Consider the following 230,686-nt stretch of genomic DNA (forward strand, 5'->3'; position numbering starts at 1 on the left):
GCTGGGACAAATCCCATTGTGAAGCAGTCTGGAGACCGTAAACCCTCCCACTATCAAATTTCAAGACAAGGAAGAAAACCCTTCAGGAATATCGTGTATCAAATTGGTAAGTCATTGGCTGTTAATAATCCGGAAATGCACAAAAGATATGTGGAGTTAATTGAACGTGGGAAATATTCAGGTCAGGCCTATATCGCCTTAGGAAATCGAATGATTCGACTTGCGTTCTCCATGATTAAACATAGAACTTTATACCGTACGAATAAAGAAAATTATGTATTAATCGATGAAATAACCAAGAAATTGCATAAACCAAATGCAAAGATGTTTTTTGAACGATTTGTTATGTAACATCCAGTTAAAAGATCAAATTCAAACCTGTTTAAATCCATGCATGTAGGGTTTTTGAAACTGATATTTAAGCTAAAATGGAGCCTCTCTAGGACGTTAGATTACATTGGAGAACCGTGCCTGAGGCTTATAAGACCTCGTGTGCCAGCGTTATGGATCTTGTCCTATAAGTACGAATAATACATGAAAGATTCCGAGTTTATATAACTAGGCTGTAACCTCTGTAGGATGGAAAAGCAAGGTCCTTTCACGTTCTAGAGAAGCTCTATAATAAATTCTGTGGTAGTTGAACCCTTCCAAAAAAAAGGATATGGAAGGGCTATGCTTAAGGTCGGTCTCTTTTACCTAAAAAATGGTGTTTGACTTATTTGCCATTATACGCTGGAACGGAAATCAACAACTACGTTTAACAAAGCCTTAATAATTAAAAGGCACAATCCAAAATAAGGATTGTGCCTTTTAACGTTTCAATGTAAATTAAAAACAGACCCAATACTGAGCCTGTTATGTATCATACGATTATTATGCTTTTTGTACGTTAGCAGCTTGCGGTCCACGCTGACCTTGTTCTACGTCGAACGTTACACTTTGACCTTCGTCTAAAGATTTGAACCCTTCGCCTTGGATAGCTGAGAAGTGTACGAATACATCATCTGCACCCTCACGCTCGATAAATCCAAAACCTTTTTCTGCATTAAACCATTTAACTTTACCGTGTTCCATTTTTGTTGCCTCCTATTGCGTTTCATACACATATTATGACTATCCTTGCTCAAGTTTTAGACGAAAAGCATTTTGACACTCATCCATTCCATTACAATGAACAAAAATAATTCTATCCCATCATAGCAGTACGTTTAAGCGAAAGCAAATAAACGATGGGAAAATTTGGATTTATTTATAAAAAACCTTATCTATATTGTATTTTGCATGCAATTTATTGATGATATAGGTTTCATAAATCTCTCGCTCCATTGGATCCTCTACTTCGCAAATCTCAATTCGATATACCTCATCTCTATGAAGCTTAATCGGAGAGACATTGTCTTCGAAATGCTTTTTAATCCGCTGTCTTAGTTTTCTTGCTTTTCCAACGAAAAGAAGCTCATCATTAATATTATAAAATAAGAAAATACCTCCCTTATCCCGTGGAATAAGATGGAAATCAATAAAACCATAAATAGGTTTAATGACTGGCTCATTTTCTTTAAGAATTTGTTTTCGTTCAGTAATCGTAATATCAGGCTGTGGAATTTCAATTTTTATCACAGTTTTTCACGTCCTCTTTCTATCATAAAGATTAATCATAACATACATTGGTACAAAAAGATAATTATTATACAGTATAAGAAATATAGGACGAATTATACATTTCATAATTATAACATGAATAATTTATGTTCATAATTGATATAGATTAGTAACGTGAAGTTTCTACTACAAGGATAGTTAGTTAATTCTAGCTCCATTTATATAGAAAGGGTGATAGGAAAATGAGTAATGACGAAAAAGTTACTATTAAAATTAACGATAATGGTTCTATAAGAGTAACTGGTGATGTTGAATTAATTGACAGTACAGGAGCTGCATTTAAGGTTGGATCCACTTTTTCACTTTGCCGCTGCGGACAATCCAATAAAAAACCGTTCTGTGATGGCACACATAAGCAAATTCAATTTGACAGCGCTCCAAGGGCCTCTCAATAAACAGAAAACTAACCTATTCAATTATAGGGCTTGAATAGGTTAGTTTTCTCATTTATTTCTTTCCGCTCTCTCTGCCGTGATGGTCTTTTTTATTTTCTATCTCTCCTCCAAATTTATTGTTCTACACCTACAAAAAAGGAGAAAATATTCTGTTTAGGTAGAAAAAATTTCTATTTCAGACCATTTTATTCAACTTTTATCCAAAAAGTTTCCGACAAATTCGACAATAATCGCCTGAACTTCCAGAAATGTTAATTCCATATAATCCCATGCATACTATTCCTTTTTATTTATAAAACCTTTTAAATCAACCATTTTTGAGATTGATAAATACTTAACAATATATATAAATGTTTAAATATTGTAAAAAGCTGTCGTTAGTTTGAATTTTATAAAAATTTAAACTCTATATATCACATGTTATACTTACTTTTGAGAGCGTATTCATTTGCTAAATAATCTATTTAAGGAGTGAAAACTATGACAATAGAAAACTTAATATATCAATTTACTCAAGAAAAAAGCTACAGCCCGTCACATGCCAATGACCTATTAGATTATCTTCAAAAATGTTATATTGAAGAAAAAATTTCTCTGACAGAATATAAAAACCTTTTCCGTGAGCTGGACAAAATGGAAGCAGAAAAGCCGCAATCCTATTTTATTAAAACAAGTCCATATGAACAAATTAATCTTCCAGGATAAAGGTAGAACGTTCGCTCGTGCCCTATTCCTAAAAGGATCCTTTTTTACACAAATAAGCCATGGCATATAACAAATAATTTGATATTTAGTTAAACACTCCAAATAGACTGAAAATAGTCAATAACCATGAGCTTGGGACTTCTCCCAAGCTCATTTTGGTTACATTAAAACAGACACCGAATTATTCAGATGCCTGTTTTCGCCAATATTCATAAATAACTTCCTTAAAAAATTCTTGTAATTCCGCCGGCTTTTGCTTCTGCAGCCATTCCACTTGATCAATTGGCAATTTCAGCTTTAGATTAATTCTTTCATTCGGCATTTCAACTTTACGGATTTCTTCTATTGTAATGCCCTCTTCGATATTTGGAAATTCGGAATCATTTTCATGGATTCTATCAAAACCATCATATTCCTCTGGGTCATTTATTTCACAGTATAAGCTAAGCTGCGGCAGCCTGCCTGACAGTGCTTTTACATGCATAATCGAGCTGATGATTCTGCCATCTTCTAATTCTATTTCAATAATCAAGTTCATTTCATTCTTATACTTCCTTACCACTACTTCACTAACAATCATTTCTAACTCTAAAGTATAGCCAGAACTTGATTCAAAAATATAGATGGCACTATTAAACATATGAATACTTTCCCCATCAATTTTGACTAGTTTAACAGTAGCCATATAATCCTCCTTCCAATGCACGATTTGTTTCTCTTGCATTTAAGGAAGCAAGAGAACCGTCCCCTTGCTTCCTAGGTTTCCTTTAGAATACGATTGTTTTGTTTTCGTGCACGATGACGCGGTCTTCTAGATGCCATTTTACGGCTCTTGCAAGGACGCTTCGTTCAATGGAGCGTCCGCTCTTTTTCAAATCTTCTATTTGGTCTCGGTGGTCTACACGCAGTACATCCTGTTCAATGATTGGTCCTTCATCAAGGTCATTTGTAACATAATGCGATGTGGCTCCAATGATTTTCACTCCACGCTGGTATGCTCGGTCATACGGTCTTGCACCAATAAATGCAGGTAAGAACGAATGATGAATGTTAATGATCTTGAATGGATTTGCTTCAACAAAAGAAGGTGTGAGAATTTGCATATATCTCGCCAAGATAATTAAATCAATATCGTATTCCTTTAACAGCTTAAGCTGCTTTTCTTCTACTTCGGCGCGATTTTCTTTGCTTGCTGGTATATAGTAGAAAGGTATATCTAATGCTTCTACAATCGCTCTTGAATCCTCATGATTGCTGACAACCAGTGCAATATCCGTTAGTAAATCTCCATTCTGCCATTCCCATAGCAATTCACGCAGACAATGTAGTTCCTTTGAAACAAAGATAGCTGTCTTTTTCAAATCATGGACAAAGGTTAATTTCCAATCCATTGAAAATTTATCTGCTATTGTCTGAAATTGATTATTCAACTGATCCTTTTTCAATAATATTTCAGGACATTCAAATTCAACACGCATGAAGAAGTTTCCTCCTTCAGGATTTGTTGTGTATTGACTTGATTCAATAATATTTGCTCCGTTATCGAATAAAAACTTTGATACAGTGGCAACAATCCCTGGCTGGTCAGGGCAGTTGATCAATAATCTTCCCCTATTTTTGCGCTTTTCCCTAAATACATTTAGTTGCTCTTGAATGACTGATTCCATATAAATCCCCTTTTTTGTATGTATTATTAATTATAATAATCTAGCGTAATACTTTTTTAAAGAAATATCCTTTTGAACATTCAAAAAAAATCTTCATGTAGAAAAAAATATTTTATAGTAATTTTCTATTAAAAAGCATTTAAATTATTTCTATTTTCTATTAGAATGAATTTTATGAAAATACGTTAAAAAGAACAGTTCGAGGAGAAAGAAAGAATGAGTTTAGAAAGAGACATGGTAAAATCTAGTAATAGTTTACCGATCAATGTAATGTTGAGTATGTATGTAACAAAAATGAAAGGAGAGAAAGGGAGAGGCAGCAGCATCAAATTAGTAGAAAATGTTATTTCTGCAACAGGTGGATTAATTGCGATGAGTATCATATCACTTATTGCTGTTTCTCTGGGATATCCAATGGTTCTCGGCCCCATTGGTGCTACTTGTTTACTTGTTTTCGCTATCCATGAAGGGCCATTTTCACAGCCTCTTCCGGTTATTGGGGGACATTTCATTTCTACCTTTGCAGCGTTATCCATATGGAGCCTGTTTGGTAAAAGTCCTGTTATAATCGGCGTAACATTAGCCATAGCTGTCTTTCTAATGTTTATTTTGAAATTAGTACACCCTCCTGCTGCAGCCAGTGCAGTTGTAGCCATTAATACGCAGCCTGGCTGGGATTATCTGTTTATCATCATTTTCTGCTCGATTCTGGTTATTGCCATTTCTATTTTATACAATAATTTGTTCAAGACTAGACAATACCCGAAGCATTGGCTTTAACTTTAAACAGCCTTAAAAGGATGCCCTATTCATATGGCATCCTTTTAAGGTCTTTTTAATACCGTCTGTTTCGATTCCGTAAAAAAGTCGGTGTATCTAATGAGTCTTCTTTAAATTGTGGATACCCAAGAATGGGCTGCAAAACCTCTTCACGTTTTTGCGGTTCATTCACTGAATAACGCGGCTCCTCAGTCCTTGGATTTTGTCTTCTGCTCAAGGAAGGGCGGGAAGGCCTATTCAAGGAAGGTGCATCCTGATCCTCAAAACCGGTCGCAACGACCGTTACAATAATCTTGTTTTTTAGATTTTCATTTATAATAGAACCAAATATCATATTTAATTCTTCATCAGAAGAAGACGCAACAATATCTGCTGCCTCTTGTACCTCATAAAGACTTAAATCATTACCTCCCGTAATATTTAACAGCACCCCTTGCGCCCCTTCAATGGACTGCTCTAGTAATGGACTTGAAATGGCTTGCTTTACGGCTTCGACAGCCCTTCCTTCACCTTCCGCAATACCGATTCCCATTAAAGCTGTACCTTTATTGGACATAATGGTTTTCACGTCTGCAAAATCGAGGTTAATTAGCCCTGGAACTGCAATTAAATCCGATATTCCTTGAACACCCTGTCGCAGAACATTATCCGCTTCACGGAAGGCAGCAAGCATCGGTGTTTTTTTATCAACCACACCTAATAAGCGGTCGTTTGGAATAATGATCAACGTGTCAACTGCTTGTCTCATCGCTTCGATACCCTTCGCAGCATTCGTTGAACGTCTACGGCCTTCGAATGTAAACGGTCTTGTAATAATACCAATGGTCAGCGCTCCCTGCTCCCTGGCAATTGCTGCAATGGCCGGCGCCGCTCCAGTTCCTGTCCCGCCGCCCATTCCAGCTGTAACGAAGACCATGTCTGCACCTTCCAGCGCCTCTTCAATCTGTAGCCTGCTTTCTTCTACTGCCTGTTTTCCTATTTCCGGATTGGCTCCTGCACCAAGCCCTCTTGTTAAAGCCGTACCGATTTGCATCGTAATTCCTGCTCGAGAAAGTTTAAGTGCCTGTGCATCAGTATTAACAGCAATAAACTCAACGCCCTCTATTCCATCCTCTATCATTCGATTTACGGCATTGCCGCCTCCACCGCCAACACCGATTACTTTAATTCTTGCGTTCTGATCCAAATTCGCATCAAATTCCAACAACATTAACATCCCTCCTAAGTTCTGTCCCATTCATTTCCAACCAAAAGCTTTATCATAGGATACTAATTTCATATTGTTCGAAGGTTTGATTATTCACTGTATTCATATAGCAGATTTAAAGAACGAATCCCATTGTACCTTTACCCTGCCTAAATTCAGTATGTATAGATTCGCGAAGAATTATTTTGATACCTGCAAGCCAAAAGTCCTAATCTACAGCACTTACATACACAAATCCACCAATTTTTATTATTTTGACAAATTATATTGTCGTGTTGTTAAGAAATATGTAATATCCCTACCGAAAACCCCCGTAATTTCTTGAAAAGTTTTTTCCTCATGAGATTTGTTGCAAATTTTTACATTTACATTAAATATTTTTTTATTCCAATCATTCGACAAAAACCGAAGAAGGATTCATTTATAATGTATGAGTGTTGAGAAAAATAGAGAATGATAGAATACAAATGAATGAATAATATAAGAAAGCCTTGGTAGCAGATATTGATATCCATTCACTAAAGAAGAAAGAGGATCTACTATGGAAACTTTATTCTATGTAAGTATATATGCAATGGTTGCTATTAGTTCCCTATGGCTGATAAATCTTGTCTTTGACCAATTTATCAATTAAACAATCAACCCATTTTTAATAAAATACGGCAATGAATTTATAGAAAGGAGAACCGGAATGTTTGATGAATCCATCTTAGAGGAAAAAGAAAGAATGTTAGCTGAGTTTTTAGAATCGAATTCGACTGAAGATGTATTGATGGAAGTGAAGGAATATGTCCCCTCCCTTAACCCAGAGTCAAAGATCATCCGTACACTGAATGAAATGAAGCTGCCGCAGCCTGTTGTCAATACATTAATATATTTTGTACTGGCTACAAGTAAACAAACGATAGCAACAAATAAATTAATGACTCTCGCAGATTTATGCAGGAAAAATAATATTAAAAACGCACAATCAGCCATTACATTCTTTAAGCAGTATTACTATGTTTTTCAAACGCAAATCAGCCGGCAATATTGAGGAATGTAGCTTACAATATTGCCGGCTTAGCTAGCAGCAGCATTTTTCCAATTAAAAAACCAGTCCCCAAGTGGAAACTGGTTTAGGAATTGCTTTAGTAGCCGCCTTTGTCGTAAACAGGTATAAGAAAGTTTTAAACCACCACTCCTCAAAGTGGGTGTTTGCAGAAACACTCCTGCATATCCTCCTTGTCGTATAGACAGAGGCTTGGCATTCCTGTTTCAATGTTAAACTCCCTATTACAGCTTAAAGGTTAAAACTTTATTATGGTTACGAGCAATGCAGCTTGTGGTTTTATATTAAATCATCTCCATATCGAATTCAATGGTATTATTATCCTACTTAACTAATGGTTCTATAGTCCTTTATTTTACGCATCCTTTACCACTTTGGACTTGCCCGCCTTATAGCCTCTGCCCATTACTTCGTGTACATGATGAACCGTCACATAGGCATCCTCATCAATTTCTTTAATCGTTTTTTGCAGTTGAACAAGCTCCTGTTTATTGATAACGATATAAAGAACTTCCTTATCCTTCCCAGTATACCCCCCTTTTCCATCAAGAACAGTCAGTCCTCTAGACATGCTGTTTGTGATGCTGTGAAGGATTTTTTTGGGTTGATTTGAAATAATGATAACAGCAACCCGCTCATCTAACCCATCCACGATAAAATCGATCGCTTTTGCACCAACCCAAACAACAACAAGCGTATACATGGCTTTCTCAATTCCGATGATAAAAATCGAACCGGCTACCACAACGACATCCATCACCAATATACCTTTTCCAATGCTCCAACCTAAAACCTGATTAGCAATTCTTGCTAGCACAGTCGTTCCTCCGGAAGTTCCTCCGGCACGAAAAATAATCCCTATTCCCATACCGACCAATAATCCGGCAAAAATAGAGGCTAGCAACGTGTCCATTGTCAATACATTTCCTGCTTCTTTTGTGAAATGCAAAAAGAATGAAGAGGCCGCAATTGAAAACAACGTATAAAAAATCGTTCTCCTATCGAAAAATTTATATCCGAGCAAAAAAAGAATCGTATTTAATAGAAAGTTTAGGATCCCCGTTGACCAGCCGAACACATAGTGCGCAATCAAAGTAAGACCGATTACGCCCCCTTCTGACAGCATATTGGGGATTGTAAAATAATTAATTCCAATTGAAAAAATAAAGGAACCAACTACTATTAGTACTACATCATAGATTGTTTTCTTCATCTCACACTCTTCCTTAACTCAATTATCGTTCCTTGATAATTCTATTCTATCATTCTTTATTTGTGTAGAACAAAAATAAAAAGCTCTCCTTTATATCATTCATAAAGAAGAGCCACTTGGGATATATTCCAGAAAAAATCCCTAAAGAAATCAAACCATGGACATTTCTTTAGGGATTCCAATGTTCATTATTTCACTGCAAACTCAAGCAAGGACTGTGCCCCTTTATCACTAATTTGTTTTGGCGGCCATACACACAGATCAAATGGATAATCTGATCCAGCCACAACTCGGTCTTCCCCAACCAGGCTCACAAGTAAATCAAGACTGTTTTCATTCCAAAGAACCGTATCATACCAAAAACGTTTTAAATATTCACTTGGAGGCGCTTGCAGGTTGGAAGATACAAGATCCCATTTTTCATAGCCTTTATCTAAGCGCCCGATTTGGTACGGCAGCAGTCCGCCACCATGAGCAAACAGAATTTTAACATTCGGGTATTTGTCAACGATACCGCTTAACAGCAGGTCTGTCGCACAAACAGTTGTCTCCCACGGAACACCGATTAGATTCGGCATCATTCTTCTCTTTAAGCGAGGATCATCACTTAATAAAGGATGAATGAATAGAATGGCCTTTAGCTTGTCCGCTTCTTCAAAAAACGGCTGGAAAAAGGAATCAGAAAGCATCTGCTGGCCCAATCCAGGTCCAATTATTGCCCCCTTCAGACCAAGGTTCATTGCTTCTCTTAATATTTCAGCTGCTTTCAAAGGGCTTGTTAATGGAATGGTTCCAAGTGCTGACACCCTTCCATTTGATTCCTTTACCATAGTAGCTAGTGCTTGGTTATACACCCTAGACATTTCCGTGCTTATTTCTAGTGGGAAATCATACAAAAACAACTGAGGAATTGGAGAAACCAATGAGTGCGTGACTCCTGCCTTTTCTTGGTCAGCCCTAAAGACATCCTTATCAATAAAGGACTGTTTTAATTCAAAGCCCCATTTTTGATTAATTGTAAGGAAATCCTCTTTATTAGCTTCTTTCTTTACCCACTGGGCATTGACGCTCTTTTTATTATCTTTAATCCAGCCTAAAACCTCTGATGGAATAAAATGAGTATGAAAATCATGCATGAACGTTCACTCCTTATTTTTATGTAATGTTTCCACTTATTTTAATATTAAGAAAATATAACTTAAAAATTTTTCTTTTCCTACTATCTTCTAAGTAAAACAAATAGATCTAATGAATATGAAATATTATTCTTATAAAATAATATACATGATAATATTCATTTTGAAAAGATATTATATTCAAAAAATTTAAAAATGAATACCCTTACTTATTCCATAATTAAAATAGTGATCCCAGAGCACCTTATTTCTGCCTATCAATGAAATAAATAACAGACTCCTTAATCGGAATCTGTTTTTTTATTAGAATCTTAATGTAAATCCTCAAACTCTTTCGCCATTCGTTCAAATGCTTCTTTAATCATTGGTCTTGGAGATGGGATACAAATTCTTTGATATTCTAATCCCTCTTCCCCAAACATCACACCGTCCTCTAGCAGTACATTTGCTCTGTCATATATACGTTCGTGAACCTCCTTTGGAGATATTCCGTAACCACTGAAGTCCATCCACATGACATAGGTCCCTTCAGGAATCCTTACCTTTACCTTTGGCATCCTTTCCTTTAGGAACTGTTCGACCCAGGCAATTGTACCGTCAAGATAATCCTTTAGTTGTTCTAACCACTCTTCTCCATCCCTATAAACAGAAATAAGTGCCGAAACCGTAAATGGTGATGCTGATTTCATACCAATCGCATCGCTAAATTTCTTTCTTAAATCCGGATTAGAAATAATTACATTCGTACAATGAAGTCCTGCCAAATTAAACGTTTTGTTAATGGCCGTAAATGTAATAATATTGTCAGGCTTATCTGCAATCTTGACGATCGGAGTAAACGTTTGATTACGTCTGATAATGTCACCGTGAATTTCATCTGCCACAATGATTACATTATATTTTGAACAGATATCAGATAATTTTTTTAATTCTTCATTATTGAAAATTCTTCCTGTCGGGTTATGCGGATTACATAAGATAAACATCTTTGTTTTTTCATCTTTTGCCTTTGCCTCAAAATCTTCGAAATCAATCGTGTAATAGCCATCTTCATCACAAATTAACTTATTATTTAAAAGTGTCCGGTCATTTTCAACGATTGCTCTTGTAAAAGGAGGATACACAGGTCTTTGAACAATAATTCCGTCACCAGGATTTGTTAAGGCTTTAACAGCAATATTGGTTGCATATACCGTACCTGGACAATAGACAATGTCTTCTTTTTCAATCTCCCAGTCATGTCTCTTTTTAAACCAATGCTGAATGGCCTCATAATACTCAGGAGGAAAAATCGTATAACCAAAGATTCGATGGTCAACAGTCTTATGTAAGGCTTCTAATAACGGTTCTGGTACGGGTAAATCCATATCTGCAGTAAATAACGGCAACGTTTCTTCGTCATAACGATCCGTCAAACCCATCGTTTTAATTAAGTCTCCGCCATCCCACTTAACAGAGTAGGTACCTCTGCGATTGACTATTTCATCAAAATTATATTTCATCATCCTTCACCCTTTCATTATTTCTTCATAAAGTATTGTTCCTAGCCATTAAATTGTAACAGAGTGAATAATAGAACAAAAATTTTTCTGTTTCAGTTGGAAAATCTTCTAGGATAGTTGTCAAAAAATGTTTTATATTTTAGTTAATTGGAAATTTTCGAAAAATATTGGCAAATATTGGCGAATGGTGTTATAATACAAACTATAATATTTCAACTGTTACATAACATTATTTCGAGATAATAAGGAGGGTTTTTGATGGAAAATACGTTAAAAGAACAAATTGAAATGATTGATACTACTGCAAATCTCCAAAACTATGAGAATGCAGTTCAGGAAATGGATTGGAAGAATGTTGAACAGAATTTTACATGGTCAAAAACCTGCAAAGTCAATATGGTATACGAAGCAATCGACCGTCATGTGGATGAAGGCAAAGGAGATAAAAAAGCTTTTATCTATTGTGACTCACACCGCGAAGAAGAGTATACATTTTCTGACTTGAAAGCGCTATCTTGTCAATTTGCTAATGGTTTACGTGCAAAGGGCATTGAAAAAGGTGATAGAGTTTTTATCTTTATGCCTCGAAGCCCTGAGCTATATATTGCTATGCTTGGCATCATCCGCATTGGTGCTATTGCTGGACCGATGTTCGAGGCGTTCATGGAGGAAGCTGTTAAAGATCGATTATTAGACAGTGGTGCTAAAGCAGTTGTCACAACACCTGAGCTTCTAGAACGAATCCCTGTAAATGAACTACCAGATTTACAATATGTGATTCTAGTTGGCGCCGACGAAGCAGCTGAAGAGCATCAAATTTTATTTACAGACTTAATGCAAGGCTCAAATGAGTATACAATCGAATGGGTGGATCGTGAGGATGGAATGCTATTAATCTATACTTCCGGCTCTACAGGCAAACCAAAGGGTGTGCTTCAAGTCCATGATGCCATGATTCATCAGTACCTTTCAGGAAAATGGGTATATGATTTAAGAGAAGATGATATCTATTGGTGTACAGCAGATCCAGGCTGGGTAACAGGAACATCAGCGGGAATGTGGTCTCCATGGCTGAACGGCGTGACAAATGTACTCCGAGGCGGACGCTTTGATGCCAATGAATGGTTTGAAACATTAGAAAAGTATAAAGTAACGGTATGGTTCAGCGCTCCAACAGCCTTACGTTTACTTATGGGGAATACGGATGAGCTTCCGAAGAAATATGATCTATCTAACCTTCGCCATATGTTATCAGCAGGAGAACCATTAAACCCTGAGGTTATTCGTTGGGGACTAGAAACACTTAACCTTCGTATTCATGATAACTGGTGGATGACAGAAACGGGTTCTGCTATTTGTGCAAATTTCCGCAGTAATCCAATCCGTCCAGGTTCAATGGGTAAACCATTACCGGGAATTGAAGTAAGTATTATTGATGATCAGGGAAATGAGCTGCCGCCTAACCATATGGGTAATTTGGCCATTAAACCACAGTGGCCTGCAATGGTTCGCACCATTTGGAATAACCCAGAGCGTTACGAACAATATTTCCTTAATGGATGGTTTGTAACAGGCGACTCAGCATACAAGGATCCTGATGGCTATTTTTGGTTTGAAGGCCGCGTCGATGATGTTATTAACACATCAGGAGAGCGCGTAGGTCCATTCGAGGTTGAAAGCAAGCTGGTTGAACACCCTGCAGTTGCAGAGGCCGGTGTTATCGGTGTTCCAGATCCTGTTCGCGGCGAAGTGATTAAAGCCTTCATCACATTGCGTTCCGGCTATACAGAGAGCGAGGAATTGCTGCTGGAAATCCGTAATTTTGTCAAAACAAAGCTTGCCGCTCACGCAGCCCCTCGTTTATTCGAGGTTCGGGAAACCATGCCGAAGACCCGTTCAGGAAAAATCATGCGCCGCGTCCTAAAAGCATGGGAGCTTGGTCTTCCAACAGGTGATTTATCTACAATGGAAGATTAACCAATAATTTAAAGAAATCAACTAATTCATTTATATATGATTTGGGAGCTCTCCATTAGGACAGCTCCTTTTCTTTTCTAACAATTATTTAATATCCTTTAAGAATGTCTACTTTATTTGCAAGAGGCTGATTCTCTTCAAGCTTCATAAGTGTATCAACAAAGCAATCGACTCCTTCACTAGGAGTTGTTACGGCTGATATATGCGGGGTTATCCATACTTTTGGATGCTGCCATAATTGGTTCTCCTCTGGCAGTGGTTCGTTATGAAACACATCAAGAACAGCAAATCGTACTTGCTTATTATGTAAAGCCTGCAGTAAGGCCTCTTCATCCATCGATGCTCCTCTCCCAACATTTAGAAAGCCCACATTGGAAACACCATTAAAAAATGCAGAATCAAAAAGACCTGTTGTGTTTTCTGTCAACGGCAGAGTGTTAATAATATAATCCATCTCATACAATCGTGCTTCATAGCTTTCCATTGACTTAACTTCTGTGAAAAACTCTTTTTCTTTACCGCTTAATGACACGCCATAAACGTCAGCACCCAAAAAAGTAAGAATCCTTGCTACAGTTTGACCGATTTCACCAGTACCAAAAATCATCACCTTTTGCTCGCACAATAAACCCGGCGTCATGGGCTCCCAATGTTTTTCAAGCTTATGTTGATGAAACAGATCATGAAACTGTATATCTTTTAATATGTAGCTCAAGCAAAATTCAGCAATTCTTTGTCCAAAGGAGCATATGGTTCTCGTTAATAATACATGCTCAGGCCATTCTTTCTTAAATAAAAAGCTATCGACACCAGCTCCAAGAGAATGTACCCATTTTACATGCCGATAATCAAACTGTGTCTTAATATTAAACGCAACAAAGGCATCCGCCCATTCTAAATCATGCTCTGCAACCTGATCTTCAGGTAGGTACCGAAAATTCTTCTGTATCTTTTTCTCCGACAGTAACCATTGAATATCCTTATGCATTGGGCTGACCACTAGTACATTCGATATCTTCATCTATCCACACTCCATCTGGCTTCTTTTCCGATTACTACTTGACCAATCCTAACTTCTGCAATCCATGATAAATACCGGAATCCATTACGGAGGTTGTTTTATGCTTGGCATATTGAAACAATTCTGGATTCGCATTCTCCATCGCAAAGCTTTCGCCAACAGCCTGGAGCATTTCTTTGTCATTCATGCCGTCTCCGAAAGCAATCGCTTGTTCCTTCGGTATTTGTAAATGCTGCAGCAGCCTTTTCACCGCTTCCCCTTTATTTACATTCGTTCGAATCATATCATAGGCATGCTTATTACCCTCTACATTTACCTGTGACAATCGGATGGTCTCATCAAATTCATAGAGTGATGTCTGCGAAGAATCTTCTATATTCAGCACTGTGAGTCCTAATATATGTTCAATTACCTCTTCAGTAAATAGATGATTTTCTTTCATTTGAAATGCTTCTAGAAAGCCCTTCACCTTTGGATGATCCAGTGAGGTAAGATAATTCTTTTCATTTGTAAAAAGGATTAGTTCATGTTTATTTTCTTTAGCGATTTCTAAGAATCTTTCTACATGCTCTCTACTCAGGGGTTCATCAACAACGGTCTTACCTTGATAGACAGCTAACGCACCATTTTGTCCAATAAACGACTGGATATGTAACTCCTTTGCAAGCTCCATAATTTCATGAAGCGGCCTCCCTGTAGCAATAAAAACTTCAATTCCTTGCTCCAATAATTGAGAAATAGCCTCCTTCGTCGATTCCGAATAAGTATGATCAGGCTTTAAAATCGTTCCATCAATATCTAAAAAAAGCACCTTATAATCCATCAAACACCCTCCAATTGTATTTCAAAAGAAGCAACGGGACGGTTCTGCTGCTTCCTAATTACTAGTTTTACCTTTGTCCCTTAACATAATAGCCGAATATAAAGGAAAGAACCACCTTACTATTTAAGAAAAATTTAATATTTTGTTTAGCTCCCCTTTAGAACTGTCTACTACACTTGGAATGTATGAAAAATATAATTGGAGGAAATTACGATGAATAAAAAGATTTTCGCTGTTATCGGAATAAGCGGCACTTTTTTGTTAGGTAGTGTCTATTCCATCTCGGCAAATACATCTGGTTATGATCTTTACAAATCAGCACTAAAGCAAACACACCATGCAAATAGTGCAACGTTGAGCATGAACATGAATGTAGAGGATAACAAGGAATCTATCTTTTCAGCAGACACTACTTTTAAATCAGATACCGTTCATGGTGTTAGTACCATCTCATCACATATGGCAAATGAAACAGAGAAAAGCCATATGAACATGTACAAGCAGGATGGAAATTGGTATGTGATGAAGGAAGGCGTAGATAAAGTTTATAAGATGGATACAACAAACAATCCTCATCACAAAAACACTGCTGAGCTTCAAGATGATGTCGAAAACCTCATAGATGTGATGACAAAGAATCTGCAGCAGCAAATTACGGTGACAGAACAGAAAGACGGTAATCATTTAGTTGAACTTGATTTGACTGGAAAAGAAATTCCCCTTACAGCTAATGCCTTCAGCACATTAATGATTAAACACGCCGTCATGATTCAAGATAATAATGAAACGAAGGATTCAAATTTTCATATTCAACCAACTATTCCTGAGTTAGATCATGACATTACATTTAAGCAAATCAAATTAACGGCTGAAGTAACCGACAAAAATTATATAGAGAAGCAAACGATGAGAGCTGTCGTAACCGGCAAAGATAAACAGGGTAAAGCGCATGAGCTTGCTTTAAATATAACAATGAACGTTTCAGATTATAATCAAACAACTGTAGCACCAGTTGACATTCCGGCTGATAAAGTAATCGAGTTTGATCATAGTACTATTCGTAAATAAAATAACTGCCGACGGTCAATGAGGGATCCCTTCCCTCATTGATTAACAGTAAAAAGTAACTTTTTTGAGGTGACACGATTGGAACAAGCAGTGGTTATAGCAAATTTGTCGAAGCAATTTAAAAATGGCAGAGGTATTCGCAATATCAGTTTCTCTATTAATCAAGGTGAAATCATAGGTATCCTTGGTCCAAATGGAGCTGGAAAGACGACCTTATTAAAATGCATGACAGGACTTAGGAATCCCGATAGCGGACGTGTTACCCTATTTGGCAACGACCTTCAAAAGAACTTTAAACAAGCCATAACTCCTGTTAGTGCCCTAATAGGCCCTACGGCAGCATATGAAAACATGACCCCAGATCAAAATCTTAAGATGATTTCCCGCTTATATAATGGAATAAAAAAGGCAGACATCGATAAAGTGTTGCAGCAAACTGGTTTAATCGCATTTAAAAATGAGAAAATTCACTCGTTTTCAATGGGCATGAAGCAGCGATTTGGGATTGCCACTACTCTTATTTCAAAGCCGAGATTAATTATTTTAGATGAGCCGACAAACGGGCTTGATATCGATGGACTGCTTCTGTTAAGAAAAACGATTCAAGAGGTCTCGCAAAATGAAGGTGTAACCTTTGTGATTTCTAGTCACCATATATCTGAGCTAGAAAAAATATGTCATCGCTTTTGTTTTCTTATTAACGGGGAAGCATCTTTCTATGATGCAAATACTCAATCCCTAGAAGAAGCATACGTCGAAAAAATGGGGAGGTCTTAATATGAATACAACCTTGGCTAATTGGAAAAATGAACTTGAAAAATTGCTTGCCAAGAAAGTAACGAAGTTGTTTCTAACCATGGCTATCGTATTTCCATCCTTATTCAAGCTCATTGTGAGTAGACTTTTTATTACGAATTGGATGGACCTTCCGGCCGAAAATATTAATTTCACCTTATTAGATCTGTTTATTACTGTCTTTCTTCCCTTATTTATCTTTATTGAAGCTACTGATTTGTTTACCGGTGAGGAGGAACGGGGTACATTATTACCGGTTCGTCCCATCAGCAGAATAGAGCTGTTTCTATCCAAAACAATGGCAATCGGATTCCTTACTCTTATTCAACTTTTATCCGTATGGGTATCTGTTATCATAAGCAGTGGCCTGATTGATAAAAGCCTCGAGATTACCAAGATATTTGCCAGTCTGGGTGTATTTCTCCTATCATGGGTTCCCTTAATGGTTATTACTGTTATGGCTGTCATGATTGCACTTATTATCCGTTCAAGCATTCTTGCCATATCGAGCATGATTGTCCTATATCTCTTTATGATATTTATCCCATATATCACGCCTAATCTGTTATATGTACTGCCAGTCTCCTATCTTGATTGGTATATGCAGTGGCTTGGAAATATGTCGATTCGTTCAATATTTCAATCTGTCACATATTTGTGTTCCGCTTTCACATTGTTTTTTACACTAGGCTATTATATGTTTAGTAAAAAAGAAGCATAATTAAAGGGTGTTTAATCTTATGTCCATCAAATTCCGGCTTATCCTTTCGAATCTTGCGATGATTTTGATTCCGATCATCCTATTTTTCTTTGGCTCCATCCTATTGGTGATTGTTTTTCTCGGAGATTTTCGTGAAATAGCTCAATTTTTACCCGAAAGTCACCAATATCACAAAACCGTTCAAGAGGATACTCGTTTATTTTTGGAGTTAAAAGAACTATCAGCTAAGAATCCGGATGTGTTGATGAACGAAGATTATTTAGAATCATTGACAGAAAGATTTAATAAAATTGAAACTGGGCTTATTATTCGTAAAGAAAGTGAGATTTTTTATGCAACAAATGACCTGCTAACGATTCAAGCTACCAATCTTCCTAAATTTGGAACTGAAATAAGCTTCCGAAATCTTGAACATGTCGGAAATCAGACCTTTTCAATTAAACAGCATGATTTTTTTCTTCAAAACGGTGAAAAAATTTCTCTTTTTTTAATGAAGGATGCAAGCCCTTGGAATCAATTTGTGAAAACCTTCTTCCCAATTCTATTTAGTTTGCTGCTACTAATCTTAGTTGGCACAAATGGTCTGCTAACTTATTTTGTTTCCAAAAGTATTATTAAACCGATTAACCATTTGAAGACAGCAGCTAATTATATTAAAAATGGAGATCTCGAACATTCCATCTCTGTCCAACGAAATGACGAGATCGGACAGCTTACACTAGCATTTGAAGAAATGAGAAGTCAATTATCACAATCACATCAGCTTCAAAAGCAATATGAAGAAAACCGAAAAGAATTAATTGCAAGTATTTCACATGATTTAAAAACACCGATTACCTCTATTAAAGGGTATATCGAAGGACTTCGCGACGGGGTTGCAGATACACCAGAAAAAAGATCACATTATATGCAGACAATTTATACAAAGGCCGTTGATATGGACCACTTAATTGATGAGCTCTTTTTATTTTCAAAGCTGGATTTAGGAAAATTACCTTTTCATTTAGAAATGGTTGATATAAAAGACTATTTAATCGATTACCTTGAGGAATTAAGCTTCGATTTGCAGAAACAAAACGTAAGGATTGATTTTCAATACAATCCTGTAATTCATTACCCTGTCCTTATGGATCGGGAAAAATTTAAACGTGTTTTAGCGAATATCATTAATAATAGCTTAAAGTATATGAATAAGGATGAAAAAAAGCTCAATTTGTCTCTCATCTCTACAAAGAATAAAATTACCCTTACCATTGAAGACAATGGATCAGGAATACCGGAAGAATCAATTCCGTTTATTTTTGATCAATTTTATCGTGCCGAAAAATCAAGGAACAAATTAACCGGAGGAAGCGGACTGGGTCTTTCCATTGCTAGAATGATTGTTGAAGAGCATAAAGGCTTGATTCAAGCAGAAAGTGTGCTATTAGTTGGAACAAGAATCAGCATTACCCTGCCACACTGTTTCTGTTCGAAGGAGGTTACATCATGAAAAAAATATTGATAATTGAAGATGAGAAAAGCATTGCTGAATTAGAGCGCGATTATTTGGAAATTAACGGTTTTCAAACAGATATTGAGTTAACAGGAGATGCAGGCCTACGTAAGGCACTTAATGAAGATTTTGATTTAATCCTACTTGATGTAATGCTCCCCCATATGGACGGATTTGAAATTTGTAAAAGAGTGAGAAGCAGCAAAGAAATCCCCATTATTATGGTAACTGCAAAAAAGGAGGAAATTGATAAGATTAGAGGTTTGGGATTAGGAGCTGATGATTATTTGGTTAAACCCTTCAGCCCAAATGAAATGGTAGCTAGAGTAAAGGCTCATTTGTCCCGCTATGAAAGGTTATCGTCAAAACAACATGAATCCCAAGAACTTTATATCCGCGGTCTTTTTATTGACCGTACATCAAGGCGGGTATTTGTGAATAATCAAGAGGTCACGTTTACAACAAAAGAATTTGATGTACTTACGTTTTTAGCCATGAACCCCAACCAGGTCTTCAGCAAAGAACAATTATTTGAACGAATTTGGGGTCTCAATAGTACTGGTGACATTTCAACTGTAACAGTCCATATTCGAAAAATAAGAGAAAAAATAGAGCACGACCCATCCAATCCGGAATACATTGACACCCTATGGGGTGCGGGCTACCGTTTTCGTTAATCCACTATTTCTGAAAGGACATCCACTTTTTCGATGTAGATGTCCTTTTACATACATTCATCTCCCATCCTTCCACCTTTACTAAAGCCTTCCTAACATTACCAGCCATTATCCACTTACTATTTTGATATAATCATATGTATGAATCATTTATTGGGAGGGATGTTTCTTTGAAGATTCGTAATCTCCTATTTACTCTGCTTACCATCATTGTCTTTAGCGGAGGTTTTTTTGCAGGAGTCTTGTATTCGAACAATAAAGGCCAACAACAGGCTGATACGATAAAAAGCGAACAGCAAACAGTTAAAAAGGATAAACCGAGGTCAAACTCAGAACCAAAGCAGGAACAAAAAAACGAGCCGGCACAGTCAAAGGTGTTAATGGGCTATGTGCAGGATTTCCGTGATCCAAACATCGTAAATTATGCAGACTTAACACATATCATTTTTTCATTTGCTCATCCTACAAAGGACGGAAGTCTATTATTTAACGGCGACACTGCTTTAAATAATTTGCGGACCATTGTATCAAAAGCGCATGAACAGGATACAAAGGTAATTCTTGCTGTTGGCGGATGGTATCACATCCAGGGCGGTGAATCCTATGCCTATTTTAAGGAAGCTATTTCAAATCCAGATTCCCGGACTAAACTGGTAACAGAGCTTACAGGTATGGCAGAGCGCGAAAAACTGGATGGCATCGATATTGATTTTGAACACCCTCGTTCAACAGAGGACGCGCAAAATTTAACTGTTTTCACTCAAGAATTAAGTGAACAGCTTCATCTTAGGGGTAAAGAATTATCTATTGCAGTCAATGCAAAAGTTCATAGCGTTGCTGGAACCGAAATTCACAATGTTATCTATGAACCAGACATGTTTAATTATGTGGACCATGTCAATATCATGGCTTATGATGGTCAGTGGGACGGCGGTTACAATGCAGCTAACTTAGCACCCTATCATTATATAGAAAATATAGTTAGCTATTGGACAGGTCTTTTTGACAGTCATCAGATTGCAAAAGAAAAACTTGTATTAGGCGTGCCCTTTTATGCACAGCCGGAGGATCCAAACGTTAAACAAATATCCTATGCAGCCATAATCAACCAGAACCCAGAAAATGCAGGTCAGGATACCGTTGTGATGAATGGAACCACTTACCATTACAATGGAATTGCTACTGTACAAAAGAAAACGAAACTCGCTCTGGATAATGGCTTTGGTGGCATGATGCTATGGGAGGCTGGTCATGATACAAACGGTGACTATAGTTTAACTGCTGCTATTTCCGACTCCTTAAATGAGGAGCACCAATACGCACTACGTTCTAATAAAGGTAATTAAAGAGAGAGGGCAGTGGCCTCTCTCTTTTTTATACCTATTAAATATTTTCATACATAACAATTACTATATTTAAAAAATAAAATATATAAAAAATCAAGAATAATCATGATGGATAACACTCATAATAAGTTCAGCTACTTTTTAATAGGTTTTCACTTCTAACTTTTCGATTGATTGCTTACTTAGCCTGCACCAGTGAAAACAATAAAAAGCAGCTAAAATGTATATGGTTAGTTAAGTCTTATCAATCAGAATTTGTATACATAAGAAGGAGGAGCATATCATATGACAAACAAAAATAATAACCGAAATCAGCCACATACCGGAAGCAGTGATACGGAATTCGGCGCAGAAGCTGGATTAAGTAAAAAGGCCAGAAAGAAAGCAGCTAGAGAAAATAAGAAAAACAAATAAAAAAGAAGAGTAACCATATCAATTGATATGGTTACTCTTCTTTTTTAGCAAGTACAATCTCATCTACTAACCTTTCTGCAGCTCTTCTATATAAATTACTGATATTTACCAAAGAAGAGACTAATAACACCTTCTCCAAATAATCAGCATTATGATCATCGAGTTTCTTCACCTCTTCAGCAGCTTCAACAGCTCTAAGTTTAATATCTTCTTTGAAACGGGAAGCATTGTTTTGAAATAATTCAAGATAGCTGCGATAAAAATACTCTAAATCCAGATCTTTTGCCTCAACCTTTTGATTGATTCCATCCAATGTCGCTTTAATATCGTTAATTGAAAGGGCTCCTTTTAACTGATAGATCAGACTGATTAGGATAAGATGCTCTTTAGAGTATTTCTTATTTTTAATTGGAATAAGCAACTTGCCTTTTGCGTAATTGTTAATCATGGTTTTTGTTAAAACTTTATCATCAGCATCTCTTTTGCTACTGTTAAACGTACTTTCAAATAATTGAATAACCTGATCCATGTACAAGTCAATATTGGGCATATCCTCTAATGTAATGTTATTTTCCAATCCAAGCTGCTCTATCAAATGATTAATATGTTCCATACAAACCTCAATTTCCTTTTCTTTTCTGTAAGATTTAATCCTATCTTACTTTAAATTCAAATCGAAGTAAACATTGACTACCTGATGTAATATGTATATTATTATAAGTAGTTATAAAAACCACTTGTTGTTATAGGAGGATTCAAATGAGAAATTATATTCGCGAACCGATAAATGGACTGACTCATTTAGCTGGGGCCTTTCTTGCTTTTATCGCACTACTTGCAATGGTCATCAAAGCATCACAAACAAATGGATCGCCAATTACAATTACAGCAGTAATTGTATTCGGAATCAGTATGATTCTTCTTTATTCAGCATCTGCCACCTACCACATGGTTATGGCCAAAGACAAGGTTATAGCCTTTTTAAGAAAATTAGATCACTCCATGATTTTCATTTTAATCGCTGGAACCTATGCTCCCTTTTGTTTAATCAGCCTAAAAGGATTGCTTGGCTGGGTGCTATTTTCCATTATTAGCGTTGTTGCGATATGTGGAGTCATATTTAAAATGGTTTGGTTTCATTGTCCAAGATGGTTGTCCACTGTGCTCTATATTGCCATGGGCTGGATGGTCATAGTCGTTATTTCGCCATTATCTCAAAGTATGAATCCAGTAGGACTTTATCTACTAGTTATGGGCGGGATACTATATACTATTGGCGGGATTATTTATGCGGTCAAACCGAAAATCCTCCAATTGAAACATGTAGGTTTCCATGAAATCTTCCATATGTTTATCTTATTTGGAAGCTGCGCACATTTCTTATCTGTATTTTTGTATGTCATTTGACAGTAATAAGAGCTATTTACAAATAAAAAAGCGTTTCTACTAAGATAGAAGCGCTTTTTCATTCATATGTATGACAATTCTATTTTGCCTTTTTGTAATTCTTATGATTCACTACTGTTTTAATAGGTTCATCTGTTTTTGAATTTGTTCCAATTTCTACAATAACGGAGTTTTCCCTGGATACGATGACTGTCCCCTTTTTCCCTTTCATAGGACCTTTTTTAATTTCAATTGTATCTCCTTCTATTGCTTTGTTAAGGACAGCCTCCTCACTCTGATCCTTAGTTACTTCTTTTTCATCTGCCATATTAACGACTCCTTTTTTTCCATTTTGAATTGCTAAGTTGGACTAACTTTACTTCTAACATTTTTTATTAGAATTCGAAAGATTATAGTCAAGTCCATTTTACATCATCTTCGTTTCAATATGTCTAATTTAGTATTGCCCTTTTTCGACAATAAAAAGCTTTTTTCAAGGGTTATTTTAAATAACCATGTCCAATTTGTATTTATCAAAGAGAATTTTTTTGAAAATTAATCAAAAAACAAGATATTTTTTATAGAAAAAGGCGATAAAAATAGATTTTTTTTGTAATCTTTTGACTTCTTTTGTAGAAAGTATTTAAAATTCATGTCAGGCTGTTATAATAGCGAGTGTTAACAGGTAAAAGCAAAAAAAGTAAAAGGGAGAATTGATCTTAAAATGGAAGAAGTTATGATGTGGGTAATCACCGCCTTTCAAAATGAAGAAACAAAGATTTATGAGTTCAAAACAGAAGCAGAAGCAAAAGAAGCATTGAAAAGTATTAAAGGCTACACCATTCTTACTGAGGTGATTTCCTTCTACAACCGCTCAGTTAAACTAGTTGCAGTTTAAGATCTTCTCAAAGAGTCACAGATTATATTAACTTTTTACTAACATTATTATTCTATTAATTATCCCAAAGGAGAGACCACTCAAATGTCAACGTTACGTGAAAAAGCATTAAAGTTACACAAAGAAAATAAAGGAAAGCTAGGTGTTCACTCAAAGGTTACAGTACGTAATGCGCATGATTTAAGCCTTGCTTATTCCCCAGGTGTAGCTGAACCATGCTTGGACATATTTGAAGACGACAGCAAAGCATATGAATACACAATGAAAGGAAATCTAGTTGCTGTTGTGACGAACGGAACAGCTGTACTAGGTCTTGGAAATATAGGTCCAAAGGCTGCCATGCCTGTAATGGAAGGAAAAGCATTATTATTCAAATCCTTTGCAGATGTTGATGCATTTCCAATTTGCCTTGATACAACGGATCCTGACAAGATTGTTGAAACTGTAAAATTAATGGAACCGACATTTGGCGGCGTAAACTTAGAAGATATTGCAGCGCCTCAATGCTTTGAAATTGAGGAAAGACTTAAAAAAGCATGCAATATTCCGGTTTTCCATGATGATCAACATGGTACAGCGATTGTCACTGCTGCGGGATTACTAAACGCTTTAAAACTTGTTGACAAGAAGCTAGAGGACATTCGTGTAGTAGCAAACGGTGCTGGTTCTGCTGGTGTTGCAATTGTTAAACTGTTACTGAACATGGGTGTAAAAGATGTTATTTTATGTGATACAAAAGGAATTATCTATGAAGGCCGTCCAGTCGGAATGAATCCTTTCAAAGAAGAACTAGCTAGTATCACAAATAAAGAGCAAAAACAAGGTACACTTGCAGATGCTCTTGTTGGGGCAGATGTATTTGTAGGCGTGTCAGCTCCAGGTGTTGTGACAAAAGAAATGGTACAAACGATGAATGAGAAATCAATCATTTTTGCAATGGCAAATCCAATTCCGGAAATCATGCCGGAAGATGCAAAGGAAGCGGGTGCCTTTGTTGTTGGAACTGGCCGTTCAGATTTCTCAAACCAAGTTAATAATGTTCTAGCTTTCCCAGGTATTTTCCGCGGTGCATTAGAAGTACACGCTAAGGAAATCAACGAGGAAATGAAAGTAGCTGCGGTTAATGCCATTGCGGGATTAATCACAGATGCAGAATTACATGCTGATTATGTAATTCCTGATCCATTCGATCCAAGAGTAGCTGCACATGTAGCTGAAGCAGTTGCAAATGCTGCAATGGAAACAGGAGTTGCCCAACGTCAAATAAATGCTGAGGAAATTAAGCAACAGCTCTTATCCTTATCTAAAGAAGCAGAAGCAAGCTTAATCTAATTCTTTCAATGCATGAAAAGGTCCACCAGATTTTATCTGGTGGACCTTTTCTGTTATCTTTGTCTAATTAGTTTTCTACCGGAGTAGACTTTAAATTTTCTTTAACTACTAAACTAGTCACATATCCAATTAAAGCACCCACGATTGCTGGAACAATCCAGCCTAAACCTTGACTGTACAATGGTAATACATTGGCAAATAAATCATTAATTGGAGCAAAGCTGATACCAGCTGCATTTAACCCATCAAATAATGCTACGATAAAGGTTAATCCCATACTCCATTGATATACTTCTTTTCTTCCTTTAAAGAAGTTGTGTAAGAATGTAAGAGCCATTAAACAAACAGCTAAAGGATAAATCGCTACTAATACAGGCACGGAGATGGCAATTAATTGACTTAAGCCAAAGTTAGCAAATACTGTACTAAAAACTGAGAAGATAACGGCAAATTTTGCGTAAGAAATGTTTGGAAACAACTTATTAAAATATGTTGCACAAGATGTGATTAAACCGATACTTGTTGTTAAACATGCACCAAATACAATTAAGCTTAGTAAAATCCCGCCGTATGATCCAAAGTAATGGTTAGCTGCACCTGCTAGAACAGCGCCGCCATTTTCTAATGACCCAAGTTTTTCTACACTAGAAGCACCGATAAACGTAAGTGAAGTGTAAATAATAGCAAGCAATCCTGCTGCAATAAGACCTGTCTTTGCAACGGCACTCATAATTTCTTTTCTAGTTGTTGCTCCTCGTTCCTTAACGGCATTAATAACAATAATACCAAAAACAAATGCTGCAAGTGCATCCATTGTTAAGTAACCTTCTTGGAAGCCTTTATAAAATGCATCTGTTACATAATTTTCAGTAGGTGCTTGGAAAACGCCCATTGGCTTGATAAAAGCTGTAATAATAAGAATAGCAATAAATATTAATAATAGCGGTGTTAACACTTTGCCGACGATATCAACAATTTTTTGAGATTTTAATGAAAAATAAAGTGTAATCCCGAAAAAGATGATTGAAAAGATTAATAGTCCAATTGTAGTATATTCCTCTGCGATAAACGGCTTAACTCCCATTTCAAATGATACAGTTCCAGTTCTTGGAATCGCAAATAATGGTCCAATTGATAAATAAAGCACGACAGTAAAAGCAATGCCGAAAAATGGACTTACACGACTAGCTAATGATTGTAAATCACTTTTACCTGAATAACCTAACGCAATTACACCAAGTAATGGCAAGCCAACACCAGTAACAATAAAACCAAAGTTAGCTGACCATAAATTTGTTCCTGCTGATTGACCCAGCATCGCAGGGAAAATTAAGTTTCCTGCTCCAAAGAATAAAGCGAAAAGCATAAAGCCAACTGCAATTAAATAAGAAAATGACATTTTTTGTTTCATTTTTTCCCCTCCTAGAAGTGCTATCCCGATGCTAAAATGCATGTAATAGTAGCAGGATACTATTTTTATATATTTCCTACTGATTTAGCAAAAGTTAAAACAATGATACTAATATAAAAACTTACTTTAATTTAAATTTTCTGATAGCTTAGTTTAGAATAAGCTATTCCTTGCTGCCTCCTTTTTAGAAGTATGTAATATATCGGTACACTTAAGATACCACATGCAAAATACTTATGCAATATATTACTCTAAAATAATGTCGATTAATGCGATATATTGCATTTATATATTTTAATATATATAATAATAGTATTAAAGACTATGAAAAGAGTATTTTTAAAAAAACATATTTATATGAACAAAAGGTGGGTTATATCATGCCAATACCAACTAATTTCTCTACCCCAACACGTGTATCTGCGAAAGAGCGTGCATTTTCGCAGATTCAAGAATGGATTATTGACGGGACATTAAAGCCACAAGAGAAGCTACATGATGCTGATCTTGCACAAGCATTAGGGGTAAGCAGGACACCTATTAGAGAAGCTCTCCAATTATTAAATGTCCAAGGGTTCGTGGAAATGTTTCCTGGCGTTGGTACACAAGTAACCTCTGTTAAGAAAGAGGATATTGCAAAGATATTACCTCCATTAGGTGCGCTTCAGGCTCTAGCAGCAGAAATTGCAACTCCAATTATTAATGAACAGACAATTAAAACACTGCGTGAATTGAATTCAAGCTTTGCTCAGGCCATTCACCGTAACGATTTTTATTCAGCACTCAAATTTGATGACCAATATCATAATTTGATTATTGAAACTGCTCAAAACTCTTATATCTCGAATGCAGTGTCTACTCTTCAAGCACATGTCATGAGACTTTTTCATCATCAATCTGTGATACTAACTACACAATCAATTGAAGAGCACGAAGCAATAATCGAAGCCTTTGAAAAGAAGGACCCCGAAACAGCCTCTAAAATGGCACGAATCAACTGGACCCGTGCCATTGATGAGTTTTTTACAGAGAATAATCAGCCTAATTAATGAAGAAAGCCTGTAGACATTCTACAGGCTTTCTTCATTAATGCCTTGGGGCAAATAATATAACCGACGCTCCTATAATACATATACCTGCACCTAACCAATCATATAAATCAGGTGTTTTCTTATCAATCCCCCAGCCCCAAAGCACTGAAATAATAATAAATATTCCTCCATATGCAGCATATACTCTGCCAAAGGATGGAAAAGATTGAAAGGCAGCTATCACACCGTATAGTGCCAGCACTAAACCCCCAACGATACCCCAATAAATGGGTCTGCCCTCTCTAATACATAACCAAATTAAATAACCCCCGCCGATTTCAGCAAGACCTGCAAGAATAAATAAAATAAGTGCATTAATCAAATTCATCACTTCCTACCAGTGACTATTTCTCTCGACTTTTAGTGCCTTTGCTTTTATATGGTTTTGCACTCTTTGCTTTATTAGCACCAGCCTGCCAACGAGTCCAGCCCTTTTTCCCTGTTCCTCTACCGGTTCCGCCTTTTCCCTTTGCGCTACTCATAGTATCAGCCCTTTTCCTTGTATAATACGAGATTCATTATGTTCTTCTAACTAATATTATTGTAATAAAAAACAATTATATCGATAATTCGTCTGTAGTTAAACAATTTTTTCTCTTAGCATAAGAAAAAACGCCGCAAATGGGCGTCTATTCATGTTATTGATTGCTCTTGTTTGTCATATTAGTAATACTTTCATCATTTGAACCAACAGCATTTGATCCATAGCCTTGCACATTTTCTGCATGTTCCTTGTGGTATTGGGAACCCGCACCTTGTTGATTAGTTTGAGATTTCATATTTGACGGTTCTTTTGACAAATCATTCACCTCCATAACATCTATTATGGTTCGTCTTATTCATAAAAATATACATAGGGAAAATGCAGTTAGCTATTGTAAGCCTTTTTTAATCCTTTTTATATAGAACAGCGATAAAATCCCAATAACAGCGAAATAAATTTCAAGCACCCATAAACTTGTGAAATGGCCTGTTTGGACAAACACAAATGGAAAATCAATAACTGCATGGATTAGAATTGCGTATATTAAATAGGATAGTTTCTTTTTAACGACTGCCAGTAATACCGTTAAACTTAAAGCAATCTGTAATAATACGGCAAAAAATCTTTCAGATGCACCCAATAAATAAAAACCTGCATGTTGACTTACTATTGTTTCTTTGATCATGGAAATTTGGTCACTTGGAAGCTGAGCTGCCATAACGGTTTCAAACGTACCTGAATTAATCATGAAAGCGAAAATGATATTGGGTACTGTCATCATTAGAGCTAAAAGTACCGCTTCAATTCCTCCCCATCCAATACCAAAGGATAACCCGCCTTTATAATCTAAGTACTTCTTAAGAAGCCATGTAAACAGGACAAACCTTCCAACCTCTTCAAATATTCCTGCAGCCATTCCTCCATATATACCAAAAAATACTGGATGATCTGCATAATTTGGAAATTGAGTAACGACCACTAGATGCAATACTTTTTCTAATATCTGTGTAAACACGATAAAGCCAATACTGCCAATAATCATCGGCTTTATAGAGATACCCGTTTTCCTTTTATTAAACAGTATAAATCCTACAAATAATAAAATTGAATAAAGTACAAATCCAACCATTGATGCGATAGTAAGATTGCTAATCATATTCATTCCTCCCCTATATGATTCAGTTTTAAGGCTTATTGTTATCATTATCGATAATGATAACAATAAGCCTTAAAAAAATATATACTTATTTCTATTCGTATATATTGAAAATATCTAAGATTGTTTGATATTCTGTCAAACTAATTTTTATTACCATTCTCAATAATGATAATAAATTAATTCGATATAAATGTCAATAGACTTTTCATTATTTAGAATTCTCAAAAGAAATTGGGACATAATCTTTAACTAGATCAAGTCCCAATTTTGTCCCCTGTTTCATATGAAGCGCTTTAAGGTTTTAAGACAACTTTAATACAGTCCTCTGTTTTCGTATCAAACACCTCATAACCATGCTTCGCTTGATCTAAGGGAATTACATGCGTAATAATGTCTCCCATATTGACCTTTTCCTCATTAGCCAATTGATATAAATACGGCATATACGGGATAACCGGCGCTTGGCCTGTTTTTACAGTAATATTTCTCTGAAAAATATCTCCTAAAGGAAAGGCGTTATACCGGCCGCCGTATACACCGGTAACTTGAATCGTTCCGCCTTTTCGTACTGCCTGGCTGGCCATGACCAGGGCACCCATTGAACCTCCATGCAGTTTTAATCCGGATGCTAAAAACTCAAGCGGTGTGAACTTTCCATCCATACCCACTGCATCAATCACAACATCTGCTCCGCCTTTAGTGATTTCTTTTATATACTCTCCTGTATTATCATGCTGTTCAAAATTTATGATTTCTACATTATTTGTTCGTTTCGCATGTTGAAGGCGATAATCAATATAATCCACTGCAATGACTCTTTTCGCTCCCTTTAACCAAGCAAACTTTTGTGCCATTAGACCAATAGGTCCGCATCCTAAAATAACCACCGTATCACCCTCTTTAACCCCGGCATTGTCAACACTCCAATAGGAGGTTCCCGCAACGTCCGCAAGAAGCACTAATTTCTCATCTTCAACTTTACAATCATCCGGTATTTTAAAGGGAGTAAAATTCCCAAAGGGTACTCGTAAATATTCAGCTTGTCCTCCAGCTAGTCCCCCTGTTAGTTCAGAATAGCCAAAGAATCCTCCCATTTCACCATGGGGATTGGCATTATCACACTGACTTGTCAGGTCATGACTACAGTACCAGCAGTGCCCGCAAGCAGGTTGAAATGGAATGATAACCCGATCTCCTTTTTTGACTTTTGTTACTTCTGGTCCCACTTCCTCTACAATACCCATCGGTTCATGACCAATGACAAAGTCCGTGGGAGTACTAGGGATCATTCCATGTATCAAATGCAGGTCGGACCCGCATATGGCAGATGTTGTAATCTTGACGATAATATCGTCCCGATTTTCTATGGTAGGATCTTTCACTTCTCTTACTTCAACATTTTTAATTCCCTGGTATGTAACAGCCTTCATGGAACTAGATCCCTCCCTTATTTATTTGGTGTCGCGAACATTCCCTGGCGATCCGTATCAATTGGAAATAAGTTCAATTGTGCTATTTGTACTGCTGTTTCAGCAGACTTAAGGTCAACCTTAAATTGCTCATCAAAGTTATGAGGATTCAGCCAGCCATTTTTGATCATAAGCTGAGAAATTTCACCATGTAAATCAATTGCCGCTTCCATTTGTTTGGACAGAAGATTTCTGAGCTCAGGGCTAGCAGTTTCAGTGAGGGCAAACCCATAGTTGCGGATACCATTTTTGACTGATAAAAGAAAGTCCATCGCAAATGCAGAATCAGCTAAATTCGGCATTCCTTCTGCATTTCTCGGATCTAAATAATCTTGCATTCTTCCACCTCCACATTAATGTAGAATTTCATTTTGCTTATAGTAACTAACCAGCTCATTGATATCTTTTACTGATTGCTGTACATCCTTTTCCATTAACGCTTTCAATTCATTGTTAAAGCACATCCCCTGCATTAATTTTGATTTAAGCAGACAAACCGTCTTGAAATTAAGTATTTCATGTGCCTCAAGCGTTTCATGCAGTGCAAGCGTATCCTTATCCATAAACAACACCTCCCATTTTGGATTAGATAAATGTATTTTCCCCTAAACTTCCTTCCTTATTATTAGTTTAGAGAAATCGACTCTGCTATCGGAGGAACAAATGAATAATGTAGCGGCGACATAGAAAATATAAGAATGCGAAATATTAAAATGGAGTGAGAAAATGACAAAATATCTAGGTTTACATGAAACATTGGATGTCCACGAAATACTGACTTTTAAAAATCTATGTCTAACCAAAGCAGTTACAATGAGTAAGCTTGCACAGGATGAAAAACTTAAAGCGATTCTTGAAAGTGATGTTACAACAGGAACACAGCATATCCAGCAGCTGCAACAGTTTTTAACCAACCGGGAGGCACAATAATGAACCAGCTTATACAAAATATAATGGGAATGGGCGGATTGACGGATCAGGTTATTGCAACTGATTTCTTGATGTCAGCAAAATCAGGAGTAAGAAATTATTCCGTCGCTATCACTGAAGCTGCTACGCCAGAGCTTCGTGACGCGTTAAGAGAGCAATTACGTGCTGCTATTGAAACACATGGAAAAATCTCCGACTATATGATTGCGAAGGGCTATTATCATCCACATAATTTAAGTGAACAGCTGCAGGGAGATTTAACCGTCTCTAATACGGCGCTGAATCTTGCAGAAAAAATAAAGCAGGAGTGAACATTTTGTTCACTCCTTTTCGTTATCATCTTTATCATTCTCATTAAAGTAAGGATTATCTGTTGTTGCAAATTGAACGAATTGAAGACTCATTTCTTTTTCCAACCCATAAAGATCCTTTTCCTCTTTGTTATCCTTTATATAAGATTGTTTTTGCTCCATTTTTTCTCCTTTCCATTCTCCCGTCGTCATTTTTTAGTGTCCCACTTTATTCAATCTTTATGAAAGGCTCTATATCTTCGTAATAGCGCACATTTTGTTTTTGCTTTACAATCGAAGTAAATCAGGATTTTCATGGCCAGTTTTTAGATCCTGACAACTATGTGTATGGTGTGGTGAAAAATGTGTTTAAGCTATTATTGATTGAGGATGATACAACACTATTTCAAGAAATAAAGGATCGTTTAACTGGATGGTCCTATGATGTATATGGGATTTCTGACTTCAGTCAAGTCATGCAGGAATTTACAATGATTAAACCCGATTTAGTCATTATTGATATTCAATTACCCAAATTTGATGGGTTTCATTGGTGCCGAATGATTCGTGCTCATTCAAACGTGCCGATTCTATTTTTATCCTCTCGTGATCATCCGACCGATATGGTAATGTCCATGCAGCTCGGGGCAGACGACTTTATTCAAAAGCCATTTCATTTTGATGTACTGATCGCCAAGATACAGGCCATCCTCCGCCGTGTCTATAATTACAATACCGAACCCATTGCGCTTAAAACATGGTGTGGGGCAACTGTTGATTATGAAAAAAATACCGTTGCAAATGAGAACGGTGCAGTTGAATTAACCAAAAATGAAATTTACATCTTGAAGTTGCTCGTTGAACAAAAAAATAAAATTGTCAGCCGGGAAGAATTAATTAAGAGCTTATGGGATGATGAGCGTTTTGTCAGTGATAATACCTTAACCGTCAATATCAATCGCTTAAGAAAAAAATTGGACAGCATTCAGTTAGGACAATTTATCGAAACAAAGGTCGGACAAGGATACATCGCAAAGGACTCTGATACATATGATTCCTAACTATATCCTGGAAAGACTGAGCTGGATTTTACTATTTATTTCTCTGCAGGCTTTCATACTATTCGTTAGTTATCTGGATTCAACCATCCCAGTGAAACCGATTCTTTATATTGTCTTTTTATCGCTGATTATTTTTATCATCTTTCTCTTTATCCGTTATCAAAAGGAAACTAAATTTTATAAAAGCGTTAAGGAATGGGATAATTATTTAGATTTAAACGGTTTATCTTCCGCAGAAACCCCCTTTGAAGCTATTGTGGAACAAAAGCTGACTGAGCAGATTGACATGCTGAAAAAGGATATGGCAAAAAACAGAGTGACAATGGAGCAGGAGAAGGATGAACTATTAGCATGGATACATGAGGTGAAAACCCCGCTGACAGCCATGAATTTAATGATTGATCGGATTCCTGATGAAGGTGTAAAATCCCAATTAACCTATGAATGGCTGCGAATACATTTACTCCTTGACCAGCAGCTCCATCAAAAGCGTATTCCTTTCATGGAGAACGATCTCTATATCGAAATGACAGATCTTCAAGCATTAATTTTCACGGAGATTAAAACATTACGATCTTGGTGTATTCAAAAAGGAATTGGCTTTGATGTTGAGTTAGAAATATCAGAAGTCTTAACGGATGCAAAATGGCTCTCTTTTATCATTCGCCAGCTGTTAACAAATGCTGTAAAATACAGTGAAGCGTCCGATATTAACGTAAAAAGCTATCTACAAAATGGCCAATTAAAGCTAGAGGTCCAGGATTTTGGCCGTGGAATCGATGCAAAGGATCTTCCGCGCATATTTGACAAAGGCTTTACATCCACAACGGAACATCAAGACAATGGAGCAACCGGCATGGGTCTTTATCTAGTAAAAAAAGCAGCTCTGAATTTGTCTATACATATAGAAGCTGTCTCCACACCTAATGTAGGAACAACCTTTACCTTAACCTTTCCGAAAAAGAATGAGTTTGTACAAATAATAGGCATGTGACAAAAATGTCACATGCTTTTATCGTTTGTTCGTTAAATGAAAGGAAAAAGATTGCTGCAATTTTTATAATGATAGTATCGAAGTATAGGAGTGTGGATGGGAATGAACATTTTAGAAGCAAATAAAATTTATAAAAGCTACGGCAATAAGTTTAATAAACAAGAGGTCTTAGTGGGGATTGACCTTCGTGTTGAACAAGGAGAATTTGTCAGTATTATGGGTGCATCCGGCTCGGGGAAAACGACCTTGCTTAATGTCCTTTCTTCCATTGATAAGGTCAGCGATGGGACAATTTATATCGACGGAAAAGAAATGACCGCGATGAAAGAAAAACAATTAGCCGAGTTTCGTAAGCATTATCTCGGTTTTATTTTTCAAGACTACAACCTGTTAGATACGCTTACCGTCAAAGAAAATATTCTTCTGCCCTTGTCGATTACGAAAACCCCGAAAAAAGCAGCGGAAGAAACATTTAAAGCAGTGGCAACAGATCTTGGCATATATGACATAAAGGACAAATATCCGAATGAAATTTCAGGAGGTCAAAAGCAGCGTACCTCAGCAGCCAGGGCCTTTATACATGAGCCTAGTATTATCTTTGCCGACGAACCGACCGGCGCACTTGACTCGAAGTCCGCTTCCGATTTGTTAAACAAGCTGAGCGATTTAAATCAAAAAAGGAAAGCAACTATCTTAATGGTTACACACGACCCTGTTGCAGCCAGCTATTGCAGCCGCGTTATTTTTATTAAGGATGGCAAAATCTACACGCAGTTAAATAAAGGAGAACAATCGAGGCAAATCTTCTTTCAAGATATCATGAAAACACAGGCTGTATTAGGAGGCGTGCCCCATGAACATTAATCAGCTTATCCTAAGCAGCCTGAAAAAAAATCTAAAAAATTACTATCTGTATGTTTTTGCGCTTATCTTTACAGTCGCCCTCTATTTTGCCTTTGTTACGCTTCAGTATGACCCGGCAATGGATGAAACAAAAGGTACAATTAAAGGTGCTGCTGCCATACGCACAGCTTCCATCCTGCTTGTCGCCATTATTTCAATATTTCTATTGTACGCTAACAATATTTTCATCAAGCGACGCAGTAAAGAAATCGGACTGTTTCAGCTAGTCGGAATGACAAAAGGAAAAATCCTGCAAATCCTGACCATCGAAAACCTGATTCTTTATTTTAGCTCCATGATCGTCGGTATCTTTATTGGATTCTCGGTTTCAAAGCTGATTATGATGATTCTTTTTAAAGTCACAAAGGTAGATGGCATTGCTGCATTAAGTTTTTCATTGGAGGCCTTCATTCAGACACTGATTGTCTTTAGTGTGATTTATCTGTTCATTATCTTAATGAATTGGTTTTTTATAAAAAAACAAAGCATTCTATCCCTTTTTCGGGTCAAATCCTCCACAGAAGAGAAGGTAAAGAAAGTATCTATTTTCGAAATGATATACGGAATTGCCGGGATTCTCCTTATTATTTTGGGCTATTATATATCCTCAAAGTTATTTGGCGGAGATTTCGTCAGCTTAAATGAGCTGTTTATGGCGATGGTATTTATTCTTGCAGCAGTCATTATTGGAACCTATCTTTTCTACAAGGGATCCGTGCGTTTTATCTTTTACCTTATACGTAAAAAGAAAGATGGCTACTTAAACATTAATGAGGTTCTTTCCCTTTCATCCATTATGTTTCGAATGAAATCAAATGCGTTACTGTTAACGATAATAACGACTGTTTCAGCATTAGCAATTGGGTTACTTTCACTAAGCTATATATCGTACTATTCTGCTGAAGTAAACGCTGAATATGTAGTGGGAGGCGACTTTGCCTTTATCAATACGGTAGACTCTGAACTGTTTAAAGCGAAATTAACGGAGAATAAGATTGATTTTATCGAGCGGGACATTGAAGTTCTTCAGGCTGAAGCAAATTTAGAAAATATAATCGTCAGTAACCTTGATGAAAGTATCTTAACCAATGATCTGACCCGTATGCCTGTTCCTGTCATCAGTGAGAAATCCATTGATATGGACATATCAAAGGGAGAAGTACTATTTACCGGTTATAACGATATGCTAAATAGGTTTTTAACTTTCAAGGATTCAGGAAACCTTGAACTAATCGGAAAACAGCATACAGTTCCACTTGCATTTCAAGGAATACAAAAGGACAAATATCTATCCTACTATTTCACAGCCGGCGGTATCCCGAATGCAATAGTGGACGATACCGTTTTCCAATCCTTAAAAAAGGACATCGATCCGACGATCCAAGGAGAATACTCTTTGCATATCGGGATTGATCTTATTGAGGATGATAAAATAGACGAAGCAGCAAGGCTATTTAGGAGTTCCTTTCATGAAGACACAATGAATTTATCCCGTATCGAAAGAAGTGATGAGCAGAAGCATCTCTATGGGCTTACAATGTTCATCGTCGGCTTTTTAGGTTTGACCTTTCTAATCACATCAGGCTGCATCCTTTATTTTAAACAAATGGATGAGAGCGAGGATGAAAAGTCAAACTACACGATTTTAAGAAAACTTGGGTTCACCGAGGGAGACTTGGTGAAGGGAATCCAGGCGAAGCAAATCTTTAATTTCGGTATTCCATTATTGATTGGCTTACTGCACGGATACTTTGCCGTCCAATCAGGCTGGTTCTTATTTGGAACAGAGGTTTGGACTCCGATGATTATCGTTATGGTTCTTTATACTGCCTTATACTCTATCTTCGGAATCCTTTCCGTTTTGTATTACAAAAAGGTTATTAAAGAAGCCCTATAATGAATAGAAAAAACTCCAGTCACATCAATACTGGAGTTTTTGCTTTTCTGCATCATTTACCTCTTCATGTAAGTTTCTAAGTCCATTCAGGGTAACTAATTGCAATCTGCTGAAAATAACTTTTTATCTTATCTAAGACTAATTCCCCTATTGGTTTAATATGAATAATAATAGTATCAAAACCATTATTTTTGAGAGGATGATCATTGTGAGTAAATGGTTTGGGACAGATCCAACCTTCTATCCTTCCCCTCGATCTGCAATGGAGGCCCCCATTGAAAAACTTGCTTACGTTGCCTTATTAAATCCTGATGGAATTGGCGTTATTGATTTGGACCCTGTGTCCGAGACTTATGGAAAGCTTATTTATAAGCTTGATATGCCGCATGGTGCTGAGGATGAACTCCATCATTTTGGTTGGAATGCCTGCAGTTCAGCCCTATGTCCTACTGCTTTTCATCCTCAATTAGAACGTAGATATTTAATTGTTCCCGGAATACGTTCCTCCCGAATTTATATTATTGATACGAAACCAGATCCAAAAAGACCGAAAATTGTCCGAACAATTGAACCAGAAGAAATTAAAAAACGCACCGGATACAGTCGGCTCCATACCGTCCATTGCGGTCCTGAAGGAATATTTATCAGTGCATTAGGAGAAGCGGATGGGAACGGCGGTCCAGGTGGAATACTGCTGCTTGATCATTTTAATTTCAATGTGTTAGGTGCCTGGGAAATGGACCGAGGACCACAGGTATTTGCCTATGATTTTTGGTGGCATATTGCGCATGATGTGACGATCACGAGTGGATGGGCCACACCTGATTTATTTGAACATGGCCTTAATTTAGATGCCCTGCTTCAGAGGAAATATGGTCATAGTATCTTTTTCTTTGATAGTAAGTCTAGAAGCTTTGTTCAGGAAGTGGATTTAGGTGATCAACATCAAATGGTGCTGGAGCTTCGTCCTGCTCATAATCCCCGGAAAACCTATGGCTTTTCAAGCGTTGTTATTGACGTAACGAATTTAGCAAGCTCTATCTGGGTTTGGTATCAGGATAACGGCAAATGGAATGCAAAGAAAATTATTGAGATTCCAGCTGTCCCTACAGATCCTGCTCTTCTTCCACCAGCTCTTAAAGATATCGGAGCAGTTCCTCCGCTTGTAACTGACATGGTCCTGTCTCTTGATGACCGTTTTCTCTATGTATCCTGCTGGGGAACAGGAGAGTTGATTCAATATGATGTTAGTGACCCATTCAATGCAAAGTTGATTGATAAAGTGAAAATCGGCGGTATTGCTAATCCCGTTCCACATCCTTCCGGAAAAAATATGACAGGCGGGGTACAGATGGTGGAATTGAGCAGGGATGGAAAAAGAGCCTATTTTTCCAACTCATTATATAAAGCATGGGATGATCAATTCTATCCGTCTGGAATCAAAGGCGCAATGGTAAAAGTAAATATCAATCCTAATGGTGGTATGGAGATTGATAAAGACTTTTTTGTTGAATTCGGCAAGGTAAGAGCACATCAAATTCGACTGGATGGAGGAGATTGCTCTACTGACACTTTTTGTTATCCTTGATAAGGAGATGCTAGCATGGCTGACATCCTTCTTTCACATGACAGTCAATTAATTGCGGCTACTCTTTTAGGGGCTTTTCACGGTCTTAACCCGGCAATGGGTTGGTTATTTGCCGTATTTTTAGCTGTACAACGAAATAATGTGCGTGTGTTGTTTTTTGCTATTTTCCCTATTGCGTTGGGACAGATGCTTGGTGATGGGGTTGTTATTATACTTCAAACCGCAGCAAGATTTCATTTTCCACTGCATACTGTTCATCTTTTTATCTCAACCTTTATTATCTTGTATGGACTTTATCGCTTATTTCGCTATTATCGACATTTCAAATGGTCAGGCGGATTAAAGGTTGGTTATGGCCAATTGATTTTGTGGTCATTTCTTGCCTCCTCCACTCATGGTTCCGGGCTATTGTTTGCACCTTTTATCCTTTCTGCCGAGAGACTGACAGATCTTATCCCTATTTGGGTGGTTCATGAGCTCGGAATGCTAACCTCTATGAGCCTTCTTGCCTTATTAGGCTACTATGCTGGCATGGCTAAATTCAGAAAATACATCATCAATTTTGAATTAATTTGGGCCGTTTTACTACTAACAGTTGGATTGATTTTATTAATCATGAGTGGTGATATGAGTGGCGGGTCTGTCCACCATCACTGATCATAACTACATTAGTACCTTTTGCACTCCTAGGAGTGCTTTTTTTATTAATACACGATCCAAACATGCAATGATTTTTGTCCGCTAATTTGCTTTTTTTGGACTTTGGAGAAAAAAAGAAACATACATATTTAGTAAGTCAAACTGTTAAAAACTTTAATATAAGACTAAGTTAAATTTGGTAGTTGATTTCCGTTCCAGGCACTTCGCTACAATCAACATGTAGCTAAAATCAACATTGTGCTTTAACTATTTTAATGGAAAGGAGGCCATTCATGACATCTAAGTTCATCTCTGAGAAAAAAGTCGGAGGTTTACTAGCGATATTATTTGGATGTATATCATTAAATGAAGGAATACAGCTTTATCCGCTAAATAAAAACCTTTTAACCGGTGACCATGCCTTTCCAGGTTTTCTCGGTATTCTCCTTATCCTATTTGGCTTATCCGTATTTTTCGATAGAAAAATAGAAGAAGTCCAACCAACCCTCCCCTCCGGAAGAACTAGGTTACGAATAATACTATCCATTCTCATCTTGTTTATTTACTGTTTATTCATCATGGTCGTTGGCTATGTCATGAGTACGTTGATTGTCTCCATTACGTTATTAAAAATGATTGGAAACTATCGATGGCTTTTCTCAATTTTGCTGGGGGCGGCAATAACTGCTTTTTTATATTACTTGTTTATCGTCATATTAAAAATACCGTTTCCAATTGGTTATTTTACGTTTTAAGGAGGAGAGCTATCAATGGATTCAATCATGTTCCTGTTAAATGGATTTAGTGAAGTCTTAACTCCTTCTAATCTTCTGATTGTGTTAGTTGGATCGCTGCTTGGCACTTTAGTCGGAGTTCTCCCAGGACTTGGTCCTACATCTGCTATAGCCATACTATTACCAGTCACAACGATTCTTGACCCTGCGCAGGGATTAATGATGATGGCTGGTATTTATTATGGTTCTATGTATGGTGGCTCTACGACTGCGATTTTAATGAATATCCCCGGAGAATCTTCTTCTGTCCCTACAACACTAGACGGCTACCCTCTTGCAAAAAAAGGAAAAGCCGGGACCGCTTTAGGTATAGCAGCTATTGGTTCTTTTGCAGCGGGAATCATCGGGTTAATTGGATTAGTCTTATTTGCTCCTTTTTTAGCTGATCAGGCGCTAAAGTTTGGACCTCCTGAATATTTCACCTTACTTTTGATTGCGTTATTGATTCTATTTAATCTGACAGGATTTTCCTTTCGTAAATCGGTCATTATGGGCTTGTTTGGCTTTCTTTTCTCATTAGTCGGTATCGGGATAACAACAGGTACACCTAGATTTGATTTTGGACTTACCTTTCTGACTGGTGGATTTGAAATGATCAGTATCATCATTGGTCTTTTTGCTATCGCTGAAGTTTTAAAGGGACTTGAAGAAAATCACAGTCTAAAAAAGCATGTAAAAATTAAGAGTGTATATCCAAGCAAACAAGACTTAAAACAGAGTATACCCTCCATTTTCAGAGGAAGTGTACTAGGCTTTTTTCTAGGCATCCTTCCAGGTGTTTCAGCAACAATTACGTCCTTCCTTGCTTATGATTTAGAAAAAAAGGTTTCAAAATATCCTGAAACATTTGGGGATGGTGCTATTGAGGGCGTTGCGGGGCCAGAGTCAGCGAACAATGCAACAAGTTCAGGCGGCTTTATCCCATTGTTATCATTGGGTATACCTGCATCACCACCGCTCGCAGTGCTACTAGCAGCACTCATGATATATGGATTAACACCAGGTCCTGTTTTATTTGAGCAAAATAATCAAATCGTTTGGACGATTATTGCCAGTATGTTTATCGGAAATACGATCCTGCTGCTATTGAATCTTCCTTTAGTTGGATTGTGGGCAAAACTCACCGAAATACCTTTTGGAATTTTAGCACCTTTTATTCTCCTAATAAGTGTTCTTGGTGCGTATTCTGTTCGAAATAGTATGTTTGATGTTATAGTAGCCATTATATTTGGCGGGCTAGGATATGTATTTCAAAAATATCGCTGGCCAATCATTCCGTTTATTTTATGCCTTGTGTTAGGACCAAAAATCGAGAGATATTTTATTGAGTCTTTAGAAATGTCATCAGGTAGTTTATTCATCTTTGTGGAGCGGCCAATCTCACTGACAATATTAGTGTTTGCTGTCATTGCATTAATCATTTCTATTGTTCTTATGAAAAGAACTAAGAAACGGATCCTTCAGGAAACCGGGGAACAAATGGAATTTTAATAAACTTACTAGGAGGAATTCTATTTGAAACGAAAATTATCGCTATTGTTCACTTGTTTACTAATGGCAGGTCTAATTATTTCTGGGTGTTCTTCAGGGGCTACACCGAAGAAAGAGGAAAAAAAGGGACTTGATTATCCTGTAAGACAAATTGAACTAGTTGTTCCTTTTTCAGCCGGTGGCGGTGTAGATTTAGCTGCCAGAACTGTGGCAGATTATTTAAGCAAAGAGTGGGGGCAGCCTATTATTGTTACGAACAAAACCGGGGGCGGCGGGATTATTGGTGCTCAGTATGCTTTGAAGGAAGCTAAACCAGATGGTTATACAGTCCTTGTAAATAATAACTCATCTACATCCCTTCATGAAGCAGGAACATCCAATCCTACATTAACAATAGACGATAACCTATTCGTTTCTCGTATTGCAACTGGGTCAATGGCTTATGCTGTAAAGGCAGATGCCCCGTGGAATAGCTTTGAAGAATTCTCAGATTGGGTGAAGGCAAATCCTGAACAAATAACTTGGGCAAGTGTCGGTCCTGCCGGGATTTCAGCTTTTGCAGCAGCACAATGGCTTGAGTCAATTGGTGTAGACTATAATTCTACTAAAATGGTATCCTCTGAAGGTGCATCAGACTCTGCCGCAAAGGTTGCCGGCGGCCATGTTGTATTAGGAATTCATACAGTTGGAGAGTTTGCTCCGCTTGTTGATTCAGGAAAGATCAAATTACTTGCTGTTCAATCACCGGAAAGAAGTCCTCTTTATCCTGAAGTTCCAACAACAGAAGAGCAGGGCTTTAAAGAATTAACAGTTAGATGGTGGACCGGGCTGTCCTTTGCACCAGGAACTCCTGATAAAATAATAAAAAAATGGGATAACGCAATTGAAAAACTGCAAAAAGATGAGGAGTTTATCAAGCAACTAGAAAAAGTAAAGCTAGAACCTGGCTATTTAAATTCTAAAGATTTTACTAAAGAAGTACAAAATGAAACAGATATTTTTAAAAAGCTGGCTAAGGAAACAGGAATCCTAAAGTAATAACAAATGCACGATCCTTTATACCAAAGAATATAAAGGATCGTGCATTTTGGTGATTTATTTTATTTTTAATCCGCTATATTTCCAGTCCTTTTTTGTTTTACAAAAATGGAAGATTTCTTTTTCGAAAGCTTATTAACTGTAAATAGGATTGCTATGGCCCAGCCGAAGAAAATAAGTGTATATAAATATGGATAAATGGACGTATTATCGATCCAGGTTGTAAATAGAGTTCTAGAGTTAACAAAAATAATAAATCCACCAACTAGAACACCCATTAATTGCGGATGAACCTTTTGTACAAGCCAAGCTGCAATTGGAGCTGCAATCACACCCCCGATTATTAAAGCTGTCACCCAAAGCCAATTGACTTGTGCCCAGCCCAGTGAGATAAAGAACCCTAATGAAGCTGATACAGCAATTGCAAATTCACTGGTGTCTACTGTTCCGACTACCCTTCTTGCACTCATGTCATTTTTACTTAAAAGAACAGGTGTCGCAATTGGACCCCATCCGCCTCCGCCTGTTGCGTCCATGAAGCCTGCAATAAAGCCTAGCGGAATAGCTTGCTTTTTCGTTAGAGTTGATTGACCATTACCTGATGACGGACGATAGTTAAATAGAAAGCGAAACAAAACATACAGCCCTAATACCAATAAAAAAATTGATACATATGGCTTTGCCAATTCCCCTGGAATATTACTTAAAAAAGTAGCTCCTAAAAAGGCACCGATGGATCCAGGGATAATCAATTTGTAAACAACTGATTTATCAACATTCCCAAATTTGATATGTGAAACACCTGACGCAGCTGTTGTCACTACTTCTGATAGATGGACCGAAGCTGAAGCAACTGCCGGTGCAATACTAAATGCTAACAATAAACTGGACGATGTTACACCATAGGCCATGCCTAGTGCACCGTCGATCAACTGAGCTAAAAAGCCAATAAAGGCAAAAACAATTAACTTTTTCATGGTTATCCTCCCACTTCTCTCCTGATACCCTTTTTCATCGAGGACCTTCGGTTGACCGATCGGTATAAATATTGGGTATTTTCTGATATCTTATATATTCTACATTTTAATCTAAATTATTCCTAGTTGTCAACTTTGTTTTATTAGATTAATAAAAATAGGCATTTGCTCTATACTTTAGACTAAACGCAGACAGCTTAATTATTAGTTCAAATTATGTATTCATCAGACAATGTGTGATTTACACAGCTTTTCCTAAAGTATTATTTTTTCGCAAAAAATATATAAAAAAAAGAGACAGGGATCACCTGTCTCTTTCACTATATAAAAATATTAATCATGGAAATTAGTGCCATCAGTTGTTGCTTTAATAATACCCGCACGGATGACATAGTCACCAAAGTGCTCGCCTTCCAAACGCTCTTTAGCATAACGAGGAAGAATTTCACGAAGTTCACGTAAGATCTCCTCTTCACCAATGTTTTCACGATACATTTTGCTTAAGCGGCTGCCATCATGTGCTGCACCAAGGTACATATTATATTTACCTACTGCTTTACCAATAAAGGCAATTTCACCAAGAGCAGGACGGGCACATCCATTTGGACATCCAGTCATACGAATATTAATTTCCTTGTCTTGAAGTCCGCTTTCGTCAATTATTTCCTCGATTTTATCAAGTAAACTTGGTAAATAGCGTTCTGCTTCAGCCATTGCCAAGCCGCATGTTGGAAGGGCTACACAAGCAATAGAGCTACGGCGTAATGCTGAATAATGCTTACCATCGGTTAAACCGTATTTTTCTACAAGTTCGGTAATCTTCTTCTTCTTCTGGCTTGATACATTCGCAATAATCACGTTTTGATTTGCAGTTAGATGGAAATCACCTGTATGAACCTTCGCAATTTCACGTAAACCAGTTTTTAATTTATAATCATCATAATCTGCCACACGTCCACCTTGGATAAATAGGGTTAGATTCCATTTACCAGCTACACCTTTAACCCAGCCGTAACGGTCGCCATTATGATCAAATTGGAATGGTCTTGCTTCCTCTAAGCTCCAGCCAAGGCGTTCTTCTAATTCAGCCTTCACATTTTCAAGTCCTAGACGGTCAACAGTATATTTAAAACGAGCATTTTTACGAACTGAACGGTTTCCATAATCACGTTGAATCGTAATCACTTTTTCCGCTAAATCTTGAATCTTGTCAGGTGTACAGAAACCAATCACTTTAGCAAGCTGAGGGTATGTTGCTTTATCGCCGTGTGACATTCCCATACCGCCGCCGATTGCTACGTTAAAGCCAACGAGCTTATCATCTTCAATAATCGCAATTAAACCTAAATCCTGAGAAAAGACATCAATATCATTTGTTGGCGGAACTGCGATACCAATCTTAAATTTACGCGGCAGATACGTTGGTCCGTACATTGGTTCAACCTCTGCATCTGGTGTCCCAGCTACTTTCTCTTCATCAAGCCATACTTCATAATATGCTCTAGTCCGAGGTAGTAAATAATCGCTTAATTGCTTTGACCACTCATATACTTCTGCATGATGCTCAGATTGATATGGATTTGCTGCACACATTACGTTACGGTTAACGTCACCACATGCTGCAATGGTATCCATAAGCGCTGCATTAATTCCCTGAATCGTACTCTTCATATTCCACTTTAAAATTCCGTGTAATTGGAAAGTCATTCTTGTCGTCAGCTTTAATGTACCGTTTCCATATTTATCTGCAAGATCGTCCATAACAAGCCATTGGTCCGGTGTTGCAACGCCTCCTGGCAAGCGGACACGAAGCATGAACTGATAGGCTGGCTCAAGCTTTTGTTTTTGACGCTCATTACGAAGATCACGGTCATCCTGCAAATAGCTGCCGTGGTGCTTCATCAAACGGTTATCATCGTCAGGAATTCCGGCGCTCAGGCGTTCGAGCATTACTTCCTTCAGTGTACCGCGTAAATAATCACTTTTAATCTTTATCTCCTCAACATCACTTGGTGGTCCTTCTGGCGCTGTTAAAATTGTTTTCACCATGTTGAAAACACTCCTTTCAATCCAAAATCAATATACGTCTCGCTGGTAGCGTTTTTGCTGCTGCATGTTGGCAAGATACTCTTCTGCTTTTTCACGGCTCATAGCGCCTTCTTTTTCAATAATCTCGATTAGCGTCTGATGAACATCATGTGCCATGTTTTTCTCGTCGCCGCAAATATAGAATGCAGCTCCTTCTTCAAGCCACTGGAATAATTCTTTACTGTTTTCAAGCATGCGGTGTTGTACATAAACCTTTTCTTCCGTGTCACGTGAAAACGCAACATCCATTTTAGTCAGCACACCATCTTTAAGCCATTTTTGCCATTCTGTCTGATAAAGGAAATCTGTTACAAAATGCTGATCTCCAAAGAACATCCATGACTTTCCTTCTGCACCGATTTCTTCACGCTCCTGCATAAATGAGCGGAAAGGAGCTACACCTGTACCAGGTCCGACCATAATAATAGGTGTTTCCGGGTTTTGAGGAAGCTTAAAGTTATCATTCTTTTGAATATAAATCGGAAGCGTATCGCCAGGCTCCAGACGCTCTGCACATAGGATGGAACAAACACCTTTACGCTCACGGCCATGCGCTTCGTAACGGACAGCACCGATGGTTAAGTGAACTTCTTCTGGGTTTGCAGCATAGCTACTTGCGATAGAATATAAACGTGCAGGTAATTTTCGTAAAATAGATACAAACTCTTGCGCAGATACATTCCATGGACCAAAATCACGTACTAAATCAAGCAGATCACGGCCGTTTAGATATTCTTTTACGTCACCTGATGAAAGAAGCTCGCGTAATTTCTCATTGTTTGTTATCTCTAATGCTTTTTCAAGAAGAGGCTTTGTTAAAACAGTTAATTCAAAATAAGAAGTTAATGCTTCCTTAAGAGAACGAATTTCCCCTTGCTTATTAACCGTTACGTTTTCTTCCGGATTCAACTTTAGTTCTTCTATAAGTAAGTTAACAAGCTCTTGATCATTTTCAGGATAAATACCTAATGTATCACCTGGTTCAAATGTCAGCCCTGATCCTTCTAAGGATAACTCAAGATGACGTGTTTCTTTATTAGAGCCGCGTCCGTTCAAGTTAAGGTTTTCAAGTACTTCTGCTCTAAACGGATTTGTTCTAGAATACTCTGATTTAACAGCTTGATTTACTTGAGCAGAGAATGCAGGTGCAGCATTTCCCCCTTGTGCTTCATTTAAGCTATTAAGAACACCATCGAGCCACTCTGCTGCAGGCTCATCATAGTCAACGTCGCAGTCAAAACGCGGATAAAGTCTTACCCCTCCAAGCTCTTCCAAACGCTGATCAAATTCCTTACCTGTTTGACAGAAAAACTCATACGAGCTATCTCCAAGTGCCAATACAGAATAGTTTAGACCTTCAAGCTTTGGAGCACGCTTTCCATTCAGGAACTCATGGAAAGATATCGCATTATCTGGCGGATCTCCTTCTCCATGTGTACTCACAATAATCAGCAGGTTGTCAACCTTTTTCAAATTATTTGGTTTGAAATCACTCATCGACGAAAGAGTTACTTTAAAATCCTGCCCCTCAAGCGTCTTTCTTGCTTTATCAGCTAATCCCTTTGCATTACCTGATTGAGAGCCGAAAAGAATCGTTACTTCTTTCGTAACTGTTCTCCCACCATTCACTGCATTAAACTGTGAAACTGGAGCTTCCAATGTTTCTAATGCAGCAGCAGCCTGTGACCCTGATTGCGCTTGTGCCTGGGTTGCAGCTAGAAAACCGCTCAGCCATACCTTTTGAGATTCCGTCAAGCTTGGCAGCAAACGGTTAAGGAGCTCTGCCTGCTCCTGATTAAACGGACTGTTCAATACCTGAAGTTGCAACGTTATCCACCTCACATAATAATTAAACTAATCGTACATCTTTTTTATTATAACGACTTATGTCAATATAACGACTAATTCTAAAAATTAATATTTTTTTCTTACATCCATCTTATATCTATTATTCCTATAAATCAAGTAGGTTTTTAATGAAATAAAAAGGAGTTATAAATTTTCCTAAACCTATAAAAATAAATAATTTATAAATGAGTTTCTATATGAAACTTTACCAAAAGATTGAGAATTAGTAAAATAAATATTAATTATTATAACTATTAGTATTACTAATAATAAAAAGGTGGAATCCTTTTGAATTATGATGAATTAAAAACGTTTGTTACGCTTGTTGAAGTGAAAAATTTTACAAAAACAGCCGAGACTCTTCGAATGTCACAGCCTAGTGTTAGTTTACATATTAAAAATTTAGAAAAGGAGTTTCGAACAAAATTATTTATTCGTTCCCCTAAAATTCTAAAAATCACCCCAACAGGCGAACTTCTATATGATCGTGCAAAGCGAATGATTACCATTTATGAACAGACAAAACAGGATATTCTCGAACATCAAAACTCGATTAAGGGAGAATTAAAGATAGGTGCCAGTTTTACAATCGGCGAGTACATTCTGCCGTCTTTATTGTACGATTTGCAGAGGAAATATCCAGAGCTTGATCTCCAGGTTACAATTGGAAATACGGAGGAAATTGTTCAATATGTCCGTTTGTTCCAAGTAGATATCGGTCTAATTGAAGGTCATACAAATGAAAAGGAGCTTTCCGTCCATCCGTTTATGAAAGATGAGTTAACGATTGTCTCTTCCAATCATCATGAACTTACCCGTAAAAAGGATGTAACAATGGCTGATCTACAAAATCAAGAATGGGTTGTTAGAGAAGTGGGATCAGGTACACGTGAATATTTTAACCATGTCATTCGTTCTAATGGATTGAAGGTGAAGTCACTTCTTTCAATCAGCAGCAGTCAGGGGATTAAAGAAATGCTGATACACGGAATGGGGCTTTCCCTTTTATCCCGAAGTGTTATTGAAAGAGATGTACAGCATCGAATTCTTTCCATTATACCAATACAAAATCATTCATTTTCCCGAACCTTATCATATGTCTCCTCCCCCATCATGGAGGAACGAACGAATGTGAAGGCGTTTATAGCCGCATTAAATGAAAGATGGCCTGACCAAGGAAAAGCCACTTCAATATAAGGAGGGTACAAGTATATTTCAATTAAAGCATGCAAAAAATACGTTGAATACTTTTAAGGAGAGAATGATATGAATATTCAACGGGCAATGGAAATTATCAATTCAATTGAAATGGTTAATGTGAGCTTTAGAGGAATACCGGTATATATTAAAGAAATACATTCCAATAACCAAACAGCCACCGTTTTCCCTCTCGATGAAATGGATCATCCACAAATAGTGGATGTACATGGTTTATCTGATGAAGGTCCATCGATGAAATATATTCAATAGCAATTAAGGCTGACGGTAGGTCAGCCTTTTTTACTCATTACATGTTCATATTATCTTGATTTTCCATTGTTCCACTTGATTTCAACTCTGCTTCTTTTTGCATTTTTTTCTGGTAGCGTATTTCAGCTTCTTGATCGATTGGATCCCAGCTTGACACTTCTGCATTTAATGCAGGATCATCAAGATAGGGCTTTGCGCTTTTCTCATCTTTAAAGAAAGCATACCCATACTTCATTGGTGTTTGAACTTCAGCCTTTACCACTACTGCGCTGTCCGCTTCAATCCACTCAGTTGTGTTAAAATCACGGACCCATTCCTTTACATACTCTTCATTAAATTTTCTCTGTGCGTTTAATAAGCAGCCGGAATCATCAAAATACACATGTGTACCGTCCCTTTTTATTGCTTGCGCCGTAAACACGCCCATTTCTTCATCTTTTGTGTAGATTTTCATGTTACAGAAATAGCAAAGATCCTCTGTTGTTGGTTCCTCAGGATTATTGGCGTGTTCATGCTTAGTTTCTGCTGTAGTCGCTGTCTCCGTTGCTGTTTTTTCCGTAGCTGCAGTATCCTTCCCCTTTTCTTCCGTTTTTGATTGTTGATTATTTGTATTACAGCCTGCAAAGACAAAGATGAGTAGTAATGATAAAAACATGATTAATACTTTTTTCATTTCCCCTGCCCCCTAATTATTTTCACATTAATAATGCTACCAGGGAATTGTGTGAAAAGTACGAAATTTGGTAGAAATATCAGTGAGATTTGGTGTTTTTTGTAAAAATACGAATCTATACTTATACTGAATGTTTAAAGTACCTACCGCATAAAAACAGAATAAAAAACAAATACTTCCATCATTACAACTTTTATCGTGAGATCTATGTACATAGAAAAATACTCAAGGAGACGAATGTTATGCATTGGTATGAAAAACTAAATCAATATTTCCCTGTTGTGGAAATGAAATCAAAGGAACATATGGAAACCTTGCTGAAGGAACGATCGGAAATCTATCATAAGGATGAAGGGCCAAACCATATTTTGATGTATGCTGAGCTGGACAACTTTATTTTTATTGATTATCTGCTTGTTTCAAGTAAAGCCCGTGGACAAAGACTTGGTCATCAACTGTTAGAAAAGCTAAAGCAAAAGGGAAAACCAATCATCCTTGAGGTTGAACCGATTAATTATGAAGATAGCGACACTGAAAAAAGGCTGCATTTTTATAAACGTGAAGGCTTCGAGCATGCTCAATCCATTGGCTATACACGGAGATCTTTGGCTACCAAGGAAATGAATACAATGGAAATCCTTTATTGGGCACCAAATAACGAATCGGAGGAAATGATTTATGAGGCAATGAAAAAAACCTATGATCTAATACATACCTATAAGGATCAGCAATTTTATGGTGAATCCTATCAGCCTGTTGAAGAGGTCCTTACCTTTACCAACGAGCCTGAAAATGATAATCTACTTGATCAATTGTAGGAAAAGATCTCTTATATGATAAAAAACTAGCGAACAATCTGCTGTTCGCTAGTGTTGAACATTATTTCCATTGATTAAGTACATTAATAGAAAGTTTTGCAAAGTATTGGGCTGCAACCAAAAGGGCCTCTTCCTTTAATGTAAATGAAGGGTGATGCCATTCTTTTGGACCATCAACACCCATCCAGACAAAAAAGCCTGGGAGCATGGTTTGATAATAAGCAAAATCTTCCCCAGCCTGACTTTGAGCTGCCGTCACGACCTCATAGCCAAGGTCACGAGCAGTTTCTGCAGCGACTTTTGTAAAAAGAGGAGAGTTGTCTACAACAGGTATGTATGGGTACCAGCGAAAATCAACCTTTGCTCCATATGCACTTGCAATTCCTTCTACAGTTCTCTTCATTAAATCTGGAATGATTTCACGTGCTTCATTTTGAAACGTTCGAACAGTCCCTTCCATCTCAGCTTTTTCAGGAATGACATTCCACGTATTTCCTGAGTGTACCTGTGTTATACTGATGACTGCATTATGAAATGAACTAAGGTTGCGGCTGACGATTCCTTGCAGTGCTGAAATCATCTGACCTGTAACAACAATCGGGTCAATTGCATTGTTCGGAATACCAGCATGACCGCCAACCCCGCAAATCTCAATTTCAAATCGATCCACACTTGCCATTAAAGCTCCCTCACGTACTCCAATTGTCCCTACTGGTAAATCAGGCTTATTATGCATACCAAAAATAGCTTCTACTCCGTCCAATACACCTGCTTTTTCTACTAGTACGGCACCTTGTGAAGTCTCCTCAGCAGGCTGAAAAAGGATCCGAACATTCCCTTTTAACTCATTACGACGTTCCTGCAGAAGAATGGCTGCACCCATTATGCCAGCGGTATGGAAGTCATGACCGCACGCATGCATAACGCCCTCATTTCTTGAAGAAAACGGTAATGCTGTTTCTTCTTTTATTGGCAGGGCATCAATATCGGCTCTTAAAGCAATCGTAGGTCCGGGCCGGCTGCCTTTAATCTCAGCCACTACTCCAACCGGTAGATCATATTCCAAAACAGTAATACCTGCTTCCTCAAGCCACCTGCGAATTTGTTTTGTTGTTTCGTATTCCTTCATTGATAACTCCGGATGCTCATGCAAATCTCTACGATATGAGACAAGCTTCTTTTGTAATTCTGCTTGTTGCTCTACAGTTTGCTTCATCTTACTTCCTCCCTTACTTGTGTATTGAAAATCCACACGCTTTGACGATACCATCATTAGATGTTTAACATGGAAGCCCTACTAATAATTTTCCACATGTTCTAGTTCCTCTGCAATGGTTCTGTCTATTTTTTGCGTTCCTTTTCGATTGATCATATAAATGCTAAGTAAGATTAGGACTAAGCCTAAGAAAAACGAGATCGTGAACGGCTCACCAGGGAATTTATAGAAAAAGGAGTGTAGTGCCTTTATGAGACAGTACCCTCCTTCCTTCTCAACTACTATTCTGCCATGACTAGCAGTCTTTCCTCTACCTCTTGCTCTGTCAAGCCATGTTCTGCAATATATCGATTGCGTGGATGCGTGCGGCATTCTGAAGAGCAGCTGCGCATATATTTATGCTCATTTTCCTCAGAGCAGAGGATTTTTTTGTTACATTCTGGATTTGCACAGTTTACATACCGCTCACAAGGTTCCCCTGTAAAGTAATCACGTCCGACGACAACATGTTCTTTTTGATTAACTGGTACTCCAATTCTATCATCAAACACATAAAGCTGTCCGTCCCACAGCTCGCCTTGAACCTCAGGATCCTTACCGTATGTGACAATTCCACCGCCCAGTTGGGAAACCTCCTTGAAGCCTTCTTTCAATAGCCAGCCGGAGAATTTTTCACAGCGAATTCCCCCTGTACAATACGTAACTATTTTTTTATCCTCTAACAACTCTTTATTTTCACGAACCCATTCGGGCAGATCACGGAAATTTTGAACGTCAGGTCTGATAGCGCCTCTAAAATGCCCCAAATCATATTCATAATCATTCCTTGCATCAAGGATCACGGTGTCTTCATCATTTATACTTTCGAAAAATTCCTTAGGGCTCAAATGTTTACCTGTCAGTTCATTTGGATTTACATCATCCTCTAAACGAAGGGTAACCAGTTCCTCCCGAAGACGAACCTTCATTTTAGGAAAAGCATGTTCGTCTGCTTGATCAATTTTAAAAATCATTTCGGCAAAACGAGGGTCCTGCCTCATTGTCTCCATGTAGCGGTCCGTTTGCTCAACTGTTCCGGAAACTGTTCCATTAATCCCTTCTAAAGCAATGATAATTCTCCCTTTTAATCCAAGCTCTTGGCAAAGGTTTTTATGCTCCTGTGTAAACTCCTCGGGGTTTTCTATTGGTACATACATATAATACAACAATACTCTATAAGGCTTTTGTTCCATTTTATTTCTTCCACCTATCCATTTATATTTGCAAGATATAACTATATACATAGGTTTTATATTAGATATTCTTACCGAACTTTAGTATATCAGAAAAATAATGCAAAAGGGTGGAGAGTGCTTGAGATACAAAAAGGTCTGACCCTGATAAGATTTCAACAGTGGTCAGACCTAAGCATTATGCTTTCTTACTTTTCTTTTGTTACAAGTTTTAAAGGAGCTGCTATATTTTTCTCTACCTCTTTACCTTGTAATACATCTCTTGCAGCATCTACAGCAAGCTTGCCGATTAACTCTGGTTGTTGGGCTACCGTCGCTTCCATGTTACCTGATTTAATAGCATTTAGCGCGTCGTCATTCCCGTCAAATCCAATGACCATAATGTCTTTGCCAGAACTATTAATTGCCTCAATGGCCCCCAATGCCATTTCATCATTATGAGCAAATACAGCTTTGATATCGGGATTTGCCTGTAAAAGATTCTCCATAACGGTTAAGCCTTTCGTACGATCGAAATCAGCAGCTTGTTTTGCTGTTACATTTAATTTTTGATCTGCTACGTTATGGAATCCTTGACCTCTTTCTCTTGTGGCCGAAGCTCCTGGAACTCCCTCTAATTCTGCAACTTGTGTATTTTCACCAAGCTTTTCAACAATATAATTAGCTGCCATTTCTCCACCTTTAATATTATCTGAAGCTACTAATGCTTCCACCTTCCCTTTATCCGCGGAACGGTCTAGCGTTACAACTGGTATGCCAATATTATTAGCAGATTGAACGGCTGTTGAAATCGCAGCGGAGTCGGTTGGATTAATGAGCAGAGCATCAACACCCTGTTGAATTAAATCCTCCACATCATTGACTTGTTTTGCTGAATCATTTTGAGCATCTACGATAATAACTTCCATCCCCAGAGCCTCTACCTCTTTAACCACACCATCTCTTAAGGAAACAAAAAATGGATTATTTAATGTAGAAACAGATAAGCCTATTTTTATATCCTTAATACTTTCTTTTTTATCCGGTTTTGCCCACCCAGGAGGTTCCATTGAACAAGCACTTAGAAGCAAAAGCGTTAGTGATAGACATAAAGCTAATAATTTTTTCATCATAATCTCTCCTTATGCTACTTCTTACGATCAAGTAATACAGCAATTAATATAACGATACCCTTAACGACCATTTGATAGAATGATGATACTCCAAGTAGATTCAAACCATTGTTTAGGGTTCCGATAATTAAAGCACCAATCAGCGTTCCAAAGATTCTACCTTTACCGCCTGATAAGCTTGTACCGCCTAATACTACTGCTGCAATCGCATCAAGCTCATAGGAAGTACCCGCAGTAGGTTGCGCTGAATTTAATCGAGAGGTTAAAATCGCTCCCGCTAAAGCGGCAAGCATACCTGAAAGACTATAAATCATAATTTTTACATTTGGTACCTTAATTCCTGAGATAAGTGCTGCTTTTTCGTTACCACCAATCGCATATGTTTTTCGTCCAAATGGAGTCTTATGAAGAATAATGAATAATACAACGAATGTGATGATCATTGTAATAGCTGGTACAGGTATTCCTAAAAAGTATCCACGGCCAAATAATTGAAACAGATAATTATCACCAAGACCAGTAATCGGGTTCCCGCCAGTATAAACAAGTGTCAGACCTCTAAAAATTGTCATTGTTGCAAGTGTAGCAATAAATGGAGCCATTTTCCCCTTTGTAATGAACAGGCCGTTTACCATACCCATCAATCCACCAAGAATACAACCTATGATGATAGCAAACATTGGGTCTAAACCAGATACAATCATTCCTGCTGTTAAAGCACTAGATAAAGCAAGAATTGCTCCAACAGACAAATCAATTCCACCTGTTAAAATAACAAATGTCATACCAAAAGCAATAAGCGCATTAATCGCAACCTGTCGCAATAAATTTAATATATTTAAAGGTTCTAGAAAGCTAGGATTTAATATAGAAACAATTACAATTAATATGATCAAGCCTAGCAATGGTCCTAACTTTTGGGTAATTGCACTCATCATATTTGATTTACCAGGTTTTTTACTAACATTAATGGAATTCATCTTACAGACCTCCTGTTGCCAATGTCATAATTTTTTCTTGGGTCGCATCTTTTTTCATTAACTCACCACTTATTTTTCCTTCATGAACCACGAGGATTCGATCACTCATTCCAAGGATCTCAGGTAGTTCTGAGGATACCATAATAATGGCTACACCCCGATCGGTTAATTCATTCATCAGCTGATAAATTTCTCTCTTCGCTCCAACATCTACACCTCTGGTTGGTTCATCTAAAATAAGTAATTTCGGCCCGATTCCAACCCACTTGGCAATAACTACTTTTTGCTGATTTCCTCCCGAAAGCTTACCAACTGCAATATCTGGAGACTCTGTTTTTACAGTCAGGCGTTTGATCAGCAAATTGACAAAGTCAGCTTCACTTTTTTCATTAATAATTCCTTTTGGGGCGAAACTAGAAAGGGTTGGCAATACCATATTGTCTCTTATAGAGAAATCGAGTATTAACCCCTCATCTTTTCGATCCTCCGTTATGAATCCGATTCCTGACTTAACAGCCTGCTCCGGTGATTTAATCGATACCTTCTCACCGTTTAACCAAATTTCACCCTCATCCATCGCATCAAGACCAAATATTGCTCTCATGATTTCAGTTCTACCGGCTCCCATCAATCCTGAAACCCCGACTATTTCGCCCTCTCGAACTGAAAAACTCACACCCTTAAATTGTCCGTTTTTAGTTAAACCCTTTACTTGAAGAACGGTTTCACCTAGGTTTGGATTTCGTTGAGGATATCGATCAGTTAATTCCCGACCCACCATTTTCCTAACGACCTCATCAAAATTCGTTTCCGGAATCTTCTTAGTGTCAACGGTTTTTCCATCACGCATAACGGTTATTCGGTCACAGATTGCAAAAATCTCTTCCATTCGATGAGAAATATAGACAATGGATACGCCTGCCTTTTTTAATGAGGAGATGACATCAAACAGCTTACTGATTTCTCTTTCGGTTAATGCAGCTGTCGGTTCATCCATGATTATTACTTTTGCTTCAGTCATTAAGGCCTTTGCAATCTCAATCATCTGCTGTTCCCCTACAGAGCAGCTTCCCGCTTCTTTATCTAACGGAATCGATACCGCTAATCGATCAAATTGTTTTTTTGCCAGCGCTTTCATTTCATTTGTTTTTAACAGCCCGAATGAGTTTTTCAGTTCTTTACCAATAAATAAATTCTCAAGAACCGTCATATCAGGCCAAATATTCAATTCCTGGTGTATAAAGGTTATTCCGTATTGCTCCGCTTCCTTGGGATTCTTAAAATAGGTTTCCTTCCCGTCAATTGTGATCGTTCCTTTATCACGAGAATGCAGTCCCGTAAGTACGTTCATCATCGTTGATTTTCCTGCACCGTTTTCCCCCATAAGTGCGTGTACTTCTCCATCCATTAAATCAAAATCCACACCTGTTAATACTTGATTGGTTCCAAATGCTTTATAGATGTTTTCCATCGTAATTCGCATGTTTATCACCTCATCTATTAGAAGAATACTCCTGATTGTAAAATACAGTTTGCGTATGGTGTAATTTCACCTGTACGAATGACTGCTTTTGCTTGTTTTGTTAATTGCTTAAACTCCTCATGGGAAACTTGCTCGATTGTTTTATCTGCAAATTTTTCTCTTAAATATTTCGCATGCTCAGGATTTCCTTCTTCTATCTCAGAGGCAATCATTACTTTTTCAATTACCATATCCTCTTCAACAGCATTTACTACATCCTTGAATGAGGGCATGCCTGTTTTGACGGCTAAATCAATTTTATTCACACCTTCTGGAATAGGCAGACCAGCATCTGCAATCACAATAAAGTCTGTATGACCCAAATCAGCTAATACTTTTGAAATATGACTGTTCAAAATCCCATAACGTTTCATTTTATAAACACCCTTCTACTTCTTCTCTTGTTGGCATGCCGCCCTGTGCACCAAATTTTGTAACAGACAATGATGCTGCGCGATTCGCAAAGCGGATACTGTCTTTCATACTTTTTCCTTCAGCAATTGCAACAGCAAATGCCGCATTAAAGGTATCTCCTGCACCTGTTGTATCAACCGCCTCAACAGCATAAGAAGGGACAAGCACCTCAATCTCACCATCATAATAACGGACTCCGTTTTTACCTTCAGTGACCAACAATTTATTCGGATACTCCTTTAAAGCCTCATGAATATCTTTGTTATTAAAAAGAACGGAAGCCTCCCATTCATTTGGTGTTATAAAAGCAGCCCTTTCAATTACCGTCTTACTAATTGGTCTGGCTGGTGCTGGATTTAGCAATAACGGCACATCGTTTGCAAAGCAAATTTCTGCTACATATTCTACTGTTTCTTCTGGAATTTCTTGCTGGATCAAGACAATATCTGATTTACAAATTACTTCCAGCGCTTTTTTTACATAATCGGGAGTGACATAATTATTTGCACCCTTCACCACGATAATGCTGTTATCCCCTTCTGCAAGGGTAATATGTGCAGTACCCGTTTCTGTGTGTGTAACCGGTTCCACATAATCTGTAAAAACACGGTTTGCATTAAAATTCTTTATGATCTCTTCACCAAATCCATCTCCACCTACGCATCCAACCATATGGACATTAGCCCCAAGCCTGGCGGCAGCAACAGCCTGGTTTGCACCTTTGCCGCCGGGAACAGTCTTAAAACTCTCTCCTAAAATTGTTTCCCCTTTATTTGGTCTTTTTGAAGCGGTTACAACTAAATCCATAGAAGAACTTCCAATAATCGTTATATTAGCCATTTTTCTCAACCTTTCTTGTCGTTTGCCTTTCAACAAATGTAACAGGCATTTGAATATTCTTTTGCACTAATGGTTCATTGTTAATTGTTTTCATTAGTAGCTTCGCAGCTTCTCTTCCCATATCATAGGCAGGCTGTCTAATGGTAGATAGCGACGGAAAAAGCAGCTTACTTAGCGGGATATCGTCGTACCCAATAATTTGTAAGTCAGCAGGTATTGATTTCCCTATTCGCAGCGCCTCATGTAATATGGCTGCTGCACTGAGGTCGTTGCTGGCAATGATTCCATCTGTTTCAGGAAATTTCTCAAATAATGTTTTAGCCATTTTCTCGGCATCCTGAAAACTAAATGATGACGGAATTACATGAAAGTCCACATTAGCATCACAAAGCTCGTCTACTGCACCTTTGAATCGATCCTGTGCGGTCCTTAACTCAATAGGTCCTCTTAGTAAAACTATGCGTTTGCTTCCCCTTCTGATCATTTCATGTGCTGCTTTTTTTCCTCCCTCTAATCCATCCGAAAACACGGAAGGATGACTGTTAGTTGTTCGATCAAGAAAAACTACGGGAATAGATAAGTTCTCATAAAGCTTAGTCTCAGCTTGATTCGTTGCAGAAATAATTCCTATGACATTATTTTGTTTAAATGTTTGAATGTATTCTATTTCTTTTTCAGGTTTTTCATCAGCATTTCCAATAATTAAATGGATACCTTGTGCCTGCATTTCATCCTCAACTCCGCGAGCTAATTCGGGAAAGAAGGGATTACGGATATCAGGCAGTAATAATCCTATTAATCGTGACTTTTTTTTAAAAAGGGATCTTGCCACTTCATTTGGTTTGTAATCTAATTCTTTTATGGCATCATTTACTAGCTTTCGGGTATCTTCATGTGTATAGCCTTTATTATTCAAAACTCTTGAAACGGTCGCCACTGAAACTCCAGCTTTTTGTGCGACATCGCGGATTGTTACCATCGATTCACCTCTTTTGTGTAACCGGTTACACATATAGTAGCATAATATTTTTGGTTATGCAACATAGATTATGTTTCAAATAATAGTTAATTAACTCAGATAAATGGCATTTGTGCCTTACATTTTCATTAGTTTGGCCCAATAATCATATAATAATAAAATGATCTACAAGCATAAAAGTTTTTTATCCCTTTACTTATTGTTACTATTACATACGATAACACCATGAAAGGAAGTATTCCCGTGACTAATGTAAATATTCCGGTTTCCGTCTTGAACCTTGTTCCTATTCGCAAAGGTCAAAATGCAAAACAAGCCATTGATTCAATGGTTGAACTTGCCCGTGCCACTGAAAAAATGGGGTATCGCAGATATTGGATTGCGGAGCATCATAACGCTCCAACACTCGTTAGTTCTGCAACCGCCCTTTTAATAAAACATACATTAGAACAAACAGAAAACATTCCCGTTGGGTCTGGAGGAATCATGCTGCCAAATCATGCTCCACTAGTTGTAGCAGAGCAATTTGGTACGATGGCAACGATTTATCCTAATCGAGTCGAACTAGGACTTGGCCGGGCTCCCGGTACGGATCAACTGACATCCAATGCATTAAGAAGGTCTAGAGGACATGAATCTGTTTATACCTTCCCTGATGACGTTCAATCACTGCTAACCTATTTCGGACCTGAAGAAGTGCAAAGCTATGTAAAAGCACATCCTGGTGTTGGCACTCGCGTTCCGATATACATCTTAGGCTCTTCTACCGATTCTGCCTATTTGGCTGCCAAATTGGGGTTACCCTATGTGTTTGCTTCTCATTTTGCTCCACAGCAGATGGGTGCCGCCATTTCTATTTATCGGGAAAAATTCCAGCCTTCAGAATATCTCGATAAACCGTATATGATGGTATGTTTAAATGTGGTTGCCGCTGAAACGGATGAAGAAGCAAAATTATTAGCGTCATCATTAGACCTGTTTTTCTTGAATGTTGTACGAAGCTCTACCATGCCTTTGAGCCCTCCGATTGAAAATATGGATGACTATTGGAATCCAATGGAGAAAGAAATGGTAAAATCAATGACAAGTGCTGTTTTGATGGGTAGTAAAGAGAGTATTCGTGAGCAATTAATAGACTTTCAAGAACAGTTTGCTGTCGATGAACTTATGGCGATTTCATATATTTATGATGAGGAGAAACAAAAACGTTCCTATGAAATTCTAAAAGAAGTTGTGGATGGGAGATAGTATTTCGGGCGTTATTTTGGCTTGATACGAAATTGATAACCCATTTGGGAGTGTAAACTAAACTGTGTAAGTAAGAGAGCGTACGGCTCTTACTTCGCAGTTTAGTTTTTTTATTGGTAAACTATAAATATATGAATTGAATTGGGAGAGTTGTTTATAATGGTAAAATCTAAGCGTGATCCAAATACAGTGGAATTAGCTAATAGAATTATTGAACAATATCAACCAGAATCCGTACAAGACATGCAGAATGCACTTAAAGATATTTTTGGTCCAATGTTTGAGGCAATGTTAAAAGGTGAAATGAATCATCACCTAGGCTACGACTCAAATGATAAGGGCGAAAAAGAAACGACAAATAGACGCAATGGTTATGGGAGAAAATTACTGAAAACCAGTGCTGGAGAGGTGGAAATTGAAGTACCTCGTGATCGAGATGGATCTTTTGAACCCAAAATTATTCCAAAACGTAAGAAAGATGTTTCGGAGATTGAGGATAAAGTGATTGCAATGTATGCAAGAGGAATGTCACAACGAGATATTTCATCTACAATTGAGGACATTTATGGCTTTTCTGTATCCCATGAAATGGTTTCTGATATCACAGATACAGTGCTGCCTGAACTTGAAGAGTGGCAAAGTCGCCCATTAAATAACTGTTATCCATTTGTTTTTGTAGACTGTATGTACACAACTGTTCGAAATCAATATGAAACCAAGAAGTATGCGGTCTACACCATTTTAGGTTATACAATGGAAGGTAATAAGGACATTCTTGGTTTATGGCTTAATGAAACAGAAAGCAAGCATAAATGGATGCAAATATTTGATGAAATTAAGGCAAGAGGTGTCGAGGATATTTTCTTTATTTCCATGGATGGGGTATCTGGTTTAGAAGAAGGAGCTCGTTCTATTTTCCCTAATGTAATTGTCCAACGATGCATTGTGCATTTAATCCGGAATTCTATTAAGTACGTTCCAAGCAAGGACTATAAAGCCTTTACTGCGTCTTTAAGGAAGGTATATGGAGCCCAAAGTTTAAAGGCCTGTCAAAGTGCTCTAGAAGCTTTTAAACAACAGTGGTCTACTTATCCTGGTGCAATAGATGTCTGGGTACGTAACTTTGAGCACGTTGAGCAATTATATGACTATGGAAGTGCTGTTCGAAAAATAATGTACACGACTAACGCAGTGGAAAGCATCCATTCCAGTTTTAGAAAAGTTACGAAAAAAGGAGCATTCCCCAATGAAAATGCTCTCTTTAAAGTTCTTTATCTTCGTGTAAAAGAATTAGAGAAAAAATGGGAAGGCGGGCATATCCAAAACTGGTCACTAGCCATGAACCAGCTATTAATTGATGACCGGTTAAAGGAAAGAGTTCTCAAATACATCTGAGTGTGTGATCGCAACTTACACACTTAATTTGACAACCCCACCCATTTCCTAATCTGGATGATGTAATGGTCACTAACGAGAATTGTTAGTGACCTTTTTCTTCGGCTCGGTTTCCTTTCGGGCTCCAAGACAGCTTCTTAGTTCCCTTTTTCTCCGGATCAGCTGCTTTTCGGGCTCCAAGACGGCTTCTTGGTTCCCTTTTTCTTCGACTCAGCTGCTTTTCGGGCTCCAAGACGGCTTCTTGGTTACCTTTTTCTCCAGCTCAGCTTCTTTTCAGGCTCCAAGACAGCTTCTTGGTTACCTTTTTCTCCGGCTCGGCTTCCTTTCGGGCTCCAAGACAGCTTCTTGGTTACCTTTTTCTCATTCTCAGTTTCTTTTCGGGCTCCAAGACGGCTTCTTGGTTCCCTTTTTCTTCGACTCAGCTGCTTTTCGGGCTCCAAGACGGCTTCTTGGTTACCTTTTTCTCCGGCTCAGCTTCCTTTCGGGCTCCAAGACGGCTTCTTGATTACCTTTTTCTCCGGCTCGGCTTCCTTTCGGGCTCCAAGACAGCATCTTGATTACCTTTTTCTCATTCTCACTACAATGTAATGCATTCGAGGAACAAAATTTTGGGGAAAGGAAGCAAAAGAACCGTCCCCCCGCTTCCTGCTACCCGAATACGACGCCCATTTGTTTTCTGGCTTCTTCTATGATTTCAGCTGTAGCTATGGAATTTGCATAGGAGTTGATTGTAGATTCGTATTTACCTGCTTGGATCAGATTAATAAATTCTTCAACCTCGTAGTACATGGAATGTTTTTGTTGTAATGAAACATCCTCTACCACACCTTTGCGATAATGTATTTCAACTTTTTCAATTGGATTTATTTTATCTATGAGAATAGTTCCATCTTCTCCTTGAATTTCAGATGGCATAGAGGAATCCGTTATTTTTGAAAACATTACGACTGCTTCCATTTCTGGATACGATAGAACGATACTGCCTTCTCCATCCACACCAGACTCGAGAATATAGCCATTAGCTTTTATCGCTGTTGGTTTTCCAAACAATACCACTAATGGATAGATACAATAAATCCCAATATCCATAATCGATCCATTTGAAAAAGTAGGATTAAAGGCATTAAGTACCGTACCTGCTTTATAGGCATCATAGCGAGAACTATATTGGCAGTAATTGGCCACAAAGCGTCGAACAACTCCAATTTTATGTATGTTCTCTTGTATAACCTTAAAGTTTGGCAATAAGGTGGTTTTCAAAGCCTCCATCAGAAGTACATTATTTTCTTTTGCTGTTTCGATCATTGCCTTTACTTCCGCTGAATCCGACGCAAGTGGTTTTTCGCATAAAACATGTTTCTTATGCTTCATCAGCAGCATGGCCTGCTCAGCATGTAAGGAGTTCGGACTGGCAATATACACGGCATCAATCACATCACTTTTAGCCATTTCCTCTAAATCTGTAAACGTTGTTTCTACTCCATATTTTTGTGCAAACGCCGCCGCCTTCTCCTCTGTACGGGAATAAACAGCAGTTAAAGCAAAATCTTCTGCATGTAATGCTCCTTCAATAAAAGAATCAGTTATCCAATTTGTTCCAATTATTCCGAATTTAATCATCAGTAATCCTCCATTATCTTTGCTTCATCATTAGAAGTATTTTTCGATTATATCAAAAAAACGAACAGCACCATATGCACTGTTCGTTTTTCCTACTATCTTTTTGCTACATTTACACGGCCTGAAAAGAAGGTAGCACCGCCGCCCATATCTGACACGCGGTCTGGTGTTAATGAATTCACCAATTGTTTTGTCCCATCAAGATTCTGCCATAGTCCTTGAGTTGCTACCACACCTGGAAGCACACTTTCTCCAACACTAACCTTCAGCTCACACTCACCACGCTGATTCCAAACCTTCACCACATCTCCATTTTGGATACTTCGTTCCCTGGCATCCACTGCATTCATATGAAGAAGAGGTTCTTTTTCAAGCGAACGATGTTTGTCATTATTCGAAAAAGTTGAATTTAAAAAGTTATGGTTCGGTGCTGGAATAAATGAGAACGGTAAATCTCCATCGTCCTTAAGCGGTATATAGGTAGGAAGCGGAGGATATCCGTCCTTCTCCATTCTCTTAGAATAAAGTTCAATTTTCCCACTCGGCGTTTTAAGTCTGCCTGGAAACAATGGTTTCATATTTGCTTTCACATATTGCTTTTCTACTAATTTTTCATAGGTTATTCCTTCTAAATAAGGATTTCTTGGATAATCTAGTGACTTTGCAATCATCTCTGCTTCTGTCTCCTGAAAAGCAGGTTCTTCAAAGCCCATACCTTTTGCAAGGAGCTTAAAAACCTCTACATTTGACTTCGACTCTCCGTGGGGCTCGATGACCGGCTGTTGAATCTGCATATAATGATGCCAATAGGATGCATAGAAATCAGTATTTTCATAGGACGAAGTTGCAGGAAGGATGATATCCGCGTACTTAGCAGTTTCCGTCATAAATAGATCATGTACCACCACGAATAAATCCTCACGAAGCAGACCCTTTCTGACTTTATTACCGTCAGGTGCCACAACAGCAGGGTTACTGCTGTAGATATAAAGTGATTTAATTGGCGGATCTAATGTGAACAGCGCTTCACCAATTTGATTCATATTTACCCGTCTTGTCTTTTTATTTTGTAATAGCTCGGGACGCTGCAGGTAATGGGCATTGTACTCTAAATATCCGGAATTCCCTTTAATTGCCCCGCCGCCTTTAACCACCCATTGTCCTGTCAGGGCAGGAAGACATGAAATCGTACGGATACACATTCCGCCATTATCATGGTGCTGCGGACCATTTCCAATCCGAATATATGAAGGTGAGGTCTTTCCATACATACGAGCTAATGTATAAATGTCCTCAACAGGTACTCCAGTAATGTTTGAGACTGTTTCAGGATCATATTGGATCACATGCTCACGGAGTTCATCATACCCTACTGTATATTGCTGTAAGAATGCATTGTCAACCATATTTTCTTTAAATAAGATATGCATCATGCCTAAAGCAAGAGCACTGTCTGTTCCCGGCATAATGGGTATGAACCAATCGGCAAACTTAGCTGTCTGATTTTTATGAACATCAATAACTACAATTTTTGCACCGTTTTTCTTGCGAGCCTGCTGGGCCAATGAAATTTGATGCATATTTGTACTAACTGCATTGACTCCCCAGAAGATAATTAACTTAGAATGAATCGTGTCCTCCGGATCAATACCAAAGCTGCCGCCCATTGTATATTGATATCCAACACCGCCTGCAACGGAACAGATGGTTCTGTCAAGGCGTGTTGCACCCAAACGATTGAAGAAACGACGATCCATTCCTTCTGCAGTCAGATTACCCATATTCCCATAGAAGCTATATGGGAGAATGCTTTCAGGTCCATCAGAATTTATCAGCTTTTTCCACTGAGAAGTAATCGTTTGAATAGCCTCCTCCCAGCTAATCCGTTCAAAAACTCCGTCTCCCTTTTCTCCTACCCGCTTCATTGGATAAGCTAAACGATTTTTATCATGGACACGAGCTGTCATATTTCTTACCTTATTACAAATATTCCCTTTCGTTACGGGGTGATTGGGATCACCCTCAACCTTCACAATTTTACCGTCCTTTTTATGAATAAGTAATCCGCATTGATCAGGACAATCCAACGAACAAACGGATGGAAAAATGCCGTCAGACTGATTTATATAAGATGTCATGAATCTTCACCACTTTTTAATAATTAATATCTATCATTATACATTTATTCTACTATACGAACTAGTTAATGAGTTTCTCTATTTATTCAGGTAAATATTAACAACTATAATTTTTACTATTAAAGTGAATCTTTTTTGGTTTTCACACGTAAATACTATACCATATAAGGGTGATGTAAACGTGATCTCTGTATCATCGTTTTACTTAGCTTTTATAATTTTTAACAAACATATGGAGGGACTATAGTAAATGAAGAAATTGTTATCAGCAGTACTTACGGCGGCTCTTCTTTTTTCGCCAATTGGGAACGCAGTTTTCCATGATCATACCATCACAGCAGAGGCGAAAGGGTACAAATCAGGAAAGAAAAGCTTTAACAGCAACAACAATAGTACAACAAACAATAATTCCCTTTTCCAAAAGAAAAAGAGTGATAATACTACAACCAATAAATCCGCTGCAACTCCAGCTAAAAAGAGCGGCGGTTTAATGAAAGGCCTTATGCTTGGCGGTCTTGCAGGGTTATTATTCGGTGGGCTATTCGCCAACATGGGAATGTTAGGCTCTATTCTTGGTCTATTTATTAATATTTTAGCAATCGTTGTCATCATTGCTGTCATACGAAAAATTTTCACCTTTTTCAAGAATAACAAGAAAAAAGAGGATCCTAATCCATGGAGAGGCTAATCATATCTGAACAAGATATTGTGAATGCCTTATGTGTCTATATTGCTCGTAAAAAACAGATAAAGCCTGAAGAGGTTGAAATCGAATTGATGTATGACGATGATTATGGTTTTTCGGCAGAGGCATATGCAAATGAAAGAAAACAGGTTCTTGTTACAATCAACATTATAGAGGCATTAAGAATGTGGCTTGATGAATTTTTAAACAGAGACCCATATTCGGGAATTGAGCTTGTATTGGACGATGAAGAAGGAATTATCGCTGTAATAGGTTAATAACAAGCAAAAAAGGGTGTCCTTGGACATCCTTTTTGCTTGTTATTTTAATTCATAAATTAAAAATCGTTCAGAAGGATTTTGCTCATATTTAACTCCAAGTCTGACCTCCTGCTTCAACTCAAACGAAGTATCCTTTTCTAAAAAGTAAATATAATCCTCAGATGGGTAGTAAAGAATCAGATTGACTTTACGCTGTGCATGTTCAACCGAACATAAAATATTATTAATCACCTTGCGAAATATTTGGATTGAAAAGGGATTAAAAAAATAAAATCGATTATCTTTTGAACCAATCTTATATTCCTCAGCTAAGCAATTATAAAAATGAATCCTCTCTCTACTGTTTTTTTTCTTTCTCACATAGCCTTCAAGGTTTACTAGTGCTTCCTCGTAAAAAATATTGTTCATTTCAATGCCTATTACGGTTGCTTGAAATAAATGTTCAATAAAAAAATTTAACCGCCCTTTTCCACAGCCAAAATCAACAATTTGATCGCTGCTTGTTACTTCATATTGGTTAAATAACGTTTCCAGTGCACTATAGGGCGTTGGCTCATATGGATGGTAATGAAAAGACTTATAAAACCGCTTCTGTTCTTCACAAGTACGAATATTTAGCAGCTTGTCATAGAATTGTTCATTCATTAATTTTCTCCCGCTTTGTTGATTTTCTTATTTAAGTATAGTCGTATAGCGAGAAATAATCATTAAAGGAATAGAATGGTTATAAAAAAATTAGGTAACCGCTTAAGCGATTACCTAATGTATAATTTATTTAATTTTACCAGAAGTTGTGCCATTTGGACCCATTTCTTCTAAGAAGTAAGTTAATAATGCGTTATAAGATGCAGTTGAAGCTGAAGCACCAGAAACAGCATCAGCAGTTCCTTGCTTAGCAATAGCACTCTCTGTTAACTTTGCGTAAGCATCTGCTGGGGCAATTTCCATATGGGATCCATATTCTTTGTCTTCAGATTTCTTAGAGCCGTCCTCTTTTATTTCATCATAAGTGATAGCAGTAATTTTGCCGCCTTCAACTTTTACTTCCATTGTTGGTTTATATCCATGGGCATCAAAGCTTTCATATTCTACTTTATAGGTGCCGTCTTTAAGGTCTGCTGCAACTACTTTCTTTGAACCTTTATCAGCCTTTTTTTCTTCTTGTTTTTTACCAGTAAGATCTACTTCTACACGTTTTTCGTAGGCATCCTTAATGGCAGCAATAATATTTCCATGGGCATCAGATAAACTGAACGTTGCTCCAGTTGTTACATCAGCCAATTCCGCCTTTTCTGCATCTGTTAGCTTGCCATACTTTTCAATGTCCTCAGGCTTGTCTGACTTTTCAGTAAGTGGTCTTCCATTTACATCAGAAGTGTATTTTGCATTCCATTCCTCGATTTCAGCAATGGTTTTGCCTTTAAAGAAGTCTTGATAGAAATCCATTTGCTTATGCCAATCCATCATCATGTTCATGCCATATGAATCACCGCGGTCACGTTTTGTCTGCCATCCGTCAATTTCCGCTTTTGCCGATTCTACTGTATTTTCAGAAACGCCTGAAACCTGGCCTGTAGCATGATCGGTTATATTATACCCTTCCTTAGACGGCCAGCCGGAGAAGTGCGGCATGGTTTCACCATCATAGTTCGGTGTACTTACTTCTAATGCATCTACATAAAGGTTAAGGATTCTTCCGTCTGCATCAAAAAGGGCATCTGCAGTGATATAGTTGAAACTGTATACTGGTACATCCTGTGCATCCTTACCAGGACCTTCACGGAAGTTTTGTGCTGTACCTAATCCCTGATAAACAACAGTAGGTACTTTTGCAGCTGCTTCCTTGGTTTCAGATGCTGTTGCTTGTTTCTCTACGGGAGCTTTCGTTTCGTCTGTACCACATGCAGCTAATAAGCTTGCACTTAATGTTAAAGCAGTAATTATGGAGAGTTTTCTTTTAGTTGACATTCTAAATCCTCCCAAAATTGTATTATGTAATATTCTGTAAAGTACCTTACGAAGCTATCATACTCTCAGATGGAAACATTTACAATTTACCTTCCAGAGATTTCAAATATTGTTCATCAATTCACATTCATTTTTTTGTCAAATCTATTTAATTTTCAATTGAGAAACCTTGATAAATATAGTTTTCTGGTCCAAACGTACATCTTACTCTATCATTAATTGATGATTATTAATTCTAAATATATAAAATCATTGTGATATTTCTTCTCTTTTTCTATAAATCCGTCATAATTTTAAAAAAAACGGTCATCGTGAATCACCAGGATGACCGTTTTACTATTAATTTAATGAGATTGAAATGTACTTCGTTTCAAGAAACTCTTCGATTCCGTGATGACCCCCCTCACGCCCAAGCCCGCTTTGTTTATAACCGCCAAATGGGGCTTGTGCCACAGATGGCACACCATCATTTAACCCGACAATCCCATATTCTAGTTTTTCGGAGACTTGAATGGCCTTCGTAAGACTTTCAGTAAATACATATGCAGCTAATCCGTAAGGTGTATTATTTGCCCTTTGGATGACTTCTTCCGTACTTGTAAAAGTCGCAATGGGTGCGAGTGGACCAAATGTTTCCTCAGTCATACAAAGCATGTTATCAAAGGCATTTACTAAAACAGTCGGTTCAAAGAAAAATCCCCCGTTTAACGAAAGCTTCTTTCCACCTGATACAATTCTACCGCCTTTTTGAATTCCATCTGCAATATGGCTTTCCATTTTTTTAATGGCCCGTTCATCTATAAGCGGACCAATTTGCGTCCCGCCTTCGAGGCCATTTCCAACCTTCAGCGCATTTACTGCCTCTACATACTTCTCTGAGAACACCTCTGCAATCGATTCATGAACAAAAATCCTGTTTGCACACACACAGGTTTGCCCTGCATTTCTATATTTAGAGGCAATGGCTTCCGTAACAGCTTTATCTATGTTTGCATCTTCAAATACAATTAACGGGGCATGTCCGCCTAATTCCAATGATACTTTTTTTACCGTATCGGCAGCCCCGCGCATTAATGTTTTACCTACTTCAGTTGATCCGGTAAACGTTATTTTTCTCACTCGGTCGTCTTGCAGCCATGCTTCACCGATTGCCTTAGCATCACCTGTAATAACGTTAAACACGCCTTTAGGAATGCCAGCTTGTTCAGCTAATTGTGCTAATTTAAGTGCAGTAAGCGGTGTCAATTCGGCAGGTTTCACTACCGCAGTACAGCCTGCAGCCAATGCCGGGGCCACTTTTCTTGTTATCATGGCAGCCGGAAAGTTCCAAGGTGTTATCGCTGCCACCACACCTACAGGCTGTTTCAGCACAAGGAGACGTTTGTTTTCATGAGAAGCTGGGATTGTTTCTCCATAGATTCTTTTTCCTTCCTCTGCATACCATGAGATAAAGCTGTTTGCATAGGATACTTCACCAATTGCTTCCTGGAGCGGCTTACCTTGCTCACGTGTCATGATTTCCCCTATTGCTTCTTTTTCTTGATCAATTAATCTGTACCATTGCTGCAGGAGTTCTCCACGTTCAGCAGCTGTTTTTTTAGACCAAGAGGATAAGGCCTCATATGCTGCAGATACCGCCCTCTTTGCTTCATTAGCACCACAATTCGGTACTGCTCCAATCACCTCTCCATTTGCTGGATTAACTACCGTTAAGACAGATGAATCTTCCGCTTCAATCCATTCTCCATTCACATATACAGGATGAATTTTCATTACTGTTTCTCCCTTCATATAAGAAAATTCTTTTTCAAATAGACATCCTTTCGTCTAAGTTATACATTTTTTTGTGTTATTCTCTTATATTTTATAAAATTATCAAACATATATCCAACACTTACTAATAATTTAATAAAAAAAGTAAAACACCACCCTATTTTCTAATAGAGTGGTGTTTTACTGTAAACTAATTTAAAAATGAAGTATCCACTAATCCAGCTAACTCAGGTTCTTCTTTTAAAAATTCTAATTCAAAAGAAGATTGCGCGAACTGCTTTAAAACTTCCTCATCGATTTCAGTCGTGTAATTGATACGGTCCATAGATTTTGCAACAAGTGCCGGATTAAGCTCCTGTTTTGTTAAATCTTTAATTGCCTTAATAGCAATTGTTTGGGCCTCTTCTTTATTATTGTTGATAAAGTCTACCGCTTCCTGCTGTGCTTTTACAAGAGCTTCAGCAATTTCTTTGTTTTCCTTAACAAGCTTGCCATTAGCTACTAGTACAGTATTTGGCAATGTCTTACCATAAGCAATTTCATCTGTGCTGACGATTTCCTTCGCACCTGCTTCAATTAACGTTGATGCCCAAGGCTCAGGAACAGCAGCTAAATCAACCTGTCCTGATTCAAACATTCCTTGATATTGTGCAGGGTTTCCTGTTACATGCTTTAAAGATCCGCCGATACGTGCTGACGCTAATTTATCCATTCCTAAATCCATTAAAAATGTTTCAAACTGAACATCATGTGTACATCCAATTCCAGGTGTAATAAATGTTTTGCCTTCAATATCTTCTAAACTATTAATACCGCTCTTCGCACTTGCTACGACAACTGTTCCGCCTGATGATGCACCAGCAAGAACCTTTACATCCGCTCCATTAGAAAAGTTGTTCATAACCGGAGCCGGTCCAACTAAACCTGCATCGATATCACCTGATTTTAATGCAGTCATGAATGTACCGCCATCTGGAAATGTTTTATATTCAATTTCTACATTTTCACCAAGCGCCTTCTCATAGAAGCTTTTTTCTCGTGCTACCATTGCAGGAACATGATCAATATTTGGAAAATAGCCAATGACTACTTTCTCTTTTCCAGTTTCACCTTTTGAGCTTTCATTAGAGCCGCCGCATGCAGCTAGAGCTCCAGCAGCTATTACTAAAAATAATGCTAAGATCCATTTCTTCATAATCATTTCATTCCCTCTCTTATTCTATGCAGCCTGTTCAAGACCCCATTTAATCATGACGCGTTTTTCAATCCGTTGAAAAATAAGTATATCTACTGTTACACCAATGACGCCAATGACGACCATGATGGCCATCACCATATCCATACGCCCAAAGTCTGAAGCATATTTCAGCGTGTAACCAAGTCCCGGACCTGTGCTTAACAGTTCCCCAGCCATTAAGGCACGCCATGCAAATGCCCAGGCAAGACGAAGACCTGTTACTGCGTATGGTACGGATGCCGGAATAACGACGCGAATAAATAAGTCAATTCCGCCAGAACCCATTGTTTGAGCTGCTTTAATATAGAGCGGCGCAACATTTTTGATACCCGTTCTCATATTAATTGTCATAACGATAGCAGCACCTAATACTACAATAAAAATGACCGATTTTTCATTCAAACCAAACCACATAATTGCTAGCGGCAGCCAGACAATACTTGGAATACTTTGAAGTGATAATATTAATGCACCAAGTGTTTCATCTGCCGTTTTTGACTTGGCCAAAAGAATTCCAAGCAACACCCCGATGACAAGGGCAATAAACAGCCCGATTAAGAGTCGGGTAAAGCTAGCCCCTAAATCCTGGATTAATGATCCATCTGCCAAACTTTCCTGTAGGCTCAGTACTACATCTGTCGGTGCTGGCATCATTACTTTAGGAACATCAAATACTTTGACTATGAGTTCCCAAATACCAAATAATGCGGCAAAAAATACAATTCGTTTAATAGCTAGACGCATATTTCATTTCCTCTTCCGCTACTTTATCTATTTCTGTTTTCAGCAGCTCCATAATCGTTTGTTCATACTGAGCCATTTCCTGGAGATGCTTTTCACGAGGCCTTTCAATATCAACTTTGATATCCTTTAAGACCGTACCTGGGTGTGTTCCCATGACAATAATCCGATCTGATAGTTTCACAGCTTCTTGAATACTGTGCGTGACAAACAAAATCGTCTTTTTCGTTTCTAACCAAATACTCTCAAGTTCATCATGTAATCTCATTCTTGTTTGCTCATCTAAAGCACCAAATGGTTCATCCATTAAAAGAACTCGAGGATTCATAGCCAATGCTCTTGCGATGGCAACCCTTTGCTGCATTCCACCAGATAATTCATGCGGATTGTGCTTAGCGTACGGGCTTAATTGAACAAGCTTTAAATATTTTTGGGCAATTTCACGTGCCTCTTTCTTTTTCATTTCCTTTTTCAATGGGAACATCACATTCTCTTCAACTGATAGCCAAGGGAAAAGTGCTGCCTGCTGAAAAACCATGCCTCTATCTTTACCAGGCTTTGTTATTCTTTGGTCATCTAAAAGGACGCTTCCATCACTTGGATTCGTCAGGCCGGCCACAATGGAAAGTAAGGTTGATTTCCCGCATCCTGATGGGCCTAAGAGAGAAACAAACTCTCCTTCTTGAATATGCAAATTAATATCCTTTAACACCTGTTCGGTTTTTCCGCGGTTCGTAAAGCTCTTTTGAACGTTGTGTATATGAAGAAACATTTTTCTCACCCACCCTTTTTTTATATCTTCTATATAAATCTCATTATTTTAATCGGATTAATTATGTTAATTATATAATGGTGGTGGCGAAAGTCAATAGTTTTTTATCACAAAGACAGTGGAATGAAACTTATTTATAAAAGTCTAAATTATTATTTTTTAATAATAAAAATGGCGTGAGGTTGTTTTCTTTATGTCCGTATTATAAAATGACTTTAAACTTAGTAGACTAATATGAATTAATGCTATTCTTTATTACAGGAAAGGAAGAGGCTTAATGAAGATTTACAAATCCATCATTGATCTAATAGGAAACACACCTATTGTTCAATTAAATAAAGTACCTGATTCAAACGGCGCTAATGTATATATGAAGTTGGAATCATTTAATCCCGGAGGCAGTGTCAAGGATCGCGCAGCCTTGAATATGATTGAAAAGGCTGAAGCCGAAGGAAAGCTAATTCCGGGCAAAAGTACAATTATTGAACCGACATCTGGTAATACTGGAATCGGAATTACTATGGTAAGTGCAGTGAAAGGATACCGCTGTATTATTACCATGCCTGACAACGCTACCCCTGAACGTGTAAAAATCATGAAAGCGTATGGTGCGGAAGTCATTTTAACACCGGCAAATTTACGGATGCAGGGTGCCATTGAAGAAGCAAACCGATTAGCAGAGGATATTCCTGACAGCTTTATACCAATGCAATTTGAGAACGAGGCCAATGCTGATGCACATCGTGAAACAACTGCTGTAGAAATTTTGGAGGCCTTCGACGGAAAATTGGATGCTCTAGTTCTAACAGCTGGAACTGGCGGTACTGTAACAGGTACCGGAGAAGAGTTAAAAAAACGTATCCCTGACCTAAAAATATATGTAGTGGAACCATCAGGTTCACCGGTACTTTCAGGAGGAAAGCCTGGCCCCCATAAAATTCCTGGTACCGGCCCAGGGTTTATCCCTTCCATATTAAATCGTGACATTTACGACGAAGTCCTTTTGATTGAAGACGAGGATGCCCAAGTAATGGCACGCCGTCTTGCGGCTGAAGAAGGCATCTTTGTAGGAGCATCAGGAGCAGCTTCTGCTCATTTCGCTGTCCAAGTAGCGAAGAAACTGCCCCCTTCAGCAAGGGTCCTCTGCTTAGCTCCTGATACAGGAGAAAGATACTTATCTTCTGATTTATTTCCAAGCTAAAAGCGACGAAAAGCCTGCCCCTGTGCTGCTTTCACAAGCACCCTGGGACAGGCTTCTTTTATTGATTAAGAAATAGTCTTAATCTAGATCACGATTCACGGATTGGATGGTAACAATCACTTCTGACCTTGGTACTCGAAGTAACAGAATACCACCAATGATGAATAAAATAACAAGACTAAAGACACCACTGTTTGTACTTCCCGTTAATTGAGCAGCCAAACCGACTAACACAGGTCCTATAATGGCAGCAAACTTGCCAAAGATACTGTAAAAACCAAAGAATTCATTTGATGATTCCTTTGGGACAAGCTTAGCAAAATAAGAACGGCTCATAGCCTGAATTCCACCCTGTGATGTGGCAACAAGCATGGCTAGCATCCAGAAATCAAGTGCTGAGTCTAAAAAATAGGCATAAAAGCAGATAAAAATATACACAATGATTCCCACCATAATCATTGTCTTTTCACTGAATTTCCCTCCTAGCTTTCCGAACAAGACGGTAAAAGGCGCCGCGACAATTTGGGTGACAAACAAAATAATTAATAATGTTGTGGACGTAATACCAAGGTCTGACCCAAATGCTGTAGACATATTTATGACCGTATGAACACCATCAATATAAAAGAAATAAGAGAGTAAAAATAAGAATAATGGGCGGTATAATTTAATATTTTTCAGTGTTGAAAACAGCTTTTTAAAGCTTGTTAAAACTGGATTTGGCACACGTTCCGAATAATATTTTTGCTCCACATTTTTTAACATCGGGATGGTAAAAATCCCCCACCATAAAGCAGTTATGACAATCGCAATTTGACTGGCTACGGTAACTGATAACGGAATCATTCCTTGTTGGGATAAGAGTATAATTCCGATGGAAACAATAAAAGGGATGGTACTGCCGACATATCCAAGCGCAAAGCCATTTGCAGAAATACGGTCCATTCTTTCCTCTGTTGTCACATCTACAAGAAAAGCATCATAGAAGACATTTGCACCAGAGAATCCTAACGATGTGACGACAAAACAAGCCAATAACAGCATCCACTGATCACTTGGAACAATAGCTAGAAGCAGTGTAAATAGTATCCCTAAGGCTGAAAAGATAATAAAGAAGCGTTTTTTGTAGCCTTTGAAATCTGCAATGGTACCTAAAATTGGCGCTAAAATAGAGATTACTAATGTGGCAAACGAATTCGCATACCCCCAATAAGCTGTTGATGTCGCAGCCTCGATTCCCGCTTGTGTTGCCGACGCTTTGAAATAAAGTGGAAATATGGCTGTGACGACAACGAGCGTGTATGCCGAGTTTGCCCAATCATAAAAAGCCCAACCACGTTCAGGTGCTGTCATTTTACCCATAACCGATTCCTCCCAGGCTCACTTTATGAAACATGTACTACCTTGTCCTACTAATACAACCTTTGAAATCCTATTTTTAGTTTACTATGTATCCACCAAATATTATTAATAGTTTGTAAAATATTTTTAAAATTTTCCAGTTATCATTTATACATAAAAGCAGCCCCGAACATTAGTAAATGCGCGGGGCCGCTTCTCTTTTATCCTTATACCATCACTTTACAAATATCGTTAGTAAACTCAACTGGATCCTGGATTGGTAAGCCTTCAATTAATAAGGCCTGATTGTAGAGGAGGCTTGTATATAAAGCCAGCTTCTCTTGATCCTTTTCAAATGCTGCTTTTAAGGAATCGAATACTTCGTGATTCGCATTAATTTCTAACACTTTATCCGCTTTAATCCCTTGGCTGTCAGGCATTGCATTTAGAACCTTTTCCATTTCAATTGAAATTTCACCCTCAGTAGCTAGGCAGACTGGATGTGACTTTAATCTCTTAGAAATCCGAACATCTTTCACTTTGCCTGCTAAGATGTCCTTCATTTTTTCAAATAAATCCTTATTCTCGTTCGTTGCCTCATCTGAATTTGCTTGATCCTCTTCAAATCCCAAATCACCGCTTGAAACAGATTTGAATTCTTTCTCCTTAAAGGTCATCAGCATTCTGATAGCAAACTCATCAATTTCATCTGTAAAATACAGAATTTCAAAGCCTTTATCTGCAACCATTTCGGTTTGTGGCAGCTTTTCAATCCGTTCATTTGATTCACCTGATGCATAATAAATATATTTTTGATCTTCAGGCATTCTCGATACATATTCATCTAGAGTTACCAGCTTTTTCTCTTTTGAAGAGTAGAACATCAATAAATCCTGCAATACTTCTTTATGAGTTCCAAAATCACTGTATACTCCGTATTTCAGTTGTCTGCCGAAGGAATGGAAGAACTTCTCGTATTTCTCTCGATTATTTTTCAATAAACTTAAGAGCTCGCCTTTAATCTTCTTGTTGATATTTTTCTCAATTCTTTTTAACTGACGGTCATGCTGCAGCATTTCCCTTGAAATATTTAATGACAAATCTTCCGAATCGACCATCCCTTTGACAAAGCTAAAATAGTCTGGAAGCAAATCAGCACATTTATTCATAATCAGTACGCCATTGGAATAAAGCTCAAGCCCTTTTTCATATTCCTTCGAATAGTAATCAAATGGAATATTTTCAGGGATGAAAAGAATCGCGTTATATCGTACCGCACCATCAACACTTGTATGGATTGTCTTCAACGGTTTGTCAAAGCCGTACCGTTTTTCATGATAAAATTTTTCATAATCCTCATCGGTTAAATCATTTTTACTTTTTTTCCAAATTGGAACCATACTATTAATAATTTGCTCTTCTTTATAATCTACATATTCATTTTCGTTATCTTCCTTTGGCTTTCGAACCGTTACATCCATTTTGATCGGATAGCGAATAAAATCAGAGTATTTCTTAATAATCTCTTTTAAACGATATTCTTCTAAGAATTCCTCAAATTGGTCTTCCTCAGTATTCTCTTTTATTTTCAAAGTGATTTCCGTACCAACCGAATCCTTTTCCCACGGCACGATTGTATAGCCGTCAGCTCCCTCAGATTCCCACTTGTATGCCTCTGCACTTTCTAACGCCTTACTAATAACTGTTACAACGTCGGCAACCATAAATGCTGCATAGAACCCAACACCAAATTGACCGATAATGTCATACCCATCTTTCAACTCATTTTCGCTTTTAAACGCTAAAGAGCCGCTTTTTGCTATAACGCCAAGGTTATTTTCAAGCTCTTCCTTCGTCATACCGATACCTGTATCAATAATCTTCAGGGTTTTGTTTTCTTTATCTGCTTCTACTTTTATGTAGTAGTTATCCTGATCAAAACGTAAAGAGTCATCTGTCAATGCCTTGTAGTAGATCTTGTCAATTGCATCACTCGCATTTGAAATTAACTCTCTTAAAAAAACCTCCCGGTGAGTATAAATGGAATTAATCATCAAGTCTAGCAGCCTTTTTGATTCCGCTTGGAATTGTTTCTTCTCCATAATAAAACCTCTCCTTTCATTGCTAATACTACGTAACCACTAGTTACGCAGCAGGCTTTTTATAATTAGAATGAACATATCAATTAGCACTCTAACAAATAGAGTGCTAATTGCGATATAAATTAAATAACATATTCATTTTCACGTGTCAATATTTATGAAACAGTAAGATGCATGAGACGCTTTTTTAATGAAGGCAACCTATTCTGTATATCTCCTAAATACCAGCGAAGCATTATGACCACCGAATCCTAAAGAGTTGGACAATACTATTTGAACATTCTTCTCCTTTGCTTGATTCGGGACATAATCTAAATCAAGCTCTTCATCCTTTGTTTCATAATGAATAGTAGGAGGCAAAACTCCGTCTCTTATTGTTAACAGTGAAAAAATCGCTTCGACAGCACCTGCTGCCCCAAGCATATGTCCTGTCATCGATTTTGTAGAGCTGACTGACAGCTGGTAGGCATGCTCTTTAAAAACGGATTTGATGGCTTTTGTTTCATACAAGTCATTCAACGGAGTCGACGTTCCATGAGCATTTATGTAATCAACTTGCTCTGGTAGAATTTCTGCATCACTTAATGCTAATTTCATTGCCCGTGCAGCACCTTCTCCGTCCGGTGCTGGCGATGTGATATGATAAGCATCCCCTGTGGCACCATAGCCGATTAGCTCGCCGTAAATTTTTGCTCCGCGTGCTAATGCATGCTCTAATTCCTCTAAGATAACAATGCCCGCACCCTCAGCAATCACAAAGCCATCTCGATTTTTATCAAATGGACGGCATGCTGTATCCGGATCAGGATTCGTTGAAAGAGCAGTCATATTCGAAAAACCGGCTAACGTCATTTCCGTAATAGAAGCCTCCGTGCCACCGGCAATTACAATATCCACACTTCCTTTTTGTATTTCTCGAAATGCGTCACCAATCGAATTTGACCCTGAGGCACAGGCTGTGACAGAGCAATTATTAATACCTTTCGCTCCTAATTCAATCGATACTCTCCCTGCTGCCATATCTGGTATGAACATTGGAATCGTAAACGGATTTACCCTTCTTTGTCCTTTATCTAAAAACTTGCGGTATTGTTCCTCAAATTCACCTAGACCGCCAATACCTGACCCAATCCAGACACCCACCCGTTCCGGGTCCGCATTTTCACCAATTTGAAGACCTGCATCCGCAGCAGCCATTTTACTTGCCGCTACAGCAAATTGACTAAAGCGCCCCATTCTTCTTACTTCTTTTCGATCCATAAAATCTTCAGGCACAAAATCTGTAACTTCTCCAGCCAGTTTTACATCTATTTTTTCTACATCAATTCGGACCGCAGGGGCAATACCTGACCTGCCCTTTTTAATATTTTCCCATGATGCTTCAGCATTCTTTCCTACTGGAGTAACAGCTCCAATACCTGTAATTACAACTCGTTTTTTCATTTATCTTTCTCCCCATTGTTAATATTCTTATTTTAACCTTCTATTCTCTTGAGTTCAAAAGGATGAACTATAGAATGAATATTTCGAATAATTTATTTTAAAATTCTAGCATTTTTTCCACTAGTAATATATATATTTTATTTAATGATTCAACTTTATTGTTACCTTTTAATACAAAATAATTTTCAGTATAATATAACTATTCACACTCATTTTGTTTATATTCCCATTTGAATCTCTGAATTTTAAGAATCAAACTAACTATCTTTACTTACTATACTGGAGGTACTATGGATTACAAATTATTTCCACTAGGGGATCAAGGTATTGTTATTGAACTCGGAAAAGATATCTCTTATATTACACAGCATAAAGTTCAGTTTATTTCTTCGCACCTTCAAGATTATCCTGTTGAATGGATCATCGAATTCATTCCTTCGTATACAACTGTCACCATTTATTATCATGCCATGAAAATTGAACAGCTCACGAAAGGTAGAGTCCTCCCCTATCATTATGCCTGTGAACAGCTAAACAATCTACTATCCAGTATTGTACTAGATCAAAGATTTGAATCAAGAATCATAGAAATCCCTGTTTGCTATGGTGGAGAATATGGACCAGACCTAGATTATGTAGCGAAATTAAATCATATTTCACCTGAAGATGTTATCAGAATCCATACCTCTGGTGATTATATGGTCTATATGATTGGATTTGCGCCTGGATTTCCATACTTGGGCGGAATGTCTGAAAGAATTGCTGCACCCAGAAGAAAAACACCAAGATTACAAATACCTGAACGCTCTGTCGGAATCGCTGGTAACCAAACCGGCATATACCCACTTGAAACACCTGGAGGATGGCAAATTATTGGACGTACACCCATTTTCTTATTTCGTCCTGAGCAAGACCCTCCTACACTACTAAAAGCCGGTGATAGAATTAAATTTATCAGCATTTCCACCATGGAGTTCAAAGAAAGAGAGGCAAGAGAAAAGCATGATAACAATCACTAAACCTGGCCTTCTTTCTACGATTCAGGATCTTGGACGGTTTGGCTATCAAAAATACGGTGTCATTACTAGCGGGGCGATGGATTCTCTTTCCCATCGACTGGCAAATCTCTTAGTTGGAAATGACGAAAATAAACCAACAATCGAGATGACTTTAATTGGATCAAGCATTCAGTTTCATCAGGATACGTTGATTGCTATCACTGGAGGTGATTTGTCGCCTACCATACAAGACCAGCCTGTCCGCATGTGGCGTCCCGTTCTTGTAAGAAAAGGAGCACAACTTAAATTTGGCCGAGCTCATAGCGGATGCCGAGCTTATTTGGCAGTGGCAGGAGGATTCTCCATCCCAACCATTATGAACAGTACCTCCACATATATACGAGCAAATGTAGGAGGCTTTCATGGACGTGCCTTAAAAGCAGGAGATCAATTATCGTTTGCAGAAAAAACAGCCCAATCCTCTAAAATGATAAAGGACTTGCATAATAGGGAGCGTGATTGTCCATTTGTTGAGATGAATTGGTCTGTTTCTTCAGACCTTATCCCTCAATTGGTGAAGAAGCCTGTTATCCGTGTTCTAAATGGACGGCATACCCATCTTTTTACTAAAGAAAGTCAAGAATGGTTGTGGACGAAGCCCTTCCAATTAACACAGCAGTCTGACCGGATGGGTTACCGGCTATTGGGACCACAGCTTCATTTAGAGAAACCGTTGGAAATATTATCTGAAGCTGTGACATTTGGTACGATTCAAGTACCTGCAGATGGGAACCCGATTATCCTTATGGCTGATCGGCAAACGACCGGCGGATATCCAAAGATAGGAGAAATTGCTTCTGTCGATTTGTCCTTCCTAGCCCAGGCTAGACCGTTGGATACGATATTCTTCACGAATATTTCTCTTGAAGAGGCACAGCTTCTTTTGATAGAAAGAGAAAAAAAAATAAAACAGCTAAAACACGGGATTTATTATTTGGCAGGAGGCAGGCAGCATGTACACGGTTGACTTAAATTGTGATATGGGAGAAAGTTTTGGCATCTATGAAATTGGGTCTGATGAAGAAATTCTTGATTACATTACATCAGCTAACATTGCTTGTGGCTTCCATGCAGGTGATCCAGCAACCATGCGAAGGACGGTCCAGCTGGCACTTAGTAAAGGTGTCGGAATTGGAGTACACCCCGGCTTTCAGGATCTTGTTGGATTCGGCCGAAGAGAAATGAAGATATCACCACTGGAAGCCTATGACATAATGATTTATCAAATTGGTTCACTCTATGGATTTGCGAAAGCGGAAGGTGCAAAACTGCAGCATGTTAAACCACATGGTGCCTTGTACAATATGGCTGCTAAGGATCCAGCACTAGCAGAAGCCATTGCAGAAGCAATCTATAAAATTGATCCAGAATTGATTCTCTACGGTTTGGCTGGAAGCAAATTAATCGATGCAGGGAGAAAAATTGGTCTCCGTACTGCTAACGAAGTATTTGCGGACCGGACATACCAAGAGGACGGCTCTTTGACCCCCAGAACCAATCCTAATGCACTCATAACAGATTCCACTGTATCTGTGAAACAAGTCATTACACTTGTTAAGGAAGGAAGGGTTCGTTCCCTCCAGGGTACCGATGTATTCATCCAGGCAGATACCGTTTGTATTCACGGGGACGGGAGGGAAGCTTTAGAATTTGCAAAGACACTGTCTGAAGCATTGAAAGAGTCTGGAATTAAACAGAGTATAATCAACCATAACAAAGAATAGGAATCAATATCTAAATAGTTCAATGGAATACATATGATAGTACAAATCTTCTTTTCAAGCCGTTTCCCCTTAAAGGAAGCGGCTTTTTGGTAGGTAAATCTTTAATTATATATGTAATTAATCCTATTAAATTGGATATTTGTGTCATATTTCTAACAATATATTTAATTCCATCACTTCATACAAAAGAATTGGTACAATATACCCAAATAGGACGGAGGTTATTACGATGAGAACAACAAGATTAATTCTGTTTCTTGTTTTTATACTCATATTAAATGGCTGTAATTCATCAGAATCCACTGAAAAAGTAGAAAGTGAGACAAAAAATGAATTACCTGCAATAACAATCATCGCCGACTCAGAGCAATCACTTGCGTTGTTTAAAATGGAAGAAAAAAACATTGAGGAAAAGTTTGGCGTTCGTCTAGAGTATCATTATCCCGATAGGATGAATGATAACCTTGAGGATTTTTTATTTGCCAGCAAAAAAACCTATGATATTTATATGCTATTCCCTGCCAAAATACCAGAATATGTTGAACGAGATATGCTGCTGCCACTTGATACATATATTAATAGTTCCAAAGATATCGATGATATATTACCTGTTTATCGTAACCTTTATATGAAATTCGACGGTCACGACTACGGAATGGTTTATGATGGAGATACACATCTTTTGTTTTATCGAAAAGATGTCTTTGAAATGTATAATGATGAATACAAAGCTGAATATGGTAACAATTTAGAGCCGCCTAAAACATGGGATGAATACGATCGAATTTCAAAATTCCTTACAAAAGATCAGGATAATGATGGAAAAATCGATTTATACGGCACCGCCATCTTTGGCGGAGACGCTAAAAGGTATATTTGGTTTGCTGAACGTTATAACTCTATGGGCGGAAAGTATTTTGACGAGGAAATGAATCCTCTCATTCAAAATGAACTAGGGGTTAAAGCACTACAGGATTTAATCGACCTGAACGACAGTGGAGCCACTCCCCCTAATTCCATGTATGATTGGATTGATTTAAATAACGCTTTTCTCCATGGAAACCTTGCCATGGTTGTTCAATGGAGTGACACTTCTCGTTTTTCTTATGATCATAAAAATTGGGATTCTCAAGTTGAAAATAAAGTTGGTTGGACTCAGGTACCGGCAGATAATCCAGAATCTCCTCGCGGCGGCGTCTGGATTGGACGTGTGTTAGGTATTTCCAACCAATCATCCCACCCTGATAAGGCTTGGGAAATCATCTCTTATATCACATCAAAGGAAGTTAGTAAAAAAGCACTTACTTCAAAAGGAACGATTAATGATCCATTTCGTTACAGTCATTTTAATGCTGTTGAGAAAGGAGCATTTCCAACAAAAGAAATAAATGAAGAATTTTTAAACACTGTGAAATCTAGTCTAACAAACCCAAATGCAGACTTAATGATACCAGGTGGCTGGGAATATATGCAGGCACTCGATGAAAATATCCAAAAGGCATTAATTCATAATAGTTCTGCCGAGGAAGCTTTACAGCAAACGGCTGCTGAATGGAATGAGATTACACAACGATATGGCCGTAGTGTACAGGCAAACCATTACAGGCAATGGCTCGACCTCCTGGAGGAGGTAGGTACGTATGAAATGGAATAGGGGGTTAGTTTTCCAATTTTGGCTGGCCATGAATAGTCTCGTACTAATAAGTGTACTTACCATTAGTGGTCTTTATGCTTGGAGAGAAACAACGCATCTTGAGGAAAGCTTAAAAAACGAAGGAATGACTGCTGCCAAAACACTTAACTCAGCAATTGGATTATCGATGCTTGAAGAGGATTACTCGAACCTCAGCCCTCTTACTTACTCTTTACAATCAGAACCGAATATAGCCTATGTCATTATTAGAGATAAGGAAGGAACCACTGTTAATCAAAAGGGTGAAACAACAGTGGAGGACCTAATAATCGAAAGAATTCCCATTGAATATTTCCAAGTGAATGTAGGTGAAGTCGAAATAGGTTTAAAGACTACAACTCTTGCACAACAAAAAAAAATGGTGCTTTCTGATACGATTATTACAGCAATTATCTATTCGCTTCTTTCTTTAATCTTTTCTTATATTATAAGCACAAGATTGACTGCTCCTATTAAACGATTGATTTCTGCAACAAAGCAGCTGTCAAAAGGGCACCGAAATGTGGATGTATTTGAAGACATAGGTGTAATTGAGATTCAACAATTAGCCGTTGAATTCAATAAAATGGCTAGAACCATTCATAGTCATGAAGAAATACTAGTAAATGAAATTGATAAAGCAACGAAAGATTTGTCTGAAAAAATTGCAATGCTAGAGGTATTTAGAAATATTTCAAATTCAGTGTTAGAGGATGATGTTCAAAGTTCGGAAGTAATTAAATCCACTTTGGAAAACATCCAGAGTTATTTGGGAGTAAACCATGTGTCATTATCATTTATCAATCAACAAAGGAAACTGGAAGTATTTCAGCTCGAACAGGATCACACTACATCATCCTTTGAACTTCACCTGGAGGATACCTCCTTTATTGATGCGATAGATCTTAAGAAAATCATCATACGTAACCACCTTGCAACACATAGTGGTTCCTATTTTGAACAGATGCTAATAAAAGAAGGAATGAAGTCACTATTAATTTTACCTATTATTGCCAAAAATAAAGCAATTGGCACTTTGAATATTAGCTGTAAAGAAGAAAACTTCTTTTTAGAAGAATTGATTGAACAGCTGACAGCTTTTACGAATCATATCGCTCTTGCCTTTGATAGGGTTGCAGCTTATGAATCGTTACATAAATCTGCCTACCATGATTATTTGACAGGTTTACCAAATTTCCGATTATTTAAGATGTGTTTACAGGATGCATTAGAACAAGCAAAATTAAATAATACATTTGTAGCAGTTTTGTTTTTAGATTTGGATCGGTTCAAAGCTGTTAATGATACGTTTGGTCATGCAACAGGCGACCTTTTATTAAAGTATATATCCAAACAAATTGTATCTTGTTTAGATGAAGGAGATACAGCTTCCAGAATAGGCGGTGATGAATTTACTGTTTTATTACCTTGTCTGGCAGAGACTACACAAGCCGTCGCCATCGCAACAAAAATAATGAAGGCTTTAGAAAATCCAGTAATCATAAAGGGCTATAAAATCCCTATATCAACTAGTATTGGAATTTCCTTTTATCCCAAGGATGGGACAGATGCTGATACTTTGATAAAGCTAGCAGACCGTGCCATGTACAAGGTGAAACAACAGGGAAAAAATAATTACGCTTTTTATACAAAACAAGAGGATAAATATACTGTCAATCAAATTCTACTAGAGAATAATATTCGTAAAGCCATTAATAAAAATGAATTAGCCGTCTATTATCAACCGAAAATTAACATTCAGGATGGCACTGTTTCCGGTGTCGAGGCTCTAGTCCGCTGGCTGCACCCGGAAAAAGGAGTGATCCCGCCTGAAAGCTTTATTCCTCAAGCGGAGGAAACTGGGCTCATTATTCCAATCGGTGAATTTGTTCTACGTCAAGCCTGTCTGCAATGTGTTAAATGGCAAAAAATAGGACTGCCTCCTATACCAGTTTCGGTAAATTTATCTCCTCATCAATTTTTGCAGTCAACTCTTGTCAGTAATATTGAAAGGATTATTAAAGAAACAGGCATTCAACCGGAACTGTTAGAGCTTGAGATTACAGAAGGTATGTCAATGGATATCTCACGATCGATTGTTATCCTACAGGCATTAAAGGATATAGGGGTTCGCATCGTTGTGGATGATTTCGGAACCGGCTATAGTTCACTAAGTTATTTACATCAGCTGCCTATTGACACTGTAAAAATCGATAAAGCCTTTATTAATGATATGACCAATGATCATCATAATGAAGCAATTGTCTCTACCATCATTAATATGGCTCATAACTTAAATTTAACTGTTATAGCTGAGGGTGCAGAGACTGAAGAGCAGGTAATCTATTTAAAAAAATCCCTCTGTGACGATATCCAAGGCTTCTATTTCAGCAAACCTGTTCCAGCTGTAAAATTTGAAAAGCTCTACTCACAGCTTGTGATGGACGCACAAAAAACGAGACTTTTATATGCATAATACACTCCAAATGAAAGAACCTGCTAAAAGATAATTTTAGGTAGGTTCTCTTTTTTTAACGATAAAAAAAAATCGTCAAGGTTTCTTTTTGATCCATCGTCGCTAACAGAATTTGATGCAATTCAGCATTGTAGTTTGATTTCAGCTTACGTTTTATCCACTCTTCATCCTTACCAAGCTGATTCAATTCGTGAAAAATCAACTTACCCTCTTTAATTACAGTTCTAGGAAAAGAAAACGGTTTTGCCGGAATATTCATGTCTGCTTTTGTTACGGTTTGTTGTTGAGTCTTCAAGAAGATAGAGATTGTTCCATCTGGTTCCCATAATGCGAGAGAAACATCCTTGACATCTGATACTTTTTGTTTTCTAATTTCTGATAAAAGTACATCGAGTGAAATTCTTGCTTTCGATAAATTTTTATATATAATTTGACTATCTTTTATTAATGGAAAGGCTTGACCGTGTAAAAGAGTTCTAAAGCCTTGAAATTTTAAAATAAGAAAAATCGTACATAAATATAAAATGATTAACACAGTCATCGTTATCATTGAACCCTTTAATCCTAAATGTTCGTCGGATAATGGATGGGCCATGATGTTTCCGATAGTTAAGGCAATGACAAAATCAATTAGCCTTAGTTGTGAGATAGATCGTTGGCCCATTATCCTCGCAGAAATCAACATAAAGAAGAAAGTTACTACTGCTCTTAACACCCATTGTATGGTAGTAAGAGATTCCTGACTATGAAAAAATTCCATTTTATCCCCCTTCCCTATAAAAGTTGCAGGTTTATTCTTACCAAATAAAGGTTATTTTATGTTGAAAGCAAAAAAGCAGACATTTCCTATGTCTGCCTTTTTCCTTTGTTTATTTATTTTAGTACATTCACTAATGTGCCAATTTGTTCAACTGAAACTTGAACCTCGTCACCTGGTTTTAACCATTCTTGCTGCTCTTCTGGATAGCCTAGAACGACTCCTTCAGGTGTTCCTGAAAAAATGATATCTCCAGGTTTCAACGTCATATATTCGGATATATAGCTAATAAGTGTTGCACAATCAAATATCATATCACGAGTATTTGCCTTTTGTTTCACATCACCATTAACTCTACATTCAATATCCAGGTTAGACGGGTCTAATTCATCCGCTGTCACCAAATAAGGGCCGACTGGTCCAAAGTTATCAAGGGATTTTCCAAGCAGCCATTGCCCGCTTCTGAATTGCAAATCTCGAGCTGAAAGGTCATTTCCAACCGTATAGCCAAATACATAGGAAAGCGCTTCCTCCTTCGATACATTCGCTGCTTCTTTGCCAATGACAATCACTAGCTCCACTTCATAATCAAATTTTTCAGCACCTTTCGGCAACTCAATTGTTTGATTATGAGCAGCCAATGAGTTGTTAAACTTGCTGAATAGAACTGGAGACGTTGGAATATCCATGTTTGATTCGTTGGCATGATCCACATAATTTAAACCTACACAAATAATCTTTTCCGGATTCGTTACACATGGTGCGTAAACAAGGTCCTCCTCTAAAAGATAAGCTGTTTCCTTCTCTAATAATGAACTTAATTGCATGATAGCTGTGTCTCCACCAGCAATTACATCCTCTATTTTCGTTGGCATATCAAGGGCATAAGTCTTAGCAGCCTGTTCTACATCTATAATTCCTTGATCTGTTTTGATGCCTAAGCGTATGGAATCGCCATTTTTATAATTGATAAATCTCAATGTAAGTCCCCTTTTCATTATGTTTTTACTCTAGATTAATTAAAAATCAGAATATTACTTAATTCTACTGACATTGTGATATTCCCTTCATATATTTACTGAATTTCGAGCTTCTTTTTAATAATTTTACAGAATTTTTGGGCTTGATTAGTAATGGATATTTCAGTTCATTTGTTGTATTCCAATAAGATTAGTAGTATTTTAGTAATAAGAACGTTTATTATGGTAAATAGTTAAACAAATGGGGAGTGATTTATTACATGAATGTTTTTGATGCAATTCAAAAAAGAAGAGAAATTACTCAGTTTCTACAAAAGCAGATAGCGGCAGAGACATTGGAGCAAATAGTAACGGCAGGTTATCTAGCCCCTGCAGGCAATAATCTTCCATCAAGAGAACTCATTTTAGTAACAGAGCCTAACTCGTTACAACACTTATCACAAGCTACACCTTTTGTACCATGGTTATCACAAGCAGCAGCAGCCATAGTTATTACCGGACGGCCGGATATCAGCAAGTATTGGCTCCAGGATTCCTCGATTGCGAGTGGATTTATTTGGTTGTCAGCGGTTGAATTAGGAATAGGTGCTGCATTTGGTGCAATTTATCATTCCGAGGATAAGGAGGAGTCAGAGCGAAGAGAGAATTATGTACGTGAACACCTCCATATTCCTCGTGACAGACGTGTTGTAGCCATTTTAGGCTTAGGATACCCTGAAAAAGAGCCGCCTGCAAAAACCTTATTGCCAAAGGATTCCATTATCCATTACGGCCTGTTTACCGAATAATATAACAACGACCTTGATAATATTGGTTTACAATTCTTATTTGCCTTCTTTATAATAAAAATAAACGATGAAAATACCACTCACCTTTAATCAAGGCGGGTGGTTTTATTGTGTTGTGAGTAAGGAGGAAATGATGAGTATTTGGAAATATGCTTTCCTAGTTTTTCTTGGAGGCTGCTCATATGGAGTTGTATCAACATTTGTAAAGCTTGCCTACTCTGAAGGATTTACTGTAAATGATGTAACAGGGACACAGTATTTTTTTGGCAGCATCATGCTTTGGATTCTATCCATTTTTATTCCAAAGGGTAGCTTAAACGTTAGACAATTGTTGATTTTACTAATAAGTGGAACGCCTATGGGGTTAACCGGTATTTTTTACAATCAATCACTTAAATATGTCGATGCATCTTTAGCTATTATCCTGTTACTGCAATTCACTTGGATTGGAATGATCTTGCAATTTTTCTTAGATAAAAAAGCACCAAGTCGAAAAAACCTAATTGCTACTGCTGTTATTCTTACCGGTTCTATACTGGCATCGGGAATTTTGTCTGCCAGTCTCTCTTTTTCATTAATTGGTTGCTGCTGGGGATTACTATCAGCATTGTCCTTTGCATCCTTCATCTATATTAGTGGACGCTCTACAGTCGCTATCCATCCGATTCGAAAAAGTGCGATTATGACTACTGGAGCAACGATTCTAGTATTTTGTATTTTACCACCAAGTTTTCTCACGAATGGTTCACTTCTTGATGGCTTGCTTCCCTATGCTTTGTTTTTTGCATTTTTCGGATCCTTTCTCCCACCGCTTTTGTTTAATATCGGAATGCCAAAAGTCGGCAGCGGACTTGGAAACATCTTAAGTGCATCTGAATTACCTACTGCTGTAACCATGTCCACTCTTATTCTTCAAGAAAATGTCACGCCTTCTCAATGGATTGGTGTTTCTATTATTCTAGTTGGGATCGCTTATCCTAATCTAAAGAAGACGTTTAACGCGAAAATGAAAGGAAGTTAATTCTCCCTTTCATTTTTTTGACTATATTTATTTCATTACAAAGTAGATTCAGACCGTAATCCTGCCTTTTAATAGCGCTTTCTTTTTGAAGATCCAGGTATCCCCATTTCCTCACGATATTTCGCCACGGTACGACGAGATATTTGTATCCCATTTTTCATGAGTAATTCAACAATCATTTGATCTGAAATCGGCTTTTCTTTATTTTCTTTTTCAATCAATTCCTTGATTTGTTCCTTAATAACCACAGATGATTCACTATCCATATTATTACGTTTTGAAAGACCTGTTGAAAATAAATCCTTTACTTTGAAAAGTCCATGCGGTGTTTGAATATATTTATTGCTTGTTGCCCTGCTGATTGTAGACTCATGAAAGCCAAGCTGCTCAGATAGATCCTTTAAGGTCATTGGTTTTAATTTATTCATTCCATATTTAAAAAAGTCACTTTGCCTCTCTAGGATAGCCTCTGTTACTTTATAGAGTGTATATTTTCTTTGCGAAATACCATTCATTAGTATAGCTACTTCATGCTGTTTCTTTTTAATATATTCCTCCTCATTTTTCATATCTTTATATAAAGGATTAATTGTAATTTGAGGAATCATACTGTCATTAACAATAATTACATATTCATCATTAACTTTTTCTACCGTTACATCGGGAATGATATATTGTGTCATTTCATGATGATACTCACTACAAGGACGGGGATTTAAGGATTTAATAAAATCCGCTGCTTCCTGAATTTCCTGTACAGTAACATTAAATAGCTTGGCCATTTTATGATAGCGTTTTGCAGCCAGATCCTCCATATGATGCTCGATGATACGATAGGCTAATGAGTGACAATCCAGCAGTGCTGCCGTTTGGATTAAGAGGCATTCTTTTAAGTTTCGGGCACCTACTCCGACCGGGTCAAGCGATTGTAAAGTGGAAACCGCCGCATCCATTTCCTCCATTGAAACATTCAAAATATGAGCCGCAATCGCTGGCTCTATTTCTAAATACCCATGATGATTTAAATGACCAATTAGAAATTTCAGGATACATCTTTGGCCCTTTGTGATGGTCGAAATAGTCATGATTTGCTCTAGTAAATGCCTTTCAAGGGTAAAAACCGTATCAGAGTAATGGATAATAGGATCGTAATCATTATCACCATTAAAAGTGCCGTACGATGTGTTCGTATTATTATAATTACGCGTGACAAATTCCATGCTCGTGTTTTCTTTAATTTCTAAAAGAGGATTCTCAACAGCCTGCTGTTTTAGATAATCGATCAATTCATGGGAAGAATATTGCAGAATGTTGATCGATTGCCGAAGCTCGGGTGTTAACGTCAACTTTAGGCTTTGATACTGATTTAAATTCATTCCTAATTGCATATCACTCACCTATTATTCTAATAATTTTGAATTATCGTAATCTTATATATAGTATAATACCCTATTTTTCATTATATGAATAGGATTATGTAATATTTTCTTACAATAATTTAGTCGAAATGTAAGTCATTTAATCAAAATACAGAAAAACCTGTTACATTTTAACAGGTTCTTCTGCTTTTTTATGGATTTATATGTGATAGATTAAATGACTTGGAGCGAACTGCTATTTATTTATCACTGTTTCATTTAACTGCAGCTCTTCAACCGCTAAAGCAGGCTGTTCTTTTTTACGGTAGAAAAGGAAGTAAGTACCAATGACTAAAACGGTTAATAGAGAGCTAAGCAGGAATTGCAGTCTCATCGATTCGATAAAAGCCTGTGCAACAAATATAGCAAATAGCCCGATGATTGTTGCATATGTTAAGTATGGGAATAACCACATCTTTACCTTTAGTTGTCCAGGGTCTTTCTTTTCCATTCTTCTTCTCAAAATAATATGAGAAAAAGCAATAAAGATGTACATAACCATAGTCACTCCGCCTGAACTGTTAGCCAAAAATACAAAGATGGTATTTGGAGCAATGAATTTAAACATGGTAAACACATAAGCAAAAATCAAACTGATTACTAATGCCCAAATTGGAACACCTCTTTTATTAACACGCGCTAAAATCTTTGGTGCATCCCCTTTTGTTGCCAAAGAATAAACCATCCGAGAGCTTGTATACAGCCCTGAATTTAATACAGAAAGCAAAGAGATAAAGATAACGAAATTCATTACTTGTCCCGCAGCAGAAAAACCAGCGAGTTCAAATACACTTGCATATGGTGTCAGAAGCATATCTTTTGCATCCTGTGGAATCACCATAATTAATACCGCTACTGAGCCAACAAAGAATAAAAGTAAGCGCCATACAACTGCATTAATTGCTTTCATGATATTTTTATGAGGATTTTCCGATTCACCAGCCGCTATTGCAGCAACCTCACTCCCTGATAAGGAGAACGTAATAAAAATGACACTTAAGAAAACTGGAAGAATCCCTTTAGGGAAAAATCCACCATTTGCTGTTATATCAGAAAAGCTTTGTGCTTTTATCCCCGGCACTAAACCGAACAAAATCGCAGCACCTAAGCATAGAAAGATTACAATGGCTGTAACCTTAATTAAAGCTAACCAATACTCAAATTCACCATATGCTTTCACCGAAAAAATATTGGTAACCAGCATTAATAGTGGGAATACCACACTTGCTGCCCAAACCGGTATGGAAGGAAACCAATCATGTACCATTCCGCCTAATAATGTGGCTTCGATCGCAACAATAATAACCCAGTTAAACCAGTAGAGCCAGCCAATTGTAAATCCAGCCCATGGACCCATTGCATTATGAGCATAGGTTGAGAAGGATCCGCTGTCTGGATTGACAACAGCCATTTCTCCCAGCATTCTCATAATCAGCACAATCATTAATCCGGCAATAATATAGGAAAAAATCGCCCCTGGTCCTGTCGAATCAATGATCGCACCACTTCCTACAAATAATCCAGCACCAATTACACCGCCAATTGAAATCATGGTAACATGTCTTGTTTTAAGATTTTGTTTAAGTTCATTATGTCCTGCCGCCAAACTTATCACCTTCCTTGTCCATTTTTTCTTTGCATAATTTTAAAAATATTTTGTCTTTTAAAACTGCAAGCATACATAGAAAATGAATCGATTGATTAATTACAAAGAAGTTGTTAAAGATACTGTTTTATAAGCGGTAAAGAATTCCATTGCTGCCTGACCTTGCTCGCGCGTTCCTGAGCTGGATTCCTTCATCCCCCCAAATGGTGCCTGTGGTTCTGCTCCACCCGTCTCTCCATTAATTTGAACCATTCCCACTTCACTATTTTTTATAAAATCAAATGCTTTATTTAAGTTGGTTGTAAACAATGATGCACTTAATCCATAAATCGTATCATTTGCCTGCGTCAGTGCATCAGCATAGTCTGCTACCTTGATAACTGCTAATACAGGACCAAAAATTTCTTCTCTTGCAATTGTCATCTCATTTGTTACACTAGCAAATATTGTTGGTTCAACGAAATATCCACCGTTATAGACTGGATCATATAAAGCATTGCCTCCGTATAGAAGCTCTGCTCCTTCTTCTATTCCCTTCTGTATATAAGAAGTAACGGTTTCAAATTGTTTCTTTGATGCGACAGGACCCATCGTAACGGAACCGTCTAAGCCATCTCCAACCTTAATTTGTGTGACATTTTCTAAGAGTTTTTCAATAAACATATCATAAATGGACGCTTCAACATAGACTCGGCTTGTAGCGGTACACCGTTGCCCCGTTTGCTTCATAGCACCTTCAACTGTTAATTTAGCAGCTAAGTCCAGGTCTGCATCCTCAAGAACAACAACTGGATTTTTTCCACCCAGCTCAAGCTGATACTTTTTATTTTGTGCCACAGCTTTAGAAGCCAACTCTCTACCAACGCGATTTGAGCCAGTAAACGTAATTGCTGATGTTAATGGGTGTTCAACAAGTGCGTTTCCAACTATTTCGCCGCTTCCATTGACAAGATTTAATACACCAGCAGGAAGTCCCGCCTGTTCAAATACCTTTGCTATTTTAACCGCAGTAATCCCTGCTTCCATAGAAGGCTTCCAAACAACTGTATTGCCATAAACCAGTGCAGGTGCGATTTTCCAAATCGGAATCGCGACTGGGAAATTCCATGGTGTAATAACGCTTATCACTCCTAGTGGAACTCTTAGAGTATAAAGGGTATTTTGATTATTAGCAGAAGGCAGCACTTCACCCAGCTTTCTCATACCTTCTTGTGCATAGTAACGCAGAATTGCTGCTCCACGTAGAACCTCGCCTTTCATTTCTATGAATCTTTTACCCATTTCCTTCGTTGCTGTTTCAGCAATGTCTTGTGATTGCGCTTCCAATAAATCAGCCGCTTTTCGTAGGATTTCTCCTCTTCCTACAGGTGAAAGCTGTTTCCATTGTTGAAAAGCTAATTTTGCCTGCTGAACTGCTGTATCCACTTCCTCGACTGTAGCAGCTGCTGTATACCCAACAATTTGAGATGGATTTGCAGGATTAACCTGTGTATTTGTTATACCATCCTTGGAGTCTATCCATTCTCCTCCAATGAAATTTAAATAGTTATCCACAATTTTCCTCCTTACCTCTTTGGTTGATTTTTCAACCATAAAAAATTTATATTTATTATTTACATAGCAATAAACATGCCAACTCATTTTTTGTTTAAAAAAGGAAATAAAAGTCTTATTTTGAAATATAATTCATTTTTGAATTAAGTTTTTGGAATTTTGATTCAATTCTTGATTATTCAATAATTTTGATTTATATTTGAATCAAGGACTAAGTGAAAGGAGAATTCTATGAATGCTTCTTTAGCAGAGAGAATCTTACATTCTATTATAGAAACATCGAATAATAATATCACCATTGCTGATGCAGATGGAATGATTCTGCAGACAAACGAGGGGCACTGGACTGTTTACGGTGTTCATGCCGCTGAATATAAAGGAAAATCTGTTTTCCAGCTTGAACAAGAGAAAATTCTTACTCCATCCATTACAGCAATGGTGTTAAGAGAAAAAAAACCTATTCAAATCATGCAGAATACCCAAACCGGAAAAGTAATTATGACTCAGGGTTTTCCTATTTTTAATGAGGACGGTAAGATCATCCGGGTAATCAGCTATGCACAGGATCAAACTGAGATTCGAAATCTACAAGAACAATATGAACAATTACAACGAAAGCTGCAAGGCTATCAAACAGAAGTTGAGGAGCTTCGAAGAAAAGAAGGGATATTTTTTCGCAGCAAGGAAATGCAGCAAATTGTTAATACCATCCATCGTGTTGCTGATTCGGATGCAACTGTCTTATTTTTAGGAGAATCAGGCGTTGGAAAAAGTATGTTTGCTCACGAGCTACATAATCAAAGCCAACGAAGCAAAGAACCATTTATTGAAGTTAACTGCAGTACGATTCCTGAGAGTTTATTTGAATCAGAAATGTTTGGCTATGAAGCCGGTTCTTTTACAGGTGCAACGAAAAAAGGAAAACAGGGACTCATTGAACAAGCCCATAATGGGACGTTATTTTTAGATGAAATCGGAGAATTGCCACTTTCCATGCAAGTAAAATTATTAAAGGTACTGCAGGAAAAAAGATTTATGAGAATAGGAGGGAAGAAAGAACAGCATGTTGATTTCCGACTGGTAACTGCTACTAATCAAAATCTAGAAGCAATGGTCGCTAGCGGTAATTTTCGACTTGATTTATATTACAGGTTAAATGTGATCCCGCTGCAAATTCCACCGTTACGGGAACGTAAAGATGAGATCCCGTTCTTAATCAACCATTATGTTGATGTAATTAATACAAAATACAAAACATCCAAGAAGCTTCATGCAGCAACCTATGAATCATTGATTGGCTATAAGTGGCCGGGAAATGTCCGGGAATTAGAAAATCTTATAGAGCGTTTAATCCTAACTACAGAAGGAGATACTATTTACCCAAATGATCTACCCGCTACCATCAGCAGCCAATACACCTCTGATGCTAAGGATACTCTATTAGAAATTGAGTCGTACTATTTAGAAGAACTGAATCAGTTAGACTTAAATTCCGCCATTGAAAAAGTCGAGGAATATATGATTCTAAAAGCCTCACAGCAATGCAAAACAACCTATGAAATGGCCGAATTACTCGGGATCAGCCAGCCCTCCGTCGTAAGAAAGCTCAAAAAATATAAAGGTGTCAGGCACCGTCAAAGGACAAAATGAACATTTTGTCCTTTTGAGGTGCCTGACACCTTATGTTTTTATGCTGTTACGCTTGTTGCTGCTACTGCTGCCTCAACGGCTTGTTCAAGGATGCTTAAGCCTTCTTCTAGCTGCTCATCTGTAATTACTAATGGCATTAACAGACGAAGAACATTTCCGTATACACCTGCACTGAATAGTAATAATCCTCTATTGTTTGCTTCTTTTATGATTAAGTTTGTTAACTCTTTCGCTGGTTCTTTTGTTTCTTTATCTTTTACGATCTCCATTGCGCACATAGCGCCTAATCCTCTATAATCGCCAATGATATCAAATTTAGCGGCAAGCTTTTCAAAGTGACTCATGACTTTTTCACCGATTTCCTGACCGCGTTGGTTAAGGTTTTCTTCTTCGATGATATCCAATACAGCTAGCGCAGCTTTACAGCCTAATGGACTTCCGCTGTATGTTCCACCAAGTTCACCCGGCACTGATTTGTCCATGATTTCTTTACGTCCGATTACCCCGCTGATTGGTACTCCAGCTCCCATTGATTTTGATACAGTAAGTAAATCAGGAACCACATCAAAATGTTCGATCGCAAAATACTTACCTGTTCTAGCAAATCCTGTTTGAATTTCATCTGCAATAAATAGGATGCCGTGCTCTTTACAAAATTCAGCAACACCTTGGACAAAGCGTTTTCCAGGAACAATAAAGCCGCCTTCACCTTGTACTGGCTCCATGACCACCGCTGCAATCGTTTCTGGTGCTACATCTGTGATAAAGAAGTTTTTAAAATCAGCAAGCACTTGCTCTTCATGCTGTTCAACAGTCATGCCAGCTGGTCTTCTATATGGATATGGGAATGGCGCTCTATACACTTCAGGCGCAAACGGACCAAATTCAAATTTATAAGGCTTTACCTTACTTGTCATCGTCATCGTCATCAATGTACGGCCATGGTATCCTCTTGAGAAAGAAATGATACCTTGTCTTTTTGTATATTTACGGGCAATTTTAACTGCATTTTCAACTGCTTCAGCACCGCTGTTTTGTAAAAGAACCTTCTTCTCATGGTTACCAGGAGACAATTCAGCTAACTTTTCTGCTAGCTCAATATAGGATTCATACATCATAACATTGAAGCCGGTATGAATGAATTGATCAACCTGCTCATGAAGTGCTTGTTTCACTTTTGGATGGTTATGCCCAACGTTCATAACACCGATAGCACCGACAAAGTCAATAAAGGTATTTCCATCAACATCTGTAATTAACGCGCCTTCTGCTGATTGGGCAAAAGCAGGAATCCCGTTACTTACTCCTTTAGGAACTATATTTTGGCGTCTCTCGACTAATGTCTTAGATTTTTCACCTGGGATACTTGTTTTCATTTCTGCAAAGCTCATTATAATCATCCTTCCTTGTTCAAGTTGTTTTCTTACTTTTCATTAAGCAATTCTTGTGCCAACATAAATTCACAGGCCCAATTTTTAGAAAAAATTTGTCATGCAGATTCGTTATGTGCAATAAATTTATGTTTCTACTGTTTTATTAAGCAATCTTCATGCCATTTATAATAAATTTTTAAAAAAAGGCTTTGTTAAACGTGATTGTTGATTTCCGTTCCGGGCACTTCGCGCACCTTAGGGCGACCGCCGAGCCTCCTCGACACTTCGTGTCTGCGGGGTCTCGACTGTCTCGCTTCTCCCGCAGGAGTCTTCGTGCCCTCCACTGCAATCAACCTGCTTACTCAAAATCAGCATTGCGTTTTTACAACAGCCAAAAAATAAAAAAAGACCCATTTCCCAGACGTTAAGTCCGAAAATGGGTCCTTCTTTTATAATAAATATATCCAAATTTGGGGTGGGGTTGGATATTATTTAAAAGCTATCAATTAAGTTAAATCGCATTTTTATTAAATCTGCCGCGTTGACGCATTAATTCACGATATAAATTTGGATCCTTTTCAAACGCTGCACGTCCATGGAGCCAAAAGATATTATTAAGTACGACTAGATTTCCAATTGGGAGCTTTAATTCAATAAGGCTTTCATCATTCTCCATTGAACTAGAAAGATCACGCAGATATTTTGCCTGTTCAATAGATTCAGGGTAGACAAATTGATCTATAAAGCACATTCCCGGCTTATTATTATAATCAAAGAACGTTAAACGTTCGATTTCCTGGTCCACATTTTTACTGCTAGGTGCTTTATACGTAAAGCGGTGATTCCCTAGCGGATGCTTCATAAATTTATCAAGTTCCTTCCAATCATCAAGATGCAGTAAACGAGATTCCCCGCCGCGTGCATTTTGTTCTACCATTTTCATCATTAACAGCCAATCTGTCGGTTCATCAACAAATGTACCATCTGTATGAAGTGTGAATAAGCGATAGGCCTGACGGAGGTAAGAGTCACTGTTATCGGTATCTTTCACGGAAAATCTAGCATAATATTTTCCAGTCATCGCATCAAAATTTGGAATACCTACTAAATGAGAAATAGCTGTGGCAAAGATAACATATTCATCCGTATCCTCTGTCACACCTTCTAAGCCAAGAGTAAAGCCGCCTGACTCCCGATCATGTATAATTTCACGAAGCAGATTACCAAACTCTTCCCCTACCTGCTCCAATAAAAAGGCAGCAACAAGGTGACGCGCATATGGAGTATACTCTAAATGCTGGACAGAAAAGTTTTCATTTCTTGCTTTTTCAAGAAATCCTTTAATTGCTTCTCTTGTGATTGTGATGTGGTATAAACGGTTTGACTGCGGATGAATCTTTACCTCATAGTTTTCTGTTTTCACTTCAAATTTCGCCTTTTTTGTTTCAGTAATCATATTCATCTTTTGTTCCTCCTGTTATTTGTGATATAGGTGAAATAATTACAGGAAATAGTAAAAGCCAGTCGAACAAGCCTCCTATTATGATAAATAGGAACCAACTTGGACAACTGGCTTATATTCACTTCACCGCTCTATGGCAATAGAGTCACAGTGAACATACAGTTCGTTTTTGTTATTTACGTTTCCCGTCTTTCATGTCTAGCTGTTCACGATTTTGAAAGGGCATTTTTCAAAAGGCTAACATGCTGCAACATTTAATTAATCTTATAATAATAATACTTTTACTAATTGTCAATATATTTATAATATTTAGTTAATAAAATAATTTTATTGTTTATTTTGCTGTATTAACAGACTTTAACTGCTGGAAATGAACATCAAGATCCTTTAATGCTGCAACAAGGGCATTGGTCGCTTTCCCGCGGTAATAGGTTTGAATCGCTTCAATCGCTTCATCTACCCCATCATTCAAGCTAATTCCCTTTAACAGCCGGCCGATAAATTCACGGCCATGCTCGGTTGCAAGCGTACATGAGGCATCCAGTACAACTCCATATTTCCTATCTATTTCAGCCGTTATCGTTAAGGTCTCAAAAACACTTTTTGCTGCCATTCCCTGGGGTAAACGAGCATGGCCAGCAATGAAGATGGTTTTACCATTAAACATAATTGATCATCCTTTCAATCAAATTCGCTCGTCGAATTTGCGCCCGGATTTTTATCGAGCTCGCTCGATAAATTACATTTAAAAATCCGAGGCATCCGCCGAAGGCATAACTTTATTCAGCAGGGTTTGAACCCCCACTGAATCAAGAGCTTTTTGCATTTATCCACATTTATAGAAATCAAGGATGAATGCTGAATAAAGTTAAATGATGGCTGCTTCTAATAAATGTGATTGTACTGGAATCCTTCTAACTACTTCCTTACCGATTTCGATAGATGCCGTAGCTGCCGGCGATGGTGCATTACACACATGAACGGAGCGTCTTCCCATGATGATATGGAAATCATCCACCATATTTCCATCATCCTTTAATGCTTGGGCACGGACTCCTGCAGGTGCAGGTATTAAATCATCCTCTTGAATTTCAGGAATTAATTGCTGCAGACTCTTCGTAAACTGTTTTTTGCTGAAGGATCGAACATATTCATCAAATCCTTCCTTCGCAAATTTCCCTGCCATTTTCCATAGACCACTGTAGCTCAATGCTTCAGCCAAATCCTTTGCATTAAAGTCCGTTTTTTTATAGCCCTCACGCTTAAAGCTAAGCACTGCATTTGGACCAGCATCCACCTCTCCGCTGATCATTCGGGTAAAATGGACTCCTAAGAATGGAAACTTCGGATTTGGAACAGGATAGATTAAATTTTTGACCAGATAACGTTTTTCCGGTTTTAATTTAAAGTACTCACCGCGAAATGGCAAAATTTTCATATCGGTCTTATACCCTGCCGCAGCGGCAACACGGTCACTATGCAAGCCGGCACAATTAATCACCATATTGGTTTTCAAGGTACCGCGATTGGTCTCAATCGTGACACCGTCTGATTCTTCGTGGATTTTCTCTACCTTTGTATTTAACTTTATTTCACCGCCATGTTCTTTAATGATTTCAGCAAACGTCTCACTTACCTGACGATAATTCACAATCCCTGCCTGCGGTACACGGATAGCGCCAAGACCTTTTACATGTGGCTCAATTTCCTTTAACTCGTTCTGTCCAATTTTTGTAATTGCGAGCCCATTTTCAAGTCCGCGGGTGTACAGGTTTTGAAGCAGCGGCATCTCCTCTTCTTTTGTTGCAACAATTACTTTCCCGCAAATATCATGGTCAATTCCATGAATTTGGCAGAATTCTGTCATGGATTGGCTGCCTTGACGGGCAAATCTTGCTTTGAAGCTGCCTGGCTTATAATAGATGCCGGAATGAATTACCCCGCTGTTATGTCCGGTTTGATGCTCCGCTACTTTAGATTCCTTTTCTATTACGACAACCCTTGCATTTGGAAAACGATTATATATTGCCATTCCAGTAGATAAACCTACTATTCCTCCACCAACAATTGCAAAATCATACATGTATTAAATCCTCCTTTTTCTGAATAGTTTACTATTTTATTAAGAACATAAAAATATAGAATTGCCTCAAGGGCTTATTTTTGTTTACATTATTTTTCAAGCAAGTATTATGCCAAAATTACTATTAAATCTATTTTTCAATCATTTTTTGTCGGCTGTTTCAAAAATGCATAGGTTATTCATTTTTGCATAAAAAGAAATTATGAAGACAATTTTTAACCTTCACACAGAATTCACCATTAATTTTCCTCATTTAATTGAAATTGCATAATTTATTCATTTTTGCATAACGGAATATCGTAATGATGTTTTATTCAAAAAAAACAAGTCTAATGATAGATAACTATCACTAGACCTGCTTTCTGCATTTGTTAACCTTCACTTAAGGAAATAGAAATATATTTGATTTCTAAGAACTCTTCGATTCCGAAATGTCCGCCCTCTCTGCCAAGCCCACTTTCCTTATATCCTCCAAACGGTGCTTGTGCCGTTGACGGCAGACCATCATTTAATCCAACAATTCCGTACTCAATTCCTTCACTCATTCGGAATGCACGGCTGAGATTTTCAGTGAAAATATAGGCTGCTAATCCATAGCGGGAATTATTTGCCCGTTCAAGCACTTCCTCTTCCGTTTTAAAGGTTGCGATTGGCGCCAACGGTCCAAAAATTTCATCCTTCATACATTCCATCTCTTCATTAATATCCGTTAAGATCATTGGTGCATGATAATAGCCATCCACATCAGCAGGCTTCCCACCTGCATAGGCGATCTTTCCGCCTTTTTCAACAACATCATTCACAAGTCCTGCTACTTTGTCATATGCCGCACGATCAATCAACGGGCCAATATCCGTGTCTGCCTCTAACCCATTGCCAACCTTCAACCCTTCTAATTTTGCTTGGAAAATTCGAAGGAACTCATCCGACACACCTTCTTGAACATAAATCCGATTTGTACAGATACAGGTCTGACCGGCATTGCGAAACTTGGATTGAATCAGCCCTTCTGCAGCCTTTTCTAAATTCGCATCGTCCATGACGATAAAAGGAGCATTGCCGCCAAGCTCTAAGCTGACTTTTTTCACATTTTCAGCAGCGCCACGCATAAGTGTCTTCCCAACCTCTGTGGAACCGGTAAACGTTATTTTCGTTACACGAGTATCCTTCAGCCAGGCATCACCAATTTCTGCAGATCTTCCTGTTATGACGTTTAATACCCCACTCGGAATCCCCGCTTCATGGGCAAGCTCCGCTATTTTTAAAGCTGTCAGAGGCGTTTGGTTAGCCGGCTTGACGACACAGGTGCAGCCAGCAGCAAGAGCCGGAGCAACTTTTCTAGTAATCATGGCAGCCGGGAAATTCCAAGGAGTAATGGCCGCAATAACCCCAACAGGCTCTTTACGGACAAGTATCCTTTTATGCGGGTGGGATGCTGGAATGGTTTCACCGTATACTCGTTTTCCTTCCTCGGCATACCAAGAAATAAAGCTGTTAGCATACTGCACTTCTCCTACTGCTTCGTGTAGTGGCTTTCCCTGTTCCATTGTCATAATTCTGGCAATCTCATTTTTGTTTTCTTCTATTAATTGATACCATCTCATAAGCAGACGATAGCGTTCTTCGGCCGTTTTTTTAGACCATATTTTATATGCTGCATGGGCTGCATCTACTGCCTGCTTTGCTTCCAATGCACCACCTGTAGGTACGGCTCCGATGACCTCCTTCGTTGCAGGATTGATCACCTCTGTAAAAAATTCATTTTCATTGCCAACCCATTGCCCATCAATATACATCGGATAAACCTCATATTTTTTAATACTTTCCATTTTTATCTCCCCTTTTACACAAAATCATTACGTTTAGTACATTATTTGCAAATATCGTGCCAATGAATGACGCATTTCATTTTCGTTTTTCTTTTAATCAATTCTATTCACCAATGCATACATCTATTTATCTTTGAAACACAAAAAGACTGCTTCAGAAAAGATTTCCAAAACAGCCTTATTATCAATACTTTTAGTTTAGATGCCAATTGATTTTTCACTTACTATTTTTTGATACTTCCTGCTAACAGAGGATTGACTTATTCCTAGTGCTTTTCCTGCTTTTGTAGTTGTTTTATATTGATTCATAGCCATGATAATCAGCTGCTCCTCCACGGATTCCATAGCCTCCTGTAATGGCATCACTCTCGTTATCACAGGTCTCAGCTTTTTACTTTCATATCCAAATGATAGAAATTGACTTACAAACTCAGCATCTATCGCTGGCTGGTCAGCAGACACAACTAATCTTTCAATGATATTTTGCAGCTCCCTCACATTACCCGGCCAGAAATAGCATTCAAGCATATTAATAGCATCCGGGGTCAGATGATAATGACGGTCATATTTTTCATTCAGGCGCTGCAGAAAATGAAATGCAAGTAATGAGATATCCTCTGTCCTCTCACGTAGTGGAGGGATTTTTATCGGGATGACATTCAAGCGATAAAATAAATCCTCCCGGAAGGCTCCTTCCTCAACCAGCTTTTCTAATTTTTTATTTGTTGCTGCGATGATTTGGACATCTATTTTAACGGGAGTTGTACTCCCAATCGGAATGACTTCCTGCTCTTGAAGAACTCTGAGCAGTTTTACCTGGAGGTGCATAGGCATTTCTCCGATTTCATCTAGAAATAATATTCCCCCGTTGGCCTGCTTAAAATAACCTTCTTTCCCATTTTTATCTGCACCAGTAAAGGAACCCTTTACATAGCCAAAAAGCTCACTCTCTAGTAAATTTTCCGGAATGGCTCCACAGTTTAGTTTAAGAAAAGGTTTATCAGCTCTTCGTCCAAATTGATGAATCGCCTCAGCAATTACTTCTTTCCCTACGCCCGATTCCCCGTTTAAAAGAACAGTCGAAGAAAAATCAGCTATTTTCTTTACCTGATTCATAATCTTTTCCATTTTAGGACTGCTGTAAATCAATTTTTTTGATAATTGATCCTTCATTTTAAACTGCTGTAATTCCTTTTTATAAATCTCTGTTTTTTCTCTTATTTCCTGCAGCTCATTCTTCAATCGGGAGGTTTCTGTAATATCCCTTGATGCGATTACAATTCGTTCTAACTTGTTGTTCTCATTAAAAATCGGATTACCGACAGCGAGGATTTTCCTACCGGTACTTGTCTCTTGTACAACGGACACCTTCTTTTGTTTTTCCATAACTAATCTTGAAACAGATGGTGTAAAATAGCCCTTGTCTACAAGCTCCATAATATTTTTTCCAATTAACTCCTTTAAATCAACCTGCCAAAAATCCTCGATAATTTTATCGCTGTAGCGAAGTAATTCCCCTTTTGCATTTACAACAAGAATTTCATCATAAATACTGGATAGAATGGCATTTAAATCAGTATTTAATTCCTTTATATATTCAATTTCACTTTCATTAGATCTTTTCACTGTTTGTCCGCCGTTCTCTTCGACATCTACCGGGACATTTATACTATTGGAAAACATGACTTCATCTCCCTTAATCTCTTAAGTTAGATATTATCACTTTATTTAGAATTTTAAAAATATAAAAAGTAGAAAAAGAGATCACTTTTTCTACTTTTATAGAATGTATGATGGATTAATAATTTAGCCAGCCTCTTAATCTTGAAGCTTCAGCAATTTGTTGGATACCTACAATATAAGCAGCAATTTTTAAATTAACATTATATTTTTTGGCGGTTGCATATACATTGGCAAAGCTTTCTTTCATTTTTTCCTGCAAGCGTTCATCCACGGTTTCTTCCGTCCAATAGTACCCTTGGTTGTTTTGACACCATTCAAAATAGGAAACAACGACACCGCCAGAGTTTGCAAGTATATCAGGTACAAGAAGGATGCCGCGCTCATCAAGAATTTGAATAGCTTCTTTTGTTGTCGGTCCATTTGCTGCTTCGATAACGATTTGACAATTAATTTTTTCAGCGTTCCGCTTATGAATCACACCTGATATGGCTGCAGGAATCAGCACATCACAAGATTTCTCTAGTAGCTCCTGGTTCGTAATAGAATTTGAAAAATGGTTTGATACAATTCCAAACGAGTCTCGGTTATCTAGTAGGTATGGAATATCAAGTCCATTTTCATCATATAGCCCTCCCAATGCATCACCGATACCGACAACCTTTGCACCTAGTTCATATAAATATTGCGCGAGGTAGCTTCCTACATTTCCAAACCCTTGAATAATGACCTTTGTATCTTTTAACGACATTTTTCTTAGTTCACATACCATTTGAAGTGTATAAAGAACACCTTTAGATGTAGCGGTTTCTCTTCCTTTCGAACCCCCTAATGCAATTGGTTTCCCTGTAATAAACCCTGGAGAATCAAATTCGCGGATATGGTCATATTCGTCAAGCATCCAAGCCATAATTTGCGCATTCGTGTACATATCCGGAGCTGGAATATCTTTTGTCGGTCCTACAAGCTGACTAACTGCACGCACATAGCCTCTACTTAGTCTCTCCAATTCACCCAAGCTCATCCGACGAGGGTCACAGATAATTCCACCTTTAGCCCCGCCATAAGGGAGATCCGTAACACCGCATTTCAAGCTCATCCATCCTGCAAGCGCCTTTACTTCTTCAGGTGTTACATCTGGATGGAAGCGAATGCCTCCTTTTGTTGGTCCCTTTGCATCGTTGTGCTGCGCACGGTAGCCTTGAAAAATTTGTACTTCTCCATTGTCCATCCGAACCGGTATACTAACCTCTAAAAATCTTACCGGTTTTTTGATTAATTCAAATACCTGTGGAGGATAGTTCAATATATTAACCGCCTCTTGCAGCGTCTCTTGAAATTCCAGCAGTGAATTATCCTTCTCTTTAACTGCCTCATTTTGCTTTACATTAACTGATTTAATAGACACTATAAACACCTCGATAATATTATTTTTATTAAAATTCTTTAATTAGCTATAATGCAAATTACGTGCCATCATTTTAAAATCAGTGTATATAGGAATGTAAGATATGCATGGTGTTTTTCATTTCACAATCTATGAAAGATTAACTAGGTTATGCAAAATTGCATAACCTTATGTTAGCGTGAAAAAAGGCAGCCAGCTCCAGATTGTCTGGACTTATCACCGCCTTTAACATTTATAGAAAATAATTAAACTTAACCGAATTCTTATTGACAAAATGGTATATTTATCATATAGTATTAAATGTCAAAGCTAAAAAGACATTTAATACTATAACAAAACATTCTATTACGATCCGATAGTTCAGTGGGAGAATACATCCTTGACAGGGATGGGGTCGGGGGTTCGAATCCCTCTCGGATCATAAAAAAAAGCACTTTCAATGGAAAGTGCTTTTTTTATTATAAGACAATATGTGGAAGATTAACTCGAGCAGCCATCAAGGCTGCTCTTTAATTAAACTGCTCTTCCAGCAGAACCAAATTCACGGATTTTGCCAATCACCGTTGCTTTAATCGCTTCACGACCTGGTCCGATTACTTTACGTGGATCGTAAACGTCTGAATCTCCATTTAATACCTCACGCACTGTTTTAGTAAATTCTATTTGATTTTCTGTATTTACATTAATTTTTGCTGTCCCTAATGAAATGGATTTTTTGATTTGATCTGTCGGTATTCCCGTACCACCATGTAAAACTAAAGGCAGTCCGATTGTTTGACAAATCTCTTCCATCTCCTGAAAACCTAAGTTTGGCTCCCCTTTATAAGGACCGTGAACAGAACCTAATGCTGGAGCTAGACAATCAATTCCAGTTAGCTTCACTAATTGCTCACATTCCTTTGGATCTGCATAAATAACACCCTCTGCAATGACATCGTCTTCCTGTCCGCCAACGGTTCCTAATTCTGCCTCAACGGAAATACCACGTTCATGTGCATACTCAACTACTTGTTTTGTAATTTTTATATTTTCTTCAAATGGATGATGAGAAGCATCAATCATAACAGAAGTAAAGCCAGCATCAATGGCAGCCTTACATTTTTCAAAGCTTGAACCGTGATCCAAATGGATTGCCACTGGAACTGTGATTTTCATTTCATTCAGAAGTGCTTTTACCATTGCGGTAACAACAGAAAACCCGCCCATATAACGAGCTGCTCCTTCAGAAACGCCAAGAATGACTGGTGATTTTTCTTCCTCTGCAGCGGATAAAATAGCTTGTGTCCATTCAAGATTATTGATGTTAAATTGACCAACCGCATACCCTTCCTTTAATGCAGTGTTTAACATTTCTTTCATTGAAACTAATCCCATAATACTTCCTCCTAAAAATATGTATTTAACTTTTGATTTTCTATATGGAAGACAAATATCGGAATCTGTCTTCCATAACTATTTAGATAGAAAGCTCTTTTGACAATGTTAATAGATTCATATCTACTGTATGAGTTTCTCCTAAAATAGCTGCAATATCATTATCTATCACTTGATTGTTTTTCATTCCAACAGCTCTTCCACCCCGGCCTTTGATCAAAAGCTCTACTGCACGTGCACCAAGACGACTTGCCAGTACACGATCAAAGACGGTAGGGGAACCGCCGCGCTGAATATGTCCTAATATCGAAACACGAGTATCAAAATCGATCATCTCTTTTATTTTCTTTCCAAATTCAACACCGCTTGCAACACCTTCAGCAACGATGATAATACTATGCTTCTTGCCACGCTCTTGTGCTTGTAATAACCTTCGACAAATATTTTCCATGTCATAGTTATCTTCAGGAATGAGGATTGTTTCAGCTCCGCCTGCAAGCCCGGACCATAGTGCAATATCACCCGCATTACGTCCCATCACTTCAATCACAAAGGCGCGCTCATGGGATTGCGCTGTATCTCTAATTCTATCAACCGCTTCAATAACTGTATTTAAAGCGGTGTCGAAGCCAATGGTATATTGTGTTCCGGGAATATCGTTGTCAATCGTTCCAGGTACACCAACACAAGGGAAGCCAAGCTCCGTTAGTGCCTTTGCCCCTCGGTACGATCCATCTCCACCAATCACCACTAACCCTTCAATGCCAGCTGACTTTAACTGCTCTATACCTTTTAATTGCCCGTCTGTTGTTTTAAACTCTTCACATCTCGCTGAGCGAAGCATTGTACCGCCGCGATGAATGATATCGCCGACAGATCCAAGCTCAAGTTTTTCAATATTCCCATTCATTAAACCTGAATAGCCGCCATAAATGCCATATACTTCTACACCATGGTAAATGGCTTTCCGAACAACTGCTCTAACTGCAGCATTCATTCCAGGTGCGTCTCCTCCGCTTGTTAAAACACCTATACGTTTCATCATTTCACTCCAAAAACACGTATTATCTTAAATGCTCACAACTTCTTCTGTTCTTACTTTTACTAACTCAACAACTTCAGCTGTTGTACTCATTTGCAAGGCTTTTTCAGCTAATTCTTCCATTTCCTTTTTAGAAAAGCGGAGAATTTGCGAACGCGCTTTAAGGATCGATGTCGCACTCATCGAAAACTCATCAAGACCTAAGCCTAGCAATAATGGGATCGCCGTTTCGTCTCCTGCCATTTCCCCGCACATACCGGCCCATTTCCCTTCCTTATGTGCAGCATCGATCACCATTTTCACCAACCGTAAAATGGCTGGGCTGTATGGCTGATAAAGATAAGATACCCGTTCATTCATACGATCTGCAGCCATCGTATATTGAATTAAGTCATTTGTTCCAATACTAAAGAAATCCACTTCTTTTGCAAATTGATCCGCCATGACGGCTGTTGAAGGAATTTCGACCATAATCCCAAGTTCAATATTCTCTGAAACAAGGATTCCTTCACTCACTAGCTTTTGCTTTTCTTCTATTAAAATAGCCTTTGCTGCACGGAATTCATCTAAATTAGCAATCATTGGAAACATTATTTTTAAATTCCCATACGTACTAGCCCGTAATAATGCACGCAATTGTGTACGGAATAGTTCCTGCTCTTCAAGGCAGAGACGAATCGCACGGAATCCAAGGAAAGGATTCATTTCTTTTGGTAAATCTAAATATGGCAGCTCTTTATCTCCGCCAATATCCAATGTTCTTACGACAACAGGCTTTCCATTCATCCCTTCAAGAACGGCTTTATAGGATTCAAACTGCTCATCTTCTGTTGGGAGTTCGTTACGGCCCATATACAAAAATTCTGTTCGGTATAAACCAATGCCCTCACCACCATTGCCGATAACCCCTTCTAAATCATTAGGTGTTCCAATGTTAGCAGCTAATTCTACGTGGTGACCATCAGCCGAAACCGTTTTTTCATGTAAAAGCTTTGCCCATTCTGCCTTTTGTTCTTCATAACGAATTTGTTCCTGTTCATATTGAGCAATGAGTTCTAATGTAGGATTTATATGAACTTCGCCCTTTAAGCCATCAACGATGATAAAATCACCATGTTGAATATCCACTGTTGCCGTTTTCGTTCCAACAACAGCGGGAATTTCCATTGAACGAGCCATAATGGCGGAATGAGAGGTACGGCCGCCGATATTGGTTGTAAAACCTTTAACAAATTGACGGTTTAATTGTGCTGTATCAGAAGGGGTTAAATCCTCCGCCACAATAATAGCTTCCTCCGATATCATGCTTGGATTTACTATTTGCACACCAAGTAAATGTGAAAGGACACGTTTCGTCACATCGCGTATATCCGCAGCACGCTCTTTCATATAATCATTGTCCATCTGTTCAAACAGCATAACAAACATGTCTGCAACTTCCTTCAGGGCATGTTCTGCGTTTACCTTTTCTGTTTTTACTTTATCCTCAATTGGAGTAATGAGTTCTGGATCACTTAGTACTAGCAAGTGTGCATCAAATATGGCTGCCTCTTCTTCACCAAGCTCCACCTTCGCCTTTTCGCGAATCGTCTCGAGCTCTGTTTTAGATGTTGTTACTGCAGCATGAAATCGTTCCAACTCCTGAGCAGCGTCCTCAATTGCTTTCTTTTCAAACGAAAGAACTGGTTCAACTAATCGATAGGCTTTAGCCATTGCAATTCCACTTGACGCAGCAATTCCTTTTAGAAAAGTCATTATTGTCCCAACCCCTCTTTATGTAATATATCTTGTAATGCCGTCAGTGCATCCTGCTCATCTTCACCCTCTGCGCTGACTTTAATTTCAGCACCTTGGCCAATCCCTAAAGACATGACGCCCATAATCGATTTTAAATCAACGGTTCTCTCTTTATATTCAAGATGAATAGTAGAATCAAACTGGCTTGCCAAACCTACTAATACAGTGGCCGGACGTGCATGAAGCCCTGATTCTGCTGTAATTGTAAAGGTTTTTTCTGTCACTTTTATTCAAGTCCTTTCGCTCTCTATTTTTAATTGCTGTCCCAACTAGTCAAAGCTGGGACAGCACCATTGCTTTTTCATTAAACTAGGCTAGGTTTAAAACTGTTACCTTTTCCCTTGTCATTGATTCAAGGCTTTTACGGATTCCCTGCGCTCCCATTCCTGACTTCTTCACACCAATAAACGGGAAGTGATCGGGACCGCGCTCTGTACGTCCGTTGATTTGCACAGAACCTGTGTCGATTTTATTCGCAATCGCAAATGCACGATTGATATCTTTAGTAAAGACGCTTGCCTGTAGACCGAATTCTGATTTGTTTGCTATTTGCACTGCTTCATCGTCCGTTCTAACACGAATAATTGGCAAGACAGGTCCAAATGGCTCTTCCCACGCTACATTCATATTTCCTGTCACATGATCAAGAAGGGTTGGATAAATTAAGTTTCGATCACGTTTATTACCTGTTACAACAGTTGCGCCTTTTTGAACGGCATCGTCAACTAACCCTTGTACAAAGTCGGCTGATGCATCATCAATCAATGGAACAATCGTACTTTCTTGTTCTGGAGAACCAACAGATAAACGCTCTACTTCTGCTTTCAGCAGCGAAACAAGCTCATCCGCTACATTTTCATGAACTAATACCCGCTTAATCGCTGTACAGCGTTGACCAGAGTATGAGAATGCTCCGCTGATAATTTGTGACGCAGTTTCATGTAAATCTGCATCATCGCACACAATGCCAGGATCTTTACCGCCAAGCTCAAGAACAAGCGGGATCATCTTGGCTCTTTCAGCCAAGCGAACACCAGTATTTGTACCGCCCGTAAACGAAATCATGTTAATCCCTTCATGTTCAACTAGATAATCACCAATCACAGAACCACGTCCTGTCACCAAATTGACAAGACCTTTCGGCAATCCAGCTTTATCAAGGGCCTCAATCATTTTCACTCCGCTTATGGAGCCTTGTGTTGCAGGTTTAAAAATAACCGCATTTCCCGCCATTAATGCTGGTGCCACTTTTGCAGCTGCCAAGTTGACTGGATAGTTAAACGGTGCAACTGCTAATACAACACCTAGTGGGACACGTTGAGTGATCGCCAATTTGGATGCCACTCCACCAGGAAAGCTGTCACCCCTCATGCTTTCCCCATGCATATGTAACGCTTCTTCAATTGTATAACGAATGAAATCGGCAGTACGCACCACTTCTTTTTGTGCATCTTTTCGGCCTTTCCCCACTTCTTTCATAATAATTTCGGCCATTTCTTCTTGCATGTTGACTAATTCATCTGCCCATTTATATAAATACGCCGCACGTTGCTGCAGGGAAGCTTCAGCCCATTTCTGTTGTGATTCATGTGCGAAACGAATGGCCTCATCTACTTCTTTTTTCGTAATGGCTTGTACTTTTCCAATGACTTCATGAAGGTAAGGTGATAAAATGTCAATCGTTTGCCCTGATTGACTCTCCTTCCACTCTCCGTTCACATAGTACTTATAAGGTGATACCGTTAATACGTTTTTTGTCATCGAAATTCCTCCTCTAAATGGATACTGACTTAGTCACAAAAAGAATGTAAACGAGGGACAATATTTGTCCCATAAGGACAAATATTGTCCCTATTAGCGCAAAAAAAATAACCTTTCATTTGTGATTTTTATTGTAACAAGGTTATATCTATCTTTCAACAATTTTTTGAATTGCGTGTAAACACTTTTTATTCTTTGTTTTCACAATCCCTTGTTTCATGCTAGATACGAGAACAAAAAAATTTTTTGTTAGACGTACTTTTATTCCAGCAAAATTCTCTCTCGTATCCTTGGTGAAAGGGAAATGGTTTATTTAAAATGAATAGAAAAAGCCGATATTTCCTTTGAACAGGAAATACCGGCTTTTCTCAGCTTTTATTGCTCTATCAAAATATTATTATCATCCATTTTAATGAAGAGGCATATCAAATTCAATTAGTTAGCTTTTTTATTCGTTTTCCATTCAAGTCCACTTGAAATACATCCCATACTAACTATTTGTAAAAGGATGTAAAGAGTATTATGTAACCAATTTGGCATTAGTTGGTACCTCCAAAATATTATATTACTGAAACCTTTATCCTTCAAAATTTATAAGGAATAAAATGCTTCAGAGAACCTTTTTATTCCTTCATTTATGGTTATTTCATCTTCTCTTGCAAAAGTAAACCGAACAAACCCCTTCTTTGATCCTAGCGTTGAACCGGGAACATAAATAACGCCTCTTTTTATAGATTCTTCCAACAGTTTTGTTTCATCAACATTTTTATTAAGCTTACACCATATATGGATTCCTCCCTGAGGAATATCAAACTCAACTTGATTGTTCAAATAAAACCTAAGACTAGTGACAATCTGATCCCTTCGTTTTTCCAACTCTTTTATTAATCTTTTCATATGGGAATGAAAATTTTCCGATTCTAAAAAATCATTGGCAATCCATTGCGTAAAGCTCGCGTGCCCGAAGTCAATTTGTTGTTTCGCATCGGATAAACGTTCTATTACAGGCCTCGGTCCAATAATCCAGCCAATTCTTAATCCAGACGCAACAATCTTAGACAATGAGCTGATATATAATACATTTCCATGGGCATCCATCGACTTAAGTGTGGGAACGGGTTCCCCTGTATAGGAGGTTAAACTATATGGATCATCCTCTACGACAGGTATCCCATACTCAGATGATATTTCCAAAATTTCCTTCCGCTGATGTTCATTAAGTACAGAACCTGTAGGATTTTGATAAGCCGAATTTAAAAATATCATTCTAATTCGATGTTTTTTATACAATGAAAGTATTTCATTTGAATTTATTCCACTCTTACCTACTGATAACAAATATGGTTTAAGTCCGGCAGATTTAAATATGGGTAGATTATAATTATAGGACGGGTCTTCTATTGCAACAGCATCTCCCGGCTTTAACAAGCATTGAACGACTAAATGTAACGCTTGTTGTGCACCTGAAGTAATAAGTATGGAGGAAGGTGATGAATCAATTTTCCTAAATTGCCTAACATGCTTGGTAATGGTATTTCTTAATATTTCATTACCCTGTGGATGGTCATAGCCTAAGCTCCCGATAAAGGATCTAGTCGAAGTAATTTCTCTTAAATATTTCATAGGAAATAGATCCTCTGACAATTCCCCGCTTGCTAGATTAATCAATTTCTGTTCAACTGCTTCTTTTCGTATCCTTTGTGTAACAGGTAAATTAGGCAAAAAAGAACCAGCCTCAATATATCGATTCCAACTCGGAATACGTTTTTTTGTTATTCCCCATATATCCTTATTAATGGTTGTTCCGCTTCCTCTGTTTCTTTGAATAAGTCCATTCGATACTAACTCGTTATATGCTGCAACCACTGTGCTTCGGTTTATTTCCAGTTCCTTTGCTAGGTATCTTTCAGACGGTAATGGTTTATCAGGTGGAAATGTGCCATCAGTTATCCCATTTTCAATATATTCTGCAAGTTGTTTATAGATTGCCTTTTTTGCCCTTCGATCTGGTTTCCAATTCATATTTACAGTCCTTATGATAATATATGCCATGTCTTTTTATCACATAAAGCATGACCTATTTTCATTATGACAATATTAGGTTATTAAATCATCCTATTTGTTGTTTTATGAGAAAAACCTGATGTATACTCCAAGAGAAATTAACCCGAAGAGAATAATGATTACATAAATAATAGTTAAATTTGAGAAATTTCTTTTTGTCGAGCTGCTATAATTATCGTCACCTTTTCCTGCGATTATCAGTGTCGAAACAATAGCTATTATTAAAACAATTATTAACAGAGCATATAGAACCTTCATTTTTCACCTCTATATATACATTGTTTAGGGAAGATTAAGGTGTACTAATCTAGTATAAAGTATATGCATATATAGTTAACCATCCACTTTTTGATTATTTTCACCATCCACTTTGCTCATTCCAATTTCAAGCAAAAAAAAGATAGAATTCAAAAGATTGAATACCTTCTGAATTCTATCTGAATTATTATATTAATGTAGGTACAATAAGGATATCTTCTATTTCTTTAAACACTACGTCAATCTTTTGATTGCCCTCCACATTACGCAACGTCCCTTTTTCTTGATAGAAATCAAGAAGCGGCTGCTGCTGGTCAATATTGACTTTTAATCGTGTGCCGACTGTCTCTTCATTATCATCAGCACGCTGGTAAAGCTCCCCGTTGCATTTATCACATTCCCCATCAACCTTCGTTGGGTTATAGATCATATGGTAGGTTGAACCGCAGTCACGACAAATACGACGGCCGGTTAATCTAGCCATTAGCTCACTTTGGTCAACATTGATATATAATACATGGTTAATGCTTCTTCCCAGATCTGCCAATATTTGTTCAAGCGCCTCAGCTTGAGCAGTTGTTCTCGGGAAACCATCTAGTAGAAAGCCTTTTGAGCAATCATCCTTGCTTAAACGTTCGCGAACAACACCAATTGTCACTTCATCCGGCACGAGTTCACCAGCGTCCATATATTCCTTTGCCCTCTTGCCAAGTTGTGTGCCATCCTTTATGGCTGCACGAAACATATCTCCTGTAGATATATGAGGAATATCATACTTTTTAATTAATTGTTCAGCTTGTGTTCCTTTACCTGCTCCTGGAAGTCCCATCAATAATAAATTCACAGATAATCTCTCCTTTTATTATTTAATTTATGATAGTGGTTAAATGGCCTTTGGTATATACGTACATGGCAATTCAAAAGAATCACTTATTGTACGCATATATCAAAGGCCATTTATTTTACCTGTTAACTGATAGAACCATTTTCAATTTGGTAGAGTGAGCATGGCAGTATCAATTTAATATGATTTAATCATGTAAATTACTAAGATTTTGGAAGCAGAAGAACCGCCCCCTTGCTTATTAAGCACTTTTTCCAAAACGTTCGATTTGTTTCTTTTTGAATGTTCCAATTGGAAGAATGTCTTTTTCAAATAACGGATTTAAAATGCCTGCAGCGGAAGCATACCAGGCAGCAAATGCTGTTGCTAATCCAAAGTATCCTGCCATTGGACCGGAAATGATTCTAAACTCTGTTAAATCTAATAAGATAAAGGTAATAAATAATAATGTAAAAACAAGATTTAATGCTGGATTAATTCGGAAAGTTCCAATCCACATATAGAAAGTGAAGATTGTCCAAGCAACTAAAAATATCCCTAAAGCAATATTCATGTCTTCACCGAAGTGTAATACACCTGTTAATTCAAAATAAATCATAGAAGATAAGGAAATCCAGAAAGCACCGTAGGAAGTAAATGCAGTCGCACCAAATGTATTATCCTTTTTAAATTCCCACATTCCTGCCAACAGCTGCGCCAAACCTCCATAGAATAATCCTAATGTTAAAAATACATCTCCAACAGAGGCTGGAAGAAAACCTGCATTTTTACAGCTTAAAACAAAGGTTGTTAAGGCAAAAGCCGCTAGTCCTAATGGACCTGGATCTGCAATCGAAATCTTTTTTTCACTCATCGTTTTCTACCCCTTACAATAAATTTAACTTGCTAACAAAATGATCTTAGGCAATAACATCCATTGATTCATCACGTTCTTGAACAGGTATATAGGTTTGATTTTTAAGCCCTACATATTCTGCACGAGGACGAATTAAACGGTTGTTCTCGTACTGTTCAAGAATATGGGCAATCCAGCCGGAAACACGGCTGATCGCAAAAATTGGTGTAAATAAATCATGCTGAATTCCTAAGCTGTGATATACAGATGCTGAATAGAAGTCGACATTTGGAAGCAGCCCTTTTTCCTTTGTGACAATCTTCTCGATAGCAAGTGACATATAATACCACTTTTCTTCACCTGTAACCTTAGTTAATTGTTTTGACATTTCCCTTAAATGTTTGGCACGCGGGTCTCCGGTTTTATAGACACGATGACCAAAGCCCATTATTTTTTCTTTATTTTCAAAGGCGGTATGTAAGTATGTGTCAACCTGTGTAATGTCACTAATTTCAGCCAGCATTTTCATCACACGCTCATTTGCCCCGCCATGAAGAGGTCCTTTTAACGCACCAAGTGCAGCTGTAACACCTGAGTACATATCTGATAAAGTGGCAACACAAACACGGGCGGTAAAGGTAGATGCGTTTAATTCATGATCAGCGTGAAGAATAAGCGCTTTGTTAAAGGCCTTCTCAGAGATTTCATCAGGAATTTCACCATTCATCATATATAAAAAGTTGGCTGCAAAACTTAAATTTTCTTTTGGCATAAGCGGCTGCTTGCCTTCACTGATTCGAGAAAAAGCCGCCACAATCGAAGCTAATTTCCCTTGTAGGCGCAGCGCCTTACGATAATTAGCCTCTTCTGTCATTTGATTTGCTTCTTTATCGTATACGGCAAGTGCCGAAACGCAGTTCATTAAGATTGACATTGGATGGGTGTTTTCTCGAGAAAGTTTTTCAATTATATCTAGCACTTCATTTGGTAGGTAAGCGTTTTCAATTAATTCACGTTTAAATTCAGCCAGCTGCTGAGAGGTAGGAAGTTTATTAAACCAAAGAAGATAGATTACTTCTTCAAATTCTGCATAATCTGTAAGATCATCAACATTGTAGCCTCTATAGGTTAGGACATCATCAATAATGGAGCTCACAGAAGATGTGGTTGCCACGACTCCCTCTAAACCCTTTGCTTTTACCATATAACCCCTACTTTCATTTTCATTTTTCTTAACTTGCTGTTACTCAATTCATTAAGAAAAAACCTGATATACAATACATGCCTTACTTGTTTTTGATTATATAACACGTATTTTAATTTGTCTGAAAATTTGGATAAAACGTTTTATTTCTTGATGAAAGGAATTATATGGATATGAAAGTGGGATTACGTTATAATTTAATTAATATTACAAAAAGGGAGAAAATTCTGCAAAATGAGTGATATAAATATTTATAAATTCATTAAAGATTGGGTTCCACCAGAAGCCTCTATTGCCTTTGCAGATAAGAATCAGTATCTAGATTATCAGTCCGGCATTCATGACATCCGAATTCGTCCTGGACAACCAATTCCATCAGGCAGCATTTCTGAACGCGTTTTTAAACAAAAAAGTCGAATCGAATCACTGGTAAACGAATCCGTATTTGGCATCCCCTATTACGGAATTGGCTATCCTATAGAAGAAGAAAATGGATTTATAGGTGCATTGACAGTCATACTTCCACCCTTGTATGCATTAAACAATAAACAGCCATCCTATTCTTTTATCACTGGAAAACAGGGTGAAATATGGAATCCCATTCCTATTGATCAAATCGCTTATATTGAAAGTAATCAAAAGAAAACTTGGTTTTATACGAAGGACGGACAGTACAGTACCATTCAAACATTGAGAGTTCTCGAACAAAGGCTACCAAGCTCATTCCTTCGTATTCATCGATCCTACATCGTAAATATCTCATTTATACAACAGCTGTTTCGTGATGTTTCCTCTAATTTAATTATGAAACTAAAAATCCCTAACAGTCCTGAGCTGACCGTTAGTCAAACGTATGTCACAACGGTACGGCGAATTCTTGAGTTTTGATGAAAAGATAGAATGACTATACATCCATATTGTCTAAACATACATTTAGCTGCTGCTCTTCATCACAGAGTTTGCAGCTTTTTTATTTTTTCAAGCAGTCAGGTAAACAATGCTTTTACTATTAATTATTTCCTTCTTAGGATTTTCACTAAAGGTAATAATAGTAAATATGATTAGATATTATTTAAAACGTTTCATAGTAAGAATACAATTAATATGAGGTGTTTATAGATGGAACAATGGAATGATTTTAGAAATGGTGTCTGGCAGAGAGAAGTGAATGTCCGTGATTTTATTATCGCTAACTTTACAGAGTATCTAGGCGATGATTCCTTCTTAGAAGGTCCAACAGATGCAACTAAAACACTTTGGAATCAAGTAATGGATCTGTCTAAACAAGAACGTGAAAATGGCGGTGTTCTTGATATGGACACAGATGTGGTTTCCTCTATTACCTCTCATGGTCCGGGCTATTTAAATAAGGAGTTAGAAAAAGTTGTCGGTGTCCAAACAGATAAGCCTTTTAAACGTTCATTCCAGCCATACGGCGGGATTCGGATGGCCTTGCAGGCATGTGAAACCTACGGCTATACGCCTAATAAAGAGTTAGAGAAAATTTTTACTGACTATCGAAAAACCCATAATCAAGGTGTATTTGATGCTTACACTGATGAAATGAAGCTCGCTCGAAAAACAGGGATTATTACCGGCTTGCCTGATGCATACGGACGCGGACGAATCATCGGTGACTATCGAAGGGTTGCACTTTATGGCATTGATTTTCTTATTGCAGAAAAGAAAAGGGATTTTTCCAATACAAGTAATGTCATGAGCGAGTATACGATACGGCTGCGAGAAGAGCTATCTGAGCAAATCCGAGCCTTACAGGAAATAAAACAGCTCGGTGAAATATATGGTTTTGATATTTCAAAGCCAGCTTCTAATGCGACAGAAGCGTTCCAATGGTTATATATCGCCTATCTGGCTGCGATTAAAGAACAAAACGGCGCTGCTATGAGCTTAGGTCGGACATCTACATTCCTTGATATTTATATTGAAAGAGATCTGAAAAACGGAACCCTAACAGAAAAAGACGCACAGGAATTAGTTGACCATTTTGTTATGAAGCTCCGATTAGTGAAATTTGCCCGTACACCTGATTATAATGACCTATTTAGCGGTGATCCGACATGGGTAACAGAATCAATTGGAGGAATGTCTTTGGATGGACGTTCACTTGTAACGAAAAGCTCCTTTCGCTTCCTATATACATTAGAAAATCTTGGTCCTGCACCAGAGCCTAATTTAACAGTACTTTGGTCAAAAAAACTGCCAGAGGGCTTTAAACTATTTTGTGCGAAAATGTCGATTCAATCCAGTGCGATTCAGTATGAAAATGACGATATCATGCTTCCATATTATGGAGACGATTACGGAATTGCCTGCTGTGTCTCAGCTATGCGAATCGGAAAGCAAATGCAATTCTTTGGAGCACGGGCAAACCTTGCCAAAACCTTGTTATATGCTATTAACGGGGGCGTTGATGAAAAATTAAAAATCCAAGCTGCTCCTAAATTTGCACCGATTACGGATGAATATTTAGAGTATGATACCGTATTGGAACGATTGGAGCAAATGATGGAATGGCTGGCAGGTCTTTATATTAATACACTTAATGTGATTCACTATATGCATGATAAATACAGCTATGAGCGTAGTGAAATGGCACTGCATGATACGGAAATTGTCCGAACAATGGCAGCAGGAATTGCCGGTTTAAGTGTAGCGGTTGATTCTCTAAGTGCCGTCAAGTTTGCGAAGGTAAAGGTGTTTCGTGATGAAAACGGCGTGGCTATTGATTTTGAAACAGAGGGTGACTTCCCTAAATATGGCAATAATGATGACCGAGTGGACAGTATCGCTGTAATGCTAGTGCACAAATTCATGAATATGCTTCGCAAGCATCCAACATACCGAAATTCAATCCATACACAATCAATCCTAACCATTACTTCGAATGTTGTGTATGGTAAGAAAACAGGAAATACACCTGATGGCCGCAGGGCCGGTGAGCCATTTGCTCCTGGTGCAAATCCAATGCACGGACGCGATACGAAAGGAGCCCTTGCTTCCTTATCCTCGGTAGCAAAAATATCCTATGAAGACTCATTGGATGGTATCTCCAATACCTTCTCCATTGTTCCAAAAGCATTGGGCAAGGATGAAGAGTCACGCAATCGTAATCTTGTTTCCATTCTTGATGGATATGTCATGAAGAAAGGACATCATTTAAATATAAATGTATTTAACCGAGAAACGCTGCTAGATGCTATGGAGCATCCTGAAAACTATCCACAGCTGACAATCCGTGTTTCTGGCTATGCAGTTAACTTTATTAAATTAACAAAAGAGCAGCAATTAGATGTGATTAATCGTACCTTCCATGAGAGTTTGTCTGATATTGGTCCACAGCCGACCGAAAATTATGAGGTTTCTCCAACACATTAATCATTTAATGGGAGGTAGGCAAGCAAATGAACGGTAATATTCATTCAATTGAGACATTCGGTACCGTTGACGGTCCTGGTATCAGATATGTAATTTTTACCCAAGGCTGTCTTCTGCGCTGCCAATTCTGCCATAATGCAGATACTTGGGAGATCGGAACTGGAAAAGAAATGTCTGTGGAAAATATTATGCAGGATATCACCTCCTATCTCCCGTTTATTGAAGCTTCCGGCGGTGGGATAACGGTCAGCGGAGGTGAACCTTTGTTGCAGCTTCCTTTTCTAATTGAATTGTTTAAGGCATGCAAGCAAAAAGATATCCACACTGCCATTGATTCGTCAGGAGGCTGTTACTCCACATCCCAGACATTTCAGGATCAATTACAGGAAGTGATAAAGTATACCGATTTAGTTTTATTGGATTTAAAGCATATAAATAGACAAAAGCATATAAAGTTAACCGGAATGGCAAATGACCACATTATTCAATTTGCTCGTTTTCTCTCTGACCATCAGGTTCCCGTTTGGATCCGCCATGTTTTAGTTCCAACTGTTACAGATGATGATAAGGACCTTCACGAGCTTGGTGAGTTTATCGGAACATTAAAAAACGTTAAAAAGGTTGAAATATTACCCTATCATAAACTTGGTGTGTATAAATGGGAGGCACTCGGCCTAGAGTACCCGCTCAAGCATATTAACCCACCGAGTGATGAAGAAGTCGAAAAAGCCTATCAAATCCTTACAAAAGAGGTCATTTTTATGAAGTGAACTAGCATACGAAAAAGCTTGGGATTTCTCCCAAGCTTTTGTCTTATTATATTTATCTTATTAAATTTAAAGGAGAAGATAGTAAATTGCAGACGAATGAACATAGTTATAACTTTACTCTTTTAGCCCCTAAATAACGTTCCTTCCAATAGGAATTATTCAAATCTGTAATGGTTACACCCATAGATGATCCTGCATGTATAAATTTGTTGTCACCAATATAAATGCCGGCATGTGATGGCTCAGCCTTGTAGGTCGTAAAGAATACAATGTCTCCCTTTTTTGGTGATGAAACAGGCGTGGCAGCAGTCCAAATTGCCTCAACTGTTCGAGGGAGAGAGACTCCTTGCTTATTGAACACGAAGTTCAAGTAACCAGAGCAGTCAAAACCAGCAGGTGTCGTTCCACCCCATAAATATGGAACACCAATATATTTCTTTGCTTCGGTGATTAATCCATCAACATTAAATGTATTTTCGACTATTGGTGCAGGAGCAGGGGACGGGGCAGTTGTCCCTTCAGACGTTATTTTAAGTACTTGTCCAACATAAATGGTATCACTCGTTAAGTTGTTAAGAGACTTCAATTGTGTAGATGTAAGACTGTTTGCTTTGGCAATGGAATATAAAGTATCACCAGGTTTAACTGTATACGTACCTTGAGTAGAATGTGTATGTGGAGCAATCAATGTAAGATTTTGACCAACATAGATTGTATTCGATGTGAGGTTATTCCAATTCATTAACTCTTGAACTGAAATTTTATTAGTTAAAGCAATTTTATAAAGTGTATCACCAGCTTGGACTTTATAATTTAATTCATGTGCAGATGCTTGTCCTGAATAAGCAGATAATAAGATCCCAATCGAAGCAGCTACCGTGAATAGTTGTTTTTTCAATCAATCATCTCCTTAGGGTTTTCTAGGAAGTATGTGAAGCACCTTACAAATTGAATTGTAACTTGTGAAATGATAAAAATATACAACCAAAATATTGGAAGTGTCAGGCACCACAAAAAGACAAAAGCTAGCTTTTGTCTTTTTGTGGTGCCTGACACCCTATTAATTAGGCTACAGAAGTAGCATGTTTTGCTTTCTTTTCTTTTTGTACTACAAAGGAAAGAATGATTAATACGGTTAAGACGGAAATGCATACGATTGAACCAACAATATTTTGTGGATTAAAGATAAAGGCGATAAAAATGCCTGTTAAAGCGGTAGCGGCAAATATGGTTGTATACGGGAACCATTTTACTTGAAATGCCGGAAGTTCAGCATATTGTTTACGAAGCTTTAATTGGGCTAAACAAATACTGATCCAGATGGAAATGACGGTAAAGCCTGGTATAGTCATTAGGTAACTAATAACCTGATCTGGAGTTAAATAAGCTAAAAATACTCCAACTAATATGAAAGAGGTCGTTAAAATAATTCCATTTAACGGAATTCCCTTTTTTGAAATAAATGAAAATGCCTTTGGTGCTTCTCCACTTTGTGCCATTGTAAATAACGTTCTAGAAGTAGCATAGATACCTGAGTTTGCAGCTGATAAAACAGCTGTTAACAAAACGAAATTCATTACATGCGCTGCACCAGGAATACCTGATAAACTGAACACTTGAACAAACGGACTTTCTGAACTACTCACTTCGTTCCAAGGGATAATCCCACAGATAATCAGAATAGGCAATACGTAGAATAGAATAACCCTTATAACAGTTCCTTTAATAATTTTCGGAATGACCTTCTCGCTATCCTTTGTTTCAGTTACTGCAACACCAATTAATTCTGCACCGCCATATGAAAACATGACGACTAGAAATGCACTAAGCATCCCGCTCATTCCATTTGGGAAGAAACCGCCGTGTGCAGTGTAATTTGAAACGGATGCAGTAGTTGTGTTTGGAAAAACGTTTAATAATATCAATGCCCCTAAGATAATAAAAGCAATTAACGTAATGATTTTAATACTAGCAAACCAAAATTCCATTTCTCCATAATGTTTTACTTGGAATAAATTAATCCCAACAATAACGGCTGCACAAAGTACGCTTAAGAGCCATAGCGGAATCGACGGGAACCAAAACTGCAAAAAGCTTCCTGCCGCTAATAATTCAACAATCGTTACAATTAACCAGTTAATCCAATATAACCATCCAACAATAAAGGACGGTTGAAATCCAAAGGCCTTATGAATTAGGTTCTGTACATTAAAGTTAGGGTAAACCGTTGCCATCTCCCCTAAAGCTGCCATCACGATGAACAGCAATAGTCCTCCGATTAGATAGGCTACGACTACACTTGGACCGGCCATATTTAACGTATCGGAGCTTCCTTTAAAAATTCCTGTACCAATCATCCCTGCTAAAGCAATAAACTGAACATGCCTCGGCAGCAAGCCCCTTTGTAGATGTTGCTGATTTTCACTCATACTGTTCACACCCTACTTTTTATATAGTCGTTTTTCGTTATACTCTGTATAGTAAAAATATCTTTTTTGATTAAACGCTTCTTAGCTTTTAGGCTTTTTAGCTTTTGTGCGTTAAAGTAAGTTACTATACTAATATATCATATTATGAAGAAGTGTCAAATTAATAATTTCATAAATTAAAAACTACTATACCACTTTGAAGCACTTTTCATTTATTACTTTGTTTATCAAAAAAACCGCTAATTCATTCAAATTAGCGGTTTTTATTAGCTTTTAGAGGAATCCTTTTGCTTATCCTGATTGCTGTTTTGACCATTGTTATTATTGCCGTTATTACCGTTATTTCCATTGTTGCCTTTATTTCCATTATTCTTCTGCTGATTATTATCAGCATTGATTTCTGTTTGTTCTGTTTTCTTTCCTATCCCAGGAGGCTGAGCATTGCCTTGACCTTTTTCTTTCTCATTCACTGCAGGCTGGTCAAGATTGTTTTCCTTTTTAGCTTGTCCTGGAGGCAATTTAGAACTACTTTCCTTAGCGGGTTGCACTTCTCCATTCTTTTGTGAAGCAGCTGGATGCTCCGCTAGATTTGGAGAAACACCCTCTACTTGCTGCTCTTCTTCTTTTGAAGATTCAACTACTGGAGGTTGTTCTACTTTTGGCACTTCCTCTTTTATCGGCTGTGCTGTCTGATCTTGCTTTGTCTTTGTCTGTTTCTTATTCACTTTCATTAATTCGTCTTTATATTCCCCAACTGTCATTCCCTTTTCCTGTGCATACTCTCGCTCTTTCGTCGTTCCTTCCACAACTGTAAGCTCAAGATGTTCCCTTTGAATGACTTTTTTTACATTTGTCCATTTTTCTATCCATTGTGGGTCATCTACCTCAATCGTTTCCGCTTTATAAACGGTTCCGACAACAATCTCATGGTTTTTTTTCAAAAATCCCTGACTTTTTATTTCATTCAAAATATTATCTGTTACTTCATCAATCTCCTTCTTTTTCCACCCTCTAAGCTGGTTAACGATCTTTTTTCCATCATCATTATATGGAATTAATTCAACCACCTGATAATGCTTATTCAAGCCTAATTCAATGCTAGGATTGATATCAATAGACATATAAGCATATACCTGATTATTTTGATAAAACGGAATGACGGAAACCAATAATAGGAGGCATACGAATGAGGCAGCCAGTGCCTTCCCTTTAAAAGTATGAATATAAGAAAAAAACGTATTCCGTTTCACCTGTACATCCGAAATATAGTCAATTTCCTGACCTATTTGATAATCACCACCAAGCTTACGGGCACGCAAAAATTCACCTTCTGGGGTTAGAATGGTTACAAAACGTTCATTTATTTCCATGACGAGTCCTTTTTTCACGTTTCCACAACCCCTTTAATATAATCCTTTAAATAGACAAAGTCACAAATCAAAATGAGTGAAATAGCAATAATATATTTACGGTTTCTCTCTATTGTTTTTCTGCTTACGGATACCATGCTTTCAAGCTGTTTGATCGGAAGCTGCTTTTTTGTTAGCAGACTATTAGAAAGCTCTTCATTTTCAGCAACTATTTTTGCGACCAGTATCGCACTTTTCCTTGCATCAGCATGTTTTGGAGACTGTTCTAATAAATCCTGAAATGAAAGTTTATATTGCTGCAGCATACCCGTAAATAGAAGAATTTCCTCTTTCCTTAATTGCTCATCCATTTTACTGTTATATTCTTTAATCGACAGCTCGGCATCAATGGAGGAGGTTTCTGAATCATCCTCATGATAACCTCCCAAGTCTAAACTAAGCTCGTTATATTTAGCTTGTGATCGGATGTAGTCTATCACTCTACGTTTCATAATTACTTCTGCAAAGCTAATTAATGAGCTACCCTTATCAGCTGAATACTTTTCAATCGCTTCATGAAATGCAATAAGACCAATACTAAATTCATCGTCTGATTCATGAATGTATCTTTTACAAACTGAAGAAACTGTTTTTGCAATAAATGGTTTATAAGCCTCAATCAGTTCATTCTGTATGGTTAAATCACCCTGTTGAATAAGATGAATTTTTTCTTCCAGTGTTAGTTTTCTTTTTCGTGACATCAACAATAAACCCAGCATAGCCTCACCTCAAATCAGAAAACCATTATAGCATACAAAGAAGACCTCTATCAGTGAGTTTTTTTCATTTTAAGAAAAGGCCCCTTTCGTAGGAGCCTTTTTTCTGTTGTATATCCTTTATTATTTGTCTTCCTTGTGACCATTTCCTTGACCATTTTGTTTATTACCTTTTGCTTCTTCCTTAGCAGCCTGTTTTGTTTCTTTAGCTTCAAATTTCTCTTCCTTTGCTACTGCTTTTGCTTCCTGCTTCTCCTGTTTTGCCTCTGCTCTTTCAACTGCCTTTTGCTCTTTTACTCCCACTGCAGCATCTGGAGCTGGCTGAACTGGAGCCGGCTGAACTGCAGTCGTTTGTGAAGGATCTGCTGTAACTTCAGAAGCTGCTGGAGTACTTGCTGTGTTTTCTTCAACTACAGATGTTCCAGCTTCAACTCCTGCGTTAGTCGGTGCTGAAGAATCGTTTCCTTCTGTTTGGTTGTTTTCCAAGGACGTTTCTTCATCTGCAGCTACTGTTTGCTCAATCGTTACGTTCTCATTTTGTTCTTTTTTCTTATTTTTCTTTTTATCTTCAAATTTCTCAAGCTTCTTTGCTAACTTAGCATAGCTTTTATCAATATTTTTTTGTAAAGCCGCTTTTGCAACCGGATTTTTCACTTTTTCCATAGCTGCTTTAAGCGCAATAATATTCTGGGACATTAATTTCTCTGTTTCTTCGATTGTTTTATTATCTCCTGATGGCTCTTCTGCAGCACTTTCGTCGTTATCGACTGTGGCAACATCCTCTTCTGATACCTGTCCTTCAGATTCCTCTACCGTTGCCTCATCTTGCTCTGGAGTTGTTTCTTCAATAATTGCCTCTGAACCTTGAATACTTTCCAGCGCTTTATTGATTGTTTCCAATGCCCTTTCCTCTTCACCCTTTGCGAAAAGCTCTTCAGCTTCAGCCAAACGCTCTGTAGCAAATTCAGCTAATAATTTTGCTTCCTTTGCATCATCTAAGGTAAAAGCAAGTTTGATTTTTTCTAATGCTACTTTAACAAAATAGAAGAAATCTCCTAGTACAAGTGATGGAGCCTTGTCTGAATCATTCTGCTGTACTTCCTCTGTTCCGGACTCTGGTTCGGCTGTTTGATCTGTATCTACAGTCGTCTGATCCGTTTCGGTTGTTAGATTGGTGTTTACAGTTGTCTGATCAGTCTCAGCTGTTGGCTCTGTCTCTACAATTGCTTGATCTGGTTCGTTTCCATCCATCACTGCCTGCAAATCAATCGTTTTAGGGGCTGGTTCTTCAGCATGTACAGCAGATGCTGAGAAAACAAATGACCCAGCCAGTACCATAGCTAGTCCGCTTTTAGCCATTTTCTTTGTTGAACTTTTCATCATTTCCACCTCAAATAGAATTTTTCTAGTTATGCTTTCTTCACTAGAATATTCGAAAATGATGAGTAGCTTTTTGGGGGTCACGAAAAAACTAATATCTTAAAATATCATTTATGCAATTCTTATCCCACAGGTTTCGCCATTTTAGCTTTCTGTTTCTCTCGTCGATACACTACTAAAAGAATCATAATAATAAAAATTACGAAACTGGAAAGTAAGAGCGAAATATTTCCACTATATAAACCAATCATCCCCAAATTAACAACAAAAATCAGCAGATATTGCGGATAGAACTTCATAGCCAACCCACTCTCCTAAGTAAGATCATTTTATTTTCATAACTCTCTCATGTTCACAATCTTATTAGAATATATAACTATATAAACCCTCTCAGTTAAATTTTACTACAAAAACAAATTTCCGAAAGTTATTATCGTGAAAATTTAAATTTAACTGAATAGTTAAATAAAATATGTTATATTTAATCATTTTATCTATCGAAGGTTTATTGGCATTATTAAAATATAATGCTAATTTTAGGTTATAAAAATTTAGAATTTTACAAATTATATGAATTCATTCATAATAGTAAGTAAAAATGACTTTATGAAAGGAATATAGCAATGGAGAATTCGAAGGATTTTGAGTTTCAAAATATGCATCGAATTACTTTGATCCTCTTCTGGACCGGTTTAGTCGTATTATGCTCATTATATGTAACCATTCCTTTATTGCCGGTTTTTGCAGAAGCCTACGGCCTTTCAGCAAGTCAGGCTGCATGGGCTGGAAGTATATTTTCAGTTTTTTTCGCGGCTGGCTCCTTATTTGTCGGTGCCGTCTCAGACCGATACGGCCGCAAAAGTGTGATGATGATTGGTTTGGTATGTTTTTCGTTCATCACCTTTTTGGTCGGTTTATCTAATAGCTACAGTAGTCTGCTTATCCTAAGAGCCCTTCAGGGTGCGGCGGCTGCAACATTCTCACCAGTTGCTTTAATCTATATAGGTCTAATGTATCCCCAAGCAAGGAGAGTTACTACCATTGGCATTATCAGTTCAGGATTTTTAATTGCCGGAATTATAGGTCAGCTTATAAGCTCATTGATTGAATCAATCTACAATTGGCATGCCGTATTTTTGATTTTAAGTGCAGTCTATTTTATTACGACCATTGTATTGGTCATTGTTTTACCGGAAGATGAATTCCAACAAGGGAATAATGACCTGCTTTCAATTATTAAAAAGTTCAAAATCCCTTTTTCACAAAAAAGATTGATCCTCTGTAACAGCATTGCGATCATGATTTTACTATCCTTCGTCGGCATGTACACCGCATTAGGAAATTACTTACACACCACGTTTGAATTTAATGAACAAGAGATTTTTGCTGTTCGTGCAGCAGGGATTTTGGGCATGATTTTATCCCCTTTCACCGGGAGGTTTGTTCAAAGGTTTGGCATAAAGAAAGTATTAGTTAGCGGGTTGGGTTGTTCTATTATTGGATTATTAATCATGGGGCTTATACAGCAGTTATGGCTGATTATTATTATGAGTATTCTTTTTGTAGCAGGGATTGCCGTTGTTGTCCCTTCCATGCTTGCATTAGTTGGACAGCTTGGCGGAGATGAAAAAGGAATCGCCATATCCGTCTATACTTTCATCCTATTCATTGGGGCAAGTATCGGGCCGATTTTGGCAACCTTAATATTAAAAACAGGAATTCTGACACTGCCTTTTATTGTTTTTAGCTGTATTCTCGCTGGCGGCTTAATCATTGCCACCTCTATTTTTTCAGCTGAGAAAAAAACCAGTGCATCACAGATAAATTCACAGTCTTTTGATGCCTAGCAATAAGTCCTTCATCATTTCGATGAAGGACTTTTTATCTGCTCTTTGTTCTATTATTTCCGATATTCGGCCTTATAACCCTCATACTTTTCAACAATGGTTTTTACAGCCTCATCAGTCTCATCTAAATGACTTACTTCTTTTAATACATATGGAACACCATGCTCTTGAATCATTTTTTGCAGTTCAACGGATTCTGGATCCTCTTGAACATCAAATAATAAGCATGCTGCAATGGCACTGGCGAGATTCTGATAAGACAGACCTAATTTCTTTGCCTCAACCAATGGTTTAACTAAGCGATCCTCAGCACCTAATTTACGGATTGGAGACCGGCCTACTCGTGTTACATCATCATGAAGATGCTGATTTTGAAAGCGTCCTAAGATTTTCTTAATATATTTTTGATGATCAGCTTCAGCTAAATCATAGGTTTTTGTTAAGTAAGCGCCTGTTTCCTCAATTGTAGCTTTTACCTTTTCATAAATAGCTGAATCATTTAATGTTTGGTCGATTGTTTCTTTACCGTCTAAATAGCCAAAATAGGCTGTTACAGCATGGCCTGTATTAACCGTAAATAGCTTACGTTCAATAAACGGGGCCAGATCCGCAACCTTTGTCATCCCTTCTACTGCAGGAATATCATCTGTTGTTTCCACAACCCATTCATAATAAGGCTCTACTAAGACATCCAACGAATTTTTATTGTCTTGAATTGGTACAATTCGGTCAACAGCTGAATTAAAGAAATAAACTACACCTTCCATTTTACTTGCAGCAGCATCATCCAGTTTTTTAAAAATATGACCTTTTAATATATCCGTTGCGCTAATTTGATTTTCACAGGCAATCACATATACCTTTTCATTTGTTGCATGGATTCTTGACTGCAGACCCTTAGCAATTAACGGAGCAATATGCGGGAGAATATTCGGACCAATAGCAGTCGTAATATATGTTGCCTCTTCAATCGCTTTAATAACATCCTCTTCCTGCTTCATATTATTTAGACCTGAAACATTATGAATCTCAGTTATCGTTGGTTGGTCCTCTGCAGTCCTAACGTTATATCCTTTTTCTTCATTAAGTCTTGAGATTATTTCATCCGCAATGTCTACAAATGTAACATGATATCCAGATTGAGAAAATAGTGCGCCTATAAAACCTCTGCCGATATTTCCTGCACCAAAATGTACTACCTTTTTCATATATAATGTCATTCCTTTACAAATTTATTTTTCAAATAATCATAAAAAGTCTCTTCCAGCTTTGAACGAATGATCGTTTCATTAGCTGATGAAAATATCATGATTGCCTTTTTATCTTCGACAATAATGGAGCTTACAATGCTTATTATTTCCAGTTGAAGCTGATTTAATTTTTCTGGAGCAAGCAGCAGCAGGATATTATGGACATCCATTCTCTTCCCATCCATGCCGAGCAAGCGATAGGGTGACTCTAAATGAGCAATATGGAAGAGCATTTCTGATACTCCTTCATGACGGCAGTGAAACAGCGCCAGATTTGTATCAGGAATACCTAATCCCCCCTTTGTCTCTCTTGCCATCAACTGATCATACACACCGGCTGCATTCGAAACTAACCCCCGATCTGAACAGCGCTCAACCATTTCCCTAATAAAAACAGAATAGTTTCGACTATTTTTCGCTCGATATACAGACAAATTCTGTAAGATGGTCCTTATACTATTTTGAACCACATCAACTTCCTGCATAAATTCAGTTAACGACTTAACAATCGGTTTGTTCAATTTAGTTAACTGCACATCAAAGTCATTGCTTGTTTGCATCGTTATCTTTTGAATGTTGGTTCCGATATAGTCATAGATCGCTTCAATATCTTTTTCATACAATAAAGGATTGACAAAAACATAATTCATTTTTTCCTGCATAGGTAAAATAACAGTAGATATAATGATCCCGTATTGGCTTATATCCTTTGTCTGTAAATCCTTAATGGAAGCAACATCAATGACAGTAATTTCTGGGACCTCTTTTTTAATTCGACTAGCAAGCATTTTCGAGGTTCCTATTCCGGTTGGACAAACAATTAGGGCACGTACCTGAACTTCCTCTTTTCGTAACTCTAGTGCTGAACCAAAATGTAAAACAATATAAGCAATTTCATCATCCGTAAATTCAATGTCTTTAAACTCCTTTACAACACTGTTACTAACAGCCAAAAACAGCAAAGGATACTTCTTTTTAATTTCTTCCGTTAATGGATTAAACGAGCTCAAACCTTTTCTTAGCCGGAAAATAGAGGGTTCCATATGAGCCAATAACCCTTGAAAGAGAGAAAAATCTGATGTTAAATCACTATTCATTTGCTCTGAAACATGGTGAATGATTTTTTTAATCGACCGGCCAATTAGAACACTGTCATAATTCGTATAGACAGCTTCATGAACTTTGGAGCCTCTTAATACCATGACTAGAAAGGCTAACTCGATATCACTCATAGAAATGGAGAACTGCTGGTAAAATTCATCACTGATTTCCTTTACAAATTTGAATTCTTCTGTAGGCTTGATTGAATCTAAATCTAGCCTAGTCTCTGATAGCGTGCAGCCTTTTTCTATTCTTTGTAAAGAGATACAAATATTAATTAGAAACGTGATATAATCACTATCAGCTAGTTTGGTATGTAAGTTTTTTATTTTTTTATAAACCACTTCATCTATTACCTTTAAATACGAGGTATTTAAATAAAATAAGACACGGTCCTTTTCTATTTGGTCATTTGCTAGAAGGATTAAGTTTTCAATAAGTTCATTATTAAAGTAGATGAGATAAAAATTGACCAATGCCTTGCGAATCTTTCCTTCCTCACCTTTGATCTCAACACCAACGCCTCTTTTTCTATCGAGCTCAATCCCGTAGTCCTGCAGCCATTCTGCTAACTCATCTAAATCTGTTCCTAACGTTGTAACTGAAACTCCTAGTTTTTTTGCTAAAAGAGCTAATTTTACCGGATCATTTGCCTCAATCATTTTAATAAAGCAAAGAAGTCTTCTCTCTTCTAATGAAAGGTCCTGCGGTTTAACTTTGGTAAGCTCCTGGATCAACCGGTAAATATTCTGATTGGCTCCGGTTATAGATAATCCATTATCGCTTGATTTCTCCATCTGTAAATCAAAGGATTCTAATATTTTTTCAATATTTTTCAAATCACGGTGAACCGTTCTAACACTCACATGAAGAAAATCAGCAAAGGACAATGCCGTGTGCTTTCCGCTTTTTTTTATTAATAATTCTAGAATAGCCTTTTCTCTTGCTGTTATCAGCATGGACATCAGCTCTTTTCGAGTATCGTATGTAGGAGAAAAACTTCTTTACATAGGAATAAGAAAGATGCTTAACGCATCTTTCTTTCCTGCTTATTTTTCGAATGACGATCCGATAATTTCCAGAATTTCATCGACAGTTTTCGCTGTTGCCATTTTTTCTACATTCTCCATTTCAGAACATGTAACAGCTATTGCGGAAAGTATTTCGAGATGTCCGCCTGCCTTGCCGGCAATTCCAAAAATCAAACGAACCTTGTTTCCATCAAAGTCAACTCCATCTGGTACTTGGATAATGGCTACACCAGATTTTATGACATCGGCTTTAGCCTCTTCTGTACCATGAGGGATTGCTACATCATTCCCCATAAAAGTTGAGGTTAACTGATCTCTTGCAATCATCGCATCAATATAGGAAGAATTTACGTAACCACCGTCAACCAGTACTTGCCCTGCGAAACGAATGGCTTCTTCTTTTGACTCGAATTTTTTATTTAAAAAGATATTATCCTTTGTTAAAACACCACTGTCAGATTCAGGGGCCTTTTCCACTGGTTCCTCAGTCTGTTTATCTGTACCATTATTCCCGTTTTTTAATTGACTTACTAATTGATCATATTTAGGACTTGATAGAAAGTTATCCACTGAAATATGATAGGCATTTGGAACCTTTTGCACCGCACGCGGCGTCAATTCTTCTTGTGTGATAACAACCTGTGCATCATTTGGAAGATTGCTGATGGCTGTATTTGTTACTTTAATATCTAATCCAGCTTCTTTAACCTTTTTCCGTAACAGTGATGCTCCCATGGCACTTGATCCCATTCCAGCATCACAGGCAAAAATCACATGCCCAACATTTTCAGGATTAAACTCAGTATTTGCTGCTGGCGCAGTTGCAGTTAGTGCGCTCGCTACACTGCTCTTTTTCCCTTTCATTTCTTGCATTTTTTGAGATGCTTCTTCTAAATTGCCTTCTTTTGATTTGCTAGTCTTTAGAACCAATACTGAAACAAGGAAGGAAACGACCGCAGCAACCAATACACCGGCGATATTAGCAAAATAAGAACCTGCACCTTGTGGTGTAACAGCTAAGATTGCAAGGAAGCTACCTGGAGATGCTGGAGCTAGTAATCCACCGCCAAGCATCGATAAAGTAAATACACCACTTACTCCACCTAGAATGGCTGCAAAGAATAACATTGGATGCATTAATACATATGGGAAGTAAATTTCATGAATCCCACCAAAGAAATGAATAATTGCTGCACCTGGTGCAGTTTGTTTTGCTGTCCCTTTACCAAAGAAGCAATAAGCTAATAGAATACCAATTCCTGGTCCTGGGTTTGCTTCAAGTAAGAATAGAATCGATTGACCTGTTTGCTTTACCTGTTCAATTCCGATTGGTGATAACACACCATGGTTAATCGCATTATTTAAGAATAAGACCTTTGCTGGTTCAATTAGAATACTTGTTAATGGAAGAACTCCAGCATCAAGCATCCATTCGACACCTGTAACTAATGCAGTCGTTAATGCTGTAACCCCTGGTCCAATTGCTAGATAAGAAATAATAGCAAGAATACCGCCGAGAATTCCGGAAGAGAAGTTGTTAATCAGCATTTCAAAGCCAGTCTTCACTTTTCCTTCAATTAGTGTATCAAACTTCTTAATTACCCAGCCTCCTATTGGACCCATAAGCATGGCTCCTAGGAACATCGGCATATCGGCACCAACGATTACACCCATTGTGGCAATCGCTCCGACTACACCACCGCGAGCATCATATATTAGTTTACCTCCTGTATAACCAATTAATAATGGAAGTAAGTATTTAACCATTGGATCAACTAAGGCTGCTAAATTTTCATTAGGAATCCAGCCAGTTGGAATAAACAAAGCTGTAATAAGACCCCATGCAATGAAAGCGCCGATATTCGGCATGACCATTGAACTTAAAAAGTTACCGAACATCTGAACGCGCACCTTTACACTTTTATTATCTTGGGACATTATATCCACTCCCTTTCTAAACCTTACAAATATGATAATAGATTATGAAGCGCTTCCAAACAATGAATAGTAGACGTAACTTTGTCATACCCCCTTGTGCCAAAACTTTAAAACGGCTATATATCAACAAAAAACACACATTTTCGATACTTTTACTCTTTTCGATAACGTGTGTTTTTATACTTTTTCTTGTACTTATTAACATTTTATTATGTAGTTCAATATACCAATAACGTTGATTTCCTATGCCGTGAATGATTCACATTCTCTATGCATAAAAAATTCTTCTATACTATTTAGTTCTATTATTTATATAAAAAGACCTATTTTTCACTATTTTCACTATAAATTTGATATAAAAACTTGTCGAACTATTAAAAATATCTATATAATGATTCACATATAAAGTAAGGAGATGGAATCATGACAATCACAACAAAAGCACCCTTTCGAGCAGATATCGTCGGCAGCTTTTTAAGACCCGATCGAATCAAACAAGCTCGTTTACAAAAAGAAAATGGTGAAATCACTGCTGAGCAATTACGGGCAATTGAAGATACTGAAATTATTAGGTTAGTAGAAAAACAAAAAGCTATCGGTTTACAGGCTGTTACAGATGGTGAGTTCAGACGTGCCTGGTGGCATTTTGATTTCTTAGGCGGCCTTGTTGGTGCTGAATTCTATGAATCCGAATCAGGTTTACAATTTAATGGTGTTACGACAAGAGCACACGGCGTCAAGGTTACCGGAAAAATTGACTTTGACAGTCATCCATTTATTGAAGACTACAAATTCCTTCATAGTATTGCTGGTAATCATACAGCGAAGTTTACGATTCCAAGTCCAAATATGCTTCTCTATAGAGGAAAAATTGAAACGGATATATACACAAATAAAACCGACTTAGCTAATGATTTAATCTCTGCTTATCAAAAAGCAGTTCAAGCTTTTTACGATGCAGGCTGTCGTTATTTACAATTAGACGATACTTCATGGGCATCATTCTTTTCTGAATCAGGTCTTGAAAAAATTAAAGAGCAAGGTGATGAACCTAGGGAACTTGCAGAGCTTTATGCAAGAGTGATTAATGAATCAATTGCTAATAAACCGGAAGATATGAAGATTACTATGCATATTTGCCGTGGGAACTTCCAATCTACCTTTACATCGAGCGGCGGCTATGAAAATGTATCAGATATTATTTTTGGCAGCTTGAATGTTGATGGGTTATTCCTAGAATTTGATGATGAGCGCTCAGGTGGCTTCGAACCACTTAGACATGTGAACCGTTCAGATTTAAAGATAGTCTTAGGTTTGATTACCTCTAAATTTGGTGAGCTTGAAAATCCAGAAAACATAAAAGCTAGAATGAAAGAAGCTAGTCAGTATGTAAGCCTTGATCAGCTTTGCCTTAGCCCGCAATGTGGTTTTGCTTCAACAGAAGAGGGAAACAAATTAACTGAAGAACAGCAGTGGGATAAAGTCAAGCATGTCATTAACATTGCGAATGACGTTTGGAAGTAAATGAAAGTAAAAAAGAGCTGGAGTGTGCACCGGCTCTTTATACTTCCTCAATATAATTTTAAAAACCAATATAGAAGTTTTTATATATGATTAGTCGGAATTAATAAAAAAAAGGATAATAGGCTTATTTCTTTGAAAGAAGTTCACTTGCCTCATTCCTTTGGTTAATTGGCACCTGTTTTCCAACTGTCACACGGCGTACAATGCGGTGCTCAACATAATCACCAACCGGATAATGCTGTGTAGCTAAATTATCCCAGATGATAACGTCACCTTCAGTCCATTTCCAACGAACCGTATTTTCTAAACGAGTAATATATGATTGAAGAATACTATAAAGTTTCTCTGATTCACTTTTTGAATATCCCTGTAATTGTTTAACAAATCCACCTAGTAATAAATGCTTTTTACCCGTTTTGTTATGAACATGAACAACCGGATGTTTTGTTTTAAAGGTAGTATTCGAAAATTTCTTACTAAATTCTAGATTCTTCTCTTTTACTTCATCATCACTTAAAGTCTGAACATAATCATTTTCATTGCTATGAACACTCCATAGCTCATCTGCTAATGCTTTCAGCTCTATTGGCAGTTCTTCATATGCGGAATTTGTATTAGCCCAAACTGTATCACCGCCGACTGATGGGATTTTCACACCTCTTAATACGGAATATTTAGGTACTTCGGGAACAAACGTAACATCTGTGTGCCATGGATTTGTAACAGCACTTGAACCCTTTCCACCACCTAGCCTTTGAGAATCCAATTCAAAAATATAATTTGTTTGCTCCTTTACAGGAATGGTTGGATGGGCATATGGTTCGCCTAGTAATTTTGCGAATGATTCTTGCTCTGCATCATCTAAATGATTTTGATCTTTGAAAAACAATTCTTTATACTCATGTAATGCATTTTTGATTTCTATTAAAACTGACGGATCTATTTTAGCACTTAATTTTATTCCTCGAATTTCTGCTCCAATTCTTCCTGCTATAGGTACGACGCTTAATTGCTCAGTTTGTGTTGTCATTATAAAAATCCTCCTAAAATGGTTTAGTTAACATAGCCTATTTTTTAAAAGCATTATCTATATAACTGTCGTTAATGTGGTCTTCAAAGGTGAATTCACTTTTGATATACCCAACCTTTGCTAATGTTTCAATTGATTCTTGTTGTGCTTGGATTCCCTCCTCAGTAAAGAACAAGTCAGGTTTCTCGCTTGTAATAATTGTTTTCACAACATCCACCGGTAATTTTGTATGTTCAGAGAATATTTTTGCTGCTTCGTCCGGGTTTTCATTTTGCCACTGGGCTGCTTTAAGAGACACTCTTAAATAAGCTTCGACGATCTCCGGATGTTCTTTTCCAAATTCAGTTCGTGTAATAAGAGCACTTGGCGCAAGTATCGTAGCATTTACTTCCAGTTCTTTAGCAATTCCCTTTTTAATATTCAAAATTCGATAAGGGTTCCATACAACCCAGGCATCTAATTGCTTTGTTTCAAAAGCTGCTTGTGCATCATCCGGCTGTAAATTAATAAGCTTCACATCATCTGTAGATAAACCATGTGCCTTTAACGCTTTAATTAGATACACATGGGCAGTTGTTCCAGAAGCTACCCCCACGGTCTTACCTTTTAAATCTTCTACCTTTTGAATGTCACCATCCGCTTGAACAAGGATTCTCGAGAGAGACTCCCCTGTTCCAGATTGCGCAATCACTTCAAATGGCAGTTTTTTATCTAAGCCGGCTATTAAAGCACCATCACCTAAGGCTGATATGTCAACACGATTTGAAGCTAACGATTCAAGAAGAGGCGGACCGCTGGGGAACTCACTCCATGCCACCTCTGCATTCACTGTCTTAAATTCCTCCTCTAGCCAACCCTTTTCTTTGGCTATTAATAGCGGACCGATTTTACCGTTTATCGCGACATTAACGGTGATTGTTTTATTGTCCTTTTGCGTTTTTCCAGAGGCTGTTTTCGTATCCGAGCTGCATCCTGCTAATAAGACAGATATAATCATCGTAATCAATAACCCCAGTAGAAATCTGCTCTTTTTCTTCATATATATTCTCCCTAATCCATTTATTATTGGTATTCAGATAAAAAGATTTATTTCTTTGATAACAGTAAACTAGCTTTGTTCTTAACATTAACAGGTACCTCTTTGCCTACTGTAACCCTGCGGACAATACGGCGTTCTTCGTAATCAGCTACAGCATAATGCTGTGTGGCTAAGTTATCCCAAATAACAAGGTCTCCTTCATTCCATTTCCATCGAACTGTGTTCTCTAAACGCGTCACATATGATTGCAAAATGTTAATTAATGCTTCTGATTCACTTCGTGAGTATCCCTCTAACGCTCCGGCAAATCCACCTAATAACAGATGTTTTTTACCCGTTTCTGCATGTACATGAACAACAGGGTGTTTTGTTTTATACACAGTTGACTCAAATACATTTCGATATTTTTTTCTTGCCTCATCTGTTACGATTTTATTTACATTCGTTAGATTGGCATAGTCATATTCATTTGTATGAATGGCCCATAATTGATCAGCTAACTTCTGTAAAGATTCTGGTAAATCTTGATAGGCGGTATTAGTATTTGCCCAGACTGTATCTCCGCCAGTGGCAGGGATGGTAACTCCTCTTAAGATTGAATACTTTGGTACTTCAGGGACAAACGTTACATCAGTATGCCAAGTGTTTGCTTTTGCACCATGTAAGGAATCTAACTCAAGAATTGCACTTGAATTCTCTTTAGCAGGTACAGTTGGATGGGCATATGGTTTCCCTAACAATGCAGCAAATTCCTCTTGGCTTTTATCGTCTATATGTTGTTGTCCTCTGAAAAATAATACTTTGTATTCGTTTAGCAGCTGTTTGATTTCCTGAAATACCTTCAAGTCTAAATCCTTCGTTAATAGAACACCTTGGATCTCTGCTCCTATTCTCCCGGCTGCAGGCACCACTTTTAATTGATTTGTTTGAGTTGTCATTGTTAAATTCCTCCTAATTTTTTTGTATGTGTTTCCTCGGCATCACAAATCCTATTTTACAAACCTGTTTAATAAGATTAATAGGTAAAAGAAAAAGAGATCCAACAAAAAGATGAGGGCTCATCTCTTTATTGAATCTCTGGTTGACCAGTTGATTCTATTTTACACCTATTAGTTTTAACAATATTTGTAAGGGATTCGTGCTATGAATGAATCTTAACAGAAGCCAAAATACTCTGTCAACTTATTTTTTAAATTAATCATATAAAATTAATTGGAATTAAGTATTGCTTCTCAAACGAATTCATGTTAATTTATAGAAAATTAAAAATTTAAAACGAATCGACTAGACGACTGGAGATTCAGCTAAAAGACAATCTGTCTTTTGAGCTGGATCTCTTTTTTAATTCAGAAAGGATGATTTATATGACGGTCGCAGCATTACAAATCAATGATGTAAGTAAAGTATTTAACAACGAAAGTGAGCGAGTACATGTTTTAGATAACATTAATCTCTCCGTAAAGCAGGGGGAATTTTTATCCGTTATCGGTCCAAGCGGCTGCGGAAAAAGTACATTATTAAAATTAATTGCCGGACTGGATTTACATTATGAAGGAACTATTGTCATAGGCAGCCAGGATGTGAATGGTCCTTCAAAGGATCGCGGCTTTATTTTTCAAGAGCACCGCTTATTCCCTTGGCTTACAGCTGAAAAAAATATCGCTGGAAATCTCTCATTAAAAGACCCTGCCATACGAAAAAGAGTCGATGATTTAATCTCACTAGTGAAATTGAATGGATTTGAGAAAGCTTTTCCAAGGCAATTATCAGGAGGCATGTCACAGCGTGTATCAATAGCGAGAGCTTTACTTCGTAATCCTGAAATCCTGCTGCTTGATGAACCCTTCGGTGCTTTAGATGCATTCACCCGCAGCCACTTACAGGAAGCATTGCTGGAAATTTGGCAGAAAAACCAAACCACTATGGTTCTAGTTACACACGATATTGATGAAGCTGTCTTTTTATCATCTAAGATTGTTGTAATGGATTCCAAACCTGGACGCATAAAGGCAACAGTGTCCATTGATTTACCCTATCCAAGGAGGCGAACAAGTAAATCGTTCCAGGAATTTAGAACAGTGATACTAAATCATCTCGATCATAAACCTGAAGACAAAGAGGACTGGACCATTTAATTTAAACGGAAAGGATGACATATTATGTCTACACAAACGATTGTTCAAAGTAATGCGATTTCTATAAAGAAAAAGAAAACAAACTCTAAAAAAAGTAAAATATTTTTCCGTGGGTTATTCCTGCCAATTTTCATTTTATTTTTATGGCAATTACTAGGTACTGTTGGTGTCCTGCCAGCACAGCTCTTTTCATCACCGTTATTAATCCTGACAAGCTTTATTGAACTTATTCAATCAGGTGAACTGGCATCCCACCTACAAATTAGTTTAACACGTGCGATTCTTGGCTTTTCTCTTGGTAGTTTTTTCGGTCTGCTAGTCGGCATTATTGTTGGAATGAATAAAAGGTCTGAGGAGTATTTAAACCCGACCATCCAAATGCTACGTACCATCCCGTTACTAGCTATTACACCGCTTTTCATTATGTGGTTTGGATTTGGAGAATTATCAAAGGTATTACTAATTGCATTAGGTGCCTTTTTCCCTTTATACCTACAAACCTTTTTGGGTATTCGAAATGTAGATCAAAAGCTGTATGATGTTGCCCAGATTTTAGAATACAGTCGTTTGGAAAAAATCACAAAGCTTATGATTCCGGGTGCTTTGCCAAATATTTTGCTGGGTATACGTCTTGCCTTAAGTGCTGCCTGGATGTGCTTAGTCGTCGCCGAATTGTTAGGGGCAGATAGAGGAGTCGGTTTTATGATTCAAGATGCCCGTTCCTTTATGCAGACTGACATTGTTTTTGTAGGCATTATCATATTTGCGCTTGCCGGTAAAATCTCAGATTCCATTGTCCGCTTTTTAGAAAATCGATTGCTTAAATGGCAGGATAGCTTTAAAGCCTAAATGAAAAGGATGACCTTCAATATTAATGAAGGTCATCCTTTTTTATAATACTTCCTAGTACTTGCATTAAAGATTTTTGTTTATTTTTCAACAATGGCTTAAATGACAAAATCCTCTGGGATAAACACTTTAACTTCCTTAGGACGAACATAAACCAGCTCACCCTTTGTCAAGGCCAGTCTATTAAATTCTTCCTTACTGATTTCCGCTTCTACAAATTCATTAGAATCCTGCAGCCTCATCTCAATATAAACAACAGGACCAACCGAATGCGAAAATGTAACAATTGCTGGAATGGCATCTTCACTTTGTTTGACTCGTTCAATCGCAAGCTGATGTGGGCGCACATACCCGACTGCATCTAAATCCGCTGCATCCTGATGCCCAATCGCTTCCAGCTTTGCACTGCCAACACTTAGCTTTCCATGATTCAGCCTGCCTCGGAATAGGTTAACATTTCCAAGGAAGTCATAAACAAACGGACTTGCCGGGTGATCATAGACCTCATCCGGTGTGCCCTGCTGCTCAATTTTCCCTTCATTCATCACAACAATTTGATCGGCAACATCTAGTGCCTCCTCTTGATCATGTGTTACAAACACACTTGTAATATGAACCTCATCATGTAATTTACGTAGCCAGCGGCGCAGTTCCTTTCTTACCTTTGCATCTAGTGCACCGAAGGGCTCATCCAATAGAAGTATTTTCGGTTCTACAGCCAAGGCTCTAGCAAGTGCTACCCGTTGACGTTGTCCTCCGGATAATTGGGAAGGAAACCTTCCTGCATACCCTTCTAATTTTACAAGCTGTAATAATTCATACACTTTTTCCTTAATAGCAGATGGAGAAGGACGGTTTCTTTTCTTTCTTACCTTCAATCCGAAAGCCATATTCTCAAATACAGTCATATGCTTAAACAATGCATAATGCTGAAAAACAAACCCAACTTCTCTATTGCTTACATGTGCATCCGTTAAATCATCCCCATCAAATAAAATGGCCCCCTCGTCGGCTGTCTCTAAGCCAGCAATAACACGAAGCAATGTAGTTTTCCCAGAACCAGAGGGACCTAAAAGAGCAACAAGCTGACCATCTGGAATTTCAAGATTAATATTGTTTAAGGCTTGAAACGTTCCAAACTTCTTTGATACATTCTCAATTTGAATAGACATATTGATCTACACCCCTTTTCCCTCTTGTTTATTTGTTTTCCATTCAATCATGCTTTTAATAATGAGTGTAATCATAGCCATAATTGACATTAGTGATGCAACGGCAAAGGAAGCAGAAAATTGATACTCATTATATAAAATTTCTACATGAAGCGGCATTGTATTCGTCAAACCGCGGATTCTACCTGACACAACAGAAACAGCACCAAACTCTCCAATGGCTCTGGCATTACATAAGATCATGCCATACAGCAATCCCCATTTTATATTTGGCAGCGTCACCCGCCAAAACATTTGCCATCCATTTGCCCCGAGAGAAACAGCTGCTTCTTCCTCGGATGTTCCCTGCGCCTGCATAACCGGAATCAATTCACGCGCAACAAAGGGAACGGTCACAAATATAGTCGCTATAATAATTCCCGGAACTGAAAAAATGATTTTAATTCCATAATCAACAAGCCATGGTCCTAACACACCACGGGGACTGAAGAGCAATACAAACACTAAACCAGCAATAACAGGTGAAACAGCAAATGGCAATTCAAGCAAGGATAATAGAATTTGTTTTCCTCTAAAGCGGAATTTCGTTACAGCCCATGCTGCCGCGACGCCAAATAATGTATTTAACGGAACAACAATGACAGCTACTAACAGAGTTAAACGAATGGCTGATAATGCATCACTTTCTGTAATAGCTGCCAAATAGACATCAAAGCCCTTTTCAAACGCTTTGACAAAGATTGCAGCGAGAGGAATAAATAGTAGTAAGGATAAATACAGAATGGCAATGAAAATAAGTACCACTTTTACCCATTTAGATTCTTTTGAACTTTTTCGTTTCCTAGTTGTAATTTGTTTGATTGTTTCTGATATCTGTGGCTCCATTTTTTATTCACCTACTCACTTTGAAGCTGAGACTTTCGGCTCCATATTTGGATTATGTTCATGATAATTAAACAAAGAAAAGAAATAATTAGCATGACAACCGCAATGGCCGTTGCCCCTGCATAATCAAATTGTTCTAGCTTTGTCATAATCATAAGTGGTGCAATTTCCGTCTTCATCGGCATATTGCCAGCAATAAAAACTACCGATCCATATTCCCCTAGACCTCTTGCAAAAGCCAATGAAAAGCCTGATAAAAGCCCTGGCAATAGCTCCGGAAAAATGATCTTTCGAAAAATTTGCATACGTGATGCACCCAAACTCTCGGCAGCTTCCTCTACTTCTTTTTCAATATCCACTAGAACAGGTTGTACCATACGAACAATAAACGGCAAACCAATAAACGTAAGGGCGACCGTAATGCCAAGCGGTGTAAACGCTACTTTAATGTTTAATGGTTCTAACAATTGACCAATCCAACCATTTGTGGAATATAAAGTAGTAAGCGTAATACCGGCTACAGCTGTTGGAAGTGCAAATGGTAAGTCAATTAAAGCATCTAATATTTTTTTGCCAGGAAATGAATATCGAACTAATACCCAAGCAACTAACAAACCAAAAACTGCATTGATAGCAGCAGCAGCAAACGCAGTTCCAAAACTAATTTTGTAAGAATGGATTACACGTTCACTCGTTACAACTTCAATAAATTCTCCCCATCCAAGCTGAGAGGTTTGAATAAATACCATCGATAATGGAATCAATACCAATAAACTAAGATACAGTGTCGTAAATCCCAGCGACAGTCCAAAGCCCGGTAATACTCGCTTTTTTTTGCTTTTCATTTTCATCCTTCTCCTTAAAGAAAAGCTATAGGCACCCTTTGCCTCATGATAGAATCACCTCATTCTAGGACGCTGGGTGCCTTGTTAACTTCTTATCAACTTTTTATTCTTATTTGTATTACTGAGTATAAATTGAATCAAAAACCCCGCCATCAGCAAAATGTGTTTCCTGAGCCTTTTTCCAGCCTCCAAAAACTTCATCAATAGTAAATAACTCTACATCAGGAAATTGGTTAGCATATTTCTCTGCAACCTTTTCATCACGTGGACGATAATAATTTTGTGCTGCAATTTCTTGACCTTTCTCACTGTATAAGAATTCTAAATAGCCTTCTGCAACTTCTCTTGTTCCTTTTTTGTCCACCACTTCATCAACAATGGCTACAGGTGGTTCAGCAAGGATACTAATGGATGGAGCTACAATTTCAAATTCACCTTCGCCTAATTCCTTCAACGAAAGCAACGCTTCATTTTCCCAGGCGATTAATACATCTCCAATCCCTTTTTCAACAAATGTTGTTGTAGACCCACGAGCACCTGAATCTAATACCTCAACATTTTGATATAGTTTTTTGACAAACTCTTTTGCTTTCTCCTCATTATTGTTGTTTTGTTTTAACGCGTATCCATAAGCAGCTAGGTAGTTCCATCGAGCTCCGCCAGATGTTTTTGGATTTGGTGTAATGACAGATACATTATCTTTCACTAAATCATCCCAGTCTTTAATTCCTTTTGGATTTCCTTTACGAACAAGAAATACCATTGTAGATGTATAAGGGGATGAATTGCTTTCAAAGTCCTTTATCCAATCCTCAGATAGTAATTTCTGTTCTGCAATAGCATCAATATCATACGCAAGTGCTAGTGTAACGACATCCGCCTCTAAACCGTCGATAACCGCACGCGCTTGGCTTCCCGACCCGCCGTGTGATTGGTTTATCGTTACTTCTTGACCCGTCTCTTCTTTCCAATACGAGGCAAATTCTTTATTAAAGGCTTCGTAGAGTTCACGTGTCGGATCATACGATACATTCAATAGTTCAACCGCTTTCTTTTGTTCTTCTCCCTTTCCCTTACTTTCTTCACTGCTCGTGGTGTTCAATGAGCATCCTGAAAGTAAAACAAATGAAGCCATTAATGCTGTTGCCACCTTTAACATTCCTTTTTTCTTTACCTGATACATGAAAACTCCTCCTAGTAATAAGAATGATAAATACAAAAAGACACACAACTGTTTCGAAAAGTGAAACCTAATTCACCTTGAGAATGTTGTGTGCCTTCAGTTTGCCTGATCGGCTGTTTTGTATTTATTTTGAATATTTAAAACCTATTTTAATTTTATTAATCCTATATGTCAACTGTGTTTTATGAGTTCATTTTTTTTGTAGTTTACTATTCACTTTTTTGATAACTCCTACTTAGTTAGTACGCTTTAATGACATCCAAATACCCATTTTAAAATTTCTGAAAATTTCTCTAAAATCTCACTTGACTGATTGGAATTATATGTTTTATGATGTTCTTACACTAATAATTGCCGATTGGACCACCAAAGGCACCTAACCATAAAAATAGGGATAGGTGTCTTCTTTTTTAAATAGAGAAAAATGGGAGGGATGAAAAATGGCTGTAGTTGATCAAGAAAAAATAAAGAATATTATCGACCTATTAGAAAAAATAAAATTTGGTTCACTCAATATTGTCATTCATGAAGGGAAAATTACACAATTAGAAATCGTTGAAAAACATCGTTTTCAAAAATAGCCCTTCTTTGTTACACTCATTCACTTTTAACTTTTTACCTTATGAAAAGCAAATATTGAAGCATACTAAGGGTGCTCTAACAGTTAAAATTGAAGGAGGGTTTCGCATGACAAAGAAAAAACTCACACCATCTTCTGAAGTGGATCAAAAGAAATTACTCAATGACAAAGTCAAAGCTCTTCGAGACAATAACTTTGAAGATACCCATACTCGCAGAGTAACGTCTAATGGTGCTGACGGCCAGTAAAGGAAACCATAATAAACCTTAAGCGGAGGTACTACTATGACAAAAAAACATAACAAAGGCAGCCAAAATCAAAACTCACCTAAGCTACATGGCGAAGTGCCTTTTAGTGGGGACAACAGTAAAGGAAACAAACGCAATAAAGATAAAAGTGACAAAACAGATGGTATTATCTAAGTAAAAACCGGTCCAGTCGGACCGGTTTTTCATGCATTTATTTGTCTTTTCCTGTTATTTTAATCGCTGGTGTATTGTTATTTAAATATGTTGGAATAATTCCATCTGAATTTTCTTCATTATAAAAGGCGTCTTGAATTTTCAGATTCGCCTCTGTTGTTGAACTTACTTCAGCATTACCTGAGCGATGCGGCCTTTTGCTATTATCATCCAATTCTTGATTCAATTTAATATTTGCCTCATTCGCTTCCTGGTCAAAAAGCTCTTCGTCTCCCATTTATCCCACCTCCAAGTGTTCTATTTTTAGTATGTATCTATAACAAAAAAACATCCTATACCGGATGATCGTCCGATTCCAAAAAACAAACCAGCTGCAGCGGATTCTACTACTACAGCCTTTTTATTATCATAGTCTTGAAACTACCTTTCCCCCTTGGAAGTAAACCGATTTGATTTTACTTGGATTAATGATATCAATGCCAGGTATCCCTTCTGCTACTAGAAAATTCGCATCCTTTCCGACTTCTAGGCTTCCAAATTGATCTTCCTTCCCCAAAACCTTTGCCGGATTCCTCGTGATTAATGCTAGTGCGTCATTTTCGCCATAGCCATTTTCCAACATCGCTGTCATATACGGATTAGCAATGGCCATTAAAGCTTCCGGACCCATTAAGGTTTTCCTATCATTTGACAATGCAACTGCATTTTTTTCATAAGGTGGAAGATACGCATCTGTTGAGATAGAAACTGGAATTTGTGCATTTACCAATTTCAAGATTTCTTCAAGTGAATTAGGTTCAAGGTAGGTGCTGCCTAATGGGGTCGTAACCACCTGAGTGTTCAGTCCTGCGGCTTTTTCTATTTGATTGTCTGTTATCCCGTGGGCATGATGGATCACATCAAATCCAGCTTCCAGGGCCATTTGAATTCCCTGTTCACCTGTTGCATATGCGCCAATTTGTTTGTCATAAGCATGAAATATTGCCACAACATCTGCTAACTCCTGCTGAGAATAAATCAATTCCCCTGCGTTAGGCACTTCACTTTTTAGAAAATTAGCCGGTGTAGCATTTATAAAAAAGTTCTCTCCTGCATATTCGTTTTCGACTGCCAAAGCCTTAATGATCTCTTTGTTTACCAGATTCTCACGAGGAATCGGAGCTGAACCTGTCACGGCCGAAAAATGAATAATTCTCTGAAAACCTATTGATAAACAGTTAGCTGCAAAGGTTATATCCATTGGTACGTCCTGAACAGCCTGCTTAAGATCTGAAACACGTAGATCACATATTGGATTCCCGCATACCTGCTCACCCAATGCCGTAATTCCAGAATAAAGGGCATCTAGTAAAATTGCTTTACCCGCAAGTAGATGGGTTTTTTTTGTAATTGGAAATTGTGATGGAGGGGCAAATTCGAGTAGATGGGTATGGCAGTCAACGAGGGAAGGACAAATAATATTTTCACCGCAATCGATCACCGGTACCTGCTGATATTTTTGATTAATTTTTTCCCACGTTGATATGTTAATAATCCTTCCATTTTGAACAACCATTGCTCCATGATTGATTGTTCCCTTTTTCGAAACAGTTAATATTTTCTTTGCTTTAATAATGTAAGTTGCCATTTTTTCACCACCAATAAAGGAATAGTTATTTCTCAAGGAACCATGCAAGAAAGAAATAATGTCATCACAACAATAGAAGCATCCTTAATGGTCTGGTAAGAAGAACGTAAACCGAATAATAGGAGGGATATCCAGTGAATGCTGTCCATTATTTTTGTGGAAAAGCACTGTCCTTTTCTTCGGTTTTTATTATTTTATGATGAAGGGAAATTTTGTGTGATTATCTGTCTGCTTTAACGAATAAAGGAACGCATGTTTGGATATGATAGTAAAAAAATCAAGGTGTGTGTGATCCATGAAGCTGCTGATTAACAAATCGTTAACCGAGCAAATTCCTATCGAAATGATCTACCTATCTGATAAACAACAATTTACGCAAAGAAAAATTGTTGTACACCAAGTAGATGGAGAATATATTAGAGCCTATTGTTTTCTTCGAAATCAAAACCGGATTTTCAAATTAAAAAATATCCTATCGTTAATGCCTGTGAGACAAGAAATTCAACGAAGCAGTTAACCGAGGAAATCCAACACATTCAAGTAAAAAGCACCAGAGAGTTCAATTCTCCGGTGCTTTTTTATCATCCTGAAACCTGAGCCTTAGGTGTACTATGGCCCTTGAATATAAACTGTATAACTATCAACGCAGCAAATATGGCAAAACCGATGATATCCGTTACTCCACCTGGGTGAATTAGCAACAAGCCTGCCACAATTGCAGGAATGCGCTCATACCAATAAATCTTTCGATACCAATGCCCCACAACACCTGCCCCAATTGCTATCATGCCGGCAAAGGCTGAAATGGTAATCCATAAAACTTGGTACCAGGTTGTGTCAATCATGAGGAGTTCCGGAGAAAAAACAAACATATACGGAATAATAAATGCTGCTATAGCCAGTTTTGTTGATTCTATGCCAGTCTTAATGGGTTCCCCGCCTGAAATTGCGGCCGCTGCAAAAGCAGCTAATGCTACAGGCGGTGTTATATCAGCAATGATGCCAAAGTAGAATACAAAGAGATGTGCTGATAAATCCGGTACACCCAGCATAATAATGGCTGGTGCTGCAATCGTTGAAGTAATGACATAATTTGCAGTTGTCGGTGCACCCATTCCCAATATTAGTGAGGCAACCATTGTCAATATCAATGTAGGCAGCAAAGCTCCACCTGCAATGTCCAGTAGACCATTTGCCAGCTTCAAACCAAGTCCTGTCTTTGTCACAACGCCGACAATGATCCCGGCAGCAGCTGTGGCAGCTGCTACACCGAGCGCTGTTCTCGCACCATCGACTAACGCATCAATAATCCCTCTAATTCCGATTCTCGTTTCCTTATTAAACGCACTTACCACAATGGAAATGACAATGGAATAAAGTGCTGCAAGCATAACCGACATACCTGTCATAAGGAGAACAATAATTGCGATAATGGGGATTAGCAAGTAGGATTTCCGTAAAACCTCTTTCTTGTCTGGCATCTCTTCCTTTGTTAATCCGCGTAAACCCGTTCGTTTTGCTTCAAAATGAGTAACAATCCATATGCCGGCAAAATAAAGAATGGCTGGGATCGCAGCTGCCAAGGCAATTTCCGCATAAGGAATGCCAATAAACTCAGCCATTAAAAAGGCCGCTGCTCCCATTACCGGCGGCATCAGCTGACCACCGGTTGAGGAGGCTGCTTCAACGGCACCGGCAAACTCCTTACGGTAACCAAGGTTCTTCATCATGGGGATGGTAAACGCACCGCTTGTCACGACATTGGCAACCGAACTTCCGCTGATTGTCCCTTGTAAAGCACTCGAGAAAACCGCAACCTTTGCAGGACCGCCAATACTACGTCCGGCAATGGCTATCGAGAGATCATTAAAATATTCTCCGACACCCGTTTTAATTAAAAAGGAACCGAATAACAAGAATAAGAAAATAAAGGTGGACGAGACCGCTAACGGTGTACCTAAAATACCTTCGGTTGTATAAAACATCGTCTGTACAAGTCTATCCAGCTCTAAACCACGATGCGCAAGCGGTCCTGGCATATAGGGTCCATAGATCGCATAACCAAGAAAAATTATGGCTATAATCGTTATCGGCAAACCAACAGTCCGTCTTGTTGCTTCAAGAACCAATAGAATCGCTAGCAAACCAACAATAAAATCGACCTGTGTTAAGCGGCCCACTCGGTTTACCAGATCATCAATCATTAACGGCCAGTAAGCTCCCACTATAACCGACAAGAGGGCAAGAATCGTATCATACCAGGCAACCCTATTCCGTCTGCCTGCATTCTTTTTTCTCACAGGAAAAAGTAAAAAAATTAATGCCAACGCAAAGCCAAGGTGAATGGTTCGCTGAAGCTGTGCCGTTAAAACACCAAATACCGATGTATAGACTTGAAAAAGTGAAAAGGCCAAGAGTCCAAAGAAGACAATCCAGCCGACCATTCCCCTTAGTTTCCTAGTGCCTGCTTCAGGGTCGTATTTTTCAAGGAGCTGCTGCTGCTCCTCCTCAGAAAGTGTCTCATAATGTTTACTCAAGCATGTTCACTCCTTTCCATCTTTGCCATAAATTTATTCTTTCTATTTTTATCCGTACCCATGTTCCCGGCTCTATGACACGGGACAGTGGATATTCCTTTCCTTCAAAGATTACTGTATGATTAGCCCGTACTTTTCCAACACGAAGATCAAAGGATGGGAATCTTCTGTCCATATTTTTCAAATAGTACTTTCCATCCTTCTGTTCAAATATCTCTCCCTCTGATGCATTCTCGGGCATCCCAATGGCAAAATCCTCGTACATTAATTCATATTGCTTTATTTGCCTATCATTTGTAATTTCATAGCTTTCCACAACATCAGATAAATGAATCGAGTGGGTATACTTCATTTGAAAGGTTTCACCCTCTGAAATAGGGATATAGGCAAGTGTATTTCCGCTGTTTTGATATTGAAAAACAAGAGCATCTGAAATAGGAATGAATAGAAGAAGAAATATAAATAGGATAAAGGGTATTAAAAAGAGCAGATTGACAAACTTTCTCTTCATCATCGATCTCCCCTTCCCCTTTTTGAAAGACAAACAGCCGGCCTTTAACCAAATGATTGCAAGCCGGCCGTCCAATTGTAGAAGTACTTACTATTTATCTTCAATTGCTGGTGATTATTGTAACTCCTAACACCTATTCAGCTTTTACACCAATTTCATCAAAGTATTTCTTTGCTCCTGGGTGTACATCAATACCAACACCTTTTAAAGCATTCTCAGCTTTAATTAGTTTTGCTTTAGCATGTGTAACTTGATCAAGGTTTTCAAAAATGGCTTTTGTAATGTCGTAGACTACATCCTCAGATAGGTCATCTCTTACAACAAGCATCGCTTGTACAGCCACAGTTGAAACAGCTGCTTCTAGACCATAGGTCCCCTTTGCCACTTCATCTTGTACATAGTAAGGGTATTTTTTAATAAGCGCGTCAATTTTGTCTTGTTCAATCGGCACAATTACTATATCTTCAGTAGCCGACAAGCCTTCAACTGCACCTGTTGGGGTACCTGCAGTAACAAAGGCAGCATCAATAGTACCGTCCTGTATTCCTGCTGTGGATTCATCAAATGAAAGATCTTTCTTCTCAATATCATCAAATGTCATGCCGTACATTTCTAGAATTTGCTCGGCATTTGGGTTTGTACCAGATCCTGGTGCACCCACAGACACCTTTTTCCCTTTTAAATCCTCAACAGATTTAATACCAGATTTTTCAGTTGTAACAATTTGGATTGTCTCAGGGTAAAGGGTACCAATTGCTTGTACATTATCAATCTTTGCACCCTCAAACATCAATTTCCCTTCAGCAGCGTATGCAGCAATATCAGTTTGGGAGAATGCAATCTCTGCATTTCCATCTTTTAAAGTTGTCATATTTTCAGCTGATGCACCGGACGTCTCCGCATTTGTTTCAATCCCAGTTTCTTCTGAGATGATATTAGCAAAAGCACCGCCAAGTGGATAATATGTACCACCTGTCCCACCGGTTAGGATACTGATAAATTTTGGTTTTTTAGAACCTCCATCCTTATCAGTCGAATCCCCGCTTGTTTCTTCACTTGAACCGCTGCAGGCTGCCAAAATCAATGAAAGAGCTACAACTAGTACAGTCATCAGATAGGAAGTTTTTTTCTTCAAAAGATTTCCCCCTTTATTTTTTTAGAAAGTTAGGTAAAACACATAATATTCCTAATTTTCTAATTACAATTCTATGACATTTGTTAATTATTATGTCAATTTCAATAGATATTTCCCCGACATTTTGAATCTCTTCGCCACCCTTTTCATCTTCTTTATGTTAAAATCTATTAATAAAACGCTTATCAATCTTTCATAAACGGAGGTAAATAGATGAAATATGGTATTGTGATTTTCCCTGCAAAACCTTTACAAGATTTTGTTAATTCTTATAGAAAACGATATGACCCGCATTACACACACATACCTCCACATATCACATTAAAATCAGGCTTTGAAGCAGAAGAGCATGAAATCAATGACATCGTGCAAAAGCTTCATGTCGTTGCACAAAAAATTGAACCCTTTGACATTACCATTACAAAGTTTAGTTCTTTTAAACCGGTGAATAATGTCATTTATCTAAAAATTGATCCAAGGGATAGCTTAGAAAACCTTCACAATGAAATTGATACAAAGTTTCCAGGTCATGTATCCGAATATGTGTATGTTCCACATATTACGATCGGCCAAAAGCTCACGAATGATGAACATTCTGATGTATTTGGCTCATTACAAATGCTAAAAGTAAATTTTCAAGATAAAGTAGATCGTTTTCATCTTTTGTACCAGCTGGAAAATGGATCTTGGACTGTATATGAAACATTTCATCTTAGAAAGGAATAAAACAATGAAGAGTAACTTACTAGATGTACAAATAATCAGCAATCAGCAGCAGCAGAATGATGCTTTCGCTATTCGAAAAAAAGTCTTTGTTGAGGAACAACAGGTGCCTCCAGAAGAGGAGATAGATAAGCTCGAATCAGAATCCACGCACTTCATTCTTTATATTAATGAAGAACCTGCCGGAGCAGGGCGATTCAGAACAGTGGACGGATATGGCAAGGTTGAACGAATATGTGTGTTAAAGGATTACCGTGGCACTGGTGCTGGTAAAGCGATCATGGAAAAAATAGAAGCCTACGCAAAAAAAGAAGGCTTCACACGCTTAAAACTCAATGCCCAAACACATGCAATTCCTTTTTATAGCCGATTAGGATATGAGGTTACCTCGGAAGAATTTCTCGATGCTGGAATCCCCCATAAAACAATGATGAAAGAAATTTAAACCCTGCTTATGCAGGGTTTTTTAGTAGTGATTGAACATACCAAACAAATCCTTTTTCAAAATCTGCCTTTTGTCCAAGTTCAATTTTTGATATGATTAAATTTGTCTTATTTATAGATTTATAAAGGATGAGTAATAAATATGAAAACAGCTAAAAAAGGGAATCAAACCATCAATCTTTATGATACAGATCGATCATCCTATCAGCGTATATATAGTGAAGGAAAAAAGGGACAGTTAGAATGTCCTATATGCTCAGAAAAAGTTCGACTATTTTTAGGGATTAATGAGGAACCTTATTTTCAGCATATCCATACGAAGAATCCAGCCTGTAAAGATGCTGAAACAGAAGTGCAGTCTGAAGCTGATATCGAAAAGGAAATAAACGGCTTTCGTATCCCCTCTTCTCGAGTCATAACATTGTCAAAAAACAACCGAATCAGCTTTAAATCTGCTAAGGCTGTCGCTCAGCTTCCCCCATTTAGTATAAATGAAAAAGCGATATCTACCATACATTCTCCATATATACAGGCACTTCAGGAGGCTAATATTTATTTAGATGCTAACCAGGCAGAAGCGGTTATCCATTCAAACGGGGCGCTACTTGTACTTGCCGGCGCAGGCAGCGGAAAGACACGAGTGTTGACTGCAAGGACAGCTTATTTGCTAACAGAACAAAAAGTAGAAGCGAATAGAATTATGCTTGTTACGTTTACAGCTAAGGCGGCTGCAGAAATGAAAACAAGACTATTAAACTATCCTCATATTGTTAAAAACCAGATTAATCGGCTTGTCACAGGTACATTTCATAGTATTTTCTATCGAATACTTTCACATCATTATCCTGAAAAGTGGAATAGCCATAGGCTTTTAAATATCGAATGGCAGCGCAGGCAAATAATAAAGGATGCGGGCAGAGAATTAGATCTTGATGAGAAAGAGTTTGCCTATGACGCAGCACTTCAGCAAATTGGCTATTGGAAGAATTCATTGAGGAACCCGCAGCAGGTTAAGGCCGAAACAAGCTGGGATGAAAAAGCATTGTTTTTATATGAGCGATATGAACAATTTAAAAAGCAAAAAGAGCTGTTCGATTTTGATGATATGCTGACAGGATGTTACCAGTTATTTCAAGAGGAACCAGATTTACTTGAACGCTATCAGGATCGATTTGATTATTTTTTAATCGATGAGTTTCAGGATGTAAATAAGGTTCAGTATGAGCTAATAAAAATGTTGTCCACTAAAAAGAAAAATGTATGTGTTGTTGGAGACGATGATCAATCCATTTATGCTTTTCGCGGAAGCGACCCACAATATATCCGGTACTTCGAGAGAGACTTTCCGCAGGCCGATGTGGTTCTGTTAAATGAAAATTACCGCTCCTCACATTCCATTGTTGAGGCTGCTAATAAAATTATTGTCGCAAATAAACATCGCCGGCCAAAGCAAATGCATGCACAATTTACAAATGATCATGCACCCGTTATCTTCTTCCCTGATGATGAAGAAGAGGAAGCAACCATGATTGTTACAGATATAGGTGAAAAAATTGCAGCTGGTGCAGAACCTGGTGACTTCGCCATTCTCTTTCGTACAAATACTGCCTCGAGGGCTGTATTTGAAAGACTGACAACCTCCAGTCTGCCATTTAGAATCGATCAGGACATCGATTCATTTTATGAGCGCTTTGTGATTAAAAGCATGCTGTCCTTTTTAAAATTATCATTGAATGAAGATAATCAGCATGCATTGGCTAACATTTTGCCATCCCTTTTTCTTAAGCAAAGTGTAATGACAGATATAAAAGCTGAAAGTATTTTGAATGACTGTACCCTGCTCGAATGTATTGGAAATGTGAAGACAAACTTCTCTTTTCAAGAAAAAAAGCTTAAAAAAGTAGCCCCCGTTATTCGCTCGCTTATTCCAAAGACACCACTTGATGCGATTGAAACCATTGAGAGGGAACTGGGCTTTCAAGAGTTTCTTAAAAAACGGGGAAATGAAGGAAATCAGTGGGATAAAGGGTCAGACGATATTCGCGATCTCAAAGTAGCTGCGAAAAACTTTACTTCGATTCGTGATTTTCTTGATCACGCTGACCATATGGCTGCTATGAATAAAGAAATGAAACAGCAAAGTAAACAACGTAATAATGCTATTACCTTAAGTACAATCCATCGTGCAAAAGGACTGGAATATAGGATTGTTTATGTCATTGGGACTGTTGATGGCAGCATCCCGCACGATTATGCGCTTGAATCTCTCCGTACCGGTGACAGCGAGCCCCTTGAGGAGGAAAGACGGCTGTTATATGTCGCTGTAACAAGAGCAAAAGAGGAATTATTCCTTTCTGTCCCACAAAACAGGCGTGGGAAGAAAGCAAACCCCTCTCGTTTCTTGACTTCCATTCGTTATTAAAAGCTGCCCGCTACGGACAGCTTTTTTCATTTCTTATTTTCTATTAATCATTTTAGAAATTGTATTGATATCAAGCTGTTTGCCGTCCTTAACGATAGACTCAACAATTTTATCTTCTGTGTCCTGAGAAACTGGTTTATTGGCAATTTGCGCTACGCGTCTTACCACATTACGAACGGTTTTTTCATCTTTAAAATTTGCGTTTTGTAGTGAGTTCGCTAAATCTAAAATATCCTTCATATTGACGCCTGTTTTTCTCTCGATATTCTTAAAGAATTGATTATCCATTTTAAATGATGCCTCCCTTTCAAGCCTTTTATATAGTATGAGGAGCAGGAAAAAATCGTGTCACCTTACCGAAAAACCACAAAAAAAGCCGCTCAAATCCATGAGCGGCTTTCACTTCTACATAAGTTCATTAGTTGTAGAAGCTTGCACCAACAATAATTAAAAGAATAAACAACACAACGATTAAAACAAATGTGCTGCCGCCATAACCATAGCCACCACCGTAGCCGTAGCCACCGCCGAATCCGCATCCGTACATATCCATTCACCTCACTTAAAAATGGAGTCACTATAAAATATGTACGGGATTGGAAAAGGTGAGGGCAAGCTAAAAAAATAAAAGCTTGAAGCTGAATCCATTTTTTCCATAACTTTGAAAAAAGGACCAGCCCAAGCTATTTACCCTTTTGGTTTAAACATTAATGCCCCCAAAAATCCAAATACGATGGCCGCTGAAATACCTGCGCTTGTCACCTCAAACATACCGGTTAGCACACCTACCAATCCATGCTGCTCGGCCTCCTGCAATGCACCATGAACAAGGGAGTTTCCAAAGCTTAGGATGGGTACGGTTGCCCCCGCACCGGCAAAATCTACAAGTGGTTCATATAAACCTAAGCCATCTAGAATTGCTCCAATAACAACTAATAGGCTTAAGGTGTGGCCAGGGGTTAATTTTGCTACATCAAATAATAATTGACCGACTACACAAATAAGTCCGCCAACCACAAATGCCCAAAAAAACATTGGCAGCATTTTGCATTCTCCCTTCTATTACTCGTTTCATATTTCAATCGACACTGCATGTGCTATACATGGAATTGATTCACCCTGCTGAAAGCTCAACGGAGATAGCAATGCACCTGTCGCTACGAGCAGAATTCGTTTATAAATACCCTTTTTCATTTGATTCAATAAATGTCCATATAAAACGATTGCCGAACATCCTGCACCACTACCACCTGCCTGCACTGGCTGATCCTCTTTATAAAGCATCAGTCCGCAGTCAAGGAAGCGGTTAGGGTCCATTTTTAAGCCATTGGTCTCTAATAAATCCAGTACGGTTTCCCGGCCAACTCTAGCTAAATCACCTGTTACAATTAAATCATAATGTGATGGCTCAAGCTGCAAATCCTTTAAATGAGCAGTAATGGTATCGGCAGCTGCCGGTGCCATGGCTCCACCCATATTAAACGGATCCGTCAGCCCCATATCAATAACCTTTCCGATGGTCGCTGATGTTGTGTAGGGCAGATTCTCCCCATTCTTTTTATCTGTTACTAGCGCAACTCCAGCACCTGTTGCCGTCCATTGTGCTGTCGGCGGTTTTTGACCGCCATATTCTGTGGGGTAACGGAATTGCTTTTCTGTTGCAGCGTTATGGCTTGATGCACCTGTTAATACATTCTTCGCACCTTTGTAATTTACCATAAATGATGCCAATGCCAGTCCCTCCATGGACGTTGAACAAGCACCAAAAAGACCAAAGTAAGGAATCTGAGCAGTTCTTGCAGCAAAACTAGTTGGAGTGATTTGATTAATTAAATCCCCGGCAATTAAAAATTGAACATCCTCTTTTTGTATGTTTCCTTTTTGCATCACGGTTTGAATAGCTTCTTCAATCAGTACCCGCTGTGCTTTTTCGTAAGAGTCCTGCCCCATCCATAAATCATCATGCAGGATATCAAAATCTTCAGCTAAGTGACCATTGGCTTCAAACGGACCGCCTGATACTCCAGTTGCAGCTATGACAGGATGCTGCTGAAAGATCCAAGATTGTTTCCCAACGAGCATTAGATTACACCCCACATAATTAGTAATGTTTTAATTAGCGCGACAACGAATGCAGCAAAAACACCAAACAGAATGACGGAACCTGCAAGCTTGAACATATTCCCACCAACACCAAGAACAAAACCTTCTGTCCGGTGTTCAATTGCAGCTGATATGACCGCATTACCAAACCCCGTTATTGGTACTGCACTACCTGCCCCGGCAAATTGCCCAATTCGGTCGTAAAAGCCAAAACCCGTCATCAGCATGGCTAGAAAAATCATCGTTGCGACAGTTGGGTTACCTGCTGTCTGCTCGGTGAAATTAAAGAAATAAATATAAAAGTAACTGATTGCTTGCCCAATGGTACAAATAAATCCCCCAACAAAAAATGCTTTCAAGCAGTTTTTAAAAATGGGTCGTTTTGTTTCATGTTTTTGCTGCAGCTGCTCATACTGCTGCTGCTCCGGCGTCTTTTTCTGCTTTTTATTCCCCATTCACTCCATCTCCTTTCTTATGTCAATTCTTTTTTAAGCTTAATAATTCTTTCAAACTCCTGATCGGCTTTTTCCTCTGAGAAATTAGTATCCTTCATCTTTTCCTCTAGTCTGACAGCCTCTAGGAATATTTTATAATCGCTCGAAACAATAAAATTCTCATCAGGATATTCTTTCTCCAACTTTTCATTGACTTCCTTTTCAATCTTTTTCATATGAAATCGCTGCAAATGCTTAACCTTGTACACCACAAGAATGTGCTTCTTTCCTTTGATCACAGCGACATCATAAAGATCCTTATGTGCTTCAATATTTTTTTCAATATCTGTAATCAGTTCTTCTCCTTTCGAATCTGAAGCCACCGTTCTCGGAGTAGGATTTGTAGCTTTTAGCAATACCATATAATCCTTGCTCGTCTGATTTTGCGGGATATTACAACCTGTCACGATTAAGGCCAGACATTGAATAATGAAAACGTGTAGTATCAACTGTTTAATTTTCATTTGCGACCCTTCCTATGTAAAGTTACTTACTTGATGTATATATTTTCTTCCTAATAATCAAATTTATGATGGTTTGCACTACAAAAATAATTTCCAATCAAAGGAGTGAAATGCACCTTCGATTATTCTTCTCAGAAAAAAATAGCATCTGAACCCAGATACTACTTTTTTCACTACCTTAATGAACTTTTTTAAGATTTCATGTATATTTTGTTTTAGCTAGATTTTTTCTTACCACATCCGCAGCCTTTCTTCTTTGTAGCAGATTGTGTGCTTCCGCTTTTCGCATTTTGGGACGATGCGTTTTTCTTCCAGGATTGACTCATAAAGCTATCCTCCCTTCACATATTTTCCACTCTATATAGTAGTTTATGCTGGAAAGAATAGCTTGTGTAAATCAGGTGCCTACCATTACGACTTAGAGCCATAATTGAATAGCTGTTTCGATTATAGCCGCGAGCCCGCTTACTGCAAGTACCAATAATACTGGGACAGCAACGGAAGGAAATAATAAATAGATCGTACATAAAAAGATGGAAGACCATACACCCGTGCACCAATAGCAGCTTAATAATTCTCCTATAAATCCTTTCACTACACCTTGTTTTGGAACTAAATAAATTTCCTTTTGTCCGTTTTCATCTAATTCTTCTATTTCATCTATAAAATAATTCCGAATAAAAACAGTTATTTTATCAAATACGAACAATCTAGTAAGTCGAAAAGAAGATAACCCCAAAATAAGCAATTCTAGAAATGTGATATCCATGTATCATTCCCCCAAGGATTACTGTAGTTGGTCTAATCAAGTACAGATTGTAAGGCAGCAGCTGTCTTTACTACTGCTTTTACCAGCCCAATTTCGAAAAACAAGGCGTTTGTCCGTATCCCAAATTACCATCCAACAATATGTTATTAGTGTAGAAACACATAAGAAATAAATAAGGAGGAAAACATTATGGGTTGCGGAAGAAACGACGATGTATTAGGTACAACTGATACTAGTTCTAGAGGCTGTGTATGTGATGTAGTCCGCGCAATTAAAGATATTCAAGATAATGCGGAAGATGTTTGTGAATGTCCGACAAATTGTTTTCAAGAACCACTTGGAGCACTTGTTTCACCAGCTAGAAGATCAAATGCGGACACAAGAGTGTTTGTATTAAAAACAGCTGACGGTTCACCATTCCATGCATTCTTCAAAGCAAAAGATTGTGCGTGCGTATCAATCTTCTTTAGAGTAGAGGAAGTGTTTGATAACTGCTGTGCTACACTAAGAGTGATCAAACCAATCAAAAGGGAAAACGGCCAAATGACTACTCTTGATATGGTGAAAAACTGCTGCATCGATTTAGGTTCATTCTGTGATTTATGCGGATTTGAAAGCACGAATGACTGTATTACTGTTGACTTAAATTGCTTCTGTGCAGTTCAATGTATCGCTGACGTAGATCTTGGCATTTGTGAATAAACAATAAACCACGATTCAGTCCGATAAAATAAAAGAGGCCAGCAACCACGCTGGCTTCTCTACATACAATGCCAGTTAATTATTGTAAACCAAGCATTTTCACGTCTGTAATTTGGTCAAGTGGAATATCCATGATTTTGTCATTAAACAATTTAATTTCAATTGAGTCCTCTGTTTTACTTAATAAAAAACCTCTCACAGAGGTGCTACCTGTCGCAAAAATACACGGTACCGGTGGCAGAAGCTTCGGAAAATGCTCCAAATAATTGAGCTTTTCTATCGTATTCATTTCTTTAAAGCTTTTCACTCGTTTAAAGGAATAGGAATGTTGTTTACCCTTCGATTCTGAAGGCTCCTCTTTTTCCTGGCTTTGATTATGATATTGGTTGATGACCTCCTGAACAGCTTTTCGATCGGGCACCTGCTTTTGCTGTTTCTTTTCCGTATTACTATCCTGATTTACTTGCTGTTCTATTGCCTTTACTTGCTTTTTTCCTTCAACCGCTTTTTCAGCTTCATTCTCTTGCAGCTCTGCTGTTGGATTCGGAATGGACTCAAGCTCGCTTTCTAATTCGGGAAGCTGCGCTATTGTAGCTTTATCCCGCTTCTGTTTAGACATTTTTACGATATATGTTTGCTGCATATCCACCTTTGGGTATGCAAAATCGGGTTGTTGAATATAAAGGAGCGGATCCCGCGATTGATTTTCAGGCATACTACTCTCCTCCTCTAAGGAATCTATGTATAATTTTATGCAATAAAGAAAATTTGGTTTCTTTATTCCGCATAAATATATAAAAAACTTATGAAGACAGCAAAAAAAGACCTGTCATCCTTTTTAAAGGGATAGCAGGTCTTGTCTTTTAATTATTTCATCTTATCCTAAAATGTGGTATCCGGAATCCACGTGAAGGTTTTCTCCTGTAATACCTCTAGCCATATCACTGAATAGGAATACGGCCGTATCGCCAACCTCTTCAGGAGTTGTAGTTCTGCGTAATGGTGCACGCTCTTCAATAACATTCAAGATGGAATTGAAATCGCTGATTCCTTTTGCAGATAATGTTCGAATTGGTCCTGCAGAAATTGAATTAACACGAATATTATCTTTTCCAAGGTCTGCTGCCAAGTATCTTACACTTGCATCAAGAGAAGCTTTTGCAACTCCCATTACATTATAATTTTGCACTACTTTCTCACCGCCAAGGTAAGTGAGTGTCACAATACTGCCTCCTTCTATCATTAATGAACGCGCTTCTTTTGCAACTGCTGTTAAAGAGTAAGAGCTGATATTATGCGCTAAAAGAAAGCCGTCACGTGTTGTATTCATGTACTCGCCATCAAGCTCTTCTTTATGAGCGAACGCAATACAATGTGCCAATCCATGAATCGTACCAACTTTTTCTTTAATATCCTGGAAGCATTGTGCAATATCCTCATCCTTTGTCACATCACAAGGAAGGACAAGGGTATCGGGGCTTTCTAAGGACTCTGCTAACTCCCTTACACTTTTCTCAAGACGTTCTCCAGCATATGTAAAAATTAACCGAGCGCCTGCATTATTCAATGAACGGGCAATTCCCCAGGCAATGCTACGTTTATTTGCAACACCCATGACAACAAATGTTTTACCAGCTAAACTTATCGTCATTTCTTTAACCTCCATTATTATAACAAGTTATTAGTACCTAGTACTAACTTTACTACAGTTTAGTTAAAAAGGGAAGAAGGAAGCTCATAAAACATCATGAACTTCTTTTTAATTAATAGTAAAGTCCGAACTGAAGCTCTTGTTTCAATTCCTCTACATACTCCTTCATACCTGTTACAATTAAACGATCTCCTATATGCAGCTCTGTTTCTCCATGTGGTACAATGGAGTCTTTGCCACGAAAGATACGGACAAAAATAACGTCACCGGTAAAAGGAAATTCACGTAATGTCATACCTTCAAACCGATTATTTGTTAAATTAATTTCGTATAATGCTGATTCTTGGTTTGTTAAAATATTCATCACATGTGGTGATTCAATGAGTGCACGTAATAATGTTTTCGTTGAAAGCAGTACCGAAAACACTTCCACTCCCTTTTCCTTTAAATCCGCCTCAAGGTCTTGGCTTTCGATACGGCATATGACTCGTTCTACACCTTTTTCCTTTAGCATTGAACCCAGCTCAGCATTGATCCTTTCATCACCAGTTGTAATAACTGCTATATCTACTTCATAAACATCAGTTTCGTTTAATGCGTCAACTGAAAAGTCTTCTATCTCAGTAATGTCAAACAACGAAGGACTAATAGCATTATCAGATTTGCCCTGTGTTTTATGGTAAAGAGTTGGTTCAAATGCTCCTGTTTTCAACTCTGAATATACTGGAAGAGTGAACTGGTTTGCACCAATAATAGCCACTCTCGTTTTTTTAATATGCTCCGCTTCAAATGGAAATAACTTTTTAAAGGCAATAGGAGTAAAAATAGACGTAATAACAGCTACTAATATAAACATTCCTCCCATTTCCTTTGTAATGACACCTATTCTCTCACCGATTGTTGCTGCAGCTATGACAAGCGATAAAGTGGACGTCAATAAAAAACCAGAAGCCACAACCGTTTTGACGTCATACCAAATTTTCAGTAAATATACCGGGATGATTTTTGAAATGAATAAGGCAATCAACAATAATGGAATAAGCAGCAGGAGCTTCGGATCACCAAATAATGACCATATATCCAAATCAACACCAACCATCACAAAAAAGATGGGAATTAAAAACCCATAACCAAAGGAGTCAAGCTTATGAACTAATTCAGGATTTGGTGACATGAGTGAAACAAGGACACCAGCGAGGAAAGCTCCTAGTATATTTTCGGCCCCTACCGTCTCAGAAATAGCAACAAGCACAATGATTAAAGTAAATACTCCTCTTGTTCCAATTTGCACTGTCCCAGTTGCCATTGTTTCTAAAAAGGTTCGGTTCTTAAACAGTTTTACGACAAAGTAAAGAATTACTCCAGCACCAAATAAAACAAGGAGCAGCCAGGTGTTCCCGCCACCTTCCTTTAACGAAACAAATACAGCTAAAAGAATCATCGTAACAAGATCAGCAATAACAGCAACCAATAATATGATCTGTCCGATAGCGGTTTTCATTAGATGTGCTTCCTTTAACGTCGGAACTACCACACCTAAGGAAATAGTAGAAATAATTAAAGTCATGAGTAGTGCATTATCGATAAAACCAGTTAACACAAACAAATACGATAATAGCAATGAAATGATAAAAATACCGCTAAATATAATAGTGGAAGCAAGAAATGTATTTGGCTCAAACTTGCCATTCGGTAGCTTTGATCGTTTATTTCCCGCTGAAAAAGCTTTAAAATCAATTTCAAGTCCACTTAAAAACATAAGGAAAATAAATCCAAGCGTAGACAATGTTTCAATCCACATATCCGATTCCACAAGATTAAATCCACTTTTTCCAATTAGTAACCCCATCAAAATTTCTGCCACCACAACTGGAATCACCGTCAGTCTTAATCGGTGTAATAATAAAGGTGTTAAAAAAGCAACTAAAATGACAATTAATAAAGAAGTAACAGATAATCCATGTTCCATACAAAGCCCCCTTACCAAATTTTTAGCAAATGAAAGTAATCCAGAATTCACTGAATTCTACAGTCAATCTTATCTATTTTAACTTTTTAACATAAAAGAGTTAATATTGCTAGAAATAAGGAATACTCTATATCAAGTAATTGACAAATACGATACTATTTAACACAGAATTGAACATATTAAGAAAGAATAGGAAAACTGCGAAGATACTAGCATACTTGTTTGTCCTGTAAAATCATTCGATTTTTAGCTGAATCTACTGTAGTGCAAAGGAGGGATTTAACTTGAAAGTAGATATTATTGGAGACATTCACGGCTGTTTCAAGGAACTCCATGATGTAACTGTCAAGCTGGGGTATACCTGGACAAATGGGATTCCAATACATCCTCAGAACCGAAAGCTTGCTTTTGTCGGCGATTTAACCGATCGTGGACCAGAGTCTATCCGTGTCATTAACACAGTGTTCTCCCTTATACAAAAGGATTTGGCCTATTATGTACCAGGTAATCATTGTAATAAGCTTTATCGTTATTTTCTGGGCAATAAGGTGCAAATCACACATGGATTAGAAACAACTGTAGCTGAATATGAAATCCTTGAAAGAAAAGAACAGCAAAAGGTTCGAAGAGCATTTATGCAATTATATGAAAATGCTCCCTTATATAACGTCCTTGATAATGGGAAACTTATCATCGCACATGCGGGAATCAGCGAGGAATTAATTGGAAAGCAAAATTCGAGAGTTAAAACATTTGTACTATATGGTGATATAACCGGTGAAAAACATGCGGACGGATCGCCAGTAAGAAAGGACTGGGCGTTGGAGTATCATGGCAATGCCTTTATTGTGTATGGCCATACACCTGTAACAGAAGTACGAAAAGTTGGCAATACATACAATATTGATACAGGAGCAGTTTTCGGCGGTAAACTTTCTGCATTAAGATATCCGGAATTTGAAATAATGTCTGTACCTTCTTCCATGCCATTTGTACCTGAAAAGTTTCGTGAGATAAACACCTAAAAGCCGGCGATATGCCGGCTTTTAGGTGTTTATCTCCTTTAACGATTTCCTGCTGTTATTAAAAGGCTTTGCATATCCGAAGGCAGATCCGCTGTAAATTCATACGGTCTCCCTGAAATCGGATGATTAAATACAATCTTACGGCAATGAAGAGCCTGCCTTTGGAGCAGATTGGTTGATCCCCCATAAAGGTCGTCACCAACTAATGGATGTCCAATATAGGAGAGATGGACTCGAATTTGATGCGTTCTGCCCGTCTCCAGCCCTAGCCGCAGCCATGTAAATTGGGGAAACGACTGAATAACCTGGTAATGAGTCAAGGCATATTGCCCATCACTTCTTACTTCCCGTTCAATAATACTGTCTTCTTTTCGGCCAATCGGCTCCTCAATTTTCCCTGTTGCTGCTTTCAATACACCCTCTGCAAAAGCCTCATAAGTTCTTTTTATTTTGCCTGCTTTTTGCTCGTTACTCAGTAAATGATGGATATGACGATGCTTAGCTATTAAAACAAGTCCAGATGTATTCCGGTCCAGTCTCGTGACAATATGTGTGGTTGCCTGCAATTCAATCTGACGAAAATAGCCAATCAATGCGTTAGCCAAACTTCCTTTTGGATGCTCTCTAGAAGGGATCGTATTCATGTCAAAAGGTTTATTGACAATTAAGATAAAGTCATCTTCAAAAAGTATATCTAATGGGATATTTTCCCCAGCAAGTCCCAGACTAGGCTCCTCCGCTGGAAAATATACAGTTAATTGATCGTCAGACCTCAGGTAATAGCGAACATTAACATCCTGGCCATTTACAGCAATCCTGCCGCCTTTAAACTTAATATCTGTTAACGCTGTTTTAGAGATACTCTTTTCTTTTAGGAATTCTTTTATCATCTTACCTGCATCTTGGTTATCTATTACCCATTGCAGTACAAAACGTGACATAAATGAACCGCTCCTATTCCATTTCACATCGGGTTAGCTGTTTGAGATAAATGAATCATGTACTCTTTTCCAAAACGGAAATGGACGAAAACGTGCAAAACGAATTTTTCTGTCAGCGACCCTAAATTGTAGGGACTTCACATCTTTATGCAAAAGCGTGAGATGATCAATGGTAACATGAAAATCGCTTTGATTAACCGGTTTTAGCATGCAAGTATGATGTCCTGGCAGAATCAGTGGAGAACCTACTGTTCGAAACACACGATTATTGATTGACGCAATCTCAGTCAATTGTATCGCAGGAATAGCTGGATGGATAATCGCTCCACCCAACGCTTTATTATAGGCCGTACTTCCCGAAGGTGTGGAGATGCATAAACCATCCCCACGAAAACGTTCAAAATGCTGACCTCGTATCTCTACATCCATGACAAGTGATCCTTCAACGGATTTGACAGTTGACTCATTTAATGCAAGGTAGGATGATTCCCGCTCACCGTTTTGGTACCTGATGATGATTTCTAGCAATGGGTATTCAACAACCTGAAATGGTGTCTTCGCTATCGCAATAACGAGCTTTTCAATTTCCTCCGGAAGCCAGTCAGCATAGAAACCTAAATGTCCAGTATGAACACCGACAAAGGCTGTTTTATCTAGTCGGCTGCAATAACGGTGAAAAGCATAAAGCAGCGTGCCATCACCGCCAACAGAAATAACAATATCCGGCTGATCCTCATCATACTGTAAGTTAAAATCTAGTAAATACATTTTAATTTTATGCATGAGCGTGTTGGAGTTTGCATCGCCTTTTGAAGTGATCGCGAATTTCATAGGTTTAAGCTCCCTTTTCATCAACTTTTACTTGCTTCCCCCTTTTTGCTGGGACTCCTTCTTACTACTAAAAAATGCTTGGGCTTCTTGTATCTCACCTCTTATTAAGGACATTTCCTCATCCAGCCGGAAAGCAGCTTCTGCTGCTCTCTGCAGTCTCATTTGAATGTCCTTAGGGAACTGACCTTTGTATTTATAGTTCAATGAATGTTCAATCGTTGCCCAAAAATTCATTGCTAATGTACGTATTTGAATTTCAACCAGTATTTTCTTTTCTCCGTTAATCGTTTGAACCGGATATCTAATAACCATATGATAAGAACGATAGCCGCTCTTCTTTTTATTTGAAATATAGTTTCTTTCCTCAACAATTTCAAAGTCATTCCGTTTGCGAATCAGTTCAACTACTCTACTAATATCGTCAACAAACTGACACATCATTCTTAGTCCCGCGATATCCTGCATCTCTAATTCAAGCTTATCAAGCGGAATCCCTTTGTTGTGAGCTTTATCTAAAATACTGGCAATCGGCTTTACTCTGCCAGTTACAAATTCAATCGGTGAATGACTGGATTGCAATTGAAACTGCCCGCGCATTCCCTTTAATTTTACCTTTAGCTCCTCAACCGCTTGTTTATATGGAGATAAAAAGCTTTCCCAATCTTCCAAAAAAACACCACCCTATTAAGAAAAAGCGCAAGCACTTGCGCTAGACCACTAACCTTTTTAAAAATATTTACCTTTTTAATTTACAAAAACCGCCTCAACTTTGTTCATCATTTTTTCACCATAATTACTATTTCCTTTAATATTTTCAATTAAATACTCCAGCTCCTCCTGAAACTGTTCTAGTAGAAGCTGTTCTCTTCCGTTTGTAACCACAACAGGAAGAGAGTCAGAAATAACAGCCTTTAGAGTATTCCAAATAGTATCAGGCACTGAAATATATGTATAAGCATCATCATTTTCTAACAAATAGATAAATGATAAGCCCTCTGAATCAACTAGCATTTGCCCGCTTGGCTTTAAACCGCTTAGATCATCTTGGCTGTTTAGTTCGAGCTGAAGCTCGTTATTAGAATTAATTATTGCATTTGCTACTGTTATACGTTTCATCATGACGATAATTTCCTTCCTGTGATATTTCTTATTTTATCATATGAACATCTATTATACCCTAAAAATTGCCTTCACTACTTGAAAGAGAGATAATGAAAAAAAGCGGAAGCACCTTTTAGGTTCCAACTGTTACATAACATGTATGAATTAGTGGAGAAGGGAAAATAAGAGATGTCTCAGAATATTGAAATAGAATTTAAAAATATGTTAGAAAAAGAGGAATTCGATCGATTACTTACTAAATTTCATTTAACACCATTAGATTTTTTTAGACAAGAAAATCATTATTTTGATACAAAGGACTTCTCTTTAAAGCAAAAGGGCTGTGCGCTCAGAATTAGAGAGAAAAATGACAAATATGAAATGACACTTAAAGAACCACATCCTGATGGTTTGCTTGAAACGAATGAGATACTTACACAGGAATATGCACAAACGTTACTAAATAGAGGCCATATAAAGGATGGCATCATTAAAAGACAGATTTCCGAATTAGGAATTAACATGAATGACCTTTGCTATTTTGGCACTCTTATGACCGAGAGAGCAGAAATTCCTTATCATGGCGGGTTGCTTGTTTTGGATTCCAGTTCCTATTTAAATAACAAAGATTATGAGTTAGAATATGAGGTGAGTAATCGGGAATCTGGAATGGCTATTTTTCACCAATTATTGGGTGAAATGAAGATTCCGATTCGTAAAACAGATAACAAAGTGAAGCGTTTTTATGACGAATTAAAACGAATACACCCATAGTAGACTATGGACAAATAGATCAATTGCTGTTTAAATCATGGGGTGGAAAAGCAATGAATGTTAATCAGTTAAAAGCCATGCTGGAATTGCAGGCCTTGCAAAATTTGAATTTTAAGAATAAAACGGAACCAACTCAAACTAACTTTTTCAATGATTTATTGAACAGTTTCATATTAACAGAAGAAACACCTAATTCGACAGTGTTAGAGAATACCTTGAAAACGTCAGTAAATGCGGTTTCTATCATGCCAAAACAGTTGACAAAGCTTTCAGGCTCCGGTGAGAAATTTGAGAATATCATTAATGAGGCTGCTGAGCGATACCAAATTCCAGCCAAACTAATTCAGGCTGTGATCCAACAAGAATCCAACTTTAATCCGAATGCCATAAGCTCAGCCGGCGCAGGCGGACTCATGCAATTGATGCCGCAAACGGCCAAATCTCTTGGGATTGAAAATGTTTTTGATCCATATCAAAATATTATGGGCGGCAGTAAGTATTTAAGCCAAATGTTAACAAAATATGATGGTAATACTGAGCTAGCACTTGCAGCGTATAATGCCGGTCCTGGAAACGTAGACAAATATCAGGGAATTCCCCCTTTTAAAGAAACACAAAATTACGTACTAAAAGTAAAAAATCATTATTTGACATAATCTAAATCAGTAGGAACCCGTTAAAAACGGGTTTTTTACATGAAAGTCATTTAAACGACAAATTTCTTATTCTTTAAAATTTGCTGAATAAAAGCTCTTTTTCTTTATTCATTAACCCTACATCCCCATTATTTAACTACTTTAAGGCTATTTAATTGAGATATAAAAGGTAGCTTGTTAAAATAGAAGAGTATTTATTTAGTGTTATATATCAGCCCAATATATCGTTTATTATCAAGGGATGCTAAAACTACATGGCAAAGGGGATTTAAATATGGTCGAAAATGCACCAACACCATTCGACATGATTGGGGAAGAAAAACTGTACCGGTTAATTGATGCTTTTTATCGTCGTGTTGCAAACCATCCTGATCTCGCACCCATTTTTCCAGACGATTTAACAGAGACTGCTCGAAAACAAAAACAATTTATGACGCAATTCTTGGGCGGTCCACCATTATATACTTCAGAGCACGGACATCCTATGCTTCGAGCACGGCATCTCCCATTTGAAATAACTGAAACCAGAGCAAAAGCATGGCTTTCCTGTATGAATCACGCTATGGATGAGGTAGGCCTGACAGGATCTTTTCGTGAATTTTTCTTCGCGAGACTAGTTCAAACAGCCGAGCATATGATCAATACTGATGAAAACCAAGATTTGAAAGGTGAGAGAACGTGACAAACGATGAAGCATTAGAATTTAATACTGCTTCCTATCCCTTTCACTGCAATGAAAACAAGCCGATAGAAATATATATGTTCATTGACCCAATTTGCCCGGAATGCTGGGCTCTGGAACCAATCATGAAAAAGCTGCAAATTGAATACGGTCAATACTTTAAGATAAAACACGTTGTTAGTGGACGTTTGGCCATGCTTAATTTGGGTAGGAAACAAAAGTATGAAACCATTGCAGAGCTTTGGGATAAAACAGGAAGCAGATTTGGGATGTCATGTGATGGAAGTCTTTGGCTGGAGAATCCAATATCAGCGCCGTATCTTGCATCCATTGCCATTAAGGCTGCCGAGCTTCAAGGAAGAAAAGCCGGGATTCGTTTTCTTCGAAAGCTACAGGAAATGTTATTTCTTGAGAAGCAAAATATATCCACAATTGAAGTCTTACAGTCTTGTGCAGAAAGTGCAGGATTAGATGTTGCTGAGTTTATTTCCGATATCCATTCGAATAGTGCTGCAAAGGCATTTCAATGTGATCTGAAGATTACCTCTGAAATGGATGTTTCGGAAATTCCAACGCTTGTATTTTTTAATGAAAATATTGAAGAAGAGGGCATCAAAATTACAGGAAATTATCCTTATGAAGTATATGTCCAAATCATTGAGGAAATGTTACAGGAGCAGCCAGTTAAGTCCAACCCGCCGCCATTAGAGGTATTTCTAAAGCATTTTCATTTAGTTGCTTCAAAGGAAATATCAGTCGTTTATAATAAGTCAGTTCAGGAAGTGGAGCGGGAACTGAAGAAGCTGCAGTTAAAACAGCTTGTTGAAAAAATACCAGCAAAACATGGAACTTTTTGGAGGTATATACCAGAATCATAATGGTATACCTTTATATTTTATTTGCATAACGAAAAAGACCTTGCTCTCGCAAGGTCTTTTTCAATTAAATACGAACAAAGGGGATGGGAGAAATTTTTCACGGTCAAACAAAGGGGTATATGTTTGCTTGTGATCAACTTCACACCAATAATATATCATTTGCCAAAAGGGTTGACAAGGTAATTGTGCCTAGTTTCACATAATTGTCAAAAACACGTCCTACTATTAGGCTTCGTGAATATATTATAGATATAACAGTGATATTTATAACTTTATACATTTTATGTAAGGAGGATAAGGCATGAAAAAATTATATATGCTCTTCCTTGTCCTGTTTATCGTCTTTTCCTTTTGCCTGCAGGTTCTAGGATTAATGGAGTTATTACCGATTTACCTTACTGCTCCACTATTGTTCTTTTCTCTTTTTCTATTACTTAATTACCTGAATAATCGAAAGAGATTTAAAGGATTTTAACGATTTTTATAAAAGGAGTTGACCGCAAACCGGTCAACTCCTTCTTTTAATTAAGCAGCTGTTCTAACTCAGAAAGTTTCTCATCAAATACTTTACATGCATCTTCAACCGGTTTTTTACTTGTCATATCAACACCGGCTTTTTTCAATACTTCGATTGGATAATCAGAACTTCCAGCTTTTAAGAAGTCAATATATCGTTTTACAGCTGGCTCTCCTTCTGTGAGGATTCCTTTACTCAAAGCAGTTGCAGCACTAAAACCAGTTGAATATTGATATACGTAATAATTATAGTAGAAGTGTGGAATCCGGGACCATTCTAAACCGATTTCGTCATCGATTACCATACCTTCAACACCGTAATACTTTTTATTTAATTCATAATAATCCTGTGTTAAGCTTTCTGCGGTTAACGCCTCATTATTTTGTGCTTTTTGATGGATTAAGTGCTCGAACTCTGCAAACATCGTTTGTCTAAAGACAGTTCCTCTAAAGCCCTCCAAATAATGATTTAATAAATAAATACGTTTTTGCTCATCGTCAATTGTTTTTAATAAATAATCATTTAGCAGAGCTTCATTGCAGGTTGAAGCCACTTCGGCTACAAAGATTGAATAATTCCCATAAGGATAGGCTTGTGTTTTTCTTGTATAATAGCTGTGTACAGAATGACCGAATTCATGTGCAAGCGTAAATAAGTTATTCACATTATTCTGCCAGTTCATTAGTACATATGGATTTGTGCCATAGGCTCCTGAAGAATACGCTCCGCTCCGTTTTCCTTTATTCTCATGAACATCGACCCAGCGGTTTTCAAAGCCTTCCTTTAAGACGCCAATATACTCTTCGCCAAGAGGCGCTAATCCCTTTAAGATAATATCCTTTGCTTCCTCATAGCTAATCTCCATTTTGACATCTTTCACAAGTGGTGTATATAAATCATACATATGTAGCTCATTAAGTCCAAGTACCTTCTTACGCAGTTTCACATAGCGGTGTAATAAGGGCAGCTGCTCACTAATTGTACTAACGAGATTATCATAAACACTTTCAGGAATATTGTTTTCAGAAAGCGCCGCATGACGTGCAGATGAATAATTTCGCACTCTGGCATAGAAATTATCCTTTTTTACATTTCCACTTAACGTGCTTGCAAAGGTATTGCGAAATTTTCCATACGTATCATACACAGCTTTAAAGGCGTCATGACGCACTCTTTGATCAGCGCTCTCTAAAAAGCGGCTGAATCGGCCGTGCGTTACCTCTACTTCCTCACCATTTTCGTCCTTAATACACGGAAACTCAAGATCTGCGTTATTCAATGTACTAAATGTATTACCTGAAGCACCCAGTACCTCAGAAGCTTCTGCCAATAATGCTTCCTGTTCAGCAGTTAGCACATGTGGTCTTTGTCTGTTAATTTCCTCTAAGGAGTGTTCATATAGTTTTAATTCCTCTTTTTCAGCTAAGAAGCTATTCACCTTTTCTTCCTCAATGGAAAGTAACTCAGGAACAATAAAAGCAAGACTGCTTGCTGCCTGTGAATACAGATTTTTCATCCGATCATCAAGACCCTGATAGAAGGAATTTGTCGTATCCTGATCAAATCGCATATGTGAATATGCATACAGCTTTCCAAGGCGCTCTAATAACTGATCCTGATATTGCAGAGCACGATAAAGAGTATCTGAACTTTCTCCTAATTTACCTTGAAATTCTTTCGCCCCAGGAATAAGCGATTTTACCTCTTGAAATTCCTGTTCCCAGACTTCATCACTTGCAAAAATATCCTCTAGTCTCCACGTATCTTCTACTGCAATTTCACTTCTTGAAGGAAGCTTATTTACCGCTGCTTCATTTGCCATCATAATCCTCCATTCATTTGTTTTCAAAACTATAGGCCCAGTTAAACTTTGTTGTTGATTTCCGTTCCAGGCACTTCGCTTTCCGCAGGCGACCGCCGAGCCTCCTCGACACTTCGTGTCTGTGGGGTCTCGACTGTCTCGCTTCTCCTGCAGGAGTCTTCGTGCCTTTCACTTCAATCAACTTGCTAACAATAATCAACAATAGTCTTTAACATAGCCAAACTGCAAAAAAGTTTATTACTAACTTCTATTAGTTTACCGCAATTTCCTCCCATTTAAAAAAGTTAGCCATTTTTAATCAATATTTAGTTTGTAATACTGTATTGTTGATTTCCATTCAAGAAACTTCGCTTTCCGCGGGCGACCGCAGGAGTCTTCGTGCCTTCCACTCCAATCAACTTGCTAACAAAAATAAATACTGTTTTTAACACGGACTTCTATTTAAAAAATAAATGTGCGAATTTCCGATAAAAAAGCTCTTCCTGCTCCTGTTGCATTAGAACATGTTCAGGAGTCTTCACCTCATTTATGATTTTAAATGTTGTGTCGTTTACAGCCTCTAATACCTGTAGCCTAACTAGTAGATGGAAATATTCTAACAACGCTTTCCTTGGGTGGCAGTCGCGAACCAATGGCAGTAAACGTAATTTGATTTGATTCTTACGGACACGCTTCATAAAACTGCGATATATTTCTTCAAGTGTGATAACGCCCTCTTTTTTTCGATAAATATGATCTAAAAACAAATAGGACTGCCAAACAAGTGGAGCGGTTTCAATGATCGGAGCATTTGCCACAGGTAAACCAATCATTGCAGGGAGTAGAGAAATATTCATTCCCTGAAGATACAGCTCTTTGATTACATCATTTGTATAATATCCCTGCAGAAGCAAGCTAGATTTATGCGAGCGGATCTCACGCTTCCAATCATGGCAGGTACAGGTATTATTCCTTTTGACAGGTGCAATAAGATATTGGATTAAAAAGGATTGATGTGGAAAAATGGATATTTCGGATAGGACATTTTTCGAAGAAACAGGTGAAATATTGGTTAAGAGGATAAAGATATTTGATTCGGGACAGTATGCTGGAAGATACCATAGACCAGAAGGACTTCTTGTAAGAAATAAATAATCAAAATTCGAAAGAGAGACTTTGCCGCTTCCTTTCCGTTTAATATTTTTACCACCCAGAATCCAAATCGGAGTGATATTTTGTGTTCGATACGCATTGGTTCTTTTGACCATCAGTTCAGGGGGGATATTAGCACATTGAAATTCAATGGCAAAATTCCGATCAAAGCAAGAAACTCCAATATCTGGTCTTTGCCGAATAGATGAATAAAAAGGTTCAAGGTATGGAGCAAGTTGCTGTTTTTCGAGCCATTGATATAATTGAAGCTTTCCATTCAGATGATATTCTGTTTCCTTTTCGTAACTTTCAACACAAAATGAGCCCTGTTGATGAGCAAAGTGCTCCATTTTTTTCGTTCCTACCTTCATGATGACTTTTTCTCTACATTCAGGACAAAAAAATTCCTCCTTCTCCCTCTCCTTTTTTAGCAGTTCCTTTGAACGTCTTGGGAGTAAATGGACAATTGTCCCGTCTTTTCGGATGGCAGTTAACATTACCATCTCCTCCTTTCCTCCTTTAACATTCGCTAAAATCCGTCAGATTCCTTCCTTAACGAAAAATAAAAAATCCATCCTAAATGGATGGATTTTTGTACCTATAATAATGGTGATAACAGTCGGGATGTCGATTCAAGTAAACGATATCCAAAATGTCTTTTCTTAAATGTTTCTGTATGAATTTCTCTTGCGTTCTCTATATCATTTAGATATTCTCTTACTAGCTTTTCTGTGCTTTTGGTTCGATATAAAAAAGCGTTCACTTCAAAATTCAAATGAAAACTCCTCATATCCATATTAGATGTCCCAATTGATGCAAGTTCGTGATCAACAATAATAAATTTGCTATGCATAAATCCTTTTTCATATTCATATATTTTCACTCCTGCATTAAGCAAATCTGGAAAATAGGATCGTGATGCATGAAAGACAATCCGTTTATCCGGTTTATTTGGCACTAGAATCCTGACATCAACCCCACTCAATGCAGCTATTTTTATTGCAGAAAAAATATCCTCATCGGGAATAAAATATGGTGACGCTATCCAAACAGATTCCTTTGCTGAAGTTATCATAGAGAAAAAGATATTTTTTATCGCACTCCATTCATTATCTGGTCCCCCGGCAATTAGTTGAACCCCGCCATGCTTATTCTCTTCAAGCATCGGTGATAGATATTCTGAGGTTAAAAAACTTTTGTTCGTCATATAATACCAATCCTGAAGGAAAATCAGCTGCAGTGATCTTACTGCTTCCCCTTTTAACATGAGGTGGGTATCGCGCCAGAAGCCAAAATGCTCATTTCTCCCCAAATATTCATCACCGATATTTAATCCTCCGACAAATCCAATGCTGCCATCAATGACAATTATCTTTCGGTGATTGCGAAAGTTAAATTTACTATTTAGGAAGGGAAGCTTTACTGGGCCAAATAGCACCATTTCAATCCCTTCGCTTTTTAAATCCTGAATATACTTTTTAGAAAGCTTCCATGACCCTACAGCATCATATAAAAAACGAATTTTAACACCTTCGTGGGCTTTTTGAATCAATACAGACTTAATCCTTTCCCCTATTTGATCATCCCTGACAATATAGTATTCAAGATGAATATGGTGTACCGCTTTCGAAAGCTCTTCAATAATATGGCTGAAGGTTTCTTCACCATTTGTTAAAACCTTTGTATCCGTACCAAATGAAATCGGACTGTTGCCTAGCCTTTGCGCCAAGGAAAAAAGCCTTTTTTGGTGTGCACCGGCCTGATTTATTTTCCCTTCACTGACTGGGTCCTGTCCTTCATGCTGTATAAATGCCTGGCGGTCAAGGAAATATTTCTCCCGAAACATCTTTTCCTTACGATAATTTCGGCCGAATAATAAATAAAAAATAAAGCCAAAAAGCGGAAAGCCACCCAGAACAACCAGCCATGTTAAGGTTTGTGTCGGATGGCGATTTTCCAGGAAAATAACAAAACCAATTACTGTACCCAATATCGTTAGCAATATACTGATATAACCAAATAAGCCGCTTAAAATATCTACATATGTATTAAGAAAATAGAGGATAGCAGCAATAATACCGATGAAAAGAAGAATATTTACCGTATTTTTCATTCCAACCTCCACACTAAGAAAAGCGCAAACTTCTAATCAGCCTTAACGCCGGCTGCTTGCACAAGACCACTATCAAAGTTTAAAAGTTAACTTTCTTTTCTTATCCTATAAAAAAAACCGATTCCGTTTAGGAAATCGGTATATCACATAAAGTACTTTCTAATTTGCATAAATACATTAGATTCCATGATTACTTTACCGTATTCTTCCATTCTGTGAATAGTCATATTGGACTCCAGACCATATTCAAGAAGAATACTTAATATATCATCAATTTGATCCTCTTCAAATTCATCCTCTTGGAATTCAGTATATAAATAATAATTTCCTTCAAAAAAGAAAAGTTTTGTTGTTAAATCATCCAGTCCAGTTCGTTTAGAAAGAGCAATAAGATCTTCAAAATCCTGGAACCTAATTAGAAAATCCATACGGTCATCAAACTCCGTCTGACTTTCATCCTGATTTGGATTAAAGTGATTATCAAGCAAATCTTCAATTCTTGCATCAATCGGCAAATCTTTGAACTTTTCATCAGATATTGGGAGTTCAAATTTATTACCATCTTTAGAGATTTGAGCTTTAGTCACTAAAATTTCTAACCCTTTATCAAGGGCTTGAACCTGAATCCACAGTGGACCTTCAACCACAAATTCTTCTTCATGGTGAACCTCATCCATCATTTCCCAGAATAGTTCTTCACTTCGATCTCGATTATACCAGATTTCTTCGCGATCGAAACCTCTCTCCTCAATGTCAATATAAGAGATGTAGAACTTCACCGTGTGATCATTAATACGCTCAATGTCCATATAGCAACTCTCCCTTCCTGCATTGGTTGAAGGGACAAAATACCCCCATACAGTTAGAAAAACAATCATTCCCTTTGTAGATATGAGTATCTTCATGATGAATGTTATTCTATACCTTGTACTCATATTTTATGATAAAAAATCAATAAAGGGAATTAAAATGCAACAAGTTTTATAAAACCAATATGTGCCTACATATCTTACCCATCATTGTATCATTACGAATGGATTTTGAAAAGTATTATAGCACGTAACCGTATGTACACGACCTGCTATTTATAAACCTATATACTTCGCATAAATTGATTTTGCCTTCACAGTATCATCTGTCCCGTGAACCAATACCCTTCCATCCTTAAAAAGCACCAGTGTGATATTGTTACCAGGTGAAAAACGAAGCAGATAAGGGTTTCCGGTTACTTTACCGATTTTCTTTAAGCGTTCGGCCTGTTCCTTCATATTTATTTCCTGTTTATTTTTAGGATTAATTTGAACCGTATCACGTCCACATAATGTCGTATAACTAACCTGCTTGTTTGAAGCGCGATCAAGGAAATCAAAATGCCCTTTTCCACATGTCGGACATTCCAGGCTTCTTCCGTGTGTTACATCCATTTGCATACTTGAATTATACCAAATATCTAGTTGCTCTAAATTCTTCGTAGGTTCTGCCCCCACTAACAGCTTGATGGCCTCCATTGCTTGGAATGATCCAATAATATCGGTTAAAGGAGATAAAACCCCGACTGTATCACAGGTTTCACCTAAACCTGTCGGTACAGTTGGAAATAGACAGCGGTAGCAGGGCGTCTTCCCTGGAATAATTACAGAAAACATTCCTCTTGAACTGACTGCCGCCCCGTGGACCCAGGGGATATTATGTTTAACTGCAACATCATTTATTAAATAGCGGCTTTGAAAATTATCGGTTCCATCAAGAATGACATCAAATCCTGTTAATAAGTCTTCAGCGTTATCTAAATTCACATCCGAAATAATGGCCTCAATTGTAACGGAGAGATTAATGTTTTTTAATTTCTTTTCTGCTGCGACTACTTTTGGCAGACCCTTAACCGCATCTTCTTCGTCATAGAGCGTTTGCCGTTGTAAATTCGACAATTCTACAAGATCTCGGTCAATCATTCTTACATACCCAACGCCTGATCGAACGAGATGGCTTGCAATCACCGTACCCAATGCACCCATTCCCACAATTACGACTTTACTATTTGATAATTTCTTCTGTCCCTCTAAACCAATTGGCTGGAATAAAATTTGTCTGGAATATCGCTGCAAGCTTTCCTCCATGAATATCCCTTCTTTCTTTACTTAATTTTATTTTATCTGATTATAGGTATATATCAAATTCGCTCGTCGAATTTGCGTCCGGATTTTTATCGAGCTCGCTCGATAAATTACCTTTAAAAAATCCGTGACATCCGCCGGAGGCTTAACTTCATTCAGCAAGGTCTTGAACCCTACTGAACCGGAGAGGCTTTTGTCAATCATCCCCAACTTATTTTAATTGTATGACTTCTGCTGCATGAAGTTATAATTTTAGCAAAAAAATATAAAAATAGTAGTCTAGTTAGAATAACTTTTATATAATAAAAGATAAAGTAACAAAACAATTTAGATATTAATGGGAGAGGTGACGAAACGATGAATCTTGGCGGCTTTACAAACAAAGAAGTTTTAGTAGATTTATCAGCAGGTTCAGTAAAATACAGACCTATTAATGAAGAGGATGCGAAAAAATACATTGGTGGACGCGGTCTTGGTGTAAAATATGTTCTAGATAATGGACCACAGGTCGAACCATTATCCGAGGATAATATTTTATGTATTATGACAGGTCCCGTAACAGGTTCACGTACATCTATGAGCGGACGTCTTTGTGTCGTGACAAAATCACCTTTAACTGGAACTGTAACAGATTCACATATGGGTGGTTGGACAGCTGCACGTTTGAAATGGGCTGGAGTAGATAATATTATCTTCAAAGGCAAAAGCAGCCAACCTGTTTATCTTTATATTGAAAATGGAGAAGCAGAGCTTCGTGACGCATCAGATGTTTGGGGATTAAGTACACGTGCAACCATTAAAGCCATGAAAGAAAAGTATGGTGAAAAAGATTTATCCGTTATGACAATTGGTCAAGCAGGAGAAAATCTTGTACGTTATTCCGGCTTTATGAACGAGCATGATCGATCAGCAGGACGCGGTGGTACAGGAGCCGTTGCAGGCTTCAAAAATCTTAAAGCGATTGTAATTAAGGCAGAACAAAAAGGAAATATGCCACAGCCTAAAAATGCAGATGAATATAAGAACGCTAATAAAAAGGCAGTGAAAGCAATCCTTGATGGCGGCTTAACAGCACCTAATAAAGGTGGTCTATCTGTTTACGGTACAAACGTTTTAATGAACCTAATCAATGAGGTAGGTGCTCTACCTACAAAGAATTCACAGATTACACAATGGGAGCATGCGGAAAAGATCAGCGGTGAGTATGTAAACGAACATCTTCTTGTTTCTAATAATGCATGTCATGCCTGTCCGGTCGCTTGTAAAATTGAAGTAGAAGTAAAAGATGGGCCATACAAAACAAGAGTAGAAAGCGTTGAATTTGAATCAGCCTTTGCCCTTGGTTCAAACTGTTTAGTTAGCGATGCTAAAGCTATCTCTTACATGATTGATCTTTGTAACGAATATGGATTAGATACCATTGAACTTGGACATGCCTTCTCTGTTACAATGGAAGCCTCTGAAAAGAGTCTCATTGATGAGAAGCTTGAATGGGGCGATGCTGACGGCATGATTCGTCTAACAAATGATATTGTCTTCCGTAAAGGAATAGGTGATGTTCTTGCCGAAGGACCTGCACGTGCAGCTGCTGAGTGGGGTGCTCCTGAAATTTCAATGTCTGTTAAGGGACAATCCATTCCTGCTTACGATCCGCGAGGTATTCAAGGAATTGGTCTTGGTTACGCAACAAGTAACCGTGGAGCATGTCACTTACGCGGTTATACCATTGCTAGTGAAATTGCTGGAATTCCAGAACCAACAGACCGCCTACAACCAGAGGGTAAAGGTGAATTACTAAAAGTATTCCAAGATTTGCATGCTTTTGGTGACTCAATGGATATTTGTAAATTCTCTTCTTTCTCTGAAAATGCAGAGCATTATGCTGAACAATATAGTGGAATGACTGGAATTTCAATGACTGCAGATGATGTGATGAAGGCTGGAGAACGCATTTACAATCTTGAGCGTTACTATAATAACCTTGCTGGATTTAACAAGCCTGATTATGACTTCTTACCAAAGCGTTTTACAGAAGAGCCTGCAACAGGCAACAGCGTCGGTCTCGTTAGTCGTATGGATATTATGCTGCAAGAATATTACGATGCACGCGGCTGGGTAAATGGTGTCGTTCCAGAAGAAAAGCTTCGCGAGTTAGGAATTGAACCGAGCCAATCATCTCAAGCATAATAAAAATGAAAAAGGCTATTGCATATTATGCAGTAGCCTTTTTCCTATTCCTTATAAGCTTTTATCCTTAGCCGCCGGCTCTAAAGGTTTTTTTTCGATACTGATTAAGCAGTTCTTCTAACGCATCACTATTCTCAGCCATAAAACGGATGTACACCGCATTTACCTTAAATACCGTTGTAAAGGCTATTACTTCTTCACCTAAAATCTCAGCACGCCAATCTTCACCACAATAAGATATCGGAAAAGTATCGCTTTTCTTTTTACCACCTAATTCCTCTAAGTACATGCCAAGATGGTGCATCGGAATCCCGCGAAACTCCAGCTCTTTTGCTTGCAAGATTAACCACCTGCCACAGGAGGAAAGAGCGCAAACTGATCATTCTCTGTCATTTTTGTTTGTAAATTTTCAGCATGAATGATATTTCTACCATTTATATATACATGCACAAACGGTTTTAATTGTCTATCCTCAGTAAATATTTCTTCTTCTAAAGGAGGAAACATGTTTACCATTTTCTCTAATACATCGATTACTTTATCTCCATCAGGGAATACTTCTACTGTAACTCCTCCACATATCTGCCGAAGATTTGCAAATACTTTAACCTGCACACTAATCCGTCTCCTTTAACTTCATCATACCCCTTATATCCAGGATATAATACTGATGACTGAAAATCATTGAGTGAAAAAAGCTGGCTCACAAAATGAGAGCCAGCTTTTCTAATTCACAAGTCGTTGCGCTTCAAGCAGCTGGTAAGTACGAACCTTACGAGGAAGAAATCTTCTAATTTCATCTTCGTTATATCCTACTTGCAGCCTTTTTTCATCAATAATAATTGGTCTGCGTAATAAACCAGGATTATCTTTTATTAATTGAAATAGGTCATGTAATGGCATTGTTTCAAGATTCACATCTAACTTTTGAAAAGACTTCGAACGAGTAGAAATAATTTCGTCTGTCCCGTCCTCTGTCATACGAAGAATTTCTTTAATCTCATTGATAGTTAGTGGCTCTGAAAAAATATTTCTTTCTTTATAAGGAATTTCGTGTTCTTCTAACCATGCTTTCGCTTTTCTACATGATGTACAACTTGGTGAAGTATATAACGTAACCATTTCCAATCCACTCCCTTATCATTAGACATACTATATATATCGTGTAAATATTTTGTCATTGTCTTTGTATTCTTAAATTAAAATAAGTTTAAATAAGTAATTTATATTGTTTATTATACACCATAACATAGTCTTTTGGTATCCTTTTTTTGAAAAAAGAAACTAAATTGAAAGAATTATTTATTATTTTACCAGCATTATTGAAGCTACTAATATTTAACGATTCAGATAGGTAAAGGTTTCATTTTTTTACAAAAAAATTTTAGATTTTTTTACTATAATCCAAATAAAATCAAAGCAGCCCATACCCTTTAACACTTCTCCTCAATAGAGAAATATACAGTTATTTTCTCAATTATCGAGTTAAAACAGAAAACATTTACTATTTAAAAGATTTCCATTCAAAAAGCAAAGGTTTTATAATACAATGAAAGAAAGAGACTTCTTGTTTGAAAATCCATGTTTTGGAGGTTAATGATGGTTGCTTATATTGTAGATTTTCTCTTAATTGCATTATTAATTATCGGAATAACCGCTATTAATGGTATCATCACAGATGGAATTGGAAATAAACTTTTTGGACGAAATAAAAAATCTGAATTTGTAAGTCAATCTGCCCGAATCCAAACCGGATGGAAAAGTGTAGGCGGAAGTAAAAAATAAAACGACCTCAAGATGAGGTCGTTTTTTTAACCATTATGCGTCATATCCAAACTTGATTTTTCCCCCTAATTACGCTATTTTATTAAGTAAGTATACATATTTATTAGTTTATATTGGCCTATGCTATGGAAACGCTTTACAATGATAGGACTTACACTTCGACGTTCATCGCATGTTATCGGGACTTCTCCCCAATAAGGAGAAATAAAGTGACTCAAAACTTGAGTAATTAGGGTGGCAGCGCGGACCATTCGTCCCTATTAATCATAGGGATGAATGGTCTTTTTTAAGCCATAATGGAAAGCAGTCTCACAAACATGACACTCTAATAGTAAATTAAAGCGCCATACTATCAGTTGAATATAAACTTACAATGATCAACGATTGAAGGAGGATACAATAATGAAAACCATTTTTTCCGGTATTCAACCAAGCGGCACCATTACCCTTGGAAATTATATCGGGGCATTAAAACAATTTGTAGAGCTGCAGGATGAGTACAACTGTTATTTTTGCATTGTTGACCAGCATGCTATCACAGTACCACAGGATCCGATTGTATTACGTAAAAATATTCGTTCTCTTGCTGCACTATACCTTGCTGTCGGTCTTGATCCCGAAAAGGCAACATTATTTATTCAATCTGAAGTTCCCGCACATGCACAGGCAGCTTGGATGATGCAATGTATCTCGTATATAGGTGAACTTGAACGAATGACACAATTTAAGGATAAGTCAGCTGGAAAAGATGCCGTTTCCGCTGCCCTTTTAACCTATCCCCCGCTTATGGTTGCTGATATATTATTATATAGCGCAGATTTAGTTCCTGTAGGGGAAGATCAAAAGCAGCATCTAGAATTAACACGTGATCTAGCTGAACGCTTTAATAGAAAATACAATGATATATTCACTATACCTGAAGTTAGAATTCCAAAGGTTGGAGCTCGTATTATGTCTCTTCAGGATCCAACAAAGAAAATGAGCAAATCTGATCCAAATCAAAAAGCATTTATTTCATTGCTGGATGAACCAAAGCAAATCGAAAAGAAAATCAAAAGCGCAGTTACTGATTCAGATGGTATTGTTCGATTTGATGTCGAGAATAAACCAGGTGTATCAAATCTTCTTTCTATTTATTCCATTTTATCCGGAAAAACAATTACAGCGATAGAGTCTCAGTACGAGGGAAAAGGGTACGGAGATTTCAAAGGTGAGCTTGCACAGGTTGTAATGGATGCTCTCAGCCCGATTCAGCAAAAATATAACGATTTGATGGAATCAACCGAACTGGACGATATCCTTGATAAAGGTGCTGAAAAGGCAAATCAAGTGGCAAGTAAAATGCTGAAGAAGATGGAAAATGCCATGGGGTTGGGACGGAAACGCAGAAGATAAGCCATCACAACCGGCAAATAAAAAAAGGAGCTGAAATAAGTCAGCTCCTTTCTTTAATTTACTTTATGACCTTGCTCCATATCCCATAATTTCTCAAAAAATGGTTGTCCCTTTATGATATTCTCACAAAAGTTTTCGTGCTTCGTTGTCCAGCCAAATTTTGCTTGTTCATATAATTGCTCCCAGGCCTCATCGAACTCAAGATCTTGAATGGCTTGATATAAGTCAGGTCTCCATTCTGTATACCAATAGCGAACTTCTGCCACATTTTTTGAAGTATACAGCTGATCTAAAGCCATAAATAAGAGCTGTTTTAGCTGTCTTTCTTTCCTGGTGAGACCCTTCATTAATTCTGGCTGTGGAGAAAGGATGTGGAATTCCTTCATTTGAGTTGGAGCGGGAGTAAAATCATAATGCAATACTTCACTCGTTTCCAACATTTCAAAGGCAAGCTGCTCCTGCCTAGGAATCAGTCTGCTTTTGCGAATAGGGATGCTGTAGCCGATTGTATCGACAGCTATAATGCCGACTCCATCAGAGACAACAAAACAATAATCAAGCTGACAGCGCTCATGGTTTTTTCGTAAAAAAGCTTTTTGATAAATTTCGTCTAATAATTGCTGTGGTAATTCCGCCATGTCATTTTCAATGTAGTTATAAAGAATAGGGTCTATTTTCAATAAAGGGACTTGATCAAGCAATTCGACGCTATCATCTTTGCGCCATTCATGAAAATGACAAACATTATAGCCATTTTCTTCCCCTTCAAACCAGTTAACCCAAACATCATGAAGATACATCATTTATTAACCCCTCACTTCAACTAACTGTTTGTCATTCAGTATAGGCAGATAGAAGTTAAATTATTCCTTAAACTACATATTACAGCCATATTTTGTTCATTATGGAATCATATAATCCATCAATTTTTCTGACTTAACAGAAAACGTATCTTGAATTGAAAAATGCTTTTTCTGGCTTGCTTTTTTAATAAGCCAATACCCTAAGGAATACCCAAGTAAATCTGGATATCGGAACTTTCCAAACAGAATAGCATCATGAATGGGGTCTGTTCGTTTTGCTTGCAGATGTTTTTTAACATCTCGTTCCCAGTAATGGCGAAGCTCTTCATCACTATATCTGGAAACCCAATTAGCATTATAGGAATCACCACAATAGGTTGTTACGGCATGCTCAGCAAACCCTTCCATAACAAGGGAGTCAATTAATGTATAGTCTTTCAACGGTTTATGCGATTCATTTAATCGGCAAACGTGATGATATTCATGTACAAATAATGCCTCAAGCTCTTTTTCTTCATTATTATAATGCGAGAGAAACAGAATCATTGCATCTTTAAAGGATACTCCACCTTTCATTTCACTTTTAGAAGCCCGTTTTTTTCCAAACGGAAAAATATAGACGGGAATATCGGGGCCATTCCATTTTTTCTGATATTCAGCGTATAGCTTTTCAACCTTCGTCCAACTATCTGACTTTTTCAGTTCATGAAAGATTTCATTTGTCATTCTACTAGGTCTATACATTCCAAAGGTCAATAAGTAGCGATACAGCTCAGATTCACCTTTATCTTTAAAGGATGATCGCATCTGCCTGCATATTCTTAACGGATCATTAAAATACTCATCCAGCCATTTATCTGTTCTTTCTATCCCCATACAAACCATCCTCCCTATCTCACTATATGAAAGAAGAAATTGATTTGTTAGTGATGAAGAAAGTGGTCTTAAAAAGGCCGCATCCTCTCACTAGATGCGGCCTTTTTACAGTAGAATTTACCCTTTTATTTATTCATATTTCTTAAAAACAAGTGTAGCATTATGTCCGCCAAAGCCTAATGAATTACTTAAAACAGCATTCACTTCCTGCTTTCTAGCTTCATTTGGAACGTAGTCTAAGTCACACTCAGGATCTGGTGTTTGATAATTAATTGTAGGTGGAATAATTCCTTCTTTGATGGAAAGAACAGAGATGATCGCTTCGATTCCACCTGCAGCCCCTAATAAATGGCCTGTCATCGATTTAGTTGAGCTTACTGCAAGTTTTTTTGCGTGATCAGCAAAAACCTCTTTAATCGCTGCCGTTTCAAATTTATCATTGTAGGCTGTGCTCGTTCCATGTGCATTGATATAATCAATATCCTCAGGCTTTAAACCGCCATCATTGATTGCCATTTTCATAGCACGGGCACCACCCTCTCCAGCAGGAGCGGGAGCTGTGATATGGTAGGCATCAGCGGTCGCACCATAACCAACAATCTCTGCATAAATATGAGCGCCACGAGCTAAAGCATGCTCTAAATCTTCCAAGACCATAATACCTGCTCCTTCTCCAAGGATAAAGCCATCCCTGTTTTGATCAAATGGGCGGCATGCTGTCTTAGGGTCCGGATTTGTACTAAGTGCTGTATTTGCGCAGAAACCTGCTACAGACATATTGGTAATCGGCGCTTCGGCACCGCCGGTAACCATTGCAATGGCATCTCCGCGTTGAATAACTTTAAATGCATCACCAATTGAATTTGTACCTGTTGCACATGCTGTTACTGTACAAGAGTTGAAGCCTCTCGCCCCCAGTGTAATAGAAACCTGACCTGCAGCCATATCAGGAATTAACATAGGTACAAAGAAAGGGCTAACTCGTCGATACCCTTTATTGAGAAAGTTCTGGTATTGGTTCTCAAATGTTTCCATTCCACCGATTCCAGAACCAATCCACACACCAATACGATCAGAGTTTTCTTCATTAATGTCAAGACCCGCATCCTTTACTGCCATGAGTGAAGCTGCAACAGCAAATTGAGTAAACCGGTCCATTTTGCGGGCATCTTTTTTATCAATAAAATCACCCGGTTCGAAATTTTTTACCTCTGCTGCTACTTTTGCTGGAAAGTCGTCTGCATTTACCCTTGTTAATGGACCAATTCCACTAACCCCTGCGACTATATTATTCCAAGTAGTTTCTACATCATTTCCAAGCGGCGTCACAGCACCAATTCCTGTAACAACGACTCTGCGTTTTTCCATTATGAATGCAACTCCTTTTGCTTTTACTTTTATTTTCAATTCTGTTTTCGATGGTAATTAATTATTTGCCCCAACGTAAAGCAATCGCACCCCAGGTTAAACCTCCACCGAAGCCAACCATCACAATGATATCATCATCTTTAATTTTACCTGCTTGAACTTCTTCAGCCATGGCAATTGGTATGGATGATGATGATGTATTGCCATACTTTTTGATTGTTTTTGACATTTTTTCATCCGGAAGTCCTAGACGCTGCCTTGATGCTTCCATAATGCGGATATTTGCCTGATGTGGAATGAGAAAATCAACATCCTCTTTATTAAGACCTGCTTTTTCAATCACATTAACCGAGCTATCAGCCATTTGACGAACAGCAAACTTGAATACTTCACGGCCATTCATGATAATGTACTCGTCCTGGTACAAATGCTTTGCACCAGTACCATCAGCACCAAGCTCAAAGGACAAAATACCTCTGCCCTCAGAAACACGGCCCATGACAACAGCGCCTGCTCCGTCTCCGAATAGCACAGCTGTATTACGATCCTTCCAGTCTGTTATTTTAGAAAGCTTTTCTGCACCTACAACTAGTACATACTTGTATGCATCACTTTCAATAAATTGCTTAGCCGTTATCATTCCATACATAAACCCTGCACATGCAGCGCTTAAATCCATTGCTGCAGCATTTTTTGCCCCAAGACGCTCCTGAAGAATACAAGATACTGTTGGGAATGGATGATCCGGTGTAACAGTGGCTACTAATATTAATCCGATTTCTTCAGCGGAAATATTGGCATCCGCCAAAGCCTCTACAGCAGCTTGATAAGCTAAATCTGAAGTATCTGTATCATCACCAGCAATTTTGCGTTCCTCAATTCCAGTTCTGGTTCTAATCCACTCATCATTTGTATCGACAATTTTTTCTAAGTCTTGATTTGTTATTACCTTTTCTGGTAATGATTTACCAATCCCAATTATCCCTGCATTCATTATGTCCACTCCTTAAACACGTATGTTCTAGTTTCGTTAACGATACTTTAATAATCCTATTATCAAATATTATGACTTGGTACTAATTTTAACCTATAATAAGGATATTTCGCAACAGTATATATGATAATTAATTGACACTTCATTCAAAGGGAATCATAAAAAGTCCATTCCATTCTGCCTTTTTTTTCATATTTTATACTATAGCATAAGCAAAGCAGCCACAGGATTTTATCTAAAAAGAAAATGGAGGGTTTGGTATGGAGAATGAAGAACAAAAAGATTCTAATACGGAGGAACAAGATCCTTTTACAAGACTTATGTTTGGCAGCGGGAGAAGCAGTCAGCCCCAACAAAATGATCATGAAGACCGAAATCGGCCCGTTTCAAACGAAAACAACCAGTTAAATGAATTATTATCGAATGTGAATGTAGATGAGTTGATGAAAAATATAGATACATTGGTGAGCAACGCTTCACATTTCAAGCCAATACTGAATAAGCTGGGACCGTTAATCAACAAATGGATTAAATAAATAAAAGAAATAAGCTGACTCCCATGTACAAGGGTCAGCCTATTTCTTTCCGGTCTCTTTTATTCATTGGGAAGTTCCCCGGTTTCTTTGTACTTTTGAATCGATTGATTTATTTCATCGATAAAATCTTGTTCTATTATCGGACTAAAGGTACCAATGGAAATGATATCACTTTGAAAATCATAGGTAATATTTCCAGATTCTAGTTGCCCCAGATTAAATTTTTCTGCTGTATTCTCATATAATTTATCCACCTCTTGGATGGTACTTGTTAATACTGTTTTATTGCCTAAATCTGATTGATCTGATACATATCCGATTGCATATAGTCCCATTTCCTTTACCCTTTCAATTACAGGTACACTAAAGCTGTCACCTGCAGGATAGAGAATGTCATATTGATTGGCAATCATATCATTAGCAATCTGTAAAGCCTTTTCTTTATCATCAAAATCATTAACATACTGGATATTCAGTTGAGCATTTTTGTTTTGATATTTAACCCCTTCGTAGAAACCCTTTACTTCCGGCTGCCATTCGTATGCAGGAATAATACCAATCCTATTTGATTTAGTCATATGGCCGGCAACCATTCCGGCGAAAAACCCACTCGCATAGGAATCGAGGATCAAGCTTGTTACATTTTTATTTTTTGCATCACCGTTAAATGTGATAAAGTGAATATCCGGATACTTTGGCGATAGTTCAGAGAAATATTCGTCATATTCATGACCGTGTCCATAAATTAAATTTACACCTTTTTGCGAGTATTCCTTTACTGCTCTTTCAACCACGGACTTAGAATTCATTCCCTCTTTATAGTACACATCAACATTAAAACGGGATTGAATTTTTAACAATCCTTTGTACCCCTTGGTACCCCACGCTTGATCATTCACACTGTCTGTTATTAACAGACCCACTTTTTTTAGTTCACCTTGATTTCCTGCTTGTCCACAAGAAGTAAGTACAGCTAATAGGCACAGAACAAGGACAACGAACCGTTTCAATACAATACAACTCCCATTTAAACAATAATCCATCTTACATTTTACCGTTAATGCTCTATAGTTGGTAGTTCTTTTTTACTATTTTTCTATTTTATTTGTTTTAACTTTGCCAAATGTCTACTTTGCATGTCGATTCCTTCAGGGATGAGAGTACCTTCTACATCCACTACAATCATATCCTGACTGACCTTTACTTCCTCATTGGTATTCTCAATTGATGTTTGTTTTAATAGTAAGGAAGCTGCCTTTTTCCAATGATCATTTATTGCACTTTTCAAGAGAATTTCTTTATTCTCCTTTTCCTCCAAATGATTCATAATATGATACACAACATCAAAGATGAATAGAGCATCATTAATCCATTCACGTTCATCAATCATAACCGGTTTGTCCGGGTCATGAATGGCCTGTTGAAATGCAAAATGAAGCGGCTGCCAAGGACCATAAATGGTCGGCAGGTAATAAATCTGATAATGCTTCTGATTTTTGACTAGCTGTAATGGGAATTCTCCCGCTACCTGCTTATTGCAATATTGTACTGGCAGGAATATTATACAATGAACATTATTATCCACAAGAGTTTGTTTTAAAATTGATTGCAGTTCATTCTCTTTATGCTTTCTATAATAGCTGTAATAATCAATGAAAAGGACGGTGTTGTCCGATACTGTGCGTTCCAGTTCAAAGGCTGCTTCATCCTTTTCAATAAAATTACTATTCCTTCCAACACTAAACCGCTTCTCCTCCAAATAATCGTCATCACTTGAGGAAGATAAATGGACACCTGTTACTTCTACTCCTTTTTCAAGTAATGAAAGACATAAATGGAACCCAATAAACTCATAGGTTCCTAAAATGACAGCCTTGTCCATATTAGTAAGCCTCCCTGTACATAAAATCTTACAACATCATATGCACAGGGAGCGTCAATAATATCTAAACGATGAAAGTTTAACTTGAAGGTGTCAGTAAGGTATTTCATTTCAGAACCTATGCAAGGAAAAAGCAAAACAATATTTATAATATTTTTTCATGACTTTTTAAGAAATGAATGATTTGGTTATCCATTTGCAGTCTTTTTTCCGGAACCATATAGCAAACAGAGATTGGAACCTTTTCTTCTTCCCATTTAACCGATAATTGATTGAGTAAATAGGACTGTTTATAGGCGCGGCTGTCTGTTAATATATGAATGACTTTCATAGGAATATTTGTGATGGTTGAGGGTGGCGGGGCGTCAATTTGCGCAAGCTCTTCGATGATTCTTTCAACCTCAGATTCGTAGGCAACTGAAAGCTCTCGAACTAATTTTTTATAAAAAAACTTACGATCCTTTTCCAGCTCAAGGTGCTGCTGTAAGGACAAAATAGGATTAATTAGTACAACGGAGCGAATGCAGTCCTTCGCCTCATTTAGTAATTTTAAGGCAGCCAAAGCCCCCATTCCTTCAGCAATAATGTGAATTTTGGTGTTTAGTATTTCCGAACGTATCATATGGTCATAGAGCCGTTTTGCTAATTTTACCGCTTTCACACTTCCCCAATTCCGTCCGAATAGATTGCTGTAAAAGATCGTATAGCCCGCATCCTGGAGTGACTTTAACAGCGTACACTTCCCTTCGTTTTGTAACCAATAGCTTGTATGTTCATCTACAAAGTGTCTTTCATCCCCAATGATAAGGATACCGAAACCTTGAGGTCTTTCAGGATAGTGGATGATATTCCATTCGGTATCCAATTGAAAGTTCCGGATCTCCATTATTTTTTCTCCCCTTCACGGTAGTTTACGTAAACAACTGCTCGCTACACTTTCGACAATACCTATCCAAAACCTTTTTATGCTCGTATTATTATTGTATGAAGGTAAATAAAAAATGAATGGGATTTCCGCCTAGTTTGTACTATTTGATGCGATATGAAGCAAACTACTCTTAATGGAATTAAAGTTTTCTTTATTATTTGACATCAATATGCTAAGATAGATAAAGATATTAAAGGGTTAGAGGTGAATACTGTGCGTTATTTTTGGACTTTATTTTGGACTGTTCTTCTTATGGAAATGATTACATACGTAGTAGGTTCTATGTTGGGTGCCGAGTTTAAAGTTGAAACAGGTGTTATTCTAGGAGTAGTTACTACCATTTTACTATCCATTATCCCTGCTATCCTTCCAGATACTCCATCTGGCCATGACGGAGCTCATTAATCACTTTCAAAAAAGAATCAAGGAAATCAGAGGCTGACTCCATTACAGAGTCAGCCTTTTTTCTAGTTGTCTTATGATCTTGTTTGTATTACTGTATGTCAAATCCAATATCGTTATTTTCCACAATGATGGTAACCAATTTATTTTCGCGTATATCTCCGGAAATAATTGCTCTTGCAAGCTTTGTCTCAAGATTTCTTTGGATAAACCGTTTTAATGGCCGCGCTCCATATACCGGATCAAAACCGTTTTCTGCAATATATTCTTTTGCATCATCTTTTATTCGTAATCTTATTTGCTGCTCTGAAAGTCGTAATTGCAGTTCATTAATAAGCTTACCAACAATTTCTTTAATATTTTGCAGTGTAAGTGGTTTAAATAAAATAATCTCATCAACCCGATTTAAGAATTCAGGACGGAAATGGTTCCGCAGCTGTCCCAGCACAAGTTCTCGTGTTTCTTCCCGGATTTCTTCTTCCCCTTCATGCTGATCAAGCAGAAAATGGGAACCGATATTTGATGTCATGATAATTACTGTATTTTTACAATCAACGGTTCTTCCTTGCGAATCTGTAATCCTTCCATCATCAAGCATTTGTAGTAGAATATTGAAAACCTCCGGATGAGCTTTTTCAATTTCATCTAACAAAATGACGGAATAAGGTCTCCTTCTCACAGCCTCTGTCAGCTGGCCGCCTTCCTCATAGCCTACATATCCCGGCGGTGCACCAATAAGTCTTGAAACTGAATGCTTTTCCATATATTCAGACATATCGAGACGAATAATCTGCTCTTCGCTATCAAATAGACTTTGAGCTAATGCCTTTGCAAGCTCTGTCTTCCCTACTCCTGTTGGGCCAAGGAAAATAAACGAACCAATTGGACGTTTCGGGTCCTTAATACCAGCCCTTGCCCTCAAAACCGCATCGGATACAAGCTCCACTGCCTCATTTTGTCCAATGACTCTTTCATGAAGTATACTTTGAAGCCTTAGAAGCTTTTCACGTTCGCCTTCAACCAGCTTTGTTATCGGTATTCCTGTCCACCGTGCCACAATTCCGGCAATCTCGTCTTCTGTAACTTCTTCTCTTAATAATCTTTCTCCCTGCTTGTTGCTCACTTCGGCTTCTATTTGCTTCAATTCTTTTTCAAGAGCAGGGATTTTGCCATGTCTTAGCTCAGCCGCTTTATTTAAATCATATTCATTCTCTGCTTTTTCCAATTCACGCCTTAATTTCTCTAATAACTCTCGTTTTTCCTGTACCTTTTGAATTCCTTCCTTTTCAAGCTGCCACTTGGCTCTCATGGCATCAGCCTGTTCACGATAATCAGCCAGCTCTTTTTGCAGCGTTAAGAGTCTCTCTTTACTAGCCTCATCACTTTCTTTCGCTAAGGCTGCTTCTTCTATTTCTAGCTGCATGACTTTTCTTGTTACTTCATCTAATTCAGAGGGCATTGAGTCAATTTCAGTCCGAATCATGGCACAAGCTTCATCAATCAAATCGATTGCTTTATCCGGTAAAAATCGATCAGAGATATAGCGGTCTGAAAGGGTTGCTGCCGCAACCAAGGCACGGTCATGTATATTCACTCCATGATGTACTTCAAATCTCTCCTTTAATCCCCGCAATATTGAAATCGTATCCTCAATATCTGGTTCTTCCACAAGCACCTGTTGGAAGCGCCGTTCCAAAGCAGGGTCTTTTTCGATATATTTTCGGTATTCATCAAGTGTGGTTGCCCCTATACAATGGAGCTCTCCTCTTGCTAACATCGGCTTTAACATATTACCGGCATCCATGGCACCTTCGGTTTTACCAGCACCAACAATTGTATGAATTTCATCAATAAAGAGCAGTATTTGACCGTCACTTTTTTTCACTTCATTTAGTACAGCCTTTAACCGTTCCTCAAACTCCCCGCGAAATTTAGCCCCGGCAATTAAAGCACTCATATCAAGCGAGAATATCGTCTTATCCTTTAATCCTTCCGGTACATCTTTACGAACAATCCTTTGAGCCAATCCTTCAACAATTGCCGTTTTCCCAACACCTGGTTCCCCGATTAATACAGGATTGTTCTTTGTTTTCCTAGATAAAATACGAATGACATGGCGAATTTCACTATCCCTGCCAATTACAGGGTCTACTTTCCCCTTTTTCACTTCCTCAACTAAATCTCTGCCATACTTTTTTAGAGCCTCGTAAGTTCCTTCCGGATTTTGCGATGTCACCCTCTGATTCCCCCTAATGTCTTTAATAATCTGCAGGAGCGATTTCAAATCAACCCCTTTATTTTTCATATATTTCCCCATTTCAGATGGAAGAGAAACTGCTGCCACGATAATATGTTCAACAGAAAGATAATCATCTTGAAATTGCTTCATATATTTTTCGGCTTCAGCCAGCACTCGCTGCAATTGATTTGTAATATATAGCTTTCCTTGCTCCACACCGCTTCCGGAAACACTCGGTCTTTTTAATAATTGTTGCTGTAATTCGTTCTTTACCTCCACAACCTTAACATTGGCTTTTTCAAGAATAGAATGGATTAGACTACTACCATCTTCGAGCAATGCAAGGAATAAATGAACCTCATCTACTTCCTGATGTTCTTCTCTGACTGCGATTGATTGGGCGTCCATAATCGCTTTTTGCACTTTTTCAGTCATTTGGTTGATGTCCATTTTTCTTTGCCTCCTTTTGACCTTTTTTGACCTTTATTTTATTATACCCCTCTTTTTTATAAAATAAAAGTAAGCCAATTTCACTAAAAGTAAAAAGACCATCCTTATTGGATGGTCTTTTTGATTATGGTTTTCGTGCATACGTCCAAACACGATTATGATTTGAATTTTCAGGAAAGGCATCTCCAGCCTTCAGTTTTAAGCTTTTTGGATTAACCACTGTGCTTCCTGTTTCACCAATTTCTATATAGATACCGTTATTCGGAGCCTTTTGTCCAGCACGGAACTGACGATTTTGACCCATTGTAATCCCTCCTTATCCTTGAATCCTTTTTATTATGGCTATTTTAGAAAGGATTCATGATGGAAAGATAAGGGCATCTTAAAGCTTACTTAAGTAATTCTACAAGCAGGGCTTTTTGAGCATGGAGTCTGTTGCCCGCTTCTTGGAAAACAGCGGATTGACTGCCATCAATTACACCGGCAGTTACTTCTTCACCGCGATGTGCAGGAAGACAATGAAGGAAGACGTAATCATCCTTCGCATGCATAACAAGCTCTTCGTTTACCTGATAGACTGGAGCAAATGCTTTTAAGCGAATTTCATTTTCCGCTTCTTGACCCATACTAGTCCAGACGTCAGTATAAATAACATCAGCATCTTTAACTGCTTCAATTGGATCTTCCGTAACGACTATGTTTGCTCCTGATTCTTTGGCAAATTCAAGTGCCATGTTAACCACTTTTTCTTCAGGTTTATAGCCTTCAGGGCATGCTATCGAGAAGTCCATACCCACTTTAGCAGCACCAATCATTAAGGAGTGTGCCATATTATTTCCATCACCAATATAGGCCATCTTCAAACCTTTTAGCTCGCCTTTAATTTCAAAAATGGTTAATAAGTCAGCTAATACCTGACATGGATGGAATAAATCAGTTAAACCATTAATGACCGGAATAGAAGCGTATTTAGCCAATTCTTCTACTTTTTCATGCTCAAACGTACGAATCATAATACCATCTAAATATTGAGATAGCACCTGTGCAGTATCAGAAATAGGCTCGCCTCTTCCAATTTGTAAATCGTTGCTGCTTAGAAATAAAGCATTACCGCCTAGCTGATACATTCCAGCCTCAAAAGAAACACGGGTTCTTGTTGATGATTTCTCAAAAATCATGCCAAGCGTTTTGCCCTTTAATGGAGTATAACTTTCTCCAGCTAATTGCAGCTCTTTTATTTTTTTCGCTTTTTCTAATAGACCTAAGATTTCGCTAGGTGAAAAATCAGCCAATGCTAAAAAGTCTTTTCCTTTTAAATTTAAGTCCTTTTCTAAAACTGATAGATCTGATTTCATACTGCACTCACGTCCTCTTTTATCAAATTGTGCCATTCCTCAATTGAATGAACGGTAAAGTCTTTTATTGTTAAGCCTAAAAGAAAAGCCTGAAGACTTTCTTTTTCAGTAAACGTAATTACTCGGTTTCTTGTTGCAATGGAACGGAGCAGTTTATCTTCATCTAGACCACCTGGATTATAGTATGCAATTGTATTTGCATCCTTTAAAACGGTTTCCGCATCTTTTTCTAGGACAATTGTAGCACCTGATTGCTCTGCAAGACTAGTAATATTTTCTAATTTTTCTAATGTGCTGACAACAATGACATTTCCTGTCTTTTTCTGTAATGAAACATGAAATGCCTTGCGTAAGGCCTCTGGTAGACTTTCAGCAATGGATATTCCTTCACCTGTTGAACGCATTTCCGGACTTACTTTTGAATCCAGACCATTTAATGCATAATAGGAATAAACTGGGTACTTCACGCAAACATACGGTACATCTGCGAATTCCTTTGTATCTTTATCCGACAGAGTGTATGTCCCAAGTAATACCTTTGTTGCCAATTGAACCAGTGGAACACCTGTCACTTTACTAACAATTGGAACCGTACGACTTGCACGCGGATTTACTTCAAGTAAATATACCTGATCACCTTCAACGATATATTGAATATTCATCAGACCCTTGTAGCCAAGCTTTTGAACAATCTTTTCAGCATAGTCTCTCATTTTTGTTTTAGCCGTTTTTGTTAATGTTTGTGCCGGTAAAACAGAAAGACTATCTCCGGAATGAACACCTGTTTTTTCAATATGCTCCATCATGGCTGGAACACAAATATTTACTCCATCCGCTACAAGATCAAGCTCTGCTTCATAGGCCTGCATGAATTGATCCACAAGAACCGGATATGGTATATCTCCATTCTCTAGATAAGCAGCCAAATCCTGCTCATTATTGATACGCTCCATTCCTTTACCGCCAATGACATAGGATGGTCTAATCAGCACAGGATACCCAATATTATCGACAATGCTTGTAATCTGGTCGTGGTCATAGGCAATATCACCTTGAATATGCGGTATTTCTAATTCATCCAATAATTGATAGAACAAATCACGATCTTCAAGTACATCAATCGTATTTGAATTTGTACCAAGGATGGTTACCCCATTGTCCTCTAATTGCTTAGCAAGGTTTAGAGCTGTCTGACCTCCCAGCTGAACAATCACTTCGGAAATGCCTTCAGTTTCAATGACATTTAATACCGTCTCTAAAATTAATGGTTCGAAATAAAGGCGGTCAGCTGTCGCGAAGTCCGTACTTACTGTTTCCGGATTATTGTTAATTAAAATGGTTTCTACATTTTCCTGTTTCAATGCTAGTACACCATGGACAGAGCAATAATCAAATTCAATTCCCTGCCCAATTCGAATTGGACCGCTTCCGATAATCGCTACCTTACGCTTGCTGCTTGGTGTTTGTTCATTTTCACCAAAATAACTGGAATAAAAATAATTTGATTTTGCTTCAAACTCAGCTGCACACGTATCAACCATTTTGTAGACAGGAAGAATGCCAAGCTGCTTTCGTTTTTCCCGAACTTCTTTCTCTGACGCACCCCAAGCACTTGCAATAAAATTATCACTGAAGCCTCTTTCCTTCCACAATTGGAGAGCTTCTGCTGTTACAGATTCAAGTGATGAGCCTGAAATTTCCTGCTCCATTTGAATCATCTTTTCAAAGCCTTTTAGGAAGAACAAGTCAATGCCAGTCTTATCATGCAGTTCAGTAATCGAAACGCCTCTTCTCAACAGCTCAAGTAAAATGAAAAAGCGTTGATCTGTTTGCTCTAGTAAGGCAATTTGCAATTCATTTATTTTAAATTGCTCCAATGCTGGAAGCTTTAAATCGTTCACATTGATTTCTAAGGAATGAATCGCCTTTAATAAGGCACGTTCTAAATTACGATCAATTCCCATTACTTCCCCGGTTGCTTTCATTTGCGTTCCTAATTTCCTCTCCAAGGAAGGAAACTTATCAAAAGGCCATTTTGGAATCTTTGCCACTACATAATCAAGGGCTGGTTCAAAGCTTGCAAATGTATCACCTGTTACAGGATTGATAATTTCATTCAATAAATACCCGGTTGATAGCTTTGCCGCCATCCGTGCAATAGGATAGCCCGTTGCCTTAGATGCCAGGGCGGAGGAACGGCTTACCCGTGGATTAACTTCAATTAAATAATAATTCTTACTTTTTGGATCGAGTGCAAATTGAATATTACAGCCGCCGATGATCTCTAAAGCGGAAATGATCTTAATGGATGCTGAACGAAGCATTTGATATTCCTCGTCAGTAAGGGTTTGTGACGGGGCAACGACAATCGAATCACCTGTATGAATACCTACAGGATCAATATTTTCCATATTACAAATCGTAATGCAGGTATTGTTTGCATCCCGCATAACTTCATATTCAATTTCTTTGAACCCCGCAATACTCTTTTCAATTAAACATTGGTGGATAGCACTTTCCTTCAATCCTCCGGACACCAACTTTGTCAGTTCATCCATTGAATCAGCTATTCCACCCCCAGTTCCACCTAATGTATAGGCAGGGCGAACGATGATCGGAAATCCAATTTCTTCCGCAAAGGCAACAGCTTCCTGCAGTTCATGTACAATTGTACTTTCTGGTACAGGCTCATTTAATTCATGCATCAGCTTTCTAAATGCCTCACGGTCTTCTCCTTTTTTTATGGATTCAATTGAACTACCGAGCAGCTTCACTCCGTATTTTTCTAATACTCCATTTTCGTGTAACTGGAAAGCTAAATTTAATCCTGTTTGACCGCCGAGTGTTGCAAGAAGGCCATCTGGCTTCTCTTTCGCAATAATTTTTTCCACTACATCGACTGAAAGTGGTTCAAAATAAATGCGGTCTGCAAAACTGTGATCTGTCATGATGGTAGCTGGATTATCATTAACTAAAATAACCTCATAGCCGTCTTCCTTTAATGCCATACAGGCTTGTGTCCCTGCATAATCAAATTCAGCCGCCTGACCAATAACGATTGGTCCTGAGCCGATTACTAGTATGGAATGGATCGTTGTGTCTTTAGGCATATGCAAATACTCTCCCATTGTTCGCTTTTACTGTTTCAATAAATTCATCAAAAATGTACTCACTCTCTGCAGGTCCAGGATTTGCTTCTGGATGAAATTGCACAGTTTGTAAAGGAAACTTCTCATGATCAAAGCCTTCAACAGATTGATCGTGAAGATTCGTAAAGCGTAAAGTAAGACCTGTATCTTTAATCGATTGTGTATCGACCACATAACTATGATTTTGTGATGACATAAATACTTTTCCTGTAACCGAATCAACAACAGGATGATTGGCCCCACGATGTCCAAAAGCCAATTTCTTTGTATTGGCACCAAGGGCTAAGGCAGCTAACTGATGCCCTAAGCAAATTCCCAATGTAGGATAATGTGTAATCAGCTTTTTCACTGTTGGCAAAACCGTTTCAAGATCCTTTGGATCCCCAGGTCCGTTCGAAAGCAGGATGCCATCCGGCTTTATCTTTTTAACTTCCTCAAACGGTGTATTATAAGGAACGACAGTCACTGTACAACCGCGTTTTACTAATGATTTTACGATTGATTTTTTCGTACCAAAATCCATTAGAACAATATGCTGGCTACCGTTCCCATAGCTTTCAGGCTTAAAAACTGTTACTTTACTAACCTTTTGATCTTCCAATAACGTAATGCTTTGTTCAGTTTTTTCTGAAGTCAGTACGGCAGGCATTGTACCTTTACTGCGAATCTTTTTAACTACTGCTCTTGTATCAATGGATCCCAGCATTGGAATGCCCCATTTTTCCAAATACTCAGTCAGTGAATATTGTGATTCATAGTGAAAAGCCGTCTGCTTTGCTTCATATACAATAACGCCTGCAACATGAGGCTTTTTACTTTCAAAATTAACTTCATTTATTCCATAGTTTCCAATCAATGGATACGTAAAAACGATAATTTGATCTTTATAGGATGGATCTGTCAATACTTCCTGATAACCAGTCATACCGGTAAAAAATACAATTTCTCCCTTTATCCCATCAACGGGTGCACTCGTTAACCATTGACCTTGAAAGCAATCCCCGCTGTTTAACTGTAAATATCCTTTCATCTCGCACACCCCATGAATTTTTTGTATATTTATTGTAACGTACTAATAATTATACAGTCAACTGAAAAATTATACAGCCTAGACGGCTGCACCTAGATTATGCTTTTAAAACCTTTGATAGTATATTGATTGCCTCTTCTAATTCGGCCTTCGTTGTTGTTAATGGAGGTAATAGTCTTATCACATTTTCCCCTGCAGATAATGCGATTAATCCATTAGAACGCAGGCTCTTAAGCAGCTCTGGAACATTTTGGTTTACTTCAATTCCAATCATCATACCGATACCTCTAATTTCCATTACATTGGACAGTGGTAATAGTTTTTCCTCCAGATTAGCTCTAAAAAAGTCAGCTTTATCGTTCACTTCAGCTAGGAAGCTTTCCTGGAATATCGTATCCATCGTTGCAATAGCAGATGAAACGGAAAGCGGATTGCCGCCAAATGTCGTTCCATGACTTCCTGGGCCAAACACATCTTTGAATTTACCTTTCGCAATAATGCCTCCGATTGGCAAGCCGCTGCCAAGTCCTTTTGCAACAGAAACGATATCAGGCTTTAAACCAAAATGTTGAAAAGCAAACGGTTTACCCGTTCTGCCAATACCTGTTTGAATTTCATCGATAACCAAGAGTGATCCATGCTCTTTACATAGAGCCTCAACGCCCTTTAGAAATTCCTCAGAAGCAGGATGTATGCCACCTTCACCTTGAATGACTTCAAGCATAACCGCCGCCACATCGTTACTCATAACTTCCTTCAACGCTAGAAGATCATTAAACGGAACATAGATAAAAGTTTCGAGCATGGGGCCAAAACCTTGCTTTATTTTGTCCTGGCCTGTTGCAGACATAGTAGCATATGTCCGGCCATGAAATGATTGATTAAATGTAATAATTTTTGTACGGCCTGTAGCTTTTCTTGCCAGTTTAATCGCTGCTTCATTTGCTTCAGCACCGCTGTTTGAAAAAAAGACGAGATCCATTTCTGCTGCATGAGCTAACTTCGCTGCTGCTGTCTCCTGGATTTCAACCGGAAATAGATTTGAAACATGCCAAAACTTATTCAACTGCTGCTGGATTGCCTCCTCGACAACTTTTGGGCGGTGACCGAGGTTACATACACCAATACCTGATGTATAATCTAAATAGTTTTTTCCGTCTTTCCCATACATGATACTGCCTTCTGCCCAATCAGGCTCAATTTCCCATCTGCTGTATGTTGGAAACAGATTACTCATTGTAGCTCCACTCTTTTCCGATAATTTTTGTACCGTTCCATTCCTTGCCGTTAAAAAAGGCTGCTTTACCTGACACAATCATGACACTTGAAAGTCCTTTATCAAGAGCAGATAAGGCTGATGTTACTTTCGGTATCATGCCGCCATAGATGGTTCCATCCTCAATATACTTTTCAACCTGTTCTTTTTCTACGGAATGGATTACCTTCTTTTCAACCATGATTCCTTCTACATCTGTCACAAAAATACATTGCTCTGCGCCGATTGCACTCGCCACGGCAGCAGCTGCATAATCTGCATTAATATTTAGCTTTTGCCCTGTTGCTGTATGAACACCGATTGGCGTAATAACCGGAATGATTCCTTCTTGAATCAGGATTGAAATAAGCTGATCATTCACTTTTGTAATTTCACCGACAAACCCCAATGCTAACTTATCAATGAAATCCGCCTGTAGACATCCGCCATCACTGCCGTTTAACCCGATGGCTTGGAATCCATTTTCAGTTAATTTTTGAACAAGCTTTCGATTTGTTTGACCGGAAAGAACTAATTCTACAACCTCAAGGGTTTCTGCTGTTGTTTTTCGTAGACCATTATGAAATTCCGGCTCTACTTGATACATGGCAAGCATTTTATTTATATCCGGGCCTCCACCATGAACAAAAACTAATTGGTACCCATGGTCTTGGAGCTCTTTCAACGATGCAAAAAACGCTGGAGTCAATTCATCAAGAATACTTCCTCCACATTTTATGACAATCTTCTTCATTCTCCATCTCTCCTATGATCGATAACTGGCATTAATTTTGATATAGTCATAGGATAAATCGCAACCCCATGCCTTGCCGGTTGATTCTCCATTGTGCAAATCAACATTTATTTTAATAAAGTCTTTTTGTAGATATTCAAGTGCTTCTTCTTCTGAGAAAACCAATGGTACACTGCCTTTTAGCATCTCAATTGGCCCAATTGCAATATCAACATTTTCTGTGTTAACTGCTGTTTTTGTCTGTCCAATGGCACTAATAATCCTTCCCCAGTTGGCATCTGCACCGTAAACAGCTGTTTTAACAAGATTCGAACCAACTATTTGCTTTGCAATCATTCGTGCATCAAGCTGGTTTTGAGCTCCCTTCACTTCAACTTCAATAAGCTTAGTGGCTCCTTCACCGTCTCTTGCAATTTGTTTTGCAAGACTTTCACAAGTCAATGCTAATAGCTCTACAAATACAGGCCAATCTGAATGGTCAGGTGTTAAGGTTTGAGAATCAACCATTCCATTAGCCAATACAAAAACTGTATCGTTCGTTGAAGTGTCTCCATCAACTGTAATTTGATTAAAAGACGTTTCAGTAATTTCACTTAATGCAGCCTGAAGCCCTTCCTGACTAATATTGGCATCTGTTGTAACGAATGCAAGCATTGTTGCCATATTAGGGTGAATCATTCCAGACCCTTTGGCTGTTCCGCCCATTGTTACGGTTTTACCATTTATTTCAGCCGTATAGCATGACGTTTTCATCATTGTATCTGTCGTTAAAATCGCCGTTTGGAAAGCTACAGCATGGTCCTGCTCATTTCCTGGCTTTAATTGTTCAATTCCATGCGTAATCTTTTCCATTGCCAAATTCACACCAATGACACCTGTTGAAGCTACTGCTATGTGATGCTCTTCTATATTAAACTTTTGAGCGACAAGTCTTCTCGTCTCGTATGCATCCTGAAGTCCTTGCTCACCTGTACATGCATTAGCACAACCGCTATTCACAATCACAGCCTGAAGACGACCTTCTTTAGCGATACTATCCTTACTGACTTGAATTGGTGCAGCCTGAAACTGATTCGTTGTAAATACAGCAGCACAGCTGGCTGGAACTTCACTTATGATGATTCCGACATCCTTTTTATCGTTTTTTAACCCCGCTTCAACTCCAGCTGCCGTATATCCTTTTGGTGTTAAAAAGTTACCGCCTTGAACTTCCTTAATATGAATATTAGATACCGCCTGCACAAATGACTCCTCCTTAAATCCCATCCTCAAGATGATTATGGATACATTGGAATAAACGTAAGACCTGTTGTTTCATCAAGTCCAGTCATGATATTTGCATTTTGAACCGCCTGACCGGCAGCTCCCTTCATTAAATTATCAATGACAGATACGATTGTTAATCTGCCTGTTCTTTCATCAAGATGCAAGCCAATATCACAGAAATTAGAGCCGCACACCTCTTTAACAGACGGATAATGTCCTTCAGGAAGTACACGAACAAATGGATCGTCCTGATAATGCTCTTCATAGATTTTATATATTTCAGACAATGTTATGTCTTTTTGTACCTGTACATAAATCGTTGCCATGATTCCACGTGAAATTGGCAATAAATGTGTAGAAAATGTAATTGGTTTAATTTGATTATTCCATGCTAAAAGCTGCTGCTCAATTTCAGGAATATGCTGATGTTCATTCACTTTATAAATTTTAAAATTTTCGCTCATCTCAGCATGCATAGTGGTTCTACTCGGTTTTCTACCCGCGCCTGACGTTCCTGATTTAGCATCAATGATGATTGATGCTGGGTCGACCAGCTTTTCTTTTACAATCGGTCCTAAGCCGAGTAGTGAAGCTGTTGAATAACAGCCTGGATTTGAAATCCATTCCGCATCAGCTACCTTCTCCCGGCTCCATTCTGTCAGCCCGTAAACAGCCTTATCAATTATATGCTGTGGTGCTGCTTCATGTTTATACCAATGGGTGTATTCATCCGTATTTTTCAATCGTAAATCTCCAGATAAATCAATTAATTTGATATTGTACTCGGCAAATTGAGCGGCAAGCTGTCCTGACACACCAGATGGCGTAGCTAAAAATACTAGATCAGATTTCTCTGCTATTTCTTCCGGATTAATTATTTCAAGAACTTTATCATTAATATTGAAAAGATGTGGATATTCCTTCCAAATTGGGACTTCGCCTTTTGTCGAGTGGATGGATTGTATCTGAAAAACGGGATGTGAATGCAATATTCGCAACAGCTCAATGCCTCCATATCCTGTTGTTCCAATAACTGCAACTTTCATTTCCTTCCACCTCCGAATAGAATGACAATGAATATTTAATCATTAAATTTAATATTTATAAGATATGTTTCTATCATTATAAAACATACTCTAAAAATTGCAAACACTTTTTTCTAAAATACTATTTTGCACCGGATGACTTTCTACTATAATGATAGTATAATTTATTAATAGGCATTTTTTTATAAGCTATGTAACATGATTAGAATAAAGAATAACTAACGTTATTTTCAATTGAAAATTGTTATCATTTAGGTGCTAATAAAGAACTAACTTCTGATGCAATCTATATAATATGAGAAATAAAGGTGGTACTACTATGCAGCCATTAGCACGATTACATTTGTCTGAGGAACTTACACAATTATTACAATCTGTTCATCATATACGTAAAATTAGCAAGGGTACCTTTTTATATCAGGAAGGACAAGACGCTGCAGAACTATTTATTATCCAGAGCGGTAAAGTTCAAATCAGTAAAATGACTCAAGAAGGTCAGGAGCTTACCTTACGGATGTGTTCTGTTGGAGAAATTATCGGGGAATTAACGATGTTTTATTCATCGTCGAAATACATGCTCAATGCAAAGGTAGTTGAAAGCGGTGAGGTCGCAGTCATCTATAAAGATGAACTGGAAAAAAGACTGGAGCTGGATAATGGGCTGGCCATTGAATTTATGAGATGGATGAGCCATCAAAATCGAAAAACCATTACAAAGTTCCGTGATTTAATATTGAATGGAAAGAAAGGTGCCTTATATTCAACATTAATTCGGCTATCTAACAGTTATGGCAAAATATCAAATTCAGGTATTGTCATTGATTTACCGATCACGAACCAAGAGCTTGCGAATTTTTGCGGTACTTCCCGAGAAGTTGTGAACCGTATGCTTAGTGAGTTAAGAAAAAATCAAATCATATCTGTTGATAAAGGAATTATCACGTTACATGATATAGACTATCTAAAAACAGAAATTCATTGTGAAAATTGCCCAGTCGATATTTGTAATATTCATTAGAATGAAAAAAGCCAAAAACTGCTAAATTAGTTTTTGGCTTTTATTTTCTTTAAAGATCAAGGACTTTTTACTCTTATCAGATTTTCTAAAAAACATTGTAAAGGACCATACTAAAAAGAAAGTAAATAAAAGCATCAAATGCATTCTCGTTAGTAATGACATATTCTCAATCAAATCAGTATTTGGATGAAATGATATAAAGCTGATCCCCCAGTAGATCATGTCAAGTAAATCATTTCCCACCCCACTTATTATTAAAGTAGCAGCTCCAGATACTAAACTTAACCACAATAATGCTCTTACAGCAATGAACAGAACCATGCCAATTCCTTCAACTATTTTATTTCCATTATATAGTACCGAGTAATCACATTTCCATAAACGCCCCATCATGACAGTTATTAACACGGTATATGGATAAATAACCCATACGATCATTTTAAACATTTCCATCTATTACACCCCTGTCCCCTCTATATCATGAACATAACCCCTTACTATCATGATAAGATAAATGGACAGTTGGCGCTGTGACATAAGTCGCTAATTTTACTTTTTTCGACACATTTATAATAAAAATTTAACGATAAACATTCTTCACGCTTCATTATGTATTCAGCTGTGCTGTTAAGTAATCAACCAGCCACTCCACTGCTATTTGTTCATTTCGATGAAATGATTTGTAATGGAAGCCTTCTGGTGCATTCTCCTCGTAAAGCACTAATTGAATATTGGTTAATTGCCTAAGCAATTTCATATCCTCTTGATTACGAATAAACACAACCTTTGGATAACCTTCATACTTATGCCCCTCGATTATCATAAAATCAGGTTGAAAACCTGACATGAATTCTAGCTTTTCCCCTAAAGACCATTCAACTTGTTCACTCTGCAGAATTATTCTTCCACCACCTTCAACCAGGGAAGCCTGAGCACCTGCAGATACATGGCGAGCTGAGTCCGAATCCTCAACAATATCCGGCTTCCCACCATGACCATGATGCTTTATCGTAACAGTACGGAATCCCTTTCGCTTCAGTTCTAATAAGAGACTTTGTAAAAAGGTTGTTTTTCCGCTGTTATGGTATCCTACTATTTGAAAGACAAATGGTCTTACCAAGGCCACTCGCTCCCAATAGTATCTTCTAGTAGTAGGACATCTACTTCTTCTCCTGACTGAAATCCTCTAGTTCCTCCAGGTAAAATAATAAACGAATTTGCATTAGCCAAACTCATAACAATATTTGATTTATCCATCCCGCTTGGTTCAACCGCTAGGTGTCCATCCTGTACAAATAAATAGCTTCTGACGAAACGGGCAAAAGGATTCGCTTTTGGAAAATCAGCCTGCAAAATCGCCTTTTCTTTTCGCAGATGTGGTTTATCTGAAAATAGCAGCGTTCGAATGATAGGCCTTGTAAATAATTCAAAACCAACATAGCAGGCAGAAGGATTTCCAGATAAACCGAATAAGAGCTTTCCATTTACCTGTGCTACCGTTGTGACGCTTCCCGGCCGCATAGCGACTTTATTAAATAAGACCTCAGCACCCAGCTTTTGATAAATATCCGGCAAAAGGTCAAAATCACCAACGGATACACCGCCTGTTGTAATGAGCATATCGACGTGAGGAATACAATTCGAAATAGCTTCATAACAGGTTTCCAAATCATCAGGTAGATTTCCCATAAATTGGACTTCAGCACCGGCACGTTCAATTTGTGCCATAATCATATGTGAATTACTGTTACGGATTTTTCCCGGTGCAAGCGGCTCTCCGACCTCAAGCAGCTCTGTGCCTGTAGCAAAAAGTCCGACAACCGGTTTTTTGGCTACAGGTACCTGCGCATAACCAAACGTTGCCAGCATAGCCTGTATACCAGGATTAATGAACGTGCCTTTTGTAACAAGCACGTCGCCTTCTTTTGCATCTTCCCCGCAAAAGGAAACATTATCACCACTTTTATAGGACCGTTTGATCGACATATATTGTTTTCCGTTACGCTCACTTGTTTTCGCCAATTCAAGCATAACAACCGCATCACTTCCTTCAGGCATTTGAGCCCCTGTCATGATCCTTATTACCTGAAAAGGTCCCAGTGTTTTATTGCTGACAACGCCTGCCCCAATATGGTCAATTACCTCAAATTCAACCGGATTTGATAAGGATGCTGCTTGCGTATCAATTGATCTGATTGCAAAACCATCATAGGGTGCTTTGTCAAATGGAGGTACATTATTTGTTGCTACTAGCTCCTCAGATAAATAGCGACCGTAGCTTTCATTTATCGATACACGCTCAACCGTACCTGCCTGCTTATATTCCATTATTCTATTTACTGCTTCACCGACTCCAATCGGTATACGTTTTTCTAACATCTTACCACTCCCGTTTTTAACAAGTATTCCTAATCATATTATGTTAAATCAATTTCGCTGGCAAAAATTATAACCAATGGAGAATCTTTTTTATCCTCCGCGATAATTACTCCAATATACCCTAATCCTATCAGAAATGTAATGAACTTCGTCACGTCTATAAAAAAAGACTGTTTTGATCAAAACTTTCTTAACTGTGATACATGTCACCTTATTACATAATGATTTCATATATGCTTACTATATCATCAATTACCAAAAGAATTTTAGGAGGAATTTTATATGACTACTATTCCATTTTCAAATACAAGCTTAGTAAGAGACATCGTGAACGAGGTTCCAAAAACAAGTGATGTGTTTAAAAAGTACCGCATTGACTTTTGCTGTGGAGGAAATACACCTATAAGCACAGCAGCCGCTGAACTAAACGTGAATCTTGATGAATTAATGGAAGAACTTGCGATTGTTTATAGTAAATCAGAGCAAAGTGATAATATGGAGGTCTGGACTAACAGCTCCTCTGAAGAAATTATTAAACATGTAATCGAGCACTATCACAATCCTCTAAGAGAAGAACTTGCAGCACTTAGCCCTTATGTAACAAAGGTTGCAAAGGTTCATGGTGATAACCACCCTGAGCTTTTGAAAGTATACGAGCTATTTTATGAGTTAAAAAAGGAATTGCTTGAACATACAGCAAAGGAAGAAGCATCAAGCTTCCCGCTTCTATTGGCCTTAGATAAGAATGAAGTTGAAAATAGAGAAGAAGCGATTGACGAAATCCGCAAGCTCGAAAGCGAGCATGACCATGCTGGTACTATTTTAAGAGAGCTTCGCAGCATTACGGCAGACTTTACACCGCCAGTTGATGCATGCGGAACATACCGATTAGTTTATAGCCGTCTTGAAATGTTAGAATCACATACATTTATGCATGTACACTTAGAAAATAATATTCTATTTCCACGATATATTTAATGGAACAAAAAAAACCAGCAAAATCGCATTGCTGGTTTTTTTGTTTGCACCTGCTCATTCTTCTGAACTCGTTCAAAAGGTGAATAAAAAACTCCTGTGCTCAAGAGTTTTTTATCCACCGATATAGGACATTTCGATTTTTTTACGATTAGCAGCCGTTTCAGCGGTTCTTTCATCAGAGTAACGGTCATTGCGGCCATTCCATATCTTAATTACTCTATTTGCAATTTCCTCATCACTAACACCGGTTCTCATAAAATCACGGATATCATGACCATTTCCATTAAAAAGGCAGGTGAAGATCTGTCCGTTAGCAGAAAGTCTGGAACGTGTACAGCTGGAGCAGAATGATTCTGAAACAGATGTAATAAAACCAACTTCAACATGATTATCAACATATCTGTACCGTTTTGCCACTTCTCCATAATAATCAGGATCAACTGGCTCTAATTGAAAATGTTCCTGTAATAGATGAAAAATCTCTTTCTTTGTAACAACTTCATCCATTTTCCAACCATTGGTGCTGCCAACATCCATATACTCAATATACCGCAATTGATATCCATTATCCTTACAGAATTGAGCCATTGGAATAATTTCCGTATCGTTTAAGCCTTTTTTAACGACCATATTTATTTTGATTCCAAGACCTGCTTTTTTTGCGGCATTTATGCCATCAAGAACAGGCTGAGTACCTACATTACGGCCATTAATTTGTCCAAAAAGCTCATCATTTAACGAGTCTAAGCTGATGTTCACTCGTTGTAAGCCTGCATCCCTCAACTCTTGAGCATATTTAGGCAATAGAACTCCATTTGTTGTTAATGCGATATCCTTTAATTCTTTTATAGAAGATAATTTCCTTACAAGAAGTGGAAGTTCTTTTCGCAATAAAGGCTCCCCGCCTGTTAAACGGATTTTTTCGACGCCAAGATTTACAAAAATGCGCGCAAGTCTTTCAATTTCTTCATATGTGAGCAGCTCGCTTTTTGGCAAAAAAGCAAAGTCAGGACCAAAGAGTTCAGCGGGCATACAGTATTGGCAGCGGAAATTACACCGGTCAATTACAGATATTCGAAGATCTCTTAATGGCCGATTAAATGTATCCTTTACCATTTGTTTCGTCATTTATTGTCAACTCCTTTTAAGAGTCCTTAACCATATTCTTATAGTGCAAACCATTGTTCAGGATTTCATTATCTCATATTTTGAACAAAGTTTATATTAATTAAGTATTTTGAACATACTATTCTAATTTGAACATAAAAATCCCTTATTGTTAAGTTATATTCTTACGGTACATAATCTTGTCAATTTTAACAGAAAAAGTTATATTAAACGACTCTCCTGCTTTCGAAGTGCTTGGGGTATATATACACAGTATGGTTCACTTTCCAAATAATCACCTGTCATGGCATAGGCACGGGATCTGGAACCTCCGCAAACATTTCTAAATTCACATTGACCGCATTTTCCTTTATATTTATCCGGATTTCTGAGGTCCTGAAGAACGGGAGAGTTTCGATAGATATCACCGAGTGACTGCTCACGTACATTCCCTACCTTTATTGGCAATAAACCACTTGGGTATACATCACCTATATGAGAAATAAAAATAAATCCATTGCCGTCATTTACTCCCTTTGGGGCTCTTCCTAACCCGTCGATAGAGCCTGTCAGCCCCTTCTCTGTTAATGCATCCAAATATTGAATTTGTGACTGCTGCTCTTTCATTTCTCTTCTTTTCTGTTGAATAACTACCCTGCGATAATGCTGACCCGCCGTTGTCTTAATATCAAATGATACTCTCTTACTTAATTGATAGAGCCAAGTAAACACTTTTTCATGTTCTACTGGCGTAATCATATCCTTTTCTAATCCTCTACCAGTGGGGACAAGGAAAAATACACTCCATAGAACACACCCAAGCTTTTCTACCAAGTCGGCCATTTCTTCTAAGTAATCCAAATTATAACGGGAAATGGTTGTATTGATTTGAATCGGGATTTCCAACTCATGCAGGTATTGAATCCTTTCCATAGTTAGATCAAATGAACCTGCTGTCCCGCGGAAATGATCATGAATCTCTGCATTATGACCGTCCAAGCTAAATGCCCATCTGGATAATCCTACCTCTTTTGCTTTTTGGATTGCCTCCTTCGTTACATTTGGAGTTGCGCTTGGTGTCATAGAAACACGTACACCCTTTTGAACAGCATATGAAGCAATCTCAAAAACATCCTCACGCATAAGAGGATCACCACCTGTGAACACGAGCATTGGATTATTCATTTCATATATTTGGTCAATGAGATTTTTCCCCTCTTCAAAGGACAATTCTCTAGGATCTCTTTTCAACTGAGCCTCTGCACGACAATGCAAGCAATGGAGCTGGCAGGCTCTTGTTAATTCCCAAATAACGATAAATGGATCTTTATTAAAATCCCTATTAAACATAAAAAAACCCCTCTTCATTCTAAGGTAACGTAATGTCATATAGACTTATGTAAAAATTATAAAGCACTTCGAAGATCAAGATAGTGAGGTTACTCACATTTCTATGGTGTTTTCTGATTTTAAACAATAAAAAATAACCGGCCATTTCGGTCGGTTACGAGATCATTAGTCCTTCATTTTTTAATCCAATTAGCCTCATCTAATTCCTAAGGCAATTTTTGCATATCGAGACATCATATCTTTGTTCCAAGGCGGATTCCAGACAATATTAACATTTGTAGCGTTGACTTCCGGAATATCCTTTAGTGCTGCTTGTACTTGATCGACAATGACTCCTGCAAGCGGACAGCCCATTGATGTTAAGGTCATATCAACTGTAAGAATTCCATCGTTATCCATTTTTAAATCATATACCAACCCTAAGTTAACGATATCCATCCCGATTTCAGGATCTTCTACCAGCTCTAAAGCCCCCATAATACTATCTTTTAATTCTTGTTCCATATATGTCACTCCCAGTTTGTTTATTCTATCTTTCTTATCGTAACAGAAAAGGAGAAAAAGCTTAAACTTTCCGCCTTTGGTATCACTAAAGATTACGAAAGATATGTTTCAAACCATTCTACCGTTTTTAGTACTCCTTCTCTACTTACCTTATGTCCTGACTTCTCATCAATAATAAAATGTAATTTTTTGGGTTTTTCTTCATAAAGAGGTTTAATTTTTTCGTAAAAGTCATAAGTATAAGTAAATGGCACAATTGGATCCTGTTTTCCATGCCAAAATAATAGCGGACGTTGATTGAGCTTTTCTGGCTGTCTGCTTAAATCAAGCTCTTTTAATTTCTCAAGCAGCGCTTGTATTTCTTCCTCCTTTAACGGAAGCTTTATACCACGTTTTTTTATTTCACTTATTTGTAAAAGTGCATATTTTTCATAATAAGGCATGCCCATTAAGCTGACAGCTGCCTTAATCCATTTATATCTTGTTAACGAACCTAGGGTGACAATCCCCCCCATTGAGGTACCCACAAGACCAATCCTATCCATATCAATTAAATTGTTTTCTAGATAGTATTGACGTAATAGATCTAATTCATCTATTGATTGAAGAACGATATCCCAAAAATGGATTGTAAGCTTTTCCTTACTAATATTTCCTTGACGTTCTCCATGATACATCGCTTCCGGCATCACAACACGAAAACCCTTTTCAGCTAATAAATAGGCGTAATGTAAATTATTCTCTTTTGCACTCGTAAATCCATGCATAAACATCACGAAAGGCAGCCTGTCGTCAAACAGACTTTTTTTTGCCAAATGTAATACAGGAATACCACGTACAGCCTTATTTTCAATTAAAATCACAATAAAATCCTCCAATCGAGAAAGAAAAGCACAAACACAAAGCTTAAAGATATAGTAACAAACTAAAAGCTAATATGATAATAGAAAGCTTATATGATTCAAGTCTAACATGTGGACTTTTTTTTTCAAAAAGGATTACACTATCTAAAAGGGTGATTACATACTATTTTGAACATAAGGAAGGGGAAATAGAATGGCTGACAAACATCTAATAGCGCTTGATTTAGACGGGACTTTATTAAAAGATGATAAAACCATTTCTCATAAAACAAAGCAGGTAATAAAGAAGGCACGTGAAGAGGGACATGTTGTTATGATTGCAACGGGAAGACCGTTTCGTTCATCCGAAATGTACTATCAAGAGCTTGAATTAGATTCCCCGATTGTTAATTTCAATGGTGCCTTTATTCACCATCCGAAGGATTCTAATTGGGGTATTTACCATACCCCGCTTGATATGTCTGTTGCAAAGGATATTGTGGAGACATGCATTTCCTATGATTTTTACAATATTATTGCTGAAGTCATTGATGATATCTACTTTCATTATCATGATGAGAAGCTACTTGAATTATTCAGTTTTGGTAATCCCACTATTACTACAGGTGATTTACGCAAATTTCTAACTACATCACCGACAAGCATGTTAATTCATTCAACGGAAGATCAGGTTAAGCTGATCCGCCAGCGGTTAAATGAAGTGCACGCAGAGGTAATCGAGCATCGCAGCTGGGGTGCACCGTTTCCAGTCATAGAAATTATTAAAAACGGCCTGCATAAAGCGATAGGCTTGAAACGAGCTTCGGAATATTATCATATCCCGCCGGAACGAATTATTGCTTTCGGTGATGAGGACAACGATTTAGAGATGCTTGATTATGCAGGCTATGGGGTAGCAATGGGAAATGCGATTGCTGAACTCAAAACGGTGGCAAATGAAGTTACTTTAACAAACGAAGAGGATGGGGTTGGCCACTACTTAAATGATTTATTGAATCTAAAAGTGATTTAAAAGCGATTACTTTCCGATGTTACATTAATAATCCTCTCAGGAATTGAACATACTATGAATGAGGCTTTTATGAGCTTCAAACTCTTTTTTGGAGGGGATTCGCATGGGTAAACGTAACAAATCTAAACGTTTTGTACAGCACGGTGTAGACTCTGTATCTAAACACGCTGAACGTATCCCTTATCACATGACGTATGCTGAGGCTGAGGCGTACAAAATGGCTAATGTGAAAGAATCTTCACTTGGAGGAGGACTTTAGACGATGGCTAACAGACTGTTCCAAGATGCGCGTAAATTTGTTAATTTAGCGAAAAATTCCAGCCCGGAAGAACAGACAGTGGCAATCGAAAAGGCTAAAAATGCTCTATCTTCTGCTTATGCCAATACAAGCATGGCTGAAAAAGAGCAGCTCCAAGAACTACAAAAAGAGTTAGATGCGCTACATTAATATGTACGCTTCGATTAAACAAAGCTGACAAAATTGTCAGCTTTGTTTAATCTTTATTTTTTTCGAGAACAACAGGGACTTGATCACAGATCTCTTTTGATCTATTTTTCTCATATAAATTCAAGATTAAGGCGCCATTCTCTGGTACAGGTTTGTTTGGAACACTAATTGCTAGTTTAAAGGATGTCCAGTACAGATTATTAACTCTTACTTTTGTCTCCGGTATCAAGATACGGTGACCGTCCTCCACACTATAATAAAAGACTCCTTTGTTCACCATACAGCTGCCCGTTATCGTATACTGTCCATCTTTCTCAGTGATGACAATATCCTTAAATTTATGATTTTCACTATTACCCTCAGCGGAAGCAGAATGGCGAAACGGCCCCCCTATTTCAACAGCTGCATCTCCTGCATGAAAAAACAATAAGAAAAAAAGTAAAATGACTTTATTCATAAAGCCAACCTCCTGTAACATTTACTCGGATACGTGTAAGAAACGTATTATGGCTATTATGCCCAAATTTATCTTTTCACGCTTATTTTGTTTTTTCTCTCATTTAATTGTACTTTTATAGAAATTCATTAAATGGTACACTTAGTAACGAAATACTGTTTACAGAATAAATGTTTAATAAGGCATATTAGTAATTTAATGGAAAGCAGGTGATTCCAATGCCGGTTAAAATTTTAGCTGACAGCGCGAGTGACTTACCCCTACATTTTTATAAAGACAACCATGTTACATTATTTCCGTTAAAGGTTCATTTGCATGACCAAGAGTATGAAGACTTACTAACCATTGAACCTCAAACCATTTATAATGCCATTCGGAATGGTCAAGTTCCAAAAACATCTCAGGTTTCTCCGCTTCTATTTGAAGAAACATTTACAGAAATGGCTAAAAATAACGAGGAGGGTATTTATATTGCTTTTTCCTCACAGTTATCAGGTACATACCAAACAGCGGTTATGATTCGAGATCAAGTCAAAGAAACATATCCTGACTTTAAGTTAAAGATTATTGATACAAAATGTGCTTCCCTTGGTCAAGGATTGGTTGTAATGGAGGCAGCAAGTTTAGCTAACGACAATGCTTCTTATGACGAAATTGTTCAAAGAGCTGAGTTCCTAGCCACACATATGGAGCATTTATTTACAGTCAATGATCTAGATTATTTAGCAAAAGGCGGCCGTGTTTCAAAAGCATCAGCCTTTTTAGGCGGCCTGTTAAATATTAAACCGCTATTAAATGTTGAAGACGGAAAGCTTGTTCCAATAGAAAAAATTCGCGGGCAAAAGAAACTTTTACGCCGCATTATTGAAGTAATGGCTGAGCGTGGAGCAAGCTTTGAACAGCAGACAATCGGAATCAGTCAAGCGGATGCTATGGATACAGCATTGGAAATGAAAAAATTAATTGAAGAAGAGCTACATGCAAAAGAGGTCATTATCACAGATATCGGTGCAGTTATTGGTTCTCATACCGGATTTGGTACGATTGCCATTTTTTTCTTAAACAAACTGCCTGAAGAATAAAAGGTTTGGAAATAAATCTCTCACATACTCCTTTTCGTCATAGCCAAGACTAATGTTGAAGCTAATGATGGAAAGGAGTTTTTTATAATGCCGCATACTTCTGATAATGACAAAAAAGCAAAGGACAACAATGCCCTTCGCCATGAAAAAAATATGATGCGTGAGAAAAACCGTAAAGCAGGTAAAAATCAATACTCAAAGAAAACGGATCATTTATAGAAACGCGGAAGGCGCCCTTTCATCGGCGACAAGCATAAGACGAGCCGGCATGAAGGTTGTTTATTAACCTTCTTGTCGGATTGGCTGTAGACCAAAGAGCCGATGGCGCCTGGAGCTAGACAGCATCAAATAAAGGGCGGTTATATTCCGCCCTACTCATCTCTCTTTATATATGTCCAGCCTTCCTCTTGATAAATTTTTCCTTCCTTCATTAATCGTCCCAATGCTCGTTTAAATGCCGCTTTACTTAATTGGAATTTGTTTTGGATTTCTTCCGGCATACTTTTATCCCAATAAGGCATTGCACCATTTCGTTCGGCTAAAACAGAAAGGATTTTTTCGGAATCTACATCAAGTGCTTCTTCCTTTCTGGGCAATAGTGATACATTAATCGTACCGTCTTCCTTGACATCAATGACTCTTCCTTCAACTTTTTCACCGAGACGCGGCTCTACTTTACGTTGTGATTCATGAATAAAGCCTTTATAGCCTTCTGCTGTAAAAATCCAGCTTCCTACCTTAGCCGTCCTGTATATATAACCATGAATACTTTTATTGTAATCTTCCCTTGTGGCTTTAATCGAGTTTTCCTCGATGATTGGATCCGTAGCCAGCTTCACATAAATGCGGTTGTTTCGATTCACCCTTAAAGTAATATAAAGTAAATCACCAGTCTGCGGCCAGACACTTCTATGAACAGGCAAATCCTCTTCCCCGAGGAGCATATCCTTCTGTATCCCGATATTTAAGAAAACACCAAGCCCTGATTTTACATCACTCACTTCTGCCCAATCATATGTTCCAACCGTAATTTTCGGTATGGACGTTGTTGCTGCAATCCTCCCTTGGGAGTCTGTATATAAAAAGACCTCAATGGTTGCTTCCAGTTCCAATTCCTGCTGGGTTTCGTTTTTATGTAAAAGAACATCCTCTGTTCCATCTGTCAAAAAGTAACCGAACTCTGTTTTTCTTGCTACCTCTAATTGTATAACCTGACCAATGCTTTCATTTATTGACAAGAGATTTTTCCTCCTATATAAAAAAATTGATTTCACGAGCTATTTTCCTAAAGTTGTATCAACTGATATATTTTACTATAATTAAAATGTAAAGGGAAACTTCTTTCCGTAACAGATATATTTAATAAGATATTCTGTTGGTACGAAATACTGTTTTTATGGGAGGTACTTATGGCTAAAGATAGTTCATTTGATATTGTGTCGGATGTAGATTTCGCAGAGGTACAAAACGCTATTCAAATAGCGATGAAAGAAATCCAAACACGTTACGACTTTAAAGGAAGCAAAAGTGATATTTCTCTAGATAAAGAAGAGCTGGTACTTATTTCAGATGATGAATACAAATTAGACCAGGTTAAGGATGTTCTTTTCAGTAAATTATTCAAACGTGGTGTTCCCGTTAAAAATCTTGATTACGGCAAAATTGAAAAAGCAAGCGGGGGTACAGTTAGACAACGTGCAAAGCTAGTTCAGGGTATTGATAAAGAAAATGCAAAGAAAATTAATACCATCATTAAAAACAGCGGGCTTAAGGTCAAAAGCCAGATTCAGGATGACCAAATCCGTGTGACGGCAAAAAGCCGTGATGACCTGCAAAAAATTATTCAAGCGGTCAAAGAGGCAGATTTAACTATTGATGTACAATTTGTCAATTATCGATAAGTCAAAGAGGATGGTCCTACCGTCCTCTTTTTTTATATGGTTCAATAAATATTCTCCACTGTTTTCTATCATACTAACTTAATAGTAAATGAATAGATATCACGATCTAGGAGGTCAAATTTATGAATCAAAAAAAGAAAGTATTTCCTCCACAGCATCAAAATAGGCAGCCAGGAATAGAAGCTGAAATGAACCCAAAGCCCATTTCAATTGATCCTGAATATAAAGGATCAGGCAAATTATCCAATAAAGTTGCAATTATTACTGGTGGCGACAGCGGAATTGGAAAATCTGTTGCGATTTACTTTGCTAAAGAAGGTGCTGATGTTGTCATCGTTTATTTAGACGAGACTCAAGATGCAGAAGAAACAAAAACGCTTATTGAAGCTGAAAATAAAACATGCCTCTTGCTAGCCGGGGATGTGGGTGAAGAATCCTTCTGCCAGGAAGTGATAAAGAAAACCATTAATCAATTTGGAAAAATTGATATTCTTGTCAATAATGCTGCAGAACAACATCCACAGAAAGGTCTGCAGGATATCAGTGCGCAGCAATTAGAAAGGACATTTAAAACCAATATTTACTCATTCTTTTTCCTGACAAAAGCTGCTTTGCCCCATCTAAAAAAAGGAAGCTCTATTATCAATACTGCGTCTATTACAGCCTATAAAGGGAATAAACAGCTGCTTGATTATTCTGCAGCAAAAGGAGCAGTCGTAAGCTTTACAAGATCTTTAGCACAATCACTTGCACCTCAGGGAATACGTGTAAATGGAATCGCTCCAGGTCCTATCTGGACACCGTTAATCCCCTCCACCTTCCCAGAGGATCAAGTAGAAGTGTTTGGAAGCGATACGCCGCTAGGCCGAGCCGGTCAGCCTTTTGAACTCGCCCCTGGCTATGTTTATCTTGCCAGTCATGATTCCTCCTATGTCAGCGGGCAGATTATTCATATCAACGGTGGCACGATCGTTAACGGATAAGAGACAAACACTAAAAAAAGCGAAGTCATTGACTTCGCTTTTTTTATATTGACTGTTTACGGGATCTTTTTATGACAAGGCCAAGGAAAATGAAAAATGCCACCAACACGGCCCCAAGTGCAACAAAATAGGAATAATTGATACCTGATTTATCTCGTAAGAGATATATTTCAGACTCGTCACGGTCAATCGTGATACGATATTGATTGTCATCACTTTTGACTAAATCATTGTTTAACATACCCCTTAATTCCTTGTCAGCTGCAAGCTCCTCAGCGGTAAGAGTAACGGTTTGTGTTTTTGTTGTATTGTTAACAGCGATGACAGTCGTCTCTTCATTATAATCACGTTTGTATACAGTCATCCCATCCTTCTCGTATAATACATCCAATGTTCCTCTAGTTAATGAAGGCAGATCTGAGCGCAGATTTCCTATCTGTTTAATATAATCGACAATTTCTAGATCGGTACGGAAATTCATTTGCTTACGGTTATCGGGCTCATCCCCGCCATTCAATGCAATTTCACTTCCATAATAGACGAATGGAATACCTGGTGTTGTATAGAGGAACGTTAATGCCTGCTTCCAGCGTGGACCCGGATGTTCATTTTTCTCGACAGTATTGCTTGTAAAGCGTTCAGTAAATTGATTATCCATAAATGTTCCAATTAAATCTGCTTCTGGATACATTGTTTCATTTTGTGCATACCTGGCAAAAAGAGGTGAGAACGACTGATTCGGCTGAGAAAATACCTCTCTTAATTCAGAGGCCAATTGATAGTCTGTAATTCCATCCCCGCCGTTCTCCATAAATGATACCAGCTGCTCTTCATCTGCATCTTTCGCTTCTCCAAGCAAATAGAAGTCCTCTTTCACTGCTTTCACTTCTTTTATAAACCTATTCAAAAAATCAGCAGATGAATCTTCTGTTAACTGCAGCTGATAACCATCAACATTCGTTTCTTCAATCCACCATTTTGCGGCATCAATTATATAGTTTTTGACCTCTTCATTATCCTGATTTAATAACGGCAGTTCTTTTTGTTGATCTTGGTCTGATTTGAACCAATCCTTTTTCTCTCCGTCCTTTAACCAAGCATGATTAGGACCTACATGGTTCACTTCAAATTCAAGAATGACTTTCATATCCCGCTTATGCGCTTCCTTTACCAGTTTCTTGAATAGATCAATCGAACCAAAATGCTCGTCTGTTTTGTGAAAGTCGTTGACCCAATATCCATGATATCCTCCGGCTGTATTATCAAAGACAGGTGTAAGCGATACAGCAGTAAATCCCATATCCTTTATGTAATCTAATTGGTCAATCACACCTTGAAAATCACCGCCATGGTAACTGTTTGGATTATTTATCTCAACATCCTCATCATTGCTCTGATCTCCATTATTAAAGCGGTCAATCATGATTAAATAAACGCTTTCATCCTGCCATTTACGATTATCTTTTTCAACAGCATCTGCCGGCAGGACGTATAAAAAAAATAATGAGATGATCATGAGCATCGAAACCCATTTTTTCATCTTACATTCTCCCCCTTAACTATCATAAAAAAGCTTTTTCCTTGCTCTATTAAGATTATCCTTTAGGCTGTACGACCGTCAACGAAAAACAATATTATTTTGAAAAATTTCAACTATTCACCCTAATCTATATCATAATAAACCGAATGATAGCGTAAATTTTAGTTCATAACGGGAAACCTATTAAAAATATCATGATGAAGGGAGGGTATTTCGATGATTGAACGAGCTTCTATTTTTCACCGTCCAACCGATCAATTTGCCTATCCTTTCCATAAAGACCTGCTGCATTTAAGAATTCAAACGAAGAAAGGGAATGTAGCTGCCATTGAGCTGATATATGGAGATCAGTATGAATGGAAAGATAATAGATGGGTTACAAGGACCACCCCATTAGCTCGTATCGGAACAGATGCCTTATTTGATTACTGGCAGGCTGAGGTTTCACCTCCCTACCAGCGATTACGTTATGGATTCCTTGTACATGGAGACACTGAAAGCATTATCTATACTGAAAAAGGCTATTTCACTGAGCCACCACAGGATCCTAACCAATATTTCTGTTTCCCTTATTTACATACGAATGAGGTGTTCCGTTCACCTGATTGGGTTCGTAACACGATTTGGTACCAGATATTCCCCGAACGCTTTGCAAATGGAGACAATAGTCTGAATCCAACAGAAACAAAACCATGGGGGAGTGAGGAACCATCTGCTGCAAATTTTTTTGGCGGTGACTTTTTAGGTATTATTCAAAAGCTCGATTACCTAAAGGATTTAGGAATAAACGGAATTTATTTAACTCCTATCTTTAAAGCGCACTCCAATCATAAGTATGACACGATTGACTATTTCGAAATTGATCCGCAATTCGGTGATAAACAAACCTTTAAACTACTCGTTGATACATGCCATGAGAAAGGAATTCGTGTTATGCTTGATGCTGTATTCAATCACAGCGGTTTTTATTTTCCACCTTTTCAGGATGTATGGCAGAACGGGGAAAAGTCTCCTTATAAAAATTGGTTCCATACAAGCCAGTTTCCTTTAAAAGGCGGTGCGAGACCGAACTATGCCACTTTTTCCTTTGTTGAAACAATGCCGAAGCTAAATACCCAAAATGAAGAGACAAAAAACTACCTGCTTGATGTAGGGCGCTACTGGGTTAAAGAGTTTGATATTGACGGCTGGCGGCTTGATGTAGCCAATGAAATCGATCATGCATTTTGGCGTGAATTTCGACAGGCAGTTAAATCCATCAAACCAGATCTCTATATTCTTGGTGAAATTTGGCATGACAGTATTGCTTGGCTTAGAGGTGATCAATTTGATTCAATTATGAATTATCCATTTTTAACAAAAACCGTTCACTTTTTTGCAAAGGGAATGCTTTCTGCTAATGAATTTAGAGAACAAATGACAACAGTTATAATGCAGTATCCTGACACAGTGAACGAAGCCCTATTCAACCTTGTCGGAAGTCACGATACACCAAGAATACTAACCGAATGTGACGGAAACATTGAAAAGGCAAAGCTAATTTATACATTCCTCCTTACATTTATTGGTACGCCCTGTATTTACTACGGAGATGAAGTTGGCTTAACAGGAGGAATGGATCCCGGTTGCCGCCGCTGTATGATATGGGATGAAAAGCAGCAAAACCGTGATTTATATACCCATATAATACAGCTGATTCAGCTTAGAAAAACGGAGCCTTTGTTAGCGAATAACGGTACATTCCGCTTTCTCTCAGTTGAAAATGGAATAGCTTATGTAAAAACGAGCAATCGCCGTAAGTGCTTAGTTATACTTAATCCATCATCAGAGGAATTAAAGTTCACACTGCCTTTTTCGTTAAAAGGACAAAAAATAACCGATTTGTTAAAAAATCAAGAATATATGATGGAGTCAGAGGAATTAATTGCGGTTATCAAACCTTTTGATGCAGCAATCCTACAATTTCAGGATAGTGTATCATGAATGAAATATTAGCGTGTCTGGTAAACATTGTATTTTGTATACCAGACACTTCGTAAAAAAATTTACTTAGTCAATAATCTTGATATTATAATCATTAAACCAATGATGTATTTGAACAAGATGTGCTAACAGCTGAGGACCTGTCATCAGTTGGCCAAACCACGGCTCTTTAAAGGATGCCCCTTCTGACTCAACAATCTCCTTCAGTTTCGTCTCATCAAAGAACTCGTATAATACGGTATTCTTGTTTTGCAAAATACCTTCCAGCATGCCTTTTACGATTTTCCGGTATGCAGGATGATGTGTCTTTGGATAAGGACTTTTCTTTCGGTATAATACTTCATCCGGAAGCAGGCCTTCTAATGCTTTACGTAAAATTCCCTTTTCCCGATTCCCAGTCATTTTCATGTCCCACGGTACATTCCACATATATTCTACTAAACGATGGTCAGCAAATGGGACGCGGACCTCAAGACTTGCTCCCATACTCATCCTATCTTTTCGATCAAGTAATGTTGTCATAAAAGAAAGCATATTGATGTAGAACAATTCCCTTCTTCTAGCTTCCTCCATACTTTCTCCATCAAGCAGCGGTGTTTCAGCAGCCATTTCCTTATATTTTTCAAGTGAATATTCCTGAAGCTTTAACTTCCTTTGCCAATCCGTCTTTAATAATCCATGCCTTTCGTTGATTGACCGCATCCAAGGAAAACCTGACCGACTTAAGTCATCTAACCGATGGAACCATGGATATCCTCCAAAAATCTCATCTGCACACTCCCCCGAGAGACTAACGACAAAATCCTTTTTGATTTCACGGCAGAACCAAAGCAATGATGAATCAATATCGGCCATGCCTGGTAAATCACGCACATGTACCGCTTCATGTAAATACTCAGCTAGTTTTTCCTGGGATATCACACAGCTGTGGTGTACCGTGTTAAAGGTATCCGTTATTTTTTTTATAAATGCACCATCTGAATTAGGCTGGAACTCATTTGCTTTGAAGAATTGATCATTGCCTTCGTAATCAATGGAATACGTATGAAGCTGCCCCTTACCTTCCTTCTGATATGCTTTTGCAGCAATAGCTGTAATAGCACTTGAATCAAGACCACCGGAAAGAAATGTACATAAAGGTACATCTGATACTAATTGCCTTGTAACGGCATCTGTGAATAAATAACGGATTTTTTCAACCGTTTCAGCAAATGAATCCTTATGCTCTTCACTTTTCACATTCCAATAACGCCAGGTCTTTAATCCATTTCGTGAAAATGTTAAAGCATGGGCCGGTCTTAACTCCTTTATACCTTTAAAAACACCTGCTCCAGGTGAACGGGAAGGCCCCAATCCAAATACTTCTGCTAAACCCTCCGAGTCGAGCGCTGGCTGTACATCCTCATGTGCCAATACAGCTTTTAACTCTGATCCAAAAATAAACCCTGTTGCAGTTTCATAATAAAACAGTGGTTTTACGCCCAGCCTATCACGACCAATAAATAATAAATCCCGCTCTTTATCCCAAATTGCAAAGGCAAATATCCCATTTAAATACTCTACGCATTTTTCTTTCCATTCTATATAGGCAGCTAACAGAACTTCTGTATCAGAATGACCATTGAAAGAATATCCTTTTAGTAGCAGTTCTTTTCGGATATCCTCTGTGTTGTACAGCTCGCCATTATAACAAATCGTGTATTGATAATTATCTTTTACTTTCACCATCGGCTGTTTACCGCGCTCTGGATCTACAACGACTAATCGCTTATGTCCGAATCCAACATGTTGATCAATCCATAAATTAGTATCATCCGGTCCCCTTTTCGCCAAAGTTTCCGTCATCTTACTAATGGATGCAGTACTATTATGCAAATTTCTCTTATAGTCAACCCATCCTGTTATCCCGCACATTATGCTCACCCTTTCTTTACGGAAACGATCAAATTCGCTGTCGAATTTGTGTCTGGATTTTTACCGAGCTTGCTCGATAAATTACCCTTAAAAAATCCGCGACATCCGCCGGAGGTTTAAACCCCCAATGAATCGGAAAACTTCTTCTGAATGAAGCTAAAGCCATGTTCCCTTTATCTACTCTATGCATAAGCATTCATTTGGTTATTTGTCCCGAAAAACAAAATTTGGGTTTAAAACAAGGTAAATATGTCTACTAATAGAGAAAGAAAATGAAATTCTCCCATGATAAATGGGATTATATACGGAGGTTTTTATACGGAGGTCTTATAAACCATGAATAAACAACAGCGTACAAAACTGATCGAATACCAACAGCGAGCCTTCACAGAAGGAACAATTGAATGTATAAACGACCAATGGGTCTTTTTTGATGAAGAAACAGAAGAAGCGACCCTACTAGATGTCTGGCTTCACGAAGAAATGGAGGTATTCCGTTTAAACCGGTGGCGTAAGGGGATTCTATGTAAAGAAGGCAAAGTTCAAAGAGGCAAAGAAACAATCCATTTAAAGGATCAGGATATCATTCGAATACGAAAAAATTTGGTATTTTCCTTAGAGCGCCTTCTAGAGGAAGTCAATGATGATGCTTTTTATCAATTTATTACGAGCTTAAATACGATGGATTTCTCCATTTATGATTGTATTTATTGCTATAACCAATTGACCTTTCTTAATGAAAGTAAACAAAAAAGCGGCGTGAATTTTATCGTTTTTGATAATGGGGATTCAATTTGTAGTGTTCATCATCATTTTACCTACTTTGAAAAAACGAGTGACCGCTTCGAATTTACATTAAGCACAGGCAAACGAATGGTTATTGAAAAAATCGGTTGAATAAACCAAAATCAACAAAAAAACTGCCCTAACCGGCAGTTTTTTTAAGTTAGTCTTAGAAAATATAAAATCCTAATGGCAGCGATAATCCTAAATAAACCACGACTATAAATGCAATCACGAATATTACCCAAGCCGTTCCAGTCGATTTTCCTTTCGTAGTAGACCCGAGTAGCATTTCAAACAAGCCAATCACAACAATTCCAAGTATGGCCTTAATCCAATGCATCGTACTAATTGCAGACATACTGAAGAGCATCATCACTCCTGTAACAATAATCAATAAATAGAACAATCGTAAAATCATTTGTACAATCTTAAAACCGCGCTGTTTCCCTGCTTTATGTAGACCTATTGCTACAAAAAATAAAATTAATGCTATTAACCATGTTGTAATATGTGCATGTGTCATACTAATAATCCTCCTCCATCAAAATTCGAACCTATCATACCATATAGAAATGGAAAAACCTATTAATATGATATTTATAGACAATTGCTTTACACTTCACCTTTCATTGTAAGGAAAAAACATGGGCGATAAACGCACCTTTCATCACCAATCACATACAATGTAAAAAAAGCTGGGCAAAGAGTACACATTTCTTTATTCCAGTCCAATTATATATATAGAGGGTGTTACAGAATGCCAGCCATCGTAGGCGTTGTTCAAGTCATAGCTGTTGGATCAGGAGCCGTTTTCCATATTGGTGATGTCTATAGAATATCAACCCTTTCCAATGCAAAGACATTTGCTGGTGCAGGTTCCTTTAATACAGGTGATGGTCTCTATGTTCAAAACCATCAAAGTGCAACAAATACTATTGATTCAGACGTTACGGATCAAGGTAACTTCTTCAATGTATAGACAAAGAAAATAAAATCTTTTTGCTCAAACAGATCACAGCTTATTATAGTGAATAAAGTGGTGAATTCCATGAATTTCTATGTTCAACAGTCGATATGCATTCACTTTTTGAAAATTGAAGGGATTACAAACTCCTCTGTACTTCAAATTGGCAGTGCAGGAATTATTAAGCCAGTCTCAAATCTTTATAATACGGGAGGATTTACAGGACCAGCGCCTCAGGCTCCTAGACCAGGAGAACTTTTAGAAACACCTGCAGTACCGCTGACATCGCCAACCGCTTAATCGTTAGTAATGGTCAAAAATTTCCTCTGCTTTCTTAATTTGTAGATTTAGTAGTATTGTGAGGTGGGAAAAATGAGTCAAAATTTGTATCAGGCCATTCAATCTATTCAAGCATATGTATATGCACAGGACAAAACAATACGAAAATTACAAAAAAAGATAGAGATGTTAGAGAAAAAAGTCACAGAATTAAATGACCGTCCTCCTATTCGCGTTGAAAAAATGGAATATAAATTTGACCAATTAAAAGTAGAAACACTAGAAGGTACATTAAATATTGGGTTAAATCCATCTGATTTACAGGGTATTGAGGATTTTTCTGTACCAAGTCAAAATGGGGTACCTAATCCCAAAGAAAGAATGTCTATGTTTACTGAAATTGAAAACTCAGTTCACCGATATTTAGATGAAAACCTTCAGATGATTATGAAAAATACAGGAGAGCAGCTACAATTTCGAGTAGATGACACGTATCGTGACTTTATTCTTCAAGATATTAAAAAGCAGCTTCCATCAAGAATTGAATATTATTTAAACCAGCCTATTCAAAATGGAAGCACACAAGATCAGCATAAAGAATGGATTTTCGAACAAATGAAGAAGGAAATTCATCATGGTGTTTTAACATTCCTTCAACATTTACCAGAAAATATGAAAGGACCAAATCAGAATGAATTTTGAAGTAGTCAACCGTGAGCTCTGTGTTGGCAGTATTCGAATCATAGGCGTATCGAGTTCGTCCCTATTAATGGTTGGTGATGCAAACTCCATTCAGCTTACTTCACTGTTTGATACTCCTGCCGAATCATTGATTATCGGACCGTTCGTACCTTTAACTCCAGGAGGATAATTACCTATGTACCGAACATCAAAAGTAGATTCACTTAAAGTGGACTCATCCGCACTGTCCTCAGTGATTCAAATAGGTGATTCAACATCTATTACTGCTTTTACACGTGCCATTGCCGTTCAAAGACAAAAAGAATTATTTTATTCAAATGAAGGTAATTTTAATTCATTTCCCATTTTTTCTTTTCAACTTCCAATCGAACCAATAGTTGAGCCGATAACTATTGGTTCAACTTCGTTACATCCTCTCATTCAAGTTGGCTCCATTGATATAAGCGGGGTAACCTCCGCAGCTGTTTTGCACATCGGAAGTTCCTGCCAATTTCAAGGGGAATCAAGAACCCTGCATATCAGACAATTGGAACACACGAACGGGAACAGTGAAAACAATGTTGAATAAGCATAGGAGGTGGAAAGGATGCCAGCAATTGTTGGTCCGGTTCAAATATTAAATGTTGGCGGAGGAAATGTTCAATTTGGAGATGCATTAAATATAGCACCCAAAAACAACTCTAAATCGACTTCCGGTTCCGGCGGAGGAAACACAGGTGGATTTATTATGGCCAATAATGGCATTAGTGCAACAAACCATTTTGATACAGATCTAATTGATCAGCCAAATGTAGGAAATAATTAAGCTTATGAAAAACCGGCAGGCATTAAATCGCCCTGCCGGTTTTTTTTATCGTTCTAATTTTAAGATATGGGCTCCATCAAAGAAGAATAAATATCGTTCCTTAATCGGACGCTTATAAATTTGCTCCACGGCTTTTGTGTATAGATCCATTTGGACACGATATCGTTTTTCAAGAATAGGTCTTGCTTCTTCAAAACCGCCTTTATACCTTTCTGTTATACTATCTGTTTTATAATCCACCAGAACGAGTCCATCCTCATCCTCAAACAAACAGTCAATGATTCCTTGTACAAGCACTGGTTCGTCCTCTTCAGTCCAATCCTCATATGCTTCCACAGCCGGAAGAGACAAACTGAAGGGAACCTCGCGCTTGAGAGTTGGTGCAGTGGTCATGCGTTTTCCTAACGGAGACTCAAAAAACGAACAGATTAAATCAGGATCGATCACAGACTTTTGTTCTGCTGTTAAAAGTTCCTTTCTGACCATATCCTCGATAAGCTTTATAATCGTTTCCTGTTCAACAGGCTTGGTAAAATCAATATGCTGCATCACCATATGCATGGCCGTTCCGATTTCGGCCGGTGATAGTGCTTTTTCCTGCATAAAGCGAGGTCTGTTCATTAATGGCTTTTTAAATTTGCGTAATAGCTCTGTACCGCTTGACTCATCTGCTGAATCCTTCTGTCTTTTTATTTCTGAGACCGATTGCTTTGAACGATGGGATGACGCACTTCTATATGGATATTGCCATGATAGCCTTGCTTCAATCTCCTCTTTAAAAGGTGATTCCCTACTTATCACTTCGCCTTGCAAAATTTTCTCAAGCCAGATAGAATCATCAGCAGGTTCATCCTCATCTACTACTGCGGCTTCATCTGCATTGATAACAGCAATCCTCCAACAGGATGGGTGTTCAATCAGTTCCTCAGGGACCAGTCCAGATAGTTTGGCTCCTTCTTCCATCTGCAGCTGACAGTCACGATGTCTAATGAGTGAAGGACCGACCCAGTCAAGATAGCTGACTGCAGAAGCTCGCTCATAATCCTTTAACAGCCAATCAGGGTGTTCAAGTGACTGCTCCCATTTAGAAAGCTTCTTTTGCAAACTTTTCACTGACGAGATTAAAAATAGTCTTTCTTTCGCCCTAGTTAATGCCACATATAGAACACGCATTTCCTCCGCCAGCGTTTCCAGCTTTTTCTTACGTTTGAAGGCTAACTGCGGCAGTGATGGATAAGTAATCCGTTTATCTACATTTACATACCTGGAAGCAAAACCAAATTCTTTATCAAGTAAATAGGATTTTTTTAGATCCATCATGTTAAACTGCCTTCCTAGTCCGGCTACGAATACAACTGGGAACTCAAGACCCTTACTGCTGTGAATGGTCATGATACGCACAACATCCTCTTGTTCACCAAGGGCCCGTGCTGCACCAAGATCATCCCCCCGTTCCTGCATCCTTTCAATAAAACGTAGGAAACGGAATAAGCCTCTAAAGGAAGTGGCTTCATATTGACGGGCACGATCATACAATGCACGTAAATTTGCTTGTCTTTGTTTGCCGCCGGGCAGACCACCGGCAAAATCATAAAAATGTGTGTCACGGTACAGCTGCCAAATTAGTGAGGACAGAGAACCCTGGCGTGCCATTGACCTCCAGCCATCTAGCAGCAGGAGAAATGGTTTAACTTTGTCATAAAGCCTCTCATTATCACCGGTTTGTTTACTTCGGCAAAAGGAGGATAAAGCATCATAAAAGGTCCCATTTTTTTCATGAATGCGGATCTTGGCTAATTCCTCTTCATGAAGACCTACAATCGGTGATCGAAGGACCGCAGCTAACGGGATATCCTGATACGGGTTATCAATCACCTTTAGTAATGACATCATAATCGTAATTTCCGTTGCTTGAAAATAGCCTGTTGAAAGATTCGCATAGACAGGAATCCCCTGCTGTTTACATTCCTCCATAATCTGTGGGGCCCACGTCATTGAGCGGAGCAAAATCACGATATCCTTATACATGACATTTCGACTGCTATTTGTTTTCGGGTTAAAAACTGGGGTTTTTTCAGCAATCATCGTTTTTATTTTCTTTGCCATGACCCTCGCTTCAAGCTGTGATTGTGCCAGTTCTATCTCATCAAGCACCGCTTCATTCTCTTCACTACTGTCATCTTCAGAATCATTTCCCTCTTTTTCAAGGTCAATAAGCAGTAATTCAACTGGATATGAAACATCCTCAGGGTACGAAGCACCCTTTACAAGCTCAGCCGCTTTGTTATATTCGATTTCACCAACGTTAACACCCATTATTTGTTTAAATAAATAATTGGTTCCAGCCAATACTTCATGACGGCTCCGGAAATTCTTTGCCAAATCAATTTTTAATCCAGTGTCATTTCCATCATCAGTGAAACGATTATATTTGCCTAGAAAAAGATTTGGTTCTGCTAGTCGAAAACGGTAAATAGATTGTTTCACGTCGCCTACCATAAAGAGATTTCCTGTTTTCTCATTTTCCTCTGTGACAAGCTGGATAATGGATTCCTGTACTAGGTTCACATCCTGATACTCATCCACTAGTACTTCTTTAAAGTGGTCACGATAGTGGCTGGCTGCTTCAGAAGGAATTAAAATTCCTTCCTTTTTCGCTGCTGAATCAAGCAGTATATCAAGGCAGTAATGCTCTAAATCTGCAAAATCCACTAGCCCTTTCTCCCTCTTTACTGCACTGAAACGCTCAGAGAAGCCTTTTACTAGTCTTGTCAACGTTTCGATTATAGGCTTCATATCCTTCATATCCTGCAGGAAGCTTTCCGGTTTTCGCGAGAAAAACTCCTTCTGCAAATCTTGCAGCTTTTTCTTAGCAGCTTCGCGGAGTTTTTGCGCACGGTCAATCAGCTCTTTATTAAATTCATCTCCGCGGCAGACTTTCGCACGAGAGAAAGACCAGCTTTGCATTACCTGGTGTAGCATGCTCCAAGACTCCTGACAGGCAGTCAGCATCGTATCAACAATAGTCAAATCATCTAAAAAGTTCTCTGCTCTAGGCCCAGGTCCACCTGGCACCTTTGTTAATGCAAGCCCTTTTTCAAGCATGCCTTTAACCCCTTCAAGCTGCAGCTTTATATCAAACATACAGGATTCCATAAATGGCAGTTCATCTATTGATCCATCGGTATCAACCTCATACATTTGGACGATCTTGTGCAAATACTTGTCAGGATCAGGGTTTGCACGGGCAAAGTCATAGAGGTCCCGGATAATATCCATTAACGCTGTATCACTGCGATCATTTGTAAAGCTGTCGACAAGCCGGAAAAAATCTTCATTTTCCGCTTTGCCATATTCCTCTTCAAATAACTCATCGAGAACTTCATCACGTAATAACTGCCCTTCGGTTTCATCGGCAATCCTAAATCCTGGATCAACATCAATCATGTAGTAATATTTTCGAATGACCTCAAGACAAAAGGAATGAATGGTTGATATGGACGCCCGGTTTAACAAGCTTAACTGTTTTCGTAAATGATTGGATGCTGGATCCTCATTGATTGCTTTTTCTAATGCTTCACTAATCCGGTGACGCATTTCAGCTGCTGAAGCATTAGTAAACGTAACGACAAGAAGCTCATCAACGTTAATCGGCGCTTCTTTTGACAGTACTTTCTTGATCATCCTTTCAACTAATACAGCTGTTTTACCGGATCCGGCAGCAGCGGCAACCAAAATGTCCTGTCCACTCGCCATAATGGCCTTCCACTGGTCATCGGTCCATGTTGCACTTTCAGGCTTCGGTGGTATCTTGTCTATTCCCATTCTCTGCTACCTCCTTTCGCATTAGCTCAAGAGCCTCTTCTTTTGAACGAGGTACAAGCATGCGGTAGTGATTATCTTCCATCGATTCATCAAATTGACATACTGATTTATACGAGCAAAAAGTACATGGTGTTTTATCCTTCATTTTATATGGAGAGATATGAACATTCCCTTCCGTAATGCTATTGCCTGTTTTCACATACATATTACGGACATATTTGCGCATATCATCAAATTCTTGTCTGCTCGCAGTCTTTGAACGCTTCGCTAATGTGCCATCCTTTTTTATTTCAGCAGGGACAACATCGGATGAACCTGAATCAAGGCTTAAATCCATTAACCTGATCGCCCTTTCATCACCAAGTACGAGTCCGTTCATTTTAAACTTTTTAAAGATTTGTTCTTCAATATCTTCAAGCGTTAAAATTTGCTTAGCATTAATCATCGGATTATGAACATGAAAATAAAGAACCCCAGCGGGAACGGCCTCTGATCCAACTAAGGATTTTGAATGGCTCATAATAATATCTAGATAGGTCAGCATCTGAAGTGCCATACCGTAGTATACTTCTCCTAAATTTAACTCCTTTGAGCTTGATTTATAATCCAGGATCCGTAAATATACACCGTTTTCGTCCACTGCCTTATCAACACGGTCTATCCTGCCCACTAGCTGCATCTTTGTCCCGTTACGCAG

Annotated in this window: 225 protein-coding genes, 1 tRNA gene, 1 other RNA gene and 1 pseudogene (1 of these 228 cut by a window edge); 88 read left to right on the forward strand and 140 right to left on the reverse strand. The window is 38.0% G+C overall.

Annotation, left to right across the window (positions count from 1 at the left end; translation table 11 throughout):
- A partial coding sequence (locus ACHUFV_RS13905; RefSeq protein ID WP_394235107.1) for a transposase occupies positions 1–351 on the forward strand: 351 nt, incomplete at its 5' end.
- Positions 352–873: 522 nt separating this feature from the next.
- Here ACHUFV_RS13905 and ACHUFV_RS13910 read toward each other — a convergent pair.
- Together ACHUFV_RS13910 and ACHUFV_RS13915 are read right to left on the reverse strand one after the other, a co-directional pair.
- On the reverse strand, positions 874–1,074 hold the full coding sequence (locus ACHUFV_RS13910) for a cold-shock protein (RefSeq protein WP_394235109.1): 201 nt from the start codon (positions 1,072–1,074) through the stop codon (positions 874–876).
- A 171-nt stretch (positions 1,075–1,245) separates the two neighbouring features.
- A complete protein-coding gene (locus ACHUFV_RS13915; RefSeq protein WP_394235111.1) occupies positions 1,246–1,620 on the reverse strand; it encodes a nucleotide excision repair endonuclease in 375 nt (124 codons plus the stop codon).
- Between the two features lie 224 nt (positions 1,621–1,844).
- Between ACHUFV_RS13915 and ACHUFV_RS13920 the strand changes: the two genes are divergently transcribed.
- Both ACHUFV_RS13920 and yppF read left to right on the forward strand, forming a co-directional pair.
- Positions 1,845–2,057 (forward strand): CDGSH iron-sulfur domain-containing protein, encoded by a 213-nt coding sequence (locus ACHUFV_RS13920; protein WP_394235113.1) that lies wholly within the window; start codon positions 1,845–1,847, stop codon positions 2,055–2,057.
- 480 nt (positions 2,058–2,537) lie between these two features.
- The gene (gene yppF, locus ACHUFV_RS13925; protein ID WP_394235115.1) at positions 2,538–2,762 is read left to right on the forward strand and encodes a YppF family protein; all 225 of its coding nucleotides are present in this window, start codon (positions 2,538–2,540) and stop codon (positions 2,760–2,762) included.
- Positions 2,763–2,943: 181 nt separating this feature from the next.
- On the opposite strand, the gene ACHUFV_RS13930 is transcribed toward yppF, so the two are convergent.
- A complete protein-coding gene (locus ACHUFV_RS13930; protein ID WP_394235117.1) occupies positions 2,944–3,447 on the reverse strand; it encodes a hypothetical protein in 504 nt (167 codons plus the stop codon).
- Between the two features lie 82 nt (positions 3,448–3,529).
- Entirely contained in the window at positions 3,530–4,429 is a 900-nt protein-coding gene (gene purU, locus ACHUFV_RS13935; protein WP_394235118.1) for a formyltetrahydrofolate deformylase, read from the reverse strand.
- A gap of 216 nt (positions 4,430–4,645) precedes the next feature.
- Between purU and ACHUFV_RS13940 the strand changes: the two genes are divergently transcribed.
- Positions 4,646–5,209 carry an HPP family protein gene (locus ACHUFV_RS13940; RefSeq protein WP_394235120.1) on the forward strand — a complete coding sequence of 188 codons (564 nt, stop codon included), beginning with the start codon at positions 4,646–4,648 and terminating at the stop codon, positions 5,207–5,209.
- A 55-nt stretch (positions 5,210–5,264) separates the two neighbouring features.
- On the opposite strand, the gene ftsZ is transcribed toward ACHUFV_RS13940, so the two are convergent.
- On the reverse strand, positions 5,265–6,416 hold the full coding sequence (ftsZ, locus tag ACHUFV_RS13945; RefSeq protein ID WP_394235676.1) for a cell division protein FtsZ: 1,152 nt from the start codon (positions 6,414–6,416) through the stop codon (positions 5,265–5,267).
- Positions 6,417–7,107: 691 nt separating this feature from the next.
- Here ftsZ and ACHUFV_RS13950 point away from each other — a divergent pair.
- Positions 7,108–7,452 (forward strand): replication initiation and membrane attachment family protein, encoded by a 345-nt coding sequence (locus ACHUFV_RS13950; RefSeq protein WP_394235122.1) that lies wholly within the window; start codon positions 7,108–7,110, stop codon positions 7,450–7,452.
- 94 nt (positions 7,453–7,546) lie between these two features.
- Here ACHUFV_RS13950 and ssrS read toward each other — a convergent pair.
- The 4 genes from ssrS to ACHUFV_RS13970 all read right to left on the reverse strand — a co-directional run bounded on the left by ssrS (position 7,547) and on the right by ACHUFV_RS13970 (position 11,318).
- A non-coding RNA gene (gene ssrS / locus ACHUFV_RS13955) (6S RNA) lies at positions 7,547–7,743 on the reverse strand.
- 79 nt (positions 7,744–7,822) lie between these two features.
- Positions 7,823–8,680, reverse strand: coding sequence for a YitT family protein (locus ACHUFV_RS13960; RefSeq protein ID WP_394235124.1), 858 nt, complete (start codon positions 8,678–8,680; stop codon positions 7,823–7,825).
- A gap of 188 nt (positions 8,681–8,868) precedes the next feature.
- Positions 8,869–9,816, reverse strand: a complete 948-nt coding sequence (locus ACHUFV_RS13965) for an amidohydrolase family protein (protein WP_394235126.1) — start codon at positions 9,814–9,816, stop codon at positions 8,869–8,871.
- 311 nt (positions 9,817–10,127) lie between these two features.
- Positions 10,128–11,318 (reverse strand): MalY/PatB family protein, encoded by a 1,191-nt coding sequence (locus ACHUFV_RS13970; RefSeq protein ID WP_394235128.1) that lies wholly within the window; start codon positions 11,316–11,318, stop codon positions 10,128–10,130.
- 258 nt (positions 11,319–11,576) lie between these two features.
- Here ACHUFV_RS13970 and acsA point away from each other — a divergent pair, with 258 nt between their 5' ends.
- Positions 11,577–13,295, forward strand: a complete 1,719-nt coding sequence (acsA, locus tag ACHUFV_RS13975) for an acetate--CoA ligase (RefSeq protein ID WP_394235129.1) — start codon at positions 11,577–11,579, stop codon at positions 13,293–13,295.
- An 88-nt stretch (positions 13,296–13,383) separates the two neighbouring features.
- Here acsA and ACHUFV_RS13980 read toward each other — a convergent pair whose 3' ends face one another.
- Both ACHUFV_RS13980 and ACHUFV_RS13985 read right to left on the reverse strand, forming a co-directional pair.
- A complete protein-coding gene (locus ACHUFV_RS13980) occupies positions 13,384–14,316 on the reverse strand; it encodes a D-2-hydroxyacid dehydrogenase (RefSeq protein WP_394235131.1) in 933 nt (310 codons plus the stop codon).
- Between the two features lie 34 nt (positions 14,317–14,350).
- Positions 14,351–15,139, reverse strand: coding sequence for an HAD family hydrolase (locus ACHUFV_RS13985; protein WP_394235133.1), 789 nt, complete (start codon positions 15,137–15,139; stop codon positions 14,351–14,353).
- A 213-nt stretch (positions 15,140–15,352) separates the two neighbouring features.
- On the opposite strand from ACHUFV_RS13985, the gene ACHUFV_RS13990 reads away from it, so the two are divergent.
- The 7 genes from ACHUFV_RS13990 to ACHUFV_RS14020 all read left to right on the forward strand — a co-directional run bounded on the left by ACHUFV_RS13990 (position 15,353) and on the right by ACHUFV_RS14020 (position 21,655).
- Positions 15,353–16,207: a hypothetical protein gene (locus ACHUFV_RS13990; protein WP_394235135.1), complete on the forward strand. Its 855-nt coding sequence runs from the start codon at positions 15,353–15,355 to the stop codon at positions 16,205–16,207.
- 78 nt (positions 16,208–16,285) lie between these two features.
- The gene (locus ACHUFV_RS13995; RefSeq protein ID WP_394235137.1) at positions 16,286–16,984 is read left to right on the forward strand and encodes an ABC transporter ATP-binding protein; all 699 of its coding nucleotides are present in this window, start codon (positions 16,286–16,288) and stop codon (positions 16,982–16,984) included.
- A 1-nt stretch (position 16,985) separates the two neighbouring features.
- Positions 16,986–17,723 carry an ABC transporter permease gene (locus ACHUFV_RS14000; protein ID WP_394235139.1) on the forward strand — a complete coding sequence of 246 codons (738 nt, stop codon included), beginning with the start codon at positions 16,986–16,988 and terminating at the stop codon, positions 17,721–17,723.
- Positions 17,724–17,742: 19 nt separating this feature from the next.
- Positions 17,743–19,215 carry a sensor histidine kinase gene (locus tag ACHUFV_RS14005; protein WP_394235141.1) on the forward strand — a complete coding sequence of 491 codons (1,473 nt, stop codon included), beginning with the start codon at positions 17,743–17,745 and terminating at the stop codon, positions 19,213–19,215.
- Positions 19,212–19,895, forward strand: a complete 684-nt coding sequence (locus ACHUFV_RS14010; protein WP_394235143.1) for a response regulator transcription factor — start codon at positions 19,212–19,214, stop codon at positions 19,893–19,895. Before ACHUFV_RS14005 ends, ACHUFV_RS14010 begins: the two co-directional genes overlap by 4 nt.
- Before the next feature lie 170 nt (positions 19,896–20,065).
- Entirely contained in the window at positions 20,066–21,241 is a 1,176-nt protein-coding gene (locus ACHUFV_RS14015; RefSeq protein ID WP_394235145.1) for a glycosyl hydrolase family 18 protein, read from the forward strand.
- A gap of 285 nt (positions 21,242–21,526) precedes the next feature.
- On the forward strand, positions 21,527–21,655 hold the full coding sequence (locus tag ACHUFV_RS14020) for a hypothetical protein (protein WP_394235147.1): 129 nt from the start codon (positions 21,527–21,529) through the stop codon (positions 21,653–21,655).
- Positions 21,656–21,686: 31 nt separating this feature from the next.
- Here ACHUFV_RS14020 and ACHUFV_RS14025 read toward each other — a convergent pair whose 3' ends face one another.
- Positions 21,687–22,268 carry a DUF1836 domain-containing protein gene (locus ACHUFV_RS14025; protein WP_394235148.1) on the reverse strand — a complete coding sequence of 194 codons (582 nt, stop codon included), beginning with the start codon at positions 22,266–22,268 and terminating at the stop codon, positions 21,687–21,689.
- Between the two features lie 146 nt (positions 22,269–22,414).
- Between ACHUFV_RS14025 and trhA the strand changes: the two genes are divergently transcribed.
- The gene (gene trhA, locus ACHUFV_RS14030; RefSeq protein ID WP_394235149.1) at positions 22,415–23,062 is read left to right on the forward strand and encodes a PAQR family membrane homeostasis protein TrhA; all 648 of its coding nucleotides are present in this window, start codon (positions 22,415–22,417) and stop codon (positions 23,060–23,062) included.
- A 79-nt stretch (positions 23,063–23,141) separates the two neighbouring features.
- On the opposite strand, the gene ACHUFV_RS14035 is transcribed toward trhA, so the two are convergent.
- On the reverse strand, positions 23,142–23,369 hold the full coding sequence (locus ACHUFV_RS14035; protein WP_394235151.1) for a DUF2187 family protein: 228 nt from the start codon (positions 23,367–23,369) through the stop codon (positions 23,142–23,144).
- A gap of 396 nt (positions 23,370–23,765) precedes the next feature.
- On the opposite strand from ACHUFV_RS14035, the gene ACHUFV_RS14040 reads away from it, so the two are divergent.
- Together ACHUFV_RS14040 and ystJ are read left to right on the forward strand one after the other, a co-directional pair.
- Complete coding sequence (locus ACHUFV_RS14040) at positions 23,766–23,939, forward strand: hypothetical protein (RefSeq protein ID WP_394235153.1); 174 nt, start codon at positions 23,766–23,768, stop codon at positions 23,937–23,939.
- Between the two features lie 84 nt (positions 23,940–24,023).
- Positions 24,024–25,271: an NADP-dependent malic enzyme gene (ystJ, locus tag ACHUFV_RS14045; protein WP_394235155.1), complete on the forward strand. Its 1,248-nt coding sequence runs from the start codon at positions 24,024–24,026 to the stop codon at positions 25,269–25,271.
- A 67-nt stretch (positions 25,272–25,338) separates the two neighbouring features.
- On the opposite strand, the gene brnQ is transcribed toward ystJ, so the two are convergent.
- A complete protein-coding gene (gene brnQ / locus ACHUFV_RS14050; protein WP_394235157.1) occupies positions 25,339–26,682 on the reverse strand; it encodes a branched-chain amino acid transport system II carrier protein in 1,344 nt (447 codons plus the stop codon).
- 380 nt (positions 26,683–27,062) lie between these two features.
- Here brnQ and ACHUFV_RS14055 point away from each other — a divergent pair, with 380 nt between their 5' ends.
- Positions 27,063–27,731 (forward strand): GntR family transcriptional regulator, encoded by a 669-nt coding sequence (locus ACHUFV_RS14055; RefSeq protein WP_394235158.1) that lies wholly within the window; start codon positions 27,063–27,065, stop codon positions 27,729–27,731.
- A 37-nt stretch (positions 27,732–27,768) separates the two neighbouring features.
- Here ACHUFV_RS14055 and ACHUFV_RS14060 read toward each other — a convergent pair whose 3' ends face one another.
- The 7 genes from ACHUFV_RS14060 to ACHUFV_RS14090 all read right to left on the reverse strand — a co-directional run bounded on the left by ACHUFV_RS14060 (position 27,769) and on the right by ACHUFV_RS14090 (position 31,448).
- Complete coding sequence (locus tag ACHUFV_RS14060; protein WP_394235160.1) at positions 27,769–28,101, reverse strand: YnfA family protein; 333 nt, start codon at positions 28,099–28,101, stop codon at positions 27,769–27,771.
- A 16-nt stretch (positions 28,102–28,117) separates the two neighbouring features.
- Entirely contained in the window at positions 28,118–28,255 is a 138-nt protein-coding gene (locus ACHUFV_RS14065; RefSeq protein ID WP_394235162.1) for a DUF3934 family protein, read from the reverse strand.
- A gap of 156 nt (positions 28,256–28,411) precedes the next feature.
- The gene (locus tag ACHUFV_RS14070) at positions 28,412–28,573 is read right to left on the reverse strand and encodes a hypothetical protein (protein WP_394235164.1); all 162 of its coding nucleotides are present in this window, start codon (positions 28,571–28,573) and stop codon (positions 28,412–28,414) included.
- Positions 28,574–28,645: 72 nt separating this feature from the next.
- Positions 28,646–29,413 carry a YhfC family intramembrane metalloprotease gene (locus ACHUFV_RS14075; protein ID WP_394235166.1) on the reverse strand — a complete coding sequence of 256 codons (768 nt, stop codon included), beginning with the start codon at positions 29,411–29,413 and terminating at the stop codon, positions 28,646–28,648.
- A gap of 296 nt (positions 29,414–29,709) precedes the next feature.
- On the reverse strand, positions 29,710–30,846 hold the full coding sequence (locus tag ACHUFV_RS14080) for a zinc-dependent alcohol dehydrogenase (RefSeq protein WP_394235168.1): 1,137 nt from the start codon (positions 30,844–30,846) through the stop codon (positions 29,710–29,712).
- A 17-nt stretch (positions 30,847–30,863) separates the two neighbouring features.
- Entirely contained in the window at positions 30,864–31,223 is a 360-nt protein-coding gene (locus tag ACHUFV_RS14085; RefSeq protein WP_394235170.1) for a spore coat protein, read from the reverse strand.
- Between the two features lie 15 nt (positions 31,224–31,238).
- The gene (locus ACHUFV_RS14090; RefSeq protein WP_394235172.1) at positions 31,239–31,448 is read right to left on the reverse strand and encodes a spore coat protein; all 210 of its coding nucleotides are present in this window, start codon (positions 31,446–31,448) and stop codon (positions 31,239–31,241) included.
- Positions 31,449–31,611: 163 nt separating this feature from the next.
- On the opposite strand from ACHUFV_RS14090, the gene ACHUFV_RS14095 reads away from it, so the two are divergent.
- Both ACHUFV_RS14095 and ACHUFV_RS14100 read left to right on the forward strand, forming a co-directional pair.
- The gene (locus tag ACHUFV_RS14095; protein ID WP_394235174.1) at positions 31,612–31,815 is read left to right on the forward strand and encodes a hypothetical protein; all 204 of its coding nucleotides are present in this window, start codon (positions 31,612–31,614) and stop codon (positions 31,813–31,815) included.
- Positions 31,815–32,126 (forward strand): spore coat protein, encoded by a 312-nt coding sequence (locus ACHUFV_RS14100; RefSeq protein ID WP_394235176.1) that lies wholly within the window; start codon positions 31,815–31,817, stop codon positions 32,124–32,126. Before ACHUFV_RS14095 ends, ACHUFV_RS14100 begins: the two co-directional genes overlap by 1 nt.
- 9 nt (positions 32,127–32,135) lie before the next feature.
- Here the strand turns inward: ACHUFV_RS14100 and ACHUFV_RS14105 are convergent, their stop codons facing one another.
- Complete coding sequence (locus ACHUFV_RS14105) at positions 32,136–32,288, reverse strand: hypothetical protein (protein ID WP_394235178.1); 153 nt, start codon at positions 32,286–32,288, stop codon at positions 32,136–32,138.
- Between the two features lie 182 nt (positions 32,289–32,470).
- On the opposite strand from ACHUFV_RS14105, the gene ACHUFV_RS14110 reads away from it, so the two are divergent.
- The 9 genes from ACHUFV_RS14110 (at position 32,471) to ACHUFV_RS14150 (ending at position 42,510) form a co-directional block, all read left to right on the forward strand.
- Positions 32,471–33,166 (forward strand): response regulator transcription factor, encoded by a 696-nt coding sequence (locus ACHUFV_RS14110; RefSeq protein ID WP_394235180.1) that lies wholly within the window; start codon positions 32,471–32,473, stop codon positions 33,164–33,166.
- Positions 33,156–34,160, forward strand: coding sequence for a sensor histidine kinase (locus ACHUFV_RS14115; protein WP_394235182.1), 1,005 nt, complete (start codon positions 33,156–33,158; stop codon positions 34,158–34,160). The genes ACHUFV_RS14110 and ACHUFV_RS14115 overlap by 11 nt, the downstream gene beginning before the upstream one ends.
- Before the next feature lie 102 nt (positions 34,161–34,262).
- Positions 34,263–35,024, forward strand: a complete 762-nt coding sequence (locus ACHUFV_RS14120) for an ABC transporter ATP-binding protein (RefSeq protein ID WP_394235184.1) — start codon at positions 34,263–34,265, stop codon at positions 35,022–35,024.
- A complete protein-coding gene (locus tag ACHUFV_RS14125) occupies positions 35,014–36,960 on the forward strand; it encodes an FtsX-like permease family protein (protein ID WP_394235186.1) in 1,947 nt (648 codons plus the stop codon). The genes ACHUFV_RS14120 and ACHUFV_RS14125 overlap by 11 nt, the downstream gene beginning before the upstream one ends.
- Before the next feature lie 208 nt (positions 36,961–37,168).
- Entirely contained in the window at positions 37,169–38,548 is a 1,380-nt protein-coding gene (locus ACHUFV_RS14130; protein ID WP_394235187.1) for a selenium-binding protein SBP56-related protein, read from the forward strand.
- Between the two features lie 15 nt (positions 38,549–38,563).
- The gene (locus ACHUFV_RS14135; RefSeq protein WP_394235189.1) at positions 38,564–39,205 is read left to right on the forward strand and encodes a hypothetical protein; all 642 of its coding nucleotides are present in this window, start codon (positions 38,564–38,566) and stop codon (positions 39,203–39,205) included.
- 275 nt (positions 39,206–39,480) lie between these two features.
- Positions 39,481–39,942 carry a tripartite tricarboxylate transporter TctB family protein gene (locus tag ACHUFV_RS14140; RefSeq protein WP_394235191.1) on the forward strand — a complete coding sequence of 154 codons (462 nt, stop codon included), beginning with the start codon at positions 39,481–39,483 and terminating at the stop codon, positions 39,940–39,942.
- A 15-nt stretch (positions 39,943–39,957) separates the two neighbouring features.
- Positions 39,958–41,472 carry a tripartite tricarboxylate transporter permease gene (locus ACHUFV_RS14145; protein ID WP_394235193.1) on the forward strand — a complete coding sequence of 505 codons (1,515 nt, stop codon included), beginning with the start codon at positions 39,958–39,960 and terminating at the stop codon, positions 41,470–41,472.
- A gap of 24 nt (positions 41,473–41,496) precedes the next feature.
- Complete coding sequence (locus ACHUFV_RS14150) at positions 41,497–42,510, forward strand: tripartite tricarboxylate transporter substrate binding protein (protein ID WP_394235194.1); 1,014 nt, start codon at positions 41,497–41,499, stop codon at positions 42,508–42,510.
- 68 nt (positions 42,511–42,578) lie between these two features.
- On the opposite strand, the gene ACHUFV_RS14155 is transcribed toward ACHUFV_RS14150, so the two are convergent.
- From ACHUFV_RS14155 to ACHUFV_RS14165, 3 genes are all read right to left on the reverse strand, one after another.
- Positions 42,579–43,487, reverse strand: coding sequence for a sulfite exporter TauE/SafE family protein (locus ACHUFV_RS14155; RefSeq protein WP_394235196.1), 909 nt, complete (start codon positions 43,485–43,487; stop codon positions 42,579–42,581).
- A gap of 333 nt (positions 43,488–43,820) precedes the next feature.
- The gene (gene cysI / locus ACHUFV_RS14160; protein WP_394235197.1) at positions 43,821–45,536 is read right to left on the reverse strand and encodes an assimilatory sulfite reductase (NADPH) hemoprotein subunit; all 1,716 of its coding nucleotides are present in this window, start codon (positions 45,534–45,536) and stop codon (positions 43,821–43,823) included.
- A gap of 27 nt (positions 45,537–45,563) precedes the next feature.
- On the reverse strand, positions 45,564–47,402 hold the full coding sequence (locus ACHUFV_RS14165) for an assimilatory sulfite reductase (NADPH) flavoprotein subunit (protein WP_394235198.1): 1,839 nt from the start codon (positions 47,400–47,402) through the stop codon (positions 45,564–45,566).
- Between the two features lie 309 nt (positions 47,403–47,711).
- Here ACHUFV_RS14165 and ACHUFV_RS14170 point away from each other — a divergent pair, with 309 nt between their 5' ends.
- Positions 47,712–48,620, forward strand: a complete 909-nt coding sequence (locus ACHUFV_RS14170) for a LysR family transcriptional regulator (protein ID WP_394235200.1) — start codon at positions 47,712–47,714, stop codon at positions 48,618–48,620.
- Between the two features lie 69 nt (positions 48,621–48,689).
- Positions 48,690–48,893: an H-type small acid-soluble spore protein gene (locus ACHUFV_RS14175; RefSeq protein ID WP_394235202.1), complete on the forward strand. Its 204-nt coding sequence runs from the start codon at positions 48,690–48,692 to the stop codon at positions 48,891–48,893.
- A gap of 37 nt (positions 48,894–48,930) precedes the next feature.
- On the opposite strand, the gene ACHUFV_RS14180 is transcribed toward ACHUFV_RS14175, so the two are convergent.
- Entirely contained in the window at positions 48,931–49,566 is a 636-nt protein-coding gene (locus ACHUFV_RS14180; RefSeq protein ID WP_394235203.1) for a nitrous oxide reductase accessory protein NosL, read from the reverse strand.
- 242 nt (positions 49,567–49,808) lie between these two features.
- On the opposite strand from ACHUFV_RS14180, the gene ACHUFV_RS14185 reads away from it, so the two are divergent.
- Complete coding sequence (locus ACHUFV_RS14185; protein WP_394235205.1) at positions 49,809–50,384, forward strand: GNAT family N-acetyltransferase; 576 nt, start codon at positions 49,809–49,811, stop codon at positions 50,382–50,384.
- 61 nt (positions 50,385–50,445) lie between these two features.
- Here ACHUFV_RS14185 and ACHUFV_RS14190 read toward each other — a convergent pair whose 3' ends face one another.
- The 8 genes from ACHUFV_RS14190 to ACHUFV_RS14225 all read right to left on the reverse strand — a co-directional run bounded on the left by ACHUFV_RS14190 (position 50,446) and on the right by ACHUFV_RS14225 (position 58,679).
- Positions 50,446–51,600 (reverse strand): M20 peptidase aminoacylase family protein, encoded by a 1,155-nt coding sequence (locus tag ACHUFV_RS14190; protein WP_394235207.1) that lies wholly within the window; start codon positions 51,598–51,600, stop codon positions 50,446–50,448.
- A 281-nt stretch (positions 51,601–51,881) separates the two neighbouring features.
- On the reverse strand, positions 51,882–52,832 hold the full coding sequence (gene trhO, locus ACHUFV_RS14195; protein ID WP_394235209.1) for an oxygen-dependent tRNA uridine(34) hydroxylase TrhO: 951 nt from the start codon (positions 52,830–52,832) through the stop codon (positions 51,882–51,884).
- A gap of 188 nt (positions 52,833–53,020) precedes the next feature.
- The gene (rbsB, locus tag ACHUFV_RS14200) at positions 53,021–53,941 is read right to left on the reverse strand and encodes a ribose ABC transporter substrate-binding protein RbsB (RefSeq protein WP_394235211.1); all 921 of its coding nucleotides are present in this window, start codon (positions 53,939–53,941) and stop codon (positions 53,021–53,023) included.
- A 17-nt stretch (positions 53,942–53,958) separates the two neighbouring features.
- Positions 53,959–54,924 (reverse strand): ribose ABC transporter permease RbsC, encoded by a 966-nt coding sequence (gene rbsC / locus ACHUFV_RS14205; RefSeq protein ID WP_394235213.1) that lies wholly within the window; start codon positions 54,922–54,924, stop codon positions 53,959–53,961.
- Position 54,925: 1 nt separating this feature from the next.
- Positions 54,926–56,407, reverse strand: a complete 1,482-nt coding sequence (locus ACHUFV_RS14210) for a sugar ABC transporter ATP-binding protein (RefSeq protein ID WP_394235215.1) — start codon at positions 56,405–56,407, stop codon at positions 54,926–54,928.
- Between the two features lie 17 nt (positions 56,408–56,424).
- Complete coding sequence (gene rbsD, locus ACHUFV_RS14215) at positions 56,425–56,820, reverse strand: D-ribose pyranase (protein WP_394235216.1); 396 nt, start codon at positions 56,818–56,820, stop codon at positions 56,425–56,427.
- 1 nt (position 56,821) lies between these two features.
- Complete coding sequence (gene rbsK, locus ACHUFV_RS14220) at positions 56,822–57,700, reverse strand: ribokinase (RefSeq protein WP_394235218.1); 879 nt, start codon at positions 57,698–57,700, stop codon at positions 56,822–56,824.
- The gene (locus ACHUFV_RS14225; protein WP_394235220.1) at positions 57,693–58,679 is read right to left on the reverse strand and encodes a LacI family DNA-binding transcriptional regulator; all 987 of its coding nucleotides are present in this window, start codon (positions 58,677–58,679) and stop codon (positions 57,693–57,695) included. Before ACHUFV_RS14225 ends, rbsK begins: the two co-directional genes overlap by 8 nt.
- A 243-nt stretch (positions 58,680–58,922) precedes the next feature.
- Here ACHUFV_RS14225 and ACHUFV_RS14230 point away from each other — a divergent pair, with 243 nt between their 5' ends.
- Both ACHUFV_RS14230 and ACHUFV_RS14235 read left to right on the forward strand, forming a co-directional pair.
- Positions 58,923–59,927, forward strand: a complete 1,005-nt coding sequence (locus ACHUFV_RS14230) for an LLM class flavin-dependent oxidoreductase (protein ID WP_394235222.1) — start codon at positions 58,923–58,925, stop codon at positions 59,925–59,927.
- Between the two features lie 159 nt (positions 59,928–60,086).
- Positions 60,087–61,322 (forward strand): IS256 family transposase, encoded by a 1,236-nt coding sequence (locus ACHUFV_RS14235; RefSeq protein WP_394235224.1) that lies wholly within the window; start codon positions 60,087–60,089, stop codon positions 61,320–61,322.
- An 85-nt stretch (positions 61,323–61,407) separates the two neighbouring features.
- Here ACHUFV_RS14235 and ACHUFV_RS14240 read toward each other — a convergent pair whose 3' ends face one another.
- From ACHUFV_RS14240 to ACHUFV_RS14255, 4 genes are all read right to left on the reverse strand, one after another.
- Positions 61,408–61,554, reverse strand: coding sequence for a hypothetical protein (locus ACHUFV_RS14240; RefSeq protein WP_394235226.1), 147 nt, complete (start codon positions 61,552–61,554; stop codon positions 61,408–61,410).
- A 13-nt stretch (positions 61,555–61,567) separates the two neighbouring features.
- Positions 61,568–61,762 carry a hypothetical protein gene (locus ACHUFV_RS14245; protein ID WP_394235227.1) on the reverse strand — a complete coding sequence of 65 codons (195 nt, stop codon included), beginning with the start codon at positions 61,760–61,762 and terminating at the stop codon, positions 61,568–61,570.
- Positions 61,763–61,970: 208 nt separating this feature from the next.
- Positions 61,971–62,942, reverse strand: a complete 972-nt coding sequence (locus tag ACHUFV_RS14250; RefSeq protein ID WP_394235229.1) for a Gfo/Idh/MocA family protein — start codon at positions 62,940–62,942, stop codon at positions 61,971–61,973.
- A gap of 95 nt (positions 62,943–63,037) precedes the next feature.
- On the reverse strand, positions 63,038–65,080 hold the full coding sequence (locus tag ACHUFV_RS14255) for a molybdopterin oxidoreductase family protein (protein WP_394235231.1): 2,043 nt from the start codon (positions 65,078–65,080) through the stop codon (positions 63,038–63,040).
- Between the two features lie 250 nt (positions 65,081–65,330).
- Between ACHUFV_RS14255 and ACHUFV_RS14260 the strand changes: the two genes are divergently transcribed.
- Together ACHUFV_RS14260 and ACHUFV_RS14265 are read left to right on the forward strand one after the other, a co-directional pair.
- Complete coding sequence (locus tag ACHUFV_RS14260; RefSeq protein ID WP_394235233.1) at positions 65,331–65,768, forward strand: hypothetical protein; 438 nt, start codon at positions 65,331–65,333, stop codon at positions 65,766–65,768.
- On the forward strand, positions 65,756–66,043 hold the full coding sequence (locus ACHUFV_RS14265; RefSeq protein WP_394235235.1) for a YxcD family protein: 288 nt from the start codon (positions 65,756–65,758) through the stop codon (positions 66,041–66,043). Before ACHUFV_RS14260 ends, ACHUFV_RS14265 begins: the two co-directional genes overlap by 13 nt.
- 42 nt (positions 66,044–66,085) lie before the next feature.
- Here the strand turns inward: ACHUFV_RS14265 and ACHUFV_RS14270 are convergent, their stop codons facing one another.
- From ACHUFV_RS14270 to ACHUFV_RS14295, 6 genes are all read right to left on the reverse strand, one after another.
- Positions 66,086–66,691, reverse strand: a complete 606-nt coding sequence (locus ACHUFV_RS14270) for an SAM-dependent methyltransferase (protein ID WP_394235237.1) — start codon at positions 66,689–66,691, stop codon at positions 66,086–66,088.
- A gap of 126 nt (positions 66,692–66,817) precedes the next feature.
- On the reverse strand, positions 66,818–68,014 hold the full coding sequence (locus ACHUFV_RS14275; RefSeq protein WP_394235239.1) for a hypothetical protein: 1,197 nt from the start codon (positions 68,012–68,014) through the stop codon (positions 66,818–66,820).
- A 339-nt stretch (positions 68,015–68,353) separates the two neighbouring features.
- Positions 68,354–69,787 (reverse strand): NAD-dependent succinate-semialdehyde dehydrogenase, encoded by a 1,434-nt coding sequence (locus ACHUFV_RS14280; RefSeq protein WP_394235241.1) that lies wholly within the window; start codon positions 69,785–69,787, stop codon positions 68,354–68,356.
- A gap of 190 nt (positions 69,788–69,977) precedes the next feature.
- Positions 69,978–70,982 carry an ABC transporter substrate-binding protein gene (locus ACHUFV_RS14285; RefSeq protein WP_394235243.1) on the reverse strand — a complete coding sequence of 335 codons (1,005 nt, stop codon included), beginning with the start codon at positions 70,980–70,982 and terminating at the stop codon, positions 69,978–69,980.
- A gap of 24 nt (positions 70,983–71,006) precedes the next feature.
- Positions 71,007–71,768: an ABC transporter permease gene (locus ACHUFV_RS14290; protein ID WP_394235245.1), complete on the reverse strand. Its 762-nt coding sequence runs from the start codon at positions 71,766–71,768 to the stop codon at positions 71,007–71,009.
- Positions 71,752–72,537, reverse strand: a complete 786-nt coding sequence (locus tag ACHUFV_RS14295) for an ABC transporter ATP-binding protein (RefSeq protein WP_394235247.1) — start codon at positions 72,535–72,537, stop codon at positions 71,752–71,754. Before ACHUFV_RS14295 ends, ACHUFV_RS14290 begins: the two co-directional genes overlap by 17 nt.
- Positions 72,538–72,814: 277 nt before the next feature.
- On the opposite strand from ACHUFV_RS14295, the gene cysK reads away from it, so the two are divergent.
- Positions 72,815–73,738 carry a cysteine synthase A gene (cysK, locus tag ACHUFV_RS14300; RefSeq protein WP_394235249.1) on the forward strand — a complete coding sequence of 308 codons (924 nt, stop codon included), beginning with the start codon at positions 72,815–72,817 and terminating at the stop codon, positions 73,736–73,738.
- Positions 73,739–73,816: 78 nt separating this feature from the next.
- On the opposite strand, the gene ACHUFV_RS14305 is transcribed toward cysK, so the two are convergent.
- The 3 genes from ACHUFV_RS14305 to fabF (ACHUFV_RS14315) form a co-directional block, all read right to left on the reverse strand.
- The gene (locus tag ACHUFV_RS14305) at positions 73,817–75,100 is read right to left on the reverse strand and encodes an MFS transporter (protein ID WP_394235251.1); all 1,284 of its coding nucleotides are present in this window, start codon (positions 75,098–75,100) and stop codon (positions 73,817–73,819) included.
- Between the two features lie 206 nt (positions 75,101–75,306).
- On the reverse strand, positions 75,307–77,181 hold the full coding sequence (gene htpG, locus ACHUFV_RS14310; RefSeq protein ID WP_394235252.1) for a molecular chaperone HtpG: 1,875 nt from the start codon (positions 77,179–77,181) through the stop codon (positions 75,307–75,309).
- A 201-nt stretch (positions 77,182–77,382) separates the two neighbouring features.
- Positions 77,383–78,624, reverse strand: coding sequence for a beta-ketoacyl-ACP synthase II (gene fabF / locus ACHUFV_RS14315; protein ID WP_394235253.1), 1,242 nt, complete (start codon positions 78,622–78,624; stop codon positions 77,383–77,385).
- Positions 78,625–78,914: 290 nt separating this feature from the next.
- On the opposite strand from fabF (ACHUFV_RS14315), the gene pxpB reads away from it, so the two are divergent.
- The 5 genes from pxpB (at position 78,915) to ACHUFV_RS14340 (ending at position 85,554) form a co-directional block, all read left to right on the forward strand.
- Positions 78,915–79,643 (forward strand): 5-oxoprolinase subunit PxpB, encoded by a 729-nt coding sequence (gene pxpB / locus ACHUFV_RS14320; protein WP_394235255.1) that lies wholly within the window; start codon positions 78,915–78,917, stop codon positions 79,641–79,643.
- Positions 79,627–80,649 (forward strand): 5-oxoprolinase subunit C family protein, encoded by a 1,023-nt coding sequence (locus ACHUFV_RS14325; RefSeq protein WP_394235257.1) that lies wholly within the window; start codon positions 79,627–79,629, stop codon positions 80,647–80,649. Before pxpB ends, ACHUFV_RS14325 begins: the two co-directional genes overlap by 17 nt.
- Entirely contained in the window at positions 80,636–81,406 is a 771-nt protein-coding gene (locus tag ACHUFV_RS14330; protein WP_394235259.1) for a 5-oxoprolinase subunit PxpA, read from the forward strand. Before ACHUFV_RS14325 ends, ACHUFV_RS14330 begins: the two co-directional genes overlap by 14 nt.
- A gap of 229 nt (positions 81,407–81,635) precedes the next feature.
- A complete protein-coding gene (locus ACHUFV_RS14335) occupies positions 81,636–83,060 on the forward strand; it encodes an ABC transporter substrate-binding protein (RefSeq protein ID WP_394235261.1) in 1,425 nt (474 codons plus the stop codon).
- Positions 83,047–85,554 carry an EAL domain-containing protein gene (locus ACHUFV_RS14340; RefSeq protein WP_394235263.1) on the forward strand — a complete coding sequence of 836 codons (2,508 nt, stop codon included), beginning with the start codon at positions 83,047–83,049 and terminating at the stop codon, positions 85,552–85,554. Before ACHUFV_RS14335 ends, ACHUFV_RS14340 begins: the two co-directional genes overlap by 14 nt.
- A 55-nt stretch (positions 85,555–85,609) precedes the next feature.
- On the opposite strand, the gene ACHUFV_RS14345 is transcribed toward ACHUFV_RS14340, so the two are convergent.
- Together ACHUFV_RS14345 and ACHUFV_RS14350 are read right to left on the reverse strand one after the other, a co-directional pair.
- Positions 85,610–86,314, reverse strand: a complete 705-nt coding sequence (locus ACHUFV_RS14345; RefSeq protein WP_394235265.1) for a DUF421 domain-containing protein — start codon at positions 86,312–86,314, stop codon at positions 85,610–85,612.
- A 113-nt stretch (positions 86,315–86,427) separates the two neighbouring features.
- Positions 86,428–87,291 (reverse strand): fumarylacetoacetate hydrolase family protein, encoded by an 864-nt coding sequence (locus ACHUFV_RS14350; RefSeq protein ID WP_394235267.1) that lies wholly within the window; start codon positions 87,289–87,291, stop codon positions 86,428–86,430.
- A 260-nt stretch (positions 87,292–87,551) separates the two neighbouring features.
- Between ACHUFV_RS14350 and ACHUFV_RS14355 the strand changes: the two genes are divergently transcribed.
- Both ACHUFV_RS14355 and ACHUFV_RS14360 read left to right on the forward strand, forming a co-directional pair.
- Positions 87,552–88,079 carry a nitroreductase family protein gene (locus tag ACHUFV_RS14355; RefSeq protein ID WP_394235268.1) on the forward strand — a complete coding sequence of 176 codons (528 nt, stop codon included), beginning with the start codon at positions 87,552–87,554 and terminating at the stop codon, positions 88,077–88,079.
- 133 nt (positions 88,080–88,212) lie between these two features.
- Positions 88,213–89,100, forward strand: coding sequence for an EamA family transporter (locus tag ACHUFV_RS14360; RefSeq protein WP_394235270.1), 888 nt, complete (start codon positions 88,213–88,215; stop codon positions 89,098–89,100).
- 68 nt (positions 89,101–89,168) lie between these two features.
- On the opposite strand, the gene rpoN is transcribed toward ACHUFV_RS14360, so the two are convergent.
- The 3 genes from rpoN to ACHUFV_RS14375 form a co-directional block, all read right to left on the reverse strand.
- Positions 89,169–90,488, reverse strand: a complete 1,320-nt coding sequence (rpoN, locus tag ACHUFV_RS14365) for an RNA polymerase factor sigma-54 (RefSeq protein ID WP_394235271.1) — start codon at positions 90,486–90,488, stop codon at positions 89,169–89,171.
- A 226-nt stretch (positions 90,489–90,714) separates the two neighbouring features.
- Positions 90,715–92,133 carry an amino acid permease gene (locus ACHUFV_RS14370; RefSeq protein WP_394235273.1) on the reverse strand — a complete coding sequence of 473 codons (1,419 nt, stop codon included), beginning with the start codon at positions 92,131–92,133 and terminating at the stop codon, positions 90,715–90,717.
- Positions 92,134–92,223: 90 nt separating this feature from the next.
- Positions 92,224–93,717: an aldehyde dehydrogenase family protein gene (locus ACHUFV_RS14375; protein ID WP_394235678.1), complete on the reverse strand. Its 1,494-nt coding sequence runs from the start codon at positions 93,715–93,717 to the stop codon at positions 92,224–92,226.
- 192 nt (positions 93,718–93,909) lie between these two features.
- Here ACHUFV_RS14375 and ACHUFV_RS14380 point away from each other — a divergent pair, with 192 nt between their 5' ends.
- Positions 93,910–95,328 carry a sigma-54 interaction domain-containing protein gene (locus ACHUFV_RS14380; protein ID WP_394235275.1) on the forward strand — a complete coding sequence of 473 codons (1,419 nt, stop codon included), beginning with the start codon at positions 93,910–93,912 and terminating at the stop codon, positions 95,326–95,328.
- 38 nt (positions 95,329–95,366) lie between these two features.
- On the opposite strand, the gene gabT is transcribed toward ACHUFV_RS14380, so the two are convergent.
- The 7 genes and pseudogenes from gabT to ACHUFV_RS14415 all read right to left on the reverse strand — a co-directional run bounded on the left by gabT (position 95,367) and on the right by ACHUFV_RS14415 (position 105,163).
- The gene (gabT, locus tag ACHUFV_RS14385) at positions 95,367–96,728 is read right to left on the reverse strand and encodes a 4-aminobutyrate--2-oxoglutarate transaminase (RefSeq protein ID WP_394235277.1); all 1,362 of its coding nucleotides are present in this window, start codon (positions 96,726–96,728) and stop codon (positions 95,367–95,369) included.
- A 484-nt stretch (positions 96,729–97,212) separates the two neighbouring features.
- On the reverse strand, positions 97,213–98,163 hold the full coding sequence (gene glaH, locus ACHUFV_RS14390; protein WP_394235279.1) for a glutarate dioxygenase GlaH: 951 nt from the start codon (positions 98,161–98,163) through the stop codon (positions 97,213–97,215).
- A 334-nt stretch (positions 98,164–98,497) separates the two neighbouring features.
- Positions 98,498–98,830: a DUF3870 domain-containing protein gene (locus ACHUFV_RS14395; protein ID WP_394235280.1), complete on the reverse strand. Its 333-nt coding sequence runs from the start codon at positions 98,828–98,830 to the stop codon at positions 98,498–98,500.
- 201 nt (positions 98,831–99,031) lie between these two features.
- A complete protein-coding gene (lhgO, locus tag ACHUFV_RS14400) occupies positions 99,032–100,246 on the reverse strand; it encodes an L-2-hydroxyglutarate oxidase (RefSeq protein WP_394235282.1) in 1,215 nt (404 codons plus the stop codon).
- A 371-nt stretch (positions 100,247–100,617) separates the two neighbouring features.
- Positions 100,618–102,042, reverse strand: coding sequence for an NAD-dependent succinate-semialdehyde dehydrogenase (locus tag ACHUFV_RS14405; protein WP_394235680.1), 1,425 nt, complete (start codon positions 102,040–102,042; stop codon positions 100,618–100,620).
- A 231-nt stretch (positions 102,043–102,273) separates the two neighbouring features.
- Positions 102,274–103,680 (reverse strand): annotated as a pseudogene (locus tag ACHUFV_RS14410) (sigma-54 interaction domain-containing protein); the annotation flags it as partial.
- Positions 103,681–103,873: 193 nt separating this feature from the next.
- The gene (locus ACHUFV_RS14415; protein WP_394235284.1) at positions 103,874–105,163 is read right to left on the reverse strand and encodes a Glu/Leu/Phe/Val family dehydrogenase; all 1,290 of its coding nucleotides are present in this window, start codon (positions 105,161–105,163) and stop codon (positions 103,874–103,876) included.
- Between the two features lie 349 nt (positions 105,164–105,512).
- Here ACHUFV_RS14415 and ACHUFV_RS14420 point away from each other — a divergent pair.
- Positions 105,513–105,584 (forward strand) — tRNA-Val (locus ACHUFV_RS14420).
- A 92-nt stretch (positions 105,585–105,676) separates the two neighbouring features.
- Here the strand turns inward: ACHUFV_RS14420 and ACHUFV_RS14425 are convergent.
- From ACHUFV_RS14425 to citZ, 9 genes are all read right to left on the reverse strand, one after another.
- The gene (locus ACHUFV_RS14425; protein WP_394235285.1) at positions 105,677–106,537 is read right to left on the reverse strand and encodes a class II fructose-bisphosphate aldolase; all 861 of its coding nucleotides are present in this window, start codon (positions 106,535–106,537) and stop codon (positions 105,677–105,679) included.
- An 82-nt stretch (positions 106,538–106,619) separates the two neighbouring features.
- On the reverse strand, positions 106,620–107,579 hold the full coding sequence (pfkA, locus tag ACHUFV_RS14430; RefSeq protein ID WP_394235287.1) for a 6-phosphofructokinase: 960 nt from the start codon (positions 107,577–107,579) through the stop codon (positions 106,620–106,622).
- Positions 107,580–107,606: 27 nt separating this feature from the next.
- A complete protein-coding gene (gene ptsP / locus ACHUFV_RS14435; RefSeq protein ID WP_394235289.1) occupies positions 107,607–109,334 on the reverse strand; it encodes a phosphoenolpyruvate--protein phosphotransferase in 1,728 nt (575 codons plus the stop codon).
- Positions 109,334–109,600, reverse strand: coding sequence for a phosphocarrier protein HPr (locus tag ACHUFV_RS14440; RefSeq protein WP_394235291.1), 267 nt, complete (start codon positions 109,598–109,600; stop codon positions 109,334–109,336). Before ACHUFV_RS14440 ends, ptsP begins: the two co-directional genes overlap by 1 nt.
- Before the next feature lie 85 nt (positions 109,601–109,685).
- Complete coding sequence (locus tag ACHUFV_RS14445; RefSeq protein ID WP_394235293.1) at positions 109,686–111,137, reverse strand: NADP-dependent glyceraldehyde-3-phosphate dehydrogenase; 1,452 nt, start codon at positions 111,135–111,137, stop codon at positions 109,686–109,688.
- Positions 111,138–111,728: 591 nt separating this feature from the next.
- Complete coding sequence (pdxR, locus tag ACHUFV_RS14450; RefSeq protein ID WP_394235295.1) at positions 111,729–113,159, reverse strand: MocR-like pyridoxine biosynthesis transcription factor PdxR; 1,431 nt, start codon at positions 113,157–113,159, stop codon at positions 111,729–111,731.
- A gap of 487 nt (positions 113,160–113,646) precedes the next feature.
- Positions 113,647–114,303: an adenylate kinase gene (locus ACHUFV_RS14455; protein WP_394235297.1), complete on the reverse strand. Its 657-nt coding sequence runs from the start codon at positions 114,301–114,303 to the stop codon at positions 113,647–113,649.
- Positions 114,304–114,544: 241 nt separating this feature from the next.
- On the reverse strand, positions 114,545–115,156 hold the full coding sequence (locus tag ACHUFV_RS14460; RefSeq protein WP_394235299.1) for an acetate uptake transporter: 612 nt from the start codon (positions 115,154–115,156) through the stop codon (positions 114,545–114,547).
- Positions 115,157–115,202: 46 nt separating this feature from the next.
- Positions 115,203–116,342: a citrate synthase gene (gene citZ / locus ACHUFV_RS14465; RefSeq protein ID WP_394235301.1), complete on the reverse strand. Its 1,140-nt coding sequence runs from the start codon at positions 116,340–116,342 to the stop codon at positions 115,203–115,205.
- Positions 116,343–116,576: 234 nt separating this feature from the next.
- On the opposite strand from citZ, the gene ACHUFV_RS14470 reads away from it, so the two are divergent.
- The 3 genes from ACHUFV_RS14470 to pflA all read left to right on the forward strand — a co-directional run bounded on the left by ACHUFV_RS14470 (position 116,577) and on the right by pflA (position 120,508).
- Entirely contained in the window at positions 116,577–117,230 is a 654-nt protein-coding gene (locus ACHUFV_RS14470; RefSeq protein ID WP_394235302.1) for a LytR/AlgR family response regulator transcription factor, read from the forward strand.
- Positions 117,231–117,461: 231 nt separating this feature from the next.
- On the forward strand, positions 117,462–119,738 hold the full coding sequence (pflB, locus tag ACHUFV_RS14475; protein ID WP_394235304.1) for a formate C-acetyltransferase: 2,277 nt from the start codon (positions 117,462–117,464) through the stop codon (positions 119,736–119,738).
- A gap of 26 nt (positions 119,739–119,764) precedes the next feature.
- A complete protein-coding gene (gene pflA, locus ACHUFV_RS14480) occupies positions 119,765–120,508 on the forward strand; it encodes a pyruvate formate-lyase-activating protein (RefSeq protein WP_394235306.1) in 744 nt (247 codons plus the stop codon).
- Positions 120,509–120,614: 106 nt separating this feature from the next.
- Here pflA and ACHUFV_RS14485 read toward each other — a convergent pair whose 3' ends face one another.
- From ACHUFV_RS14485 to ACHUFV_RS14505, 5 genes are all read right to left on the reverse strand, one after another.
- Positions 120,615–121,406: a C40 family peptidase gene (locus ACHUFV_RS14485; protein WP_394235307.1), complete on the reverse strand. Its 792-nt coding sequence runs from the start codon at positions 121,404–121,406 to the stop codon at positions 120,615–120,617.
- Between the two features lie 166 nt (positions 121,407–121,572).
- Entirely contained in the window at positions 121,573–122,937 is a 1,365-nt protein-coding gene (locus ACHUFV_RS14490; protein ID WP_394235309.1) for an amino acid permease, read from the reverse strand.
- 266 nt (positions 122,938–123,203) lie between these two features.
- Positions 123,204–124,325, reverse strand: coding sequence for an anti-sigma factor domain-containing protein (locus ACHUFV_RS14495; protein WP_394235311.1), 1,122 nt, complete (start codon positions 124,323–124,325; stop codon positions 123,204–123,206).
- Positions 124,322–125,065, reverse strand: coding sequence for an RNA polymerase sigma factor SigI (sigI, locus tag ACHUFV_RS14500; protein ID WP_394235313.1), 744 nt, complete (start codon positions 125,063–125,065; stop codon positions 124,322–124,324). The genes ACHUFV_RS14495 and sigI overlap by 4 nt, the downstream gene beginning before the upstream one ends.
- Positions 125,066–125,185: 120 nt before the next feature.
- Positions 125,186–126,442 (reverse strand): DUF5667 domain-containing protein, encoded by a 1,257-nt coding sequence (locus tag ACHUFV_RS14505; RefSeq protein ID WP_394235315.1) that lies wholly within the window; start codon positions 126,440–126,442, stop codon positions 125,186–125,188.
- A 623-nt stretch (positions 126,443–127,065) separates the two neighbouring features.
- Between ACHUFV_RS14505 and ACHUFV_RS14510 the strand changes: the two genes are divergently transcribed.
- Positions 127,066–128,289: an MFS transporter gene (locus tag ACHUFV_RS14510; RefSeq protein WP_394235317.1), complete on the forward strand. Its 1,224-nt coding sequence runs from the start codon at positions 127,066–127,068 to the stop codon at positions 128,287–128,289.
- A 53-nt stretch (positions 128,290–128,342) separates the two neighbouring features.
- Here the strand turns inward: ACHUFV_RS14510 and ACHUFV_RS14515 are convergent, their stop codons facing one another.
- From ACHUFV_RS14515 to ACHUFV_RS14525, 3 genes are all read right to left on the reverse strand, one after another.
- Positions 128,343–129,497, reverse strand: a complete 1,155-nt coding sequence (locus tag ACHUFV_RS14515; protein WP_394235319.1) for a mannitol-1-phosphate 5-dehydrogenase — start codon at positions 129,495–129,497, stop codon at positions 128,343–128,345.
- 8 nt (positions 129,498–129,505) lie between these two features.
- Complete coding sequence (locus ACHUFV_RS14520) at positions 129,506–131,599, reverse strand: BglG family transcription antiterminator (RefSeq protein WP_394235320.1); 2,094 nt, start codon at positions 131,597–131,599, stop codon at positions 129,506–129,508.
- 90 nt (positions 131,600–131,689) lie between these two features.
- On the reverse strand, positions 131,690–133,609 hold the full coding sequence (locus tag ACHUFV_RS14525; protein WP_394235322.1) for a PTS mannitol transporter subunit IICBA: 1,920 nt from the start codon (positions 133,607–133,609) through the stop codon (positions 131,690–131,692).
- 423 nt (positions 133,610–134,032) lie between these two features.
- On the opposite strand from ACHUFV_RS14525, the gene ACHUFV_RS14530 reads away from it, so the two are divergent.
- Positions 134,033–135,133, forward strand: coding sequence for a 5-methyltetrahydropteroyltriglutamate--homocysteine S-methyltransferase (locus ACHUFV_RS14530; protein ID WP_394235324.1), 1,101 nt, complete (start codon positions 134,033–134,035; stop codon positions 135,131–135,133).
- 124 nt (positions 135,134–135,257) lie between these two features.
- Here ACHUFV_RS14530 and ACHUFV_RS14535 read toward each other — a convergent pair whose 3' ends face one another.
- The 3 genes from ACHUFV_RS14535 to ACHUFV_RS14545 are packed head-to-tail and all read right to left on the reverse strand — an operon-like array spanning position 135,258 to position 138,140.
- The gene (locus tag ACHUFV_RS14535; protein ID WP_394235326.1) at positions 135,258–136,163 is read right to left on the reverse strand and encodes a TauD/TfdA dioxygenase family protein; all 906 of its coding nucleotides are present in this window, start codon (positions 136,161–136,163) and stop codon (positions 135,258–135,260) included.
- Between the two features lie 37 nt (positions 136,164–136,200).
- Positions 136,201–137,202 (reverse strand): ABC transporter substrate-binding protein, encoded by a 1,002-nt coding sequence (locus tag ACHUFV_RS14540; protein ID WP_394235328.1) that lies wholly within the window; start codon positions 137,200–137,202, stop codon positions 136,201–136,203.
- A 47-nt stretch (positions 137,203–137,249) separates the two neighbouring features.
- Positions 137,250–138,140, reverse strand: a complete 891-nt coding sequence (locus ACHUFV_RS14545) for a TauD/TfdA dioxygenase family protein (RefSeq protein ID WP_394235330.1) — start codon at positions 138,138–138,140, stop codon at positions 137,250–137,252.
- A 426-nt stretch (positions 138,141–138,566) separates the two neighbouring features.
- Between ACHUFV_RS14545 and ACHUFV_RS14550 the strand changes: the two genes are divergently transcribed.
- Positions 138,567–139,337: an ABC transporter ATP-binding protein gene (locus tag ACHUFV_RS14550; protein WP_394235332.1), complete on the forward strand. Its 771-nt coding sequence runs from the start codon at positions 138,567–138,569 to the stop codon at positions 139,335–139,337.
- A 24-nt stretch (positions 139,338–139,361) separates the two neighbouring features.
- Positions 139,362–140,186: an ABC transporter permease gene (locus ACHUFV_RS14555; protein WP_394235333.1), complete on the forward strand. Its 825-nt coding sequence runs from the start codon at positions 139,362–139,364 to the stop codon at positions 140,184–140,186.
- A 98-nt stretch (positions 140,187–140,284) separates the two neighbouring features.
- Here the strand turns inward: ACHUFV_RS14555 and ACHUFV_RS14560 are convergent, their stop codons facing one another.
- The 4 genes from ACHUFV_RS14560 to ACHUFV_RS14575 all read right to left on the reverse strand — a co-directional run bounded on the left by ACHUFV_RS14560 (position 140,285) and on the right by ACHUFV_RS14575 (position 144,271).
- A complete protein-coding gene (locus ACHUFV_RS14560; protein WP_394235335.1) occupies positions 140,285–141,358 on the reverse strand; it encodes a sulfate/molybdate ABC transporter ATP-binding protein in 1,074 nt (357 codons plus the stop codon).
- Between the two features lie 6 nt (positions 141,359–141,364).
- A complete protein-coding gene (cysW, locus tag ACHUFV_RS14565; RefSeq protein WP_394235337.1) occupies positions 141,365–142,243 on the reverse strand; it encodes a sulfate ABC transporter permease subunit CysW in 879 nt (292 codons plus the stop codon).
- Positions 142,244–142,254: 11 nt separating this feature from the next.
- Positions 142,255–143,088 carry a sulfate ABC transporter permease subunit CysT gene (gene cysT / locus ACHUFV_RS14570; protein ID WP_394235339.1) on the reverse strand — a complete coding sequence of 278 codons (834 nt, stop codon included), beginning with the start codon at positions 143,086–143,088 and terminating at the stop codon, positions 142,255–142,257.
- A 118-nt stretch (positions 143,089–143,206) separates the two neighbouring features.
- Entirely contained in the window at positions 143,207–144,271 is a 1,065-nt protein-coding gene (locus tag ACHUFV_RS14575; RefSeq protein ID WP_394235341.1) for a sulfate ABC transporter substrate-binding protein, read from the reverse strand.
- A 440-nt stretch (positions 144,272–144,711) separates the two neighbouring features.
- Here ACHUFV_RS14575 and ACHUFV_RS14580 point away from each other — a divergent pair, with 440 nt between their 5' ends.
- From ACHUFV_RS14580 to ACHUFV_RS14590, 3 genes are all read left to right on the forward strand, one after another.
- Positions 144,712–144,852: a DUF2292 domain-containing protein gene (locus tag ACHUFV_RS14580; RefSeq protein WP_394235342.1), complete on the forward strand. Its 141-nt coding sequence runs from the start codon at positions 144,712–144,714 to the stop codon at positions 144,850–144,852.
- Between the two features lie 106 nt (positions 144,853–144,958).
- Complete coding sequence (locus tag ACHUFV_RS14585; RefSeq protein ID WP_394235344.1) at positions 144,959–145,099, forward strand: hypothetical protein; 141 nt, start codon at positions 144,959–144,961, stop codon at positions 145,097–145,099.
- A 36-nt stretch (positions 145,100–145,135) separates the two neighbouring features.
- The gene (locus tag ACHUFV_RS14590) at positions 145,136–145,273 is read left to right on the forward strand and encodes a hypothetical protein (protein ID WP_394235346.1); all 138 of its coding nucleotides are present in this window, start codon (positions 145,136–145,138) and stop codon (positions 145,271–145,273) included.
- Between the two features lie 37 nt (positions 145,274–145,310).
- On the opposite strand, the gene ACHUFV_RS14595 is transcribed toward ACHUFV_RS14590, so the two are convergent.
- Positions 145,311–145,550 carry a hypothetical protein gene (locus ACHUFV_RS14595; RefSeq protein ID WP_394235348.1) on the reverse strand — a complete coding sequence of 80 codons (240 nt, stop codon included), beginning with the start codon at positions 145,548–145,550 and terminating at the stop codon, positions 145,311–145,313.
- A gap of 129 nt (positions 145,551–145,679) precedes the next feature.
- Positions 145,680–146,900, reverse strand: coding sequence for an amidohydrolase family protein (locus ACHUFV_RS14600; RefSeq protein ID WP_394235350.1), 1,221 nt, complete (start codon positions 146,898–146,900; stop codon positions 145,680–145,682).
- A 295-nt stretch (positions 146,901–147,195) separates the two neighbouring features.
- Between ACHUFV_RS14600 and ACHUFV_RS14605 the strand changes: the two genes are divergently transcribed.
- Positions 147,196–147,417: a WYL domain-containing protein gene (locus ACHUFV_RS14605; RefSeq protein WP_394235352.1), complete on the forward strand. Its 222-nt coding sequence runs from the start codon at positions 147,196–147,198 to the stop codon at positions 147,415–147,417.
- A gap of 64 nt (positions 147,418–147,481) precedes the next feature.
- Here the strand turns inward: ACHUFV_RS14605 and ACHUFV_RS14610 are convergent, their stop codons facing one another.
- From ACHUFV_RS14610 to ACHUFV_RS14620, 3 genes are all read right to left on the reverse strand, one after another.
- The gene (locus ACHUFV_RS14610; protein WP_394235354.1) at positions 147,482–149,437 is read right to left on the reverse strand and encodes a TRAP transporter permease; all 1,956 of its coding nucleotides are present in this window, start codon (positions 149,435–149,437) and stop codon (positions 147,482–147,484) included.
- Positions 149,430–149,948, reverse strand: a complete 519-nt coding sequence (locus ACHUFV_RS14615; RefSeq protein WP_394235356.1) for a DUF1850 domain-containing protein — start codon at positions 149,946–149,948, stop codon at positions 149,430–149,432. Before ACHUFV_RS14615 ends, ACHUFV_RS14610 begins: the two co-directional genes overlap by 8 nt.
- 133 nt (positions 149,949–150,081) lie before the next feature.
- Positions 150,082–151,083, reverse strand: a complete 1,002-nt coding sequence (locus tag ACHUFV_RS14620) for a TAXI family TRAP transporter solute-binding subunit (protein WP_394235358.1) — start codon at positions 151,081–151,083, stop codon at positions 150,082–150,084.
- Between the two features lie 213 nt (positions 151,084–151,296).
- Between ACHUFV_RS14620 and ACHUFV_RS14625 the strand changes: the two genes are divergently transcribed.
- From ACHUFV_RS14625 to ACHUFV_RS14635, 3 genes are all read left to right on the forward strand, one after another.
- Positions 151,297–151,809: a YjcG family protein gene (locus tag ACHUFV_RS14625; RefSeq protein WP_394235360.1), complete on the forward strand. Its 513-nt coding sequence runs from the start codon at positions 151,297–151,299 to the stop codon at positions 151,807–151,809.
- Between the two features lie 4 nt (positions 151,810–151,813).
- On the forward strand, positions 151,814–152,251 hold the full coding sequence (locus tag ACHUFV_RS14630) for a GNAT family N-acetyltransferase (RefSeq protein ID WP_394235362.1): 438 nt from the start codon (positions 151,814–151,816) through the stop codon (positions 152,249–152,251).
- A gap of 141 nt (positions 152,252–152,392) precedes the next feature.
- Positions 152,393–154,672, forward strand: coding sequence for a UvrD-helicase domain-containing protein (locus ACHUFV_RS14635; protein WP_394235364.1), 2,280 nt, complete (start codon positions 152,393–152,395; stop codon positions 154,670–154,672).
- Positions 154,673–154,705: 33 nt separating this feature from the next.
- On the opposite strand, the gene spoVIF is transcribed toward ACHUFV_RS14635, so the two are convergent.
- The 7 genes from spoVIF to ACHUFV_RS14670 form a co-directional block, all read right to left on the reverse strand.
- Positions 154,706–154,960, reverse strand: a complete 255-nt coding sequence (spoVIF, locus tag ACHUFV_RS14640) for a sporulation-specific transcription regulator SpoVIF (protein ID WP_394235365.1) — start codon at positions 154,958–154,960, stop codon at positions 154,706–154,708.
- 130 nt (positions 154,961–155,090) lie between these two features.
- A complete protein-coding gene (locus ACHUFV_RS14645; RefSeq protein ID WP_394235367.1) occupies positions 155,091–155,219 on the reverse strand; it encodes a YjcZ family sporulation protein in 129 nt (42 codons plus the stop codon).
- A 140-nt stretch (positions 155,220–155,359) separates the two neighbouring features.
- A complete protein-coding gene (gene spoVAE / locus ACHUFV_RS14650; protein ID WP_071393934.1) occupies positions 155,360–155,716 on the reverse strand; it encodes a stage V sporulation protein AE in 357 nt (118 codons plus the stop codon).
- 27 nt (positions 155,717–155,743) lie between these two features.
- The gene (gene spoVAD / locus ACHUFV_RS14655; RefSeq protein WP_394235370.1) at positions 155,744–156,754 is read right to left on the reverse strand and encodes a stage V sporulation protein AD; all 1,011 of its coding nucleotides are present in this window, start codon (positions 156,752–156,754) and stop codon (positions 155,744–155,746) included.
- Positions 156,754–157,230, reverse strand: coding sequence for a stage V sporulation protein AC (gene spoVAC / locus ACHUFV_RS14660; RefSeq protein ID WP_394235372.1), 477 nt, complete (start codon positions 157,228–157,230; stop codon positions 156,754–156,756). Before spoVAC ends, spoVAD begins: the two co-directional genes overlap by 1 nt.
- 17 nt (positions 157,231–157,247) lie before the next feature.
- A complete protein-coding gene (locus ACHUFV_RS14665; RefSeq protein WP_394235374.1) occupies positions 157,248–157,733 on the reverse strand; it encodes a YhcN/YlaJ family sporulation lipoprotein in 486 nt (161 codons plus the stop codon).
- A 418-nt stretch (positions 157,734–158,151) separates the two neighbouring features.
- Positions 158,152–158,502, reverse strand: coding sequence for a DUF1360 domain-containing protein (locus tag ACHUFV_RS14670; protein WP_394235376.1), 351 nt, complete (start codon positions 158,500–158,502; stop codon positions 158,152–158,154).
- 189 nt (positions 158,503–158,691) lie between these two features.
- On the opposite strand from ACHUFV_RS14670, the gene ACHUFV_RS14675 reads away from it, so the two are divergent.
- Positions 158,692–159,204: a CotY/CotZ family spore coat protein gene (locus tag ACHUFV_RS14675; RefSeq protein WP_394235378.1), complete on the forward strand. Its 513-nt coding sequence runs from the start codon at positions 158,692–158,694 to the stop codon at positions 159,202–159,204.
- A gap of 79 nt (positions 159,205–159,283) precedes the next feature.
- Here the strand turns inward: ACHUFV_RS14675 and ACHUFV_RS14680 are convergent, their stop codons facing one another.
- From ACHUFV_RS14680 to ACHUFV_RS14690, 3 genes are all read right to left on the reverse strand, one after another.
- On the reverse strand, positions 159,284–159,919 hold the full coding sequence (locus ACHUFV_RS14680) for a CotO family spore coat protein (RefSeq protein ID WP_394235380.1): 636 nt from the start codon (positions 159,917–159,919) through the stop codon (positions 159,284–159,286).
- A gap of 162 nt (positions 159,920–160,081) precedes the next feature.
- The gene (fabI, locus tag ACHUFV_RS14685) at positions 160,082–160,855 is read right to left on the reverse strand and encodes an enoyl-ACP reductase FabI (RefSeq protein WP_394235382.1); all 774 of its coding nucleotides are present in this window, start codon (positions 160,853–160,855) and stop codon (positions 160,082–160,084) included.
- A gap of 112 nt (positions 160,856–160,967) precedes the next feature.
- Positions 160,968–162,824: a monovalent cation:proton antiporter family protein gene (locus ACHUFV_RS14690; RefSeq protein WP_394235384.1), complete on the reverse strand. Its 1,857-nt coding sequence runs from the start codon at positions 162,822–162,824 to the stop codon at positions 160,968–160,970.
- A gap of 284 nt (positions 162,825–163,108) precedes the next feature.
- On the opposite strand from ACHUFV_RS14690, the gene prpE reads away from it, so the two are divergent.
- Positions 163,109–163,849 carry a bis(5'-nucleosyl)-tetraphosphatase PrpE gene (gene prpE / locus ACHUFV_RS14695; RefSeq protein WP_394235386.1) on the forward strand — a complete coding sequence of 247 codons (741 nt, stop codon included), beginning with the start codon at positions 163,109–163,111 and terminating at the stop codon, positions 163,847–163,849.
- Positions 163,850–163,887: 38 nt separating this feature from the next.
- On the opposite strand, the gene ACHUFV_RS14700 is transcribed toward prpE, so the two are convergent.
- From ACHUFV_RS14700 to ACHUFV_RS14715, 4 genes are all read right to left on the reverse strand, one after another.
- Positions 163,888–164,790 carry an RluA family pseudouridine synthase gene (locus ACHUFV_RS14700; protein ID WP_394235388.1) on the reverse strand — a complete coding sequence of 301 codons (903 nt, stop codon included), beginning with the start codon at positions 164,788–164,790 and terminating at the stop codon, positions 163,888–163,890.
- 33 nt (positions 164,791–164,823) lie between these two features.
- Entirely contained in the window at positions 164,824–165,621 is a 798-nt protein-coding gene (locus ACHUFV_RS14705) for an NAD kinase (protein ID WP_394235390.1), read from the reverse strand.
- A 27-nt stretch (positions 165,622–165,648) separates the two neighbouring features.
- A complete protein-coding gene (gene yjbM / locus ACHUFV_RS14710) occupies positions 165,649–166,290 on the reverse strand; it encodes a GTP diphosphokinase (RefSeq protein WP_394235392.1) in 642 nt (213 codons plus the stop codon).
- Between the two features lie 75 nt (positions 166,291–166,365).
- On the reverse strand, positions 166,366–166,740 hold the full coding sequence (locus tag ACHUFV_RS14715) for a UPF0738 family protein (RefSeq protein WP_394235393.1): 375 nt from the start codon (positions 166,738–166,740) through the stop codon (positions 166,366–166,368).
- A 171-nt stretch (positions 166,741–166,911) separates the two neighbouring features.
- On the opposite strand from ACHUFV_RS14715, the gene ACHUFV_RS14720 reads away from it, so the two are divergent.
- From ACHUFV_RS14720 to ACHUFV_RS14740, 5 genes are all read left to right on the forward strand, one after another.
- A complete protein-coding gene (locus tag ACHUFV_RS14720) occupies positions 166,912–167,496 on the forward strand; it encodes a CYTH domain-containing protein (RefSeq protein ID WP_394235395.1) in 585 nt (194 codons plus the stop codon).
- Positions 167,497–167,549: 53 nt separating this feature from the next.
- Positions 167,550–168,152: a lytic transglycosylase domain-containing protein gene (locus tag ACHUFV_RS14725; protein ID WP_394235397.1), complete on the forward strand. Its 603-nt coding sequence runs from the start codon at positions 167,550–167,552 to the stop codon at positions 168,150–168,152.
- Between the two features lie 274 nt (positions 168,153–168,426).
- Entirely contained in the window at positions 168,427–168,834 is a 408-nt protein-coding gene (locus ACHUFV_RS14730; protein ID WP_394235398.1) for a globin domain-containing protein, read from the forward strand.
- Positions 168,831–169,712, forward strand: coding sequence for a ClpXP adapter SpxH family protein (locus ACHUFV_RS14735; RefSeq protein ID WP_394235400.1), 882 nt, complete (start codon positions 168,831–168,833; stop codon positions 169,710–169,712). The genes ACHUFV_RS14730 and ACHUFV_RS14735 overlap by 4 nt, the downstream gene beginning before the upstream one ends.
- A 301-nt stretch (positions 169,713–170,013) precedes the next feature.
- Complete coding sequence (locus ACHUFV_RS14740; protein WP_394235402.1) at positions 170,014–170,187, forward strand: hypothetical protein; 174 nt, start codon at positions 170,014–170,016, stop codon at positions 170,185–170,187.
- A 46-nt stretch (positions 170,188–170,233) separates the two neighbouring features.
- Here the strand turns inward: ACHUFV_RS14740 and pepF are convergent, their stop codons facing one another.
- From pepF to ACHUFV_RS14765, 5 genes are all read right to left on the reverse strand, one after another.
- Positions 170,234–172,051, reverse strand: coding sequence for an oligoendopeptidase F (pepF, locus tag ACHUFV_RS14745; RefSeq protein WP_394235403.1), 1,818 nt, complete (start codon positions 172,049–172,051; stop codon positions 170,234–170,236).
- A 437-nt stretch (positions 172,052–172,488) separates the two neighbouring features.
- Positions 172,489–173,679 carry a competence protein CoiA gene (locus ACHUFV_RS14750; RefSeq protein WP_394235405.1) on the reverse strand — a complete coding sequence of 397 codons (1,191 nt, stop codon included), beginning with the start codon at positions 173,677–173,679 and terminating at the stop codon, positions 172,489–172,491.
- Between the two features lie 101 nt (positions 173,680–173,780).
- The gene (gene cls / locus ACHUFV_RS14755) at positions 173,781–175,295 is read right to left on the reverse strand and encodes a cardiolipin synthase (RefSeq protein ID WP_394235407.1); all 1,515 of its coding nucleotides are present in this window, start codon (positions 175,293–175,295) and stop codon (positions 173,781–173,783) included.
- Between the two features lie 143 nt (positions 175,296–175,438).
- Entirely contained in the window at positions 175,439–176,104 is a 666-nt protein-coding gene (gene mecA / locus ACHUFV_RS14760) for an adaptor protein MecA (RefSeq protein WP_394235409.1), read from the reverse strand.
- A gap of 276 nt (positions 176,105–176,380) precedes the next feature.
- Positions 176,381–177,412 (reverse strand): ThiF family adenylyltransferase, encoded by a 1,032-nt coding sequence (locus tag ACHUFV_RS14765; protein ID WP_394235411.1) that lies wholly within the window; start codon positions 177,410–177,412, stop codon positions 176,381–176,383.
- Positions 177,413–177,766: 354 nt separating this feature from the next.
- Between ACHUFV_RS14765 and ACHUFV_RS14770 the strand changes: the two genes are divergently transcribed.
- Positions 177,767–179,596, forward strand: a complete 1,830-nt coding sequence (locus ACHUFV_RS14770) for an aldehyde ferredoxin oxidoreductase family protein (RefSeq protein WP_394235413.1) — start codon at positions 177,767–177,769, stop codon at positions 179,594–179,596.
- A 67-nt stretch (positions 179,597–179,663) separates the two neighbouring features.
- Here ACHUFV_RS14770 and ACHUFV_RS14775 read toward each other — a convergent pair whose 3' ends face one another.
- From ACHUFV_RS14775 to spxA, 3 genes are all read right to left on the reverse strand, one after another.
- Positions 179,664–179,936 (reverse strand): hypothetical protein, encoded by a 273-nt coding sequence (locus tag ACHUFV_RS14775; RefSeq protein WP_394235414.1) that lies wholly within the window; start codon positions 179,934–179,936, stop codon positions 179,664–179,666.
- A gap of 2 nt (positions 179,937–179,938) precedes the next feature.
- Positions 179,939–180,211, reverse strand: a complete 273-nt coding sequence (locus ACHUFV_RS14780; RefSeq protein WP_394235416.1) for a ubiquitin-like small modifier protein 1 — start codon at positions 180,209–180,211, stop codon at positions 179,939–179,941.
- A gap of 111 nt (positions 180,212–180,322) precedes the next feature.
- Positions 180,323–180,718 carry a transcriptional regulator SpxA gene (spxA, locus tag ACHUFV_RS14785; protein ID WP_394235418.1) on the reverse strand — a complete coding sequence of 132 codons (396 nt, stop codon included), beginning with the start codon at positions 180,716–180,718 and terminating at the stop codon, positions 180,323–180,325.
- A gap of 477 nt (positions 180,719–181,195) precedes the next feature.
- Between spxA and ACHUFV_RS14790 the strand changes: the two genes are divergently transcribed.
- Together ACHUFV_RS14790 and trpS are read left to right on the forward strand one after the other, a co-directional pair.
- On the forward strand, positions 181,196–181,381 hold the full coding sequence (locus ACHUFV_RS14790) for a hypothetical protein (RefSeq protein WP_394235420.1): 186 nt from the start codon (positions 181,196–181,198) through the stop codon (positions 181,379–181,381).
- A gap of 402 nt (positions 181,382–181,783) precedes the next feature.
- Positions 181,784–182,776 (forward strand): tryptophan--tRNA ligase, encoded by a 993-nt coding sequence (trpS, locus tag ACHUFV_RS14795; protein ID WP_394235422.1) that lies wholly within the window; start codon positions 181,784–181,786, stop codon positions 182,774–182,776.
- 53 nt (positions 182,777–182,829) lie between these two features.
- Here the strand turns inward: trpS and ACHUFV_RS14800 are convergent, their stop codons facing one another.
- The 4 genes from ACHUFV_RS14800 to ACHUFV_RS14815 all read right to left on the reverse strand — a co-directional run bounded on the left by ACHUFV_RS14800 (position 182,830) and on the right by ACHUFV_RS14815 (position 186,817).
- Positions 182,830–183,579, reverse strand: coding sequence for a YjbA family protein (locus tag ACHUFV_RS14800; RefSeq protein ID WP_394235424.1), 750 nt, complete (start codon positions 183,577–183,579; stop codon positions 182,830–182,832).
- 99 nt (positions 183,580–183,678) lie between these two features.
- Positions 183,679–184,455, reverse strand: coding sequence for a DUF2268 domain-containing putative Zn-dependent protease (locus tag ACHUFV_RS14805; RefSeq protein WP_394235426.1), 777 nt, complete (start codon positions 184,453–184,455; stop codon positions 183,679–183,681).
- Between the two features lie 129 nt (positions 184,456–184,584).
- The gene (fabF, locus tag ACHUFV_RS14810) at positions 184,585–185,823 is read right to left on the reverse strand and encodes a beta-ketoacyl-ACP synthase II (protein WP_394235428.1); all 1,239 of its coding nucleotides are present in this window, start codon (positions 185,821–185,823) and stop codon (positions 184,585–184,587) included.
- A 61-nt stretch (positions 185,824–185,884) separates the two neighbouring features.
- On the reverse strand, positions 185,885–186,817 hold the full coding sequence (locus ACHUFV_RS14815; RefSeq protein ID WP_394235430.1) for a beta-ketoacyl-ACP synthase III: 933 nt from the start codon (positions 186,815–186,817) through the stop codon (positions 185,885–185,887).
- A 260-nt stretch (positions 186,818–187,077) separates the two neighbouring features.
- Here ACHUFV_RS14815 and ACHUFV_RS14820 point away from each other — a divergent pair, with 260 nt between their 5' ends.
- Positions 187,078–187,353: a hypothetical protein gene (locus ACHUFV_RS14820; protein WP_394235432.1), complete on the forward strand. Its 276-nt coding sequence runs from the start codon at positions 187,078–187,080 to the stop codon at positions 187,351–187,353.
- A gap of 59 nt (positions 187,354–187,412) precedes the next feature.
- On the opposite strand, the gene ACHUFV_RS14825 is transcribed toward ACHUFV_RS14820, so the two are convergent.
- From ACHUFV_RS14825 to ACHUFV_RS14835, 3 genes are all read right to left on the reverse strand, one after another.
- The gene (locus tag ACHUFV_RS14825; RefSeq protein WP_394235433.1) at positions 187,413–188,396 is read right to left on the reverse strand and encodes a BMP family ABC transporter substrate-binding protein; all 984 of its coding nucleotides are present in this window, start codon (positions 188,394–188,396) and stop codon (positions 187,413–187,415) included.
- 53 nt (positions 188,397–188,449) lie between these two features.
- On the reverse strand, positions 188,450–189,235 hold the full coding sequence (locus ACHUFV_RS14830) for a hypothetical protein (RefSeq protein WP_394235435.1): 786 nt from the start codon (positions 189,233–189,235) through the stop codon (positions 188,450–188,452).
- A 145-nt stretch (positions 189,236–189,380) separates the two neighbouring features.
- A complete protein-coding gene (locus ACHUFV_RS14835; protein WP_394235437.1) occupies positions 189,381–190,121 on the reverse strand; it encodes an alpha/beta hydrolase family protein in 741 nt (246 codons plus the stop codon).
- Positions 190,122–190,376: 255 nt separating this feature from the next.
- On the opposite strand from ACHUFV_RS14835, the gene ACHUFV_RS14840 reads away from it, so the two are divergent.
- Positions 190,377–190,568: a YjzD family protein gene (locus ACHUFV_RS14840; RefSeq protein WP_394235439.1), complete on the forward strand. Its 192-nt coding sequence runs from the start codon at positions 190,377–190,379 to the stop codon at positions 190,566–190,568.
- Between the two features lie 88 nt (positions 190,569–190,656).
- Here ACHUFV_RS14840 and clpB read toward each other — a convergent pair whose 3' ends face one another.
- The 9 genes from clpB to argC all read right to left on the reverse strand — a co-directional run bounded on the left by clpB (position 190,657) and on the right by argC (position 203,109).
- Positions 190,657–193,254 (reverse strand): ATP-dependent chaperone ClpB, encoded by a 2,598-nt coding sequence (gene clpB / locus ACHUFV_RS14845; RefSeq protein WP_394235441.1) that lies wholly within the window; start codon positions 193,252–193,254, stop codon positions 190,657–190,659.
- Between the two features lie 124 nt (positions 193,255–193,378).
- Positions 193,379–193,558 carry a YjzC family protein gene (locus ACHUFV_RS14850; RefSeq protein WP_394235443.1) on the reverse strand — a complete coding sequence of 60 codons (180 nt, stop codon included), beginning with the start codon at positions 193,556–193,558 and terminating at the stop codon, positions 193,379–193,381.
- Positions 193,559–193,643: 85 nt separating this feature from the next.
- Entirely contained in the window at positions 193,644–194,609 is a 966-nt protein-coding gene (argF, locus tag ACHUFV_RS14855) for an ornithine carbamoyltransferase (RefSeq protein ID WP_394235444.1), read from the reverse strand.
- A complete protein-coding gene (locus ACHUFV_RS14860; protein ID WP_394235446.1) occupies positions 194,606–197,719 on the reverse strand; it encodes a carbamoyl phosphate synthase large subunit in 3,114 nt (1,037 codons plus the stop codon). Before ACHUFV_RS14860 ends, argF begins: the two co-directional genes overlap by 4 nt.
- Complete coding sequence (locus ACHUFV_RS14865) at positions 197,712–198,788, reverse strand: carbamoyl phosphate synthase small subunit (protein WP_394235448.1); 1,077 nt, start codon at positions 198,786–198,788, stop codon at positions 197,712–197,714. Before ACHUFV_RS14865 ends, ACHUFV_RS14860 begins: the two co-directional genes overlap by 8 nt.
- A gap of 97 nt (positions 198,789–198,885) precedes the next feature.
- Positions 198,886–200,025, reverse strand: a complete 1,140-nt coding sequence (locus tag ACHUFV_RS14870) for an acetylornithine transaminase (RefSeq protein WP_394235449.1) — start codon at positions 200,023–200,025, stop codon at positions 198,886–198,888.
- Positions 200,018–200,797: an acetylglutamate kinase gene (gene argB / locus ACHUFV_RS14875; protein WP_394235451.1), complete on the reverse strand. Its 780-nt coding sequence runs from the start codon at positions 200,795–200,797 to the stop codon at positions 200,018–200,020. Before argB ends, ACHUFV_RS14870 begins: the two co-directional genes overlap by 8 nt.
- Before the next feature lie 12 nt (positions 200,798–200,809).
- The gene (argJ, locus tag ACHUFV_RS14880) at positions 200,810–202,039 is read right to left on the reverse strand and encodes a bifunctional ornithine acetyltransferase/N-acetylglutamate synthase (protein ID WP_394235453.1); all 1,230 of its coding nucleotides are present in this window, start codon (positions 202,037–202,039) and stop codon (positions 200,810–200,812) included.
- A gap of 35 nt (positions 202,040–202,074) precedes the next feature.
- Positions 202,075–203,109, reverse strand: a complete 1,035-nt coding sequence (gene argC / locus ACHUFV_RS14885) for an N-acetyl-gamma-glutamyl-phosphate reductase (RefSeq protein WP_394235455.1) — start codon at positions 203,107–203,109, stop codon at positions 202,075–202,077.
- Positions 203,110–203,428: 319 nt separating this feature from the next.
- Here argC and ACHUFV_RS14890 point away from each other — a divergent pair, with 319 nt between their 5' ends.
- Complete coding sequence (locus ACHUFV_RS14890) at positions 203,429–204,127, forward strand: Crp/Fnr family transcriptional regulator (protein ID WP_394235457.1); 699 nt, start codon at positions 203,429–203,431, stop codon at positions 204,125–204,127.
- Positions 204,128–204,148: 21 nt separating this feature from the next.
- Here the strand turns inward: ACHUFV_RS14890 and ACHUFV_RS14895 are convergent, their stop codons facing one another.
- From ACHUFV_RS14895 to ACHUFV_RS14905, 3 genes are all read right to left on the reverse strand, one after another.
- Complete coding sequence (locus ACHUFV_RS14895) at positions 204,149–204,580, reverse strand: respiratory nitrate reductase subunit gamma (RefSeq protein ID WP_394235459.1); 432 nt, start codon at positions 204,578–204,580, stop codon at positions 204,149–204,151.
- Positions 204,581–204,734: 154 nt separating this feature from the next.
- Positions 204,735–205,253, reverse strand: coding sequence for a molybdopterin-guanine dinucleotide biosynthesis protein B (mobB, locus tag ACHUFV_RS14900; RefSeq protein WP_394235461.1), 519 nt, complete (start codon positions 205,251–205,253; stop codon positions 204,735–204,737).
- The gene (locus ACHUFV_RS14905) at positions 205,241–206,506 is read right to left on the reverse strand and encodes a molybdopterin molybdotransferase MoeA (RefSeq protein ID WP_394235462.1); all 1,266 of its coding nucleotides are present in this window, start codon (positions 206,504–206,506) and stop codon (positions 205,241–205,243) included. The genes mobB and ACHUFV_RS14905 overlap by 13 nt, the downstream gene beginning before the upstream one ends.
- 282 nt (positions 206,507–206,788) lie before the next feature.
- Here ACHUFV_RS14905 and ric point away from each other — a divergent pair, with 282 nt between their 5' ends.
- Positions 206,789–207,484, forward strand: a complete 696-nt coding sequence (gene ric, locus ACHUFV_RS14910; RefSeq protein WP_394235463.1) for an iron-sulfur cluster repair di-iron protein — start codon at positions 206,789–206,791, stop codon at positions 207,482–207,484.
- Between the two features lie 111 nt (positions 207,485–207,595).
- Here ric and moaA read toward each other — a convergent pair whose 3' ends face one another.
- The 4 genes from moaA to ACHUFV_RS14930 all read right to left on the reverse strand — a co-directional run bounded on the left by moaA (position 207,596) and on the right by ACHUFV_RS14930 (position 211,308).
- Positions 207,596–208,612, reverse strand: a complete 1,017-nt coding sequence (gene moaA / locus ACHUFV_RS14915) for a GTP 3',8-cyclase MoaA (protein ID WP_394235465.1) — start codon at positions 208,610–208,612, stop codon at positions 207,596–207,598.
- Between the two features lie 201 nt (positions 208,613–208,813).
- Complete coding sequence (locus tag ACHUFV_RS14920) at positions 208,814–209,941, reverse strand: TIGR04053 family radical SAM/SPASM domain-containing protein (protein WP_394235467.1); 1,128 nt, start codon at positions 209,939–209,941, stop codon at positions 208,814–208,816.
- A 195-nt stretch (positions 209,942–210,136) separates the two neighbouring features.
- The gene (locus tag ACHUFV_RS14925) at positions 210,137–210,445 is read right to left on the reverse strand and encodes a metal-sulfur cluster assembly factor (protein WP_394235469.1); all 309 of its coding nucleotides are present in this window, start codon (positions 210,443–210,445) and stop codon (positions 210,137–210,139) included.
- A 92-nt stretch (positions 210,446–210,537) separates the two neighbouring features.
- Positions 210,538–211,308 (reverse strand): prolyl oligopeptidase family serine peptidase, encoded by a 771-nt coding sequence (locus ACHUFV_RS14930; protein WP_394235471.1) that lies wholly within the window; start codon positions 211,306–211,308, stop codon positions 210,538–210,540.
- Positions 211,309–211,501: 193 nt separating this feature from the next.
- Between ACHUFV_RS14930 and ACHUFV_RS14935 the strand changes: the two genes are divergently transcribed.
- From ACHUFV_RS14935 to ACHUFV_RS14945, 3 genes are all read left to right on the forward strand, one after another.
- Positions 211,502–212,320 carry a Cof-type HAD-IIB family hydrolase gene (locus ACHUFV_RS14935; protein WP_394235473.1) on the forward strand — a complete coding sequence of 273 codons (819 nt, stop codon included), beginning with the start codon at positions 211,502–211,504 and terminating at the stop codon, positions 212,318–212,320.
- Positions 212,321–212,423: 103 nt separating this feature from the next.
- Positions 212,424–212,579, forward strand: a complete 156-nt coding sequence (locus ACHUFV_RS14940) for a hypothetical protein (protein WP_394235477.1) — start codon at positions 212,424–212,426, stop codon at positions 212,577–212,579.
- A gap of 3 nt (positions 212,580–212,582) precedes the next feature.
- Entirely contained in the window at positions 212,583–212,768 is a 186-nt protein-coding gene (locus ACHUFV_RS14945; protein WP_394235479.1) for a DUF3813 domain-containing protein, read from the forward strand.
- 46 nt (positions 212,769–212,814) lie between these two features.
- Here the strand turns inward: ACHUFV_RS14945 and ACHUFV_RS14950 are convergent, their stop codons facing one another.
- Entirely contained in the window at positions 212,815–213,225 is a 411-nt protein-coding gene (locus ACHUFV_RS14950) for a hypothetical protein (RefSeq protein ID WP_394235481.1), read from the reverse strand.
- Between the two features lie 218 nt (positions 213,226–213,443).
- Between ACHUFV_RS14950 and ACHUFV_RS14955 the strand changes: the two genes are divergently transcribed.
- Positions 213,444–214,307 carry a DegV family protein gene (locus ACHUFV_RS14955; RefSeq protein ID WP_394235483.1) on the forward strand — a complete coding sequence of 288 codons (864 nt, stop codon included), beginning with the start codon at positions 213,444–213,446 and terminating at the stop codon, positions 214,305–214,307.
- Positions 214,308–214,394: 87 nt separating this feature from the next.
- The gene (locus ACHUFV_RS14960) at positions 214,395–214,526 is read left to right on the forward strand and encodes a DUF3941 domain-containing protein (RefSeq protein ID WP_071976845.1); all 132 of its coding nucleotides are present in this window, start codon (positions 214,395–214,397) and stop codon (positions 214,524–214,526) included.
- Between the two features lie 152 nt (positions 214,527–214,678).
- Here ACHUFV_RS14960 and ACHUFV_RS14965 read toward each other — a convergent pair whose 3' ends face one another.
- The gene (locus tag ACHUFV_RS14965; protein WP_394235682.1) at positions 214,679–215,539 is read right to left on the reverse strand and encodes a CvfB family protein; all 861 of its coding nucleotides are present in this window, start codon (positions 215,537–215,539) and stop codon (positions 214,679–214,681) included.
- Positions 215,540–215,716: 177 nt separating this feature from the next.
- On the opposite strand from ACHUFV_RS14965, the gene ACHUFV_RS14970 reads away from it, so the two are divergent.
- Together ACHUFV_RS14970 and ACHUFV_RS14975 are read left to right on the forward strand one after the other, a co-directional pair.
- A complete protein-coding gene (locus ACHUFV_RS14970) occupies positions 215,717–216,208 on the forward strand; it encodes a YajQ family cyclic di-GMP-binding protein (protein WP_394235485.1) in 492 nt (163 codons plus the stop codon).
- Positions 216,209–216,330: 122 nt separating this feature from the next.
- Positions 216,331–217,191, forward strand: coding sequence for an SDR family oxidoreductase (locus ACHUFV_RS14975; protein ID WP_394235487.1), 861 nt, complete (start codon positions 216,331–216,333; stop codon positions 217,189–217,191).
- Between the two features lie 43 nt (positions 217,192–217,234).
- On the opposite strand, the gene ACHUFV_RS14980 is transcribed toward ACHUFV_RS14975, so the two are convergent.
- Positions 217,235–218,731: an alpha-amylase family glycosyl hydrolase gene (locus ACHUFV_RS14980; protein ID WP_394235489.1), complete on the reverse strand. Its 1,497-nt coding sequence runs from the start codon at positions 218,729–218,731 to the stop codon at positions 217,235–217,237.
- A 219-nt stretch (positions 218,732–218,950) separates the two neighbouring features.
- Between ACHUFV_RS14980 and ACHUFV_RS14985 the strand changes: the two genes are divergently transcribed.
- The gene (locus ACHUFV_RS14985) at positions 218,951–220,714 is read left to right on the forward strand and encodes an alpha-glycosidase (RefSeq protein WP_394235684.1); all 1,764 of its coding nucleotides are present in this window, start codon (positions 218,951–218,953) and stop codon (positions 220,712–220,714) included.
- Between the two features lie 66 nt (positions 220,715–220,780).
- On the opposite strand, the gene asnB is transcribed toward ACHUFV_RS14985, so the two are convergent.
- A complete protein-coding gene (gene asnB / locus ACHUFV_RS14990; RefSeq protein ID WP_394235491.1) occupies positions 220,781–222,628 on the reverse strand; it encodes an asparagine synthase (glutamine-hydrolyzing) in 1,848 nt (615 codons plus the stop codon).
- A 336-nt stretch (positions 222,629–222,964) separates the two neighbouring features.
- Here asnB and ACHUFV_RS14995 point away from each other — a divergent pair, with 336 nt between their 5' ends.
- Positions 222,965–223,525, forward strand: a complete 561-nt coding sequence (locus ACHUFV_RS14995; protein ID WP_394235493.1) for a DUF2777 domain-containing protein — start codon at positions 222,965–222,967, stop codon at positions 223,523–223,525.
- A 55-nt stretch (positions 223,526–223,580) separates the two neighbouring features.
- On the opposite strand, the gene ACHUFV_RS15000 is transcribed toward ACHUFV_RS14995, so the two are convergent.
- A complete protein-coding gene (locus tag ACHUFV_RS15000) occupies positions 223,581–223,937 on the reverse strand; it encodes a YisL family protein (RefSeq protein ID WP_394235495.1) in 357 nt (118 codons plus the stop codon).
- 234 nt (positions 223,938–224,171) lie between these two features.
- Here ACHUFV_RS15000 and ACHUFV_RS15005 point away from each other — a divergent pair, with 234 nt between their 5' ends.
- From ACHUFV_RS15005 to ACHUFV_RS15030, 6 genes are all read left to right on the forward strand, one after another.
- Positions 224,172–224,393: a spore germination protein gene (locus ACHUFV_RS15005; RefSeq protein WP_394235497.1), complete on the forward strand. Its 222-nt coding sequence runs from the start codon at positions 224,172–224,174 to the stop codon at positions 224,391–224,393.
- Positions 224,394–224,462: 69 nt separating this feature from the next.
- A complete protein-coding gene (locus tag ACHUFV_RS15010) occupies positions 224,463–224,678 on the forward strand; it encodes a spore germination protein GerPB (protein ID WP_394235499.1) in 216 nt (71 codons plus the stop codon).
- A 72-nt stretch (positions 224,679–224,750) separates the two neighbouring features.
- On the forward strand, positions 224,751–225,359 hold the full coding sequence (gene gerPC / locus ACHUFV_RS15015; RefSeq protein ID WP_394235501.1) for a spore germination protein GerPC: 609 nt from the start codon (positions 224,751–224,753) through the stop codon (positions 225,357–225,359).
- Positions 225,349–225,528, forward strand: a complete 180-nt coding sequence (locus ACHUFV_RS15020; protein WP_394235503.1) for a spore gernimation protein GerPD — start codon at positions 225,349–225,351, stop codon at positions 225,526–225,528. The genes gerPC and ACHUFV_RS15020 overlap by 11 nt, the downstream gene beginning before the upstream one ends.
- 6 nt (positions 225,529–225,534) lie before the next feature.
- On the forward strand, positions 225,535–225,927 hold the full coding sequence (locus ACHUFV_RS15025; protein ID WP_394235505.1) for a spore germination protein GerPE: 393 nt from the start codon (positions 225,535–225,537) through the stop codon (positions 225,925–225,927).
- Positions 225,928–225,945: 18 nt separating this feature from the next.
- Positions 225,946–226,164: a spore germination protein gene (locus ACHUFV_RS15030; protein WP_394235507.1), complete on the forward strand. Its 219-nt coding sequence runs from the start codon at positions 225,946–225,948 to the stop codon at positions 226,162–226,164.
- A gap of 45 nt (positions 226,165–226,209) precedes the next feature.
- Here the strand turns inward: ACHUFV_RS15030 and addA are convergent, their stop codons facing one another.
- Both addA and addB read right to left on the reverse strand, forming a co-directional pair.
- Positions 226,210–229,989 carry a helicase-exonuclease AddAB subunit AddA gene (gene addA / locus ACHUFV_RS15035; RefSeq protein ID WP_394235509.1) on the reverse strand — a complete coding sequence of 1,260 codons (3,780 nt, stop codon included), beginning with the start codon at positions 229,987–229,989 and terminating at the stop codon, positions 226,210–226,212.
- Positions 229,958–230,686 carry the end of a helicase-exonuclease AddAB subunit AddB gene (gene addB, locus ACHUFV_RS15040; RefSeq protein ID WP_394235510.1) on the reverse strand. Its footprint extends 2,766 nt past the window's final position, so only the last 729 of its 3,495 coding nucleotides appear in the window; its start codon lies beyond the right edge, outside the window; it ends in the stop codon at positions 229,958–229,960. Before addB ends, addA begins: the two co-directional genes overlap by 32 nt.

Source organism: Niallia oryzisoli (assembly GCF_043641075.1).
Classification (GTDB): domain Bacteria; phylum Bacillota; class Bacilli; order Bacillales; family Cytobacillaceae; genus Bacillus_BD; species Bacillus_BD oryzisoli_A.

What these genes read in the sequence shown, in the direction of transcription:
- ACHUFV_RS14665 (WP_394235374.1), bottom strand. Translation starts at nt 157,733, where the DNA reads ATGAAAATTAAACAGTTGATACTACACGTTTTCATTATTCAATGTCTG.
- ACHUFV_RS14355 (WP_394235268.1), top strand. Translation starts at nt 87,552, where the DNA reads ATGAATGTTTTTGATGCAATTCAAAAAAGAAGAGAAATTACTCAGTTT.
- ACHUFV_RS14530 (WP_394235324.1), top strand. Translation starts at nt 134,033, where the DNA reads ATGACAATCACAACAAAAGCACCCTTTCGAGCAGATATCGTCGGCAGC.
- ACHUFV_RS14935 (WP_394235473.1), top strand. Translation starts at nt 211,502, where the DNA reads ATGGCTGACAAACATCTAATAGCGCTTGATTTAGACGGGACTTTATTA.
- ACHUFV_RS13980 (WP_394235131.1), bottom strand. Translation starts at nt 14,316, where the DNA reads ATGAAGATATCGAATGTACTAGTGGTCAGCCCAATGCATAAGGATATT.
- ACHUFV_RS14035 (WP_394235151.1), bottom strand. Translation starts at nt 23,369, where the DNA reads ATGGCAGATGAAAAAGAAGTAACTAAGGATCAGAGTGAGGAGGCTGTC.
- ACHUFV_RS14295 (WP_394235247.1), bottom strand. Translation starts at nt 72,537, where the DNA reads ATGTTTCTTCATATACACAACGTTCAAAAGAGCTTTACGAACCGCGGA.
- ACHUFV_RS14280 (WP_394235241.1), bottom strand. Translation starts at nt 69,787, where the DNA reads ATGAAAATTCATCCTGTATATGTGAATGGAGAATGGATTGAAGCGGAA.
- pflB (WP_394235304.1), top strand. Translation starts at nt 117,462, where the DNA reads ATGGAACAATGGAATGATTTTAGAAATGGTGTCTGGCAGAGAGAAGTG.
- ACHUFV_RS13990 (WP_394235135.1), top strand. Translation starts at nt 15,353, where the DNA reads ATGAATAAAAAGATTTTCGCTGTTATCGGAATAAGCGGCACTTTTTTG.
- ACHUFV_RS14155 (WP_394235196.1), bottom strand. Translation starts at nt 43,487, where the DNA reads ATGAAAAAGTTAATTGTTTTTGCCTTTATTGGCTTTTTAGCTCAGTTG.
- ACHUFV_RS13970 (WP_394235128.1), bottom strand. Translation starts at nt 11,318, where the DNA reads ATGAAATATAATTTTGATGAAATAGTCAATCGCAGAGGTACCTACTCT.
- ACHUFV_RS14560 (WP_394235335.1), bottom strand. Translation starts at nt 141,358, where the DNA reads ATGTCTATTCAAATTGAGAATGTATCAAAGAAGTTTGGAACGTTTCAA.
- ACHUFV_RS14815 (WP_394235430.1), bottom strand. Translation starts at nt 186,817, where the DNA reads ATGAATGCAGGGATAATTGGGATTGGTAAATCATTACCAGAAAAGGTA.
- ACHUFV_RS14445 (WP_394235293.1), bottom strand. Translation starts at nt 111,137, where the DNA reads ATGACAAAAAACGTATTAACGGTATCACCTTATAAGTACTATGTGAAC.
- ACHUFV_RS14635 (WP_394235364.1), top strand. Translation starts at nt 152,393, where the DNA reads ATGAAAACAGCTAAAAAAGGGAATCAAACCATCAATCTTTATGATACA.
- ACHUFV_RS14970 (WP_394235485.1), top strand. Translation starts at nt 215,717, where the DNA reads ATGGCTAAAGATAGTTCATTTGATATTGTGTCGGATGTAGATTTCGCA.
- fabI (WP_394235382.1), bottom strand. Translation starts at nt 160,855, where the DNA reads ATGACGATAAGTTTAGCTGGTAAAACATTTGTTGTCATGGGTGTTGCA.
- ACHUFV_RS13940 (WP_394235120.1), top strand. Translation starts at nt 4,646, where the DNA reads ATGAGTTTAGAAAGAGACATGGTAAAATCTAGTAATAGTTTACCGATC.
- ACHUFV_RS14865 (WP_394235448.1), bottom strand. Translation starts at nt 198,788, where the DNA reads ATGAAAGGATATTTACAGTTAAACAGCGGGGATTGCTTTCAAGGTCAA.
- rbsC (WP_394235213.1), bottom strand. Translation starts at nt 54,924, where the DNA reads ATGAATTCCATTAATGTTAGTAAAAAACCTGGTAAATCAAATATGATG.
- ACHUFV_RS14470 (WP_394235302.1), top strand. Translation starts at nt 116,577, where the DNA reads ATGAGTGATATAAATATTTATAAATTCATTAAAGATTGGGTTCCACCA.
- ACHUFV_RS14600 (WP_394235350.1), bottom strand. Translation starts at nt 146,900, where the DNA reads ATGGCAACTTACATTATTAAAGCAAAGAAAATATTAACTGTTTCGAAA.
- acsA (WP_394235129.1), top strand. Translation starts at nt 11,577, where the DNA reads ATGGAAAATACGTTAAAAGAACAAATTGAAATGATTGATACTACTGCA.
- citZ (WP_394235301.1), bottom strand. Translation starts at nt 116,342, where the DNA reads ATGGTAAAAGCAAAGGGTTTAGAGGGAGTCGTGGCAACCACATCTTCT.
- ACHUFV_RS14830 (WP_394235435.1), bottom strand. Translation starts at nt 189,235, where the DNA reads ATGGACAAGGCTGTCATTTTAGGAACCTATGAGTTTATTGGGTTCCAT.
- ACHUFV_RS14895 (WP_394235459.1), bottom strand. Translation starts at nt 204,580, where the DNA reads ATGGAAATGTTTAAAATGATCGTATGGGTTATTTATCCATATACCGTG.
- ACHUFV_RS14675 (WP_394235378.1), top strand. Translation starts at nt 158,692, where the DNA reads ATGGGTTGCGGAAGAAACGACGATGTATTAGGTACAACTGATACTAGT.
- ACHUFV_RS14920 (WP_394235467.1), bottom strand. Translation starts at nt 209,941, where the DNA reads ATGTTTAATAGGGATTTTAATAAAGATCCATTTATCGTTATTTGGGAA.
- cysW (WP_394235337.1), bottom strand. Translation starts at nt 142,243, where the DNA reads ATGGAGCCACAGATATCAGAAACAATCAAACAAATTACAACTAGGAAA.
- argF (WP_394235444.1), bottom strand. Translation starts at nt 194,609, where the DNA reads ATGAAATCAGATCTATCAGTTTTAGAAAAGGACTTAAATTTAAAAGGA.
- pxpB (WP_394235255.1), top strand. Translation starts at nt 78,915, where the DNA reads ATGGATTACAAATTATTTCCACTAGGGGATCAAGGTATTGTTATTGAA.
- ACHUFV_RS14860 (WP_394235446.1), bottom strand. Translation starts at nt 197,719, where the DNA reads ATGCCTAAAGACACAACGATCCATTCCATACTAGTAATCGGCTCAGGA.
- ACHUFV_RS14800 (WP_394235424.1), bottom strand. Translation starts at nt 183,579, where the DNA reads ATGATGTATCTTCATGATGTTTGGGTTAACTGGTTTGAAGGGGAAGAA.
- ACHUFV_RS14765 (WP_394235411.1), bottom strand. Translation starts at nt 177,412, where the DNA reads ATGGAGGAAAGCTTGCAGCGATATTCCAGACAAATTTTATTCCAGCCA.
- ACHUFV_RS14135 (WP_394235189.1), top strand. Translation starts at nt 38,564, where the DNA reads ATGGCTGACATCCTTCTTTCACATGACAGTCAATTAATTGCGGCTACT.
- spoVAD (WP_394235370.1), bottom strand. Translation starts at nt 156,754, where the DNA reads ATGCTCGTTGGGAAACAATCTTGGATCTTTCAGCAGCATCCTGTCATA.
- ACHUFV_RS14555 (WP_394235333.1), top strand. Translation starts at nt 139,362, where the DNA reads ATGTCTACACAAACGATTGTTCAAAGTAATGCGATTTCTATAAAGAAA.
- ACHUFV_RS14105 (WP_394235178.1), bottom strand. Translation starts at nt 32,288, where the DNA reads ATGGAGCAAAAACAATCTTATATAAAGGATAACAAAGAGGAAAAGGAT.
- ACHUFV_RS14275 (WP_394235239.1), bottom strand. Translation starts at nt 68,014, where the DNA reads ATGTCAACTAAAAGAAAACTCTCCATAATTACTGCTTTAACATTAAGT.
- lhgO (WP_394235282.1), bottom strand. Translation starts at nt 100,246, where the DNA reads ATGTATGATTTTGCAATTGTTGGTGGAGGAATAGTAGGTTTATCTACT.
- ACHUFV_RS14630 (WP_394235362.1), top strand. Translation starts at nt 151,814, where the DNA reads ATGAAGAGTAACTTACTAGATGTACAAATAATCAGCAATCAGCAGCAG.
- ACHUFV_RS13960 (WP_394235124.1), bottom strand. Translation starts at nt 8,680, where the DNA reads ATGAAGAAAACAATCTATGATGTAGTACTAATAGTAGTTGGTTCCTTT.
- ACHUFV_RS15010 (WP_394235499.1), top strand. Translation starts at nt 224,463, where the DNA reads ATGAATTTCTATGTTCAACAGTCGATATGCATTCACTTTTTGAAAATT.
- ACHUFV_RS14260 (WP_394235233.1), top strand. Translation starts at nt 65,331, where the DNA reads ATGAAGAAATTGTTATCAGCAGTACTTACGGCGGCTCTTCTTTTTTCG.
- ric (WP_394235463.1), top strand. Translation starts at nt 206,789, where the DNA reads ATGACTACTATTCCATTTTCAAATACAAGCTTAGTAAGAGACATCGTG.
- ACHUFV_RS14690 (WP_394235384.1), bottom strand. Translation starts at nt 162,824, where the DNA reads ATGGAACATGGATTATCTGTTACTTCTTTATTAATTGTCATTTTAGTT.
- ACHUFV_RS14210 (WP_394235215.1), bottom strand. Translation starts at nt 56,407, where the DNA reads ATGCGAATTACGATGGAAAACATCTATAAAGCATTTGGAACCAATCAA.
- gerPC (WP_394235501.1), top strand. Translation starts at nt 224,751, where the DNA reads ATGAGTCAAAATTTGTATCAGGCCATTCAATCTATTCAAGCATATGTA.
- ACHUFV_RS14095 (WP_394235174.1), top strand. Translation starts at nt 31,612, where the DNA reads ATGACAAAATATCTAGGTTTACATGAAACATTGGATGTCCACGAAATA.
- ACHUFV_RS14940 (WP_394235477.1), top strand. Translation starts at nt 212,424, where the DNA reads ATGGGTAAACGTAACAAATCTAAACGTTTTGTACAGCACGGTGTAGAC.
- pfkA (WP_394235287.1), bottom strand. Translation starts at nt 107,579, where the DNA reads ATGAAACGTATAGGTGTTTTAACAAGCGGAGGAGACGCACCTGGAATG.
- ACHUFV_RS14380 (WP_394235275.1), top strand. Translation starts at nt 93,910, where the DNA reads ATGAATGCTTCTTTAGCAGAGAGAATCTTACATTCTATTATAGAAACA.
- addA (WP_394235509.1), bottom strand. Translation starts at nt 229,989, where the DNA reads ATGGGAATAGACAAGATACCACCGAAGCCTGAAAGTGCAACATGGACC.
- ACHUFV_RS14750 (WP_394235405.1), bottom strand. Translation starts at nt 173,679, where the DNA reads ATGTTAACTGCCATCCGAAAAGACGGGACAATTGTCCATTTACTCCCA.
- ACHUFV_RS14770 (WP_394235413.1), top strand. Translation starts at nt 177,767, where the DNA reads ATGAATCTTGGCGGCTTTACAAACAAAGAAGTTTTAGTAGATTTATCA.
- ACHUFV_RS14115 (WP_394235182.1), top strand. Translation starts at nt 33,156, where the DNA reads ATGATTCCTAACTATATCCTGGAAAGACTGAGCTGGATTTTACTATTT.
- ACHUFV_RS14790 (WP_394235420.1), top strand. Translation starts at nt 181,196, where the DNA reads ATGGTTGCTTATATTGTAGATTTTCTCTTAATTGCATTATTAATTATC.
- ACHUFV_RS13965 (WP_394235126.1), bottom strand. Translation starts at nt 9,816, where the DNA reads ATGCATGATTTTCATACTCATTTTATTCCATCAGAGGTTTTAGGCTGG.
- sigI (WP_394235313.1), bottom strand. Translation starts at nt 125,065, where the DNA reads ATGCTGGGTTTATTGTTGATGTCACGAAAAAGAAAACTAACACTGGAA.
- ACHUFV_RS14175 (WP_394235202.1), top strand. Translation starts at nt 48,690, where the DNA reads ATGAATATTCAACGGGCAATGGAAATTATCAATTCAATTGAAATGGTT.
- ACHUFV_RS14145 (WP_394235193.1), top strand. Translation starts at nt 39,958, where the DNA reads ATGGATTCAATCATGTTCCTGTTAAATGGATTTAGTGAAGTCTTAACT.
- yppF (WP_394235115.1), top strand. Translation starts at nt 2,538, where the DNA reads ATGACAATAGAAAACTTAATATATCAATTTACTCAAGAAAAAAGCTAC.
- ACHUFV_RS14080 (WP_394235168.1), bottom strand. Translation starts at nt 30,846, where the DNA reads ATGAAGGCTGTTACATACCAGGGAATTAAAAATGTTGAAGTAAGAGAA.
- ACHUFV_RS14955 (WP_394235483.1), top strand. Translation starts at nt 213,444, where the DNA reads ATGCCGGTTAAAATTTTAGCTGACAGCGCGAGTGACTTACCCCTACAT.
- ACHUFV_RS14645 (WP_394235367.1), bottom strand. Translation starts at nt 155,219, where the DNA reads ATGTACGGATGCGGATTCGGCGGTGGCTACGGCTACGGTGGTGGCTAT.
- ACHUFV_RS14975 (WP_394235487.1), top strand. Translation starts at nt 216,331, where the DNA reads ATGAATCAAAAAAAGAAAGTATTTCCTCCACAGCATCAAAATAGGCAG.
- asnB (WP_394235491.1), bottom strand. Translation starts at nt 222,628, where the DNA reads ATGTGCGGGATAACAGGATGGGTTGACTATAAGAGAAATTTGCATAAT.
- ACHUFV_RS14305 (WP_394235251.1), bottom strand. Translation starts at nt 75,100, where the DNA reads ATGGGTAAAATGACAGCACCTGAACGTGGTTGGGCTTTTTATGATTGG.
- ACHUFV_RS14425 (WP_394235285.1), bottom strand. Translation starts at nt 106,537, where the DNA reads ATGGGATTAGTTTCAATGAAAGAAATGTTAAACACTGCATTAAAGGAA.
- rbsK (WP_394235218.1), bottom strand. Translation starts at nt 57,700, where the DNA reads ATGGCTAATATAACGATTATTGGAAGTTCTTCTATGGATTTAGTTGTA.
- ACHUFV_RS14375 (WP_394235678.1), bottom strand. Translation starts at nt 93,717, where the DNA reads ATGGTTGAAAAATCAACCAAAGAGGTAAGGAGGAAAATTGTGGATAAC.
- ACHUFV_RS14925 (WP_394235469.1), bottom strand. Translation starts at nt 210,445, where the DNA reads ATGGAACAAGAATTAAAAGATAGTATTATGGGGGCTTTAGAGCTGGTA.
- ACHUFV_RS14255 (WP_394235231.1), bottom strand. Translation starts at nt 65,080, where the DNA reads ATGACATCTTATATAAATCAGTCTGACGGCATTTTTCCATCCGTTTGT.
- ACHUFV_RS14850 (WP_394235443.1), bottom strand. Translation starts at nt 193,558, where the DNA reads ATGGGTCAAAATCGTCAGTTCCGTGCTGGACAAAAGGCTCCGAATAAC.
- ACHUFV_RS14870 (WP_394235449.1), bottom strand. Translation starts at nt 200,025, where the DNA reads ATGAGTAATCTGTTTCCAACATACAGCAGATGGGAAATTGAGCCTGAT.
- ACHUFV_RS13950 (WP_394235122.1), top strand. Translation starts at nt 7,108, where the DNA reads ATGTTTGATGAATCCATCTTAGAGGAAAAAGAAAGAATGTTAGCTGAG.
- ACHUFV_RS15030 (WP_394235507.1), top strand. Translation starts at nt 225,946, where the DNA reads ATGCCAGCAATTGTTGGTCCGGTTCAAATATTAAATGTTGGCGGAGGA.
- trpS (WP_394235422.1), top strand. Translation starts at nt 181,784, where the DNA reads ATGAAAACCATTTTTTCCGGTATTCAACCAAGCGGCACCATTACCCTT.
- ACHUFV_RS14340 (WP_394235263.1), top strand. Translation starts at nt 83,047, where the DNA reads ATGAAATGGAATAGGGGGTTAGTTTTCCAATTTTGGCTGGCCATGAAT.
- ACHUFV_RS14580 (WP_394235342.1), top strand. Translation starts at nt 144,712, where the DNA reads ATGGCTGTAGTTGATCAAGAAAAAATAAAGAATATTATCGACCTATTA.
- ACHUFV_RS14025 (WP_394235148.1), bottom strand. Translation starts at nt 22,268, where the DNA reads ATGGAACATATTAATCATTTGATAGAGCAGCTTGGATTGGAAAATAAC.
- ACHUFV_RS14680 (WP_394235380.1), bottom strand. Translation starts at nt 159,919, where the DNA reads ATGCCTGAAAATCAATCGCGGGATCCGCTCCTTTATATTCAACAACCC.
- ACHUFV_RS14330 (WP_394235259.1), top strand. Translation starts at nt 80,636, where the DNA reads ATGTACACGGTTGACTTAAATTGTGATATGGGAGAAAGTTTTGGCATC.
- ACHUFV_RS14535 (WP_394235326.1), bottom strand. Translation starts at nt 136,163, where the DNA reads ATGACAACACAAACTGAGCAATTAAGCGTCGTACCTATAGCAGGAAGA.
- pdxR (WP_394235295.1), bottom strand. Translation starts at nt 113,159, where the DNA reads ATGAATTGGAAACCAGATCGAAGGGCAAAAAAGGCAATCTATAAACAA.
- ACHUFV_RS14405 (WP_394235680.1), bottom strand. Translation starts at nt 102,042, where the DNA reads ATGTATATTGATGGGCAATGGGTTGGCAATGAAAATGAATTTTTTACA.
- ACHUFV_RS14520 (WP_394235320.1), bottom strand. Translation starts at nt 131,599, where the DNA reads ATGCTGATAACAGCAAGAGAAAAGGCTATTCTAGAATTATTAATAAAA.
- ACHUFV_RS14545 (WP_394235330.1), bottom strand. Translation starts at nt 138,140, where the DNA reads ATGACAACTCAAACAAATCAATTAAAAGTGGTGCCTGCAGCCGGGAGA.
- ACHUFV_RS15005 (WP_394235497.1), top strand. Translation starts at nt 224,172, where the DNA reads ATGCCAGCCATCGTAGGCGTTGTTCAAGTCATAGCTGTTGGATCAGGA.
- purU (WP_394235118.1), bottom strand. Translation starts at nt 4,429, where the DNA reads ATGGAATCAGTCATTCAAGAGCAACTAAATGTATTTAGGGAAAAGCGC.
- argC (WP_394235455.1), bottom strand. Translation starts at nt 203,109, where the DNA reads ATGAAAGTTGCAGTTATTGGAACAACAGGATATGGAGGCATTGAGCTG.
- ACHUFV_RS13910 (WP_394235109.1), bottom strand. Translation starts at nt 1,074, where the DNA reads ATGGAACACGGTAAAGTTAAATGGTTTAATGCAGAAAAAGGTTTTGGA.
- spoVAC (WP_394235372.1), bottom strand. Translation starts at nt 157,230, where the DNA reads ATGGGGAATAAAAAGCAGAAAAAGACGCCGGAGCAGCAGCAGTATGAG.
- cls (WP_394235407.1), bottom strand. Translation starts at nt 175,295, where the DNA reads ATGAAAAATACGGTAAATATTCTTCTTTTCATCGGTATTATTGCTGCT.
- ACHUFV_RS14515 (WP_394235319.1), bottom strand. Translation starts at nt 129,497, where the DNA reads ATGAAAAAGGTAGTACATTTTGGTGCAGGAAATATCGGCAGAGGTTTT.
- ACHUFV_RS14505 (WP_394235315.1), bottom strand. Translation starts at nt 126,442, where the DNA reads ATGAAAAGTTCAACAAAGAAAATGGCTAAAAGCGGACTAGCTATGGTA.
- ACHUFV_RS14085 (WP_394235170.1), bottom strand. Translation starts at nt 31,223, where the DNA reads ATGCAAGATTATTTAGATCCGAGAAATGCAGAAGGAATGCCGAATTTA.
- ACHUFV_RS14995 (WP_394235493.1), top strand. Translation starts at nt 222,965, where the DNA reads ATGAATAAACAACAGCGTACAAAACTGATCGAATACCAACAGCGAGCC.
- ACHUFV_RS14265 (WP_394235235.1), top strand. Translation starts at nt 65,756, where the DNA reads ATGGAGAGGCTAATCATATCTGAACAAGATATTGTGAATGCCTTATGT.
- moaA (WP_394235465.1), bottom strand. Translation starts at nt 208,612, where the DNA reads ATGACGAAACAAATGGTAAAGGATACATTTAATCGGCCATTAAGAGAT.
- cysI (WP_394235197.1), bottom strand. Translation starts at nt 45,536, where the DNA reads ATGGTGAAAACAATTTTAACAGCGCCAGAAGGACCACCAAGTGATGTT.
- ACHUFV_RS14550 (WP_394235332.1), top strand. Translation starts at nt 138,567, where the DNA reads ATGACGGTCGCAGCATTACAAATCAATGATGTAAGTAAAGTATTTAAC.
- ACHUFV_RS14020 (WP_394235147.1), top strand. Translation starts at nt 21,527, where the DNA reads ATGACAAACAAAAATAATAACCGAAATCAGCCACATACCGGAAGCAGT.
- ACHUFV_RS14700 (WP_394235388.1), bottom strand. Translation starts at nt 164,790, where the DNA reads ATGTCACGTTTTGTACTGCAATGGGTAATAGATAACCAAGATGCAGGT.
- ACHUFV_RS13985 (WP_394235133.1), bottom strand. Translation starts at nt 15,139, where the DNA reads ATGGATTATAAGGTGCTTTTTTTAGATATTGATGGAACGATTTTAAAG.
- ACHUFV_RS14060 (WP_394235160.1), bottom strand. Translation starts at nt 28,101, where the DNA reads ATGAATTTGATTAATGCACTTATTTTATTTATTCTTGCAGGTCTTGCT.
- ACHUFV_RS14140 (WP_394235191.1), top strand. Translation starts at nt 39,481, where the DNA reads ATGACATCTAAGTTCATCTCTGAGAAAAAAGTCGGAGGTTTACTAGCG.
- ACHUFV_RS14285 (WP_394235243.1), bottom strand. Translation starts at nt 70,982, where the DNA reads ATGAAGAAATGGATCTTAGCATTATTTTTAGTAATAGCTGCTGGAGCT.
- ACHUFV_RS14250 (WP_394235229.1), bottom strand. Translation starts at nt 62,942, where the DNA reads ATGATTAAATTCGGAATAATTGGAACAAATTGGATAACTGATTCTTTT.
- ACHUFV_RS14000 (WP_394235139.1), top strand. Translation starts at nt 16,986, where the DNA reads ATGAATACAACCTTGGCTAATTGGAAAAATGAACTTGAAAAATTGCTT.
- mecA (WP_394235409.1), bottom strand. Translation starts at nt 176,104, where the DNA reads ATGGACATTGAGCGTATTAATGATCACACGGTGAAGTTCTACATCTCT.
- ACHUFV_RS14715 (WP_394235393.1), bottom strand. Translation starts at nt 166,740, where the DNA reads ATGATGAAACGTATAACAGTAGCAAATGCAATAATTAATTCTAATAAC.
- ACHUFV_RS14510 (WP_394235317.1), top strand. Translation starts at nt 127,066, where the DNA reads ATGGAGAATTCGAAGGATTTTGAGTTTCAAAATATGCATCGAATTACT.
- ACHUFV_RS14575 (WP_394235341.1), bottom strand. Translation starts at nt 144,271, where the DNA reads ATGTATCAGGTAAAGAAAAAAGGAATGTTAAAGGTGGCAACAGCATTA.
- ACHUFV_RS14905 (WP_394235462.1), bottom strand. Translation starts at nt 206,506, where the DNA reads ATGTTAGAAAAACGTATACCGATTGGAGTCGGTGAAGCAGTAAATAGA.
- pepF (WP_394235403.1), bottom strand. Translation starts at nt 172,051, where the DNA reads ATGGCAAATGAAGCAGCGGTAAATAAGCTTCCTTCAAGAAGTGAAATT.
- fabF (WP_394235253.1), bottom strand. Translation starts at nt 78,624, where the DNA reads ATGAAAAAACGAGTTGTAATTACAGGTATTGGAGCTGTTACTCCAGTA.
- ACHUFV_RS15000 (WP_394235495.1), bottom strand. Translation starts at nt 223,937, where the DNA reads ATGACACATGCACATATTACAACATGGTTAATAGCATTAATTTTATTT.
- htpG (WP_394235252.1), bottom strand. Translation starts at nt 77,181, where the DNA reads ATGGAGAAGAAACAATTCCAAGCGGAATCAAAAAGGCTGCTAGACTTG.
- ystJ (WP_394235155.1), top strand. Translation starts at nt 24,024, where the DNA reads ATGTCAACGTTACGTGAAAAAGCATTAAAGTTACACAAAGAAAATAAA.
- ACHUFV_RS14945 (WP_394235479.1), top strand. Translation starts at nt 212,583, where the DNA reads ATGGCTAACAGACTGTTCCAAGATGCGCGTAAATTTGTTAATTTAGCG.
- ACHUFV_RS14980 (WP_394235489.1), bottom strand. Translation starts at nt 218,731, where the DNA reads ATGAAAAAATGGGTTTCGATGCTCATGATCATCTCATTATTTTTTTTA.
- ACHUFV_RS14270 (WP_394235237.1), bottom strand. Translation starts at nt 66,691, where the DNA reads ATGAATGAACAATTCTATGACAAGCTGCTAAATATTCGTACTTGTGAA.
- ACHUFV_RS14590 (WP_394235346.1), top strand. Translation starts at nt 145,136, where the DNA reads ATGACAAAAAAACATAACAAAGGCAGCCAAAATCAAAACTCACCTAAG.
- ACHUFV_RS14740 (WP_394235402.1), top strand. Translation starts at nt 170,014, where the DNA reads ATGAAAAAATTATATATGCTCTTCCTTGTCCTGTTTATCGTCTTTTCC.
- ACHUFV_RS14090 (WP_394235172.1), bottom strand. Translation starts at nt 31,448, where the DNA reads ATGGATAAGGATACGCTTGCACTGCATGAAACGCTTGAGGCACATGAA.
- ACHUFV_RS14490 (WP_394235309.1), bottom strand. Translation starts at nt 122,937, where the DNA reads ATGAGTGAAAATCAGCAACATCTACAAAGGGGCTTGCTGCCGAGGCAT.
- ACHUFV_RS14805 (WP_394235426.1), bottom strand. Translation starts at nt 184,455, where the DNA reads ATGGGGATAGAAAGAACAGATAAATGGCTGGATGAGTATTTTAATGAT.
- cysT (WP_394235339.1), bottom strand. Translation starts at nt 143,088, where the DNA reads ATGAAAAGCAAAAAAAAGCGAGTATTACCGGGCTTTGGACTGTCGCTG.
- ACHUFV_RS14055 (WP_394235158.1), top strand. Translation starts at nt 27,063, where the DNA reads ATGCCAATACCAACTAATTTCTCTACCCCAACACGTGTATCTGCGAAA.
- rpoN (WP_394235271.1), bottom strand. Translation starts at nt 90,488, where the DNA reads ATGCAATTAGGAATGAATTTAAATCAGTATCAAAGCCTAAAGTTGACG.
- clpB (WP_394235441.1), bottom strand. Translation starts at nt 193,254, where the DNA reads ATGGACATCAACCAAATGACTGAAAAAGTGCAAAAAGCGATTATGGAC.
- ACHUFV_RS14615 (WP_394235356.1), bottom strand. Translation starts at nt 149,948, where the DNA reads ATGAAGAGAAAGTTTGTCAATCTGCTCTTTTTAATACCCTTTATCCTA.
- ACHUFV_RS14180 (WP_394235203.1), bottom strand. Translation starts at nt 49,566, where the DNA reads ATGAAAAAAGTATTAATCATGTTTTTATCATTACTACTCATCTTTGTC.
- ACHUFV_RS14670 (WP_394235376.1), bottom strand. Translation starts at nt 158,502, where the DNA reads ATGGATATCACATTTCTAGAATTGCTTATTTTGGGGTTATCTTCTTTT.
- ACHUFV_RS14120 (WP_394235184.1), top strand. Translation starts at nt 34,263, where the DNA reads ATGAACATTTTAGAAGCAAATAAAATTTATAAAAGCTACGGCAATAAG.
- spoVAE (WP_071393934.1), bottom strand. Translation starts at nt 155,716, where the DNA reads ATGCTGCCAATGTTTTTTTGGGCATTTGTGGTTGGCGGACTTATTTGT.
- glaH (WP_394235279.1), bottom strand. Translation starts at nt 98,163, where the DNA reads ATGAATATGATTACTGAAACAAAAAAGGCGAAATTTGAAGTGAAAACA.
- trhO (WP_394235209.1), bottom strand. Translation starts at nt 52,832, where the DNA reads ATGGAACAAAAGCCTTATAGAGTATTGTTGTATTATATGTATGTACCA.
- ACHUFV_RS14525 (WP_394235322.1), bottom strand. Translation starts at nt 133,609, where the DNA reads ATGTCCCAAGATAATAAAAGTGTAAAGGTGCGCGTTCAGATGTTCGGT.
- ACHUFV_RS15025 (WP_394235505.1), top strand. Translation starts at nt 225,535, where the DNA reads ATGTACCGAACATCAAAAGTAGATTCACTTAAAGTGGACTCATCCGCA.
- argB (WP_394235451.1), bottom strand. Translation starts at nt 200,797, where the DNA reads ATGAAGAAGATTGTCATAAAATGTGGAGGAAGTATTCTTGATGAATTG.
- ACHUFV_RS14290 (WP_394235245.1), bottom strand. Translation starts at nt 71,768, where the DNA reads ATGCGTCTAGCTATTAAACGAATTGTATTTTTTGCCGCATTATTTGGT.
- ACHUFV_RS14540 (WP_394235328.1), bottom strand. Translation starts at nt 137,202, where the DNA reads ATGAAGAAAAAGAGCAGATTTCTACTGGGGTTATTGATTACGATGATT.
- ACHUFV_RS14005 (WP_394235141.1), top strand. Translation starts at nt 17,743, where the DNA reads ATGTCCATCAAATTCCGGCTTATCCTTTCGAATCTTGCGATGATTTTG.
- ACHUFV_RS14040 (WP_394235153.1), top strand. Translation starts at nt 23,766, where the DNA reads ATGGAAGAAGTTATGATGTGGGTAATCACCGCCTTTCAAAATGAAGAA.
- ACHUFV_RS13930 (WP_394235117.1), bottom strand. Translation starts at nt 3,447, where the DNA reads ATGGCTACTGTTAAACTAGTCAAAATTGATGGGGAAAGTATTCATATG.
- ACHUFV_RS14605 (WP_394235352.1), top strand. Translation starts at nt 147,196, where the DNA reads ATGAAGCTGCTGATTAACAAATCGTTAACCGAGCAAATTCCTATCGAA.
- cysK (WP_394235249.1), top strand. Translation starts at nt 72,815, where the DNA reads ATGAAGATTTACAAATCCATCATTGATCTAATAGGAAACACACCTATT.
- ACHUFV_RS14235 (WP_394235224.1), top strand. Translation starts at nt 60,087, where the DNA reads ATGGTAAAATCTAAGCGTGATCCAAATACAGTGGAATTAGCTAATAGA.
- ACHUFV_RS14730 (WP_394235398.1), top strand. Translation starts at nt 168,427, where the DNA reads ATGGTCGAAAATGCACCAACACCATTCGACATGATTGGGGAAGAAAAA.
- fabF (WP_394235428.1), bottom strand. Translation starts at nt 185,823, where the DNA reads ATGGAAAAACGCAGAGTCGTTGTTACAGGAATTGGTGCTGTGACGCCG.
- brnQ (WP_394235157.1), bottom strand. Translation starts at nt 26,682, where the DNA reads ATGAAACAAAAAATGTCATTTTCTTATTTAATTGCAGTTGGCTTTATG.
- ACHUFV_RS14705 (WP_394235390.1), bottom strand. Translation starts at nt 165,621, where the DNA reads ATGAAATTCGCGATCACTTCAAAAGGCGATGCAAACTCCAACACGCTC.
- ACHUFV_RS14720 (WP_394235395.1), top strand. Translation starts at nt 166,912, where the DNA reads ATGTCTCAGAATATTGAAATAGAATTTAAAAATATGTTAGAAAAAGAG.
- ACHUFV_RS14460 (WP_394235299.1), bottom strand. Translation starts at nt 115,156, where the DNA reads ATGAGTGAAAAAAAGATTTCGATTGCAGATCCAGGTCCATTAGGACTA.
- rbsD (WP_394235216.1), bottom strand. Translation starts at nt 56,820, where the DNA reads ATGAAACGTTATGGGATTTTGAACAGTCATATTTCAAAAGTATTAGCT.
- ACHUFV_RS14010 (WP_394235143.1), top strand. Translation starts at nt 19,212, where the DNA reads ATGAAAAAAATATTGATAATTGAAGATGAGAAAAGCATTGCTGAATTA.
- spoVIF (WP_394235365.1), bottom strand. Translation starts at nt 154,960, where the DNA reads ATGGATAATCAATTCTTTAAGAATATCGAGAGAAAAACAGGCGTCAAT.
- ACHUFV_RS14065 (WP_394235162.1), bottom strand. Translation starts at nt 28,255, where the DNA reads ATGAGTAGCGCAAAGGGAAAAGGCGGAACCGGTAGAGGAACAGGGAAA.
- ACHUFV_RS13920 (WP_394235113.1), top strand. Translation starts at nt 1,845, where the DNA reads ATGAGTAATGACGAAAAAGTTACTATTAAAATTAACGATAATGGTTCT.
- ACHUFV_RS14395 (WP_394235280.1), bottom strand. Translation starts at nt 98,830, where the DNA reads ATGTTTAATGGTAAAACCATCTTCATTGCTGGCCATGCTCGTTTACCC.
- ACHUFV_RS14185 (WP_394235205.1), top strand. Translation starts at nt 49,809, where the DNA reads ATGCATTGGTATGAAAAACTAAATCAATATTTCCCTGTTGTGGAAATG.
- ACHUFV_RS14225 (WP_394235220.1), bottom strand. Translation starts at nt 58,679, where the DNA reads ATGGTAACAATCCGCGATGTCGCACAAAAAGCTGGAGTTTCAGTGGCG.
- ACHUFV_RS14950 (WP_394235481.1), bottom strand. Translation starts at nt 213,225, where the DNA reads ATGAATAAAGTCATTTTACTTTTTTTCTTATTGTTTTTTCATGCAGGA.
- ACHUFV_RS14625 (WP_394235360.1), top strand. Translation starts at nt 151,297, where the DNA reads ATGAAATATGGTATTGTGATTTTCCCTGCAAAACCTTTACAAGATTTT.
- gabT (WP_394235277.1), bottom strand. Translation starts at nt 96,728, where the DNA reads ATGATTATAATGAGCTTTGCAGAAATGAAAACAAGTATCCCAGGTGAA.
- ACHUFV_RS14595 (WP_394235348.1), bottom strand. Translation starts at nt 145,550, where the DNA reads ATGGGAGACGAAGAGCTTTTTGACCAGGAAGCGAATGAGGCAAATATT.
- ACHUFV_RS14585 (WP_394235344.1), top strand. Translation starts at nt 144,959, where the DNA reads ATGACAAAGAAAAAACTCACACCATCTTCTGAAGTGGATCAAAAGAAA.
- ACHUFV_RS15020 (WP_394235503.1), top strand. Translation starts at nt 225,349, where the DNA reads ATGAATTTTGAAGTAGTCAACCGTGAGCTCTGTGTTGGCAGTATTCGA.
- rbsB (WP_394235211.1), bottom strand. Translation starts at nt 53,941, where the DNA reads ATGAAAAAATTATTAGCTTTATGTCTATCACTAACGCTTTTGCTTCTA.
- ACHUFV_RS14190 (WP_394235207.1), bottom strand. Translation starts at nt 51,600, where the DNA reads ATGAAGCAAACTGTAGAGCAACAAGCAGAATTACAAAAGAAGCTTGTC.
- ACHUFV_RS14335 (WP_394235261.1), top strand. Translation starts at nt 81,636, where the DNA reads ATGAGAACAACAAGATTAATTCTGTTTCTTGTTTTTATACTCATATTA.
- ACHUFV_RS14820 (WP_394235432.1), top strand. Translation starts at nt 187,078, where the DNA reads ATGGAGAATGAAGAACAAAAAGATTCTAATACGGAGGAACAAGATCCT.
- ptsP (WP_394235289.1), bottom strand. Translation starts at nt 109,334, where the DNA reads ATGACTTTTCTAAAAGGAATTGCTGCGTCAAGTGGAATTGCAATGGCT.
- ACHUFV_RS14360 (WP_394235270.1), top strand. Translation starts at nt 88,213, where the DNA reads ATGAGTATTTGGAAATATGCTTTCCTAGTTTTTCTTGGAGGCTGCTCA.
- ACHUFV_RS14960 (WP_071976845.1), top strand. Translation starts at nt 214,395, where the DNA reads ATGCCGCATACTTCTGATAATGACAAAAAAGCAAAGGACAACAATGCC.
- pflA (WP_394235306.1), top strand. Translation starts at nt 119,765, where the DNA reads ATGAACGGTAATATTCATTCAATTGAGACATTCGGTACCGTTGACGGT.
- ACHUFV_RS14345 (WP_394235265.1), bottom strand. Translation starts at nt 86,314, where the DNA reads ATGGAATTTTTTCATAGTCAGGAATCTCTTACTACCATACAATGGGTG.
- spxA (WP_394235418.1), bottom strand. Translation starts at nt 180,718, where the DNA reads ATGGTTACGTTATATACTTCACCAAGTTGTACATCATGTAGAAAAGCG.
- ACHUFV_RS14100 (WP_394235176.1), top strand. Translation starts at nt 31,815, where the DNA reads ATGAACCAGCTTATACAAAATATAATGGGAATGGGCGGATTGACGGAT.
- ACHUFV_RS14725 (WP_394235397.1), top strand. Translation starts at nt 167,550, where the DNA reads ATGAATGTTAATCAGTTAAAAGCCATGCTGGAATTGCAGGCCTTGCAA.
- ACHUFV_RS14825 (WP_394235433.1), bottom strand. Translation starts at nt 188,396, where the DNA reads ATGGATTATTGTTTAAATGGGAGTTGTATTGTATTGAAACGGTTCGTT.
- ACHUFV_RS14125 (WP_394235186.1), top strand. Translation starts at nt 35,014, where the DNA reads ATGAACATTAATCAGCTTATCCTAAGCAGCCTGAAAAAAAATCTAAAA.
- trhA (WP_394235149.1), top strand. Translation starts at nt 22,415, where the DNA reads ATGAGAAATTATATTCGCGAACCGATAAATGGACTGACTCATTTAGCT.
- ACHUFV_RS14835 (WP_394235437.1), bottom strand. Translation starts at nt 190,121, where the DNA reads ATGGAGATCCGGAACTTTCAATTGGATACCGAATGGAATATCATCCAC.
- ACHUFV_RS14075 (WP_394235166.1), bottom strand. Translation starts at nt 29,413, where the DNA reads ATGATTAGCAATCTTACTATCGCATCAATGGTTGGATTTGTACTTTAT.
- ACHUFV_RS14325 (WP_394235257.1), top strand. Translation starts at nt 79,627, where the DNA reads ATGATAACAATCACTAAACCTGGCCTTCTTTCTACGATTCAGGATCTT.
- ACHUFV_RS14890 (WP_394235457.1), top strand. Translation starts at nt 203,429, where the DNA reads ATGCAGCCATTAGCACGATTACATTTGTCTGAGGAACTTACACAATTA.